Below are 230,686 nucleotides of genomic sequence, written 5' to 3'. Positions count from 1 at the left end.
CCCGACCAGTCCCTTGAACAACCCGGCGGCCGCGCCGTATCCGAGGTCGCCGGTGCGCAGGCCGGACCAGTAGACGAAGGTGTCGAACACCTCCGACGCCTCGCTCCCGACGGCGCTGCGCTGCAGCATGAACTGCTCGAACCCGACGTTCAGCGCGTCGCCCAGGCGCAGGATCAGCAGCAGGATGATGACCGGGCGCAGGCCGGGCAGCGTGATGTGCCACATCCGGCGCCACCGCTTGGCGCCGTCGACCGCCGCGGCCTCGTACAGGCTCGGGCTGATCGTGCTGAGCGCGGCCAGGAAGATGATCGCGCCCCAGCCCGCGTCCTTCCAGATCGTCTGGGACGTCAGCAGCAGGATGAACGTGTCGGAGTTCGTCATCCAGTCGACGCCCTCGTGGCCCCGCTCGCGCAGGAGCTGCGACAGCAGCCCGGCCCCGCCGAACATCTGCTGGAAGATGGCCACGACCAGCACCCAGGAGAAGAAGTACGGCATGTAGACGACACCCTGCACGAACGCCCGCAGCCGGGCCGAGACCACGCTGTTGAGCAGCAGCGCCAGCATGATCGGCACCGGGAAGTAGAACACGAGCTGGAACGCGGTGATCGCCAGCGTGTTCACCATCGCGCGCAGGAACTGCGGATCCTCGAAGAGCAGCGCGAAGTTCGTGAACCCGATGACCGGGCTGCCCAGGATGCCGTCGGTGTAGGGGTTGTAGTCCTGGAAGGCGATGACGTTGCCGAGCGCCGGGATCCACCAGAAGGCCAGGACGACCAGCAGCATCGGCAGGTTCATCAGGACCAGCGGCCAGTCCCTGCGCAGCTTGGCCCGCCAGGTCAGCTCCTTGCCGGGCTTGGCGGCCCGCCCCCGGCGCGGCGTGGCGGCGGTCGCGGAGATCACAGCCTGCCGTTCTCCCGGGCGACCTTGCTGTAGAACTCCCTGGCCTCGTTGCCGCCCTGGTCCTGCCATTCCTTCACGATCTGCTTCCACTCGGAGACCGGCCGCTTGCCCCGGTAGATCTCGTTGAGCTTGTCCTCGGTCGGCTGCGCGAGCGCGGCCATCTTCGACGGCACCTCGACGCGGATGCCGACGAACGGGTCGTTCTCCAGGTGCTTGGAGGCGGCGCTCTGCCACTCCCACATCGCCTGGACGTAGCCGGGGTACTGGCTCTGCGAGGTGGCGCCGGGCCGGCCCGACAGGAACAGGTAGGTGGGCGCGACCTCCTTGCGCCCGAGCGCGGTGGGCGCGACCTTGCCGTCCTTGACGTCGTAGTGCTTGCCCTCGACGCCGTTGTTGACCAGCTCGTACTCCTGCGTGCCGAACGGCGCCGAGCACCAGTTGGCCAGCGCGAGCAGCTCGCGGGTGCGCGCGTCGCCGAGGCCCTTCTTGATGAAGGTGAACATGCCGGCGGGCTCGTTGCGCCACACCATGACCTTGCCGCCCGGCTTGGCCGGGTAGGGGGCGACCGCCCGCATGTCGAACTTGGGGTTGTCCGGCAGGAAGCGGCCCAGCGCCTCGTGCCAGGAGCCGGGGCCGTCCTTGTAGATGACGAGCTGGCCGCTGCCGAAGGGCGCCTTCTGGTCGGCGTCCTTGTTGGCCACGACGTCCGGGTGCACCCAGCCGCTCTCGAAGAGCTTGGTGACGAACTCGACCGAGGCGGCGAACTCGTCGGTCTCGTACTTGTAGAGCAGCTTGCCGCCGACGTTGCGCCACTCGCGCGGGGAGTTGAAGGCGCGCTGGATCTCCTGGTCGACGGCGCCGAACGCCCAGCGCTTCTTCTTCGGGTCGGTCAGCTCCTTGCCGAGCACGAGCAGGTCGTCGGCGCTCTTGGGCTGTGCCAGGCCGAGCTCGTCGAGGATGTCCTGGCGGACGAACGTGGCGAGCGCGTACGGGTCGTTCTGCCACGGGATGCCCTGGAGGACGCCGCCGAACACGCCGTAGTGCCAGGCGGCGGTGTCGTAGTTGGCCAGCAGCGGGAACTCCTTGGCCTTGTTCCCGGCCAGGTAGGGCGACAGGTCGGCGAAGAGCTTGTTGGCGGCCTCGGTGAAGTGCGCGATCGTGATGAGGTTCCAGCCGGGGATCTGCATCATGTCGGGGACGTCGCCGCTGGCCAGGAGGGTGTTCAATTTCTGTACGTACGTGTTGCCGTCGGAGATGTTGAACCGGACGGTGCCGCCGAGCCGTTCGTTGACGGTCTCGTAGTAGGAGTTGTCGCCGAGCCCCGGAGGGACCGTGCCCCACAGCGGCGTCATCGCCGTCACCTCCTTGCCGCTGGTCAGCGGCTTGGCCGTGACCGCCCGCACCATCTGGGCCGGCCGGGTGACGAAGCCCGGGTAGACGAACTCGGAGCCGGGCAGGTCGGGCGTGAGACCGGGGATCTCGAACGGGATCCGGTTCGGCACCAGGCTCTTGAGCTTGTCCGCGGCCACGGCCGTGCCTTTGGACAGCTCGCGCTTCTCCGCGCAGCCGGTGGTCGCCGCCAGGACGCCCGCACCTACCAGGCCGAGAAACCCGCGACGGGTCGTCTGAGGTGACATGGCTCGGTCCCTTCTCTGAGTGGGGGATGGCCTCGAGAAAATTAGTTGGTATTTCGACCAAACAAATTAGTAGACTGTGACCGTACCCACAAGGGAGCGTCACGGTCACAGGTTGGTGAAGGGAGCCCGCGATGCGGCATGCTGGGGTCACTTCTCGGCGGGAACGGGGCTGATATTGATCACATCCACGACCGGCCCGCAGCCGGCCGACTTCGCGGACGTCCGGGCCACCAACCTCGCGGTCGTGCTGCGCTTCGTGCGCGAGCACGCGCCGTGCTCCCGGGCCGACATCGCGGCGTCGACGGGGCTGAACAAGGCCACCGTGTCCAGCCTGGTCGCCGACCTCATCGACCGGCGGCTGGTGCGCGAGACCGGCCTGACGGAGAACCGCGTGGGCAGGCCCGCCACGATGCTCGTGCTCGACGGCTCGCCCTACGCCGCGATCGGCGTCGAGATCAACGTCGACTACGTCACCGCCGTGGCCACCGGGCTGGCCGGGGAGCGGCTGCTCACCTGGCGGCGCTCGTTCGGCGCCGGTGACTCGGTCAACCAGGGCGTGGCCGCCGTCGCCGCGATCGTCCGGCGGGTGGTCAACCGGATGGCCAAGGAGGAGCGGCAGGTCCTCGGACTCGCCGTCGGCCTGCCCGGCCTCGTCGACGTGCAGGGCACCGTGCGCATCGCGCCCAACCTCGGCTGGTACGACGCCGACATCGGCGGCGACCTGGCCAAGGCGCTGCGCGATCCCGGGTTCGCCATCCAGGTCGACAACGACGCCAACCTGGCGGCCCTGGCCGAGCAGCGGTTCGGCGCCCACGCCGGGGCCGCCGACCTGATCTACCTGACCGGCGAGATCGGCGTCGGCGCGGGCGTCATCCTCGACGGGCGGCTGCGGCGCGGCGCGCTCGGCTACAGCGGCGAGCTCGGCCACGTCCAGCTCGACCCGGACGGCCCGGAGTGCCGCTGCGGGCGGCGCGGCTGCCTGGAGGCGGTGGCCGGCATCGGCGCCGTGCTGCGCCGGCTGGACCCCTCACCGGCCGAGATCGAGGTGGAGATCGAGGAGGTCGTGCGCTCGGCCCGCGCGGGCGACGACAGCACGCTGACCCTGCTCGCCTCCGTCGGCGCCGGGCTCGGCCGGGGCGTGTCGATCATCGCCAACCTGCTCAACCCGGAGGTCGTCATCCTCGGCGGCTACTACGTGCCGCTCGCGCCGTGGCTGCTGCCCGCCGTGCACGCCGAGGTCGCCGACCGGGCCATCGCGCCGCAGGCCGGCGGCGTGCGGGTGGTGGCCTCGACGCTCGGGCACGACGCCGCCGCGCTGGGCGGCGCCGCCCGCGTGCTCGACTCGGTGGATTCGGGAAGATTGCCCGGAGGAATCTCGCGAAACTCTTGACCCGGGTTCGCGGCGACGTGCACCCTTCATGAAACTCCACGAAACATCTCCGAAACGCCCCCGGCCGGTCATCGAAGCGCTTCGACACCCCCTCAGAGGATGGCCATGCACGAACCCTTCCGCGACCCCGAGCTCCCCCTCCCCGACCGGATCGCCGACCTGTCGAGCAGGCTCACTCTGGCCGAGAAGGTGGGCCTGCTGCACCAGTACCAGGCGCCCGTCGAGCGGCTGGGCGTCGGCCGGTTCCGCACCGGCACCGAGGCGCTGCACGGCCTGGCCTGGCTCGGGCCCGCCACCGTGTTCCCGCAGGCGATCGGGCTGGCCTCGACCTGGGACCCGGAGCTGGTCCGCCGGGTCGGCGAGGCGACCGGCGACGAGGTGCTGGCCTTCCACCACAAGGACCCGACCGGCGCCGGGCGCAACGTGTGGGCCCCGGTCGTCAACCCGCTGCGCGACCCGCGCTGGGGGCGCAACGAGGAGGGCTACTCCGAGGACCCCTGGCTGACCGGTCTCATGGGCGCGGCGTACGCCCACGGCCTTCGTGGGAGCGCTCCCGTACTGAAGACGGCGCCCACGCTCAAGCACTTCCTCGCCTACAACAACGAGACCGACCGCTGCGAGACCTCCAGCAACCTCCCGCCGCGCGTGCTGCACGAGTACGAGCTGCCCGCCTTCCGCCCCGCGCTCGAACAGGGCGCCGCCGTCGCCGTCATGCCCTCCTACAACCTCGTCAACGGCCGCCCCGCCCACCTCAGCCCGCTGATCAACGAACTGCTGCGCGCCTGGGCGCCCGACGACCTGCTCGTCGTCAGCGACGCCTACGCCCCCGGCAACCTGTACGGCCTCCAGGGCTACCACGACACCCCCGCCGAGGCGTACGCGCACGCCGTCCGCGCCGGGCTCGACAGCTTCACCCAGGACGACGACCGCGCCGAGGCCACCCTCGGCCACCTGCGCGACGCCCTCGACCAGGGGCTGCTCACCGAGGACGACATCGACACCGCCGTGCGGCACGCCCTGTCGATCCGGTTCCGGCTCGGCGAGTTCGACCCCGCGACCCCGTACGACGACATCACCGAAGAGGTCGTCAACTGCCCCGCGCACCAGGAGCTCGCCCGCGAGGCGGCCCGGCGCTCGATCGTGCTGCTCGACAACGACGGGCTGCTGCCGCTGCGCGACGTCACCACCGTCGCCGTCATCGGGCAGCTCGGCGACACCGTCCTGGAGGACTGGTACAGCGGCACCCTCCCGTACGCCGTCACCGCCCGAGGCGGGATCGCCGAACGGTGCACGACCGTGTTCTGCGAAGGCGTCGACCGGGTCACGCTCACCGCCGAGGCCGGGCCCGTGACCGCCGACCCCGCCGGCGGGCCGCTCAGCCTCGGCAGCGCGGAGGCCGACACGTTCGACGTGTTCGACTGGGGCGGCGGCGCCTACGCCCTGCGCGCCGTGGCCACCGGCCGGTTCGTGTCCGTGGCCGACGGGGTGCTCGTCAACGACCAGCCGGGGCCCAACGGGTGGGAGGTGCGCCAGACGTTCCGCATGGAGGAGCGCCCGCGCGGCTCGCTCGCCCTGCGCCACATCTCCACCGGCTGCTACGTCGGCGCCGCCGACGACGGCACCCTGCGCCTCGTCGACGACGCCGACCAGGCCGTCTGGCTCGTCATGGACGTCATCAGGGACGGCGCCCGGCAGGCCGCCGACCTGGCCGCCGCCGCCGACGTGGCCGTCGTCGTCGTGGGCGACCACCCCCTCGTCAACGGCCGCGAGACCGAGGACCGCACCACCCTTGCCCTCGCCCCAGCCCAGGACGCCGTCGTCCGAGCCGTGCGCGCCGCCAACCCGCGCACCGTCATGGTCGTCACCAGCGGCTACCCGCTCACCTGGACCGCCACCGGGCTGCCCGCCGTCCTCTGGTCCGCCCACGGCGGCCAGGAGTACGGCCACGCCCTCGCCGACGTGATCTTCGGCGACGCCGACCCCGAAGGCCGGCTCACCCAGACCTGGTACCGCTCCGAACAGGAGCTCCCCGACCTGCTCGACTACGACATCATCACCGCCGACGCCACCTACCTCTACTTCCGCGGCACCCCCCGCTACCCCTTCGGCCACGGCCTCAGCTACGCCGCCTTCGACTACAGCGGCCTGCGCGTGACTCTGACGGGAGACACGGTGACCGGCGAGGTCACCGTGACCAACACCGGCGACCGGCCCGGCGCCGAAGTCGTCCAGTTCTACACCCACCAGCAGCGCTCCCGCGTCAAGCAGCCGCTGCGCCGCCTGCGCGGCTTCGAACGCGTCCGCCTCGCCCCCGGCGAGAGCCGCACCGTCCGCCTCACCCTGCCCGTGACCGAGCTCGCCTTCTGGGACGTCACCCGCAGCCGCTTCGTCGTCGAGACCGCCCCGCACCAGCTCATGGTCGGCCGCAGCGCCACCGACCTGCGGCTCAGCGCCCGCTTCGAGGTCACCGGCGAGAGCGTCCCGCCCCGCCGCGGCCTCCTGCGCGCCGTCGACCACGACTCCTACGACGCCGTCACCTTCACCGACGCCGCCCGCGAGAACGGCGAAGCCGTACGCGCCGAGACCGAAGGCGCCTGGATCCTCTTCCGCCAGGTCGACCTCACCGGCGCCGCCTCCTGCCTCGCCGTCGCCGGCAGCACCGAAGGCGGCGTCATCACCCTGCGCCTCGGCGACCCCCTCTACGGCAAGTCCCTCGCCACCTTCCCCGTGCCCCGCACCGGCCGCCACGACCAGCACGCCATCGCCGCCTCCCTTGCGGGCGTGCGCGGCGTGCACGATCTTTATGTCGTGTTCGAGAACGACGGCATCACGCTGGCCCAGCTCGACCTCGGAGCCGGCGCTTGAGCGGGCGCACGGTCACGATCGCCGAAGTCGCCCGGCACGCCGGCGTGGCCGTCAGCACCGTCTCCTACGTGCTCAGCGGCAAACGCACCATCTCCGCCGACACCCGGCGCCGCGTCCTCGACAGCATCAACGCCCTCGGCTACCACCCCCACGCCGGCGCCCGCGCCCTCGCCAGCAAACGCGCCAACGTCATCGCCCTCGTCCTGCCCCTGCGCGCCGGCATGCACGTGCCCGTCCTCATGCGCTTCGCCAGCACCGTCGTCACCGCCGCCCGCGGCTACGACCACGACGTGCTCCTCCTCACCGCCGACGAAGGCACCGACGGCATCCGCCGCGTCGCCGCCAGCGCCCTCGTCGACGCCTTCGTCCTCATGGACGTCGAACTCGACGACCGCCGCGTCCCCCTCCTGCGCGACCTCGCCGAACCCAGCGTCCTCATCGGCTTCCCCGCCTCACCCGCCGGCCTCACCTGCGTCGACCTCGACTTCGCCGCCGCCGGCGAACGCTGCGTCGCCCACCTCGCCGAACGCGGCCACACCGAGATCGCCCTCCTCGGCGCCCCCGCCGTCGTCTACGAACGCGGCACCGGCTTCGCCCGCCGCACCCGCGAAGGCTTCCTCGCCGCTCTCACCGTCCACCACGTCACCGGCGTCGCCCTGCCCTGCGAGGAGACCTTCGACGAGGTGTACGAGACCGTCCGCACGCTCCTGACCGACCGGCCCGGCCTCTCCGGCCTCGTCGTCCACAACGAAGCCGCCGTCGGCCACGTCCTCAGCGCCCTGCGCCAGCTCGGCAAACGCGTCCCCCACGACGTCGCCGTGGTCGCCATCTGCCCCGACGACGTCGCCGAACGCGCCAGCCCGCCGCTCACCTCCGTCCTCATCCCCGCCGAGGAGGTCGGCCGCGAAGCGGTGCGCCTCGTCATGGACAAACTCGCCGGCAAGCCCGCCCCCCAGGCCACCCTCCTCCCCCCACACCTGGCCCTCCGCGCCAGCACCTAGGCCCCAGGCCCCCTCCCTTTGAGACGCCCGCCGTAGCGGGCGCGGCCTTTCCAGGGAGGGCGGCGGCTGCCCCGAGCCGCCTCCCTCCCCGAAGAGACGCCCGCTGCAGCGGGACCTCGCCTTCTCAGGGGCGTGGGCTTCGGGGAGGCGGTGGGGTTGCTTCCTGCGAAGGCGTGCGCCGTCGTCGGGTCTGCCGGCTCGTCGTGGGGCCGTCAAAGGATCAAGAAGGCCCCGAAAGCTCCCAGCAACACGGCGGGCACCGCTGGGGACAGCCAGGTGTGCCAGGCGGGGGGCCGGGAGGCGAGGGGCAGGGTGGGCCAGCGGGTGAGGGTGGCGGCCGTGGCGGCGGCGAGGGTGGCGGCGCCGAGGGCCCAGGCGAACGGGGGGACGGGACCCCAGGCGCCGGCGCGGTGGCCGAGCCAGAGGAACAGGGCCGCCCAGAGGACGCGGCTGACGGCGGAGACCCGGTCGAGGGCGGGGTTGCGGAAGGCGGAGTAGAGCAGCCCGAGCCCGATGAAGGGGAAGGTGAGGGCGAAGAGGAGTTCGCGGATCGGGGGCCCGTCGCCGCCGTCGGGCGGGGTGACGCCGAGGAGGCGCCGGCCGAGGTCGTCGACGTCCTTGCTGGTGTTGCCGAGGACGACCACGCCGCGCCCGCTCGCGGGGTCGAAGCCCGCGTAGGTGCTGTGCCCGCCGGTGGCGCCGTTGTGCCAGGTGATCTGGCGGTCGCCGTAGGCGGTGGTGAACCAGCCGTAGCCGATGCGCCGGTGCTCGCCTGCGGGGAAGCGGGGCTTGGCGGCGTCGGCGCCGGGGGCGGTGCCCGCCATGACGGCCTGGACGAGGCGGGCGATGTCGTGGGAGGTGGACCAGACGGCTCCGCCCGCGCCGGCGTGGCCGTGGTCGCGCCAGGGGTCCATGGGCTGGCCGTACTGGCTCCGGCCGTGCGCGTGCCCGGCGGGGAGCGGTTCGCCGGGATGGAGGACGACGGTGGAGGTCATGCCGAGCGGCCGGAGGAGCCGGTCGCGCAGCAGCGTCTCGTAGTCGGTGCGGGCGTGTTCGGCGAGGGCGAGGCCGAGGAGTGAGACGCCGAGGTTGGAGTAGGACACCTTGCCCCGGCCGGAGGCGGAGACGGCGGCGGCGTCGGCGAGTGCCTGCTGGGGCCCGGCGGCCGCGTAGGGGTCGGCGCCGCCGAAGACGTACAGGTAGGAGCGGAGGAAGCCGGCCGGGGTGGTGCGCACGCTGGGCACTCCGGCGCGGTGGGAGGACAGCTCGGCGAGGGTGGCGGAGCCGACGGCGGGGTCGGAGAACGGGACGGCGGGCAGCAGGTCGCGGACGGGGGTGTCGGGGGAGAGGCCGAGGTCGGCGAGCAGCATCCCGGTCATGGTCTTGGTGATGGAGCCCAGCTCGTAGGCGGTGCCGGGGCCGACGGGGCGGGGATCGGGGCCGCCGGTGTCGCCGACTCCGGCGTGGCGGACGCGGCCGTTCTCGATCAGGGCCACCGACAGGCCCTGGTACCCGGCGTCGCCGGCGGCGCGGCGTACCTGCTGGGCGAGGGCGGCGTCGCCGGTCGTGGCGGGGCTCAGGGCGGGCGGGCGGGGGGCGATGAGCAGGGCGAGCGCGGCCACGACCAGGGCGGAGAGGACAGCTACTCGCTTCATATTTCCGATAATACGTAATTTCGAAGTTCGGTGCGAAGGCGCCGGAAACGCGAAGGGCGCGCCCCCCGAAGGGGACGCGCCCGGAAAGGGTCGTGCGGGCTGTTACCAGTCGCCTCCGCCGAAGTCTCCGCCACCGAAGTCTCCGCCGAAGTCGCCCCAGCCGCCACCGCCCATGTCGCCGCCGAAGTCGCCGCCACCCGCGTCGGACATGCCCTCGGCATAGCCGGCGCCGTAGCCGCCCATGCCCCAGCCGCCCATCATGCTGCCCATCATCGTGCCGATGAACATGCCGGTCATGATGTCGCCGAAGCCGCCGTAGTAGCCGTAGGCGTAGGGCTGGTAGGCCGGGCCCGCGTCGTAGTAGGGGCGGCGCTGGCCGTTGACCATGACCTCGCGCATCTGCGGGTCGAAGCCGCGCTCGACGGCCTCGGCGTCGGCGGCGCAGGCGGGCACGTCACGCGCCACCCCGCCCTGCGGCGCCCAGCGCACGTCGCGCACCGACGGGCCGTGCTGCGGGTTGAAGAAGCAGGGCGCCCGGCGCTCGGGCACCGGCTGGTTGTTGACCCGGGCCTTCACCACGGCCAGCGCGTAGCGGCCGTCCTCCAGCGTCTGGGTCACCTCGCGCACCTGGTCGGGTCGCTCCACCGCGTTGAGCTGCGTCTTGGCCTTCTCGTAGGAGTCGAGAGCCTGCTGCCACTCCTGGATGTGGCTGCCGCCCTGGCCGGCGAGCGTGACGTCGGTGTCGAGCGCGGTGATCTCCTCGCCGAGCTTGGTGACGTCCTCCTCGACGGTCTGCTTGACCGCGGCCAGGTCCTTGGCGTCCTGGATGGCCTGCTTCTTCTTCTTGTTGCGCGAGTAGAGGAAGTAGCCGCCGCCGCCGGCGAGCGCGAGCACGCCCAGCGTGGCGAGCACGCCGGTGCCGCCGCCGCTGCCGCCGACCGGGCCGGAGGTGAGCGCGGAGGAGCGCTTGTTGGTGGCCAGCAGGTTGACCCGCTCGACGAAGTCCTTCATGCCGTCGGACAGGTTGTCGTGGTTGCGGGTGGACAGGTTGGCGGCCTGCCCGGTGTAGCGGCTGAAGTTGGACGCGGCGAACAGCGACTTGCCGTCGAGCACCGCGATCGTCACCTCGCCGCTCTTGGCCGCGGACACGGCCTCGCCGAGCTGCTTCAGGTAAGGACCGGCGGCGGCGTTGGAGGCCAGCGTGCCGTCGGGCAGGGCGGCCACGTAGATGCTGCTCTTGGAGTCCTTCAGCGCTTCGCGGATCGCCGACTGCTCGTCGGAGGTCAGCGGTGAGCCGGACTGCACGAAGAGCGGATCTTTCTGGTCCTTCCAGTGGGCCAGCACGGATTGGGCGTCAGGGGGCGCGGCGGCCGCGTTGGCGGCAGGGGACAGCGCGAGAACAACGAGTAGACCGGCGATCAGAGCCGCGATCGCGGCCCCTGCACGGCGCAGCGAATGGGTCATTGGCAGCAAGCCTCCTTCGCCCATGAGGACGAACGGGCGGTCGGCAAAGTTCCTCACTGCGCACGTTACCCGCCCGGCGCGCTCCGGGCGCGCCCCGGTGCGGGCATCCTGGCGGGTCCGGACGCCCGCGCCGCGAATCTTTGCCCTCGATCTCGGCGCCGGTGACGCTCAGGCGTCCTTGATCTCGCAGATCACGGCCCCGGAGGTGATCGTCTGGCCGACGGCGGCGGAGAGCCCGGTGATGACGCCGGATTTGTGCGCGGTCAGCGGCTGCTCCATCTTCATGGCCTCCAGCACCACCACGGTGTCGCCCTCGGCCACGGTGTCGCCGTCGGCGGCCACGACCTTGACGATCGTGCCCTGCATCGGCGTGACGAGGGAGTCGCCGCCGGTGGCGGCCGTGCGGGCGCCGCCCCCGGCCCGCCTGGGCTTCTTGTTCGCCGAGGGCGTAGCGGCGCCCGCGCCGAGCCCGGCAGGCAGCACGACCTCCAGGCGCTTGCCGCCGACCTCGACCGTCACCGTCTCCCGCGACACCGGCTCGGCCGTCTCGGGGGCGCCGGCGTAGGGCGGGATCGTGTTGTCGAACTCGGTCTCGATCCACCGGGTGTGGACGGCGAACGGCTCGCCCGTGAAGGCCGGGTCGGTCACGACCGCCCGGTGGAACGGCAGCACGGTCGGCATCCCGTCGATCTCGAACTCGGCCAGCGCCCGGCGCGCGCGCTCCAGCGCCTCCCGGCGGGTGCGGCCGGTCACGATCAGCTTGGCCACCAGCGAGTCGAACGTCTGGGGCACGGTCATCCCGGCCTCGTAGCCGGAGTCGAGCCGTACGCCGGGACCCGACGGCGCGCGCATCGCGGTGAGCGTGCCGGGAGTCGGCAGGAAGTTGCGGCCCGCGTCCTCGGCGTTGACGCGGAACTCGATGGAGTGGCCGCGCAGCTCAGGGTCGCCGTAGCCGATCGGCTCGCCGTCGGCGATGCGGAACATCTCGCGCACCAGGTCGACGCCCGCGACCTCCTCCGACACCGGGTGCTCGACCTGGAGGCGGGTGTTGACCTCCAGGAACGAGATCGTGCCGTCCTCGCCGACGAGGAACTCGCAGGTGCCGGCCCCGACGTAGCCGGCCTCCTTGAGGATGGCCTTGGAGCTGGAGTAGAGGATGTCGACCTGCTCCTGGGTGAGGAACGGCGCGGGGGCCTCCTCCACCAGCTTCTGGTGGCGGCGCTGCAGCGAGCAGTCGCGGGTGCTGACCACGACCACGTTGCCCTCGCGGTCGGCCAGGCACTGGGTCTCGACGTGGCGCGGCCGGTCGAGGTAGCGCTCGACGAAGCACTCGCCCCGGCCGAAGGACGCCACGGCCTCGCGGACGGCCGACTCGTACAGCTCGGCCACCTCCTCCAGGCGGCGGGCGACCTTGATGCCGCGCCCGCCGCCGCCGTAGGCGGCCTTGATGGCGATCGGCAGCCCGTGCTCCTCGGCGAACGCGACGACCTCGGCGGCCCCCGAGACCGGGTCCTTGGTGCCGGCGACGAGCGGCGCGCCGACCTTCTGGGCGATGTGCCTGGCCTGCACCTTGTCGCCGAGCGCGGCGATGGCGGCGGGCGGCGGCCCGATCCAGGTGAGCCCGGCGTCGATGACCGCCTGGGCGAAGTCGGCGTTCTCGGCCAGGAAGCCGTAGCCGGGGTGCACGGCGTCGGCGCCGGAGCGCTCGGCGACCGCCAGCAGCTTGCCGATGTCGAGGTAGGTCTCGGCGGGGGACGCGCTGCCCAGGGAGTAGGCCTCGTCGGCGACCCTGACGTGCAGGGAGTCGAGGTCCTGGTCGGCGTAGACGGCCACGCTCCCGATGCCGGAGTCCTTGCATGCCCGTGCCACTCGTACGGCGATCTCGCCGCGGTTGGCGATCAGAACCTTGTGCACCGACGTCCGTCCTTCCTGGCTCGTACTCATCGGAGTTTAAAGCGCCCATCCCGGACGGACCCCCGCTGCCCCGGACGGGCCGAACAATCCTCCGGACGACCATAGCCGCTCGGCATAACCGGGGCGATCAGCGATTCACGCGTCTATGGTGAGGGCGCTTTCATGTCGATCCAGGAGGTACGCATGAGCCAGAGCATGCTCGGTGGCGATCCTGCGGAAATGCAGGCCATGGCCACCCAGTTCACGCAGCAGGCGGAGGCCGTCCGCGCCACGATGACGGCGCTGGACCGCGAGGCGTCCAAGGTCGGCACCGCCTGGACCGGCCCCGGCGCCCAGCGGTTCCAGGGCGCCTGGCAGAACTACCGTGCCGCCTTCCAGCGCATGTCCGAAGAGCTCAACGAGGCGTCCCGGGTCATCAACACCTACCGGGGCAACATCGAGTCGGCGACCCGCTGACGGGGGGAGCCCCGGTCCGGGCCGGGGCTTCTGCCTGATCGACAGGGCAGGCTACTCTTTTCGGACATGATTGCCCGCGCCTTTCTGGCCTGCCTGCTGGCCCTTCAGCTCGGCGTGGCGCCCGCGGCGGCGGCGACCGCCGACGAGTGCCGGCCGAAGCGGGGCACCCAGCAGCTTCCCGGCGCCGAGCCCTGGGCGCAGAAGCGGCTCGACCCCAAGCGCGTGTGGCCGCTGTCGACCGGCGCGGGCGTCCGGGTGGCGATCATCGACAGCGGCGTCGAGCTGAACCATCCGCAGCTCCGCCTGGCGGGCCGGGCCGACCTCACCAACACCGGCATCCGCGACTGCATCGGGCACGGCACCGCGGTCGCGGGCATCATCGGCGCCGTGTACGTCGAGGGCGTGCCCTTCCACGGCATGGCGCCGGCCGCGCAGCTGCTGTCGTACAAGCAGACCAACACCGAGCGCGACGGCGACCCCGACCTGATGGTCAAGGCGATCAGGTCGGCCGCCGACGAGGGCGCCGACGTCATCAACATCTCCTCGGCCACCACCGACTTCCCCGCGCTGCGGGACGCGGTGGCGTACGCGCTGGCCAAGGACGTGGTGATCGTGGCGGCGGCCGGCAACAAGCGGGCCGAGGACGGCACCCCGATCCCGGCCTATCCGGCGTCGTACGAGGGCGTGCTGGCCGTGGGCGCGGCCGGGCAGTCGGGGGCGCTGTCGGAGTTCTCCAACGACAAGACGCCGGTCTCCGTGCTGGGTCCGGGCGAGAGCATCACCTCCACCTGGCCGGGCAAGGCCTACAACCTGGAGCTGGAGGGCACCAGCTACGCGGTGCCGTACGTGGCGGGGGTGGTGGCGCTGGTGCGGGCCAGGTTCCCGACGCTCGACCAGGACCAGGTGCGGCGGCGCGTCATCGCCACGGCCGACCTGGGCACGGGCACCACGACGGCGGGGATGGTCAACCCCATGCAGGCGGTCAGCGCCGTGCTGCCGTTCGAGCCGGCCAACGCGCCCGTGGTGGCGCCGCCGCCGCCCGCGCCGCTCCCGCCGGGCGCGGTGGCCGCGGTGCCGCCCGTCGACCACGCGGCGCGGAGCCTCGGGCTGATCGTCGCGGCGTCGGCGCTGGGTCTCGTGCTGCTCGTCGCGGTCGCGCGGGCGCTCGTCCCGATGGGCCGCCGCAGGGGCTGGCGTCCCGGCCGTACCGACTGACGCCGGCCCGCCGCGGCTCCTACTGCGTCAGCAAGGAAACAAGACCATGAATTGTTGGGTACGGCCCGAAACCTATGTGGCGTATGTGACCAATCTGGTTGAATATAACTAGATCTTGCTTTTTGCCGTGGAAAGGTTTGGGCATGCACCCATTGCGCCCTGGTGATCCCGAGCGGATCGGTGATTACAGCATCCTCGGGCTGCTGGGAGAGGGGCCGCGCGGGGAGACCTTCCTCGGGCGGGAATCCGATGACGCCCCCATCCGGGCCATCAAGCTGCTCCCCGGCGTGCCCGAACCGGCACCCGACGCCCTCGCGCCCTACCTGGCCGCCCAGCGGGTCTCCAGCTCGTACGTGGCGCGGGTGCTCGACGCCGGTTACCTGGCGGACCGCCCGTACGTCGTCCGCGAGCACGTCGAGGGCAAGAGCCTGGCCGAGGCCGTCGAGGCCGACGGGCCGCTGGCCGGCGACGCGCTGGAGCGGGTGGCCGTCGGCGTGCTGACCGCGCTGTCGGCCGTGCACCTGGCGGGCCTGACCCACCGCTCGCTCACGCCGCACAACGTGATCCTCGCCGCCGAGGGGCCGAGGGTGACCGACGTGACCGTCGGCGACCCCGTGGGCGAGCCCGGCTACCAGGCCCCCGAGCAGCTCACCGGCCTGCAGTACGGGCCGTACGCCGACGTGTTCGCCTGGGCCGCGACGATGACGTTCGCGGCCACCGGCAAGCCGCCGTTCGCCGACCGCGACGCCGTGCTGACCGGCGAGCCCGAGGTGGGCGTCGGGGACGAGGCGCTGCGCCGCGTCCTGCTGTCGGCGCTGGCCAAGGACGTCAGCCAGCGGCCGACCACGTACAGCGCGCTCATGCAGGTGCTCGGCGACCCCGGCGCGGGCCGCCAGCAGGCGCCGGACCAGACCGCCATCGAGGGCGTGCCCGTTCCCGGCGTGGCGCTCCAGGGCGTCCCGATCCCGGCCGTGCCGCTCCCGGGCATGCAGCCGATGGTGCCCCCGCAGGGCGGCCCCGGCCAGCCGGTGCAGGGCCCGCCCATGCAGGTGCCCCCGATGCAGGGCTCGCCCGTGCCGGGCGTCCCGCAGCAGGCGGAGCCGATGTGGGGCCCGCCCGAGCCGGGCGGTCAGCCGCAGCAGCCGCCCCAGCCGCAGCAGATCCGGCTGGAGGCCGTGCAGCCCAGGGGCTCGCAGGGGCCGCGCAGGAAGTTCCCGATGGGCCTGGTCGCCGGGGTGGGCGCGGTCGCGCTCGTCTCCGCGATCGGCCTGTGGGGCGCCAACCGGTACGTCGAGTACCAGCAGGTCGGCACCACCGTGGCCGCCCAGGCGAACGCCGACGGCATCCCGGTGCCCAACAGCGCGTCCGCGGCCCCGGTTCCGCAGGGGACCGCGCCTGACGGCGGCCCGGTCCCGCAGCAGCCGCAGCCGACGGTCACCGTGCCGTGGGGCGCCACGCCCGACGTGGACGAGGCCGGGGTGGCCCCGCTGGTGCTGCCGACCGAGTGGCCGACGACCACCGCGGGCGTGCCCGAGCTGACCTCGGTGCCGACGACGCCGACGGCGATGCCGACGCAGCCGGTCGTGGTGCCCACGGTCACGCAGCAGCCGACGGCGGCCCCGACCGCCGCGGCCGAGCCGACGCCGACCAAGAGGAAGAAGAAGCCGCAGCCGACGGCGACCGTCACCAAGACGGAGAAGCCGACGGAGCAGCCCTCCGAGCAGCCGACGGAGAAGCCTTCCGAGAAGCCGACCGAGCAGCCCTCGGAGCAGCCGACGGAGAAGCCCTCCGAGAAGCCGACGGAGAAGCCCTCCGAGAAGCCCACGGAGAAGCCGACGCAGGCCCCGGAGCCGAAGCCCACGCCGACCAAGCCGAAGCCGACGCCCACCCAGCCGAAGCCCACCCCGACCCAGCCCAAGCCCACGCCGACGCAGCCCAAGGCGACGGCCAAGCAGGCGGCCCCGGTGAAGAACCCGTACACGCCCACCCAGGTGTGCGGCTCGGGCTTCGTCGTCCAGCGCTCCAGCTCCTTCTCCGGCGGCGCCACGTACCAGCTCTGGAACAACAGCACCGGCCAGAACTGCGTGGTCACCATGAAGACGGTGGACGTGGGCAAGGCCACCCCGGTGCGGGCCACCCTGGAGGTCCAGAACGGCCCCAGCAAGACCGACTCGGGCAACTTCGAGTACTACGCGGGACCGGTGAAGCTGCCGGCCGCCGGGAAGTGCGTGCGCTACTCCGGCAGCGTGGGCTCCGGCTCGACGAGCGCGGGCTGGGCCAACTGCGGCTGACGACGCCTTGACGAAAGGGCCCGGACGATCACGTCCGGGCCCTTTTCGCTGTCCGTTCCCTAGTAGCCGACGTACCCGCTGCCGTCCTTGGTGCCGACGACGCCGGGCACGTTCGACACCGACCCGTAGCGCGAGATCGCGTAGCGGACGCCCGCGATGATGTTGTCCACCGGGTCGTAGATGTTGCCGTGCCCCGGCAGCTTGTAGGCGTTGAACGTCGGGTCGATGGTCTGCATCAGGCCCTTGGACGGGGTGCCCTTGTCCGCGTTCGAGTCCCAGTTGTTGATCGCGTGCGGGTTGCCGCCGGACTCGTGCCGGATGATCATCCAGATGTCGCTGGCGTTCATCTTCGACACCGGCACGCCGTGCTGCTTGAGGATGGCGATGGCCTCCTCGATCCACTGCTTGACCTGGCCCGTCGGGGCCGGGCCGCCGCCGGGGGGAGGCGGGCCGCTCGGTCCGTAGCCGCCGAAGCCCCCGCCCCCGCCGCCACCGTTGCCGCTGCCGCTGCCGTTGCCGCCGCCCTGCAGGGCCGTGCGGTCCTGCTGCGGGTTGTAGCCGGGCTCGGGCTGCCAGTCGATCTTCCTGCCGTCCTGCGGTGTGAACTCCTGGGTGACGATCTCGGGGATGCCGCGGAAGGTCTGGGCGCGGTCGCCCAGGAAGGCGTCGATGTCGGTCTTCGCCTTGGTCAGCGCCGTGTTGGCCGAGGTCACGTGCGGCCGCGCGTCGGTGATCGCCTGGTTCACCAGCCCGCGCAGCGCCGTGTCCTTGGCCTGCTGGGTGGCGTCCGGGTTCTCCTTGGTGTACGTGGACGCGCTGGCCGACAGGTCGCGGATGATGGCGGCGATCTCCGTACGCGCCTCGCGCAGCGCCGTGGCGGCCGCGTCCAGCGACCCGGCGGCGTTGGCCAGGGCCGTCTGCAGCTCGTGGGCCGCCCGGCCGTACTTGCGCATGTAGGTGTCGAACTGGTCGGCCGAGCGGCCCCGCCAGGCGTTGTCGACGACCTGGACGGCGCCGCCGAGCGCCCCGCCGAACTCGTTGATGTCGCCGGCCAGGGCCCGCCACTTCTCGGCCACCTTGTTGATCGCCGCCGGGTCGCCGGTGACCTTGGTGAGCATGGCGTCGAGCTGCTCGCCGCCCGGCAGGTGGGAGACGCTCATGAGGTGGCCCGGTGTGCCTTGGTGATGTTGGTCTCCACGTTGCTCAGCCCCGCCTCGGTGTCGCGCAGCTTCCTGCGGGCCTGGTCCATCTCGTCGAGCAGCGTGGACCAGACGCCGTTGGCGCAGCCGGCCAGCGCGGCGGAGCCCTCCAGGTCGCCGAAGGCGCTCGCGCTGATCGGCGTGCGGTTGTTGCGGACCCGGCCGTCCTCCTCGTAGGTGACCTCGCCGGGATTGTTCTCGGTCAAGGTCTCCCGGTAGTGGCTGGTGGCCTTGCTGATGGCTGTGCGGCAGCGGTCGAGCGCGGAGAAGTGCATCTCCAGGTCGGTCATGATCCCCCTTCTCGGATGGCCTGCTCGTCGCCCAGGAACGCGGTCTGCATCAGGCGCGCGCCCAGGCGGCGGTCCACGAAATGGCCGCGGCCGGGCGGGAGCGTCTGCGGCCGGACGTTGCCGAACAGGTAGCCCTCGTCCTTGTTGCCCGACAGCAGCAGCGCCGGCGTGGCCATGTCCTTCATGCGCTGGATGACCGGGTCGAACATGGCCCGGCCGGCGCCGCCCATCTGGCGCGACAGCACCAGGTGCAGGCCGATGTCGCGGGCCTGGGGCAGCAGGTCGACCAGGGGTGCCAGCGGGTTGGCCGAGGTGGCGACCAGGTCGTAGTCGTCGACGAACACGTACAGGTCGGAGCCCTGCCACCAGCTGCGGTCGCGCAGCTGCTGCGGCGTCAGGTCGGCCGGGGGCAGGCGGTTCATCAGCGCCTCCCTGGCGTCCTTGACGAGGTCGGCGGCGGCGGCGCTGGAGGCGGCGTAGCCGATGCGGTGCGGGGTCGCCGCCGAATCCAGCAGGGCCCTGCGGTAGTCGATGACGATCATCATGGCCTGGCTGGGCTGCTTCCTGCTCACCAGTCCTTCGGCGATGAGGCGCAGCAGGTTCGACTTGCCGCTCTCGTTCTCGCCGAACACGACGAAGTGCGGGTCGGCGTCGAAGTCGAGCGTGACCGGCATGAGCGTGGCCTCGTCGATGCCGATGGGGATGCGCTCCTCGTCGGCGGGCAGCGCGGCCAGCGGCAGCACGGCGGGCAGCAGCCGCACCCGGGGCGCCACGGGGCCCTTCCAGGAGTCGCGCACGGCCTGGACGAGCCCGCGCGCGCCGTCGGCGAGCGTGCCGGGGTCCTGCACGGCGTCGATCCTGGGCAGCGCCGACAGGAAGTGGAAGCCGTCCTTGGTCAGGCCGCGTCCCGGCGCGCCCTCGGGCACGGCGAGCGCCTTCTTCCTGCTGACCTCCGACTCGTACGCGTCGCCGAGGCGGAGCTCGACCTTGGTGCCGAACAGGTCGCGGATGCCGGGCCGGAACTCCGACCACTTGTTGGAGGCGGCGATCACGTGGATGCCGTAGCCGAGCCCGCGCGCCGCGATGTCGGTGATGACCGGTTCGAGCGAGTCGAACTCCTGGCGGAGCGTCAGCCAGCCGTCGACGACGAGGAAGACGTCGCCCCAGCCGTCGCCCTCGATCGTGCCTTCGGCGCACAGCTGGCGGTAGGCGGCGATGGACTCGATGCCGTGCTCGCCGAAGTCGCGCTCGCGCTGTTCCAGGATGGAGCCGATCTCCGCCACGGTGCGGCGCACCCGGTCGCCGTCGAGACGGGCGGCGACACCGCCGACGTGCGGCAGGCCCTCCAGCGACGACAGCGAGCCGCCGCCGAAGTCCAGGCAGTAGAACTGCACCTCGCGCGGCGTGTGCATGAGCGCCATGCTCGACACCAGGGTGCGCAGCACGGTGCTCTTGCCGCTGCGGGTGCCGCCGGCGACGCCGACGTGCCCGGCGCCGCCGGACAGGTCCAGCCAGAACGGGTCGCGGCGCTGCTCGAACGGCTTGTCCACGATGCCGACGACGGCGTGCAGCTTGCCCCGGCCCTGCCAGCCGGCCGTGGTGAGGCCGTGGTCGGCGGTGACCGACAGCGGCGGCAGCAGGTGGGCCAGCGTGGGCGGCTCCGACAGCGGCGGCAGCCAGATGCGGTGGGCGGCGGGCCCGTGGCCGGTGAGCCGGCCGACCACGACGTCGAGCAGGCTGCGCTGGTTGCCGGCGGCCGGTTCGTCGTCCGGCTCCGGCTCGCCCGTCTGGACGGGCGTGGTGATCTCGGGCAGCGGGATGTGGGCGGGGCCGTACTCGACGACCTCGCGCACCGGCACCTGGCCGTCGGCGGTGGCCGCCTGGACGGGGTCGGCGTGGTGCGCGCCCGACACGTACGCGGCCTTGAACCTGGTCATGCCGGTGGTGTCGTACTTGAGGTAGCCGTTGCCCGGCGCGGACGGCAGCTCGTAGGCGTCGGCGACGCCCAGCACGACGCGGCTCTCCATGGCCGAGAACGTGCGCAGGCCGATCCGGTACGACAGGTGGGTGTCGAGGCCGCGCAGCCGTCCCTCCTCCAGCCGCTGGGAGGCCAGGAGCAGGTGCACGCCGAGCGAGCGGCCGAGCCGGCCGATCATCACGAACAGGTCGATGAACTCGGGTTTGGCGGCCAGCAGCTCGCTGAACTCGTCCAGCACGATGAACAGCGTCGGCATCGGCCGCAGGTCGGCGCCCTGTTCGCGGGCGCGCTCGTAGTCGCGCAGCGAGGCGTAGTTGCCGGCCGCGCGCAGCAGCTCCTGGCGGCGCACCATCTCGCCGTGGAGCGCGTCGTACATGCGGTCGACCAGCGGGAGCTCGTCCTCCAGGTTGGTGATGACGGCCGAGACGTGCGAGAGCGTGTCGAGGCCGAGGAACGTGGCGCCGCCCTTGAAGTCGACGAGCACGAAGTTGAGGATCTCCGACGAGTGCGTGATCGCCAGGCCGAGCACCATGGTGCGGAGCAGCTCCGACTTGCCGGAGCCGGTCGCGCCGATGACCAGGCCGTGCGGGCCCATGCCGCCCTGCGCCGACTCCTTGATGTCGAGCTCGACCACGCGGCCGTCGACGCCGAGGCCGATCGGCACCCGCAGCCGGTTGCGGCCCGCCCTGGGCTGCCAGGTGACGGCCGGCTGCAGATGGGCGGGGTCGCCGACGCCGAGCAGGTCGGTCAGCGTGGTGTTGGTGCTCAGCAGGTCCTGCGTCTCGCCGCCGGAGGCCGTCGAGGCGCGCAGCGGCGCGAGCTGCCTGGCCAGGCCCTCGGCGCGGGCGTAGTCGAGGCTGTCGGGGTCGCCGAGCCGGTTCGTTGACCGCTTGCCCGCGTGGTCGATCTTGACCATGTGGAAGCCGTCGGGCTGGACGTCCAGGCGCAGCGTGTTGCTCTCGCCCGCCGGGCCCGCCGACTCGGACAGGTCGATGACCGTGACGCCCTGGATGGCGTCGACGCCGAGCTGGGAGTCGTGCGGCACGTGCCCGCCGTCGACGATCACCACGTGGTACGGCAGCGCGTCCGAGGCGGCGCCGGGCCGGAACCGGGCGCGCTCCTTCAGCTCGTCGCCGACGAGCTGGTCCAGCCGTTCCATGCTCTCGGCCATCAGCCGGACGTGCCCGGCGGCGTCCACCTCCTCCGGGTGCAGCGCGTGCGGCAGCCACTTCACCCAGTCCCAGTGCGGCATCCACTCCCGGCTGGCGCACACCATCACCCGCATGTCGTCGGGGGAGTGGAAGGTGGCGAGCTGGGCGATCACCGCCCGGACCATGGCGCGCACGGCCCTGGGGTCGCCGGTGAGGTTGATCCTGGCGAACGAGTGGAGGGCGACGGCGACCGGGAGTCCCGACACCGTGGAGTGGGCGCGGACGAAGCGGCGCAGCGCGCCTGCCGTCAGCGCGTCGAGGTCCTCGACCGGCTTGGAGTCGGGCGGCACGAGCTGGACGGCGAGCTTCTGCACGCCGGTGCCGAGCCGGACCGTGCCGAAGTCGTCGTCGCGCGGCCTGCGCTCCCACAGGCGCGGCCCCATCGCCACCCACCACAGCGTGTCGGGGGCCGGGCCGCTCCACTCCAGCGCCTCGCGCTGTTGCAGCGCGGCCTTGCGGACCTTCTTGCGGACCTGGGCGAGGTAGCGGAAGTAGTCGCGGCGCAGGCCGTTGAGCCGGTTCTTGCGCTCTCCGGCGTTGCGGCCGAACTGGCCGAGCGTCATGCCCAGCATCGAGACGGCGAACAGGCCGCTGGCCACGTACATGAGGGGGCTGGAGTTGCCTCCGGCGGTGAACATCAGGGCCATGGCCGCGCCGCCGGCGAGCATGGGGACGTACATGAGCACGCCCATCAGCCCCGCCGGCTGCACCTCGGGGATCTCCGGCGGCGACTCCAGCAGGATCTCCCCGCGGGGTGGCTGGGGAGTGGGGCGGCGCTCAGGACGCCTGACAACGACGATGCTCATTGACGGCTCACTCGCGAGACAACCCTCCTGTCACCTGAAACACTTTCTTACCAGAAGCATTGTCCCTATATGTTCGGCATGTCAGGACTTGCCGGTTAAACCCTGGAGTACGGCCTGTGACATCGCTCGCCCCTCAGCCGGCCTCGCACGCGCCGCGGCAGCAGCACCAGCCCATGCCGCACGCGCCACTGCCGCCGCTGTGCCATGTGACGATCATCGCGCCGCGCCGCCGGGTCGATCTGGCGCTGCCCGCCGACATCCCGCTGCCGCACGTGCTGCCCGGGCTGCTCCGCGCGGTCGGCGAGGGCGGCGGCGAGGTGGTCGGCGGTCCCGGCTGGGTGCTCCAGCGGCTCGGCGGCACCCCGTTCGACCTCGGACAGACGCTCGCCGCGCTCGGCGTGCTCAACGGCGAGGTGCTCTACCTGCGGCCCCGCGAGTCGACGCTGCCGCCCGCGCTGTACGACGACGTGGCCGACGTGGTCGCCACCGGCGTCAAGGGCAGCAGCGGCCGGTGGGAGGCGAGTCACACCCGGGCCATGGGCGCGGGCGCGGCGGCCGTCCTGCTCGCGCTCGGCGCGCCCGCGCTCGTCCTGGCCGGTGGCCCGCCGCTCGGCCTGACCGTGGTCGCGGGCATGCTCGCGGTGCTCCTGATCGGCGTCAGCGCGGCCCTGTCGCGCGCTGTCGGCGACTCCGGCGCCGGCGCGTGGATCGGCTACGCCGCCCTGCCGTACGCCTTCCTCGCGGGCCTGTACGGCCTCGCGAGCGGCTCCACGCTGGCCGGGCTCGGCGCGCCGCACCTGCTGGCCGCGTTCGCCTGCACCGCGCTGGTGGCCACGATCGGCGGCGCCGTCGTGTCGGACGGCGTGGCGGGCTTCCTCGGCACGGCCGTGGCGGCGGTCGCGGGCACGGCCGCCGCGGCGGTGGTCATGGTGTTCGAGCTGCCCGCGGCGGGCGTCGCGGCGATGACCGTGACGATCCTGATGTCGCTCAGCCCGCTCATCCCCACCCTGTCGTTCCGCATCGCCCGGGTGCCGCTGCCCGCCCTGCCGACGAACTCCGAGGAGCTGCGCGCCGACAACCAGCGGCTCGACAGCGACGGCGTGCTCGCCCGCACCGCCCAGGCGGGCCGGTACGCCACCGGCATGGTCATCGGCATCACCATGACCGCCATCGGCGCGCTGATCCCGCTGGCGGCCACGCCGGGCTGGCTGGCCACCTCGATGGCCGCCGTGCTCTGCCTGGTGCTGCTGCTGCGCGCCCGCGTCTTCCACGGCCTCGGCCAGCGGCTCTGGCTCCTGGGCGCCGGGCTCGGCGGGCTGGTGCTGGGCGCCGTCTCGCTGAGCGCCGGGGCCGGCACGGTGGCCGCCGCCGCGGTGGTGATGGGGCTGCTCTGGCTCGCCCTGCTCGTCGTCGGGCTCGGCGTGTGGCTGCCGTCCGGGCAGCTCTCGCCGTTCTGGGCCCGGGCCGGGGACGTGGTGGACGTCATCCTGCTGATCGCGATGTTCCCGCTGTCGCTCGGCGTGCTGGACGTCTACACATGGATTCGCGGCCTGGCCGGTTAGTAGTCTTTCGCCGTTAAGTGGGGCTCTTGCGACGTATGGGGTGCACGGATGAGCGAGCTGAACTTCGACAGCCTGGACGTCGACCAGGTCATCAGGAACGCGGACCTGCAGATGGGCCGCGTGGCCGAGCTCCAGCAGGAGATGGCCAAGGTGGTCGGCCGCGCCGAGGACGAGGACGGCCTGGTCAAGGTGGAGATCGGCGGCCCCGGCCTGCAGGAGCTGCACCTGCACCCGAAGGCCATGCGCCTCACGTCGGGCGAGCTCGCCGAGCGCATCAAGGAGACCATCGCCGCGGCCACCGCCGACCACCGGCGCCAGATGACCGAGGCGATGGAGGCGCTCTTCGGCGCGGAGAACCCCCTGCGCTTCGCCGACGACCCCGAAGGCGCCCTGGAGCAGGCTCGGCAGGCCGAAGCCGTCTACAACAAGACCTTCGAGGACGTCATGGGCGAGCTCGCCAGGATCCACCAGCGCGTCGAGGAATGACCCCCGGGCGAGGGGGTCAGCCCAGTCTCTCCGGCCCCGCCTCCTGGGCGGGGGCGAAGACGTGGCCCTCGGGCTCGTAGAACTCCCGGTTGCGCTCCTGGCCCTCGTTGCCGCCCGCTCCGGCCATCCCGCCGGGCGGGAAGCCCATGAAGCCGTGACCCGTGGCCGCCGGGCCGCCGCGCAGCACGGCCGGGCTCGCCGTCGCCGCCGAACCGCCCGTGCCGTACCACATGCCGGGGCCCTGCTGGCTGCCGATCGGGTTGACGGTTGCGGTCGGCGTCGGCGTGGTGGGCGTGTGCGTGAGCAGGTTCGGCGTGGTGGTGCCGTGCGGGGACGGCGTGGTGGGGGTCTCGGCCAGCTCGGTCCGGGGCTCGCCGCCGATCACCGGGGGAGCGGGCTCCTGCTCGCCCTCCTGGCCCTGGGGACTGGTGGGCTGCTGCTGCTGTTCCGGCTGCTGCTGCCCGGGGGTGTCGCCGGGGCCCGGCTGCTGGCCGTCGGGGCCGCCCGAGTCCTGGTCGCCGTCCGGGCCCGGGCCCTTGCCCGGGTCGGTGGGGCCGGCGCCGTCGCCGGGGCCGGTCGTGTCCCGCGGGGACGTGGGGGAGCCGCCCGGCTGGTCGCCGCCCTGCGGGCCGCCGCCGGACGAGGACCCCTGGCCGCTGCCGGAGCCCGAACCGAAGCCGCCGCCGCCACCGTCGTTGCCGCCGCCGCCGTTCCAGTGCACGGTCGTGCCGGACGGGGTACGGGTCCCGCTGCCGGGGTCCAGAGGCGCCTGCTTGGTGAGGTTCACCTCCAGCGGGGTGATCTCCGGAAGCTCGAAGGCCAGGCCCTCGGCGATGCGGGAGTTGACCTCGGTGATCTTCCGGTTGAGCTCGGCGAGCTGCCTTCTGGCTTCCTCGTCCGGGTCGAAGTTGTTGCGGTTCTGCGAAGGGTCGCCGGTCATCCCGCCGCCGGCGCCCTCGTTGAACGACGAGCCGCCGGTCCCTCCGCTGCTGCCACCGCCGTCGCCGGTCCCGCCGCTCGACCCGCCGCTGCTGCCGCCGCTCGACCCGCCGGTGCTGGAGCCGCCCGTCCCGGCGTTCTGCTCGGCGGTGGCCGGCAGCGCGGTGACGCTGGCCTGATACTCCCTGATGTGCTGGGCGTACGTGCGCATCGGGCCGCCGGTGTCGTTCATGGCCTTGCCCAGCGCGCCCGCGCTCGCGTGCAGAAGGCGCAGCGCGCCCAGGACGGTCTGGCTGGCGTTGTCGCCGTGCCACACCTCGTTCAGCTCCTCGGCGGCCTTCAGGATGGCGCTCTGCACGCCGGCCTCGCCCAGCAGGAGCTTGCCCGCCTCGATGTAGCTCTCCCCGGCCCGGTCGACGGCCTCGGGGTCGGCCTTGCTCAGCCAGCCCGCGACCGTGTCCCTGCTGACCTCGGAGCCGGGCTCGACCGGACCGAGGTCAGCCTTGACCCGGATCGGCTTCCACGCATCGCCCATCGATCATCCCTGCCGATTCTCACGCACTGCTGTCGAGGTGACCGCGTTCGTAGTTGTCAATGGCCTTCTCGACGGCCAACGCCCACTCCTCGATGCAGTCGAGGAAATCGGAATAGCTGCCGCTGAAGACCTCGTACGCCTTGGCGGTGTTGACGCCGAAGCCGGAGGCCACCTCCCACGGGCCGGTCTCGGCGGACCCGACGTTGCTCAGCCCGGCCACGTTGCCGATCGTGCCCGGCCCGCTCCAGGTGGCGCTCATCGAGGCGGGCGCGTTGCCGCGCAGCGTCTCCAGCTGCCTGCGCAGCCGCGAGAGCACGGACCTGACCTCGTCGTGCTTGATGTCCGGACCCCGCCCGTCGGGCTCCATGCCGGGGAAGTTGGGGGCGAGCTCCAGCGACGGCGACTGCCCGCCATCCGGATCACTCATGCCTTCGCCTTGCCTTTCCCGTCGATGAGGTGGTTCGTCGTCGGCACGTCACTGCGGAAGTCGTCCTCGTCCCCGAGCAGGTACGTGGTCCGTTCGCGCTCCTGGCGGTCCTGGCCGGCGGCGGCGCCGCCGGGCGGGATCATCGGGAACATCGGGGAGCCGTTGCCGAGGCCGCGCATCCCCGCCGTGCTCGCGGCGCCGGCCGGGCCGGCGCCGCCTCCGTAGGCGGAGCCGATGCCGCCGTTCTGGCCGGACGGGTAGCCGGTGCCGGGCAGGCCGTTGGCGTTGTTCGGGTAGCCGGGCAGGTTCCGGTCGCCGATGCCGGCCAGCGAGGTGGTCGCGTCGTTCGCGCCCAGGCCGTTGCCGTTGCCGTCGCCGACGTCGGCGCCGGGGACCTGGGTGCCGTTCGGGAGTCCGGCGTTCACGGTCGAGGACCCGGAGTTCACGCCGCTGCCGGGCAGGCCGGGGCCGCCGGGCAGGCCGGAGCCGTCGCCGGGGAAGCCGGGAGTGCCGGGCACGGATCCGCCGGGGAAGGATTCGCCCGGCAGGTTGTCGCCGATCCCGGGGATCTGGTGCTGCCCCGGGTCGAACAGGCCGTCCTGGCCGGGGCCCCCCAGCCCGTCCGGGCCCAGCCCCGACGGGTCGAAGGGCTGGTTCATCCCGTTGGGCAGGCCGCCGCCCGGCAGTCTGGCCTGGTTGAACGGGACGACCGGCGCGTCCGTGGTCAGATTGTCGAACTGCGGGATCTCGGTCCGCAGGTGTGCCGGGAAGACGTTGTTGTTGATCGCGGTGGCCTCGGTCAGCTCGCGCAGATGCTTCTTGGCCCGCTTCATGTTCTTCTCCGCCTCGGACTCGCCGAACAGCTTCTCGCCGAGGCCGTAGACCAGTCCGCCGCCGGTGCCGATGATGCCGCCCTGGGGGCCGCCGAACCTCAGGCCGATCTGGCCGCCCTGGACACCCCGTTCGAGGACCGACGGGTTGTCGGCGTTGTCCGGGATGGCCTCGCCCCTGAACCGCTCCAGCGTGGCCGCGTGCATGTTCAGCGCGGGCGCGATGCCGGACGGGTTGACGGGGCAGAACTGCTGCGGGTGCTCGCTGATCGTGCGCGACACGTCGGCGGCCGACTCGCGCAGCCGGCGCAGCGCCGTGCGCACCACCTTGGAGTCCTCGCTGTCGGTCCAGCTCGTCTCCAGCGTGCGCATGTGCTTGTCGAGCACGCCGACCAGGTTGTCCAGCCGATCCTTGGCCGTGTAGAACTCGGTGGCCGCCTCGCGCAGCAGCTCCGGCTTGTTGCCGTTGAGCGCCTCGCGCAGCGCCTCCAGCGTGGTGATCTCCTCTTCGGAGGGCACGAACTGGTACTGGATCTCGCTCTGGTAGTCGACCATCAGGCCTCGGCCGTCCGCTTCGCGCCCTCACCGGCCTGTTCGGCGTTGTCGTAGCCGCGCAACGCCTGGGTGAGCAGCTCGATCATGCTCTCCACCTGCGTCGTGATGTTGTCGTACGACAGCTTGACGGCGCCGATGCCCCGGGTCGTGCTGTTCTGGAATGCCATGGCCGCCGTCCACGGTCCGGTGAGGGCCTTGTCGTCGGAACTGAGCCTGACGACCGCCCCGCCCTCGGCCAGCACGGGCTGGACCTCGCCTTTTCCGCGTTCGGGACGCAACAGTGCGAGGGCTTCGATCAGGTCGGTCCTGGCGGCCTTGATCGCACTTCTACTCAGGTTCACGCCACCGCGGTCGGTGCCCATGCTTTCCCTCCGGTGTCAGCCAGCGGCCGTCGGCTCCTACCTGCCGTCGAAGATCTTGGAGTTGATCATGTCGACCTCGTGCATGTTCATCTTCGTGATGTCGATGTTGCTCTTCAGCAGGTCCACGAACTGCGACATGTCGTTCGCCTCGCGGTTCCACACCTGCCGGACCTCGTCGAACACGGTCTTGGCCGCACCCTGCCAGATCGCGCTCTTCTGCAGCAGCGCGGTCTCCAGCTCGTCCAGCACGGTGACCATCTCGTTGTGCGCCTTGGCGAAGGCCTCCTCGCCGCGGCCGAGGCCCGCGTAGTTGACAAGGGTCCTGTCGAAAGCGTCTTCTGCGGCCATCGCGGCCTCCAGTTCTGTGAGTAGGGGGTCAGCGGGGCGGCTGAGCGCTGATGAGGTTCGCGATGTGGTTCATCGCCTGCTGGCGCTCTTCGTTGAAGGCGGCGACGTTCTTGTTGGTCGTCCCGATGTTCGCGGCCAGCCGCTGCAGGCTCTGGAGGACGACGTCCATCCGCTCGTGCCACTTGATGAGGACGGCGGAAAAGGCGGCCTCCGACTGTCCGGCCCAGGAGACCTTGAGCTCGGCGCCCGCCGTGTCGAGGTTCCGCTGGACGGTGCGCAGCCGGGTGGCGGCCTCCTCGATGAGGTTGACGGCCGCGATGAGGTCGGACGCGCTTACTTGGGTCTGCGGCTCGGCGCCCACAGTGTCCCTCCCTTACCAGTTCGGCTGACTTGGGGCGTCAATCTGGTGTCGGCCCCTTGGTCACATTAGAGAACTATCGTCCCTAGAGTCGCACATGATCAAGTGAAAATCCCATATCCGTCAGGTGGATTCGTGGTGTATTCGCAGGACGTGCACGTTTGGGGCCATGACTGGGGAGATGGGGCTCTTGCCCGAAAAGCTGTACGGACCTGCGGGGCTGGCGTAGCGTATGGGGGCGATGTGACAAGGGGGGCTTGTGGCTGAACCGGATTCCTTCTCGGAGACTCTGCAAGGGCTGGGTGGCGCGGGGCTCCACCCCAGGACCAACGACCCCAAGTTCGTCATGCAGTACACCCGTGTCCGGGACATGGGCACCAACGTGGCGAGCTTCGGTCAGGACCTGACCGAGATGAGCAGCAAGACGCGGGCCATCGACATCACGGAGTTCTCCTTCGGGGTCATCGGCGGCGGGCTCAACGTCGCGCACCGCGCGGTTCGCGACCACGCCGCGGACGCCCTCAAGCAGGGCAAAGAGGTCCTGGAGTCATGGCGGACCGCGATCAACACCGCCGCCGACAACGGCGAGACGGCCGACAAGGCCAGCAAGCCGCCCAAGCCGAAGGACGACGAGTTCAAGCTGCCCGGTGGGGGCATGAAGCCCATGGGCGGGGCCGGCGACCTGCCGTCGGGCCTCGGCCCCGGCGGCATGGATCCCCTGGACGGCCTGAAGAAGCCGGACGACCTGAACAAGGACGCCCTCGACGGCCTGGACAAGGACGCTCTCGACGGCCTGGACAAGGATGCTCTCGACGGCCTGGACAAGGACGGCCTCGATGACATCAAGAAGCCGGACGACGTCCTGAAGCCCGACGACCTGGACGACCTCGAACGGCCGGGCCCCGACATGCCGGACCGGCCCGACATGAACCTCCCGCAGCAGCCCGACCCCGGCGGCGGGAACCCGCCCGACCTGAACGGGCTGAACCAGCCCACGGGCACCGACCTGGCCGGCGCCGACCCGCGCGTGCCCGGCCTGCCCAACTCCGGCCTCCCCAACTCCGGCCTGCCGAATCTGTCCGGCGGCCCCGACCCGCGCGCCGCGATGCCCCGCACGGGCTCCGGCTTTCCGGAGGGCTTCAGCTCGGGCATGTCCTCGGGCGGCTCGGGCGGGCTCCCGGGCGGGCCGGGCAGCATCGCCCGCGCGCTCAACACCGGGATGCCCCTCTACCCGCCGCCCATGGGAGGCGGCGCCGCGCCGTCCCGCGACGAGCAGGACCGCGAGAAGGGCCCGCTGCTTCCCGAGGACGAGGGCGTCTGGGGAGACGACGAGGACATCGCGCCGGCAGTGATCGGTGGAGAAGGGTAGCTGAGCTGATGGCCTACGAAAACGATCACAGGCTCATGATCTCGGCCGTGGCCGCCGTGGGCGCCGCCTCGGTGATCCTGCCGTACGCCCGCCCGATCGGGATGTTGATGTCCCTGCTCATCTCCGATCCCGCCGAGCAGGATCGGGGAGGCGACCAGTGGCTCGACAAGACCCCTGTGAACGTGGGGCCGGCGGTGGTGGGGCCCGTGGCAGCCGGCAGCAAGCAGGCCCCCGACGGGCGGAGCGCGCACGCGAACGGGGTCACCGACCTGGCCTACGTGCGGGCCGAGCTGAAGCGGCTGGGCAAGGAGATCGGCGAGAACGAGGGCTGGGAGGGCCGGGCGTACACGTCGTTCACCGAGAAGATCAACGTGCTCGACGGGCACCTGGCCAAGCTGGACCAGAACCGGGTGTCCGCCGGCAACGCGCTCAAGTGCTCGGCCGCGTGCTACCACGTCCTGACACTGGTCTGTGACGCCATCGGCCTGATCCTGCTGGCGCTGGCGGGCTACGTGGCGATCATGCGGCCGACGCCGCCCCCGGCCAACGCGACGGCGGAGGCGACCGCGATCAGCATCGTCGCGCGGTTGCACTTCATGCTGCAGGGGATCATGACCAAGCACCGGAAGCTCATCTACAAGGCCACGCTCATCTTCGGCGCCCTGGCCGTCGGCTACAACCAGTTCTCCCAGGACCTGCCCGGCCTGCAGGCCCTTCCCTCGGAGAAGCCGAACCTGATGGAGGCCAGCGTCCTCTGGGACGCGTCCAAGTCCGACCTGATCGACAACCCGCAGGCGGAGCTCGACCCGGGCAAGATCGACTCGCCCATGCCGGACTTCGGCTTCTGATCAGCCCGCGGCCGCGCCCACGGGCGTGAGCGCGGCCGCCGGGTCCAGCGGCGGTCCCTGGGGGATGCCGTGCATGAGGCTCGCCGGCACCGGCGCCACGTCGGCCGCGTCGTAGCCGAGCCTGCCGAGCACCTCGGCCGACGGCACCGGGTAGCGGATGCCCTGGTCGGTGATCAGCGACAGCGAGGCGTTCACCGCGCCGAGCTGCCCCTCGCCGGGCAGCAGCCCGGCGACCACCGCGCTGCCCGGCGGGAGCAGGACCTGGTCGAAGCGGTCCTGGTTGCCGGGGGTCGGCGGCGCCGGGATCGTCATCGTGCTGCCGACCGTCACCTTCGCCTTCACCGAGCCGGCCTGCGTGTCGGCGTGGACGAGGCAGAGCGGCACCGAGGCGGGCACGTTGATCGCGCGCGGCATGGTCGCGGGCAGGGTCGGGTCGAGCACGGTCTTCTTCGACGGTGACGCGTTGGCCGACGCGGCGTCGATGGGGATCTCCCTGGCGGCCCTGTTCCCGTACGCCTTCTTGCTGGCCGGGTCCTCCAGCAGGAGCCTGGCCTGCACGGCGGAGATCTGCGCCAGCCCGTCGGGGTACAGCACGTACCAGCGGGCGGCCGTGCCCTGCGCGGCCGGGACCGTGAACACCTGGCCGACCACGGCGGTGACCTTGCCGCCCGAGCGCACCTTCCGGCCGCGGTAGGGCACGTCGGGGCCGTCGAAGTCGCGGCCGACGGGCAGCGCGTTGAGCCAGGCCGGGGGCACCTTCCTGGGCTGGGCGTCGAGCGCGCGCACGCCGTGCGCGGCCACCCGCATGCGGCGGTTGTTCCAGATCACCCAGTTCTGCCGGCCGTCGGTGACGACCAGGGCGTCGCCGCCGACCGGCCGCCCGCCGACGTCCTTGCCGCCCACGAGCGTCGTGTACGACTTCTGCCCGCCCGAGCCGGCGGGGCCGTCGACCACGCACACCGACCAGGGCGCCTTGACGAGCTTCTCCCGCACCGGCAGCGAGTCGGGGGCGCCCGAGATGCCGACCATCGGCCCGCGCGCGAAGTCGGCCAGCGAGGCCGAGGTCACGCTGCGGGTGGTGACCTCGCCGGAGCCGAGGATGAGCCGGGCCGAGGCGTAGTTCGCCACCGGCAGCAGCCGCCGCTGCTGCTGGCTGTAGACGTACGCGGCGCCGCTCTCCTCCTCGATGAGGAGTTGCCCCGGGTCGGTGAGCTTGGTGGCGTTGCCCGGGCTCACCAGCCCCCAGATGCCGAACACGGCCAGCACCAGCACGCCCACGAGGATGCCGCTGAACGTGGCCACGTTCTGGCGGCGCATGGGGGACTCCGGAACGTCAGGCTCGCCCTGCAGCAGCGCCATGCCGAGCCGCTGCTGCATCAGCCGGTGAGCTTGGTGGAGATCCTTGTTGGTCTGCATGCTGGGCCCGCGTATCCCCTCATCGGTACCTTTGGTCTCCAATATCCCAGCTTGCACACAGGCGTCGCACCTCACTCCCGCCGATTACTGTGACCTCCGTGGAACCAGCCAGCCCCTTCGAGGAACAGCTCTGGGCGGCGCACGAGGCCGGCCGGATCGACCTGTGCCTGAGCCTCCTGCGCGACGCCGACTTCGCGATGCCGATCTCCGCCGCCGCGGCGGCGGGCGCCGAACCGCCCCGGTGGGCCACCTACACCGGCCCCGACCGCGTGTGGATGCTCGCCTACACCTCCGTCGAGGCCATGCGGGCGGCCGGCGTCGCCACCGAGCACTGGCGGGTCAGCTCGCTCCCCGAGATGGCCGCCGCCTGGCCCGACCCGCGCTGGGGGCTGGCGGTCAACGCGGGCCTGCCGGTGTGGTTCCCGCTGGAGTCGGGCACCGTGGCCCGGCTGGCCGTGCCCACGCTCGCCCAGGACCTCCTGATCGCGCCGGGGTCGGGCGTGCCCGTCATGCAGAAGGTGCTCGGCCCGGGCGACCTGGACGACCTGCTGACCGGCAACAGCTCGCGGGTGTCGGGCTACTGCCACCACGCCCTGGACGTCTCGCACATCGCCACGCCCACCGTGCTCGCCGAGGCGCTCGGCGCGACGGACAAGCTGACGCCCGAGGGCTCGCTCAACCTGCTGCGCTGGCGTCCGGCCGGCCTCAACCTCTACCGCACCCCGTACGGCGGCCTCGACGAGGAGGGACGTGACGCGGTGGCGGGCTGGGTCGTCGAGGAGCCGCCGTTCGCCGGGATGGGCCTGGTGCCCAACCCCGAGCTGCTCGTGCGCGAGTACAAGATCTACGGCGTCGGGCTGCCGCACGGCGCGGAGATCTGGGAGCTGACCGACGCCGGCACCGAGCACCGGCGCGCGCTCTACCACGGCGACCTGCGGCGCTGGCTGCTGACGGTGGCGGTGACGGCGTGAGCTGGCACCACTACCGCGCGCGCTGGCAGGGCGAGGACTTCGAGGCCAGCCCGGAGCCGCACTCGCTCGAACTGTGGATCAGGCTGCGCAGCGCCGAGCCGCGCGAGGGGTTCGAGGAGGTGGAGCCCGGCTGTCACGTGCTGCCGGTGCCGGCGGAGGAGTGCGAGGCGCTGCACTTCGTGATCACCGTGTGCGAGTGGCGCGGCGAGCCGTTCCACGTGCACGCCGAACGCGACGGCGAGCTGCTGCTGGAGTACGCGGGCGCGTCCGCGCCCCGGGCCGTCGAGCTGGGGCTGGACCGGATCGAACGGGGCGTCTACCGCCGCTGGGTGCCGCGCGCCGAGGCGGCCGATCTTCGTGAGGAGGCCGTGCCCCTCGACGAGATTGTCTAGCCGGGCTCTTGTTACTTGGTATTCATGTGACAGAAACTATCCATACAGTGCGATGTGTCGCATGTGGCGCTATTGGGTGGGAGTGTCATGGAGGCAGCGAGCCGCTCGGCTGCGGGGATGCAGGCATACGCCGACGAACTCAGGACGATGTTCATGCGCTTGCAGGACGAGGGCATGGAGCTGCACACGCGGGCCAAGGAGCTGCGCGTGACCGAGAAGTCGCCCGACGGCCTCGTCAGCGTGACCGTCGGCTCCCGGGGTGAGCTCGTCGGCCTCGACCTCGACCCCCGCGTCTACCGCCGCCCCGACGCCCGCCACCTGGCCGACACCATCGTGGAGACCACCCGCCGGGCCGAGGCGCGGCTGCGCGAGAGCATCGTGGAGATCTTCGCGCCCGTCGTGCCGCCCGAGCAGATGCGGGCCCACATCGACGGCGACGTCGAGGCGATCTTCCAGGTGTTCGCGGGTGAGGAGGGAGAGGCCCGATGAACATGTGGGACGAGTCCTCCGTCGTCAAGTCCGTCGTCGACCGCGGCATCACCGAGTGGAAGACGATGGCCGGCGACCAGGAGCGCGAGTGCGCCGACCTGATCGCCGAGGTGCAGAAGTGCCTGGACGCCCAGCCGTGGGGCACCGGCACCGAAGGCAAGGCCTTCCTCACCTCTCACGTGGGCGTCAACGGCGGACCCGAGACGATCACCAAGTGCAAGAAGCTCCTCAAGGAGATCGCCGACGCCGGTGACGCCGTCCGCATCGTGGTCGACAACACCCTCCAGGCGCACGCCGACATGGCGGCCGACCTGCGCCGCCAAAAAGCGATGATCGCGGAGGCGTGAGGGCGACGGACTGAACGGGAACATCCGTGACGACTGGTGGCAACGTCCACGTCCAGGGGCCCAGCGGCCTGCCCGCCCAGCACATCGCGGTGCGGATCGACCGGGACACCGAGCCCGTGTGGGAGACCGAGGTCTTCCCCGACTGGCTGAACTACTTCCTGCTGCCCATGCTGTCGGCCGGCCAGATGTGGCCGAGGGCCAGCGAGAAGGGCATGTCCGCGCTGGCCGTCGCGTACGAGAAGCTGGCCGAGGGCACCGACAAGCACGCCGTCGCCGCCGGCACCGCCGCGCGCACCATCGTCGACGGCATGTACGCGCCGCCGACCGCCGAGTTCGTCAACCGGGCCAAGTTCCTGTACGGCGAGAGCGCCGGGCTGGCCGGCGTGCACAAGAACTGCTGCGGCCACGCCTCCCACGCGAGCGACTTCGCCGTCGAGACCCAGTACTCCAAGATCTCGATCAACGTCGCCTTCTGGATCACGGTCGTCGCCATCGCCATCGCGGTCTACGTCTCGTTCTTCACCGCAGGGTCCGGCGCCCGGCTGATCGGGCCGTACTCGGCGGCCTGCCGCGCGGCCGTCAGCCGCATCCTGGCCCGCCTGGCCGCCGTCGGCGGGCGCAAGGCCGCCGCCGGACAGCTCGGCCGGGTCACGACGCTCAGCGGGGCCACCGGCAAGATCGTGCTCGCCCGGCTGCTGGCCAGCCCTCTCGGCCGCGAGCTCACCGAGGAGATGGGCGAAGAGGGCTTCATCGACTGGCTCACCCAGCGGATCCAGATCGACAAGGGCACCCGCAAGTTCTTCGACTGGGCGCGGTTCAAGGCCTCGCTGATCGGCGCCGGAGCCGGCGCGTGGATCGGCACGAAGGTCGCCGGGCCCCTCTCCCGCGTCACCCGGCGCGTGGGCGGCTTCGCCGGGAGGGCGCTCAACACCGGCCTCAACAACATGATCGCCTCGCCGCTCGGCAGCTTCGTCGCCAACGCCGCCGTCTACGGGCGGATGGAGAACCCGTTCACCGCCGAGGCGATGATGGGCGGGTTCCTCGGCGGCGTCGGCCGCACCGGCACCATCAGCCCGTTCAACCCGGACGTCCTGTCCGCCCTGACCCACCCGACCAGCGCCCTGGCGTCCGCGCAGGACGCCGCCGCCCGCTCCGACGCGGCCCGCTCCGGCGGCACCCCGCCCGGGGGCGACCCCGGCAGCAACACCACGTCGTCCAACGGGCCCGCCAACGGCCCCGCCGGCCCCGCCCCGGCCGGGCCCGCGCCCTCGGCGCCGAACTCCACCACCACGCGGGGCGGCGCCCCGGCCGGGTCGTCCGCCTCGGACGGCGCCCGCTCCTCCGGCTCCGACACCGACACGCGGACCAACCGCTCGCAGGACGACAACCCGGCGGGCCGCCGCGGGCCCGCCACGCCCGACGCCGACTCCCGTACCCGCTCCTCGCAGCCCGCCCCCGACGAGGACCGGGAGGAGGAGCGGCAGCAGGAGCCCGCCGCGAACGCGGCCCCGGCGCCCACCGCGACCCCGGCCCCGACCGCCTCGACCAACTCCGCTGCGGCTCCGGCGTCCACCGACGACACGACCCCCGCCCCTGACGCGGCCCCCGCCCCCGACGCGGCGCCCACTCCCGACGAGGCCCCAGCCCCCGCCCCCGAGGCCGCCTCCACCCCGGAGGCCGCCTCCACCCCCGAGGCCGCGCCCGCCGCCGAGGAGCGGGTGCCGGTCAAGGACGCGATCCCGGCCCCCGCCGACGCGCCCGCGCACGTCACCGGCGCGCACACCGCCCTGCTGGACGCGGCCGAGACGAACTTCCCCACCATGCTCGCCACCCGAGGCGGCGACCTGGTCCTCAGCAGGGACGACAGCGAGCTGGTGATCCCCGCCTCCACGGTGAACGCCGTGCGTACCGCCCTGGAGGAGCGCGCCGCGCTGGGCGTCGACCAGGCCCGCCTGCGCATGGACGCGACCCTGCTCCTGGTCCAGGCCGCGAGCAGGCCCAGCATCGACACCGCCCCGCAAGCCCGGACGAACGAGGACGGATCCCAGGCGGCACGCCCCACCCGGAGCAAGCCCGGCACCGTCACCTCGCGCGCCCTGCCCGGCACCCGCTTCGTCCCGGACGGCCGCACGGACGGCACCACGCTGACCGACGCCGAGGTGAAGGCGGGCGTGGACACGCTGCGCCCCCACCACTTCCGCACCGAGGGCGTCACGGGCTGGAGCTGGTCCGCCGACGGCTCCACGCTGCTCGTGCGCACCCGCCAGGGCATCCACCACTTCCGCACGGTGATCGGCCGCCTCGACGCGTCCCTCATGGGCCGCACCGAGGTCAACGCCGGGACCAGCAGCGCCGAGGCGCACGTCGTCCACCTCGCCCGCGGCATGGCCGCCGACCAGGTGGCGCGCACCATGCTGCACGAGATCACCGACACCCTGCACCACCTGCATGCCCCGGAGAAGCAGGGCGTGGTGCGCCGGATGCTGTCACGCGGCAGGATGCGCGAGACGCAGGACCTGTGCGTGGCCGCCCGGATGAACGAGCTCGGCTACCTCGTCGAGCAGTGGCAGCAGGCCACCAACTCCCGGGAGCAGCGGAGGCTCGTCGCCGACATCGACGGGGTGATGGCCGACCTGGCCACGCGCGGCCACGCCGCGCCCCCGCTGCCCTTCACACCCACCCCGGCCGAGCAGCCGCCGCGCGTGCCCGGCGTCCCCGACGGAACCCCCGACCTCCTGGAGATCCGCCGCCTGGTCGACTTCTTCCACCAGGCGGAGGACAACCTGACGCAGCAGGTCGCGTCCAAGAAGAAGACCGCCCAGGAGGCGCGGAACAAGGCCAAGGAGTCCGCCGAGGCGGCGAAGAAGGCCCGTAAGCAGCGCGACCAGGGCAAGCAGGTGCGCGTGCGCAAGGCGCTGGCCGAGGCGCAGGGCCACCGGGCCAAGGAGGCCAGGCACCTGCGGATGGCCGAGCGTTACGAGAGGACGCGGACCGCCGCCCAGGCGGCCGAGCGCGCGTACCGGACGCTGCGGGTGGACCCCAGCAAGGAGAACCTGGCGAAGGCCAGGCAGGCCCACCGGGCCTACCTGGTCGCCCGCGCCGCCACCCAGCCGGCCGCCGTCAGCCGGACCACCGCGATGCCCACGTCCCGGATCGCCCACCTGACCAAGCTCACCGAGGCGGTCAACGAGCTGCTGGAGGGCAAGGACGTCAGCCACCGCTACACCATCAACGAGCTCGAGACCGCGATCCGGCAGAACTTCCACAAGGTGCTGAGCGAGGACGGCCTCGTGCTGCGGCCCGGTGTCGGCAAGGACGCGGCCGAGGTACGGCTCAAGCTCACGCTCGGCGACCTCGTCGAGGTGTTCGAGCCGTCCGTGATCGCCTCGGAGATCATGGTCGGCATGTTCGTCCTGGGCGGCCGGACGGTCAACGGCACCGCGGCCAACAGCGGCGGCCTGGCGCCGAACTTCGACACCGGCATCCTGACGCCGATGCTGCCCGAGGACTCGTTCCTGCAGATGGCCAACCAGTTCCTCGGTGCGGGATTCGGCGTCAACGCCGGCCGCAGCGCGAGCGTCACCGGCGGCGCCGGCCCCGCCTTCCAGTCGGGCTCCGTCGTCGACAACCGCAGCGAGTCGATGCTGTACGAGGGCACGGCCACCTGGACGGCGGAGATCCGCGTGCCCGGCTCGCGCACCTGGGAGGGCCGCGTCACCGTGAGCTCCGGCGCTCCCGCCGACGCCGCCGGCCAGCGGGTGTGGTTCACGCACCCGCACGTCGAGCCGCCGCCCCGGAACGTCACCAGGATCGATCCCGACAAGCGCGACCCCGAGCTCCCGAACGTCACCGTCACCGGCATGACCGGTCTCGAAGGCGCCCTCGACATGGTCGCCGACCACCTCGGCGGCGACTACGCCACGGTCGGCTCCATCGCGCACCACAACCTGCGCACGACCCTCGTCGACGAGCTGCCGATGGCGCTGCGCGAGGCGGTCAACGGCGGGTTCAGGCGGCCCCTCACCGTCGGGGGACGCACCGACGCGCGCATCAGGGTCGACACCAGGATCGTCCAGGTCCCCGACAGCCCGCTGGTGGGCCAGCCCAGCTCGGACGAGTGGGAGGAGGAGGTGCTCATCGACTTCGCCAACGTCCCCGGCGGGGCGTCGGCGGGCGGCTCCACCGGCCTCAGCGCCTCCGCCAAGCTCAAGATCCACCGGCTTGAGGACCTCGACGTCCTGGGCCCCATGGGCGAGTTCGAGCCTTCCATCAACCCCAAGGCCGAAACCGGAAGATCGGCCTCGCACTCCCACTCGTCGACCGCCAACCAGCAGGCCATCCACCCGAGCGTGCACCGCAAGAAGGGCCCGCGGCAGTCGTACCGGCTCATGATGGTCCACTCGATCACCGTCGAGCGCCCCGGTCAGGCCCCCGTCACCCTCCCGGACGTCGCCAGCACCGCGCTGGTCGCCATGCAGGAGGCGGCCGCCTACCGGTTCGGCCTGCCCGTCGACGAGGGCGCGCTCCTCCGCAAGGACGGCAAGGTGGTGATCGGGGCCGACGGCATCCCGGTGCTGCGCGGCGACCCCATCCCCGAGGTGCCCGAAGGCCGCACGGCCGGGCTGCCCCCCACGATGGGCGACCAGCCCGGCCAGCTCCGCGGCGCCGGCCCGGCCCTCGTCCAGGAGGTCCTCGGGATGGACGAGGTCGCCCAGGACGTCCTGAGCGACCTCGGCGAGCGCGGCGTGGTGCCGAAGATCGTGAACGGCGAGTTCGTGTTCTCGGACAACGAGCTGGAGCTCGCGAGCCAGGTCCACAACCTGCGCGAGGTCCTCACCCAGCTGTCGGCCCGGCGCATGCAGGCCGGCTACGACCAGGCGGCGCAGGACGGACTGCACTTCGACCTGGTACGGCACCGCCCCAACCGCACCTCCGAGCACTACACCGTCCACATCCAGCTCAAGCAGGACTTCAAGGACTTCACCTACATCGGCTACACCGACGCGGAGGCGGTGGTCTACCTCGACATCGGCTCCGACACCTCCGGGCGCGGCTTCAGCCGGTCCAGGACGTACCCCGGCAAGGTCGGGCTCGCCGAGAGCGACGCGCCCGGGGAGGGCCAGAACGGCTTCGGCCACGAGGTCAACGGCAGCTACAGCCGTGGATACAACCGGAACGTCGGCTCCAGCCACGGCGGCACGCAGAACATCGTGACGCTGGGCGAGAGCGGCGACATCGTCGGCGTGTACACCATGCGGCACCGCGTGATCGTCGAGCTGGAGCACAACGGCAAGCGCGAGCAGATCTCCTCCCGCAAGGGCGAGGCCAAGCTCGTCATCGCCGCCGACCTCATGCCCGCGAAGAACCCGAAGCAGGCGCCGGTGGGCAAGCTGTCCGCCAAGGTGCTGGCGCGGACCAAGATGCTGCACCTCGACCCCGGCAACGCGCTGGCCGCCGCCCGGGAGGTGCTGCCGAGGGCCATGCGCAGCGACTCGCCCGCCTTCCACCACTTCGCGGGCCTGGTCAACATGCGCAACCTCGCCGGGCACCGCGAGTGGGAGGACGACGCGTACGGCAGCGAGACCGGCATCCGCACCCGCGGCACCACCACCCGCTCCTTCCTGTCCGTGAAGGGCGAGTACGGCGCCGCCGAGGTGGTCGGCGTCGTCGACCACGTCAGCGGCGACATCAAGTTCGGCATGGGCAGCGCGGGCGTCAGCTACGGCGGGTCCGTGAGCCGGAACACGAGCCTGTCCGCGAGCGGGACCGACCACGACGACGGCGGCACCACCAACGACGGCGGCAAGCTGTCGCTCCCCTCCGTCTCCAAGTCGACGTCCACCTCGATCTCGCAGCTCGACATCTGGGGCACCGAGGAACTCACGATCGAGACCGGCCGGCACTACGTCATCCGCGCCGACGTCGGCTTCACGTACACCGGCAACGAGACCGTCCCCGACGGGGTCACGCCCAGGGCCGCCCGCCCGGCCCACAGCCGCGGCGCCGCCCTGCTGACGATCCCCGAGTACGACGCCCTGCTCCTGTACTCCGACGACGACCTCGACCTGCCGCTGCACCTCGTGGCCGACGCGGTCGAGCGGTTCGTCAACGGCAGCCTCACCCTGGACCGGACCCTCGCCACCGCTCTCCTCACGCGCTACACCAAGGCCCTGGCCGACGCCCGCGCCGCCGGGGAGGACCTCGGCCTGGCCGAACAGCACACCCCGCACGCCCTCCTCACCGCGCTCAGAAAGGTCGTCGAACCGCAGCAGCCGGCCAAGCAGCGGCGCAAGGGCAAGGGGCAGACGGCGCAGAGCGGGCCCAGCGGGCACCAGTCCGCGCAGAACCAGAGCACGCCGCAGCGTGAGCGGCGCATGCCCATGCACAAGCAGCTCGCCCGCATGCTGTCGCGAGCCAGGGACCTCATCCAGCAGAGCCGCGAAGTCGTGCTGGCCCGGCCGTACCAGAACGCGATGGGACTCAGCCTCATGGAGTCCCTCACGGCCAAGGACAAGAGCGGCAAACGCGTACAGCTCCGCGACGAAGTCCTCAACATGCTCGAAGAGGTCGCGCCCGAGGTGCTGAAGGCCGCCCCCACCCTGCGCAGGGAAGTGTCGGTCGACTTCGCCCGCACCCGCACCGAGATCCGCGTCAACGACATGTGGAGCCGGAACGGCTACAGCAAGACCTACAACGCGCTCGGCGACCTGGCCAGCGGGGTCGCCGAGGAGATCACGGTCAGGGTGCGGATGGTGCCCAAGCACGGCGCCGACCGCGCCGAGCTGATCGGCCACACCGACGCCGCCGGCGCCATCAAGCAGTTCTACCGCTACACCGACGTCACCGAGTCCGAAGGGTTCAACGGCTCCCACGCCTTCGGCGCCGACTTCAGCGGCAAGGAGGAGACCGACACCGGCGGCGTCAGCGCCTCGACCGACCTCACGAAATCCTTCGGCGCGACGCGCGGCCGGCAGATCGTGCGGCTCCAGCGCATCGCCCTGTTCCTCGGCCTCGACCGGGTGCGGCAGGAGATGGACCTCGTCGTCGAGATCGAACGGAGACCGCTGCCCGGCGGCAAGGTCCGCTCCGTCGCCCAGAAGGCGAGCGGCGCCGTCAGCCGCAAGACCCGCGAGATACGGCGCACGTACGACGCGGTCGTGGTGCGCCGCATCCCCACCGGCATGATCCGGCCCGCCGACGCGAACGTGACGGAGGCCCCGCCGGTCATCGACCCCCGCCGCGCCGAACTGCCCCGCGGGTACTTCCCGGAGTCGCTGTTCACCGACGCCGGCAAGCCGACGCTGCTGGAGGTCGTCAGCGGCCAGCTGGAGAAGATGGTCGGCCGCGCCACCGTGGCCGCGCGCATGGGCGAACTGACCAGCCGCCTGTCCGTGGACGCGCTGATCAGCGTGTTCGAGCGCATGTCCAGGCCCGGCGGCGAGGTGGTCGTGCCCCTGGGCCGGCAGGGCGCTCGCAACCAGGGCGTCGACGTGACCATCGAGGCGCACACCTCCGACATGCAGGTCTACAGCGGCCCGTTCACAGGTGAGAAGGGCGAGGTCGACCGCGAGGCGACCAGCATGAGCGTGACCGTGGGCCGCGGCCGCTTCGCCCCCATGAGCGGAGGCGCCAACGGCGGCATGATCCCCGAGGCGGGGATCGGCCTCGGCGCGTCCCTGGGCGAGCAGTCCGCGGAAAGCGTCACCGAAACCAGCGGCGGCCGCGTCGAACGCAGCGAGTTCCGCAACGGGGCGCTTTACACCGTCCGCCTCCGCGTCGACTACGACCTCACCTTCCAGCACGTACGCCGCCTGCCCGGCGGCCCGCCCACCCCCATCGGCGACGCCGTCACCATGCGGCACGCCACCGGCGGCGAGATCTTCGTGACCCTCTTCGGCGAGGAGATCAACGAGATGCGGGCGCGCATGGAAGCCGGCATCCGCGTCGCCCCGCCGTCCTCCGTCCGCGAGACGTTCCGCGCCACGGGCACCCGCCAGGGACTGATCCCGCAGCTCACCGACGCCCGCCTGGAAGCGCGCGACCGCGGCGCCGTCGCCGTCGTCACCGTGACCGAGAACGGGGTCCCGCGCCGCTACTACGCCCACCCCGACGGCTCCGTACGCAGCGAGACCTTCGACGGCGGGTTCGCCGAGGCGTTCGCCACCCTGCCCCCCGACGTGCTCACCCTGGCCGAGAGCACCGGCCTCGACCTGCGCGCCGTCTTCGACACCTCGCAGGACCCGGGCACGTTCACCGACCAGGTGCTCAAGGCCCTGGAGAACAACGGGCACAACCGCCCCGCCGAGCCCAAGCCCGTCTACCCCTACAAGGCAGCCGCCGCGGAGAACCCGGCCGCCGCGGCCGGCACGCCCGGCGGCGGCTCCGCCACCTCACCCTCGTCCGGCCCCGGCACCTCTGTGACCTCGCCCGAGCTCCCCGCCACACCCCTCGACGCCGCCGCCCGGCCCGACGGGACCGAGGACCTCTCCCTGACCGAGATCCAGGCCCAGAACGTGTCGCTGACCGACTTCGGCGGCGCCGTCCGCAGCCTCACCTGGTCCGGCGACACGCTCCAGGTCGAACTGCCGTCCGGCGCCGTCCACCACGTGCGCGTGACCGTCGGCGACCCCGGCCCGGGCCTGACCGGCCGTACGCACCTCCGCACCGGCACCACCGCCGACGAAGCGCACGTCATGGTCCTCGCCCCGCGCCTCCACCCGGACGTCGTGTCGTCCGTCCTGGTGCACGAGATCACCCACCTCGCCCAGGACGGCGCCGCCCGCGCCGCCGGCCGGCCCCAGGGCGTCGTCCGCTCCTTCCTCGCCGCCCTCTCCTCTCGTGGCGAGCCGGTCGTCGACCACTGCCTGACGCCGCGCCTCAACGAGCACGCCCACCTGTCCCGCAAGTGGCACGCCGCCACCGACACGCCGACCCGAGACCGCCTCGCCCAGGCGATCGACGCCGTCGCCGCCGACCTCACCCGCCGCGGCCACACCCCGCCCCCGGCGCCCTGGGCCGGCGCCCCCCAACCCCGCAGCCGGATAGCGAGCCTCCTCAACTGGGGCGCCACCACCGCCACCGCCCCCGCCCCCGCCCCCGTCAGCCTGGCGACGCTTCCGCTGACGGCCGTCGTCCGCGCGGTCGAACGAGGCGCGGCGATCGCCGGCGCCCGCGCCCGCCACCACGGCGACGGCCGGATCACCCTGGAGATCCCCGGCCGCCCCCCGACCGACCTCCAGATCCGCCCCGCGACCCCAACCCCCCGCATCCCCGGCGCCCCCACCCCGAACGACACCCGGGGCCCCGCAGCCTCCCCGAACGACACCCGGACCTCCGGAGTCGGTGCGAACGGCTCCCAAGCCCCCGCAGCCTCCGCGAACGACACCCGAACCTCCGGGGCCAGCACGAACGGCACCCAAGCCCCCGGAGTCGGTACGAACGGCTCCCAAACCCCCGCAACCGCCCCGAACGGCTCCCGGACCTCCGGGGACATTTCGAGCAACCCCGTGGTCATCGAGCTAGACCCGTACGCCACAGTGGACGTCAGCGAGCGCGCCGCGGCAGCCATCGCGGCCGGGGCGGCGGCCCAGGCCGCCGGCGACCCCCGGATGGCCGCCCACTTCCAGGCCGTCGCCCAGCTCGCCGAAGCCGCACGCCAGGTCCGCACCTCCATCCCCGCCGAGCGCTCGGCCCGCATCGACACCCTGCTCACCCTCGCCGCGCGCGCCGACATCAGCTACGCGATCCCGCCCAGCCTCGCCGCCGAGCTGATCGCCCTCATGAAGGACACGCCCAAACGCCACCGCAGCGAGAAGTGGCGCCCCTACCGCAAGCTCACGAACGTCACCGGCTGGTACCCGGACTGGGAGGAATGCGACTGCCGCGACGACGAGCCGTGCCAGTGTGCCCCCACCCCCGTGGCGACGGCATGATGGGACCCCGGGACCTCCGGGACCGGGACTTCCGAGACCGGGACCTCCGGGATCGAGACCTCCGGGACCGGGACCTTCGGGATCGGGACCTTCGGGATCGGGACCTCCGGGACCGGGACTTCCGGGACCTCCGGGACCGGGACCCCCGGAACCGAGACCTCCGAGACCGAGACCTCCGGGACCTCCGGGACCGGGACCCGCGGGACGAAAGGACGGCGATGGCATTCGCGGTGGCACGCACCAGGGACGAGGCGCACCTCTACCTCGACCTGCACCCGTGCGAGACGTGCGGTTCTGCGGAAACCACCTGGGACAGCGGCCTGACCACGGTCGACGGCACGCTGGTCAGCCGCTACGCCGGCGACTGCGGCGAGTGCGGCACGAGCCGCGAGTTCCTCTTCGGCCTGCCGGAACGCCCGATCCCGCCCGACGGCTATCCGACGTTCGGCGCCGCCGAGCCCTCCGAACTCCTCGACGCCGGCGAATGGCTCTGGGTCGCCGACCTCACGGCCGGCCACGTGCCCGCCGACGACCGGGCCGAAGCCCACCGGGCCCTGTCCATCGCGGCCGCCGCCGTCGGCGAGGCCATCAAGTTCGTCCCGCCCGGCCAGGACGAGGTGCCCGACGACGCGTTCTGGTCCGAGCGCGGCCTGGAGATGCGCGCCGCCGAACCCGGCCGCTTCCACCTCGACCGCCTCCTCATCGTCCGCGACACCTACCGCGACCTGGCGGCCCAGCATGCCTGACTACGCCCGCTCCCTGGTTGAGGCGTACGTCTACCTCGACATCACCAGCCCCGGAGCCGAACGCGCCGTCACCGAGCAGGACGACGACTGGCTCGTCCGCGCGGGCGACGCCGAGATCGTCGTCCCCTTCGTCTCGGAAGAAGAGGCCCGCCTCGAGGACGCCACCTTCGGCTTGGGCCTCTCCGAGCTGATCGACCTGGGCCAATGGGTCCTCATCGCCGCAACGTACGCGGACCGCGCCCTGGAAGGCGGCCTCCTCTACTCCGCCGACACCACCGTCGACGAGCGCTACCACGACGTCGTCGCCGACTGGCGCTTCGCCGCCGACGCCGTCGCCGAGGCGCTCAAGTTCGTCCGCTCCGACGGCACCCCACCCCCGCCGGAGGCTTTCTGGACCGACATGGGCAGAGCGGCGTACGAGGACAACCCCGAACGCTTCACGTACGAGGCCCTGGCGGACGACCTCGCCTACTACCGCGACAGCCTCACCAACTTCCAACGCCTCCACCAACCCCCCGACCAGTAACCCCCACCCTCCCCACCGCCCGCCCTCCGCCTCGGGTCTCCGCCTCGGGTCTCCGCCTCGGGTCTCCGCCTCGGGGCCTCTGCCTCGGGCCTCCGCCTTGGGCCTCCGCCTTGGGCCTCCGCCTTGGGCCTCCGCCTGGGGCCTTTGCCTCGCGCCCGCTACGGGTCCTTCGCCACGGCCCCCTGCCCCTGCCCCCTGCCACGGGCCCGCCGCCGGACACGCTGTCACTGGACGCCCTGCCACCGGGTGTGACTTTCTGGCGGGACGCTGCCATTGGCCGAACTTCCCGTGCGCGCTGCCAGTGCCCCGGCCTCTTGACCGACGCCCCGTCAGTGGACGGGCCTGCGCCGACACGCTGCCCACGGGGTGGGCCTCCACCACGCTGTCAACGGGGTGGGCCTCCACCACGCTGCCCACAGGTTGAGTCTCCACCACGGCCGCCAACGGGGTGAGCCCCGACCGGGCGGCTGCCAACGTGGCGGCAACGGGCGCGCTGCCACGGCTGGCCAGCAAACGGCCTCAGCCCCAAGCTGACCGCACCGAAGCGGAGCCCCGACAGCCGACACCCGCCGCAACCTACGCCCCGTCCGGGACCGCGGCCTGGATGGGGGTGATGGTGCCGGTTGTGACGAGAAGCCCGCGTCCCGGCGGGCCGCCCGATACGCCACGCGGCAGGCGGATCGTGAACAGGTCACCGTCGGCCTGGCTCTGCACCGACAGGAGAAGACCGGTCCGCCCCTTGCGAGCTTCGGCGGCGAAACCGCGATAGGCCACGGTCAGGTCACTGGTGGTGCCCGCGATGAGGAGACCGTGGTCCCCGTCCCTGCCTGACCGGAGCTGATCCTCCAGGGCAGTGCCCAGCGGGCTGTCCGGGTTGATCAGCTCGGCATCGTCGACCAGGAGAACGTAGTGATGCAGATCGGCGACCAGCTCCTGAAGGTCGGTGGCGTTGCCGTCCAGGATGGCCACGGCGGCGTCGAGGTCACGCAGAGGGCTGCGCCTCGGCGCGATGGCGATCACCGGCGTCCCCGCACGGATCAGCGACTGAGCCGCCGTCACCAGGACGGACGATCGCCCTGACCGCGCAGGCCCGGCGATCACCGCCGCTGGCCCGTACGCCATCAGGTCGAGGCCCAGGGGCGCGAGCGCGTCACCGCCCGCCCCCATCAGCGCCCAGAGCGGCGACGGCGGGCTGAACGCCGGATCCAGCGCCAACGCCTGGCCGGCGGTGATGCGCAGCGGCAGGGCGTCCACCCGCAGCGGCGGCTCGCCTTCCCAATGCCATGCTCCCGGCCCCGCCGGCCCGCCGCGCTTGTGAGCCGGACTGGAACGCCGTGAACCGTCCGACCGCCTCGGCGAAGGCAGCCCGGATGAGGAAGTGCCCCCACGCACCGAAGCCCCGTCGTGGGCTGATGCGCCCCCGTGCACCGAAGGCCCGTCGTGGGCTGATGCGCCCCCGTGCACCGAAGCGCCGTCGTACGAAGCCGCGAACTGGTCTGGGGGACGCGAAGCCTCGTCGGGGTCGTACTGGCCCGCGGAGTGGGCGGGCGCGGTGGCGTCGCTCTGAGCCGCAGGGTGCGGCGGCGTGCCGAGGCCGGGGTCGGCTGAGGAGTGCGCTGGTGTGCCGAGGCCGGGCTGGAGGGCGGCGTCCGGGGTCGCGTACCGATCGGGCGGCGGCGAGGTCCCGAAAGGGAAGCCCATGACCGAATCGGCGGTCGGGATGGGGGTGGAGCGGGCGAGGGACTGGAGGGTGGCCACCTGGGCGGGGCCCGCGGGGTCGGGGGTGAGGAGGGCGATCTGGTGCTCGACGATGCCGTGTTCGCCCATGGACAGGGCTCGGCCGGGAGGCATGGACGAGGGCAGGCCCTTCAGGGGGAAACCCGCCAGGCCGTAGTCGGAGGGGTCGGAGAGGCGCAGGAGAAGGCGGTCGTCGAAGACCGTCGACACCTGGCCGAGCAGGGACGAGCGGTCACCGGTGACCACGCCGCGCAGGCCCACCGCCGGGCCCTCGCGGAGAAGCTGGAGGAGGGACTCGAGGAGGCGGCCGTAGTCGTAGTTCTCGAACGCCGCGACGTAGCCCTCCCAGCGGTCCAGCATGAGCACCAGCCACGGCAGCCGATGTCCGGCTTGCCGGTATTCGGCCAGCGAGGCGTGGCCCGCTTCGGCGAGGAGCTGCTGGCGGCGGCCGACCTCCGTACGCAGGCGCGTGAGCAGGCGTTCGACCCGGTCCAGTTGGTCACGGGTGACGACGGCGCCGCAGTGTGGCATCGCGACCAGGGGGAGCAGGGCGCCGGAGCCGCAGTCGACGGCGTGGACGTGGACGTCCGACGGGAGGGTGTAGGCGGCGATGGCGCCCGCGATGGTGCGCAGGGCCGTCGATCTGCCGCTGCGCGGTGCGCCCGCGATGAGCAGGTGGCCGCCGTGCGCCAGGTCGAGGGTGAGCGGGCATCGGTCCTGTGCCCAGGGGCGGTCCGTCATCCCGAAGGGCAGCGGCTCGACCTCACCGGCCGGCAGGCTGCCCGGCGAGCGGGACCCATACGGCTCCACGAAGGTGACCGGGGGAGCGTCGGGTGACCCGTTCGACGGGGTCCCGCCGGGCCCTCCCACGGGTGTGGCCGCGCTGGACGGGATGCCGCCGGTCGGGCCGGCAACGGGGTACGCCGTGGCCGGGCCGTCCTTCGTCGTCCCGTTCGGCGGGGTGGCGGTGCCGTACGGCATTCCGCGCGCAGGAGCGTTGCCCGGCGGACGCACGTTCGGGGGCGGGCCGGTGGGGGCGGGGAGGGCGGCTTCGGCACCCGCCACGGCAGCCTGGCCGTCGAGCGCGGCGGCGGGAGAGCCGCCTGGCCCATGGGGGGAGTCGGGTTGCGCGGAGGGGAGGTCGGGGACCGGGGTCAGGTGGGGGCCGGCGGTCGGCAGGGTGAGGACGATCTGGGCGGGAAGGGGCTCCAGCCAGGGGCGGGGCTGCTCCGGCACGCCTGCCAGGCGGGCGGCCTCGATCATGGCGTCGGCCAGGATCGACAGGTCCGTGACCGCCGACTCCTCCGTGGGCTGCGGAGGCGCGGGCAGGGCGCGGCCCAGGGAACGCCAGTCGATGTCCACGACCCTGACGCGGGCCGGGGTGCGCTGCGGCGCCCAGGTGGGGCCGGTGAGGCCGGGATGCACGGAAGGGCCCGGCACGCCGGTGTGCGGGCCGGATGAGGGGGCGGGGAGAGGCTCGGGGGCGCGGCCGCCTACGCGGGCCGTCTGGACGGCCGTGGCGGGGCCCGCGCCGGACTTCACGTAGCAGCGGCCGGGGGTGGACTTGGAGATGTGGGCCGCGTCCGGCAGGTCGATCACGTCGGACGACTCCGCGGGCTCCGTGACGCGCAGGGCGATGCGGAGGGAGGTGTTGGCCTGGATGTCGGCCGTCACCACGCCGGCCGGGCGCTGCGTGGCCAGGATCAGGTGGATGCCCAGCGAACGCCCTCTGCGCGCGATGTCAACCAATCCCGTGACGAAGTCGGGCAACTCCGACACCAGGGCCGCGAACTCGTCGATGATGAGCACCAGCCGGGGCAGCGGATGGCCGGTGTAGTCCTCGATGTCCTTGGCCCCGGCGGCGAGGAGCAGGCGCTCGCGACGGCGGATCTCGGCGCCGAGCGACTCCAGTGCCCGCTGGGTTAGGTGGCCGTCGAGGTCGCTGACCATGCCGACCGTGTGGGGCAGCCGGGTGCACTCCTTGAACGCGGCGCCGCCCTTGTAGTCGATGAGCACGAACGTCAGCTGGTCGGGGCGGTTGGAGACGGCCAGCGAGCAGATGAGGGACTGCAGGAGCTCCGACTTGCCCGCGCCGGTGGTGCCCGCGACGAGGCCGTGCGGGCCGTCGAGGCTGAGGTCGATCGCGAACGGGCCGTCGGGGCCGGTGCCGATCAGCGCGCGGGTGGTGCCCTGGTCGAGCCAGCGGCTGCTCACCTCGCGGCCGGTGGGGGCGCGCAGGCCGAGCAGGTCGAGCAGGCGTACGGACTGCGGGAGCTGGGCGGCGCCGTCTTCCCTGCTCACGTCGCGGATCGGCGCCAGCGCCCTGGCCAGGCGGTCGCACCAGGAGGGTGAGACCCGGTCGGCCAGGACGGGGCCGATCACGTCGAGGCCGCCGCCGCGCAGGTGCACGCGGCCGTCCGGGGCGCACGCGGCGACCGTGGCGCACTCCTCCGGCAGCAGCCGCTCGTCGTCGTCGAGGGCCAGCGTGTAGACGCCCGCCCGGGGGCCCTGGCGCAGGACCTGCGGCATGCTGGGCAGGCCGCGCAGGGCCTGCGCGCCGTCGAGGACGACCAGCACGTCGTACGGGCGCACGTCGTAGGTGGAGAAGGCCGGGGGCTCCGGGCCGCCCAGGTCGTCCCAGCCGGTGGGGATCTTGCCGAGCTCCGGGATGGCGGTGTTCTGGCGTTCGTCGATGAGCGCGGCCAGCTCGCTGACGCGGTGGGCGGCGGACTCGGGGTCGGCGCCGACCAGCGCCACGCAGTCCTCGCCGCCGCGCGGCGCGCAGTGGGGCAGCCAGCGCGCCCACCCCCAGCGGCGCTCGCCGTCGGCATGCGCGGAGATGATCACGATGGCCAGGTCGCGCGGGCTGTGCAGGGTGGCGGCCTGGCCGATGAGCCATCCGGCCAGGCCGGTGGCCGTGTCACGGGGGCCGGTGACCCCGGCGACGCCGAGCCGCCGCATGGCCAGCGCCACCGGAACCGCGCGGCAGATCGGCGGCTCGATCGGGCCGCCCTGCTCCTCGGCGAGGTCGAGGTTGGCCGGGAGGTCGGCGAGGCCGACCCTGAGCCGGAGCGCGTCGTCGTCGTGGACGCGGCGCTCCCACAGCCGCCGCCGTGGGCCGATGGCGGTGAGCAGCACCTGAGCCGGATCGGGGGCGTCGGACCGGCGCAGCAGCTCGTCCTCGGCTCTGGCCCGCTCGACGGCCTCGTCGTAGGCGTCCAGGCGCTCCTTGTACTCCTTGATCGCCTGGCGGTGCTGCTTCTTGCCGTGGCGGCGATCGCTCCACCACTGGCCGACCATGATGACCGGGGTCATCAGGGCGAACAGCAGGAAATACCACTGCTTGAGCACGTAGGCCAGCGTCAGGCCGATGACCATCGGGAGGAACGCGGCCAGCAACTGCAGGCGCATGCCCTCGGTGCGCGACGGCTCCTTCGGGCGCTTGAACGTACGGCGGAGCTCGGGACGGGTCAGGCGGGGCGGCCGGTTGTAGGCCACGCCGCCTTCGAGCCGGGGGGTGAGATGGGCGTCGCGGGGCTCGATGGCGGTCAGCGTGAACAGCGACGAGCCGCACGACAGCAGCGCGTCCTCCGGCCACTCGACGGTGTCGGTGAGCGGACGGGAGGCCAGCTCGGGGGAGTCGTCGAACGATTCGGCGGCGAGCTCGGCCGCCTCGCGTTCGGCGACCCGGGCGGTGAGCTCGGCGACCTCGTCGGCCCAGCGGCCCTTGAGCTTGAGGCGCGGCGCCTGGCCGGGAGTGGCGCGGGGCGCGCGCTCCGCGGTGATGGCGTCGGGGGTGACGCGGATCGTCACCGACTCGGGGGCCAGCGCCGGGTCGGCCACCGTGATCGCGCACATGGGATCGGAGCCGATGACGTGGACGCCGAGGCCCAGGCGGTGCACCGCGCCGGCGGCCGGGCCGCCCACCACGCGCACCTCCGCCACGCCACCCGGCTCCTCGACGATCGTGGCGCGGGCGAGGAGGGGGTCGAGGGTGACCTTGTCGCCGTCGTGCAGCACCGCCTTGGCGGGGGCGCGCGGGTCGAGCGGGCGGCCGTTGCGCCACAGGGTGAGGGCCTGGCCATGCGGATGGGTGGTGCCGTGCACGCTGTGGGGCGGGGAGGCGCGGACGTCCCAGGTGACGCCGTCCTCGGGATGGGGCGTGCCGGGGGCCGGGGAGCCGTGGCGGCCCCGCCCGGGGCCTCCGGAGGGACGCTCGCGGTCTGGTGACGCCCAGTCGTCGCCCGGGCCGGTGAGCCCGTGAGCGTCGCCGTGATCGTCCGAAGCGGCCCACCGCCCCTGACCGGTGCCGCCGCCGGAGCCGGACGGCCGCCACCCGGAACCGTCGCCGGAGTCGGACGGCCGCCATCCGGAGCCGCCGCGACCCGAGCGACGCCCCGCAGGCCCGTCGCCGGGCGCAAGGGGAGCGCCGAACGGCGGGCCGCCCGAAGGGGACGGCCCGGGCCCGGAGGGACGGTGGCGGCCCTCGGACCCGTTGCCCGGGGCGGACCCGTCGCCGAAGGGGGGACCGGCGGGCCCGTCGAGGCCGGACGGTCCTGGGTCCGGAGGACGGCGGCGTTGGGAGGGGACGCGGGCGACGGGGCTGGGAGGCCCGGCCGATGACATGCCGTAGGGAGCCCGGGCACGGGGCAGCCGGACCACCTGGGCAAGCGGCTGATGATCGGCGAGCGCCTCGCTCACTCCGGCCACGGTGGTGTCGTCGTCGCCGTCGATCACGACGTCACGGTCGCCCTGCTCGCCGAGCACGGTGAGCATGATCCGCATGGTTGCCGTCTCCTCGGTCGGACCTCGGCGCCAACGTAGCGCCCGCAGCGAGGCTAGGCCCGCAGGTTGACGGCAATGGCATGGAACGCGGTTCTGTGGAAAACCCCGAAGGGACGCACGGAACCTGTGGATGACCAGGGAAAACACCTGCGCGGCGGCCGGCGGAGAAAGATGCCCGAATATGCGCGGAAGATCCCGACCGAATCACCCCCGACATGCCCAACCATTAGGGGATAAATCCCAAAAACCAAGTGAATAATGTGCCGCATGTTACTCATGTGACTCTTATCCATAAAAAACAGCCACCGTCAACTCGCTAGAAACAATAAGCATCGATTACCCGGAGTTGACACAACGCCCCCTGCGAATCAAGCATGGTTCCTCGCATTCCACCCACGCCCTTGACCAAGGGCTGCACATAATGGCGTGAATTCCCTCAAATCATCATGGGAGCCGCATGAGGACCAGTGAAAAACCCGCCGTCAACGCGGCCGGGTTGTCGGGCCCGGCCTCGCGCAAGCTTCCGGTGCCTCCTCGCGAGCGCAAGCCCGCGCTGGCGGCTCTGGCCCTGCTCCTCATCCTGGGCGGAGCGCTCGCCACGACGCTGCTCGTGCTGCGCAGCGGCGACCGGGTGTCGGCGATCAGGGTCGTGCAACAGATAGGCGCCGGCCAGCGGTTCACCCCGCAGGCCCTTGAGGAGGTCCAGATCGCCGACACCGGCATCGCGTACGTGAGCTGGTCGCAACGGCAGAAGGTGCTCGAGTCCTTCGCGGCCGTCACGATCCTGCCCGGCACGCTGCTGACCAGCGACATGGGCATGGAGGCCAGCGACGAGCTCGGCCCCGGCAAGGCCCTGGTCGGCCTGGCGCTCAAACCCGGTCAGATGCCGCAGGGCCTGGAGAAGGGCGACCGGGTCCAGGTCGTCCACGTGCCGGGTGACGAGGGCGAGGCCCGGGTCCTGGCGCAGAACGCGCTGGTCCAGAACGTGGGCGAGAAGGGCGGCGTCACGGTGATCGTCGAGACCGGGGTCTCGCCGGCGGTCCTCCAGTACGCCTCCACCGGCCAGGTCGCGGTCGCCGAGTTGCCGGGGGCACGCTGACGTGGCGCTGATCGTGCTGGCCGCCGACAAGGGCGCGCCGGGGGTGACCACCGCGGCCACGGCCCTGGCCGCGGTGTGGCCCCGTCCCGTGCTGCTCGCCGAGTGCGACCCGGCCGGCGGTGACCTGGCCTATCGGCTGCCCGCCGCCGACGGGGGCGTGCTCAACCCGGGCCGCGGCCTGCTCACGCTGGGCGCGACGGCCCGGCGCGGCCTGGAGCCCGCGCAGATTCACGCCCACACGCAGAAGATCATCGGAGGGCTCGACGTGCTGGTCGGCATCACCCACGGCGAGCAGGCCGCCGGTCTCACCTGGCTGTGGGGACCGCTGGGCCGGACACTGGCCGCGATCCCCAACGCCGACGTGATCGCCGACTGCGGCCGGCTGGGCGCGCACCCGCAGCTCGGAGACCTGCTGGCCGAGGCCGACCAGGTCGTGCTGCTCACCAGAGCCACCCTCGACCACGTCGCCCACCTGCGCGAACGCCTGTCGATCAGCAAGGCGCACGGCGTCGTGGTGATCGCCGACCCGCGCAGCTACCGTTCCTCCATCGACGACGTACGCCGGATCGTGGGCCCGTACGTCGGCTTCGTCCACGGCCTGGCCTACGACCCGAAGGGCGCCGAGCTGCTGCGCGGTCAGTGGGGCGGCAGGCTCGACCGCTCGCTGCTCGTCCGCACGGCCCGCGACCTCGCCGGACGGCTGGTGAGCCGATGATCGACCACGCCCTCGTCAAGAAGTTCCGCCAGGAGGTCGGCGACCGGCTCGCCCACCAGCGCAGGCTCGACCAGGCCAACGGCCTGCCGGCGATGACCGGCGAGGACGAGCGCCAGTTCGCCAGGGCGCTGATCTCGCAGGTGCTGGAGGAGCACGCGCGCAGCGAGATCGGCCTCGGCCGCACCCCGCCCACGGTCGAGGAGGAGGAGGGCCTGGCGGCCGGAATCCACGCCGCGCTGTTCGGCGTGGGCCGCCTGCAGCCGCTGCTCGACGACCCCGAGGTCGAGAACATCGACATCAACGGCTGCGACAAGGTCTTCGTCGGTTATGCCGACGGCCAGGAGATCGCGCACGAGCCGGTGGCCGAGTCGGACGAGGAGCTGATCGAGCTCATCCAGATCCTGGCCGCCTATTCGGGCCTGTCGAGCCGCCCGTTCGACACCGCCAACCCGCAGCTCGACCTGCGCCTGCCCGACGGGTCCCGGTTGAGCGCGGTGATGGACGTGACAGTACGGCCGGCGGTGTCGATCCGCCGTGCGCGTTTGGGCAAAGTCTTTCTTTCGGATTTGGTCGGAAATAACACCATAAGCCCAGAAGTAGGCCGTTTTCTGACTGCGGCGGTGCGCGCCCGTAAGAACATCATGATCGCCGGTTCGACCAATGCCGGAAAGACGACGCTCCTGCGCGCCCTCGCCAACGAGATCCCGCCCGCCGAACGCCTCGTCACCGTCGAACGCGCCCTGGAGCTCGGCCTCGACCAGTTCCCCGACCTCCACCCGAACGTCGTCGCCTGCGAGCAGCGCCTGCCCAACTCCGAGGGCCAGGGCGAGATCAGCATGGCCGAGCTCGTCCGCCGCTCCCTCCGCATGAACCCCAGCCGCGTCATCGTCGGCGAGGTCCTCGGCGACGAGATCGTCACCATGCTCAACGCCATGACGCAGGGCAACGACGGCTCCCTGTCGACCATCCACGCCAACTCCAGCATGGAGGTCTTCAACCGCATCGCCACCTACGCGCTCCAGGCCAGCGAACGGCTGCCCATCGACGCCACCCACATGCTCATCGCGGGCGCCATCGACTTCGTCGTCTTCATCGAGAAGCGCAACGACTACCACCGCGGCGGCAGCCTGCGCCGCTACGTCTCCAGCATCCGCGAGGTCAACGGCTGCGACGGACGCGTACTGTCCAGCGAGATCTTCGTGCCCGGCCCGGACGGGGCGGCCGTCCCGCACGCCCCCGTCTCGTGCCTGGAGGAGCTCGCCGCCCACGGCTACCAACCGGGAGGCTGGTGACGCGTGCTCACCTTCGACCCGCTCGCCCTCCTGTCCGGCGCGCTCGCCGGCGGCGGCCTGTTCCTGCTGTTCCTCTCCCTGTACGGGATGCGGCCCAGGCCCTCGCAGCCCAGACGCCGCCTGATCCAGGTGCTGACCACCCGCGCGGCCGTCGCCGCCATCGCCGCGGCGCTGGTCATGGTGGTCACCGGCTGGGTGGTCGTCGCGGTCGGCGCGGTGCTGCTGGTGTTCGCCTGGCGCGGGCTGTCCGGCGGCGCGGCCGAGGAACGGGCCGCCATGCGCCGCCTGGAGGGCCTGGCCGCCTGGACCGAGTCGCTGCGCGACACCATCGCCGGCGCGGCGGGCCTGGAGCAGGCCATCCCCTCGTCCATCAGGGCCGCCGCCCCGACGCTCCGCCCCCACCTGCGCGCGCTGGTCGACCGCCTGCACACCCGGATGGCGCTGCCCGAGGCGCTCGGCCTGTTCGCCGACGAGCTCGACGACCCGTCGGCCGACCTCGTGGTCGCGGCCCTCATCCTCAACTCCCGGCTGCGCGGCCCCGGCCTGCGCGACGTGCTCGGTGCGCTCGCCGTCTCCGCCCGCGAGGAGCTCGACATGCGCCGCCGCGTCGAGGCCGAACGCCGCGCCACCCGCCGCAGCGTTCAGATCGTGGTGATCACCGCGCTCGTCTTCGCGGGCCTGCTGGTGGTCTTCAACCCGTCGTACGTGGGCGAGTACGACAGCTACCTGGGCCAGGCGGTGCTCGTCGTCGTCGCCGGGCTGTTCGGCGCCGGGTTCGCCTGGATGCGGCGGCTGGCCAGGTTCGACAAGCCGACGCGGCTGCTCATGGGAGGCGACCATGCCTGAGGCGCTGCCGATCCAACGCGTGGCTGGGGGCGGTCATGGTTGAGACCGTGCTGGCCGGGGGTGTCGCGGGGCTGGGCCTGTTCGTGCTGCTGAGGGCGCTGTTCCCGGCCCGGCCCGGGCTGGTGGCGCGGCTGCTGGCGCTCGACGCCGTCCGCGAGGACGCCGAGTCGCCGCGCATCCAGCTCGTGCTGCCCGACGAGGAGGTCAGCGCCTTCCGCCGGGGGCTCGGCGTGCGGCTCGCCCGCCTCTACGGGGCGCGCGGCTGGGAGGTCCGCTCGATCAGGGCCGACCTGGCGCTGGTCGGGCGCTCGTTCGAAGGCTTCCTGGCGACCAAGGCGCTGCTGGCGGTCAGCGGGCTGCTGGCGTTCCCGGTGCTGTTCGGCTGGCTGGTGCTGATGGGCTGGGGCGCCTCGCCGGCGATCCCGTTCTGGGTGGCGCTGATCGCGGCCGTGGTCTTCTTCTTCCTGCCCGACCTGCAGATCCGGCGGGACGCCGCGGCCCGGCGGCGCGACTTCCGGCACGTCGTCGGCGCGTTCCTGGACCTGGTCTCGATGAACCTGGCCGGCGGCCGGGGCGTCCCCGAGGCGCTCATGATGGCCGTATCCATCAGCGGCGAGCAGCCCAACTGGGCGATCGGCCGCATCCGCGACGCGCTGAGCGGCGCCAGGATCGTCGGCATCACCCCGTGGCAGGCGCTCGGCCAGCTCGGCGAGGAGATCAACATCGACGAGCTGCGCGACCTGTCGGCGGCCCTCGGGCTGGTGGCCGACGACGGGGCCAAGGTGCGCGCCTCCCTGACGGCCCGTGCCGCCACCCTGCGCCGCCGCGAGCTCGCGGAGATCGAAGGGCGGGCGGGGGAGCGCTCGCAGTCGATGCTCGTCGCCCAGCTCCTGCTCTGCGCGGGGTTCGTGATCTTTCTCAGTTTTCCGGCCGCTATGAAGATGTTGGGGTCCTGAATGAAGAATCATCCGTGGATCGTCTATCTGGTGGCGCTCCTCAGCGTGCGGATCCACCGGGCGCGCACCGCCCCCAGTCGTGGCGCCTCCGCCGTCGAGTGGGTCATCATCACCGCGATCATCGCCGGGGTCGCCCTCGGCCTGGCGACTCTGATCAGGCAACTGGTCGAGAGCAAGCAGAGCGAGATCCAGGGCTCCTTCGGCGGCGGCGAAGGAGACACATGACCGGCCCGCCCGCCCCCGGATGCCGGCCTGACGCCCCGCCCTCCAGGTGGCGGCGGCGCGTGGCGTCCGGTGGACGGGAGCGGGGGGCTTCGGTGGTGGAGCTGGCGCTGCTGATGCCGGTGGTGCTCGCCGTCGTGCTGCTCATCGTGCAGGTCGCGCTCTGGTTTCACGGGCGGCAGGTGGCGGAGGCGGCGGCCAGGGAGGGGGCCCGCGTGGCCCGTTCCGCGCCCGCCGACTCCGGCGGGTGGGAGGCCGAGGCGCAGGCGAAGGCTCGCGAGGTGGTGGCGGCGATCGGGCCGCGGCTGCTGAGCGGCGCGCAGGCGACCACGGCCGAACGGCAGCCGGACGAGCGCCACGTGACCGTGACCGGCAGCGCCGTCCAGGTCATCCCGCTGCTGCCGGAGCTGGCGTTCACGATCACCGCCACGTCGGGCGGTCCGATCGAGTGCTTCCGTCCCGACGACGGCGGAGATGACTGCGGTTGACCCTCTCCCGACCGACGGAAGCGGGCTCCCGTGGGCCGGGACCGCCTGGCCGTGCGTCACGCCGGGCCCAGCCCGTACGAGGTCGTCCGGAACACCCGCTGAAGGAGGAGGCCGTGCCGCGAAACCCGCAGGGGCGGAGGTCCCTGGTGCGCGAGCGTGGGTCGATGGCCGTCGAGACCGTGATGCTGGCGCCGGTCTTCCTGCTGTTCCTGCTGTTCCTGGCGGGTGCGGGGCGGCTGGTGGAGGCGCAGGGCGAGGTGAACGGCGCGGCCAGGGACGCCGCCCGGGCCGCCTCGGTGCAGCGCACCCTCCAGGGGGCCGAGTCGGCGGCCGAGGCGGTCGTCACCCAGGCGTTGCGCGACGGCTGCACCGGTCCGGCCGTCTCGCTCGACGGCTCGCGGTGGGAGGAGGGCGGGCAGGTGGTCGCCGAGGTGACGTGCGAGCTCGACCTGGCGTTCCTCGGCTTCGGCGGGAGCCAGCGGATGACCGGCACGTCGGTGGTGCCGCTGGAGCAGTTCAGGAGGGTCGAGTGAGGGGCGGGGAGCGCGGCTCGATGTCGGTGTTCACGGTGCTGTTCTCGGTGGTGGTGTTCCTGCTCGCCGGGCTGCTCGTGGACGGCGGGGCGGCGATCAACGCCCGGCTGCGCGCCGCCGACGTCGCCGAGCAGGCCGCGCGGGCCGGGGCGGACCGGATCGACGTCGAGCACCTGCGTTCCACCGGCCAGGTGCGGTTGCTGGGCGAGGCGGAGGTGTGCGGGCGGGCCGACGAGGTGATCGGCGCGCACGGCGGCACCGGGGTGACCTCGGGGAGCTGCGCCGTCGGGCAGGGGCAGGCCGACGTGACGGTGACCGTACGGGTCCGGTGGACGGCCTTCTTCCTGGGGGCGATCGGGTTCCCGGGGTCGGACATGGAGGCCGAGGCGACGGCCGCCCCCGAGGCGCGGTGAGCCAGACCGAATCACGCCGGTCGGTGGATGCGGGGCCGGAGAGACGTGACGCTGGAATCGAGGAGGGAGAGGCGATGCCCAGGCGAGGCCCCGCACGACCGGCGCACCCCACCGGCGGGCCCCACCAGCCCGGCGGCGGCCAACCGCCCACGGGCGGGTCGCGGCCGGCCGGAGGCGGGTACCCGCCGCCCGAGGCCGGGTCGCGCCAGGCCGGTGGACAGTACGCGCCGTACGAGGGCGGGTCGCGCCAGCCCCGTGGAGAGTACGCGCCGCCCACGGGTGGGTATCCGCCGCATGGCGGGGGGCGGCAGTACTTGGCGCCCAATGACGGGGCCCCGGAGGACAGGCAGCGCCAGGCGGCGACCACGGGCCGGGCGCGGCAGGCGGGGCGGATTCACGCGCGGCGCAGCGCCGGTGACGTGCTCGCCGGGCTCGGGGCGTTGCTGGTGCTGCTGGCGCTCGTCGGCGGGGTGCCGTACGCGCTGCTGACGTTCGTGGGCCCGCCGATCGCGCCCGAGCTGCTCGATCTCGACCTGCTGACCAGCCGGGTGGGGCCGAGCACGGTGATGGCGCTGCTGGTGGCGTTCGTCTGGCTGGCCTGGCTGCAGCTGTTCGTGTGCGTCGTGGTCGAGGTGTACGCGGGCGTGCGGCGGGTGGGGATGCCGGCCCGGGTGCCGCTGTCGGGAGGCACGCAGGCGCTGGCGAACAAGCTGGTGTCGGCGGTGCTGCTGCTGTTCACGGCGGGGGCGGTGGTGGTGCCGATCGCCAGGATGGCCGCGCCGCCGCCGGTCCCGCAGCCGATGACCACGGTGGCCTACACCGCGCCGGTCGTGGAGAAGGAGGTGGTCGACACGCAGCGGACGAAGAAGGTGTACGTGGTGCAGCCGCCGCACGGCCGCCATCACGAGAGCCTGTGGGAGATCGCCGAGAAGTGCCTGGGCGACGGCCGCCGCTACCCGGAGATCTTCCGGCTGAACCAGCACAAGGAGCAGCCCGACGGCGCCAAGCTGCGGATGGCCGATCTGATCAGGCCGGGCTGGGTGCTGGACATGCCGGACGACGCGAAGAACACCCATGTGGTCCCGGCGAGCCAGGCCAGGGCGCAGACGCTCAAGGAGCATCCGGCCAAGCCCGGCGGCGACGGCGGCGACCGGGAGGTGGTGCGCGACCGCGTCGAACGGGAGAGCACCCAGGAGCAGGCCCCCAGGAACGCCCAGCCGCCGACCGAGGAGCGCGACGCGGAGACCCAGCCCCAGCAGGAGCAGGGCCTTGAGCTGGTCGATTTCCTCGCCGGGTCGTCGCTGGCCGCGGCCGGGCTGCTGATGGTGCTGGCCAGGCGGCGGCGGGAGCAGCTCTGGCGGCGCCTGTTGGGCCGCCGCCTGGCCCGGCCGCGTGGTGACGCCGCCGAGGCCGAGATGGCGCTGCGGCTGGGCGCCGACGCGCCGGGGGCGCGCATCCTCGACGTGGGCCTGCGCCTGCTGGGCGCCGAGCTGGCCGCGCAGGGGCGGACGCCGCCGACGGTGTACGCCGCCCATCTGTCCGCGCGGTCGCTCGACCTGTGGATCCACCCGCCGGACGCCGACCCGCCGGAGCCCTGGACGGCCGACGACGGCGGCCAGGTGTGGCGGCTGGCGGCGCACGAGGGCCGCCTGCTGGACGACCATCCGGGCGGAGCCCCGTACCCGGGGCTGGTGTCGATCGGCACGGACGGGAGCGGCCGGGTGCTGGTCGACCTGGAGGCGGCGCAGGGTCTGATCAACGTGCGGGGCCCGCAGACGACGGCGGCGCTGGCGGCGCTGGCCGTGGAGCTGGCGACCAACCGGTGGTCCGACCGGATGCGGATCACGCTCGTCGGGTTCGGCGAGGAGCTGACGGCGATCGCGCCCGACCGGATCAGGGCGGTGGGCGGGCTGGCGGAGGTGCTGCCGGAGCTGGAGGCGACGGCGGCGCCGCGCCGGGAGGTGCTGACGGGCCGGGTCTCGGGCCGCCCGCGTGACGCCCACTACCTGCTGTCGGCGGTGGCGCCGACGTATGAGGAGGCGCGCAGGCTGGCGCTGCTGGCCCGCGACGACACGGCCGGTTACGTGGTGACCGGCGACGTGCCGCATGCCACCTGGACCTGGGAGATCACCGAGGACGGCCGGGCCAAGCTGCCCGAGCTGGGCTTTGAGGTGACGGCGCAGCTTCTGCCGCGCCGCCACTACCGGGCGCTGGTGGAGCTGTTCCGCACCGCGGACCGGTTCGACGGTGAGGCGATCCCGGAGGCGGAGCCGCTGGACGACCTGCGCCCGCCGGCGGTGGAGATCAGGATGCTCGGCCCGCTGGAGATCGTCGGCCCGGAGCCGCTGGAGGAGGGCCGGATGGCGCTCGCCGCGGAGTTGCTCGTCTACCTGGCGACGCATCCGGGCGGGGTGCATCCGGTGGTGCTCGGCGGCGTGCTGTGGCCGCGCGGCGTGCAGTCCATGGTCCGGGACGCGACGATCGCCCGGGTGATGAGCTGGCTGGGCCCGGAGCACCTGCGTGCCGACGAGTCGGGCAGGCTCACGCTGGGGCCGGGCGTGCGGACGGACTGGGCGGTCTTCCGTGAGCTGGTGCGCCGCTCGCACCACGATCCGGCGGCCCGCGCCGTGCTGCTCGAACGGGCGCTGAACCTGGTCAGGGGGCCGCTGCTGAGCGGGCGGGCGCACGGCCGCTACGCCTGGCTGGCGGGTGACGAGCTGGAGTACGACGTGGCGGCCGAGGTGGCCGACGCGGCGCACCGGCTCTGCGAGCTGCGGCTGGCCGACGGCAAGGCCGACGCGGCGATCGCCGCCGTGCGGGCCGCGCTGCTGCTGGCGGCCGATGACGAGGGCCTCTGGCGTGACCTGCTGCGGGCCACGCACGCCACCGGTGACCTGTCGCGGCTGCGGGCCGTGGTCGAGGGGCTGACCAGGCGGTCGGCGTTCCATCCGCACGGTGGCGGGATGGCCCCGGAAACCGAGGCGCTGATCGACGAGCTGCTGCCGTCGTGGCGCCTCCGCGTCGTCAGGGAGTCGACGGCATGAGACGTATCGCGATCCTTCTGGCACTGGCGGCGGCGGCCGGGTGCGGCCAGGCCGAGCAGCCCTACACGCCGCGGCAGGCTCCGGTGCAGGCGACGGGCGAGGCCACGGAGCAGGCCACCCCCAGCGGGAGCGAGCCGCCCGCGACGGTCGGCGTGGGCGACGAGCTGGAGGTGCGGGTGGCGTGGCCGGACAAGGTCGACCAGCTCGTCCGGCTCTTCCCGGAGTTCTACGCCGACTCGTGGGCGGCCGTCGTGTCCGGCGGTGACCGCTACCTGCGGCACGTCGAGCCGACGCTGATCCCCGACTCGGTCGAGTGGGTGGCGGGGTTCACCGGCAAGGGCCAGTCGGTGAAGGGCGTCGTGCGGCTGTACGACCTGAAGACGACCGTCATGGGCAAGGGCGCCCAGGTCGACGTGTGCGTGGACGAGACGCGGATGACGATCGTCTCGGCCGATACGGGCAAGGCGATCTCGCCGCAGCCCGACTCCAGCCGCGCCCCCTACCTGCAGACCATGCTCGCCCACCGGGGCGACGACGGCGTGTGGCGCATCAGGCAGTTCAGCAACAGCAAGGAAGGGTGCAGCCCATGAAAGGCCTGCTCTCGGTGATCGTCGCCGGATCGCTGCTGTTCGCCGGCAGCGCCGATCCGCCGCGCGACAACACGAAAGCCGAAGGTTTCCAGAAGGGCAAGACGGCCGGGGTCGTCCTGGAACACTCCAAGATCCAGATCACCGGCGACGTGAAGGGCGGCAAGAGCGACGGCTACCAGCTCAAGAGCCCGTGCTGGTACGAGCCGGGCATGAACGCGGAGGAGATGTACGCGTTCATGAAGGACGCCGAGGCCAACCTGTCCAGGATCAAGGAGGACGAGGCGGGCTTCAACGCCTTCGTCAAGCAGTTCAAGGACAAGGTCGGCCAGCCGGGGCTGTGGTGGTCGCCGGCCTACAACGCGGCCGATCCCCGGGGGGCGGCGTGCTGGGCGGGGCTGGAGCTGTTCGTGTTCGTGCCGCCGGACACGACGCCGCCGAGCGGCATCACGTTCCGGGAGCTGGCGGAGATCGCGCGGGCGGCGCTGACGGTGCCGGAGGGCAAGGTCGAGCTGAGCCCCGACGCGAAGAGCTACGTGAACCTGCCCACGTTCGTCTGGCTCGAGGGCGTCGGTGAGCCGCGCCGTTCGGTCACGGCGACGCTGCCCGGTGTGATGAGCGCGACCGTGGTGGCCACGCTGGACGACATCAAGATCGACGCCGGTACGGGCTCGGACCGGGCGGAGGTGCGCCAGTCGGGCTGCGGCGCCGCGGGCAGGCCCTACGCCGAGGGCGCGGAGTTCACCTGCGGCGTGCGGTATCTGCGTGCCTCGATCGACCGGCCGCGTGAGGTGTACGAGCTGACCGTGACCAGCGTGTGGCCGGTCGAGGTGAGCGGCGGCGTGGCGGTCCAGTTCGACCCGATCGAGGTGTCGGCGAGCAGGGACGTGCCGGTCGGCGAGGTGCAGAGCAACGTCAGGCCCTAGGCGATGACGGCGGCGAGCGGCGCCAGCTCGGGCTGCTCGGCCGCCTCGGCCAGCACCTCCTTGAGCACGGTGTCGTGGGTGGGCCCGGCCGTGGCCAGCAGGTCGCGGCCGGCCTGGGTGACCTCGGTGTAGATGCCCCGGCGGTCGTCCTCGCACAGGTAGCGCGACAGCAGGCCCCGGTTCTCCAGGCGGGTCACCAGGCGGGTGGTGGCGCTCTGGCTGAGCACGACGGCGCGGGCGAGCTGCTGCATGCGCATGTGCCAGCCGTCCTGGCGGGCGAGCACGTCGAGCACCGTGTACTCGCTCACGCTCAGCCCGTGCTCCTTCTGCAGCGCCTTCTCCAGCCGGTCCTCGATCTTGGCGTGCAGTGCGGCCAGGGTGCGCCAGCCCTGGGCGCGTGCCTCCACGGCGTCGTCGGCGATGGGCATGTGACACCCTCCTCGGCATTCTTGTATGGTCAGTTAGTCGGCGTGTGCAAATAATGCCTACGCTCACTAACGTCGTCTGAGGAGAATTCTATGCCTCTCGCCCTGTTCGCCCTCGCGATCAGCGCCTTCGGCATCGGCACCACCGAGTTCATCATCAACGGCCTGCTCCCCGAGCTGGCCGGGGACTTCGGCGTGACGATCCCGGCCGCCGGGCTGCTCGTGTCCGGTTACGCGCTGGGCGTGGCCGTGGGCGGGCCGCCGCTGACCATGCTCGGCGGCCGGTTGTCACGCAAGACCATGCTGCTGGCGCTGATGGTGCTGTTCATCGCCGGCAACCTGCTGTCCGCGCTCGCGCCCTCGTACGGGACGCTCATGGTGGGCCGGTTCCTGGCGGCCTTCGCCCACGGCGCGTACTTCGGGGTCGGGTCCGTGGTGGCCGCCGACCTGGTCGCGCCGCGCAAGCGGGCCAGCGCGATCGCGCTGATGTTCACCGGGCTCACGCTGGCCAACGTGCTCGGGGTGCCGCTCGGCACCTGGATCGGGCAGGCGTTCGGCTGGCGGGCCACGTTCTGGGTCGTGGTCGTGATCGGCGTCGTCGGGCTGGCCGGGGTGCTCGCCCTGGTGCCCGCCCAGCCGAGGCCCACCGGCGGAGTGCTCAGGGAGCTGGCGACCTTCCGCAAGGGCGGGGTGTGGCTGGCGCTGGCGATGACCGTGTTCGGGTTCGCGCCGGTGTTCGCGGTGATCACGTTCATCTCGCCGATCATGACCGGGGTGGGCGGGTTCTCCCCGGGCGCCGTGCCGATCGTGATGGCGCTGTTCGGCGTCGGCCTGGTGATCGGCAACCTCATCGGCGGGCGGCTCGCCGACCGGGCCGTCATGCCCAGCATCTACGGCTCGGTGGCGCTGCTCACGCTGCTGGCCGTGGTCGTGGCGCTGGTGGCGGGCCACCAGGTGGCCTTCGTCGTGGCGATCACGCTGTTCGGCGTGGCGGCCTTCGCCACCGTGCCGCCGCTGCAGACGCGCGTCCTGGACGCGGCGGCGGGTGCGCCGACGCTGGCCTCGGCGGCCAACATCGGCGCGTTCAACCTGGGCAACGCGATCGGCTCGTTCGCGGCCGGGCTCACGATCGACGCCGGTCTCGGCTACACCGCCCCCGCCTGGACCGCGGCGGGGCTCGGTGTCGTGGGGCTCGCCGTGGCCGCACTGGCCGGGCTGCAGGCGCGTCAGCGGGCGGCGGACTCGTGGGCGAGCAGCCACTCCTTGACGGGCACCCCGTAGTAGTAGCCGCCGAACCCGCCGGTCGACGGCAGCACCCGGTGGCACGGCACGAACGGCGCGATCAGGTTCTGCGCGCACGCCCCGCCCGCCGCGCGGGCCGCCGTGCGCGGCAGCCCGGCCCGCTCGGCCAGCTCCGCGTACGACACCGTGGTGCCCGCCTTGACCTCACGCAGCGCCCGGTGCAGCTCCTTGCGCCGGGGCGAACCCGGCTGCTCGACCGGCACGTCGTCCAGCGCGTCGAGGTCGCCGGCGAAATAGGCGCGCACGGCCTGGGAGATCGGGCCCAGGTCGTCGACCACGTCCAGGCCCTCCGCCTGGAGCTCGGGCTTGAGCCGGACGAACATCTCCTTGGGGTCGGCGGTGAAGCCGGCGGCGACCACGACGCCGTCGCGGGCCAGCACGGACAGCTCGCCGGTCGGGGTGGGCAGGATCTGAGCGTTGATCATGAGTGACTCCAGAGGTGCAGGGCGGCGTAGGCCCGCCAGGGCCGCCACCGTTCGAGATGGTCCTTGGGGATGCCGAGGGCGGCCATGCGCTTGTCGAGCACGAGGTCGCCGGTCGGCCACGCGTCGGGGTCGCGCAGCGCCCGCAGCGCGACGTAGCTGGCGGTCCACGGGCCGATGCCGGGCACGGCGAGCAGTTCCTTGACCGTCTCGGCCGGCTCCTGGCCGCCGTCGAGGTCGATCAGGCCGTCGTCCACGCGGGCGGCGAGCTCGGCCAGCGTGGTGATGCGCCGCCCGGTCAGCCCGAGCCCGGTCAGATCGGCGTCGCGCAGCTCGGCCGGGCCGGGGAAGAGGCGGCCGTCCCCCGCGCGGGCGACGATCCGGCCGAGCAGGGTACGGGCGCCCGCCACGGAGATCTGCTGGCCCACGACCGCGCGCACGGCCAGCTCGAACCCGTCGAACGCGCCCGGCACCCGCAGCCCCGGCCGCGCCGCGACCAGCGGGGCCAGCGACGTCTGGCCGAGCGCCCCGGCGATGGCGTCGGGGTCGGCGTCGAGGTCGAGCAGTCGCCGGCACCGCGCCACCAGCCTGGCGAGCTGCCGGGTGTCGTCCACGGCCACGTCGAGGGCGAAGTGGCCGTCCTCCGGGGTGAGCGTGACCGTGCCCCCGGGCACGTTGCGCGTGTAGGAGGCGGCATCGGCCACCTCCAGGCCGGGGATCGCCCGGGAGGCCAGGAACGCGAACACCCCGTCCACGTCGTACGGCTCGCGCCGGTGCAGCCGCAGCCGGAGCGAGGCGTCCTTCGGCACGCCCCGGCCCGCCGCCGTGGCGCGCAGCTCGCTCGGCGTGAACCCGTACGTCTCCCGCATCGTCGCGTTGAACTGGCGGACGCTGCCGAACCCGGCGGCGAACGCCACCTCGGTCACCGGCAGCGCCGTCTCGGTGAGCAGCTGCTTGGCCAGCAGCAGCCGCTTGGTCCTGGCGACCGCCAGCGGCCCGGCGCCGAGCTCGGCGACGAACAGCCGGTGCAGGTGCCGCTCGGTGATGTGCAGCCGCCTGGCCAGCCCGGCCACGCCGTCCTCGTCGGCGGCCCCGTCGTCGATCAGCCGCAGAGCCCGCCCGATCAGGTCGCCCCGCAGGTCCCAGCCGGGGTCGCCGGGCGACAGCTCCGGCCGGCACCGCTTGCACGGCCGGAACCCCGCCGCCTCGGCGGACGCGGCGTGCCGGTAGAACCGCACGTTCCGCGACGCGGGCGTGCGGGCCGGGCAGATCGGCCGGCAGTACACGCCGGTCGTCTTCACCGCCGTGTAGAACCGTCCGTCGAACCGGGCGTCCCTGGCGGAGACGGCCCGGTAGCAGGAGTCGAAGTCGAGCTCTGGTGCTGACATGCCTCCGAGGCTATGCGCTGGTCACAGGTGTCGACTGGCGGAAATCAGACGTTACCGTGAACGCCCAGGTCAGCGCCGGGCGCGGCATCGCCACGCTGTGGGAGAGCCGCACGCCGGAGCCGCCCGAGGCGCGCCTCGGTCACTTGGACGAGACGCCGACCCCCAGGTCGAACTCGCGGTAGACGCGCGCCCAGAAGCCGTCGCGCAGCCACACGCGCGCCTCCGGGTAGGGCCGCAGCGAGTGGCCGAGCTCCTTCTCCGCCTCGATGAGCAGCTCGGTGTCGATCACCGTCGGCAGGATGGGGCCGGGGAGCAGGTCGCGGATGTTGTCGCGGCCCCGGGTGAGGATCCACTTCTGCGCCACGTGCTCGCCCACGTCCTCCACGCGCGGGCGGCTGGGCCCGAGCTTGGCCACCTGGCCGGGTTTGACGTGCGGCTTGACCGGCGCGCGGCCGGCGAACACCTGGGCGGGCGAGGGCGCGGCCGCCGGCGGGGTGACCGCGACGGGCTGGGGAGCACGGCTGAAAAAGGGCCTCAGGAAATCAGCGCTGATCACTTCCACGGTGTCGGACTCCCAGACCAGGCGCTCGGCCTGGTTGGTCCCATAAGGCGGCTCGACCCCCCATAGGTGGATCCGCACCCCGTACGCCTGGGCGGCCTCCACCGCGGGCACCATGTCCTCGTCGCCGGCCAGCAGGATGGTGTCGGTCACCGCGTGGTGCCTGGCCAGCGCCTCCAGGTCGCTCCTGATCTGCGCGTCGACGCCTTTCTGCTGGCCACGGGCGTTCAGGTTGCCAAGCCGCACCTTGACCCAGGGGAGCTGGGCGATGACCCGCTGGTCGACCGTGGGAACCCGGTCGCGGGCCGCGTCATACCAATAGATCCGCAGAAGCTCCCCGGAAATACGTTCCTCTGCATGTTTCTGTAGACTCTGGATGAGCTCATCGGCCGCCACTCGATATTCCTTGCGCTCCTTGGCGCCGAGCAGCACTTCACCTGCGGCGGCGTAGAGATAACCGACATCCACAAGGACGGCGTACTTGGCTGCCACAGGATGCGGCATGAGGTCTGGGATGGCCATGATGTCCTCCAGGCCGCGGCGTTAGTTGATCGGCTGACTATATACGCCTACTTTCTCTAGATAGTCCCAACTCCCGGAGAACTTGACACCCGATTCCCGGGATCTATCTAGGGTTGGGCGCTCATCCGCCAAGCCGACTTCCCCGGTGCCGGGGGGTTACGCATGCTTCTCGCGGGGTTGCGCCAAGATTGTGCTGCGGGGGTCACGGAGGGTGCCGGCCGGGCGTGGCGAGTGGCGAGGACGGCCACGAGCGCGGCGATCTCCTCGGGCGTGGCGTCGCCGCGCACGACGCGCAGGTGGCCGCTCACAGCGGGATGTTCCCGTGCTTCTTGGGCGGCAGGCTGGCGCGCTTGTTGCGCAGCGCCCGCAGCGCCCTGACGATGTGCGCCCGCGTCTCCGACGGCCGGATGACGGCGTCCACGTAGCCGCGCTCGGCGGCGATGTACGGGTTGGCCAGCGTGTCCTCGTACTCGGTGACCCGCCGGGCCCGCTCGGCGTCGGCGTCGTCGGAGGCGGCCAGCTCGCGCCGGTAGAGGATGTTGACGGCGCCCTGCGCGCCCATGACCGCGATCTGTGCGGTTGGCCAGGCCAGATTGACGTCGGCGCCCAGGTGCTTGGACCCCATGACGTCGTACGCGCCGCCGTAGGCCTTGCGGGTGATGACGGTGACCAGGGGGACGGTGGCCTCGGCGTAGGCGAACAGGAGCTTGGCGCCGCGGCGGATGATTCCGTTCCATTCCTGATCGGTTCCGGGGAGGAAACCCGGTACATCAACAAAAGTCAGGATCGGAATATTGAAAGCATCACATGTTCGAATAAATCGTGCGGCCTTCTCGGATGCGTTGATATCCAGGCATCCGGCGAAATGCATGGGCTGGTTGGCCACCACGCCCACCGGCCGCCCGTCGACGCGCCCGTACCCGACCACCACGTTCGGCGCGAACAGCTCGTGGACCTCCAGGAACTCCCCGTCGTCCAGCACGTGCTCGACGACCCGGCGCATGTCGTACGGCTGGTTCGCCGAGTCGGGGATGATGACGTCCAGCTCCGGATCGGGGTCCAGGTCCTCGGCCGCCTCGAAGCCCGGCGCCTCGTCGAGGTTGTTGGAGGGCAGGTAGGACAGCAGCGCCTTGACGTAGTCCAGTGCGTCGTGCTCGTCCGCCGCCTGGTAGTGGGCCACGCCCGACTTGGTGTTGTGCGCGTGGGCGCCGCCGAGCTCCTCGAACGTGACCTCCTCCCCGGTGACCGTCTTGATGACGTCCGGCCCGGTGATGAACATGTGCGAGGTCTGGTCCACCATGACCACGAAGTCCGTCAGCGCGGGGGAGTAGACGTGGCCCCCGGCCGCGGCGCCCATGATGAGCGAGATCTGCGGGATCACCCCGGAGGCGTGCACGTTGCGCTTGAAGATCTCCGCGTAGAGGCCGAGCGCGACCACGCCCTCCTGGATGCGCGCGCCGCCGCCCTCGTTGATGCCGATGATCGGGCAGCCGATCTTGAGCGCCAGGTCGAGCACCTTGACGATCTTCTCGCCGTACACCTCGCCGAGCGAGCCGCCGAACACGGTCACGTCCTGCGAGAAGACGCACACCTGCCGCCCGTCGATCGTGCCGTGCCCGGTGATGACGCCGTCGCCGTAGGGCCGGCGCTTCTCCAGGCCGAACATCGTCGAGCGGTGCCTGGCGAACTCGTCGAACTCCACGAACGAGCCCTCGTCCAGCAGCGCCAGCACCCGTTCGCGGGCCGTCATCTTGCCCTTGGCGTGCTGCTTGTCGACCGCTGCCGCGGACCCGGCGTGCACGGCCTCGTCCAGCCGTCGCTCCAGGTCGGCGATCTTCCCAGCGGTGGTGTGAATATCCGGCATGTCTGGCAAGGGTTCGGCAGCTGTCATGCGCGCAAGATTAATCCCTGCTCATAGAGTGGATCCATGTCGGACGCGGTACGCACCACGGCCCTGTTCAAGCGCTACGGCCCTCAGGTGGCGGTGGCCGGGGTCGATCTGGTCGTCCCCGCCGGCAGTTTCGCCGGGCTCGTCGGGCCCAACGGCGCGGGCAAGACGACGACGCTCAGCATGATCACCGGGCTGCTCCGCCCCGACGGCGGCGAGGCGCACGTCGACGGCCACCACGTGTGGCGCGACCCGCTCCAGGTCAAGGCCCGCATCGGCGTGCTCCCCGAGGGGCTGCGGCTGTTCGAGCGGCTGTCCGGCCGCGAGCTGCTCCTCTACAACGGCCGCCTGCGCGGCATCCCCAAGGCCGAGGTCGAGCGCCGAGCCGACGAGCTCCTCCAGGTGATGGACCTGACCGCCGCCGCGGGCAAGCTCGTCGTCGGCTACTCCACCGGCATGCGCAAGAAGATCGGCCTGGCCGCCGCGCTGCTGCACAACCCGTCGGTGCTCTTCCTGGACGAGCCGTTCGAGGGCGTCGACCCGGTCAGCGCCAACACGCTCACCGAGGTGCTGCGCCGCTTCACCGCCTCCGGCTCCACCGTCATCTTCTCCAGCCACGTGATGGACCTGGTCGAGCGGCTGTGCGACTGGGTGTCGGTGATGAGCGGCGGCCACATCGTCGCCCAGGGCCCGATCGGCGACGTGCGCGCAGGGCGCAGCCTCAACCAGGCGTTCCTCGACCTGGTCGGCGGGCCGCAGGCGGCCGCGGGCGAGGGCCTGGGCTGGCTCGGCTCAGGAGAGCGCCGGTGAGCCTCACCCGCACCGTCGCGCTGTTCGCCGGGCTCAAGCTGCGCCTCATCACCGGCAACCTGCGCGGCGACACCGCCCGCCAGGTCGGCTTCGCGTTCACGCTCATCCTCGCCCTGGGCACCGCGGCGGGCGGCTTCGCCCTGGTCAGCCTGCTGCGGCTGGCCCCTCCCGACCTCGCGGTCGCGGTCGTCACGCTGCTCTTCACCGCGCTGCTCTTCGGCTGGATGGTCGTGCCGCTGCTGGCGTTCGGGCTGGACGACACGCTCGACCCGGCGCGGCTGTCGCTGTTCCCGCTGCGCACCCGCGAGCTGGCCGTGGGCATGTTCACCGCCTCGGCGACCGGCGTGTGGCCGGCCGCCACGCTGATCGTGACCGCCGGGGCGCTGGTGGGACTGGCCGGCGGCGTCGGCGGGGTGCTCGTCGGCCTGCTCGCGGTGCTCGCCCACTTCGCGCTCTGCCTGGTCGCCTCCCGGCTGGTCACCACCGCGCTGTCGGGCGCGCTGCGCTCCCGGCGCGGCCGTGACGCGCTCGCCGTCGCCGCCATCGCCGTCGTCCTGCTCTTCCAGCTTCCCAACCTGCTGATGAACCGCGGCTTCGGCGACCCGCAGGGGATGCTCCTCGACATGGCGGGCGCCCTGCGGTGGACCCCGTCGGGGCTGGCCGCCCACGCCATCGCCGGCGGCGGGCTCGCCGGGCTCGCCGAGGTGGCCGTCCTGGCCGCCCTGACCGTGGCCGCCGGCTGGCTGTGGATCAAGGCGCTGGGCCGCGCGCTCGTCACCGCCGACTCCTCGACCCAGGCCGCCTCGGTGCGCCGCGACAGCGGGCTCGCCGACCGGTTCCTGCCCGACGGGCCGCTCGCCGCCGTCGTGACCAAGGAGCTGAAGTACGTCCGCCGCGACCCGCGCTACCGCATTCTCTGGTTCGCCGCCGTCGCGGTCGTCCTGGTGATGGCGTTCTCCTTCACCGGCCAGGGCATGAGCGGCCCCACACTGCCCATCGTCATGACCGCCTTCTGCGGCATGATGATCGCCGTCCAGCTCGGCAACGCCTACGGGATCGACGGCCGCTCGCTGTGGATGAACACGGTGGCCTTCGGCGCGCAACGCCAGTTCGACCTCGACCTGGCGGGCCGCCACCTGGCCAACGCGCTGATCGCGGTCCCGGTGCTGGCACTCGTCGCCGTCGCCTCCGCGCTGTTCGCCGGGGAGCCGGGGACGATCGGCTGGGCGCTGGCGGCAGGCACCGGCGTGCTCGGCGTCGGGTTCGGCGTCGGCTCGGTGACCAGCGTGCTCATCCCCTACACGGTGCCCGAGCGGATGAACGCCTTCACCGGCGCCGCGCCCGGGCAGGGCGGCCAGGCGTTCGGCTGCGCCCTGCTCGCCTTCGCCGGCGTGGGCCTGCTGTCGGCGCCGTTCGCCGTCGCCGTGGCGTTCGCCGGCCCGTGGGTGCTCGCCTTCGCCCCGCCGTACGGGCTCGCGATCGAGACGCTCGGCCGCCGCCTCGGCGCCAAGATCGGGTTCGCCCGGATGCCCGAGCTGCTGGCCGCCGTGTCCCGTCCCACGTGAGCAGTGGTCTAGTCCATTAAGTGAGACCGGTCTGCGCGTGTTCAGAGCGACTCGATACCCTTCGAAGCATGATTGACCAGGGGCTTGAGCACCGCAGCGCCGCCGTGACCGAGATGCCGGACGAGCTGCGCCGCGATGTGCGGCTGCTCGGCAAGCTGCTCGGCCAGGTGATCGCCGAGCAGGGCGGCGAGGACCTGCTGGCCGACGTCGAACGCCTGCGCAAGGCCGTCATCGCCGCCCGCCGCGGCGAGGTGTCCGGCGACGAGATCGCCGCCTTGGCGGCCGGATGGGAGATCGACCGCGCGGTCCAGGTCGCCCGCGCCTTCACCTGCTACTTCCACCTGGCCAACCTGGCCGAGGAGCACTACCGCATCCGCATCCTGCGCCAGCGCGACACCGAGGACGCGGTGCAGCGCGAATCGCTGGCCCAGGCCGTGGCCGAGCTCGGCCGCGACCGGGTCGCCGAGCTGGTCGAGGGCCTGGAGCTGCATCCTGTCCTGACCGCCCACCCGACCGAGGCGCGCCGCCGAGCCGTCGTCACCGCCATCCAGCGCGTCAGCGGCCAGCTCACCGAGTACAACGCGCCCGGCCGCGGCGCCTCCGAGCGCGCGGAGCTGGAGCGCCGCCTGCTGGAGGAGATCGACCTGCTGTGGCGCACCGCCCAGCTCCGCAACACCAAGCTCGACCCGCTCGACGAGGTGCGCACCGCGATGGCCGCCTTCGACGAGACGCTGTTCCGCATGGTGCCGCAGGTCTACCGCTCGCTCGACGCCGCGCTGAGCGACGCCACCGGCACCGAGCCGCCGCTGGCGAGGCCGTTCATCCGCTACGGGAGCTGGATCGGCGGCGACCGCGACGGCAACCCGAACGTCACCTCCAAGGTCACCCGCGACACCATCCAGATCCAGTCGGAGCACGTGCTCAACGCGCTGGAGACGGCCTGCACCCGCATCGCGCGCACGCTGACCGCCTCCGCCCAGTTCGCCCCGGCCTCGGCCGGGTTGCGCGCCGGGCTGGCCGCCGCCGTCGACGCGCACCCCGAGCTCGTCTCCGAGCTGGCGACCCGGTCGCCGTCGGAGCCGCACCGGCAGTGGCTGCTGTTCGTCGCCGCGCGCATCGCCGCGACCCGCCGCCGTGACCTGGACCTGGCCTACCGCACCCCCGCCGAGCTGCTGGCCGACCTCCGGCTGGCCCAGGAGTCGCTGGCCGAGCACGCCGTAAGGCAGGCGTACGGGGAGTTGCAGCATCTGATCTGGCAGGTCGAGACGTTCGGCTTCCACCTGGCCGAGCTGGAGGTGCGCCAGCACTCCCAGGTGCACGCGGCCGCGCTGGAGGAGCTGCGGGCGGGCGGCGAGCTGTCGGAGCGCACCGAGGAGGTGCTGGCCACGATCCGGGTCATCGCCTGGATCCAGGAGCGGTTCGGCGTCACGGCGTGCTCGCGCTACGTCGTGTCGTTCACCCGCTCGGCCGACGACATCGCCGCCGTGCACGAGCTCGCCTCCTACGCGCTGGGCGGGCGGTCCGTGGTGCTGGACGTGGTGCCGCTGTTCGAGTCGGGCCAGGACCTGGCCAACTCGCCTGCCGTGCTGGCGGGCATGCTGGAGATCCCGCAGGTCCAGGAGCGGCTGGCGGCCACCGGGCGGCGCATGGAGATCATGCTCGGCTACTCCGACTCGGCCAAGGAGCTCGGCCCGGCCGCCGCGACCCTGCGTCTGTACGAGGCGCAGGAGCAGCTCACCGCGTGGGCTGCGGCCAACGACGTCAAGCTGCGCATGTTCCACGGCCGGGGCGGCGCGCTCGGCCGGGGCGGCGGCCCCGCCAACCGGGCGGTGCTGGCCCAGGCGCCGGGCTCGGTCGCGGGCCGGTTCAAGGTGACGGAGCAGGGCGAGGTCATCTTCGCCCGCTACGGCCACATCGCGATCGCCCGCCGCCACATGGAGCAGGTCGCCAACGCCGTCATCATGGCCTCCTCGCCGTCGGTCGGCTCGCGCACCGCCGCCGCGGCCGACCGGTTCCGGCCGCTCGCCGAGCGGGTCGCCACCGCCTCCGAGCAGGCCTACCGCGCGCTCACCGAGGCGCCCGGCTTCCCCGAGTGGTTCGCGCTGGTCAGCCCGCTGGAGGAGATCGGCTCGCTGCGGCTCGGCTCGCGTCCGGCCCGCCGGGGGCTGGGCGCTCCGCGCTCGCTCGACGACCTGCGGGCCATCCCGTGGGTGTTCGCCTGGGCGCAGACGCGGGTCAACCTGCCCGGCTGGTACGGGCTCGGCACCGGCCTGGCCGCGGCCGACTCCCTGTCCGACCTCCAGGCCGCCTACGCCGAATGGCCGCTGTTCAACGCGATGCTGGACAACGCCGAGATGTCGCTGGCCAAGACCGACAGGTCCATCGCCGCCCGCTACCTGGCCCTGGGCGGGCGCAAGGACTTCGCCGACCAGGTCCTGGAGGAGTACGACCGGACCAGGGAGCTGGTGCTGAAGGTCACCGGCCACACCCGGCTGCTGGAGAACCGCAAGGTGCTCTCCCGGGCCGTGCAGCTCCGCGACCCGTACGTGGACGCCCTGTCGCACCTGCAGTTGCGGGCGCTGACGGCGCTGCGCACCGGCAACCCGACCGACCGCGAGCGCGAGCGGCTGTCAACGCTGCTGCTGCTCTCGGTCAACGGCGTCGCCGCCGGGCTGCAGAACACGGGTTGACCCCAGCACGCCCAGCACGATGAGGAGCTGGCCCAGGATGTAGGTGGTCATCAGCACGGTGCTCCGGCCGGGAAAGCCCATCCCGGCCACGCCGAGCCCGACGAGGAAGTCGGAGAAGGCGAACAGCGCCCCGCCGAGCCCGGCGACGAGGCCGAGCCCGCCGGCGAAGGCCGCCATCGTCATCAGGGCCAGCCCGTAGCCGAGCACGGGCGCGGCCAGGGTGCCCAGCGGCTCCCACAGCACCATCGCGGCGGCCACCCACACCAGCAGGTAGGCCGCCGCTCCCCAGCGCGGGCGCGACCCCTCGCGGACGAACACCACGATGTAGCAGATCTGCATCACCAGGAACGCCGTCATCCCGGCGATGAAGGCGGCCTGCCCCTCGATGAGCAGGGCCACGTCGCCGGCCGCGGCGAACAGCAGCCCGACGCTCAGCAGCCGGAGGCGCGGCGCCCGCCGGATCACGTACGCGGCCAGCACCGGGCAGAGCAGCGGCTTGGTCGCCCACTCCAGCCATTCGATCCCCAGGGCCACGGAGAACACGTTGGCCACGGCCAGCACGCCGAAGATAATGAGCACGCCTCACCTTAGCGCCCGGCGCAACGCCTGGTCAGGCGGCGATCGGGGCGGGCGGCTCGAAGGCCACGGAGTCACGCACCGCGGCGTACAGGCGCCAGTTGAGCGATCCCCGGCGGGACACCACGGTCACCCCGACCCCCTGCGTGAGCAGCCAGACCGCCAGCTCGGTGAAGAACCCGTCGCCCGAGCCGATCACCACCCGGTCGAAGCGCTGCCCGAGACGGTCCACGTACGCGGTCTCGACGAGGGCCCGGTCGGCGCCGTCGGGGCCGGACCTGACGAGCAGTTGCACGCCGCGGAACGCGATCCCGGCCTGGACCAGCGCCTTGTGGTTGACCGCCACGATGAACTGGTCCATCGGCCCGATCGGCACGATCGACCGGTACAGCGCCATCACGGCGGCGACCTCGGCGGTGGTCGGCAGGCTCGTCGCGGTCAGGTTCTCTATGTCCAGCAGGTGCACCGCCCTGCCTCGACACCACGTGGTGGGCTTCACGGCATCTGGCCCTTCCGTTACGTATGTCCAGTGAAGCATGTGTTGATGGAATCGACCAGCATTGGTTCTGTCGTTGTGTGACATGGGTAGGTTTTTGCCACGTCGTCGTTGAGGAGAGCTTGTGGACAGGGACGTCCAGGTGACCGCGGCGGACATCGCCAGGCTGGGCGACGTCGGCCGCGCCGCCGTGAGCAACTGGCGCCGCCGCCACGACGACTTCCCGCAGCCCGTAGGCGGCACCACCGCCAGCCCCACCTTCTCCCTGAAGGAGATCAAGGACTGGCTGCGCGCCCACACCGAGGCCAGGCCGCTGCCCAGGCGCGAGTGGTTCTGGCAGGAGCTGCGCGCCGGCGTCGCCGAGGACGAGCTGCCCGCCCTGATCGCCGACCTCGGCTCGTTCCTGCTGCGCGCCCGCCGGGGCGAGGCCCGCCCCGAGAACGACGCCCAGCGCGGGCTGGCCGAGCTCGCCGCCGTGACCGGCCCCGAGGAGACCTTCCAGTTCCTGTACGAGCGCTACGCCGAGTCACAGCGCGCCAGCCTCACGCCCAAAGCGGTCGCCGATCTGATCGCGGCACTCCTGCCCGCCTCCGCCCGCCGCGTCCTCGACCCGGCCTGCGGCTGGGGCATGCTGCTGCGCGCCGTGCGCGAGCGGTCCGCCGGGCAGCTCCTCGGCCAGGATTTGAGCGAGGCCACGGCCCGCCTGACGGCGATCTCGCTGGCCTTCGGCCCCGGCGACGCCGACATCCGGGCGGGCGACTCGCTGCGGGCCGACGCGTTCCCCGGCGCCGCCGTCGACGCCGTCGTCTGCAACCCGCCCTTCAACGACCGCAACTGGGGCTACGAGGAGCTCACCGCCGACGCCCGCTGGGAGTACGGCCTGCCGCCGCGCACCGAGCCCGAGCTCGCCTGGGTCCAGCACGCGCTGGCCCACCTGGTGCCGGGCGGGTTCGCGGTGCTGCTCATGCCGCCCGCGGCGGCCGGTCGCCGGTCGGGCCGGCGCATCAGGGCGCAGCTCCTGCGCCGGGGCGCGCTCCGCGCGGTGATCGCCCTGCCCGTGGGCAGCGTGCCGAACATGTCCGTCGGCCTCACGCTCTGGGTGCTGTGCCGGCCAGGCGGATCGGCGCCGCCCGGGGCCGTCCTGATGGTCGACACCTCCGCCCGGCAGGGCGACTTCGCCGCGACGGCGCTGGCCGCCTGGGAACGCTTCCGCCACGGCGACGGCGGCGACGAGCCCGGCGTGAGCCGCGCCGTGCCCGTCATCGACCTGCTCAACGACGAGGTCGACCTGCTGCCCGGCCGCTACCTGCCCGCCACGCCGTCCGGCCTGTCGCCGGAGCGGATCGTGCGCAGCCGCGACCGCCTGCACGAGACGCTCGCCGACACGCTCGCGCTGCTTCCCGGCATCGAGCCGGCCCCCTCAGGCCGCGACCGCCCGCTCGTCCCGGTGGCCGAGCTCGAACGCCGCAACCTGCTCACCGTCCACCAGCAGGCCCCCGCCCGCCCCGGCGAGACCCCCGCCGTCCCCGCCGAGGCCCCCGTCCTCACGGCCGAGGACGTCGTACGCCGCCGCGCCGCCACCGGGCCGCCCGGCTCGGTGCGCAAGGAGCTCCGCACCCGCCCCGGCGACGTGCTCGTGCCGCAGGTCGTCAGGACGCCGGTGGCGGTCGTGGTCTCCGGCGGCGGCGACGTCATCGGCACCCAGCTCCACCTGCTGCGCCCCGACCCGGAGCGGCTGGACCCGCACTTCCTGGCCGGGTTCCTCACCGCCCAGGGCAACCTGCGCCACTACGCCTCGATGTCCTCGACCCACCGGGTGGACGTCCGGCGCGCCGAGATCCCGCTGCTCCCCATCGAGGAGCAGCGGGCGTACGGCAGGGCGTTCCGGCACCTGCAGACCCTGACCGCGTCGCTCAGGCAGCTCGCCGAGCACGGCGCCGACCTCGTGCAGGACACCCTCGACGGGCTGACCGGCGGCCTGGTGCTGCTGTCGGCCGACGACCCGGCCTGGCGCGAGCCGGACTGATCACCCGGGCTGATCGATCGGACTGATCACAAGGCTTCGAAGAAGGCCCGGATGTCGTCCGTCAGGGCCTCGGTCGCGGTGTGAGCCGTGTAGTGGCCGTGCGCGGGGGCGGGCAGCGTCTTCCAGGAGACGATGTTCGCGTGGTCGCGCTCAGCGAAGCGCCGGATCGACTTGAAGTCGCCCTCGGCCATGGCCAGGCCGAGCGGCACGGTGGTGGGCTCCGTGACGGGCTCCATGCGGGCGTTCTCCCAGTACAGGCGCAGGGCGGAGGCCGCGGTGCCGGTGAACCAGTGGATGGCGGCGTTCGTCAGCACGAAGTCGTCGTCCAGGTCCTCGTCGAAGAGCTGGGCGAGCCAGCCGACCAGGCCGGCGGGGGAGTCGGTGACGGCGTGGGCCAGCGTCTGCGGCTGCTGCGACTGCAGGACGTTGAAGGCGCCCTTCTCCTTCCAGAACCAGTCGAGGACGGCCAGCCCGGCCTGGTCCTCCTCCGACAGGTCGGCGAACTCGGCGGGGTCGCCGGACGGGAAGGAGAAGACCTGCGTGACGTGCACGCCGACGACGTGCTCCGGGTCGACCCGGCCGACCTCGGGGGAGATCATCGAGCCGGCGTCGTTGCCGACCGCGCCGTAGCGGGTGTAGCCGAGGCGGGCCATCAGCTCGGCCCAGGCGGCGGCGATGCGCCGGTTGTTCCAGCCGAGCTCCTTGGTCGGGCCGGAGAAGCCGTAGCCGGGCAGCGACGGGATGACCAGGTGGAAGTGGCGTGACAGCGGCTCGACGGCGTCGAGGTACTCGGCGATCGAGCCCGGCCAGCCGTGGGTGAGGATCAGCGGCAGCGCGTCGGGGTTGCCGGAGCGCACGTGCAGGAAGTGGATGTCCTGGCCGTCGATCTCGGTGACGTACTGGGGGAGGGCGTTGAGCCTGGCCTCGACGGCGCGCCAGTCGAAGCCGTCGCGCCAGCGGGTGACCAGGCGCCGGACGCGCTCGACGGCGACGCCCTGCTCGGCGCCGGGGATCTCGTCGGCGAAGCGGGTCAGCCGCAGCCGGGCGGCCAGGTCGTCGAGGTCGGCCTGGGGGATCTCGATGCGGTAGGGGTGGATCACGGCGACCTCCAGAGCTGGAACGGTTCGTTCTGTTCCAACTATAGCAGAACGGAACAGTTCATTCCACTCTGTTGGCGTCCGCATAGACGTTGCACCGCTCGCCGCGCAGGAACCCGACCAGCGTCATGCCGAACTCCCTGGCCAGGTCCACCGCCAGCGACGAGGGCGCCGACACCGCGCACACCGCCGGCAGGCCCGCGGCCAGGGCCTTCTGCATGATCTCGTAGCTGGCCCGGCCGCTCACCATGAGGACGTGGCCGGACAGCGGCAGCCGCCCGTTCATCGCCGCCCAGCCCACCAGCTTGTCCACCGCGTTGTGCCGGCCCACGTCCTCGCGCACCACGACCGTCTCGCCCTCGGCGGTGAACAGCCCGGCCGCGTGCAGGCCGCCCGTCTTGCCGAACACCCCCTGCCCGGCCCGCAACGCGCCCGGCAGCCCGTACAGGACCTCGGGAGTGAGCCGCAGGTCGCCGGGCGGGAGCGGGCGGCAACGGCCGCGCAGCGCGTCGAGGCTCGCCGAGCCGCACACGCCGCACGCGCTGGAGGTGAGGAAGTGGCGCTCCAGCGCGGGCAGCTCGGGCATCGGCCCGCGCAGCCGCACGGTGACCGTGTTGTAGCGGGCCTCGGGCGGCAGGTCCTCGTCGGTGCAGTAGGCGATCGAGGCGATGCCGTCGTCGTGCGCCAGCCCCTCGCCGTGCAGGAACCCGGCGGCCAGCTCGAAGTCGTGGCCCGGCGTGCGCATGGTGATGGCGATCGTCCGGCGCGTGCCGCCCGCGGCCGTCAGGCGGATCTCCAGCGGCTCCTCGGTCGCCAGGTCGTCGCGCCGCTCCACCGCCGAGCCGCCCGTCAGCTCGCGCACGCGCACCCGCCTGCTCGGGCCCGGCCGGGTCACAGCGGACGCACCGTGACGAGCGCGTTGTAGTCGGGGATGCGGGCCTGCGGGGAGCGCCGCGCCTCGTCCAGCAGCACGTTGCCCTCCGGCCAGTGGACCTGGAGGTTGCCCGGCATCAGCGGCGCCCGCAGCACCTTGCCCCGGTAGGCGCGCTCGCCCGAGCGCAGCTCGACGGGCGCGCCGTCGGGCAGGCCGAGCCGGTCGGCGTCGTACTCGCTCATCAGCACAGCTTCGCGCATCGCGCCGTTGAAGCCGTCGAGGCGCTCGTGGACCATGCTGTTGAACTGCTTGCCGCGCCGCGTCGCCACCATGAACGCGCCGTCGGGGCGCTCCAGTGCGGGCGGCTCGACGGGGGAGAAGCGGGCCAGGCCGTCGGGCGTGGGGAAGCGGCCGCCGGGGCACAGGTGGGCGCCGCCGTACTGGACGCTGTCGCCGAAGCGCTTGAGGCCGGCGATGCCCTCGTAGAACGGGACGGCCCGCTCGATCTCGGCGCGGATCTGCGGGGTGCCGGTGAAGCGCACGTTCGCCGCGATGCCGGGCCGGGTGCGGGCGGCCAGCTCGGTGAAGATCTTCCACTCCGGCCACGCCTCGCCGATCCGCGGCCCCTCCACCTCCGGCGAGAAGATGATCCGCCGCTCGGTCGAGGTCTCGGTCACGCCGCCCGTCATCTCGTAGCGGGTCTGCGCGGGCAGCAGCAGCACGTCGCCCTCGGCGGGCACCAGCATCTGCGACGACAGCACGATGTCGACGTGCACCCGCAGCTTGAGCCGCGCCAGGGCCTCCCGGCAGTAGGCGGGGTCGGGCAGCACCTCCAGGAAGTTGCCGCCGGAGGAGACGAGCGCGTCCAGCTCGCCCGCGTGGGCCGCGTCGATCATGTCGGTCGCGGTCAGCCCCGGCGTGGCGGGCACCTCGAACCCCCACATGCCGGTGAACTTCGCGGCGTTGGCCTCGGTGATCGGCAGCCCGCCCGGCAGCCCGGTCGCGTACGCCCCCATCTCGGCCCCGCCCTGCACCCCGCTGTGGCCCCGGATCGGCATCAGCCCGCACCCCTCACGCCCGACGAACCCGCGCGCCAGCGCCAGGTTGACGATCGCGCGCACGTTGTCCTCGCCGTAGGAGTGCTGCGTGATGCCCATCGACCACACCAGCACCGCCGACCTGGCCTCGGCCAGCAGCTCGGCCATGCGCCGCATGTCGGCGCGGGTCGAGCCGGACAGCGCCTCCAGCGTCTCCCACGACTGCCCGGCCACCGCCTCGCGCACGGCCTCGAACCCGGTGGTGTGCCGCGCCACGAACTCCTCGTCCACCGCGCCGGCCTCGATCAGATGCTTGAGCACCCCGTTGAGGAACCCGATGTCGCCGCCCACGTTCACGCCGAAGAAGTCATCGGTGATCTTCGTCCCGAACACCGCCGACTCGGCGTTGGACGGCACCCAGTAGCGTTCCATCCCCGGCTCGCGGTAGGCGTTGACCATCGCGATCCGGGTGCCGGCCTTCTTGGCGTGGTAGAGGTACTTCATCGCCACCGGCTGGTTGTTCGACGGGTTGGAGCCGATGAAGACGATCAGGTCGGAGCCGATCCAGTCCGTGTAGGAGCAGGTCGTGGCCGCCGCCCCGATCGCCTCCTTGAGCGCCACGGTCGAGGGCGAGTGGCAGATGCGGGCGGCGTTGTCGATGTTGTTGGTGCCGAGCGCCCGCACCGCCTTCTGGGCCGCGTAGTAGTTCTCGTTCGGCATGCCGCGGCTGGTCAGGTAGGCGCCGAAGCGGGCGTCGCGCAGCCCGCCGGCGGCCACGCGCAGCGCCTCGTCCCAGGAGACGCGGGTGAAGCCGGGCTCGCCGGCGCGCCGCAGCATCGGGTAGGGGAGCCGGCCCAGCTCGCGCAGCTCGGCGCTCTTCCTGCCGCTGAGCCCCGAGACGTCGCGCAGGAGCGACACGTCCAGCGCGGGCATCGTGTTGAGCGGCAGCAGCCGCAGCCTGATGTTGCACAGGTGGATCTCCGGCATGGTCCAGTCGCGCATGCCCTTGGTGCCCAGGGCGCAGCCGTCGCAGGTGCCCTGGTTGAGGATCCGCCACGCGTAGCGCCGGTTGCCCTTGACCGCCCGGAACGCCTTGACCAGCTCAAGGTAGTTGTTCGGCTTGCGCAGCCCCAGCCCGAACGGCCGCCACGAGGCCCAGTTGCGCGGATCCAGTCTCCTCATGTCCCCATCTTCTCCCCGGCACGGCCATGCCCCCGACCACGGCAAGATGGACGGGTGTCTCGTTACTCCGACCTCGACCGGCCGCCGCTCTCCGAGCAGGCGCTCAACCGCGCCCTGCTGCGGCCCGGCTCCCTGTGGACCGGCGTCACCGTCGTCGACAGCACCGGCTCCACCAACGCCGACCTGGCCAGGGCCGCCCGGGATGGCGCCGAGGAGGGGCGGGTGCTGGTCGCCGAGGAGCAGACCGCCGGGCGGGGCAGGCTCGGCCGCGCCTGGGGCGCCCCGGCCCGCGCGGGCCTGACCTTCTCCATCCTGCTCAGGCCCACCGTGCCGGTCGCCGCCTTCGGCTGGCTGCCGCTGCTGTTCGGGGTGGCCGCCGCGTCGGCGGTGCGCCGCCTGGCCGAGGTCGACGTACGCCTGAAGTGGCCCAACGACCTGCTCATCGGCGAGCGCAAGCTGGCCGGGGTGCTCGCCGAGCGGTCCGGTGACGCCGTCGTCATCGGCATGGGCCTGAACGTCCTGCTCACGCGGGACGAGCTGCCCGTGGAGACGGGCACGTCGCTGGCCGTCGAGGAGGCCGCCTGCCTCGACCGCGACCCGCTGCTGCGGGCGACGCTCCGGGAGATCGACGTCCACTACCGCGAGTGGACCGAGGCGGGCGGCGACGCCGACGCGTGCGGGCTGCGCGCCGCCTACCAGGCGTCCTGCGCGACGATCGGCCGCCGCGTGCGCGTCGAGCTGCCCGGCGGCGGCGCGCTCACCGGCCTGGCCACCGGCGTCGACACCGCCGGGCAGCTCCAGGTCGACACCGGCGCCGAGACCGCCGCGCTGAGCGCCGGCGACGTCGTGCACGTTCGGCCCGCGGCATAGCCGCCGGGGGCGGGGTGGTGGCAGCATGTCCGCATGACCATCCCCGACCATCACCTGACACAGGGTGAGCGGCGCGTGCGGTCCTTCCACCCTCACTGGAAGCGGCTGATCGTGCCTTTCGTCGCGCTCGTGCTCATCGCCGCGGCCACGGGCGCGGCGCTGTACTTCATCCCGGGCACCTGGGAGTACGCCTTCCACGCCCGCGTCGCGGTCGGCGTCATCGCCCTCCTCCTGCTGGTGATCTGGTCGTTCGTGCCCTACCTGCAGTGGAAGAACACCGGTTACGTGCTCACCACGCACCGCTTCTCGATCAGCACCGGCGTGCTGAACAAGTCGACGGACGAGATCCCCATGGCCAAGGTCAACACGGTCAGCTCCGACCAGACGTTCGCCGAGCGGCTGCTCGGCTGCGGCACGCTGGTCGTCGAGTCGGCCGGTGACCGGGGCCAGATCGTGCTGCGCGACATCCCGCGCATCCAGGACGTCCGCATGGATCTGTTCCGCCTGGTGGAGGACGCCTCCGACGGCGAGGTCGACGAGCGTTAGCCTCCTGGGCGCGCATCCCTTGCGGAGATCATCCTCCTGACACAAGATGGCTGCCATGCCGTACGAAGTGCAGGGCGTCATCGCCACAGGCAAGGGCCGGGAAGTGGCCATCGAAACGGTGCTGGTGCCGGACCCGGGGCCCGGCGAGGCGGTGGTGAACGTGCAGGCGTGCGGCGTCTGCCACACCGACCTCCACTATCGGGAGGGCGGCATCAGCGACGACTTCCCGTTCCTGCTGGGCCACGAGGCGGCGGGCGTGGTCGAGGCCGTCGGCGAGGGCGTCACCGGGCTGGAGCCGGGCGACTTCGTGATCCTCAACTGGCGTGCCGTGTGCGGCCAGTGCCGGGCGTGCCTGCGCGGCAGGCCGTGGTACTGCTTCAACACGCACAACGCCGCGCAGAAGATGACGCTCACCGACGGCACCGAGCTGTCTCCCGCGCTGGGCATCGGCGCGTTCCTGGAGAAGACGCTGGTGGCCGCCGGGCAGTGCACCAAGGTCTCCGCCGAGGCGCCCGCGTCGGTGGCCGGGCTGCTGGGCTGCGGCGTGATGGCCGGCATCGGCGCGGCCATCAACACCGGCGGCGTGACCCGCGGCGACAGCGTGGCCGTGATCGGCTGCGGCGGGGTCGGCGACGCGGCCGTGCTCGGCGCCTCGCTGGCCGGCGCCGCCAAGATCATCGCGGTGGACGTGGACGACCGCAAGCTGGAGTGGGCGCGCGGCTTCGGCGCCACCGACACGGTCAACTCGCGCGAGAGCGACCCGGTCGAGGCGATCCGCGACCTGACCGGCGGGTTCGGCGCCGACGTGGTGATCGAGGCGGTCGGCCGCCCCGAGACCTACAAGCAGGCGTTCTACGCCCGCGACCTGGCCGGCACCGTGGTGCTCGTCGGCGTGCCGACGCCGGAGATGACGCTGGAGCTGCCGCTGCTCGACGTGTTCGGCCGGGGCGGGGCGCTGAAGTCCTCCTGGTACGGCGACTGCCTGCCGAGCCGCGACTTCCCGATGCTCATCGACCTGTTCCTGCAGCACCGGCTGCCGCTCGACCGGTTCGTCACCGAGACCATCGGCCTCGACCAGGTCGAGGAGGCGTTCGCCAAGATGCACCGCGGCGACGTGCTGCGCTCGGTGGTGATCCTCTAGATGCTCGACAGGGTCATCACCTCAGGCACGTTCTCGCTCGACGGCGGCACCTGGGACGTCGACAACAACGTCTGGCTGGTCGGCGACGCCCGCGAGGTCGTCGTCATCGACGCCGCCCACGACGCCAGGGCCATCGCCGACCGGGTCGGCGACCGCACGGTCCGGGCCATCGTCTGCACCCACGCGCACAACGACCACGTCAACGCCGCCAAGGAGCTGAGCGACCTCACGGGCGCGCCGATCCGGCTGCACCCGGCCGACCAGGTCCTGTGGTCGCAGGTCTACGGGGACGAGGTCACGTACACGCCGCTGGGCGACGGCGAGAAGATCGAGGCCGGCGGGATCGCGCTGCAGGTCGTCCACACGCCGGGGCACGCGCCCGGCGCGGTCTGCCTGTACGCGCCCGAGCTGTGCGTGCTGTTCAGCGGCGACACGCTGTTCAAGGGCGGGCCGGGGGCGACCGGGCGTTCGCACTCGTCGTTCGGCACGATCATCGAGTCGATCCGCGACCGCCTGCTGACGCTGCCGCCCGAGACCGTCGTCCACACCGGGCACGGCGACTCCACCTCGATCGGCGCCGAGGCCCCTCACCTGCAGGAATGGATCACGCGGGGCCACTGAGGTGTGGCTTACCTAACATAGGCAAGCCTTACCGCGGTGGGCTATCTTAGGTGTGCCTTACCTATCCCACCCCTGAGAGGCTCCCCGCGGATGTACGTGTGTGTTTGTCGTGCTGTGACCGAAAACGAGGTCCACGACTGCATCGCCGCGGGTGCGCGGAGTGCGAAACAGGTTCGCGACACCACGGGCGCCGGGGGCGACTGTGCCTCTTGCGTACGGAAGATCTGTGCGATCCTGAAGCGGTCTGAGGAACTGACCACCGCATAGCACAAGGGGCCCGTTCATGCAGGGCGACAAGCAGATCATCGAGCTGCTCAACGAGCAGCTCACGGCGGAGCTCACGGCGATCAACCAGTATTTCCTGCACGCCAAGATGCAGGAGAACTGGGGATACACCAAGCTCGCCGAGCACACCCGCGAAGAGTCGATCGACGAGATGCGCCACGCCGAGCGCCTCACCGACCGCATCCTCTTCCTCGAAGGACTGCCCAACTACCAGCGGCTCGGCACGCTGCACATCGGGCAGACGGTCCGCGAGCAGTTGCAGGCGGACCTGGAGGTCGAGCTGTCGGTGGTGCAGCGGCTGCGGCCGGCCATCCAGCTCATGCGCGAGAAGGGCGACATCACCTCGGCGCGGATCTTCGAGGACATCCTCGCCGACGAGGAGCAGCACATCGACTACCTCGAAACCGAGCTCGGCCTGATGCAGACCCTGGGCGACCAGCTCTACCTGGCCCGCTACGCCGAGCCGCCGTCCGTCGACGACTGAGCCCGCCGCGTCCGATCGCCCGCCGCGCCGACGGCGGGCGCGCGCGTTTCTGGCGCCAACTTTCGCCGCGGGGAACCACGGGGGCGTAACCCTTTTACCCACGGCAATCGCGGTAATTTAATCATGACTAACCGATATTTAGCCGCGTTTGCCCAGGTCAATGGATAGGTCAACGACGAGTCAAACCGCGCGCTGTGCCCGGGAAACGATCGCTTAAGGTCCTACGATCGCTCCATGACCTGCGTACTTCTCGCCGAGGATGACACCTCGATTTCCGAGCCGCTCGCGCGCGCCCTGCGCCGCGAGGGCTATCAGGTTGAGGTGAGCCCCGACGGCCCGCAGGCCCTGGAGAGGGCTCTGTCGGGGGGCATCGACCTCATCGTTCTCGACCTTGGCCTGCCCGAGATGGACGGCCTGGAGGTGGCCCGGCGGATCCGTGCCGAAGGGCACGGCACCCCGGTGCTGATCCTCACCGCCCGCGTCGACGAGGTCGACACCGTCGTCGGCCTCGACGCCGGCGCCGACGACTACGTCACCAAGCCGTTCCGGCTCGCCGAGCTGCTCGCCCGGGTGCGGGCGCTGCTGCGCCGCGGCACCTCCGAGACCCCGGTCGTGCAGGGCGTCCGCATCGACGCCGACTCCCGCCGCGCCTGGATGGGCGAGAAGGAGCTGCACCTGACCACGAAGGAGTTCGACCTGCTCAGGGTTCTGGTCCGCGACGCCGGAAAGGTGGTGACGCGCGAGCAGATCATGCGCGAGGTATGGGATACCAACTGGTGGGGCTCCACCAAGACACTCGACATGCACATCTCGTGGCTGCGCCGCAAGCTCGGCGACGACGCGGCCAAGCCCCGCTACATCACCACCGTCCGGGGAGTCGGCTTCCGCTTCGAACGCGAGTAGGCATGCGCCGACGCCTGCTCACCTCAACCCTGGTGGTGGCGGTCATCGCCGTCCTGCTGCTAGGGGTTCCCCTCGGCATCGTGGTCAGCCGGCTGATCGTCGACGAGGCGGCCCAGCAGCTCAGGTCGGAGGCGACCCGTCTGGTCGGGGAGGTCGAATACGCCCGTATCCAAGAGACCCCGCTCGACCCCAAGCAGCTGGAGCAGAAATACCCCGACCGCTACATCCAGATATTCGAGCGCGGAAACCCGCCCAAGGCCACGATCGTCGGCTCGCAGCCGTCGTCCGGGGAGCAGATGACCGAGGACGCGGAGTCCGACAGCGGCATCTTCGTCCGGGTGAGCCGCGACCGGGCCCAGGTCGAGCAGGACGTCTACGCCCGCCTGCTGCTGATCGTGGCGCTGGCCGTCGCGGCTCTCGCCGTGGCCGTGGGCCTGGCCATCGTGCAGTCACGCCGCCTCACGCTGCCGCTGCAGGACCTGGCCAAGATCGCCGAACGGCTCGGCTCGGGTGACGCCCGGCCGAGCAAGCACCGCTACGGCATCCCCGAGCTCGACCAGGTGGCCCAGGTGCTCGACCGCAGTGCCACGCGCATCTCCGACCTGCTCACCCGCGAACGCGAGTTCGCCACCGACGCCTCCCACCAGCTCCGCACCCCGCTCACCGGGCTCACCATGCGCCTGGAGGAGATCGTCGCCGCCTCCGACCAGCCCGTGGTGGTGCGCGAGGAGGGCGAGGCCGCCATCGTGCAGGCCGAGCGCCTCACGGCGGTCATCGACGAGCTGCTGGCAGCCGCGCGCCGCCAGCGGCACGCCCAGGCCGAGCCGATCTCCATCGACGAGGTGCTCATCCAGCAGGTGACCGAGTGGCAGCCGGTCTTCCGCGGCGTGGGCCGCACGCTCGTGCTCGCCGGCTCGCGCGACCTCAAGGCGCTGGCCACGACCGGCGGCTTCGGCCAGGTCATCGCGACCCTGCTGGAGAACTCCCTGCGCCACGGCGGCGGCACCGTCACCGTCACCACGACCAGTGGTGACAGCTCCGTGGTGGTCGAGGTGGCCGACGAGGGCCCGGGCATCTCCGACGAGATCGCACCCAAGATCTTCGAGCGCAACGTGAGCGGCGGCGGGGGCACCGGCCTCGGCCTGACGCTCGCCCGCGCGCTGGCCGCCGCCGACGGCGGCCGGCTGGAGCTGGTGCGGCGTCGCCCGGCGGCCTTCGCCGTCTTCCTGCGGCTGGCCGAGGACAACGGCCGCAACCGCGTCGTCAGCGGTCCCGCCTGAGTCAGCGGTCCCGCCCTGAGTCAGCGGTCCTGCCTGATCCCCGTGTCGGGCAGCTCCGCGGGGATCGGCTCGGTCGCCTCCAGGAACACCCACTTCTTGTACGACCAGTAGCGGAACAGCGTGCCCAGGCCGACGCCGATGATGTTGGCGATGTTGGCGCTGACCGGGTCGTCCAGGTGCAGCGTGTAGGTGGTGAAGCCGATCGTCAGCACGCTGAACAGCAGCGCGATGCCGTTGAGCAGGAAGAACAGGAAGTATTCGCGCCCCAGCCCGCTCTGCTCGCGGTGGCGGAACGTCCAGAACCGGTTGCCCAGATAGGCGAACGAGGTGGAGATCGCCGTGGCGAACACCTTGGACGTCATCGGCCCGAGGTCGATCACCAGCAGGAACAGGTTGTACATGCCCGTGTCGATCACGAAGGCGGCGGCACCGACGGTGCCGAACTTGGTCAGCTCATGGACCAGGGCGGCGAAACGCTGGTACAGGCCTTTGGCGAACTGCAGCACGCTCCTGCTCGCCCTTCCTTTTCGGCAGGCATGACGACTTCAGCGTACCGGTTGTCACAACGCCGGACGCGCCGCCCGGCAGGCGAGCTGGAGCGCCAACCTTTGCTGGGGATCGTCCAGGTCCGCGTGGAGCAGGGCTTCTATGCGACGGATGTTGCGGCTCACGGCGTTTCGGTGCATGTGCAATTCCTCGGCGGCGCGGGCCGGGGAGCCGTGATGGTCCAGGTAGGCGCGCAGGATGCCGATCAGGTGGGCCGGGCGGTCGCCCTTGAGGTCGAGGATGGGCTGCAGCAGCTCCCTGACGGCCTGGTGGGCGGCATCGGAGGCGTACCACTCCTCCAGCATGCGGTCCAGCCCGGCCAGGTCGTACACGGCGAGCGGGGCCGGGCTGCGCCTGAGCGCCGTGCGCGCCTCGGCGGCCGAGGTGCGCAGGCCGAGCAGGCCCCGGTGCGCGGTGCTCACGCCACAGCGCAGCTCGGCGCCCGCCGGGCGGACCCGCTCCAGCAGGCGGGCCGCGTCGCGGGCGGCCTCGCGCAGGCCGGCCCGGCCCTGGTCGCGGGGGAGCGAGCGGACGACGACCAGCGCGTCACCGGCCAGCGCGCCGTTCCACTCCGGGCCGACGATCTCGCGGGCCGCCCGCACGGCCCTGGCAGCCACCGCGTCGAGCAGGGCGTAGCGTTGCGGGCCCTCCTCCATCACCGGTTCAAGGCGAAGCACCACGTGCCAGTCGTCGACCGGCAGCCCCAGCGCGCGGGCGCGCGGGGCCAGCTCCTGGGCCTGCTTCTCCGGCGCGACCAGCAGCTCGGTGAGCAGTTGCGCCCGCGACCTGCCCGCCGGCTCGTCGGCCGGTCCGGCGGCGGCCGCCAGCTCGGCGAAGCGCGCCACGACCTCCACCGCCGTGCCCAGGTGGCCGCCGGGGGCGTCGGCGCCCTCCTCGGGGAGCGGGACGCCGAGGGCCCCGGTCGCCGCCTCGGCGATGCGCTCCGGGGTGCCGCCCGCCCGCAGGATGGCGCGTACGGCGGTGACGGTCCTGGCCAGGGCGTCGGAGGCGTCGCCCGCGACGGCGCGCTCCAGGCCGACGACCAGCGCGGCCAGGTCGCCTCCGGCGGCGTACACCCCGATCCCGCTCCGCTCGGCCAGCGTGGCGGCGCTGCGGCCGGCCTCCGCGACGTCCGGCCCGGTGAGCACCAGCGCGGCGGCGCGGGCGGCGGCGGCGTCGCGCAGCGCGACGTCGAGGCGGTAGGAGCCCGCCTCGCGGGAGGCGGCGGCGGTGAGGACGGCGATCGACCCGGCGGGCAGGCGGGCCACCTCGCGCAGGTCCTCCACGAGCCGCACCCCGGAGAAGGGACCGGCCGGGACAGGCCCGGCCAACCTCTGCAAATCCTCCAGTACGTGTGCCACCCGCACACGATAGCCCCATAAAGGTGCCCCCAGCACACCACTGCTGACCTGCGATTTCGTACCGTGAACAGGTGGACATCGGAACCGGGCTGCTGCCCGCGTTCGCCAGAGGGTGCGCCGTGCTCGGCTCGGGCGGCGGCGGCCCCGTCGCGATCGCGCGGGCGGCGGCCATGCAGGCGCTGGAGGACCACGGCCCCGTCGCCGTCGTGCGGCCCGGCGACCTCGCCCCGGACACGCTCGTCATGCCCGTCGGCACGGCCGGTTCGTCGGCGGTGATGTCGGAGCGGATCTGCGGCGTCAACGAGCCCGTCCACCTGCGGGCCAAGGTCGAGGAGCTGTTCGGCGCGCCCGTCGGCGCCGTCATGGCCAGCGAGATCGGCGGCGCCAACGGCTGCCTGGCCGTCGCCTGGGCCGCCGTCACCGGGCTGCCGCTGGTCGACGCCGACGGCATGAGCCGCGCCTTCCCCGGCATGGACCAGACGGTCATGGAGCTGCACGGCGTCCCGCCCACGCCCGCCGTGGTGTGCGACGAGCGCGGGCGCACCGTCGTCATCGAGAACGTGACGGGTCGCTGGCTGGAACGGCTGGTCAGGGCCTCGCTGGAGGCGTTCGGCGGCCAGGTCGCCACCAGCGAGTACATCCTGCGCGGCGGCCAGGTCGCCGCCTGCACGGCCGTCGGCTCCGTCACCCGCGCGCTGCGGCTCGGGACCTCCCTCCCCGAGCCGCTCATCACCGGCAAGGTGGCGGAGACGTCCGGGACCATCCTCATCGAGGGCCTGGGCCGCGACCTGGGCAGGCTCGCCAGGATCGAGGCGGGCAGCGAGTTCCACGCGGTCATCGAGGACGGCGCGCCGCTGGCCCTGGTCCCCGACGTGATCGCGCTGCTCGACACCCGCACCGAGGAGGTGCTGCGGGTCGAGCAGATCCGCTACGGCCTGCGCGTCAGCGTCGTCACCGTCCCCTGCGACCCGATCTGGCACACCCCCGCCGGCCTGCGCCTCGCGGGCCCCGCGGCCTTCGGCCTGGCGGGGCTGACCGGCGAGGGGAGGCCGTCATGAGCCCCGGGGTCGAGCGGCGGCAGGTCGGCATGGTGCGGGCCGGGGTGGACGTCGGGCCGACCAACACCGACGCCGCCCTGCTCGACGATGCCGGGCGCGTGCTCGCCACCGTCAAGGTCGCCTCCGTCCCCGACGACCCGGTGGCCTGTGTACGCGCCGCGCTCGGGGCACTGCCTCCGCACGAGTCCGCCCAGGTCGCGGTGGGCCTGCGCGGCGCGGCCACCGCCGTGACCCGGCGGCGCGGCCTGCGCCGGGTGGCGGTGCTGCGCATCAGCGGCGAGTCCGGCCGCGCCGTACGCCCCCTGTCGGGCTGGCCGGAGGACCTGCGTGCGGCCGTCAGCGCCGGGACGGCCACCGTCGCCGGAGGCGGCGGCCTGGACCGGGAGGACTGGACCCCGCTGGACCGCGACGCCGTGGCCCGCTTCGCCGCCTCGGCGGCAGGCGCCGCCGAGGCCGTCGCCGTCACCGGGCTGTTCTCCCCGCTGGACGGCCGCCAGGAGCGGGAGGCCGCCGAGATCATCCGGGCCGAGGCCGGCGACCTGCCGATCTCGCTCTCCGCCGAGCTCGGCTCGATCGGCCTGCTGGAGCGCGAGAACGCCACCGTGCTGGACGCCGCCCTCTCGGGCTTCGCCGGAGCCGTCGCCGAAGGGCTGGCCGAGACGCTGTCGGGCCTGTGTCCCGGCGCGGCGGTGTTCGTGACGCGCGGCGACGGCACGCTGATGAGCCTGGAGCACCTGGCCAGGCACCCCGGGCTGAGCCTGGGCAGCGGCCCCGCCAGCGTGCTGCGCGGCGCCGGCGTGCTCGCCGGCCTGCACGACGCCGTGGTCGCCGACGTGGGCGCGGCCCGCGTCCGCGTCGGCGTGCTGGCCGGCGGCTTCCCCGAGGAGGCGGTGCGCGGGGCCGGGATCGGCGGCGTGCCCGTGGGCCTGCGCATCCCCGGCCTGATCCGGGTGCCGCGCCCGATCGACCCCGCCGAGCTGGCCGAGGCCGTCGACCGGCTGCAGCCCGGCCCGGCGCGGCTCCCGCTCGTCGTGGTCGGCGGCGGCGCCCACGCCGTCCCCGACGGCCTGCACCCCGCGCACGGGCTGTGCGCCGGCGCCATCGGCGCGGCCGTCAGCCCCGTCGGCGGCCAGTACGAGCGGATCGTCCGGCTGCCCGGCGCCGCCGCGCGTGAGGCCGTCGCCGAGGAGGCCAGGGCCGCCGCCGTGCGCGCCGGGGCCGACCCGCGCGACGTGGCGCTGGTCGAGGTGGACGAGACCCCGCTCGACTACCTGCCCGGCTCCTTCGTCAGGCTCCGCGCCCGCGCGGCCGGCCGCCCCTCGCATCTGTGAACCCCCCTGAGAAAGGCGAGCACGTGACCACCGACTCCGACTATCCCCTTGAGCGGGTGCCGCAGAGCGCGCGTTACCCGTGGTTCAACGTGGCCGTGCAGCGGTTCGGCCAGCTCTCCGACCTGACGCAGTTCCTGCTCGGCGCGACCCTCGGCGCCGGCCTGTCGTTCTGGGGGGCGTTCTGGGCGTTCACCCTCGGGTCGGTCATCCTGGAGGTCGTCTGCATCTTCGTCGGCATCGCCGGCATGCGCGAGGGCCTGTCGACGTCCATGCTGGCCCGGTGGACCGGCTTCGGCCGCTACGGGTCCACGCTGATCGGGATCGTCATCACGCTGAGCCTGTTCGGCTGGTTCGGCGTGCAGACCGCGGTGTTCGCGGCCGGGCTGCACTCGATCATGTCGTGGCTGCCGCTGTGGGCGTGGTCGCTGATCGCCGGGATCGGCGTGACGCTGCTGGTCATCCGCGGGTTCAAGGCCATGGGGATGACCGCGTTCATCACCGTGCCGGCGTTCCTCGGGCTGGCCGGGTGGGCGATGTGGGTGGAGATCTCCCGCCACGACCTGGGCACGCTGGTGGCCTCGCCGCCGTTCGGCGAGCCCATCAGCATCGCCACCGGCGCCACCATCGTGGCCGGCTCGTACATCGTCGGCGCCGTCACCACGCCCGACATGACCAGGTTCAACCGCAACACCGGCGACGTGGTCAAGCAGACGCTCGTCGGCATCTCGCTCGGCGAGTACGTGCTCGGCCTCGCGGGCGTGCTGCTGGCCTACGCGGTCAAGACGTCGGACGTGATCGCGATCATCACGGCGTCGTCCGGCGTGGTCGGCGTCATCGTGCTCATCTCCGCCACCGTCAAGATCAACAACTGGAACCTGTACTCCTCCACGCTCGGCCTGCTCAACGCCGTCGAGACCACGACCGGCGTGCGGCTGAACCGGGTCACGGTCACGATCGGCGTCGGCGTCCTCGGCAGCGTGCTCGCCGCCCTCGGCATCCTGGAGCGGTTCACCGACTTCCTGCTGATCCTCGGCGTCATCACGCCGCCGATCGCCGGGATCATGGTCGCCGAGTACTTCGTGGTGCGCCGCTGGCGGCCGGTGCTCGACGCCTCACGCGCCGCCGGGCGGCTGCCCGACACCGAGCCCGCCTGGGTGCCCGCCACGCTCGTCATCTGGGCCGCCGCCGCCCTGTTCGGCTGGCTCAGCGAGCACTACCAGTGGATCGGCATCCCCGCGCTCAACTCCCTCCTGCTCGCCGGACTGGCCTACGTCGTCGCCGGCCGGCTCGGCCTGGTCCGCGCCAGCCGTGAACAGCCCGTCCTCGCCTAGAAAGTCCCGTACATGCGCATCGGCATCGACGTCGGCGGCACCAACACCGACGCCGCCCTCATCGGCGACGGCGGCCAGGTGCTCGCCACCGTCAAGTCCCCCACCACCGAAGACGTCACCGGCGGCGTCGCCGCGGCCATCGCCGGGCTCGGCGCCACCGAGGCGTCGGCCGTGATGATCGGCACCACCCACTTCGTCAACGCCCTCGTCGAGGCCGCCCGGCTGGAGCCCGTCGCCGCCGTCCGGCTCGGCCTGCCCGCCACGGCCGCGCTCCCGCCCCTGGTCGACTGGCCCGACCGGCTGCGCGAGGCCGTCGAGGGCGCCGTCTACCTGTGCCACGGCGGCCACGAGTACGACGGCACGCCCATCTCCGCCCTCGACCCCGGCGAGCTCCGGCGGGTCGCCGCCGACATCCGGGCCCGCGGCCTGCGCACGGTCGCGATCTCCTCGGTGTTCTCCCCGGTCAGCGCCGACTCCGAGCGGCAGGCCGCCGACATCCTGGCCGCCGAGCTGGGCCCCGGAGTGCACCTGTCGCTGTCCCACGAGATCGGCAGGGTCGGCCTGCTGGCCAGGGAGAACGCCACCATCGTGAACGCCGCCCTGCGCCCGCTCGCCGGCCGTACGGTCGCGGCGTTCGCCGAGGCGCTGGCGGTGGCGGGCATCCGGGCGCCGCTGTTCCTGTCGCAGAACGACGGCACGCTCATGGACGTGGACCACGCCCGCCGCTACCCGGTGGCCACGTTCGCCTCCGGGCCGACGAACTCCATGCGCGGAGCCGCGTACCTCTCGGGGCTGACCGACTGCGCGGTCGTCGACATCGGCGGCACCACCACGGACGTCGGCATCCTGAACGGCGGGTTCCCGCGCGAGGCCGCGGGCGAGGCGCTGGTCGCCGAGGTGCGCACCAACTTCCGCATCCCCGACGTGCTGTCCATCGGCATCGGCGGCGGCTCGATCGTCGCCCCCGACGGCAGCGTGGGCCCGCGCAGCGTCGGCTACCGGCTCACCGCCGAGGCGCTGGTGTTCGGCGGCGGCACGCTGACCGCCACCGACCTGGCCGTGGCCGCCGGGCAGGCCGTCGTCGGCGACCCCGCTCGCGTCACCGGCGTGGACCACGAACGCCCGCTGAAGAGCATCGCCGAGCGCGTCGCCGAAGCGGTGGACCGCATGCGCACCAGCGCCGCCCCGCTGCCCGTCGTCCTCGTGGGCGGCGGCAGCATCCTCGTCGGCGAGCTGCCCGGCTTCGCCGACGTGCGCCGCCCCGACCACTACGAGGTGGCCAACGCCGTCGGCGCAGCCATCGCCCAGGTCGGCGGCGAGGTCGACCGGGTGTTCTCGGGCCCGCGCGAGAGCGTGCTGGCCGAGGCCAAGAACGAGGCGGTCGCGCGGGCCGAGCGCGCCGGGGCGCGCGCGGGCAGCGTGCGGATCGTGGACGTGGAAGAGCTGCCGCTCGCCTACCTGCCGGGTGACGCCACCCGGGTCAGGATCAAGGCCGTCGGCGACCTGGACCTGGAGAAGATCGATGCGTGAGATCGGGATCGACCGGCTCGACGACCTGGCGCGCGGCGCCGGCATCCTCGGCACCGGCGGCGGCGGCGACCCGTACGTGGGCAAGCTGCTGGCCCGCGAGGCCATCCGCAGGCACGGCCCGGTGACCGTGTACGACATCGACGAGGTGCCCGCCGACGCCACCGTCGTCGCCGTGTCCGGGATGGGCGCGCCGACCGTGCTGCTGGAGAAGCTGCCCGCCGGCACCGAGGAGCTGACCGCGCTGCGCGCACTCGAAGCCGTGCTCGGCCGCCCCGCCACGCACATCGTGCCCATCGAGATCGGCGGCGTGAACTCGATGATCCCCATCGCGGCCGCCGCCCAGGCCGGGCTGCCGCTCGTCGACGGCGACGCGATGGGCCGGGCCTTCCCCGAGGCCCAGATGGTGCTGCCCACCCTCATGGGCGTGCCCAACACGCCGATGGCCGTCGCCGACGACAAGGGCAACACGCTCGTCGTCGACACCGTGTCCAACCAGTGGGCCGAACGCATCACCCGGGCCGCCTGCGTGCAGATGGGCTGCCAGGTCTCCTGCGCCGACACCGTGCTGCGCGGCGACCAGCTCCGCGACGGCCTCGTCCCCGCCACGCTGACGCTCGCCGAGAACCTCGGCAAGGCCGTGCGGCGGGCCCGCGCCGCCAACGCCGACCCGGTGCGCGCCGCCCTGGACGTGCTCGGCGGCGTCAAGCTGTTCACCGGCAAGGTCGTCGACGTCGAACGCCGCACCACCGGCGGCTTCGCCCGGGGCAACGCCCGCCTGGAGGGCACGGGCACGCTGGAGCTCAGCTTCCAGAACGAGCACCTGCTCGCCCGCCGCGACGGCGAGATCGTGGCGACCACCCCCGACCTGATCTGCGTCCTCGACACCGATTCCGGCGAGCCCGTCACGACCGAGGCCATGCGCTACGGGCTGCGCGTCACGGTCATCGCCGCGCCGTGTGACCCGCGCTGGGCCTCGCCCGCCGGGCTGGAGCTCGCGGGGCCCCGCTACTTCGGCTACGACTGCGACTACCTGCCCCTTCGGGGTAGGTATGCTCAAGTCACGTGAACGCATACAGTCCCATCGGCCCCGTGGTCGGCATCGTCGGCGCGGGACAGCTCGCCAGGATGACCCAGCAGGCCGCCATCGCGCTCGGGGTGGAGCTCCGGGTGCTGGCCAACGCCCCCGGAGAGAGCGCCGCCCGGGTCATCGTCGACACCCGCATCGGCGACTACCGTGACCTGGCCGACCTGCGGGAGTTCGGCAAGGGCTGCGACGCGATCACGTTCGACCACGAGCACGTGCCCACCGAGCACATCCGGGCGCTGGCCGCCGGCGGCCTCCAGGTCCACCCCGGCGCCGACGCGCTCGTCCACGCCCAGGACAAGGCCGTCATGCGCGAGCGGCTGACCGCCATCGGCGCGCCCTGCCCGGCGTGGGCCCGCGTGTCCGACGCCGCCGAGGCCGTCGCGTTCGCCCAGGAGCACGGGTGGCCGTTCGTGCTCAAGGCGATCCGGGGCGGCTACGACGGGCGCGGCGTGTGGGTGTGCCGCACCGAGGCCGACGTGACCGAGGCGTTCGCGGCCGGGGTGCCGCTGATGGCCGAGGCGTTCGTCCCGTTCGAGCGGGAGCTGGCCGTGCTCGTCGCCCGCTCCCCGCACGGGCAGGGCGTCAGCTACCCGGTCGTCGAGACCGTGCAGCAGGACGGCATCTGCGTCGAGGTGCTCGCCCCCGCCCCCGGGCTCGACCCGGAGGAGGCCGCCCAGGCGCAGCGGGTCGCGCTCAACATCGCCCACGAGCTCGGCGTGACCGGGCTGCTGGCCGTCGAGATGTTCCAGACGGCCGGCGGGCTGGTCGTCAACGAGCTGGCCATGCGGCCGCACAACAGCGGCCACTGGACCATCGAGGGCGCCCGCACGTCGCAGTTCGAGCAGCACCTGCGGGCGGTGCTCGACCTGCCGCTCGGCTCGCCGTCGATGACCGCGCCCGTGGTCGTGATGGCCAACCTGCTCGGCGGCGACGACCCCGACCTGTTCAAGCGGTACGAGCACGTCATGGCGCACGACCCCGGCGTGAAGGTGCACTTCTACGGCAAGGAAGTGCGTCCCGGGCGCAAGATCGGGCACGTCACGGTCACGGGCGACGACCTCGACTCCTGCCGCGCCCGCGCCCGCCACGCCGCCGTCCACCTCACCACCGGGGAGTACGCATGATCGGCATCGTCATGGGAAGCGACTCCGACTGGCCGGTGATGAAGCTGGCCGCGGAGGCCGTTGCCGAGTTCGGGGTGCCGTTCGAGGCCGACGTCGTGTCGGCCCACCGGATGCCCGCGGAGATGATCGACTACGGCACGCAGGCGGCGTCCCGCGGCATCCAGGTGATCATCGCCGGGGCCGGCGGGGCCGCCCACCTCCCTGGCATGCTCGCCTCCGTGACGCCGCTGCCCGTCATCGGGGTGCCGGTGCCGCTGAAGTACCTCGACGGGATGGACTCGCTGCTGTCCATCGTGCAGATGCCCGCCGGGGTGCCCGTCGCCACCGTGGCGGTCGGCGGCGCCCGCAACGCCGGGCTGCTGGCCGTACGCATCCTGGCCGCCTCCGACGCGGGGCTGCGGGAGCGGATGGTGACCTTCCAGGAGACGCTGAAGGAGCAGGCGCACGCCAAGGGCGCGCGGCTGCGCGCCGAGGCGGCGTCGCTCGCAGAGACGCGGCCGCTCTCGTAGGGGCCGCGTCACACCACGTACCCGGCGCGCTGCGTGAGTGGCGCGCCGGAGGTCTCAGGGGCGGCCGAGAGCCCGGTAGTGCCAGCCCGCCGAGCGCCACGCCTCGGCGTTGAGCGCGTTGCGCCCGTCGACGATCCTGCGCGTGGCCACGACCGAGCCGAGCTCCTCCGGGTCGAGGGCCACGAACTCGTCCCACTCGGTCAGCAGCAGCACGACGTGCGCCCCGCGCACCGCCTCCACCGCCGACGCGCCGTAGTTGAGCTCCGGGTGCGCCTTACGCGCGTTGTCCAGCGCGATCGGGTCGTAGACCGTGACCTGGCCGCCCTGGTGCCCGATCGTCACGGCGACGTCCAGCGCCGGTGAGTCGCGGATGTCGTCGGAGTTCGGCTTGAAGGCCGCGCCGAGCACGCCCACCGTGCAGCCCCGGAACGAGCCGCCGGCCAGCTCCCTGGCCAGGTCCACCATCCGCGCCCGGCGGCGCATGTTGATCGCGTCGACCTCGCGCAGGAACGTCAGCGCCTGGTCCGCGCCCAGCTCGCCGGCCCGCGCCATGAACGCCCTGATGTCCTTGGGCAGGCAGCCGCCGCCGAAGCCGAGCCCCGGGTTGAGGTAGCGCCCGCCGATGCGGTCGTCGTACGACAGGGCCAGCGAGAGCTGCTGCACGTCGGCGTGGGCGGCCTCGCACACCTCGGCCATCGCGTTGATGAAGGAGATCTTGGTGGCCAGGAAGGAGTTGGCCGCCGTCTTGACGAGCTCGGCCGTGGGGAAGTCGGTGACGACCATCGGCACCTCGCCCAGCGGCTCGTACACCTCGCGCAGCATCTTCTCGGCCCGCTCGCTGCGTACGCCGATCACGATCCGGTCGGGGTGGAGCGTGTCCTGGACCGCGAAGCCCTCGCGCAGGAACTCGGGGTTCCAGGCGAGCTCGGCCTGGGTCCCGGCCGGGGCCAGCATGGCGAGCTTGTCGGCCAGCCGACCCGCGGTGCCCACCGGCACGGTCGACTTGCCGACCACCAGGCACTCACGGTCGAGGTAGGGGGCCAGCGACTCGATGGCGGCGTCCGTGTAGGACACGTCGGCGGCGTACTCGCCGCGTTTCTGCGGGGTGCCGACGCACACGAAGTGCACGTCGCCGAAAGCGCCCACCTCCTCGTAGGAGGTGGTGAACCGAAGCCGGCCGGATTCGAGCCCCCGGCGCAGCACCGGCTCCAGGCCGGGCTCGTGGATCGGGAGCTCACCGTTGTTGAGACGGCGGATCTTGTCGGCGTCGATGTCGAGGCCGAGGACGTCGTATCCGAGATCAGCCATGCAGGCCGCATGGGTGATGCCCAGGTAACCGGTCCCGATCACCGTGAGGCGATATGGCACGAGTGAACTCCTTTCGATCGCCGTGGCATGCTACCGGCTCTTGGCTACCCCCTTCGTGCCACCTGGGCATACCCCGCAAACCGTACCGACTGGTAACAAGATGCTCGGACGTCCTAGTATCTCTGTATGGACTTTCCTCTGTACGCGCCCGCCGAAGAGCACGACATGCTCAGGGACACGGTCAGGGCCCTCGCCGACGAGAAGATCGCCCCGCGTGCCGCCGAGGCGGACGAGAACGAGGAGTTCCCCTGGGACGTCTACAAAGCCCTGGTCGCCGCCGACCTGCACGCCGTCCACGTCCCTGAGTCCTACGGCGGAGCCGGGGCCGACGCCCTCGCCGCGGTCATCGTCATCGAGGAGGTCGCCCGCGCGTGCGCCTCCTCCTCGCTGATCCCCGCCGTCAACAAGCTCGGCACCGTCCCGCTGCTGCTGTCGGCGTCGGAGGAGCTGAAGTCCGCCTACCTCCGCCCCGTCGCCACCGGCGAGGCGATGTTCTCGTACGCGCTCTCCGAGCCGGAAGCCGGATCCGACGCCGCCGCCATGAAGACCCGCGCCGTCAAGGACGGTGACCACTACGTCCTCAACGGCACCAAGATGTGGATCACCAACGCCGGCGTGTCCGAGTACTACACCGTCATGGCCGTGACCGACCCGTCCGCCGGGGCGCGCGGAATCTCCGCCTTCGTCGTGGAGAAGTCCGACGAAGGCGTCTCCTTCGGTCCGAAGGAGCGCAAGCTCGGCATCAAGGCGTCACCCACCCGCCAGGTCATCCTGGAGAACGTCCGCATCCCCGAATCCCGCATGATCGGCGAGCCCGGGACCGGCTTCAAGACCGCCCTGGCCACCCTCGACCACACGCGCGTCACCATCGCCGCCCAGGCGCTCGGCATCGCCCAGGGAGCCCTCGACTACGCCGTGGGGTACGTCAAGGAGCGCAAGCAGTTCGGCCGGCCCGTGGCGGACTTCCAGGGGCTGCAGTTCATGCTGGCCGACATGGCGATGAAGCTGGAGGCCGCCCGGCAGCTCACCTACCACGCGGCGGCCAAGTCCGAGCTCGCCATGCACGGCAAGCCGCAGAAGGACCTCACGTTCCTGTCCAGCGCCGCCAAGTGCGCGGCCTCGGACGCCGCCATGGAGATCACCACCGACGCGGTGCAGATGCTGGGCGGGTACGGGTACACGAAGGACTTCCCGGTGGAACGCATGATGCGGGACGCCAAGATCACCCAGATCTACGAGGGGACCAACCAGATCCAGCGCATGGTGATGGCCAGGCAGCTCCTCAAGTAGGCGCCCAAAGGCAGGGCCTTCGCCGAAGAGGCGCTTCGCGCCCGTTGGCTCAGCCGTTCACATTGGGGGGCACAGCCCCCCAAACCCCCAGCTCACAGGCTGCTACCGCCGATGCGTTACGCCTGAGCGCGCTCTCGGGTGCCACGCGGAGTCGTAGGGTGCCAGTTGTTGGCGTAGACGTCGAAGTGCGGCGCCCAGGGTCTCCTGGGACCGTGCGCGGACACGGTGGCGGTGGAACTCATGGTCAGGCAACGCGTACCGAGTGAGGTCCGACGCTGATCGTCACGTCGACATGGCCACCGAGAGCGGCTGCGTAAGCGCGGATGGTTTCGAGTTCCATCGAGTCCAGATCGCCGTTCTCGATCTGGGAGACGCGTGCTTGTGAGATCCCAAGCGCAGCCGCCACCTCGGATTGCGTCTTGCCGACGGACTTGCGCAGTTCCTTCAGATGATGGCCGGCGATGTAGGCATCCAGTTGCGCATCGGCGGCGGCCTGCCGCTGGGGGTCGGCCAGCTCGGGGTACAGCCGGTGCGCTTCCGCCTTGACCTCACGCTAGTTGCGTCCTGGGCTCATCGCTTGTCCTTCCTCGTACCAGCGCGACATCCGAAGCGTGGCGGATTCCGAGCTGCTCCCGCAGGGTTTGAGGAGCCACCACTACGACTGGCCCGAACGTTTCGGCTGCGTGGTGCTGGTTTAGGTTGGGCGGGTGGGGACTTATGGGGATCTGCCGGCCGAGCTGGTGACCGAGCGGTTGCGGTTGCGGGCCTGGGTGCCGTCGGATGCCGAGGGCTACCACGGGTTGTGGCTGGAGCGGGATCCCCGGGTGCCGTCGGCGCGGCGGGTCGACGACGAGGGGCGGCCGACGGTCGAGGACCTCCGTGGCCGGCTCGTGGAGGATCCGCGGGGGGCGGAGCCCGGGCTCGGGCTGTTCCCGGTCGAGCTGCGGGACACCGGGGAGTTCATCGGGTACTGCGGGCTGATCGTCGGCCAGGCGTCCTTCGACGAACCCGAGATCGCGTACGAGCTGGCGCGGCGGGCGCACGGTCACGGGTACGCGACCGAAGCCGCCCGCGCGGTCCTGGAGGCGGCGGTCCGGACGGGGCGGCGACGGCTCTGGGCGACCGTGCGGGAGTGGAACGCGCCCTCGTTCCGCGTTCTTGAGAAGCTCGGGTTCCACCCCAGTGGCCGCGTCACCGAGGACGCCGAGCACGGCGACTCGATCTGGATGACGCGCGCCCTCGACCAGAGGTAGCGGCGCGAGCGTCTCCAGAAGCCCCTATCGGCGGCCCGCCACGCGGACGGCCAGGCCCAGAGCCCGGCTCCGGTCGCGCCCGGACTGAACGGGAGCGCCCGGGGCGACATGACAGATGTCATGCCGAGGCGTGACATCCCCATGCGCTCACCTGCGGTTCCGGCACTACTGACACCTGTGCGGCTCCTCCAGAGTGGTCCTCATGGATACCCCCACTCCGTACCGACGGAGCTCACCCGTGAACGGCGCCCCGAAGTGGATCTCCTGGCTGTTGCGGCGCTGGCCGACGGCGCTGGCGCTGGCGGCGACAGCGCTGACGTTCGGCGGGTCGTCGTCCGGCGACGGCATCGCCGGTCTCGCCCACGCCCTCATGCTCCTCCCGCTGCTCTACCTGGTGGTGGCCAAGCTGCGACGGCGCGCGGCGACCTGGCCCGGGCTGGGGATCGGCATCGTCGGCGTCGTCGGCCTGCGGGCGCTGGACGTGATCCAGCCCGCCGCCGTCATCACCGCGATCGCGCTGGTCGTGCTGGTGTGGGGCGCGGTGGACGGGCAGCTCCGGCGCGACGGGACGTTCCAGGTCCAGGCGCTGGGCATGCTGGTGTTCGGCGGGCTGGCGCTGGCCGGGCTCGCGGTCGACCCGGATCTGGGCCGCTACCTCGTGGCCGCCGGCTGGCTCTTCCACGGGGTCTGGGACTTCGTCCACCTGAAGATGGACAAGGTCGTGGCCCGCTCGTTCGCCGAGTGGTGCGGGGTGGTGGACGTGGCCATCGCGGCCCAGCTCGTCCTGATGTTGTGACCGGGCGGAATAGCGCCGCCCCAAGCGGGGGATGCCACGGGGCATGGGTCGAACCTTGATCATCCTGCGGCGGGCGGCGTGCGTCGCCACGCTCGCCCTCCTGTTCCTCCCGGCCGTCGCCGCCCTCCCGGCGTCGGCCGAGCCCCGTAAGCGCTCGACCGCCGAGGCGTCGGCCCGGCGGATGCTGGCCCAGCTCAAGGTCGCCCGGCCGTTATCCATCCGCGGCTACAGCCGCAAGCGGTTCCAGTCCCGGTGGGCGCACCACAAGGGCACGTGCAGCGTACGGGAGACGGTCCTGGCCCGCGACGGGCGCCGCGTCCGCCGCAACGCCGCCTGCCACCCCGTCAAGGGCCGCTGGTACAGCCCGTACGACGGCAAGTGGCTCAAGAGCGAGAAGTACGTGGACGTCGACCACGTCGTGCCGCTCTCCTACGCCTGGCGCTCCGGGGCCAAGCGGTGGAGCCAGGCCAAGCGCCGCGCCTTCGCCAACGACCTGCGCCGCCCCGAACTGCTCACGGTCAGCCACTCCTCCAACATCGCCAAGGGCGGCCAGGGCCCGCAGAGCTGGCGCCCGCCGCGGCGCGCGTACTGGTGCCGCTACGCGACCTCGTGGATCACCGTGAAGCGGCACTACCGGCTCTTCGTGACCCGCAACGAGCGCACGGCCCTGCTCAACATGCTCCGCACCTGCTGAGGGGTGCGAAATACAGAAGTACAGTACTGAGAAGTGTACTTCTGTATTTCAAAGGGAGTGGCGATGCCGGCGAAGCCAGATCATGTCTTCGGCAGGACGCGGGAGTGGGAGGGGCTGGTCAGATTCGCCTCCGCCGGTGGCGGTGCCGCCGCGGCCGGCGGGGCGACGCTCGGCGTGGTCTCGGGGCGGCGGAGGCAGGGCAAGAGTTTCCTTTTGCAGGCGCTCGCCGAGCGGATGAACGGGCTGTACTTCGCCGCGACGGAGGCGACCGAGGCCGAATCCCTCCGACTGTTCGCCGACGCCTTGACCCGCTACACCCGTCAGGTGCCCGAGTTTCCGTTCCGGGATTGGAACGACGCGATCGCGCACCTGTTCCGCTCCGTCCGCAATCGCCGGGTGCCGGTCGTCATCGACGAGTTCCCGTTCCTGACCAGGACTTCACCCGCGCTGCCCTCCATCATCCAGCGCGAACTCGGGCCGGGCGGCAGCGGGAAGGAGAGTACGGCACGGCTGGTGCTCTGTGGGTCGGCCATGGCCGTCATGGGGAATCTCCTGGCCGGTCAAGCGCCGCTGCGAGGCAGGGCCGGTCTCGAACTCGTGATCCACCCGTTCCGCTACCGTGAGGCGGCGGCGTTCTGGGGCATCACCGATCCTCGGCTGGCCGTCCTTGTCAATGCGGTGGTCGGAGGGACGCCCGCCTATCGCCATGAGTTCATCCAGGGTGACGTGCCGGCTGATCTGGCCGATTTCGACTCCTGGATCTGCCGGACCGTGCTCAACCCGCAGACGCCGCTCTTCCGTGAGGCGCGCTACCTGCTGGCGGAGGAATCCGAGATCCGCGATCCCGCGCTCTACCATTCCGTGCTGGCGGCCATCGCCAGCGGAAATACCACGAACGGCGGTATCGCCAACTATGTCGGCCGGAAATCCGATCAGATCACCCATCCGCTCAACGTCCTCGAGGACTGCGCGCTGATCGTCCGCGAGCCGGACCTGTTCCGCTCGGGCCGTGCCCGCTACCGCATCGTCGAGCCGCTGATCACCTTCTATGAGGCGATCATGCGTCGTCGCTGGCCAGAGCTGGAGATCCATCGCGCCGAGAGCGTGTGGGGGTCGATCAGGCACACCTTCCTCGCGCAGGTGGTGGGCCCGCATTTCGAGGCGGTGTGCCGGGACTTCGCCCGCCACGCGGAGGAGGACGTCTACGGCGGCTTTCCCGCAGAGGTAGGCTCCGGGGTCGTGCCCGATCCGGCCAACCGGACCCAGATCGAGATCGACGTGGCCGTGTTCGCCGCTCAGGAGCCGGGCCGTCCCAAGCGGGTCCTGTCACTGGGCGAGGCGAAGTGGGGGGAGACGATGAGTCACCATCACCTCGCGCGCCTGGTCAGAGCCCGGGAGCTGCTCCAGGAGAAGGGCTACGACACCGGCGGCACGGTCCTCGCCTGCTACGGGGGTTCCGGCTTCACGGATGAGCTCGCCGTGGCGGCCCAGGGGGATCCGCTCATTCGCCTCGTGGATCTGGACAGGCTGTACAGGCCCTGATGGGCCCGCCGGTGCTACGACGCGGCAGGTCAGGGGCCGCGGTGGCGGGTGACGGCGGCGGCGGTGCGGTCGACGTCGCCGGCCGCGATCGCCTCGACCAGCTCGGCGTGGATCTCGGCCCGTTCGTCCAGGTAGCCGTCGGGGTGGGTGGCTCCGGCGCCGGTGGACAGGTCGGCGATGCACCGCGTCATGCTCTGGTAGACGGCCTTGGCCAGCGGGTTCGGGCTGATCTGGGCGATGCGCTCGTGCAGGGCCCAGTTGGCGCGCAGGAAGCGTTCGGCGTCGCCTGTCGACTTCCTGAGCCGCGCCACGAGCCGGCGCAGCGCCGTGACGTCGGCGGACGTGCGGTGGCGGGCGGCGTCGGCGGCGATCAGGGGCTCCAGCGACTCGCGTACGGCGATCGCGTCGGCCACGGTGGTGGGCTCGCGGCGGACGGTGAGCAGGGTGTGCCGGAGCCGGACGACGGGGTTGGGTTCGGCGACGAACAGGCCGCCGCCCCGGCCGGGGCGGATGTGGACGCTGCCTCGGTCGCTGAGGAGGCGCACCGCCTCGCTGATGGTGGCGCGGCCGAACCCGGAGCGGTCGCGGAACTCCTCCATGGTGCCGATCAGGTCACCGGGCCCGAGACCCCGTTCGGTGATCATGGCTTCGATGTCGGCGGCGAGGGCTTCGGCCCGCGTCAATGGGGAAACCACCGGACAAAAGTAGCAGATCGCGCTACGCTCCAGCGTTGACAAACCTTCGAAAGGTACGGGTGTTTCGATGCCGAGCGATCCGTTACTCCAGCAGGTGCTGAACGGCGTCGACGGGACCGACGATCGGGTCAACGAGATCGTCTCGTCGCTGATCTCCCATCTGCACTCCTTCGTCGCCGAGGTGCGCCCCACCGAGCGGGAGTGGCTCGCCGGGCTGGACTTCCTGGCCGAGACCGGGCAGCGGTGGTGCGGGCCGCACCGCAACGAGTTCATCCTGCTGTCGGACATGCTGGGCCTGACCACCGCCGTCGACGACGTGAACCACGCCGGCCCCGAGGGCATGACGCCCTCCTCGGTGCAGGGCCCGTTCCACTCGCCGGCCCCGGCGCGCGAGCTCGGCGACTGGATCGCCACCGGCCCCGAGCGGGAGCGCGGCACCCCGGCCGTGGTGCACGGCCGGGTGCTCGGCACCGACGGCACGCCCGTGCCGGGCGCGCTCGTGGACGTCTGGCAGGCCGATGACGCCGGCCTGTACGACAGCCAGGACGAGGAGCAGGAGCTGGGCAACCTGCGCGCCCTGCTGACCGCCGGCCCCGACGGCGGCTACTGGTTCCGCACGATCCGGCCCAGCAGCTACCCGGTGCCGGTCGACGGCACCGCGGGCAGGCTGCTCCGGGCGATCGGACGGCACCCGATGCGCCCCGCGCACGTGCACCTCCAGGTGTCGGCGCCCGGCTACCGGACGCTGACCACGCACGTTTTCCTGGCGGGCGACCCGTACCTCGACTCCGACGCCGCCTACGCGGTCAAGCCAGAGCTGGTCCGCGAGCCGGTGCGGCGGGAGGGCCCGGACGAGCGGTGGGGGATGGACATGCCGTTCGAGGAGCTGGAGTTCGACGTGCGGCTGGTGCGCGAGGAGGCGCGGTGAAACTCGTCGGGGTGATCATCAACGGGCGGCCGTGGGTGGCCCGCCTGGACGGCGACCTGGACAAGGGCCTCGACGGCGCCGAGGTGTGGCCGATCGCCGAGGTGGACGCGTTCTGGGCCGACCCCGCGCGCTCGCTCGCCGCCGAGCCCGGTGCGCCCGTGGCGGCCGGTGAGGTGGAGTTCGTCCCGCCGGTGCCTGCCGGCGCCCGGGTCATCTGCGTCGGGCTGAACTACCGGGCCCACGCCGCCGAGGGCGCGTTCGCCGTACCGGAGCATCCGACGCTGTTCGGGCGCTGGACCGCGTCGCTGAGCGTCGGCGGGGTGCCCGCGCCGGTGCCCGCCGACGAGGCCGGGCTCGACTGGGAGGGCGAGATCGCCGCGTACGTCGGCGCGCCCCTGCGCGAGGCCGACGCCGACACCGCGCGAGCAGCCGTCCTCGGCTACTCGGCCTTCAACGACCTCACCGCCCGGCGCGCCCAGAAGCTGACCACGCAGTGGACGCTCGGCAAGAACGGCGACCGCACCGGCCCGCTCGGCCCGCTGGTCACCGCCGACGAGGTCGGCGACCTGCGTGACGGGCTGCGGCTGCGCACCCGCGTCAACGGCACGCTGGTGCAGGACGGCAACACCAAGGACATGATCTTCGAGGTGGGCGAGGTGCTGTCGCTGATCAGCCGCACCCTCACCCTCCGCCCCGGCGACGTGCTCGCGACCGGCACCCCCGAGGGCGTCGGTTACGTACGCACGCCGCCCTGGCTGCTCGGCCCCGGCGACGTCGTCGAGGTCGACGTCGAGCGCCTGGGGACCCTGCGCACGCCCATCGTCGGCTCCTCAGCGAAGGAAACCCCGTGACGGAAACCGAGGTCGTCATCGCGGGCGGCGGGCTCGTCGGCCTGACGCTCGCCCACGAGCTGGGCTCGCGCGGCATCGGCTGCGTGCTCGTGGAGCCGCGTACGGAGGCCGGGAACGGCTCGCCGCGCTGCAAGCAGATCAACCCGAGGTCGATGGAGATCTTCCGCAGGCTCGGCGTGGCGGCGGACATCCGGGACAACGCGCGGCTGCCGTTCGGCTGGGCGGACTCGGCGGTGTTCTGCGCCAGCCTGACCGGGCACCGCATCGAGCGCTTCGACGGCATCTTCGGCCTGACGGACGTGCGGCGCGACGAGCTGGCCGAGCCGGCGCAGTGGTGCGGGCAGAACCGGGTGGAGGAGGCGCTGCGCGCCACCCTGGCCCGCCGCCCCACGGTCGAGGCCCGCTGGGGCCGCAGCGTGACCCGGGTCGAGCAGGACGCGGGCGGCGTCACCGCCGAGACCGTCGACGAGCACGGCCGCCGCGAGCTGGTCCGGGGCCGCTACCTGGTCGGCGCCGACGGCGGGCGCGGCGTCGTCCGGGGCGAGCTGGGCATCCGGCTGTCCGGCGAGACCCACGCCGTGCGCAACGTGCAGGCGGTCTTCCACGCGCCGGGGCTGACCGAGGCGCACCCGCACGGTCGGGCCGTGCAGTACTGGGTGGTCAATCCCGAGGTCAGTGGCTTGATGGGCCCGCTCGACACCGAGGGCGCCTGGTGGGCGATCATCATCGGCGCTCCGGAGGACCCGGACCCGGCGTGGGTGGAGCGGGCGCTGCACACGATGATCGGCCGCGAGCATCCCGTGGACGTGCGCCTTCTCGACCCGTGGACGGCCCGCATGCTGGTGGCCGACCGCTACCGGGAGGGCCGCTGCTTCCTGGCCGGTGACGCCGCCCACCTCAACCCGCCGTGGGGCGGCTTCGGCGCCAACACCGGCATCGGCGACGCCGTCGACCTCGGCTGGAAGCTGGCCGCCGAGCTGCGCGGCTGGGCCGGGGCCGGGCTGCTCGACAGCTACGAGGCCGAGCGCCGCCCGATGGCCGAGCGCACGATCGCCGAGGCCGCCGCGAACATGCGCGTCCTCACCGGCGAGCTGGCCAGGCCCGGCCTCGACGACGACTCCGACGAGGGCGCGCAGGCCAGGCTCAAGGCCGCCGAGCTCATCAGGCAGGCCAAGGCCAACGAGACGTACACGCTCGGCTTCGTGCTCGGCGCCCGCTACGCGGGCTCGCCGCTGATCGCCGCCGACGACGGGCCCGCCCCCGTGTCGAGCACGTCCGTCTACCGCCCGTCCGGCGCGCCCGGTTCGCGGCTGCCGCACTTCTGGCAGGCCCGCGACCGGTCGCTGTACGACGCGCTCGGTCCCGGTTTCACGCTGCTGGAGATCGCCACCGACCCCGCGGGCGCCGCCTGGGAGGAGGCCGCCGCCGCGCGCGGCATCCCCTTCACCCGCCACCACCTGCACCGCCCCGACCTCCTGGAGCTGTACGGCGCCCGCTATGTCCTGGTCCGGCCGGATCACCACATCGCCTGGCGCGGAGACACCCCTCCCGATCCCGGAACCCTCCTGGATCACGCCCGAGGTGCCTGAGAGAGGTTAGATCGTCTTCGCCCGGGATAAAGGAACGCCCGACAACCGGCATGGAGGTGTGCATGAGGAGCAGACGCAACGCGGTGGCGGCCGCCGCTCTGGCCGCCGTCGTCGGCCTGACCGGGGCGTGCGGCAACGGTGACGGGGACGGCGACGACGATCCGGACATCGTCAACACTCAGGTCCCGGACGACGGCAACGATCAGGAGGGCGACGGCGACTGAGCGTCCCATGACCGCGGGAATCGCCGGAGTGGGGGTTCGGGACGTCAGGCCCGGCTGTTAGGGTCGGTCCCCTTCCCCCATGAACGAGTAAAGATTCCTGCATCGGAGGGTCATGAGGACTGTAGGAAAGGCCGCCGTCGTGGTCTCCGCCCTGGCCACGGCGGTGGCGCTCGCCCCCGTGGCGCAGGCCCAGGCCGCGCCCGCGTTCGTCGCCTACCACGGCGCGACGCCGAGCCAGCAGACGGCGAACTTCACCAAGCTGCGCGACCAGGGCTACCACCCGGTGACGGTGAACGTCTCCGAGGGGCCCCGCTACGCGGCCGTGTGGCAGAAGGGCTCGTCGCCGGGCTGGCTGATGTACCAGGGGATGTCGGCGAGCGGCCTCCAGTCGCGCTTCGACGCGGCGCTGGCGAAGGGCTACCAGCCCATCTCGATCTCCGGCACCGGTTCGGGGAGCGACGCGGTGTTCGCCGCCGTCTTCGAGAAGAGGAGCGGCAAGTTCTTCGCCAGGCACGGGCTGGACGACGCGCAGTTCGCCGCCGCCAACCGCAAGGCCGCCGACGACGGCTACGTGCTGTCGTCCGTCGACGTGTACGGCACCGCCGGCGACCGGCGTTACGTGGCGGTGTGGACGGTCAACCCGGGCGGGAGCTGGTACTTCAGCTACGGCAAGTCGGCCGCGGCGCACCGGGCCGAGTTCGACAAGCGGGTCGGCGCGGGCTACAGGCCGACCAGCGTGGCCGTGGGCCCCGACGGCACCTACGCGGCAGCGTGGCGCAAGGACGGGCTGAAGTCGTGGGCCCACTACATCGGGATGACCGCCTCCGGCTATCAGTCGCGCTTCGACCAGCTGAACGCCAAGGGCCTCTACCCCGTCCAGGTCAACGCCGAGAACGGCGTCTACACGGCCGTCTGGGTCAAGAACTGATCAACCGTACGTCGCCGGTCGAGCTCCTGGCCACGATGGTGTGCCGGGAGCCGTCGGCGTCCTTGAGCTCGGACCGGACCCGGCCGTGGGTGCTGCCGGCGGTCACGGCGTAGTCGCCACGCGGCACGGTCGCCGTCACCCGCCCGTGCTGTGACCTGACGTCCAGCCCGGCGGGCCGCTCGGCGAACGTCAGGTTGATCGTGCCCGTGGTGGTGCGCGCCTCGACGTCCGCCGAGCGCAGGCGGGTGCCGGCGATCACCTCGTGGTCGCCCCGCAGCTTCAGCCGTCCCGAGGCGTCGTAGACCCTGATCGGCCCCGAGGTGGACACGTCGACGTCCTGCGGCAGGTCGCGCAGGATGACGCCGTCGTCGCCGCCCCGGACGACCAGCCGCACCCCGGGCGGCACCCGTACGTGATAGCGGGCGCCGCAGTCGCCGAACACCACCGTGCAGTCGACGTCGAGGCGCAGGGTGCCGTCGGCGAGCCGCCAGGAGTTGTTGCCGTCGTCGGCGGCCTTGCCGCGCAGCCACCGGTCGACCTGGATGCCGGGGCCGGCGGCCGGCAGGACGCGCAGGCCGCCGATCGGCGACTCGAGCGTGAGCGTGGTCCCGGAGTGGGGGAAGGCGCGTGCGGAGTGGACCTCGTCCGCGTCCAGGCTCACGCCGCAGCCCGTCAGACCGGTGAGCACGAGCGCCGCCGCTGCCGTGATTCGCTTCATGGTTCGATCGTGGCGTGGCCGCCCTGGCGGGGAGATCGGCCTTTCGGCCGATGGCCGTCGGTCAAAGAGCCGAAAGTGCCGGGGGAGAGGCGGTCAGGCCCTCCAGTAGTAGCGGTGGAGGCGGCCGACCTCGGCGTAGCCGGCCCGGAGGAAGGCGGCGGCCGTCGGGGTGTTGGCCACGTCGGTGGCCGCGACGACGCGCTCGACGCCGGCCTCGGCGAGCGTGCGGGTGCCGTGGGCGAGCAGGTCGTCGACGTAGCCGTGGCCCCGGTGCTCGGGCACGACGCCGATGTAGGCGATGGAGTGGTCGTCCGGCGCCACCAGCCCCACGGGCGAGTCGCCGGCGTAGCCGATCACGAACCAGCCGGGCTTGGCCTTGCGGCTCATCAGGTCGTCGTACATCCACCGGGCCTCGTGCTCGGCGCCGGAGGTGGCCAGCTCGACCTGGGTGTCATGGTCGAGCGAGCCTTCGGAGATGCGGATCAGCACGTCGAGCACCTCGGCTTCGCCGAGGTCGCGCGCGGGGCGGTAGCGCAGCCTGCCGGGCTCCTCGGGCAGGTCGCTGCCGGCCCGCCATTCGAGCATCAGCCGTTCGACCTCCAGCGCGAACCCGGCCCCGAGCAGCGCCTCGTGCTCGACGGCCCGGTCGACGACGGGGGTGAGGCCGGGCGGCAGCGCGATGTCGTGAATGATCTTGGTCAGCTTGAGCGTCGCCAGCCCGCGCCGCAGCAGCCGGGAGGCCACCTCCGGGTCGGGGCCCGGCTCGAACTGCCAGGTGATCACCGGCTCGGCGTCGGGGAACGGAGCCCAGAACGCCAGCCGTGCGCGCCCGTCCACGAAGCACCACTCCGGCCTGGTCCTGCCCTCCTCGAAAGCGGACACGAGCTGGGAACGAGCGGGCTCGGGGAAATCGTTGAACAAGTGCCGGCCTCCACACCGTGGGAACGATGCGGACATCGTCTCGCACCGGCGCGTCACGCCGTCACGCGGCGGTGGTCAACGCCGCCTGCGCCTCTTCCCGGGACGGGCTCGTCTCGAAGTGCCGGTCCAGGTTGGTGATCGTGAGCAGGTGGCTGATCATCCCGGGGGCCAGCACCAGGATCATCCGCCCGCGCGTGCGCCGTACGTGGTTGTGCGTGGCCACCAGCACCCCGAGCCCCACCGAGTCGCAGAACGGGACCGAGGTCAGATCGATGACGAGCTTGACCGGCTCGGAGCCGGACAGGGCCTGTTCGAGCTCGGCCCGCACCCGTGGAGCGCCGTAGACGTCGAGGTCACCGGCGATGTGCAGAACAGTGCAGGGTTCCTCCCGCCAACTCCTGACCACCATGGGGCTAGCGTGCCCCAATTAGAGGTTGTTATTACTATTTCTTGCATATGTTCTGAGTAGCGGTCTCCGTGACAGGGGTGGCGCTGGGCTTCGCCGAAGGCTTGGCCGTGGACTTGGGCTTGGCCACCTTGAGCTGATCGCGCCCCAGGATGACCTCGATGCCCTTGATGTCCACCTGGCGCAGCTCCGCCCCCGGGATCGCCGCCGCGACCGTGCGTGCCGCCTCCGCCTGGTCCGCGCCGTGGCGCACGACCGTCTTCTCGTGGTCCTTGCGCGTCGTGTTGCCCGCCGTGTCGGGGACCTTGAAGCCGTACGCGATCAGCGCCGTCCGGGTGCGCGCGCCGATGCCGGAGATCAGCGTGCCGTTGAGCACCTTGAGCGAGATCTGCTGCGGCGGGACCGACGCCTTCGCCGACGGCTTGGCGGACGGCTTGGCCGACGGCGTCGGCTCGCCGGGGTCACGGTCGGCCTCGATGTCGCGGAACAGGTCGCGGGCCGCCGCCTTGTCCCACAGCACCGCCGACTCCCCGGTGGGCGTCTTGAAGTCGACGTCGTCCAGCGGCACGTCCACGAACTGCACGTTGTCCAGCTTGACGTCACGCAGCTGGGTGGCCAGCCCCAGCAGGCCGTCGTCCGGGTCGACCTTGATGGTGCCGAGCGTGGTGTTGACGAACGTGGCCAGCTTGGCCGGGTTGGCCAGCGTGCCCGCGCTCAGCGCCCGGTCGAGCAGCGCCGAGATGACCTGCTGCTGGCGGTCGATGCGGTCGAGGTCGGAGCGGGCGGTGGCCCGGGTGCGCGCGTAGCCGAGCGCCTGCGCGCCCTTGAGCTCGTGGGTGCCCGCCGCCAGGTTGAGGCCCGTCTTCGGGTCGTTGATCGGCACCGGCGTGCACACGGTCACGCCGCCGAGCGAGTCGACCACGTCCACGAAGCCGAGCACGTTGACCTCGATGTAGCGGTGGATCTCCAGGCCGGTGGCCTGCCGCACGGTCTGCAGCGCGAGCTTCGGGCCGCCGAACTGGTAGGCCGAGTTGATCTTGTGTTCGCCCTTGCCGGGAATCGTCGTCCAGGTGTCGCGCGGCAGGCTCACCACCGTGACCTTGCTGTGGTCCTCCGACAGGTGGATGAGCATCATCGTGTCGGTGCGCTGACCGGACTCGCGGCCCAGCTTGAGCTCGTTCTGCTTCTTGCGGGTCAGGTCGTCGCGCTTGTCGACGCCGACCAGCAGGATGTTCTCGGCCCCGCGCGGCGCGGTCTGCGTGACGCCCGCGTCGACCGAGCCGATCGTGCGCGGCGTCGCCCACACCACCCCGGTGCCGACCAGCACTCCCGTCGACAGCAGCCCGGCGATGATCGCGTTGCGCCGCCGCGCTCTGGCGCTCTTGCGCGGCCTGCGCGGGCGGCCGGGTGCGAGCCTGACGCCGCCGTAGGCGTCGCCGCCCACGTGCACACCGGCGTCCTCCTCGCTCGGGTCGCGCATTGCCGTCCCCCTCTGTGGCGCACGGAGGATCGGGCCATCGATTGCCCTCCTCCCCTGCCCGTACAGTAGCGTGAGCCCCGCCATGAAGCAGTTCCCCGACTCGCCGCACGCGCCAGCGGAGACGCGTGGCTGGCCGCCCATCTCCGTCGTCATGCCGGTCCTCAACGAGGAACGGCACCTACGCGAAGCCGTCCACCAGGTGCTCGCCCAGCACTACCCGGGTGAGATCGAGGTCGTCCTCGCCGTAGGCCCCTCCCACGACCGCACCCAGGAGGTCGCCGACGCCATCGCCGCGTCCGACCGCCGGGTCACCGTCGTGCCCAACCCCACAGGCCGCACCCCCAACGCGCTCAACGCCGCCATCGGAGCCTCGCGCAACGGCATCATCGCCAGAGTCGACGGGCACGCCATGCTGCCCCCCGACTACCTGCGTGTCGCCGTCGAGACGCTGGCCGAGACGGGCGCCGACAACGTCGGCGGCGTCATGGCCGCCGAGGGCGTCAGCCCGTTCGAGCAGGCGGTCGCCTGCGCCATGACCTCCAAGATCGGTGTCGGCGCCGCCGCCTTCCACGTGGGCGGCACGGCGGGTCCCGCCGACACCGTCTACCTGGGAGTCTTCCGGCGCAGCGCGCTCGACCGGGTCGGCGGCTACGACGAGCACTTCCAGCGGGCCCAGGACTGGGAGATGAACCACCGCATCCGCCAGACCGGCGGCCTGGTGTGGTTCCAGCCGCGGATGCGCGTCTCCTACCGGCCCAGGCCCAACGTCAAGGCGCTGGCCAAGCAGTACTTCCACTACGGCCGATGGCGCCGGGTCGTCGCCCGCACCCACGAGGGCACGATCAACCTGCGCTACCTGGCGCCCCCGGCCGCCGTGCTGGCGATGCTGCTCGGGCTCGTCGTCTCGCCGTTCTTCCCGCTCGGGCTCGTCATCCCGGGCGGTTACGCGCTGGCGATCGTGGCCGGGTCGGTGCTGACCGGCAGCGGGCTGCCCGCGGCGGCCAAGCTCAGGCTCCCGATCGTCTACGCGACCATGCACCTGTCGTGGGGCTGGGGTTTCCTCACCAGCCCACGCAAACTGGCCCGCCCGCCCCGCTGACCGCCGCCGCCCGCCCCGCTCAGGGGCGGGCGCCCGACACCAGCGCGTCGAGCAGCGCGCCCTCGTCCTGGGAGCTCACGTAGGCGACCCGGACCCCGGCCCACTCCGCGGCCAGCGACCTGGCCAGCTCGGCGGTGGCCGCGCGCACCGGCGCGTGCAGGGGCCCCGCGCCCGGGGCGGTCCGCAGCACCAGCCGGCCGCCGCTTTCGCGCAGCGCCGGATAGGCGGCCCGCGCCACGTTCCACGGACCCAGGTAGGCGGCGGCCTCGTCGCCGTCGCGCGCCGGCACGCCCAGATGCACGACGGCGTCCACGGCCGCCACGTCCGCCAGCGCCTTGGCGACCGACTCGGGGTCGGCGACCCGTACCTCCTCGCGCGGGAAGGACCGCACCCGCGCGCCGTACTCGGCCGCCAGCGGGAGATCGCCGCCGAAGACCACCACCGAGAGCCCCACCAGGCCGTCGCGGCGGCCCGTCACGGCCGCGGGCGGCGCCGACGGCGTCAGCAGCCGTTCGGCGATGGCCAGGTCGATCGGGTGGGTGACCTTCATGTTCCGCTCGCTGCCCGCCACCAGGAAGATCGGCACGTCCGGCAGGTAGCGCAGCACCACGCCGCAGTCGTCGGTCGCCGGCCGGTCGCCGAAGCCCGGGTCGGCGAACGCCAGCTCGTACGCCTTCCTGATCACCGACAGGCGGAACCCCTGGGGCGTCTGCGCCCGCCGCAGCCGCGAGCGGTCCAGCACGTCGCCGACCACCTCGCCGCCGTCGCCCGGCGCGGCCACGAGGACCGTGTCGGAGCTCGGGATGGCCACCTCCACGGCCTCGCGCGTCTCCAGGGCCCTGACACAGTCGGTGACGATCCGGGGCTCCAGCAGCGGGCGCACGGCGTCGTGCAGGAGCACGTTGCACTCCTGGGTCCCCAGTGCCTGGAGTGCCCGCCAGGTGCTCTCGGTGCGGCTCGCCCCGCCGTCGACGACCTGGGTCACCTTGCCGAACCCGGCGCGCCGCACCAGCTCGTGCACCTGCCCGCCGAACCCGGGCGTCATCAGCACCACGACCTCGTCGACCTCGGCCGACGCGTCGAACACCGCGATCGTGTGCTCCAGGATCGTCCGCCCGGCGAGCTCGATGAGCTGTTTGGGCGTGTCGCGCCCCACCCGCTGTCCGACGCCGCCCGCCAGCACCACCGCGACAGTGCGCAGCCGAGAATTCATACTTCGAGGGTAACGGTCCTGTTCCGTGATATCACGTTGCGCGATCGCTACGCTGAGTCCACGCACTCCCTCTGAGAACGGGAGGACCTGCGCTTTGCCCGACTCACTGACCCGAGTGAGCACCACCACCTCCGTGGTGCTGCTCGCCACGACACCGGCGTGCAGGCTCTCCTGCGACGGCGGCACCCTGCTCGACCGGCTGCACGACCAGCTCGCCACGCTTCCCGTGCGCGAGGTCCAGGTCGTCACCGCCGGCGGCGGGCTCGGCGCCGACCTGCGAGGCGTGGCGAAGATCGCCCGCGTCTCGTCCGGCGCCCTCGCCGTCGTGCCCGCCGACCTCGTCGCCCACACCGAGTCGCTGGCCCTGCTGCTGGAGCATCCCGCGCGCGACACCCGCGCGCTCGTCTCCCACGGCGCGGCCGGCGGCCCCATGCGGCCTCCCGTACGGATGGAGGGCGGCCGCATCGTGGCCGCCGGCAGCTCCTTCCACACGGTCCCCGAGGCCAACGCCACGTTCGCCGGCGTGCTCCAGGCGGGCGAGGCCGACCTGGCCACGCTCGCCGACCTGGCCGAGGAGCTGGCCGAGCTGGCCGACGCCGGCCGGCTCGGCCCCGTCACCCCGGTGGAGGCCGTCGACCTGCTGCTCGTCGGCCTCGTCCGGTCGGGCGTCGCCGTGCGCGCGGCCACGCTCGGCGAGCTGCACTGCGACCGCGTCACCGGCCAGGGCTCCGCCGACGCCGCCGTCCAGCGGCTGGCCGAGGTGGACGAGGCCAAGGTCAGGCTCGACACCTCGGTCAAGGGCGACGACGGCTTCTTCACCACGTTCTTCGTCTCGTCGTGGACCCGCCACCTGATCAAGCCGGCCGCCGCCGCCAAGCTCACCCCCAACGCCGTCACCGGCATCTCGGTCGGCCTGGCGGTGCTGGCGGCGATCTGGTTCTCGGCGGGCTCGCCGGGCGGGCGGCTGGCCGGGGCGGTGCTGGTCTACCTGTCGTTCGCGCTCGACTGCCTCGACGGGCAACTGGCCCGCTACACGCGCGGCTTCACGCCGCTCGGCGCGTGGGCCGACGGGATGGCCGACCGGCTCAAGGAGTACGTCGTCTACGTCGGCTTGGCCTTCGGCTACGTCGCCGCCCAGCCGTTCCCGAGCGGCAATCCCGGCGGGATCTGGTTCCTCGCCGTGGGGGCGATGATCCTGCAGTCGGTACGGCACGCCATCCACTACTCCTACGCCGGGGCGGTGGCCGACGCCCGCCGGGTCGGCGCGCTGTGGGCCAGACCGGTGCGCTCGCTGCTGGAGCCCGCCGACGCGGGCCGCAGGCGTGAGCCCCGGCAGGGCGTGCTCAAGATGGCCAAGCGGATGGAACGCGAGAGCGTCGTCCACTGGCTCCGGAAGATGATCGTGCTGCCGATCGGCGAGCGGATGGCGCTCATCGCCGTCACCGCGGCGCTGTTCGACGCCCGGGTGACGTTCGTGGCGCTGATCGGCTGGGGGAGCGTCGCGGCGCTCTACCAGCTGGCGGGCCGGATGGTGAGGTCGGCGGAATGATCGCGGTGCACATGACCCCGGTGCCGGGCAGCAAGGTCGTCACCTACCGGGACGACGGGCCTCTCTCGCGCGGTATGGGCCTGCTCGTGGCCGGGCAGCTCCCTCCGCTGCCGCCGCTGATCGCCGGGGCGTTCGTCACCGGCGTGCTGCTGCTCATCGGCGTGGCGGCCTCCGACGGGCTCGCGGTGTTCGCGCCCGCCGTGACGCTGCTGCTGGCCGGGCCGGGCAGCTCCCACCCGCACGACGGCAGGCTCGACTGGCTCGCGCCGCCCATCCTGCGGGCCATCGAATACTCCTTCATCGCCGCCTGCGGGTTCTCCCACGGGGTGCCGCCGGTGCTGATCTTCCTGCTGCTCGGTGCCATCGCCTTCCACCACTACGACCTGGTCTACCGGCTGCGGCAGCACGTCTACCCGCCGCCGTGGCTGTCGAGCCTGGGGCTGGGCTGGGAGGGCCGCACGCTGCTGATCGGGCTGGCCGCGCTGGCCGGGTGGGTGCCCGCCGGGTTCGCGCTGCTCGCGCTCTATCTGTGGGGGGCGTTCGGGTGGGAGAGTCTCACGTGCTGGCTCGCCGCACCGCGATCCGGGGTGGAAGCCGCGGATGCGGGAACGCAAGACTAACGGCGGATTACCCGCACAGGGCCTAAAGCCAACTAACCTTTGGGCCTAGTAGTCATGCTCGACTGAGGAGTGCACGTTGCTGGGAATGGTGCTGGCCGCTGGAGCCGGACGTCGCCTGCGGCCGTACACCGACACGCTGCCGAAGGCGCTCGTGCCGGTCGACGGTGAGACCACGATCATGGACATCTCGCTGCGCAACCTCGCCGAGGTGGGGCTGCGCGAGGTCGTGGTCGTCATCGGTTACGCCGCGCAGGCCGTCCACGATCGCAAGCGTGAGCTGGAGGAGCGCCACGGCGTCGAGCTCACCCTCGTGCACAACGACAAGGCCGAGGAGTGGAACAACGCCTACTCCCTGTGGTGCGCCCGCGATTACTTCAAGCAGGGCGCGCTGCTGGTCAACGGCGACACCGTGCACCCCGTCTCGGTGGAGAAGACGCTGCTGGCCGCGCCGGAGACCAGCGAGATCCTGCTGGCCGTCGACGACGTCAAGAAGCTCGCCGACGAGGAGATGAAGGTGACGCTCTCCCCGGAGGGCTCGCTGCGCCGCATCACCAAGCTGATGGACCCGTCCGACGCCTACGGCGAGTACATCGGCGCCACCCTGATCCGCCCGGGCGCCGCCGCCAAGCTGGCCGACGCGCTCCAGGCCACCTTCGAGCGCGACCCGCAGCTCTACTACGAGGACGGCTACCAGGAGATGGTCGAGCGGGGCGAGCAGATCCACGTCGCCCCGATCGGCGAGGTCGACTGGGTCGAGGTGGACAACCACGACGACCTGGCCAAGGCCCGCACCATAGCCACCCGCTACTGAGGGGGCCGGATGCCGCTTCTCGCGAGGATGCTGCCCGCGCCGCTGACCATGGACGTCCGGCGCGGTGCGGTGGCGCAGCTCGGCGCGCTGCTCGCCGACAGCCGGGTGGCCACCTCCGGCCGGGTCGCGGTCGCCGTCGGCCCCGGCCAGGGCGACCACATCGAAAGCCTGATAGCGCCGACGCTGGACGAGGCCGAGGTGTTCCGCGTCTCCGACGGGAGCGTCGACGCCGCCGTCTCGCTCGGCGCCGACCTGCGCAAGGGCGCCTACGAGGTGGTCGTGGGCGTCGGCGGCGGCAAGACCATCGACACGACGAAGTACGCCGCCTCGCTGGCCGGCATCCCGATGGTCGCCGTCGCCACCAACCTGTCCCACGACGGCATCTGCTCGCCGACTGCGTCGCTGCTGTACGAGGGCGGCAAGGGCACGTTCGGCGTGCCGATGCCGCTGGCGATCCTGGTCGACCTGGACTTCGTGCACAGCGCGCCGAAGTCGCTGGTGCGGGCGGGCGTGGGCGACGTGGTGAGCAACCTGTCGGCGATCGAGGACTGGCAGCTCGGCAACGTCGAGCGGGGCGAGCCGCTCGACGGGCTGGCCTGCTCGATGGCGCGCACGGCCGCCGAGGCGCTGATCGGGCGGACGGACTCCATCGAGTCGGACGCGTTCCTGACCGTTCTGGCCGAATCGCTGATTCTGTCGGGCATGTCGATGGTGGTCGCGGGCTCATCTCGGCCCGCGAGCGGTGGAGACCATGAAATCATGCATGCCGTGGACCAGCTCTTCCCCGGCACCTCCAACCACGGCGAGCTCGCCGGGATCGGCACGGCCTTCTGCTATTTCCTGCGGGAGGACGAGGCGCGGCTCCGGCAGGTCACCGAGTGCCTGCGCCGGCACGAGCTGCCGGTCTCGCCCGGCGACATCGGGCTGACCAACGAGCAGTTCGTGCAGGCCGTGGTGCTGGCCCCGGCCACCCGCCCCGGCCGTTACACGATCCTGGAGCACCTGCGCCTGCCCGAGTCCGAGATTCGCGATCGAGTGGAGGACTATGTCCGGGCCTTCGGTAGCTGAGCTGCGGCGGGTCGCTCAGCCCGCGGGCCATCTGGAGCGCCGCAACGGCGAGCACTGGGCCGGCGTGCTCTACATGCGACGGCTGTCGATCTACGCCACCTGGGCGCTGAGCAAGACGCCGGTCACGCCCAACCAGCTCACCTGGGTGATGACGGTGGCCGGGGTCGTGGCGGGCGTGGTGCTGGCCCTGCCCGGGCTGTGGGCGGCCGTGTTCGCCGCCCTGCTCGTGCAGGTCTATCTGCTGCTCGACTGCTCCGACGGCGAGCTGGCCCGCTGGACCGGCAAGACCTCGCTGGCGGGCGTCTACCTCGACCGGGTGGGCGCCTACTTCACCGAGGCCGCGCTGCTGGCGGGGCTGGGCTGGCGGGCGTCGCAGGTGCTGCCCGACTGGTACACGGTGATGGGGTTCGCGGCCGCGCTGGGCGCGATCCTCATCAAGGCCGAGACCGATCTGGTGGAGGTGGCGCGGGCCAAGGGCGGGCTGCCGGCGGCGAGCGACGCCTCCGGCACGCAGTTCCGCTCGGGGCTGCTGGGGCTGGGCCGCAGGGTGCTGGCGGCCACGAAGTTCCACCGGATCGTGCAGCCGATCGAGCTGTCGCTGCTCGCGCTGGCCACCGCGGTGGTCGACGCGGTGACCGGCGACCTGACCGCCACCCGGGTGCTCGTCGTGGCCTGTGTGGTGGCCGCCGCGCTCCAGACCGTGCTGCATCTGATCAGCATCATGGCGTCGAGGCGGCTGGCGTGATCACATCCCGGAACCGGCAAGGCTCCCCGTCCGTCGTATTGATCGGACGTCCGCGGTTCGGTGGGGGTTCACTACCGGTTCCGATACGCTTAGCTCCACCAATATCAGGAAATAGGCAGACCAGCAGACTCGGTGATCATGAAAGAATGCTCCGCTCGTGCTCTCAACGCGTCAGGACGATGATTCGTTGAAGATCTCGTGCGTCATCCTCACCATGGGCAACCGGGTCGCGGAGCTGAACCGGGCGGTCGAGTCCGCGCTCAACCAGGTCGACGGCGACGTCGAGGTGGTGATCGTGGGCAACGGCGCCGACGTGCCCGAGGTGTCGGCGACGCCACCCGTTGGCTCGTCCGCGACCGTGAAAACGATCCGGCTCGACCAGAACACCGGCATCCCGGCAGGCCGTAACCGCGGCGTCGAGGAGTGCTCCGGCGACGTGGTGCTGTTCCTCGACGACGACGGCTGGTACGCCAGCCAGAAAGTCGTGGCGCACGTGCGCGACCGCTTCGCCACCGAGCCCGACCTGGCCGTGATCTCCTTCCGGGTGATGGACCCGGACGGTGGCATCGGCCAGCGCCGGCACGTCCCCAGGCTGCGGGCCGGCGACCCCGAGCGGTCCTCGCCGGTCACCACGTTCCTGGGCGGCGCCTCGGCGATCAGGCGCTCGGCCTTCCTCCAGGTGGGCGGGCTGCCCGAGCGCTTCTTCTACGCGCACGAGGAGACCGACCTGGCCTGGCGGCTGCTCGGCGAGGGCTACCGGATCGAGTACGACGCCGACACGGTCATGTATCACCCGCAGGTGCCGCCGACGCGCCACGCCGACTTCTACCGGCTCAACGCGCGCAACCGGGTGTGGCTGGCCCGGCGCAACCTGCCGTGGCCGCTGGCGGTCCTCTACCTGCTCGACTGGATCGTGCTGACGCTGATCCGCGAGCGGCGCTCGACGGTCGCGCTCAAAGCGTGGTTCACCGGCTTCTTCGAGGGGCTGCGCACCTCGGCGGGCGAGCGCCGGCCGATGGCCTGGCGCACCGCCTGGCGCATGGTCAAGCTCGGCCGTCCGCCGATCGTCTGACGCCCAGGCCCGCCCACGGGTCTGACGCCCAGCCTGCCGGTCGGCCGTGCGGTCACGGCAGGGCTTGGGCGTCGTCCAGGCTGACCGTGGCGTGCGCGGCCGTCGCGGTCAGCAGCGGGCGCCTGGGCAGCCCCAGCTCGCTGAGCTCCTTGGCGATGGGGTGGTTGCCGAGCCGGATGAGCGCCCCGCCCGGCCTGACCCGCACGCCCCGCGCCCGGAACCGCCACGGCACCCGCCGGGTGACGCCGTCGCGGTGCGTGAAGGCGTCCAGCGCGAGCCCGGGGCCCGCCACCGGGACCCCCGGCCGCACCAGCAGGTCCAGCACGAGCCTGCCGTCCTTGCGCAGGATGCAGCGCTTGTAGGGGGAGGACAGGCGCAGGTCGATGTCGGCCAGCTCCTTCGGGAAGCCCCACAGCGCCCGCCCGGCCTCCAGCGTGAAGCGCCCGTCGACCGGCAGCCAGTGCACGAACAGCCCCGCCCGCCCGGTGTCGGGCCGCCGGATCACGAACGCCATGCCGAACTCGTGGTAGGCGTCGAGATCCCCGTCGCGGTAGTCGGCGAACAGCAGCACGCACACGGCCTTGCCGGGCAGGACCTCGGCCGCGTCCAGCCCGGAGTACGCGATCACCGCCCGGGCCGCGTCGGCCCGCACGGCGTAGGCGGCGGCGCACACCGCCACGTCGCGGATCCGGACAGGCATGCCCACCGTCCGGCCCTGGATCAGATGCGATGCCATGCTCCCCAGTCAATCAACAGCCGGCTGTCGGCACCATTCGGCGTACGCGTTTCTAGACGGCGGGGGAGGGCTTCTCGCCGGAGGCGGCGGCCAGCGGGCGGGAGCGCACGGCCACGCCCGCCCAGCCCTCCATCCGGGCCACGAACGCGGCGGCGTGGTCGGGCCAGTGGTGGCGGGCCAGCGCCCGCGCGTGCCCGGCCGCGCCGAGGGCCAGCCGCCGCACCGGGTCCTCCTTGAGGTCGAGGACGGCGTCCAGGACGGCCTCCACGTCCAGCGGTACGACGAAGCCGCACCCGGTCTCCTCGACCGGCCCGGCCCCCGGCGAGGTCGTGATGACGGGCAGCCCGCGGCCCATGTAGTCGAGGATCTTCGTCGGCGTCACGCCGGGCCCGGCGGACAGGGACAGGCCCGCCAGGGCGCCCTCGGCCATCCGCAGCGCGTGGCGGTTGGGCACGTACCCGAACCAGTCGAGCAGGCCGACCCGCTGCGCGTCACGCAGCAGCGGCCGCACGCCCGGGGCGGCGGCGCCGATCAGGTCCATCCGGATGCCGTGCGGGACGAGCCGCTCGGCCAGCGCGACGAGCTCGCTGACACCCCGGTCCGCCGAGAGCAGGCCGAGGTGCACCACCCTGGTGTCGCCGGGAGGGGGAGGGCTGGGCGACACCAGGGTGGCTTCGGGCACCACGGCGGAGGTGACGACGTGGTGCCGGCGGCCGGCCCGCGCGAGCCGCGCGCCGGAGACCTCCTCGCGCACGTCCCAGACGACGGGCGGGCGGCGGTACGGCAACGCGCGCAGCAGCCGCTGCTCGTGGACGATCAGCAGGTCCGCGCCCCTGACGCCGCGCCTGAGCGCGGCGCGCGCCCGGCCGTAGGCGGCGTGGCGTGCCACGTCGAGCGCGGTGAGCCCGGCGGCCGGCGTCACGTTGTAGTACGTGAACGGCGCGACGTAGGTCACCTCGTGGCCCGCGTCGAGCAGCGCCCGGATCTGCCGGTGCATGATCCGGGCGTCCTCGGGATGGTGGACGGTCGTGGCAACGCATACCCGCATGCGTCGATGCTCAATGCCTACCAGGGCATTGGCGTAAATGCGGGTGAAACGGTCGCTTAACTCCTGGACCTGGATGGGCGGCGGTAGAGCCAGGTGAGGCGCGGCTCCAGCACCCACTTGAAGACCGTTCGGGTCTCCGGCAGGCAGAGCACGATCGCCAGCGCGAAGCAGCTGAAGCTGATCGCCAGCACGCCCAGCGGCCCGTGCAGCCACGGGAACTCCAGCCAGCCCATCTCCTTGGCGATGAGCACCGGGATGCCGTGGAGCAGGTAGCAGTAGAGGGTGCGGGTGCCGAGGTCGGTGAACCAGGTCTCGCGGCGCGGCACCAGCGCCAGCACCGCCAGGCACAGCGCCAGCGCGCACAGCAGCAGCCCGGTGCGCACCCCCAGGCCCATGTACCAGGACAGGTCCATCTTCTCGTAGCTGTTCTTGTAGTAGAACGGCGCGAGCGGCGCCTTCGGCGCGATGTAGATGGCCACGGCGGCGGCAGCGGCGATCACGAACCCGGACAGGATCTTGATCCAGCGGCGGTTGAGCAGCTCGAAGTGCTCCGGCTGCATGACGAGCCCGATGACGAAGAACGGCATCAGGCCGAAGAACCGGTCCATGCTGAAGTCGCCCGAGATCTCCGAGAACCCGGCGAACAGGTAGATGGCGATCGCCACCGGCACGGGATACTTCATCCGCTTCCACACCGGTGTGGACAGCCGCCAGAACAGCAGCGCCAGCAGGTACCAGTTGAGCCAGGCCGGATCGATGATCGTCAGGCTCCACTTCTGGCCCAGTGCGAAGCGCAGCGCGGCATAGCCGACCTCGACGATCACGTACGGCACCAGGAAGGTGTCGACGAGCTTGTTCGTCTTCGCGTTGGAGTTCCAGAAGTTTCTGGACAGGTAGCCGCTGATGACCACGAACAGCGGCATGTGGAAGGTGTAGATGAAGATGTACGCGGCGCGGGCCGAGTCGGCGCTGAGCGTCGGCACCAGGGAGTGGCCGATGGGCACCAGCGCGATCAGGATGAACTTGACGTTGTCCAGATAGGGATCGCGCTTGCGCTTGGGCTGCTCCTCGGGAGCGGGCTCCTCGGCGACCTCCCGGAGACTCTGCGGCGGCTCGCCGCGAGGGTCGGTCCGCTCACTCCAGAAGGCCTCCTCCGGCAGCGGCCATCGGGCGCCTGTGTTGGCGGGCCCGTCGTTCGCGGCCGTGACCGGGGGAGAGTGCTTGGTGTCAGACACAGGGGAGTCGCTCAGCTTCGCTCGGGGCCGGGGAACACGACAGACGACACGCGTGACGCGCCTTCACGGCGCGGGCGAGCCCAGTCGCCGACCCGAACCACGATATCCCGGTCCGGACGGTCCTGTCCTCCGGCGGGCCGGGTACACAGGCAACTTGGAGGGTCACACACAGACGTTCTTCTGCTCCGATGCCTTGATCGTGGAGTTCTCCACGCTCTCGGAAAGCTTGGTCACCTTGACCGCCTTGAAGTCGGCTCCCACGATCAGCTGGACGACCGGGGCCCGCTTGGCCGTGGGCGTCGCCGCGCCGGTGGTCTGGGTCCCGGTGTAGGGCTCGGTGGTGGTCGCCCTGACCTTGCCCGCCTTGGCCTGGGGCGCGGGCGTGAGCTCGTCCGCGAGCGCGTCGGCGTAGTCGGCTCCGGTGGCCGCCGTCTTCGGGTAGTGCACCTCGGTCCTGGCCAGGCTCTGGCCGTCGGGCGACTGGTAGTTGCCGAGCTGGACGACCTTGAAGCCCTGCTTGGTGAGCTGGTCGGCGACCTCGCGGGCCTTGCCCGGCGTGGTGGTGCCGTTGAGCACCTGGACCTGCACCTGCTCGGGCTTGAGCGCGAGCTTGGGCTTGGCGCTGACCGTCGGCTTGGGCCCGGCCTCCTCGATCTGCGTGTCGTTGATGATCGACTGGAACAGCTCGTTGGCGTCGGGCTGCTTCCACACCACGCGGTTCTCGTCCTCGGGGTCGGGGATCCACGGGATCGTGGTGAACTTGACGTCCTTGGCGGTCAGCTCCCTGGCGCTCATCGCGATGTCGATGAGCTTCTGCGGGTTGTTGGCCAGCTCGGGGTCCATCGTGACCGACTTGGCCGCCGCCGTGACGAACGAGGTGAGCTTGCCCGGGTCGGTGAGCAGGTCACCGCTCGTGGCCTTGGCGACGACCTTGCTGAGGAAGATCTGCTGGCGCTTGATGCGCTGGATGTCGCTGTTGTCGCCGTACTTGCGCAGCCGTACGTAACCCAGCGCTTGCTCGCCCATGAGCAGGCTCTTGCCGGGCGGCAGCTTCAGCTTGGAGTCCTTGTCGTCGACGCCGGACTTGAGGCAGATCTCGATGCCGCCCAGCGCGTCGACGATGTTCTTGAACCCGCTGAAGTCGACCTCGACGAAGTGGTTGATGCGGATGCCGGTGAGAGTCTCCAGCGTGGCGATCGTGCAGGCGATGCCGCCGGAGTTGTAAGCGGAGTTGATCATCGCCCGCTGGGGCGGCATCTCCTGCTTGGTCGTCTCGTTCTTGCACTTGGGGATCGTCACCATCGAGTCGCGCGGGAAGCTGATCAACCGCGCGGCGTCCCGGTTGGGGGAGATGTGCATGACGATGATGGTGTCGGTGCGCTTGCCGCCGGCGTCGGCGGTGCGGGCCAGCTCCTGGCCGTATTGGGCGTTGCCCTCGCCGGCGCGGGTGTCGGAGCCGACGAGCAGGACGTTCAGCGCGCCGGTGTCGCGGGGGCGCTCGGTGAGGATGTCGTCCTTGACGGCCTTCTGGTTGATGCTGCCGAAGGCGTCGCGGTAGACGGTGTAGCCGGTCAGGGAGCCGGCCACCATGACCGTGGTGGCGGCGATGCTCACCCAGGCGAGCATCCGCATCTTGTTGCCGCCGTTGCCGCGCCCCCTGCCCCGGTGGCCGCGCGGCGGATCCTCGGGCGGCGGCGGTGGGGCCGTCGCGGCCTGCCTGCGGGCCATGCGGCTTCCGGGCTGCGTCGAGGCGACCCTGCGGTCCTGCACGGACGCGCTCCTGTAGTCACTCATGCGCCCCCTAGCCTCGTCCTGGCTTGGTCGTACTGCGCCACGAGACTAGGTCACGTTCGGCGTGCCCGGGGCCATGACCGCGCGAAACGGCCGTGACACGGGCGTGATGTTTACCGGCCAAAGCATACTCAGAGGTGGACATTTCGGGGAATATTCTTTAGGAACTCTGAGGATTCCTCCAGGTTAGCGCCGCCGCCAAACAGGCGAGCGGCACGACCGGCAACACGTAGCGGTAGTCGAACTCCGCCACGGCCGGCGGTGTGACCAACAACACAACCGCCGCCGCCCACGGGGCAAGCCAAGGCGCGGGGCGCGTCGCGGCACGCGCCCCCGACCACCTCCTGCGCGCCGCCACGGCGGGCGGGACCAGCAGGATCACCAGCAGCGCGGTGCCGGGCAGCCGCGCCACGTCCTGGTAGGCGCGCATCCAGCCCGCGTACGGCTCGGCGACCCGGGTGCCGATCTCGCCCCGCTCGTAACGCCGGGCGAGCTCCGCGCCGTGCCGCGCCGGATAGCGGCCGGGCGGAGGCGGCGAGACCGACGGGAACTGGTAGTAGCCGTAGATCTCCTGGTCGGGGTAGACCGGGCGGCCCCACACGAACGAGCGGCCCAGCTCCGACAGCACCGAGCCCGCGTAGTCGAGCGGCTGCGAGCGGACGGCCAGCAGCGCGAACCTGCCCGCCAGCGCGTCCGTCTCCCGCGTGAACGTGATGCCAGGCAGCTTGACCAGCGGCGCGTCCTTGGCCCAGATGTACTCCTGCGACGGCGGCCGCTGCTCCGGCGGCCGGGGATCGCACAGCACCCGCAGGTCCGGCGGCGGGTCCATCCGCTCGCAGTCGGCGAACGACATCGTCCGGGCATAGAGGAAGACGCCGTTCGCCCCCACGATGCCGACCCGCTGGTAGGTGGCGTAGAACCAGGCCCCGTACGCCACGACCGGCACCAGCCCCGCGGCCAGCATCACCACGGCCGGGCGGACCTGCCGCCGCAGCAGGAGCCAGCCCGCCAGCAGCGCGATCAGCGGCAGCCCGACGGTCCTGGTCAGCGTGGCCGCGGCCAGCAGCAGTCCGATCGTGACCACCTTCGGCCGGTCGGCCAGCGCCAGCACGACCGCGAGCACGACGAGGAACATGAACAGCGTGTCGGAGACCAGCAGGTGCTCCAGCTCCACCTGGTAGGCGTCGAGCAGCACCGGCGCCGAGGCCAGCACCGCCGCCCACCGCCGCACCCGCCGCGCCGCCGCCCAGTAGACCAGCGCGCCCGTCGCCAGCCCCAGCAGGTGCTGCACCGCGACCACCGCGCCGAAGGAGTGGAACGGCTCCAGCAGCTTGACGAACATCGAGTAACCGGCGGGACGCACCAAATCGGGGCGTGGATGGAAGACGGTGACGATGTAGGTGTAGGAGTCGGGGAACCACAGCGCCGGCCGGAAGCCCAGCATCGCGACCACCCTGAGCAGCGCCCCGGCGGCCAGCACCACCAGGAACCACCGGTGACGCCGCCCGAACCGCCCCGCCACCCGCACGACCTCCCGCATGTCCGGCACGCCGGTACGCTACCGGGCTTCCACCTGCGGGGCGTCATCGTGATGCCGTCGAGGTGATGCCGTCGTGATGTTGGATACGCTCGCTGGTCGATGGAACTCGCCCGGACGCGCGCCCCGGCGGCGGGCCGGGTGCTCGCCGTGGTCACCGTGCTGCCCGCGCTCGCCGTGGCCGGGTGGCTGCTGGCCGGGCTGGGGCTGCTCCTCGCTGACGGCTACCGGCCGCTGCCCGCGTTCCTGATCGGGCTGCCGGTCGCGGCTGTGCTGTGCTGGGCGGGCGCGCGGCGGGCCGCTCCGCTCACCGCCACCGCCGGGCAGACGGCCGCCGTGCTCGCCGTGGCGCTCGGGTCCGGGGTGTTCAACGCCGTCCTGCACAGCGAGCAGCTGCTCGTCCGGCGCGACCCGGCCACCTACGCGCAGTACGCCGTGTGGCTGGCCCGGCACGGCTCGCTGCCCATCGACCCGCGGGCGGAGGCGTTCGGCGGGCCGGACCCGGCGCTGGTGTTCGACAGCATCGGCTTCTACCGGGGCGACGGGGCGGTGGTGCCGCAGTTCATGCCGGGGCCGCCGCTGCTGTACGCGCTGGGGGAGTGGCTGGGCGGCATGCTGCTGACGCCCGCCGTGCTGGGGGCGCTGGCGGTGCTCGCGGTCGGCGGGCTGGCCGCGCGCCTGGTCGGCGGCTGGTGGGCGCCCGTGGCGGCGCTCGCGTTCGCGGTCAGCATGCCGGTGCTCTACACGTCGCGGGCCACGTTCAGCGAGATCCCGTCGGTGATCCTGCTGTTCGGCGGGCTGGCGCTGGTGCACGACGCGCTGGAGCGGGAGCGGCGGGCGCTCGCGGCGCTGGCCGGGCTGGTGTTCGGGCTGAGCGTGCTGGTCCGGGTCGACGGGCTGCGCGACGTGCTGCCCGCGCTCGCCTTCGCCGGGCTGCTCATCGCGCTGCGGCGGCTTCCCGGCCGCACCGGGCGGCTCGCCCGCGGCTCGGGGGCGGGGCTGCCGCTGCTCGCCGGGCTGCTGGCCGGGGCCGGGGCCGGGCTGCTCGCCGCCTACGTGCTGTCCCGCCCCTACCTGAACTATCTGTCGCGTTCGGTCGAGCCGCTGCTGCTGATCTGCGCCGCCGTGCTGCTGCTCACCGCCGCCGCGACGGCCGCCGCGCCCGCCCTGGCCCGGGTACGGCTGCCGCGCCGGCTGCCGGAGGCCGGGGCCGCGCTGGTCGTGCTCGTCATGGCGGGCCTGGCCGTACGCCCCTGGGTGCAGACCGTGCGCCGCGAGCCCGACAACGTCGACGACCGGCGGACCTTCGTCTTCATCGAGCAGATCCAGAAGGCCAACGGCCTGCCGCCCGACGGCTCCCGCCTCTACTTCGAGAACTCGCTGCACTGGGTGGGGTGGTACCTCGGCGTCCCGGCGGTCGTGCTGGCCACGCTGGCCGCGGCGGTGCTGCTGCGCCGGCTGCTGCGCGGCCGGGAGACCGCCTGGCTGCTGCCGCTGGCGGTGATCGGCTGGACGACGCTGACGACGCTGCTGCGGCCGGAGATCACCCCCGACCACCCGTGGGCGGCCCGCCGCCTGGTGCCCGTGGTGATCCCGGGCCTGGTCCTGCTGGCCGTGTGGGGCGCCCGATGGCTGGCCCGGCGCTTCCCCCGACGCTGGGCCGCCCCGGTGCTCGCGCTGCTGGTGCTGGCGCCGCCGGTCTTCACGTCGATCGGCACCGCGTTCACCCCGGTCGAGCGCGGCGAGGCGGCGGCGGTGGCACGGATGTGCGCGCGCATCCCGGACGACGCCTCCGTGGTGATCGTGGAGCGGGTCACCGGCGACCGGTTCACCCAGGTCGTGCGCGGCATGTGCGGGGCGCCCGCCGCCAAGGCGGACGAGGCGTCCGAGGACGACGTGCGCCGGGTGCTCGCCCGGGTGCGCGCGGCCGGCCGCACCCCCGTCGTGCTGGCCGCCGAATCCGGCCAGGTCGCGCCCTACGGCACGCCCGAGCAGGTCATGGCCCTGGTGACGCGGCAGGACGAGCGCTCGCTGACCAGCCGCCCGGACGGCACCTGGTCGCTCCGCGTCAACGTCTGGATGGCGATCCCTTGACCTGATGTGGACCCGCGTTTCTGCGGGGCAGAGTACCCTCGACGCACGTGAGCACGCCTGAGACCCCCCAGAGTGGAAACGCCGTGGAAGAAGCGCCATACGTCACGATCGTCCTGCCCTGCTACAACGAGCAGGACCACGTCATCGACGAGGTCGAGCGCATCACCAAGGCCATGGACTCCAGCGGCTACACCTATGAGCTCGTCGCCGTCGACGACTGCTCGACCGACGAGACGCTGGCCAGGCTGCGTGAGGCCGCGCCCGGCTACCCGCACCTGCGCATCCGCGCCTTCCACCGCAACGGCGGCTCCGGCACCGTGCGGCGGATCGGCACGCAGGAGGCCAGGGGCGAGATCGTCGTCTGGACCGACGCCGACATGACCTACCCCAACGAGCGCATCCCCGAGCTGGTGCAGCTCCTGGAGAAGGACCAGACGATCGACCAGGTGGTCGGCGCGCGCACCAGCGAGGAAGGCTCGCACAAGCTGCTGCGCGTCCCGGCCAAATGGGTGATCCGCAAGGTGGCCGAGATGCTCGCCGGGCAGAAGATCCCCGACCTCAACTCCGGGCTGCGCGCCTTCCGCAAGTCGGTGGCCAGGCCCTACCTGCGGCTGCTGCCGCCCGGGTTCTCCTGCGTCACGACGATCACGCTGTCGTTCCTGATGAACCAGCACGACGTCCACTACGTGCCGATCGACTACGCCAAGCGGGCGGGCAAGTCGAAGTTCAGCTTCGTGTCCGACGCCTACCGCTACATCCTCCAGGTGCTGCGGATGATCATGTACTTCAACCCGCTCAAGGTGCTCATGCCGCCTGCGCTGTGGCTGGTCGGCATCGGCATCGCCAAGGGCGTGTGGGACATGATCGACACCCCCTTCTACCTGCCGTCCAACACGGTGATGATCTTCCTGTCCGGCCTGCTCATCGGCTCGGTGGCACTGCTGGCCGACCTGATCGTGCGGTCGCGGGGCGACTAGCGTGCGCATCGCGATCGTCGGCCCCACCTACCCGTACAAGGGCGGCGGGGCCCAGCACACCACCGAGCTGGCCCACCGGCTCGCGGCGCTCGGCCACGACGTGGTCATCGAGTCGTGGCGGGCGCAGTACCCGTCGTTCCTCTACCCGGGGCAGCAGACGATCTCCGCCCCCGAGGGCGTCCCGTACCCGAACACCCGGCGTGACCTCGACTGGCGGCGGCCGGACGGGTGGGTCGCCGCCGGGCGGCGGCTCCGCTCGGCCGACCTGGTGATCCTCGCCGTGCTCAGCCCGGTGCAGGTCCCCGCCTACCTCGGGATCCTGTACGGCATCCGCCGCAAGGCCCGGACCGTCGCGCTCTGCCACAACGTGCTGCCGCACGAGCGCAAACCGTACGACCAGCCGCTGATGAAGGCGCTGCTCAAGCGGGTCGACGGGGTGCTGACGCACTCCGAGGAGCAGGCGGGGCTGGCCCGCGGGCTCACCGGCGGCCCGGTGCGCGTGGCCGCGCTGCCGCCGCACCTGCCCTCCACCCACGCCAGGCGCTCCGACGAGGTGCACCGGCGGCTGCTGTTCTTCGGCATCGTCCGCCCGTACAAGGGGCTCGACCTGCTGCTGCGGGCGCTGCCCGAGGGGGTCGGGCTGACCGTCGCCGGGGAGTTCTGGGGCGGGCTCGACGAGACCCGGGCGCTGATCGACGAGCTGGGCCTGGCCGACCGGGTCGACCTGCGGCCCGGTTACGTGGCCGCCGACGACGTGCCGAAGCTGTTCGCCGAGGCGGACGCGCTCGTGCTGCCCTACCGCAACGCGACGGCCAGCCAGAACGTGTGGCTCGGGCACGAGCACGGCGTGCCCGTGATCGCCACCCGGGTCGGCGCGCTGGCCGACCACGTGACCGACGGCGTCGACGGGCTGCTGGTCGAGCCGGGCGACGTCGGGGCGCTGCGGACGGCGATCGAGCGCTTCTACGCCTCCGGCGAGCCCGAGAGGTTGCGGTCGGGGGTCAAGGCCGTCGACCCGGCGCCGTTCTGGTCGGCGTACACCTCGACGCTCCTCGACGCCTGACGGCCCAGCAGCCACGCCAGCCCGGCCGCCGTCGCGTCGGCCAGCGTGAACGCCAGCCGCGACACCACGGCCACCGCGAGCGCCGCGCCGGTGCCGATGATCGGCTGCAGCACGAGCACCAGCGCGCCCTCGCGCACCCCGACCCCGGCCGGCACCACGAACGTGAGCAGCCCGGTCGCCCAGGCGAACGCGTAGGCGCCGGTCGCGATCACGTAGAGGTCCCACCGGCCCGCGAGCAGCCAGGTGTGAAGCCCGTACACCAGCCAGCCCAGCGTGGTCCACGCCACCGCGACCAGCACCGTGCGACCGGGCAGCACGCTGTCGAGCGTGTCGCGGCGCGCCACCCGCAACGCCAGGTTGAGCCCCCACGTCAGCACCTTCGGGTGCAGGCACACGATGATGACCGGCACGAGCAGCAGCAGATACCACGCCTGGCGCACCGCCTCCTGCGACGCCAGCGTGGCCGCCGCGATCGCCAGGCCCACCCCCAGATTGATCACCAGCGCCAGCGAGATGCACGCGAACGTCCGGCGCGGCGGGCTCCCGCGGTCACGGCCGAGCTCCATCATCGCCGCGTACGCCCACACCGCGCCGGGGATGTACTTGCCGAGCTGCCCGACGAACATGATCCGCCCCGCCACCCGCACCGGCAGCGGCGACCCCAGCCCGGCCAGCACCTGCCGCCAGGCCAGCAGCATGCAGAACTGCCCGGCCAGCACCGCGCCGAACGCCCCCGCCACCGCCCACGGCGAGATCCCCGCCACGGCGTCACGGGTCGCATCCCAGTTGCTCGCCAGGCCGTAGCCGAGAAAGCCGAGTGCGACCAGGGCCAGCACAACGCGCAGCAGTCGGCGGATCACCCGCCCAAGGCTACTTCAGCAACGGTGCCCGAGATAGAGCCCACGACCGCCGTGACCAGCACGTCCTCGAAGCGCCCCGGCCGGCGATTCCCCGGCCGGCCGCCGTACCGAAGCCCGTTCGACGGCCGGGGGCGGCGAGCGCGGGTACTGTTGGGCGGCGTGGGAAAGCAACGGGTCGCGCAGCTGGAATACTCCGAGTTCCAGTCCGCGATGCTCGACGAGGCGAAGCGCAGGCGCAAGGCCGCGAAGATCATCGCGGTGCTTGAGCACTTCCACGGACCGCTCGGCGGGCTGACCGTGGGCGACGTGGGCTGCTCGGCCGGGTTCATCGCCGACGAACTCGCCGCAGCAGGGGCCGGGCACACGCTCGGCATCGACATCGACGTGCCGGGGCTGCGCAAGGCCGCCGACCGGTTCGGCGAACGGGTCGCCTTCGTGTGCGGCGACGGCACCGCGCTGCCGTTCCCCGACGGGTCGCTCGACGTGCTCGTGTTCAACCACATCTACGAACACGTGGTCGACCCCGACGCCGTGGTCGCCGAGATGCACCGGGTGCTCTCCGACGACGGCGTCCTCTACCTGGGGCTGGGCAACCGGCTCGGCATCATGGAGCCGCACTACAAGCTGCCGTTCCTGTCCTACCTGCCGCCCGCGCTCGCCGACCGCTACGTGCGCGCCTTCGGGAAGGCCGACCACTACTACGAACGCTTCCGCACCCGGCGCGGGCTGCGCCGCATGCTGCGCGCCTTCCACGTATGGGACTACACGTTCCCGGTGCTGGCCACGCCTGGCCGCTTCGCCGGAGGTGAGCTGTTCCCCGGCGCCCTGGGGCGGCTCGCCCAGACCGTGCTGGCCCGTACGCCCCGGGCGGCGCTGCGGCTGCTGCTGCCGCTCGTGCCCACCTACCTCTGGGTCGCCACCAAGCGCCCCCGCCTCCCGGCCGGCGCCCCCCTGCCGCAGCCCCCGGAGCGGATCCCCCCACTGTGACCCGCCCCAACGACCCCACCCCCGCTCCCCGGCCCGTCCCCCCCACCAGGGGCACCCCTTGGGGAGAGGGCATCCCCTCGGGTGACGCGCGGCCCCTCACGGATGCGAAACCCGACGGGGACACGACGCCACCTGCGGGCACCCGCCACCTTGGGGAAGCGCGGCCCCGCGCCGACGTGAGACCCAGCGGGGAGGCGGAGCCACCTGCGGGCACCCGCCACCTTGGTGGGGGCGCGGTTTTCGCGGAGGGCCGTCCTCACAGGGAGGGGGAGCCCCGCCCCGAGGAGGAGCCCTCCCGGCCTCTGGGAGAGGCGGCACCGTCCTCGGACGAGCACCCCCTTGAGGAGGGGGAGCCCTCCGGGGATGCCCCGTCCCTTGGAGAGGGCGCGCCCTCCCCGGAGGGGCGCCGCGCGGGGAAGGGGCGGCCGTCCGGCGAGGGGCGGTCCCACTGGGAGGGGGAGCCCTCTGCGGGCGCCCGCCCCCAAGGGGAGGCGCGGCCTCGCGCCGAGGCGGGACCTGGCGGAGAGGCGGAGCCCTCCGGGACTGCCCCGTCCACAGGGGAGGGCGCGCTCTCCCCGGAGGGTCAGTCCCGTCGGGAGGGGAAGCCCTCCGGGGAGGGGGCGGGGCGTCCGGGCCGGAAGGGGCGGGGGCTCAAGAGGGCGGTGCGGCTGGGGTTCCTGGGAGTGGCGCTCGGGTTCGGCGGGTGGGCCGTGGCGTCGCAGTGGGATGCCGTGGCGGCGGGGTTCGCGGCGCTGAGCTGGCCGATGCTGGGCGGGGCGCTGGTGGCCGTGGTGGGCGCGCTCGTGGGGGCGATGCTGACGTGGCGGACGCTGCTGGCCGACCTGGGGTCGAGGCTGCCGTTGCGCCCGGCGGCCAAGGTGTTCTTCGTGGGCCAGCTGGGCAAGTACATCCCCGGCGCGGTGTGGCCGATGCTGGCGCAGATGGAGATGGGCCGCGACCTGGGGGTGCCGAGGGCGCGCAGCGCGGCGGCGTTCTTCCTGATGATGCCGATCCAGCTGGCGACGGGTCTGCTGGTGACGCTGGTGACGCTCGGGTGGGACCGGTTCGGGTGGCTGCTGCTCCTGGTGCCGGTGCTGCTGGTGCTGCTGGAGCCCCGGGTGGTCAACGGGGTGATCGGGTTCGGGCTGCGGAGGTTGCGGCGGGAGCCGTTGGAGCGGCCGTTGACCCGGCGGGGGATGCTGACGGCGCTGGGCTGGGCGGTGGCGGGGTGGACCTGCTACGGGGTGCACCTGTATTTCATCACTCCGGATGTCGGCCTGGTGTTCGCCGTCGGGGCGTTCGCGTTGTCGTGGTGCCTGGGCATCATGACGTTCGTGGTGCCGGCGGGGGCGGGGGTGCGGGAGGCCGCGATGGTGGTGGCGCTGGCTCCGGTGATGGACAGCGGGCGGGCGATCGCGGTGGCGCTGTGCTCGCGCGTGGTGATCGTTCTGGGCGATCTGATCTGTGCCGGGCTGGCGGGAATCGCTGCACGGCGGGACTCAGTGTGATTTGGGCCACGATTTAGGGGACGCTGGTCATAAGCTGAACGAAGAGGGGGACGTGGAGTCCCGACGTTGATCTTGAGGGGAGAAGATCTACGTAATGCCTCGAGTGCTCGTCGACGCGGCGGCGGTCCCGGCCGACCGCGGCGCGCTGATCAGGTACGTGGACGGTCTGGTGTCGGCTCTCGACCGGGCGGGAGCCGATCTTGCGGTGGTCTGTCAGCGGGCCGACGCCGAACGCTACACCCGGCTCGCGCCTTCCGCCCGGATCATCCCGGGCCCGGTCTCCATCACCAACAGGGCCGCGCGGCTCGCGTGGGAGCAGACGGGCCTGCCGCTGCTGGCCCGCCAGGCGGGGGCCGAGGTGATCCACGCTCCTTATTACTCGATACCGCTCCGGTCGGGCCTGCGGACGGTCGTCACGGTGCACGACGTCTCCTGGTTCACCGAGCCCGACCAGCACAGCGCGGTGAAGGCGTCGTTCTTCCGGTCGGCGACGCGCACCGCCGTGCGGCACGCCAACCGGGTGATCGTGCCGTCGAAGGCGACGCGGGACGAGCTGGTGCGGGTGCTGGCCGCCGACCCGACCCGCATCGACGTCGCCTACCACGGGGTCGACCAGGCGCTGTTCCACCCGCCGACGGAGGCGGAGGTGCGGCGGGCGGCCAGCCGGTTCGGCCTGCACGGCCAGTCGTACGTGGCGTTCCTGGGGGCGCTCGACCCGCGCAAGAACGTGCCGAACCTGGTCCGGGGCTTCGCCGCGGCGGTGGCGGGCCTGGCGGATCCGCCGGCGCTGGTGCTGGGCGGCGGCGTGCACGAGGACGACGTCGACGCCGCCTGCCGGGAGGTGGAGGCCACGGTCAAGGTGGTGCGGCCGGGCTTCCTGCGGGCGCCTGACCTGCCGGGGTTCCTCGGCGGGGCGCTCGTGGTGGCGTTCCCGTCCAGCAGTGAGGGGTTCGGGCTGCCGGTGCTGGAGGCGATGGCCTGCGGCGCGCCGGTGCTGACCACCCAGCGCACCTCGCTGCCCGAGGTCGGCGGCGACGCGGTCGCCTACACTGAGCCGGACGCCGACAGCATCGCCTCCGCGCTGGCCCAGCTCCTGGCCGCGCCGGAGCGGCGAGCGCAGCTTCGGGAGGCGGGTCTGGCCAGGGCCAGGGAGTTCACCTGGGAGGCCTCCGCGGAGGCGCACCTCAGCTCTTATCAACGCGCAGTCGAATAGTTGGGTACCCTCGCACAGTTATGGAGAGCTCTTTGCCGGATCTAGAGGCGATCCTCCTGGTCGGGGGACAGGGCACGCGCCTGCGTCCGCTCACGCTGGGCACGCCGAAGCCGCTGCTACCGACCGCCGGAGTGCCGTTCCTGGCCCACCAGCTGGCGCGGGCGCGCTCGTTCGGGGTGCGCCGGATCGTCTTCGCGACCTCGTACAAGGCGTCGATGTTCGAGCCGGTGTTCGGCGACGGGTCGGCCCTGGGGCTCTCGCTGGAGTACATGACGGAGGAGACGCCGCTGGGCACGGGCGGCGCGATCCGCAACGCCGCCGAGGCGCTGTCGTCGCCGCCCGACGCGCCGGTGCTCATCCTCAACGGCGACATCCTGTCCGGCCATGACATCGGCGACCAGGTGCGGGCGCATCTGGCGCGGGAGGCGGCCGTGACGCTCCACCTGACCGAGGTGGAGGATCCGACGAGGTTCGGCTGCGTGCCCACGGACGGCGACGGGCGGGTGACCGCGTTCCTGGAGAAGACTCCCAACCCGGTCACCAACCGGATCAACGCGGGCTGTTACGTGTTCACCCGGTCGGTGATCGACCAGATCCCGCGTGACGAGGTGGTGTCGGTCGAGCGCGAGACGTTCCCGGGGCTCATCGAGTCGGGGCGGCTCGTGCTGGGCTACGCCGACCGCACGTACTGGCTCGACGTGGGCACGCCGAGCGCGTACGTGCAGGGGTCGCGTGACCTGGTGCTCGGCAGGCTGGCGTCGCCGGCGCTGCCGGGGCCGGCGGGCGAGTGGCTGGCGCTCGACGGCGCGCTGGTGTCGCCGGAGGCGAAGGTGCAGGGCGGCACCGCGGTCGGCGCCCGCACGGTGGTCGAGGCGGGCGCGACGGTCGTCGGGTCGGTGCTGGCCGACGACTGCGTGGTCGAGGCGGGCGCGATCGTGACCGACTCGGTGCTGGGGCAGGGCGCGCGGGTGTGCGCCGGCACGGTGGTGCGTGACGCCGTCATCGGCGACGGGGCCGTGGTGGGGCCGGGCAACGAGCTGCAGGCCGGGGTGCGCATCTGGCCGGGCATCGAGCTGCCGGAGCGCGCGGTCCGCTATTCGAGTGACGTCTGACCTGCTCGTTCCGTGCCGCAGACTGGATGGGTGAGGGAGCGTAGCTGGGCGCCCGCCGGGCCGCTCGACGTGGGCCTGGCGCTGGCGGCGCACAAGCGCGGCGGGGGCGACCCGGCCTGGTGCCGGACCCCCGACGGGGCCGTGTGGCGCACCTCCCGCACCCCTGACGGGCCGGTCACGCTGCGGGTGACGGTGGCCGGCGGCCAGGTGCACGGGCGGGCGTGGGGGCCGGGCGCGGAGTGGGCGCTGGAGTCGCTGCCCGCGCTCGTGGGCGCCGACGACGACCTGTCGGGTTTCACCGCGCGGCATCCGGTCCTGGTCGAGGCCATGCGCGCGCACGCGGGCGTGCGCATCGGCCGTACGGGCCGCGTCATGGAGGCGCTGGTCCCGGCGGTGCTGGAGCAGAAGGTCGTCGGCCAGGAGGCGTGGCGCGCCTGGCGCTACCTGCTGCGCCACTTCGGCGAGCCGGCCCCGGGCCCCGCGCCCGACGGGATGCGGGTGGCGCCCGAGCCGCAGGTGTGGCGCGAGATCCCGTCCTGGCACTGGCACCGGGCCGGGGCCGAGGCGGTGCGCGCCCGCACGATCGCCACCGCCGCCTGGCACGCCGCCAAGCTGGAGGCCGCCGCCACCAGTGAGGAGCTCGACCGGCTGCTGCGCGCGCTGCCGGGCATCGGCGTGTGGACCTCCGCCGAGGTGCGCCAGCGGGTGTTCGGCGACCCGGACGCCGTCAGCGTGGGCGACTTCCACCTGGCCAAGATCGTGGGCTACGCGCTCACCGGGGAGAAGACGGACGACCCGGGCATGCTGCGGCTGCTGGAGCCCTACCGGGGCCACCGGCACCGGGCGGCGATGCTCATCACGCTCACCGGCCGCCGCCCGCCGGCCCGCGGCCCGAGGATGGCCGCGCGCGACTATCGGTCCTTCTAGAAGCCCTGGGTGCGGTACGAGAACTCAGCGCGTCGTAGTGTGCCGCTATGAGTCTTGTCAGTGATTCCGCGTTCCGCCGCGCGCTCGCCCGTGCCCGTGACGGCAAGGCGCTCGACGCCGCCGAGGCCACCGTGCTGCTGCAGGCACGCGGCGACCACCTGGACACCCTGCTCGACCACGCCGCCCGCGTACGGGACGCGGGGCTCGCCGCCGCCGGTCGCCCGGGGGTGATCACGTACAGCAGGAAGGTGTTCATCCCGCTGACCAGACTGTGCCGGGACCGGTGCGGCTACTGCACGTTCGCCACCGCGCCGCACAAGCTGGAGGCGCCGTTCCTCAGCCCGGACGAGGTGCTGGAGATCGCCCGGCAGGGCGGGGCGATGGGCTGCAAGGAGGCGTTGTTCACGCTCGGCGACCGGCCGGAGGACCGGTGGCACCAGGCGCGCGAGTGGCTCGACGCGCACGGCTACGACGACACGCTGTCGTACGTGCGCGCGATGGCGGTGCGGGTGCTGGAGGAGACCGGGCTGCTGCCGCACCTGAACCCGGGCGTGCTGAGCTGGCGTGACCTGCAGCGGCTCAAGCCGGTGGCGCCGTCGATGGGCATGATGCTGGAGACGACCTCGCGGCGGCTGTTCGAGGAGAAGGGGCAGCCGCACTACGGCTCGCCCGACAAGGACCCGGCGGTGCGGCTGCGGGTGCTGGAGGACGCCGGGCGCAGCAACGTGCCGTTCACCACCGGCATCCTGATCGGCATCGGCGAGACCGTCGAGGACCGGGCCGAGTCGCTGTTCGCGATCCGGAAGGTGGCGCGCGAGTACGGCGGCGTCCAGGAGGTCATCGTGCAGAACTTCCGCGCCAAGCCGGACACGGCGATGCGCGGGCTGCCGGACGCCGACCTGGAGGAGCTGGCCGCGACCATCGCCGTCGCCCGGCTCGTGCTGGGCCCGCGGGCGCGGGTGCAGGCGCCGCCGAACCTGGTCGACGCCGAGTACGCGCTGATGATCCGCGCGGGCATCGACGACTGGGGCGGCGTGTCGCCGCTCACCCCCGACCACGTCAACCCCGAGCGCCCCTGGCCGCAGATCGACGAGCTGGCCGCCAGGACCGCCGAGGCGGGGTTCCGGCTGCGCGAGCGGCTGACGGTCTACCCGGAGTACGTCAGGGCCGGGGAGCCGTGGCTGGACCCCCGCGTCATGGCGCACGTGGCCGCGCTGGCCGACCCGGAGACCGGCCTGGCCAGGCAGGACGCGGTGCCGCAAGGGCTGCCGTGGCAGGAGCCCGACGGCGGGTTCGCCCCCACGGGCCGGGTGGACCTGCACGTCGAGGTGGACACCACGGGCCGGACCGGCGACCGGCGCGACGACTTCGACCACGTCTACGGCGACTGGGAGGCGCTGCGTGAGCGGCTGCCGGCCGCTTCCGGGCGCGGCGCCGTGCCGGGCGACGTCAGGGAGGCGCTGCGGGCCGCCGAGCGCGACCCGGCGGGGCTGACCGACGAGCAGGCGGTGGCGCTGCTGTCGGCCGACGGCGACGCGCTGGAGGAGCTGGCCGGGATCGCCGACGAGCTGCGCCGCCAGGCCGTGGGCGACGACGTGACGTACGTGGTCAACCGCAACATCAACTTCACGAACGTGTGTTACACCGGCTGCCGGTTCTGCGCGTTCGCCCAGCGCCGCACCGACGCCGACGCCTACACGCTGAGCCTGGAGCAGGTCGCCGACCGGGCCGAGGAAGGCTGGCTGGCCGGGGCCACCGAGGTGTGCATGCAGGGCGGCATCCACCCCGACCTGCCCGGCACCGCGTACTTCGACCTGGCCAAGGCGGTCAAGGAGCGCACGCCCGGCATGCACGTGCACGCGTTCTCCCCGATGGAGGTCATCAACGGCGCAAGCCGGACGAACCTCTCCATCGAGGACTGGCTGCACGCCGCCAAGGAGGCCGGGGTCGACTCCCTGCCCGGGACCGCGGCCGAGATCCTCGACGACGACGTGCGCTGGGTGCTGACCAAGGGCAAGCTGCCCGCCAAGGAGTGGATCGAGGTCATCACCACCGCGCACCGCGTCGGCATCCCGACGACCTCGACCATGATGTACGGGCACGTGGACGACCACCTGCACTGGGTCAGGCACATCAAGCTGATCAGGCGGCTGCAGGAGGAGACCGGCGGGTTCTCTGAGTTCGTGCTGCTGCCGTTCGTGCACACCAGCGCGCCGATCTACCTGGCCGGGGTCGCCAGGCCCGGCCCGACCGCCCGCGAGAACCGGGCCGTGCACGCCCTGGCCAGGATCCTGCTGCACGGCGCCATCGCCAACATCCAGTGCTCGTGGGTCAAGCTCCAGGACGACCTGTGCCGCCAGGTGCTCCAGGGCGGCGTGAACGACCTCGGCGGCACCCTCATGGAGGAGACGATCAGCCGGATGGCCGGCTCGGAGAACGGCTCGTACAAGACCATCAGCGAGCTGCGCGCGATGGCGGAGGTCACCGGCAGGCCGGTCCGGCAGCGCACCACCGAGTACGGCGTGCCGAGCGCGGAGCGGCTGGCCGCCTCGGCCGCCAGCGACGGCGTGTGCCAGAGCGTCAGGCGGGTCCTGCCGCTGGCCTAGATATAACAAGTTCTATCGCCTCTTGCGCCGGTCGTGGGAGGCGCTGGGACAATCGACACCCCCCTTCAAGTGAGGTGCACCGTGCGGTTAGGGCGACACCGCGCCGCGCTGTCTCCCAGGCAGAGACGGAGGAAGGCGCTCCAACGCGGCATGCTGGCCGGCCTGGCGGCCGTTGCCGTGCTGGCCGGCGGGATCGTCCTGGTGTCCGGCGGCACGGGCGCGCTGTGCACCGCGCGAGAGCCTGTTCTGGTCGACGTGGCGGCGGCGGTGGACGTGGCGCCCGCCGTGATGGAGGCGGCGGGGCGGTTCAACGGCACGCGGGCGAGCGTGGGCGGGCGCTGCGTGCTCGTCCAGGTGACCGAGCAGCCGCCCGCCACCGTGCTGCGCACGCTGATCGGCGACCGGGCGGGCGTGCTGCGCGAGCGGCCCGACGGCTGGATCACCGACTCGTCGGCGTGGATCCGGCTGGCCCGCAAGCAGGGCGCGCGGTCGCTGCCGGCGGGCGAGCGGGTGGTGGCGACCTCGCCGCTGGTGTTCGCCACCCGGTCGTCGCTGGCCGAGCGCTTCGCGGTGGGCAACACGGAGATGAACTGGCGGATGGTGTTCCCGCCGACGCTGCGCGGCCGGCTGACGCCGACCGAGGAGGAGCCAGACGTCGTACGGGTGCCGGACCCGTCGCTGGCCGGGGCCGGGATCGCCACGGTGGCGGCGGCCCGTGACGTCGTCGGAGCCGGGCCGGAGGCCGACAAGGCGCTGACGGCGTTCGTGCGGTGGGCCCAGGCCGGGTCCGCGCCCGACTACCGCAGCATGCTGGAGGCCGTCGACGACCGCACGTTCTGGAAGCGGCCGGTCGTCATCGTGCCGGAGCAGTCGGTGCGCGAGCACACCGGCCGGGGGCCGTCCGCCGATCCGGTCGTCGCCCTGCACCCGCGCGAGGGCACGATCACGCTCGACTATCCGTACGTGGTGACCGCGACCGACCCGGCCGTCGCGGAGGCGTCCGCCGCCTTCGCCGCCTGGCTGGGCGAGCCGCAGGCGCAGGAGATCGTCCGCCGGGCCGGGTTCCGCTCGGGCGACGGCTCGCAGGGGCCGCTCGCGCCCGGCCCGGACGCCACGCCCCGGGTGCGGCCCTCGGTGTCGCCGGAGGACATCGACGAGGCGCTGCTGGCCTGGAGCAGGCTGGCCCTGCCGACGAACATCCTGGTGCTCAGCGACACCTCCAAGCACATGGCCGAGCCCCTGGGCGACACCACCCGCGTCGAGGTGGCGCTGGCCGCCGCCAGGACCGGTCTGGCGCTCTTCCCGAACTCGACGCACATGGGCCTGTGGGAGTTCGCCGACCGGCTCGGCGGCAGCGAGGACCACCGGGAGCTGGTGAGCCTGGGGCCGATCGACCGGCCCGAGAGCGGCCAGGTCGTCAGGCGCAGCCGGCTGAACGAGCTCACCGGCACGATCACCGCCCACCCCAAGCGCGGCAGCTCGCTGTACGAGTCGATCCTGGACGGCTTCCGCAAGGTGGGCGAGGCGTACCGGGAGGACATGAACAACACGCTGCTGGTGATCACCGCGGGCAGGGACGACGGCGGCGGGGTCTCCCAGGCGGAGCTGCTGGCCGAGCTGCGCGAGGAGTGGGACGCGGACCGGCCGGTGCAGATCGTCGTCATCGCGTTCGGCAAGGACGTCGACCGCGCCGGGCTGACGGCCGTCACCTCGGCCACCAACGGCTCCCTGCACGTGGCCCAGGAGCCGGGCGAGATCATCGACGTGTTCCTCGCCGCCCTGGCCCGGCGCCTGTGTCACCCGACCTGCCGGCCGGGGGCGTGACGAACCCGGGGCATGGAGAAGGGGGCGCCCAGGTGGGCGGGCGCCCCCTTCGGTCATTTCAGGTCAGACCCTGCCCCATAGGGCGGGGACGTTGGGCGGCTCCCAGCCGTTGATCGCGGTGTGCGGCTGGAGGCAGCGGTAGGTGGCGCCGCCGTAGGTGACCGTCGAGCCCGCGGTGTACGCGGTGCCCGCGGTCCAGGTGCCGCCCGGAGGGTTGGTGGGCGTGTCGGTCGGCGTCGGGGTCGGGGTCGGGGTGGGCGTGGGCGTCGGGGTGCCGGGGCCGCCGCCGCCGACCTGGAGGTCGATGCAGGCGTAGAAGGCCATGGCGGTGTCGGCGATGTTCCAGATGGCCAGCACCTTCTGCCGGCCGGGGAACTGGCTCAGGTTCACAGTGTGTGACACCGATGCCGGGGGTCGCTTGCCGCCGTCGTTGAAGACGGCCACCCGGGTGCCACCGACGTAGTACTCCCACGTGCTGGTGGCGTGCTGGACGGTGAGCCGCCAGTTGAAGTTGACGCTGGTGCCCACCGAGGTGACGGGCCACGGCTTGCTCTCATCGCTGAGCTGGGCGAACCGCCCGACTCCGCCGTGGCAGTTGCGCTGGCCCTTGGGGCCTTCGACGCTCTGCGGCTCGTAGATGATGTCGCCGCAGTTGGCGACGCGCCCCTGGGCGCAGTGGGCCTGGCGGCTGGGCGGCGAGTTGACGTACCCGTGGGCCAGGGCCGGTGAGGTGTTGAAGACCACCGTGGCGACCGCAATCGCCACGACGGAGAGTAACGTGAGCAACCTCTTCATCTAGTGGCTCCTCTACTTGGGGGGATGGCCCAAATGTAAAGGAAAGTTTCCTAACGGTAAACCGTTACGTGACTGTGGCTCGAAATATCAGTCAGCGGGACACGATGAAGTCCAGCGCGTCACGCGGCGCCCGGTCCCGCGGCGGCGCGGCGGCATGGCCCACCGCCACACAGCCCATCGGGTCCCACTCCTCCGGCAGATCCAGCACCTTCCGCACCACCGGACGGCAGAACATCGTCGACGACACCCACGCCGACCCCAGCCCCTCCACCGCGAGCTGGACCAGGAAGTTCTCCACGCCCGCGCCCATCGCCACCACGAACATCTCCCGCTCCGCGGCGTTGCGCCGCTCGTCGCGGTAGGTGTGCGAGCCCTCCATCACCAGGCACGGCACCACCAGATAAGGCGCGTTGCGCAACACGTCACCCCGCCTGATCCGCTTGGCGATCGACTGCTCCGAGAAACCGTCGCCGCGCAGATCCTCGATCCACGCCTCCCGCATCGCGTCCACCAGCCGCAGCCGCGTCTGCGCCGACTCCACCAGCACGAACCGCCACGGCGTCGTGTGATGCGGCGCCGGCGCCGCGATCCCCGCCGCCACCGCCCGCCGCACCGCCTCCGGATCCACCGGCCGGTCGCCGAACTCCCGGATCGTCCGGCGCGCGAACACCACGTCCCGCGACCCGTACCGGAACAGGTCCTCGTCCGCCGGGCGCACCAGCGGACGCACCCCCGGCCCGTCCTCCTCCGTCACCAGATGCCCCAGCCCCCGCACGATCGCCACCGGGACGCCGTCCAGCTTGCCCTTGACCAGCTCCGCGGCGGCCGCGATCTCGTCCACCAGCGCCGTCACCGTCGCACTCAGCGGATTGCCGTACGCGTCCCGCGAACCCCGGAAGTCGGCCGTCGTCACCACGCCCGCCGACCCGATCGCCACGTCCGTCAGCCCCTGCCGCCACGGCCTGCCGAACGTGTCGGACACGATCACCCCGACCCGGCCGCCCAGCCCCGCCCGGATCCGCCGCGCCGACGCGTCCGGATCCTCCGGCAGCAGCAGCACCGTCCCCGGGTCGGTGTTGGACGCGTCCACCCCGGCGGCGGCCATCACGAAACCGTGGCGCGTCTGGGCGATCACCGTGTCGCCGCGCCTCGCGACGACCCGGTCCGTCTCGTCCTCGATCGCCTTCGCCCGGTCCGGCGCCTCCCTGACCCGCCCCTCGGCCTTGCTCACGATCTTGGACGTGACGACGACGATGTCCCCGTCGCGCACCCCGGGGACGAGCGCCGCGAGGTCGTCCCCCGGCCGCACCTCCCCGATCCCCACCACGGGCACCACCTCGACCCGCTCACCCGCGGCCCCCTCCCAAGAGGAAGGCGCATTCTCTGCGGCGGGTGCGGGGCCGCCCGTCCCGGAAGCAGCCACACCCCCTGCGGCGGGTGCGGGGGAGGTGCCCTGCGCTTCCTCTCCCGGGGAAAGCGCACCCCGTGCGGCGGGGGAGGGCGTACCGGACGGGTGGGCGCCTGCCGGTGCGGGGGTTGCCTGGGGCTGCGTGGGGTGGGTCATGAGGTGAGCTCCTGGGCGAGGTCGAGGGCGGCGCGGGCGAGGGCGGCCGTGGCCGCGGGGTCGGACATGAGCAGGGGCCGGGCCTCGACGCGTACGCCGTCGAGCGTGACACCGGCGTCCTCCGGCGCGACCAGCCAGCCGTCGAGCAGGTCGGACCCGTACAGGGAGAGGACCGCCTGGGCGCTGGTCTCGACGCCGATGGCGGTCAGGCAGGCGTCGGCCATGCCGCGCACGGGGGCGCCGCCGATGATGGGGGAGACGCCCACGACGGTCTTGGGGAGCAGGGCGTCGCGGATGCCCGGCACCTGGAGGATGGTGCCGATGCTGACGACGGGGTTGGACGGCGGCAGGATGACCACGTCGGCGTCGGCGATCGCCTCGAGGACGCCGGGGGCGGGCTTGGCCGACTCGACGCCGACGAGGGCGATCGACTCGGCGGGGACGGAGGCGCGCAGGCGCACCCACCATTCCTGGAAGTGGACGGCGCGCCGGCCGCGCTCGTCGTCGATGACCACGTGGGTCTCGCACCGGTCGTCGGTCATGGGCAGCAGCCGTACGCCGGGCTGCCAGCGGGCGCACAGCGCCTCGGTGATCTGGGAGAGCGGGTAGCCGGCTTCGAGCATCTGGGAGCGCACGATGTGGGTGGCGAAGTCGCGGTCGCCCAGCCCGAACCATTGGGGTTCGACCCCGTAGGCGGCCAGTTCGTCCTTGACGACGTGGGTCTCGTCGGCGCGTCCCCAGCCTTGTTGCTCGTCGATGCCGCCGCCGAGGGTGTACATGACGGTGTCGAGGTCGGGGCAGACGCGCAGGCCGAAAAGGGTGATGTCGTCGCCGGTGTTGCCGATGACGGTGATCTGGTCGGCGGGCGCGGTCGCGCGGAGTCCGCGCAGGAAGCGGGCGCCGCCGATGCCGCCGGCGAGGGTCACGATGTGCATGCGGAACAGTCTTCCACCCCCCGTCCCGGGACCGTTTTTCCCCTTTTCTTGACGGCCCGCAAAACCCTGATATGCGGGGAAAAGAGCGACTATTGAGATCTGCGAGCTTCCTGGGACTCCCGCCGGACAAGTCGGTGATGTGGCAAACTCCCTTCGGGCTAAAGGGTCCGATGGGGGTACTTGTGAGCAACTTTGACGTCGCCAGGCTGAAGGAGCCGGCCGCCTGGATCATGCTGGCCGCCGGTGGCCTGGACATCCTGCTGACCATCGGCCGGATTCTGATCGGCTCGACCAGCGCGGACTTCACCGAGCGCGCCTACATGCACTTCTCCGGCCTGACCAGCCCGGTGATCACGGCCTTGCTGCTCGGCGCGGTGCTGCTGCTGACCAAGGTCGGCCCGCCGTCGGCCAAGGCCAAGCCCGTCGCGTACATCGCGGCCGGGGCGCTGGCCGCGGCGGCCGTGTTCGGCGCGCTGTCGCTGCTGCTCGGCCTGTTCGCGGGCAACACCGCGCGTTCGACCGTGGAGTTCCTGCTGACAGGTGTGCCGATGCTGGCGCTGACGGCCCTCGCGCTGGTGTACCTGCTGCCGCAGGTCATGCCGGAGCGCCGCCCGGCGGCCCCGTACGGTCAGGGCTTCCCCCAGCAGGGGTACGGCCAGCAGGGCCAGTTCCCGCAGGGCCAGTTCCAGCAGCCCGGTTACGGCCAGCAGGGCTTCCCGCAGCAGGGTTACGCCCAGCAGCCTCCGTCGCAGGGCGGCCAGGAGTACGGCCAGCCGGACTACGGCCAGCAGCCCGCCCCCCAGCAGGCCCAGGCGGACTACGCGCAGCCCCAGCAGGGGATGCCGCAGCCCGGCCAGCAGCCCACCCCGCAGCCCAACCAGCAGCCCGCGCCCCAGGCTGCCCCGCAGCAGGGTTACGGCCAGCAGCCGCCGAGCTACGGCGGCCAGCCGGAGCAGCCCCCGTACCAGCAGCAGTCCTACAGCCCGCAGCCGCCGTCCGGCGCGCAGGAGCAGCCGCAGCAGGACGCCTACCAGCCGCCGGTCCAGCAGCCCCAGCCCCAGCAGGCCGCCCAGCAGTACCCCCAGCCCCGGGCGGCCCTGCCCGCGGCCCCGTCCGACCAGCAGCAGGACTCCGGCGGCTACGGCCAGCCCGCCCAGGACCCGTACAGCCCCCAGTACGCCCAGGACGCGCCCCAGTACGCCCAGGAGACCCCGCAGTACGGCCAGGACCAGCACTACAGCCAGGACCCCTACGCCGCGCAGGCGCAGGAGGCCCCGCAGTACAACCAGGACCCGTACAGCCCGCCCGCCCAGGACCAGCAGTACGCCACCCCGGCCGCGGACCCGTACGCCCAGCCCGCCCAGGAGCAGTACGCCCCGCCCCCCACCGAGGCGTTCCCCCCGGCGCAGAACCCGTACGCCCCGCAGCAGCCCGCGCACGCGGCCTACACGCCGTCGGAGACGATGCCGGACTCGGGCTACCAGCCCCCGTCGGAGTATCAGCCGGCCCCGTACGTCCCGGCCGACAGCCAGCCGAACCTGCACAACCAGCCCAACCCGTACGCCCCGTCGTACCCGTCGGGCGAGACCGCGCCCAGCGTGCCGTACCCGGACCAGCAGCAGCCCTACTACGACCGCCAGTCGGCGTTCGACCAGCAGGGCCAGCAGCAGAGCCAGCAGGGCCAGCAGAGCCCGGGCCAGCAGCACGGCCAGGGCGGCCAGCCGTTCACCGGCTACTCGGGCCACGAGTTCGGGGTGCCGCAGCACGAGCCGGACCCGCCGGTGGACCCGCGCTCGCAGCAGCTCCTGGACGCCTACCAGCAGGCCGACTCCTACCAGTCGGGCGTGGGCACCGCGCCTGACCTGCGCGTCCCGGAGTACGGCCAGCCGCAGCGACACGACGACGTGTTCGGTCACCCGCAGCAGCCGCAGGCCGCCTACGAGCCGCAGCAGGGCCAGTATCAGCAGCCCGGCTGGGGCCAGCAGCCGGCGGATTCGACCATCCGCCTGGACCAGCAGGCGATCCGCGGTGACGCGCTGGGGGACCAGCCGCGCCAGGGTGACGACCCGATCGACCCGACCGCCATATACACCCCGAATGAGCCACGCAGGTAAGGAACCGGCAAACGACGGCTAGAGAAGAGGTGGCCCGGAGGGCGGGGCTCATCCCGCCCTGATACGGTTCCGACCGCTGACAGCGTTGAACACGCCCGGCGCAAACCGGGCGCGAACATCTGATGCCAGGCACGACCGGGGCGAGAGCTGGTCTTCCCCCGGATACCGGCATGCCGCTTGACGCCACGTACGGCACACGCGTGTAATTACAACCATGTTGTTACGCCTTCCCGTGGGTGGGTACAAGGAAGGCGTTCCATGGGGGGCTCCATTGCGGGCGGGCGGCAGGGAGGTGTGCAGTGACCGATCTGGTCATCGCACAGGATCAGCTTGACGCTGAAGAACTCGGCTGGCAGGAGCGCGCACTCTGCGCGCAGACGGATCCAGAGGCGTTCTTCCCGGAAAAGGGCGGCTCCACCCGAGAGGCCAAGAAGGTGTGCCGATCGTGCGAAGTGCGTGCGGAGTGCCTGGAATACGCACTCGAGCACGACGAGCGCTTCGGCATCTGGGGTGGGCTGTCCGAGCGGGAGCGCAGACGGATCAAGCGCCAGGCCGTTTAGGGATAGATGTGGAAAGGGTCACGCGGTCACCCGTGTGACCCTTTTCCGTATCCGTGGGCGGTGCGACCGGTAAGGTGGCGGCGTTTGATCACCGCCCAATGGAGCCGCATGTCCCGTCCCTTCGTCACCGTGATCGTCGTCGCACACGACGGCGGGCGCTGGCTCGGGGAGACCTTGAAGGCCCTGGCGAGCCAGAGCTACCGCCCGGACCGGGTGGTGGGCGCCGACAACGGCAGCCGCGACGGCTCGGCCGACCTGCTCACGCAGGCGCTCGGCTCCGCCAACGTGCTCAGGCTGCCCCGTTCGGCGAGCTTCGGCGACGCCGTGGCCGAGGTGCTCGGCAAGCTGCCCCCGGGCGTCGACGGCGAGTGGCTGTGGCTGCTGCACGACGACTGCGCCCCCGACCGCCGCGCCCTGGAGGCGCTGCTGCGCGCCGCCGAAGAGGACCGCAAGGCGGCGGTGCTCGGCCCGAAGCTGCGTGACTGGCTGGACCGGCGGCTGCTGCTGGAGATCGGCGTGACCGTCGGCCGCACCGGCCGCCGCGACACCGGGCTGGAGGCCCGCGAGTTCGACCAGGGCCAGCACGACGGCACCCGCGAGGTCATGGCGGTGTCCACGGCCGGCATGCTGATCAGGCGCGACGTGTGGGAGGCGACCGGCGGGCTGGACCCGTTCCTGCCGATCTTCCGCGACGACCTCGACCTGTGCTGGCGGGTGCGCAACGCCGGGCACCGGGTGCTGGCCGTCACCGAGGCCGTGGCCTGGCACGCCGAGGCGTCGGCCCGCCGCAGACGGCGCATGACGGTCAGCGGCGACCACCCGCGCAGGCTCGACCGGCGCAACGGCATCTTCGTCGTGATGGCGAACCTGCCGTTCCTGGCGATGCTGTGGGCGCTGCTGCGCAACGTGGCGGGCTCGCTGACGCGCACGGTGCTGTTCGTGCTGGGCAAGCAGCCGGCGAACGCCCTGGACGAGCTGGTCGCGCTCGGCTCGGTCCTGGCGCACCCGATGCGGCTGGCCAAGGCCCGGCGGGCCAGGCGCGAAGGCCGCAAGAAGGGCCACAAACGCATCAGCCGCCTGCTCACGCCGCGCGGCGCGGGCCTGCGCCGCCTCACCGACATGGTGCAGAGCTTCCTGGCGGGCGAGGGGCCGGTCGACGCGGCGGGCCGGCACCACCACGCCGCCCCGGAGGAGGAGGTGATCGCGCCCGCGCCGGCGCCGCAGGGCAACCCGGTCAAGCGCTTCCTCGGCCGGCCCGGCGTGCTGCTGGCGTTCGGGCTCACGCTGGTCGCGCTGGTGGCCGAGCGGTCCCTGCTGGGGGCCGGACGGCTCGGCGGCGGCGCGCTCGTGCCGGTGACCGGCGGCGCGGGCGACCTGTGGGCGTTCTACACGGGAGGCTTCCACGACCTCGGGCCCGGCTCGGCCGACTGGGCGCCGCCGTACGTGGCGGTGCTCGCGGCGCTGTCCACGCTCGCCTTCGGGCAGACCTCGACGGCCGTGTCGGTGCTGCTGCTCGGCTCGGTGCCGCTGGCGGGCGCCTCGGCCTACCTGGCGTCGCGGCGGCTGGTGCCGGACGCCACCGAGTCGGGCGTCGGCGTCCGCGTGTGGGTGGCCGCCACGTACGCGCTGCTGCCGGTCGCGACCGGCGCGGTCGCGTCGGGACGGCTGGGCACGGCGGCGGTGCTGGTGCTGCTGCCGGCCTGCGCGGTGCTCGCCGCGCACCTGCTCGGCCCGGACGCGCGCCGCTCGCGCCGGGCGGCGTGGGGGTTCGGGCTGGTGCTGGCGGTGGGCGCGGCGTTCGTGCCGCTGCTGCTGCCGATGGCCCTGGTGCTCGGCGTGCTCGCCGTGGTGCTCTTCCGCACGGTACGGCCCGGCGTCCTCGTGCCGGTGGCCATCGCGCTGGGCGTGCCGGTGGCGCTGCTGCTGCCCTGGCTGGGCGGGCTGGTGCTGGACCCGGGCAGGTTCCTGCTGGAGGCCGGGCTGCACGACCCGGCCCTGGTGAGCCCGGCGCTCGGCGCCCGCGACCTGCTGACGCTCAGCCCCGGCGGGCCCGGCCTGCCGCCGTTCTGGGTGACGGGCGGGCTGCTGGCGGTGGCGCTGGGCGCGCTGTTCGTCCATCGCGCCCGCGCCGGACGGCGGGCCAAGCCGGACCCCCAGGCCGAACGCGGCCGGATCGTCGTACTGTCCGGCTGGGGGATCGCGCTGTTCGCGCTGGTGATCGCCCTGGTCGCGGGCCGGGTCGGCGTGGCGGGCGCGCCCGCGTGGCCGGGCGTGCCGCTGGCCGTCGCCGGGGCCGCGCTGATCGTGCTCGCCGCGCTCAGCGCCCCCCGCCTGGACGCCGCCCGCGCCCGGGGCGGCCCGCGCAGGATCGCCGCCTGGCTGGTGGCGGCGGTGGCGTTCAGCACGCCGCTGCTGGCCGCCGGGCACTGGATCGTCCAGGGCGTACGCGGGCCGCTCGACGGCGACGCACGCGATCCGCTGCCCGCCCTGGCCGTCATGAACTCCCGCCACGGCGAGCGCACCCTGCTCATCCGGGGCGCCGAGTTCACCGTGCTGCGCGGGCGCACCCCGCTGATCGGCGAGGCGGAGCTGCCCGTCGCCTCCCCCGAGCGCGCCAAGGTGGCCGCCGCGGCGCAGGGCCTCGCGGGCGGGCGCGGCGGCAACGACGCCGAGGTCCTGGCCCAGCACGGCGTGGCGATGGTGGCGGTGGCGCCGCCGGTCGGGCCCGAGCTCGCCAGGACCCTCGACTCGCAGCCCTCGCTCCAGCGCATGAGCCTGTCCGACAGCGGCGGCCTGTGGCGGATCGCCGAGCCACTCACGCCGGTCCCCGCCCGGCCCGCGCACTTCATGCACACGCCCTGGCTGTGGCTCCAGGGCGCGCTGGTGCTGGTCGCGGTCGTGATGGCCGCGCCCGGCCGGCGCGAGCCCGCCGAGGAAGCCGCCCGCACCCCCGACCCGGCCCTGGCGGGCGTCTCATGACGGCGATCCTGCGCCACCGGTTCGCGCCGCTCGCCGCCGTCCTGGCCGCCCTCCTGGCCCTGTACGGGATCGCGTACGTGACCGAGCCCGCCCCGGCCGGACGCGCGGCGGCCAAGCCGGAGCGGGTGGGCGTCGAGTCGGCGACCGCGGTCTGCCCCGGCGTCAAGGGCGCCGACGTGGCGGTCTACCTGCCCGGGACGATGTCACGCGAGACCATGAAGGACGCCGAGCCGTACACCGTGACCGGGCCCGGCGGCCTGGAGGCGGGCTTCGTCACCCGCGCGCTCTCGGGCGCCCGGCGCGGGCTGGCCGGGGTGCGGTGCGCCGAGCCGGCCGCCGAGACCTGGCTGGTCGGGCCGGGCCCGGCCAACGCCGAGGTCACGCTGCACCTGACGAACGCCGCCAAGACGCCCGCCATGGCCGACGTCCAGGTGTGGGCGGCCGAAGGGCTGGTGTCCGGCGAGGCGGGCCTCGGCCTGGAGGTCGCGCCCGGCAAGAGCCGGAAGATCGACCTGCGCGACCTGGCGCCGTCCGCCGACGTGATGGCGGTCAGCGTGACCTCCCTGGTGGGCCGGGTGGCCGTGGCCGCGAGCGCCGCGCCGGAGACGGGCGGCGCCGACTGGCTGCCGGCCGCCGCCGCGCCCGCCACGAAAATCGTCGTGCCCGGCATCCCCGGCGGAGGCGGCAGGCGGGAGCTGCTGGTCGCGGCGCCGGGCGAGGCCGACGCGACCGTGCGCATCACCGCCGTGACCGAGGGCTCCCGCTACGCGATGAAGGGCCGCGAGAGCGTCGACGTGCCCGCAGGCGGGGTGCTGGCGATCGACGTCACCACCGGCATCGGCGGCGAGTCCGCCGGGCTGGTGCTCGACTCGACCGCCCCCGTCGTCGCCGGCGTGGTGATCACCGGGACCGGCGGGCGGCAGGACGTCGCCTACACCGCCGGGACGCCGCCGCTCGACCTGGGCAGCGCCGTCGCGGCCAACGGCACGGGCTCGCGGCTGCTGCTGACCGCGCCGGGCGCGGCCGGCCGGGTGCGGGTGCAGATCGTGCCGGCCCGCGGCGAGCCGGGCGCCCCCGCCGAGGTCGAGGTCCCCGCCGGGCGCACCACGAGCGTGCCGCTGAAGGCCAAGGGCGCGTTCGGCGTCGTCGTGACCCCGGTCTCCGGGCAGGTCTACGGCGGCCGGGTCATCGAGGAACGGCAGCGCGCCGGCCTGCTCCTCACCGCCCAGCCGCTGGCCCAGGCCCGGACGTGGACGATGCTGCCGCCCCTCGCCGACACCCCGCTCGCCGTGCTGCCCTGACCGGGCTCAGCGCTCGTCGTAGCCCGGGTCGACCGCCTCGGGCGACAGCCCGAGCAGCGTCGCCACCTGCTCGACCACGGTGTCGTGCACCAGCGCGCCGAGCGTCTCGCGGTCGCGGGCCCGCGCCTCCAGCGGACGCCGATAGACCACCACCGAGGCCGGGTCCTGGCCCTTGGCCGTGTCGGCCCGGCCGAACGGGATCGGACCGCCGCCGAACCCCGGCCCGTCGCTCAGCTCGCTCAGCGGCGGCACGTCCTCCACCGCGAACTCCACCGCCGCGAGCTGCCTGCCCCACTTGGGCCGCAACCGGTCGACGGCGTCGAGCACCAGGTCGTCGAAGCGTTCGGAACGGGCCCGGGACATGGGCACGTACGAGGGCGCGAGCGGCCCGCGCAGACCACGACCGTGCCGGTCACGACGCCTGGGACCGCGCTTGAGAGTCACACGGCAAGTCTAAAGGCAGGCCCCATCGGGGCATGTGGGTGGAAAGGCTGCGACAGGTGTCCGAATTGTGGCGACACGCTCGTTAAGAGCGCTCAGGTAGTGGCGCCTCGCACTCTTACCAGATACGGTCCCTCCGTGAGCCCCGTCCGCCGCTGTTCCCGCACTGCTTGCAGTCAGCCTGCCGTCTTCACGCTCACGTACGTATACGCCGACTCGACCGCTGTACTAGGCCCTCTGGCGACGTACGCCGAGCCACACTGTTATGACCTGTGCGCCGAACACGCCGAGCGGCTGACCGCCCCCCGAGGCTGGGAGGTCGTGCGGCTGCCGACCGACGGCGCTTCCCCCAGCTCCGACGACCTCGAAGCGCTGGCCAACGCGGTGCGCGAGGCGGCCAGGCCCAGCGCCGCGCGCGGCGTCGAGCCGGTCGGCGACGCCGTCGAGGTCGGCCGGCGGGGCCACCTCCGCATCCTGCGCTCCACCCAGCCCAACCGCGATCGCTGACGCGCCGCCTGCCGTCGCGCCGGGTACAGTCGAGGCACCTGTCCGCGGCCGATTCGTAGGAGCTCCGATTAATCGCAAGTTCTCCCTGGTCGCCTTCGACCTGGACGACACGCTGGCGGTGTCCAAGTCCCGCATCGACGACCGCATGGCGGGGCTGCTGGCCCGGCTGCTCGACCTGGTCGACGTGTGCGTGATCTCGGGCGGGCAGTATTCCCAGTTCCAGGCGCAGGTGCTGCGCCACCTGCCGATCGACGACGCCCAGCGCGCCAGGCTGCACCTGATGCCGACCTGCGGCACGCGCTACTACCGCTGGCAGAACTCCGACTGGCACCTCGTCTACGCCGAGGACTTCACCGCCCCCCAGAAGGCGGAGATCATCGAGGCGCTCACCCGCAGCGCCAAGGAGCTGGGCCTGTGGGCCGATGACCCCTGGGGGGAGATCATCGAGGACCGCGGCAGCCAGATCACCTTCTCCGCGCTCGGCCAGCAGGCCCCGCCCGCCGCCAAGTACGCCTGGGACCCCGACGGCGCCAAGCGCCGCCTGCTGTGCGCGCACGTGTCGGAGCGGCTGCCCGGCCTGGAGGTGCGCAGCGGCGGCTCGACCTCCGTCGACATCACCCACAAGGGCGTCGACAAGGCCTACGGCATCGGCCGGCTCCTCGACGCCCTCGGGCTGACGATCGACGACGTGCTGTTCGTCGGCGACCGGCTCGACGAGGGCGGCAACGACTACCCGGTCAAGGCGATGGGCGTGGAGTGCGTGGCGGTCGAGGGCTGGGAGCAGACGGCGGCGTTCGTCGAGGACTATCTCGGCATCGAGACTCGATGAACCGGCGGCCGAAAGGCCGCGCAATCCACCGGACCAGTGGCGCCGTGATGTTACGGTCGGTTTTGGCGATGGCGAGCGAGATAGGTGAACGAGTGAAGATCGACGACTGGCTGCTGGAGATCCTGGCCTGCCCGGCGTGCAAGTCACCGTTGCGTGTCGAGAGCGACTCCGAAGAGCTCGACTGCACCGGCTGCGGCCTGATCTATCCGGTCCGGGATGACATCCCCGTGCTGCTCGTCGACGAGGCCAGGAAGCCGTGACCTGGGAGCCGGAGCGGCTCGACGACCAGCGGCACCTGAGCGAGGGCGACCCGGGCGGCATGCTGCTCGCGGTGGCCGCCTCGGCGGCGCAGGTGCGCACCGGGCTCCGGTGCGCCGTCGAGTCCGGCGTCGACCGGCTGGCCGGTGACCTCAGGCCGCGCGCGGTCGTGGTCACGGGCATGGGCAGCTCCGCGCTCGCGGGCGACATGCTGGCCGCGGTCTGCGGCAACAGCGCCCCGCTGCCCGTCGTGACGCTGCGCTCCTACCAGCTGCCCGGCTGGGTGGGGGCCACCGACCTGGTGGTCGCGATCTCCTGGTCGGGCGAGACGGAGGAGACGCTCTCGGTGGCCGCCGAGGCGGTGCGCCGGGGCTGCGCGCTGCTGGCGCTGGGCGCGCCGGGGTCGCCGCTGGAGGCGCTGGCCACGCAGGCCGGCGCCGTCTACGTGCCGCTGCCGGTGGCCGGACGCGACCGGGCCGACCTGTGGCTGGTGACGATCCCGCTGGTCGTGGCCGCCGCCGCGCTGGGGCTGGCGCGGGCCGACGAGGGGCTGTACGAGCGGGTGGCGGAGATGCTGGAGGGCATCTCGCACCGGTGCCGGCCGTCGAGCGAGTCGTTCATCAACCCGGGCAAGTCGCTGGCCCTCGACCTGGCCGAGAGCGTGCCGGTGATCTGGGGCTCGTCGCGGCCGGCCGCCGTGGCCGCCTACCGGCTGGCCTGCCGGCTCAACACCGACGCCGGTTATCCGGCGATCTCCGGGGAGCTGCCGGAGGCCGCGCACAACCAGGTGGCCGTCCTCGACGGGCCGCTGGCCGGGCGTGACATCTTCTCCGACGACGACACCGGCCGTACGGTCCGGCTGGTCGTGCTGCGTGACACCGAGGAGCACCCTCGGGTGGCCGAGACGCGGGAGGCGGTGCTGCGGCTCGCGCAGGACCGGGGCGTGCCGGTGAGCGAGCTGGCCGCCGAGGGCGCGCACCCGCTGGAGCGGATGGCCTCGCTGGTCGGGCTGGCCGATTACGCGGCCACGTACCTGGCGCTCGGTTATGGAATCGATCCGACTACTGTTGCACCCATTGCCGAGCTGAAGTCCAGGATCACCCAATAGGATCCCGGTTCGGGCATCAGTAGTGATCGTATGACTGGAGAAGACCGGTGAGTGCTAGCGGCGGTACGAAAGCGATTGTTGCGGCCTTGGCCGCGAACCTCTCCATCGCGGTGGCGAAGTTCGTGGCCGCAGCGGTCACCGGTTCGTCCTCGATGCTGGCCGAGGGCATCCACTCGGTGGCCGACTCGGGCAACCAGGCGTTGCTGCTGCTGGGCGGCAAGCGGGCGCAGCGGGAGAGGGACCAGAAGCACCCGTTCGGCTACGGGCGTGAGCGCTATTTCTACGCGTTCGTGGTGGCCGTGGTGCTGTTCGCGATCGGCGCGCTGTTCTCGCTGTACGAGGGCTGGCACAAGCTGTCCGATCCGCACGCGTCGGTGGAGTCGCCGCAGTGGGCGTTCGGGGTGCTGATCTTCGCGATCATCGCCGAGGCGTTCTCGTTCCGCACCGCGATCAAGGAGTCCAACGCGGTGCGCGGCAACCAGTCGTGGGTCGCGTTCATCCGCCGGTCCAAGTCGCCCGAGCTGCCGGTCATCGTGCTGGAGGATCTCGGCGCGCTGCTCGGCCTGATCTTCGCGCTGTTCGGCGTCTCCATGGCGGTCATCACCGGCGACGTCTGGTGGGACGCCGTCGGCACGCTCATGATCGGTGTGCTGCTGGCCGTCATCTCGGTCGTGCTGGCCATCGAGACCAAGTCGCTGCTGGTCGGTGAGGGCGCCGCGCCGGAGGTGGAGACCCAGATCCGGGCCGCCCTGGACGCCACGCCCCAGGTCGACCGCGTGATCCACATGCGGACGCTGCACATCGGCCCGGAGGAGCTGCTGGTGGCCGCGAAGATCGCGGTCACCCACAACGACACGGCGGCCGAGGTCGCCGCGGGCATCGACGAGGCCGAGCGGCGCATCCGCGAGGCCGTGCCGATCGCCCGGGTCATCTACCTGGAGCCCGACCTGGACCGGTCGCCGAGCAACGCCTGACCGGGCTCACTCGTGGCCGGTGCGGCAGGACGTGCCGGCGTCGGACATGTCGAACAGGCAGCGGCCCTTCTTGTCCAGCGTGACGACCTTCTTCACGCTCCGGAACTGCTTGAGCGTCGCGTCGATCGTGCGCAGGATGCGCGCGTCGCCGCCGACGCCGTTTCCCCAGACGGTCCGGCAGAAGCGGAGGGTCGCCGTACCGCTCTTGATCGTGAGAGAGAAGTCGGCGCCGCAGTCGGAGCGGCCGCGGATCTGCTTGCCCAGCTCGGAGCGGAGGCCGCGGCGGTGCTCGGCGGCGGTCGGGCCCTTGATGAGCTGCTCGACGGCGAACCGGGCGACGCCCGAGTGGGGCGCGATCCGCTTGACCGCGACGACCTTGCCGGGGAAGCCGTTCCCCGTGGAGAAGTAGACCTTGACGGTGGTGCCGGGCGCCTGCACCGGCGACAACGCGAGCACGGTGGCCATCAGGAGCTCTTTCATGTCCTCTATGACGTCCGCCCGGAGCCCGGGGTTCGCAGCAGCCGCAGGGCCTTCTCCTTCTCGAAGTCCAGTGCCCGGCGCGGCACCTGGATGCGGCCGATCCGTACGCCGAGGTCGCGGACGGCGGCGGCGACGGCGGGCTCGCTGAGCGCGCGCAGGGCGAAGGCCAGCTCGGCGGGGGAGACGTCGAAGCGTTTCTCCAGCTCCACGCCCTGGGCGACGGCGGCGAGCTCCTCGGGGCCGAAGCGGCGGTGCGCGCCCTGCTCGCGCACGGGAGGCAGCAGGCCGAGTGCCTCCCGGTAGCGGAGCATCCTGGGAGACATGCCGAGCCGTCTCGCGGCTTCCGTGATGCGCATCCTTACATTCTTACGTCAGGTTAGCTCTCTGTGAGATGCGATCGGGGCGGGGAGACGCCTAAACTCGTCGCGACAACATTGTGATGCGAGGGGAACCCCGATGGACTTCAAGGTCGCCGACCTTTCACTTGCCGACTTCGGCCGCAAGGAGATCCGGCTCGCCGAGCACGAGATGCCCGGCCTCATGGCGATCCGCAAGGAATACTCGGCCTCCCAGCCCCTTCGCGGCGCGAAGATCATGGGCTCGCTGCACATGACGATCCAGACCGCCGTCCTCATCGAGACCCTGGTCGCGCTCGGCGCCGAGGTCCGCTGGGTGAGCTGCAACATCTTCTCCACCCAGGACCACGCCGCCGCGGCCGTCGTCGTCGGCCCCGACGGCACGCCCGAGGACCCCAAGGGCGTCCCGGTCTTCGCCTGGAAGGGCGAGACGCTGGAGGAGTACTGGTGGTGCACCGAGCAGGCGCTCACCTGGCCCGGCGGTGACACGCCCAACATGATCCTCGACGACGGCGGCGACGCCACGCTCCTCGTCCACAAGGGCGCCGAGTACGAGAAGGCCGGCGCCGTTCCCCCCGCCACCGCCGACGACCCGGAGGAGTGGCACGTCATCATCGACCTGCTCACCCGCACGGTCGGCGACGACAAGCGCTGGACGAAGATCGCCGAGAGCATCAAGGGCGTCACCGAGGAGACGACCACCGGCGTGCACCGCCTGTACGAGATGCACAAGAACGGCCAGCTGCTGTTCCCGGCGATCAACGTCAACGACTCGGTCACCAAGTCCAAGTTCGACAACAAGTACGGCTGCCGCCACTCGGTCATCGACGGCCTCAACCGCGCCACCGACGTGCTCATCGGGGGCAAGGTCGCGGTGGTCTGCGGCTACGGCGACGTCGGCAAGGGCTGCGCCGACGCGCTGCGCGGCCAGGGCGCCCGCGTCATCGTCACCGAGATCGACCCGATCTGCGCCCTCCAGGCGGCGATGGACGGCTTCCAGGTCACCACGCTGGAGGAGGTCGTCGGCATCGCCGACATCTTCGTCACCACCACCGGCAACTTCAACATCATCCGGGCCGACCACATGGCCCAGATGAAGCACCAGGCCATCGTGTCCAACATCGGCCACTTCGACAACGAGATCGACATGGCCGGCCTGGCCAAGACCCCCGGCATCGAGAAGCGCAACATCAAGCCGCAGGTCGACGAGTGGGTGTTCGCCGACGGCCACTCGATCATCGTGCTGGCCGAGGGCCGCCTGATGAACCTGGGCTGCGCCACCGGCCACCCGTCGTTCGTCATGTCCAACTCCTTCACCAACCAGGTGATCGCGCAGATCGAGCTGTTCACCAAGACGGCCGAATACCCGATCGGCGTCTACACGCTGCCCAAGCACCTCGACGAGAAGGTGGCCCGGCTGCACCTCGACGCGCTGGGCGTCAAGCTCACCGAGCTGACCAAGGAGCAGGCCGCCTACATCGGCGTCCACGTGGAGGGCCCGTACAAGAGCGACCACTACCGCTACTGACAGCAAGCCCCGGAGGAGCCGGTGCGCGGTGCGCGCCGGCTCCTCCGTCGTAAGGAGAGTCGATGGACCTGGGGGAGAGCGGGGAGCGGCAGATCAGCTGGGCCGCCCGCGCGATGCCGGTGCTGACCGCCATCGGGGAGCGGTTCGCGGCCGAGCGGCCGCTCGCCGGGCTGCGGATCGCGGCCTGCCTGCACGTCACCGCCGAGACGGCGGTGCTGATGGGGGCGCTCAAGGCGGGCGGGGCCGAGATCGCGCTGGCCGCCTCCAACCCGCTGTCGACGCAGGACGACGTGGCCGAGGCGCTGCGCTCCTACGGCGTGGCCGTGCACGCGCGGGCGGGCGTCGACCGCGCCGCCTACTACCGGCACATCCACCGGGCCCTCGACCTCGCCCCCGACCTGGTGCTCGACGACGGCTGCGACCTGGTCAACATCCTGCACACCGAGCGGACCGACCTGCTCGACGGGGTGAGCGGCGGCTGCGAGGAGACGACCACCGGGATCATCAGGCTCCGGCAGATGGCCGCCGAGCAGGCGTTGCGGTTCCCGGTCGTGGCGGTGAACGACACCCGAACCAAGCGCATGTTCGACAACCGGTACGGCACCGGGCAGTCGACGCTCGACGGGATCATGCGGGCCACCAACACCATGCTGGCCGGGCGCACGGTCGTGGTGGCCGGGTTCGGCTACTGCGGGCGCGGCGTGGCCGAGCGGGCCAAGGGGCTCGGCGCGCGGGTGATCGTGACGGAGATCGACGCGGTCAAGGCCCTCGACGCCACCCTCCAGGGGTACGAGGTGCGTCCGATGGAGCAGGCGGCCGTGACGGGCGACCTGTTCATCACCGTGACGGGCAACCGCGACGTGATCCGGGCCGAGCACCTGGCGGCGATGAAGGACGGCGCGATCCTGGCCAACGCCGGGCACTTCGACGTGGAGATCGACGTGCGGGCGCTGGACGAGCTGGCCGAGGAGGTGCACCGGGCGGTGCGCCCCAACACCGACGAGTACGTGCTGCCCGGCGGGCGCAGGCTGCTGCTGCTGGCCGAGGGCCGGCTGGTCAACCTGACCGCCGCCGAGGGGCATCCGGCCGCCGTGATGGACATGTCGTTCTCCGCGCAGGCCCTGGCCGTCGCCTGGCTCGCCCGGGAGCGGGCCGGGCTCCCGCCGGGCGTGTACGACGTGCCGGAGGACATCGACCAGGAGGTGGCGCGGCTCAAGCTGGCGGCGGCCGGGATCGCCATCGACGAGCTGACCGGTGACCAGGAGACCTATCTGCACTCCTGGCGCTCGGGCTCCTAGCCGGCCTGCATCTCCCGCATCCGGCCGATCTCGGCCGTCTGGGTGACGGCGACGTCGTTGGCCAGCTCCTCGATCTTGATGTGCGAGCCGCCAGTCAGCACGCGCTCGGACATCTGGATCGCGCCCTGGTGGTGGGCGATCATCAGCCGCAGGAACAGGGCGTCGAACTCCTTGCCGGTGGCCGCCTTGAGCTGGTCGAGCTGCTCGGGCGTGGCCATGCCGGGCATGCCCGCGTGGGCCGCGTGGTGGTCGGGGACGCGCTGGCCCTGCTCCTGGAGCCAGGTGCGCATCCACTGGATCTCCGGGCCCTGGGTGTCGGCGATGCGCGAGGCCAGGCTCTTGAGCTTGGCCGACTCCGCCCGGCTCGGGGCCAGGACCGCCATGTCGAGCGCCTGCTGGTGGTGGACGATCATGTCCTGGACGTAGGTGACGTCGGGGGCGTTCGCGCTCGGCGCGGGGACGGCGGTGGCGGCCTCGGAGGGGGACAGGGTCCTGGCCTCCTCGCCGGGACGGCCCGGCGCGATCACGGGGGCGGTGGAGTCCGCCCGGGGCGGCTGCGGCTCGGCGCCGGAGGTGCAGCCCGACAGGGCGATCCCCGACAGGACGATCAGCGTGCCCGTGGCGACGACGTTGAGCGCGGCGCGCACCCAGCCTCCTGACTGATTTCGGTCGGAACTGCGGATTCTAGATCGTAAGAATGATCGTTATAAGAGGGCAAACCGGCATATCTTTTGACATCTTGCGCGCTGGTCGGCGCGGCCGTCAGGGGTGACGATTTCATTCATTTATGTCCCCTTTATAGGAGGATAGGTGTTGGCATCCCGACGAGCCCTCACGCTGGTGGGAGCGGTGATCGCGTTGGCGATGGCCGGCCTTCCCGCGCAGGCGGCTGACATCCCGGCTCCCGGCGAGATCGTCATGAGCCCCAACATCGCGCACGTCACGAACGTGCCCAAGCCCGAAGCCCTGGCCGACATCAACACCGACATGGCCTTCCAGGGCGACTACGCCTACGTCGGCAACTACTACGGCTTCTCCATCTACGACATCCGCAAGCCGAAGCGGACCTCGCTGGTCAGCTCCGTGGTCTGCCCCGGCGGCCAGATGGACGTGTCGGTCCACGGCAACCTGCTCTTCGGCTCCGTCGACTCCTCGCGCAGCGACGACTCCTGCAGCAGCACCGGCCAGAGCGCCTCGATCAAGGAGTCGTGGGAGGGCGTCCGGATCTTCGACATCAGCGACAAGGCCAACCCGCGCTACATCAAGTCGGTCGAGACCAACTGCGGCTCCCACACGCACACGCTGGTGCCCGACCGCCGGGGCCGCAACGTCTACATCTACGTCTCCTCCTACAGCCCGAACGCGAACTTCCCCGACTGCCAGCCGCCGCACGACCTGATCTCGATCATCAAGGTGCCGCTGCGCGACCCGGCCGCCGCGTCGGTCATCTCGGCGCCGAACCTGTTCCCCGACGGCGGCTTCCCCGGCGTGCCCGGCCAGTACCCCGACGGCAAGTCCGCCACCACCGGCTGCCACGACATCACCGCCTACCCGGAGAAGGGCATCGCCGCCGGAGCCTGCATGGGCGAGGGCATCCTGATGGACATCCGCGACCCCGAACGCCCCCGCGTGACCGCCACCGTCAGGGACGAGACGAACTTCGCCTTCTGGCACTCGGCCACGTTCAACAACAGCGGCACCAAGGTCGTCTTCACCGACGAGCTCGGCGGCGGCTCCCGCGCCACCTGCAACCCGGAGATCGGCCCGACCCGCGGCGCCAACGCCTACTACGACATCGTCCGCGGCCAGCTCGTGTTCAAGAGCTACTTCAAGATCGCCAGGCACCAGGACGCGACCGAGAACTGCGTGGCGCACAACGGCTCGCTGATCCCGGTCAAGGGCAAGGACATCATGGTCCAGGCCTGGTACCAGGGCGGCATCTCGGTGGTCGACTTCACCGACTCGGCCAACCCGCAGGAGATCGCCTTCTTCGAGCGCGGGCCTGACGACACCGCGCCGCCGCTGTCCGGCGGGTTCTGGTCGGCGTACTACTACAACGGCTACATCTACGGCTCCGACTTCAACCTGGGCCTCGACGTGCTCAAGATCAACGACCCGCGGACCAACCGGGCGAACGGCGTACGGTTCGACGACCTGAACGCGCAGACGCAGGAGTCGTACCGGGAGCGGGGGCACCACCACTAGCCCTGACACTTCCTGACATAGTGGGGGACCTCTCGATCATCGTGCACCTGGGAGGTCCCTCCGTGACGTCCAGACCCGTCCGCGCCCTGGCGCTGGCAGGAGCGGCGCTGATCCTGACGTCGTCACCGGTCCACGCGGCCGACGACGTCCGGACCAGCGCCAACGTCGAACACGTGGCCAACGTGCCCAAACAGGCCCCGTTCGCGTCGCGGCAGGCGAAGCAGAGCGACCTCGCCTTCCAGGGCGACTACGCCTACCAGGGCAACTACCACGGCTTCACCGTCTACGACATCGCGAACCCGGCCAAGCCGAAGGTCGTCAGCCGGGTCTCCTGCTACGGCGCCCAGGGCGACATCACGGTCAAGGACGACCTGCTCTTCCTGTCGGTGGACGAATCGGTCGCCAGCGATTCCTGCCGCACCACCGGCGCCTCGGCCACCGAGAAGGGCGCCTGGGAAGGCATCCGCATCTTCGACATCAGCTCCAAGAAGCGGCCGAAGTACATCAAGTCCATCGAGACCGCCTGCGGCTCCCACACCCACACGCTGGTGCCGGGGACATCCAAGGACACCGTCTACCTGTACGTCTCCTCGTACGGGCCCGGCGACATCTTCCCCGACTGCAAGCCGCCCCACGACCGGATCTCCATCGTCAAGGTGCCGCTCAAGAAGCCCAGGTCCGCCAGGATCGTCGCCAGGCCGGTGCTGTTCCCCGACGGCGGCAACGAGCGCGGCGACGGCGCCACCACCAGCGGCTGCCACGACATCACCGTCTACCCGTCCAGGAACCTGGCCGCCGGGGCCTGCATGGGCGACGGCGTGCTGATGGACATCTCCGACCGCGAACGCCCGAAGGTCACCGCCCGGGTCACCGACGCGAACTTCGCCTTCTGGCACTCGGCCACCTTCAACAACAGCGGCACCAAGGTCGTCTTCACCGACGAGCTCGGCGGCGGCTCGACGGCCACCTGCCTCAAGAGCACCGGGCCGGAGCGCGGGGCCAACGCCGTCTACGACATCACCGGCGGCAAGCTCGTCCACCGCAGCTACTACAAGATCCCGCGCGAGCAGGGCAGGTCCGAGAACTGCGTCGCCCACAACGGCTCGCTCGTCCCCGTCAAGGGCCGGGACATCATGGTCCAGGGCTGGTACCAGGGCGGCGTGTCCGTCTGGGACTTCACCGACTCGGCCCGGCCGCAGGAAATCGGCTACTTCGACCGGGGCCCGTTCAAGCCGCGCGACATGGCGGGCTCCTGGTCGGCGTACTACTACAACGGGCACGTCTACAGCAGCGACATCCAGCTCGGCCTGGACGTGCTGCGCATCCGCGACCCGCGCACCGACCCGGCCGCCGGGGTCCGGCTCACGTCGCTCAACGCCCAGACGCAGTACGCCTACTGAGCACGCCTATTGGGGCGGGACGAACCCGCCCGGCGTGCTCCCGGACGGCTCTCCGGCGCCCGCTGGGGGCGGGTAGGGCGCGGGCGGGCCCGTCGGAGGGGCCGGGGGCCCGGCGGGCGGGAACGGCGCGTACGGGGCCGTACCGGGCTGCCATGCCGGGACCGGCGGGCTCTGGGGGCCGAGACGCTGGGCGAGCCGGGCCTGGTCGCGGCGGCGGCGCTCGGCCAGGACGGCGCTGAGGTAGGCGTGCGGCGGGACGCCCGCCGGCGCCGCCGGTGAGACGTACGCGGCCGTCTGGGTCGCGATCCGCACCCCCATCTCGTGCTGCACCTGCGGCGACAGCTCGTGCCAGCGCATCAGGTACTGCCGGGCGGCGGCGGCCACCTCCACGGGAAGCTGCGACAGCTCCAGGGAGGCCGCCCACGCGGCCAGCGGCGGCGGCATGACGATGGCCTGGCTCGCGTCACGCGGCCCGCGCTCGGAGATCACGATGGTGCCCGCGAACAGGTCGCCCAGCCGCTTGCCCCGCTGCGAGATCAGCGAGGTGATCAGCGCCGGGGCGCCGGAGAACATCCAGAACTCCATCACGCCCGCCAGCCCGCGGAACAGCGCCTGCCGGAACCGCTCGGGGCTGCCGTCGTCGCTCACCACGCGCAGCCCGAGCGCCAGCTTGCCCAGGCTGCGGCCCCGGCTGACGGTCTCGAAGATCACCGGATAGCCGACCAGGACCAGCACCAGCATCGCGATCGCCACGGCGCCGAACATCGCCGGGTCGGAGACGATCGCGAACGCCTCCAGCAGCACGAACGCGACGACCAGCACGGTGACCTGGACGAGCATGTCGATGAGCAGCGCCAGGAACCGCGAGGGCATCTGCGCCACCCGCACTTCGAGGACGACGGCGTCACCGGTCACAACCTCCGACATATGTGGAGCCTAACGGCAATGGGCAGCCGACAGACCAGCCACAATGGTCGGGTGGACATCGACGCCTTCGTCACCGCGCACCGCCCGGTCTGGGAGCGGCTCGATCAGCTGATCAAGCGCCGCTCCTCGCTGACAGGGGCGGAGGTCGACGAGCTGGTGGACCTCTACCAGCGGGTGTCGACCCACCTGTCGATCGTCCGCTCGTCCACGCCCGACGCGATGCTGGCCGGGCGGCTGTCGGCGCTGGTGGCGCGGGCGCGCTCGGCCGTCACGGGCACCCGCACCCCGGCCTGGCGGGAGCTGGTCCGCTTCTTCACCGTGTCGTTCCCGGTGGTCGCCTACCGGACGCGCTGGTGGTGGCTGGGCACGTCGCTGGCGTTCCTGGCGGTCTCGTGGGTGATCGGCGCCTGGGTGGCGGCCAACCCCGACGTGCAGGCCGCGATCGCCTCCCCCGAGGAGATCACGCAGCTCGTCGAGCACGACTTCGCCGACTACTACTCGGAGCACCCGGCCGCGTCGTTCGCCAGCCGCGTGTGGATCAACAACGCGTGGGTGTCGCTCCAGGTCATCGTGTACGCGATCTTCCTCGGCATCCCGATCCCGCTGGTGCTGTTCCAGAACGCGGCCAACGTCGCGATCTCCGGCGGTCTCATGGCCTCGCGCGACAAGCTGGACATCTTCTTCGGCCTGATCACCCCGCACGGCCTGCTGGAGCTGACTGCGGTGTTCCTCGCGGCGGCGGCCGGCATGCGGCTGGGCTGGGCCGTCATCGACCCGGGCCACCGCAGGCGGGCCGAGGTCATGGCCGAGCAGGGCCGTGCCGTGATGGCGGTGGCGCTCGGCCTGGTGGCGGTGCTGTTCGTGTCGGGGCTGATCGAGGCGTTCGTCACCCCGTCGGGGCTGCCGACCGCCGCCCGCGTGGGCATCGGGGTGCTCGCCGAGATCGTCTTCCTCGCGTACGTGATCTTCTTCGGCAGGCGGGCGGCTCGTGAGGGCGAGACGGGCGACCTCGAACGGGCCCCGGACGTGGCCCCGAGCGCCTGACCTCCTCCTACAGGCGTCCGGCGGCCTTCAGCGCGAGGTAGTGGTCGGCCAGGGCCGGGGCGATGTCGTCGGGCAGCGCGTCGACCACCTCGACGCCGTGGCGGCGCAGCCTGGCCGTGATGCGGCGCCGTTCGAGCAGGGCGCGCTCGGCCGCCGCCGCGTCGTACGCCTCCTCGGCGGTGCCGCGCCGGGCGGCCATGGCGGCGACCAGCGGGTCGGAGACGCCGGCCACCAGCACCAGGTGGCGCGAGGAGAGCTGCGGCAGCACCGGCATCAGCCCCTCGTCGAGCGCGGCCGAGTTGAGGTCGGTGAGCAGCACCACCAGGCAGCGGCGCTTGGCCCGCGCCAGGATCGCGGCCACCATGCCCTGCGAGTCGGCCTCGATGAGCTCGGCCTCGATCGGGGCCATCGCGTTGACCAGCGACGACAGCAGCTCGGTGCGGGACGCGCCGGTCACCCAGGAGCGCACCGCCCGGTCGTAGGCCAGGAAGTCCACCTGGTCACCGGCCCGGGCGGCGAGCGCGGCCAGGAGCAGCGCGGCGTCCATCGACCAGTCGAGGCGCGGCCAGCCGGGCACCGGGCGCGGGTCGGGCCGCGCCAGCAGGCCGCCGCCCTCGATGGCGGCTCCGGCCAGCGGGATCGGCGCCTCGCCCACGCGGCCGGCGGAGGTGCGGCCGGTGTCGAGCACGATCAGCACGCGGCGGTCGCGTTCGGGACGCCAGGTGCGCACGACCACGTCGTGGCGGCGCGCGGTGGCCCGCCAGTCGATCGAGCGCACGTCGTCGCCCACCACGTACTCCCGCAGCGAGTCGAACTCGGTGCCCTGCCCGCGCACCAGCGCCGGGTGCCGGCCGTCGAGCTCGCGCAGCCTGGCCAGGCGCGACGGCAGGTGCTTGCGCGACAGGAACGGCGGCAGCACCCGCACCGACCAGGGCGAGCTGTGGCTCGCCTGCCGGGCGGCCAGCCCGAGCGGGCCGAGCGAGCGCACGGTAACCGAGACCGACTCGCGGTCGCCGCGCCTGGCCGGGTCGAGCGTCACGACGAGCCTGCGCCGCTCGCCCGGCGGCACGTCCAGCTTGAGCACGCGCGGCGTCGCCCCGGCCGAGGGCGGCCAGGCGTCACGCAGCACGCCGCGCACCCGCCTGCGGCCCGGGTTCTCCACGACCAGCTCGACCGTGGCCCGCGCGCCCAGCCGTACCAGCCGCTCGCCCGAACGGTGCAGGCGCAGCGGACGCACCGCGCCCGCCAGCGCCAGGTCCGCGACGATCGCGGCGGCCAGCAGCAGGCACACCCCGGCCACGGCGGGCCCCGGCGACGGCGCCAGCAGCACCGCCACGATCCCGAGCGCCGCGAGCAGGCCGGCGCGCCCCGTGAGAGCCATCAGCGCGGGACCGGCACCGACGCCAGGATGCCGTCGAGCAGGCCGTCGGCGGTCGCGCCCTCCAGCTCGGCCTCGGGCCGGAGCTGCACGCGGTGCCGCAGCGCGGGCCTGGCCAGCGCCTTGACGTCGTCGGGCGTCACGTACGCGCGCCCCGACAGCCACGCCCACGCCCGCGAGGCCGCCAGCAGCGCGGTCGCGCCACGCGGCGAGACGCCGAGCTGCAGCGACGGCGAGTTACGGGTGGCGCGGGCCACGTCGACGATGTAGCCGAGCACCTCGGGCGCCACGTGCACGGCCGAGACCGCCTCGCGGCCCGCCGCCAGGTCGGCCGCCGTCGCCACCGGCTTGACGTGCGACAGGTCGCGCGGGTCGAAGCCGAGCGCGTGCCGCTCCAGCACCGCGATCTCCTGCTCGCGCGGCGGCAGCGGCACCGTCAGCTTCACCAGGAACCGGTCGAGCTGCGCCTCGGGAAGCTGGTAGGTGCCCTCGTACTCGACCGGGTTCTGCGTCGCGCACACCACGAACGGGTCGGGCAGCGGCCGGGCCGTGCCCTCCACGCTCACCTGGCGCTCCTCCATCGCCTCCAGCAGCGCCGCCTGCGTCTTGGGCGGCGTGCGGTTGATCTCGTCGGCGAGCAGCAGGTTCGTGAACACCGGCCCCTCGCGGAACTCGAACTCCGCCGTCTTCGTGTCGTAGATCAGCGAACCGGTCACGTCGCCCGGCATCAGGTCCGGCGTGAACTGCACCCGCTTGAAGTCCAGCGACAGCGCCGCAGACAGCGTGCGCACCATGAGCGTCTTGGCCACGCCCGGCACGCCTTCCAGCAGCACGTGCCCCCGGCACAGCAGCGCGATGACCATCCCGGTCACCACCGCATCCTGCCCGACCACGGCCTTGGACACCTCGGCGCGCAGCGCCCCCAGCGCCTCCCTGGCCGAGTCCGCGGAACCGGTCACGCGGGCGGTCTCCTCAAAGTTCACGGACCTTCCTTTCGATGGAATCCAAGTATCCGGCCAGCGCGACCAGCTCCGCGTCGCCGGTGGGCGGCGGCCCGTACAGCGCGCCGCCGACCTCCCGCGCGTCCAGCCCGGTCCGTACGGCCAGCGCGGCGACGACCTCCTGCGGCCCGGCCCCCGAGGCCAGCCCGAGCCGGGGCGTCAGCCGGTCGATCGTGCCCGCGCGCAGCGAGTCGGCGGCCCTGGCCCTGGCCCGCCTGGCGCGGTAGAGGCGCCCGCGGCCCTCGACCGTCTCCGACGCGCGCACCACCACGGGCAGCCGCTCGGTCACGACCGGGCCGAGCCGCCTGCCCCGCCAGAACGCCACCACCAGCACCGTGAGGCAGGCCATCAGCACCGCCCACGGGATGCTCGGCGGCATCAGGTCGTACACCGAGTCGCCCTCGGGCCCGGCCAGGTCGCCCGTGCCGGGGTCGTCCGGGGGGACCAGCCAGGTGACGGGCTTGCCGGTGGCGAGCAGGTTGAGCGCCAGGGCGGCGTTGCCGTCCTCGGCCAGGCGCTGGTTGGTCATGAACTCGCCGCTGCCGACGACCGTGGTGGTGCCGCTGCCGTTGGGGAAGCTGATCAGCGTCCAGCCGTCGCCCGCCGGGTAGCAGCCGGTGGTGCCGCGCGGGGCGGAGTAGGCGATGCCGCCGAGGTGGACGCTGCCAGCGGCCACGGCGGCCGGCAGCGAGCACTCGGGCTCGCGCGAGCGCTGCCTGGCCGCGCCGACCGGGTTCACGCCGGCCATCTCCGCCGCCCCGAACGGGTCGCCGACGATCAGGCGGTCGCCCCGGACGGCGGCGAGGTCGTCCGGGGACGTGCGCAGGCGGTCGGTGACGACCAGCGTGCGGTCGCCGCCCAGGGCTGCGGCGGCCTCGACGGAGTCGACCCGGTCGACGGTGACGCCGCGCCGGCGCAGCAGCTCAGCCAGGGCCTTGGAGCCCTGCAGCGACGTGTCGGCGGGGTCGAGCGGCCGGGCGGCCTCCTGCTCGGGGCCGAGCAGGACGGTGCCGGCGGCGACGAGCACGATGAGCGCCCCGAGCAGCGCGATCCAGCGCCCGCCGCGCCACCGGGCCTTCGCGGTGGGCGTGGTGGGGCGCGACTCCACCGCCTGCGCGGTCATGACAGGCCGCCCAGCGGCACCGGGCGGGCGGCGCGCAGCCGCTCGTCGAGGCTCGTCATCGTGTCGTAGGTCTCCCGGACGCCCGGGACGCCGCCGTAGGTGACGTCGTCGAAGGAACGCGCCGCCGCGGCCAGCTCGCCGGCGAAGGCGGGCATGGCCCGGCCGGCCTCGGCCGCGAGCTCGTCCGCCGTGCGGCCGGGCATGCCGTCGACCAGCGCCCGCTCCTCCAGGTCACGGGCGATGGCGCGCAGCCGCTCCTGGATGGCGGCGGTCCACTCGCCCTCGGCGGCCAGCCGCTCCGCGGCCGTGCGGTGCTCGGCGGCGGTGAGCGCCCGCTCGCCGAACAGCGCGCCGGGGGCCTGCGCGTTGCGCCTGCTGGTGCGGCGCAGGTGGTAGGCGACCAGAGCGGCCACCGCGACCAGGATCAGGCCGATCAGCACGGCCGCGATGACCCCGCCGGCCGAGCCGCCGCCCGCTGCCGCGTCCATCAGGTCGCCGACGAACTGCATGAAGTAGCGGTAGAGCCGGTCGAGCAGCGGCTCGTCGGCGTACTGCGGATCGAGGAGCTCGCGCGCCGCCTCCCCGGCGGCCTCCTCCCGGCCGACCGGGCTCACGGCCTGGCGGAGTGGGACGGGTGCCAGAGGTCGTCGGCGGAGTCGTGCACCCAGCCCTGGCGCTGCTGCTCGATCGCGGCCGTCTGCAGCACGAGGTCGAACGCCTCGGCGCGCATCCGCCGGTCGGCGTAGAGCAGGCCGGCCACGCCCGCCTCGAACGGGTAGGTGATCATGGCGCCGACGGTGGCGCCGACGGCGATCAGCACGGCGGCGGCCACGACGGTCCACACCCCGCCGCCGCCGAGCATGCCGAGCACGGTGCCGACCAGGGTGAACGGGATGTTGAGCACGGTCGCCACCATGCCGACCACGAACGAGGTGAGCAGCAGGATGCCGAAGACCCGCCAGAAGTCGCCGGTCACCAGGCCCCACGAGCGCCGCATCGCCTCGACCGGGCCCCGGCCCTCCAGCACCACGGCGGCCGGCGCGAAGGCGAAGCGGGTGCGGAAGAACAGCGCGTAGCCGAGGTAGAGCAGGAGCAGCAGCAGGAAGAGCAGGATGAGGCCGCCGGCCGACTCGGGCGTGCCGCCGAAGCCGCCGGCGACGAGCGCCACGACCAGGAGCACGATCAGCGCCAGCGGCGCGAGCATGATCAGGGTCATCAGGCCGACCACGCCGAACAGGGCGGGCATCCGGCTCCTGGTCGCCTGCCAGGCCTCTCCGGCGGTCATCTTGCCGCCGAAGACGGCCCGGCCGAGGATGCGGGTGAGCACGCCGGTCAGCACGGTGACGACGATGAAGCTGACCAGGTAGGAGACGATCGTGCCGCCGTACTGGCCGACGAAGCCGCCGGTGATGTCGGCGGGGTCGGTCACCGACCGCGGGTCCTGGATGGCCGCGCCCATGCTCTCGAGCATGATCGCCTGGCCCACGGCCAGCGGCACCGAGCCCACCAGCGCGCCGATCGCCGACAGGCCGAGCACCGCCTTGGGGTTGGACCTGATCAGCTTGATCGTGCCGTCGTAGAGGTCGCCCAGGCGCAGTGGGCGCAGCGGGATGATGCCGGGGCGCATCGCCTGCGGGTGGGGCCCGTAAGGGGCGTAGGGCGCCTGACCGTAACCTTGGGGCGGCGGCGGGAACGGGGTGCCGGGAGGCGGAGGGATCTGTTGCTGTCCGGGGGCGGTCCACGGAGAAGCCGGAGGCGCGCCGTAGGGCGGGGGCTGCTCCGCGGCCCAGCCTCGGGGCGTCTCGGGAGTGGGACCGTGACCGTCTGACATATCCCAATCCTGGCATGCTGGGCGGGTCGGTGGTGTCGGGGCGTCGATTCGTGCCACGGATATCGCGCAGGGATGGCCGAAGGACGCTCCGTTACCGCAGACTGAAGATTGCGGTCGCGGGGGCGAGCTTGAAACATCGCCTTAACCGGTGTCATGTCCCACACATGAGCCGACCAAGGGTAACCTTCAGCGATCGTGCTGATATGTCCCAGAATGCGTAGAACGAATGAGGGGCCATGAAAGGTCGCGTGCTGGTCGTCGACGACGATGCCGCTCTCGCCGAGATGCTGGGCATCGTGTTGCGCGGTGAGGGCTTCGAACCATCCTTTGTCAGCGACGGCGACAAGGCGCTGGACGCGTTCCGCGACACGCGCCCTGACCTCGTCCTGCTCGACCTGATGCTGCCCGGCGCCGACGGCATCGACGTCGCGCGCAGGATCAGGGCGGAGTCCGGGGTGCCGATCGTCATGCTCACCGCCAAGAGCGACACGATCGACGTCGTGCTCGGCCTGGAGTCCGGCGCCGACGACTACATCGTCAAGCCGTTCAAGCCGAAGGAACTGGTGGCCCGGGTCCGCGCGCGGCTGCGTCGCACCGACGAGCCGACGCCGGAGATCCTCCAGATCGGCGACATCACCATCGACGTGGCCGGCCACTCGGTCAAGCGCGGCGACGAGACCATCAACCTGACCCCGCTGGAGTTCGACCTGCTGGTCGCCCTGGCCCGCAAGCCGCGCCAGGTCTTCACCCGCGAGGTCCTGCTGGAGCAGGTCTGGGGCTACCGCCACGCCGCCGACACGCGGCTGGTCAACGTGCACGTGCAGCGGCTCCGGGCCAAGATCGAGAAGGACCCCGAGCACCCCGAGATCGTGGTGACGGTTCGCGGCGTCGGCTACAAAGCCGGCCCCGCCTGACCTGCCCTGACGCCCCCGCCATGCCCCCGACGACGACCAGGCGCACGCGCCGCCGGACACTCCGCCAGATCCTCGGCGGAGTCCGCCGGCGGGCCAGGCGTGCGGCGGGCAGGGCGCGGCGGATCTGGCGCCGCTCCCTGCAGCTCCAGGTCGTCACCAGCACGCTCGTCATCTCGGTGATCGTGGTGGTGGTGCTCGGCACGTTCCTGTCGGACCAGATCAACAACTCGGTGATCGAACGCCGCCAGCAGTCGGCCGCCAGCGACGCCTCGGCCGACCGGCTGCGCATCGCCGACGCGCTCAGCCGGCACGAGGACGACCAGTCCAAGCCCGCCGAAGCCGGCAAGACCGTGCCGCCCGACCCGCTCGACGAGGTGATGGACGCCATCATCGGCTCCGGCGGCGACGGCTCGAAGAAGCGCTACGAGGTGCTGATCCTCAACGTCGCCGAGCCCGGCCAGTCACGCGCCTCCGGTAACGTCACGCCCGCCGACGTGCCCCCGGCGCTGCGCCAGAAGCTGCAGCGGCAGGTGGAGAAGTTCATCGACACGCCGCAGCGCTTCACCGACCGCATCCAGTTCGCCGGCGAGACCCAGCCCCGCCAGACGCTCGTCATCGGCGCCGTCATCAGCGCCTACGGCGGCTACGAGGTCTACCACTTCTTCCCGTTCACCGACGAAGAGCAGATGCTGTCCAACGTCCGGCTGGCCATCGTCGTGGTCGGCTTCGGGCTGGTGCTGCTGCTGGCCGCGATCGCGTACCTGGTCACCCGGCAGGTCGTCAGCCCGGTCCGGCTGGCCCGCCAGGCCGCCGAGCGGCTGGCCGCCGGCAAGCTCGACGAGCGGCTCAAGGTGCGCGGCGAGGACGACCTGGCCAGGCTGGCGACCTCGTTCAACGAGATGGCCGCCAACCTGGCGCTCAAGATCCACCAGCTTGAGGAGCTCTCGCAGGTCCAGCGGCAGTTCGTCTCCGACGTCTCGCACGAGCTGCGCACCCCGCTGACCACCGTCCGGATGGCCGCCGACCTGCTGTACGACGCCCGCGAGGACTTCGAGCCGATGGCCTCGCGCTCGGCCGAGCTCATGCAGGCCCAGCTCGAACGCTTCGAGTCGATGCTCGCCGACCTGCTGGAGATCAGCCGCTACGACGCCGGCGCCGCCACCCTCGACCTCGACTCCGTCGACCTGCGCGACGTGGTGCTGCGCGCCATCGCCGACTCCGAGGCGCTCGCCGAACGCCACAGCACCCGCTTCGAGCTGCGGCTGCCCAACGAGCCGTGCATGGCCGAGATCGACAACCGCCGGGTCGAGCGCATCCTGCGCAACCTGCTGTTCAACGCCATCGAGCACGGAGAGGGCCGCGACATCGTCGTCACCGTCGGCGCCGACCGCGACGCGGTGGCCGTCGCCGTGCGCGACCACGGCATCGGGCTGAAGGGCGGCGAGGACACGCTGGTGTTCGACCGCTTCTGGCGGGCCGACCCGTCCCGGGCCAGGACCATCGGCGGCACCGGGCTCGGCCTGGCCATCTCCCGCGAGGACGCCACGCTGCACGGCGGCTGGCTCCAGGCGTGGGGACAGCCGGGCGAGGGCTCGCAGTTCCGGCTCACGCTGCCGCGCCGCGCCGGGATCGACCTCAAGGGCTCCCCGCTGCCGCTCGTGCCGCCCGAGATCGAGATGCGCCGCACCTGGCGGGGCCAGATGACCCCGGTGCTGCTGCCCGCGACCGGCGACGGGGGCGCGCATGGCGAGAGCTAACCGGCTGTGCGCCGCGGCCGCCGCCGCGGTGCTGGCCCTGTCGGGCTGCGCCGTCATCCCCGTGGGCGGGCCGTTCCCCATCGAGGAGGCGGGCAGCGGCGACTCCGTGACCGTGCCCTTCCAGCGCCTGGTCGCCGTCGAGCCCCAGCGCGGCTGGAGCGCCCAGCAGGTCGTCGAGGGCCTCCAGGCCGCCATGGCCGCCTACGCCGACGACCCCGGCATCCTGCCCAAGTACCTGACCGAGGAGGCCAGGCGGGTCTGGAAGGCCGACGGCCCCGTGACGGTGATCGACAACGGCTTCCGCTTCGACGACGTCGTCGAGAACAAGGAGAAGAAGGAGACCATCGTCACGATCCTCGGCACCAAGATCGCCCAGATCAACGAGGACGACACGTACGTGCCCGTCGACCCCGCCGACGACAACAAGGTCAGCCGGGCGATCACCCTGGTCAAGGACCGCAACGGCGACTACCGGGTCAACCTGCTGCCCCAGGGACTCCTGCTCACCGACGCCGACGTGCGGCGCGCGTACCGGCCGACGAACCTCTACTACCTCAACGGCACCGCCGCCGGCACGCACGAGCCCGACCGGCTCGTGGCCGACCGCGTACGGCTGCGCATCAAGGCGACGGAGAGCTTCGCCGAGACCGTCGTCGAACGCGTCATCCAGGGCCCCACCAGCGCGTTGCAGGGCGCGGTCGGCAACGAGTTCCCCGCCGGGGCGCGGGTGCTGTCGATCAGGTCCAGCGAGGACCGCGTGATCATCAACCTGGCCGGCCCGTTCCGGCCCTCCGACACCTTCCGCGAGGGCCTGGAGGCCCAGCTCAGGGCCAGCCTCAGCGTCAACGGCCTGGCCAACGGCCGCAGCCTGGAGATCCAGGTCGAGGGCGAGCCGTTCTTCTCCACCGGGCCGCTCATCGTGCCCGCCAACCTGCCCGAGCGCTGGCTGGCGGTCGAGGACCGGCAGGTCTTCTACACCAGCAAGGGCGCCGTCCACCTGCTCGGCAACGACGGCGAGGGCCGCCCGCTCGCCGGGCCCGCCGGGCAGCCGGGGGAGACCTACTCCGGGTTCGCCGTGTCCAAGGACCGCGACCGCGTCGCCGCCCGCTCCACCGAGGGCGGCATCTGGGTCACCCGGCACGCCGCCGACGGCCGCTGGCAGCAGTCCATCCCCGGCGAGAAGCTGACCGACCCGTCCTGGCACCGCGACGGCTCCCTGTGGACGTACGACCAGCAGAGCGGCAGCGTGCTGCGCTCCTACCCGTCCGTCAGCCGCGGCCCCGAGCACGTCGCCGCCCCCGCACTCCAGGGGCTCGACGTCACCTCGCTGCGGATGTCGCGCGACGGCGTACGGGTCGCCGTGCTCGTCGGCAAGAAGCAGGTCCAGGTCGGCGCGCTGGCCGGCGGCGGCGCGGGCGCGATGCTGAGCAACTTCCAGACGCTCATCTCGGCCGAGGGCGAGGACGAGATCCGCGACATCGCCTGGAGCGACGGCGAGCACCTGCTCGTCCTCGTGCGCACCAAGGCCGGGCAGGTCGTCAAGGAGATCAACGTGGGCGACGGCGAGACCCTCCAGCTCCCCACGACCAGCAAGCCCCTCGAACACCTCGCCGCCCAGGGCGACGTCATCCTGGCCACCACCGAGGACGGCAACGAGATCCTGGAGTACGGGCGCGACAAGCAGACCTGGGCGCCCAAGCCCGCCACCGCCGTCGAGAAGCCGATCTTCGCCCTGGGCTGACCCCGGCCGGGCTGTCGGCGCCGCCCGGCATCATGGCGGCGTGCTCGGTCCTGTGCTCGGTCCTGTGCTCGATCTCGTCCTGCCCCGCCCGTGCCTGGGGTGCGGCGCGGCCGGGGCGCGGCTGTGCGAGGGCTGCCTCGGCCGCCTGGCCGACCCCGCCCGCCGCACGCCCGACCCCGTCCCGGCCGGGCTGCCCGCCTGCTGGTCGGCGGGCCCGTACACGGGGGTGCTGCGCACGGCGCTCGTCGCCTGCAAGGAGCGCGGCGAGGCGTCCCTGGCGGGCGCCCTGGCGGACCTGCTGGCCTTCACCGCTCTCACCGCTCTTACCGCGTCGGGCGACGCGGCCGTCACGGTGGTGCCGGTGCCGAGCGCGCGGTGGGCGGTCAGGTGGAGGGGGCACGACGTGGTCGGGGCGCTCGCCGCGCCCGTCGTGCGGCAGTTGCGCGCTCACGGGGTCGTCGCCACGCTGTGGCCGGGGCTCGGGCAGGTCCGGCGGGTGGCCGACCAGGCGGGCCTGAGCTCCACGGAGCGGGCCGCCAACCTCGCGGCCTCACTGGGTGTCCGGCGCGCCGCCGGGACGCCGCCAGCGGCGCCTGTGCTGCTCGTGGACGACATCGTCACCACCGGGGCCACCCTCGCCGAGGCCGCAAGGGCGCTGCGGGCCGCCGGGCTCCGGGTGCCGCTCGCCGTCACCGTCGGCGCGACACGCCGTTCTACCCGCCCTCACATGGCGACACGCCGAAGAGTTTCGGAATGACTACGATTACCGTCGGTAAAGAAAGATCCAAGTCTGCCGCCTGCCCCGGGGGCCACATGTCCGTAACCCTCCGCGCGAGGTAGGCAGCTCAGGAGCCCGATGTCCCAGACCCGCAAGGGCTGCCGGGAGCCCTAACCGGCCATCCGTCACGCCCGTAACACCGTACGAAAATCACAGAAAGTGATCCTTTGCCCGATCCTCCGGCTGACATTCGCCGCCGATCCGGATAGCGTCTGAACATGGCACCCGTTCGGGTCCGTGGTTGCGCAGAGCCGGGAGTCCCGGCTCTGCTAGCCGATGCCAGCCGCAGGCAAAACGGTCCACGTAAGGCGACTCTTTGTCGACCGATCACGGTGCGGCTTAGGGGTAAGTCCTGCCTCCCCGGGGGTCCAGATGTCCCCCGTCAGGAGAGAAGGGCAGTAGTGGCGACAGAGCTGCGAAATCCTCAGCAGGCGAATGTGGGGTCGAAGACCAGGTCGGCCGGGCGGGTGCCGCCCGAGTTCCCGGTGACGAGTCGGCGGAAGAGGGTAACGGTGACAGAGAGGCAGACAGAAGACCCCGCCCGGCAAGCACGTCGTCGTCGGGCGCTCTTTCTCAGTCGTTAGACCGAAGGGGGGCTGTTGCATGGACATCATCGTCAAGGGCCGGCACACAGGAGTGAGTGAGCGGTTCCGCGACCACGTGACGACCAAGCTGGCCAGGATCGAGCGTCTGGACAACAAACTCATCCGAGTCGATGTGGAGGTGTCGAAGGAGCGCAACCCGCGCCTCGCCGACCAGCGTGAGCGCGTCGAGCTCACCATTCACTCGCGAGGGCCCGCCATCCGCGCCGAGGCCTCCGCCGACGACCGATTCGCCGCCCTCGACCTGGCCATGGACAAGCTGGAAGGCCGCCTCCGGCGCCTCGCCGACCGGCGCAAGGTGCACCACGGCAACCACGCCCAGCCCTCCGTGGCGGAGATCACCGCGACGCTGCCCGACCTGCCCGCCCCACCGCGGCAGCAGCCTGCCGCCCCCGCGCAACCCGAGCCCGAGGAAGACCGGCTGCCCGACGACGAGCAGTACGACGACATCGTCCCCATCGAGATGGACGGCGACGGGCCGCTCATCGTGAGGGAGAAGTTCCACAAGGCGGAACCCATGACCATCGATCAGGCTCTGCTGGAGATGGAGCTGGTCGGCCACGACTTTTACCTGTTCCGTGACAAGGAGAGCGGCCAGCCGTGCGTCGTCTACAACCGGCGCGGCTACAACTACGGCGTGTTGCGGCTCGTAGAACCCTGATCGCGGGCCGAAAGATCTTCTCGACCACCCGAGGACCGCGGGACCCGTGTCATCATGGCGGTCCGACGGCTCTGGCCCCCCGACGAGGAGGAGACGTGAGCGAGCTCAGTCAGGCGCAGGTGAGCGAGCGAAACGCGCGCACAGCGGTCGCGAGGCGGATCAGGGAGGCTTCGTGACGGAGTCCGGCGAGGCCCGCCCCGCAGACGGCGAGCCGATCCGCGTGCTGATCGTGGACGACCACGAGCTGATCCGGCGGAGCCTGGCCCTCGCGCTGGCCGCGGAGCCCGACATCGAGGTGGTCGGCGAAGCGAGCGACGGGCAGGAGGCGGTCGAACTGGCCGACCGTCTCATGCCCGACGTGGCGCTGATGGACGTCCGCATGCCCCGCCAGGACGGCATCGAGGCCACCAAGGGCATCAAGGCCTCGGTGCCGAGCACCCGCATCATCATGCTGACCGTCAGCGACGAGGAGGAGGACCTCTTCGAGGCCATCAAGGCCGGCGCGACGGGCTACCTGCTCAAGGACGTCCAGATCAACGACGTCCCGGCGGCGGTGCGCGGCGTGCACGAAGGACAGTCGTTAATCAACCCGGCGATGGCGGCCAAGCTCATCAGCGAGTTCGCGAACATGAGCCGCAAGGAGACCGAACGGCCGCCCCAGCTCCCGGTGCCCCGGCTGACCGAGCGTGAGATGGAAGTCCTGCGCCTGGTGGCCAAGGGCATGAACAACCGCGAGATCGCCAAGCAGCTGTTCATCTCTGAAAACACCGTGAAGAACCACGTACGCAACATCCTGGACAAACTGCAGCTGCACTCGCGCATGGAAGCCGTCGTCTACGCGGTGCGCGAGCGCATGCTGGAGATCACCTGAGGCATCCGGGCCGCCTCCACCCGGGCGGGAAGTAGGGCCCCAGGCGGGCGCACCCCCTGGCGGCCGGGCACGACACCGGTGGAGGCGGCAGGGCCGCACGCGACCCGGGCTCCTCCACCCGCGCCCCGGCCCGAGGAGTCCCATGCCCGCCTGCCCCCGCCCCGCCGCTTTCCCCAGGTCCGAGGTTTCGGCCTGTGGAGCCGTTGCGCCCGTGCCGGCCCTTTCCGCCCGAGCCGCCGTGGTGGAAGCCGCGGCGGTCGCCCTGGTGGTTCCTGTGGCGGCCGCTCTGGTGGCCCTCACCGGCTGCTCAGCCTCGGCCCCTCCGTCCCCGGTGGGGACCTCGCAGTCGGCGGGGTCGTCCGGTGCCACCGTGCCGGGTGGCGGCCCCGTCCGTTCCCCTGGGGAGGACCGCAGTCTGTCCGGTACGGCCGCGGACGGGACGGAGCCGGCCGCTTGTCGGGACGGGGAGTGCGAGGTCGTGGTGAAGGCTGGGGACGCCCTCGACCTGGACGGGCGGCACGGCGTGGACCGGCTCACCGTCGCGTCCCTGGACGGAGACGGCAACGGACACGGCGACGGAGACGGCAACGGACACGGCGACGGCGACGGCGACGGCGGGGTGCGGATCGAGTTGCGCGGGTCGTCGGGGTCGCTGAGTGTGCGGGGCGCGGGCGTCAGCCTGAGCAGCGTCTGCGACGGCGGCCAGTGCCGCGACGTGGGCGCGCTGACCGTACGGCCGGACGCGCCCGCCAGGATCAACGGCCTGCGGCTGCGCCTGGCGCCCGGACCGCCGACGGCGCGGTTCTCGTGCTGTCGCCGCGCTGACGGCCGCCGTCACGGCAGGACCGGGAAGCGGCCCGAGAGGCCGGAGACGCGCAGCAGCCGCGTCATGAACGGGCGCAGCCCGGTCAGGGTGAGCGTGATGCCACGGGCCTTGGCGCGGCTCTGCGTGCCGATGAGCACGGCGAGCCCGCCGGCGTCGCAGAAGGTCACCTGGGACATGTCGAGGACGAGCACGCCGGTGCTGTGGTCGAGCGCGTTGAACAGGCGCTGACGCAGCGCCGGGCTGGTGAACAGGTCGATCTCACCGGACAGACGCAGAACAGTGGGAGCGGACGAGCCGACGCCGTTGATGGGGGCCGTGGTGATCGGGGTCGTGTTGATCGATGTTGTGTCGAGAAGCTGCATGGTGTCTCCGTTCGGAGATGCGAGATGGGATGAGCTGCCGGGAGCCGGAGAGCGGTTCGTCGCCCGGTCGGGCGATGCGCTCCATCCGGCTCTGAGGACGGCGCGGGCCTTCGTGGTGGCCCCTCAGCGGGCGGGCCGGTGAAACCCTGGTCTGCCGCAGCGAGTGGGACGGTCGTGGCGGCGGCGTGCGCCGAGGTCCGGCGCGGGATGAGAAGTGAGCGTCGGCGTCATGCTCGCCTGCCCTGTCCGGTCCCGCGGGGCGGGACCGATCGCGGTGCTTCGCCGGGGGCGTCGCCGACCTGGGTGCCAACGCGCGAGATGTCCTCGGTGCCTCCAGACTATCCCACGGTTCGGGAACCGGCCATTTCCGGGCGCCGGCGGCCCCGATCAGGCGCCGCCGGTCATCGTCAGCAGCGGGGCGAGCTCCGGGGGGTCGGTGCGCTCGACGCGGACGGCGTCGCAGCCCACCCATTCGGCCGCCGACCACAGGGCGTCGCGCAGCGCGTCGACCCACTTGGCGCTGGTCAGGCCGGGCTCCAGGCTGAGCTGGCGGGCGACCAGGGTGGAACCTTCGCGGGCCGGGTCGACCCGGCCGATCAGGCGGCCCCCGGCCAGCACCGGCATGGTGAAGTAGCCGTGCACCCGCTTGTGCTTGGGCACGTACAGCTCCAGCTGGTAGTTGAAGCCGAAGACGCGCTCGGTGCGGCCCCGGTGCCAGATGAGCGAGTCGAACGGAGACACGAGCGTGGTGCGGTGGCGGCCACGGGTCTCGGACTCCAGGAGGGCGGGGTCGGCCCAGGCGTTGGCGGACCCGGCGGCCTTGGGGGCGGCGGGCCAGCCCGCGACGCGTACGGGGACCAGGCCGGCGGCGCCGCTGCGCAGGGCCTCGTCGAGGATGGCGCTGTGGCGGCCGGTGAGGCGGAGGAAGTCGATCAGGTCGCCGCGGGTCGCGACGCCGAGCGAGCGGCCGGCGACGGCGGTCAGGCGGGTGATGCACTCCTCGTCGGTGAGGTCCTGGTCGAGGAGCTCGGCGGGGACGACGCGCTCGGCGACGTCGTAGACGCGGCGCCAGCCGACCCGGCGGGCGCAGACGAGCTCGCCGATGTCGAGCAGCCACTCCAGGCCGATCTTGGACTCGGACCAGTCCCACCAGGGGCCGCCGTTCTTGGCGCCGCCGACGTCGCTGGTGGTCAGCGGGCCGGAGTCGCGGGCCTGCTGGAGCAGCTTGTCGACGTGGTCGGGCACCTCGTGCCAGCGGAAGCGGCGCTCACGGTAGGCGCGGCGGCGGAACGCGAACAGCGGCCAGTGCTCGATGGGCAGGATGCACGCGGCATGGCACCAGTATTCGAAGCTCTGGGCGGGATTGTGCCAGTAGGCCCGCTCGACGGTCTGCCGGCCGACCGCGCCGAGGCGGGCGTAGGCGACCAGCTCGTGGGAGCGGGCGAGCACCGAGATCGTGTCGAGCTGGATGGCACCGAGCCGCCGCAGCATCGCGTGCGGCCCGCCCCGGCGCGCGTCCGCGCCCACGAAGCCCTGGGCACGCAGGATGAGCCGGCGCGCCTCATCGGGGGTCAAGGCGGTCATCGGGGCGATTCCGTACGGCGAAGCATGCCGGAATGCTAGCGATGGGCACCGACAGAAAGTTCGATGCCCGGTGCGGGGGCGGATCGGCCCGAGGGAGGGGCCTCGGGCGTCAGCGGTGGTCTTCGGCGCGCATGCCCACCCGGGGGGCGTCGATCACGACGTCGGTGAAGATGTCGAACACCAGGGCGAGGATGCCTCCCACCACGAAGAGCCCGACGCCGACCCACACGATCGGCCAGTTGGCGGCGGTGAGACCGAAGCCGCCCACGATGGTGCCCACGAGCATCACCGTCACGGCGAGCCACGAGGACGCGCGGCCGCCGTGGCTGCCGAGGTTCTCCGTGTGCTCCGACTTCTTCCCCTCAACCATGACAAATCCTTCCTTTGCCGGAAATCCCGTTAATCGGTGCGAACCGGCTGTCAACCGGCATACTCTCTGCCTGACCCCCATTCTCCCAGACGTGGTCCGCGCCCTTGTCGTCACGGTGGCTGTGTCTGGTTGCAGAACCGCCTACGATGGCAACCGGGGAAGTTTGTCTCGGCCTCTCCTCCTGGCGGCGCCGCCGGGGTAGACCTGCGAGGAGCTTTACATAAAGTGGCAGCCATTCTCGACAAGATCCTACGTGCCGGCGAGGGCAAGACTCTGCGCAAGCTCAAGCGGATCGCAGACCAGGTCAACTCCATCGAGGACGACTTCACGAGCCTGTCCGACGCGGAGTTGCGCGCGATGACGGACGAGTTCAAGCAGCGCTACGCCGAGGGCGAGTCCCTTGACGATCTGCTTCCCGAAGCGTTCGCGACCGTACGCGAGGCGGCCCGCCGCGTGCTCGGTCAGCGGCACTTCGACGTGCAGATCATGGGCGGCGCTGCCCTGCACATGGGCAACATCTCCGAGATGAAGACGGGTGAGGGCAAGACCCTGACCTGTACTCTGCCCGCCTATCTCAACGCCATCTCCGGCAAAGGCGTGCACGTCATCACGGTCAACGACTACCTGGTCAAGGTCGGCGCCGAGAACATGGGGCGCGTCTACCGCTTCCTCGGCCTAGAGGTCGGCATGATCCTCTCCGGCCAGCAGCCCGACGAGCGCCGCAAGCAGTACCAGGCGGACATCACGTACGGCACCAACAACGAGTTCGGCTTCGACTACCTGCGCGACAACATGGCCTGGTCGCTCGACGAGTGCGTCCAGCGCGGCCACAACTACGCGATCGTCGACGAGGTCGACTCCATCCTCATCGACGAGGCCCGTACGCCGCTGATCATCTCCGGCCCCGGCGAGCAGTCCGGCAAGTGGTACGCCGAGTTCGCCAAGATCGTTCCGCGCCTCCGCAAGGGCGTCGAGGCCAAGAACCCCGGCGAGGAGAGCACCGGCGACTACATCGTCGACGAGAAGAAGCGCACCGTCGGCGTGCTGGAGGACGGCGTCGCCAAGGTCGAGGACTGGCTCGGCATCGACAACCTCTACAAGCCCGAGCACACCCACCTCGTCGGCTTCCTCAACAACGCGCTCAAGGCCAAGGAGCTCTTCAAGAAGGACAAGGACTACATCGTCTCCGACGGCGAGGTCCTGATCGTCGACGAGTTCACCGGCCGCATCCTGCACGGCCGCCGCTACAACGAGGGCATGCACCAGGCCATCGAGGCCAAGGAAGGCGTCAAGGTCAAGGACGAGAACCAGACCCTGGCGACCGTCACCCTGCAGAACTACTTCCGCCTGTACGACAAGCTCGCCGGCATGACGGGCACCGCCGTCACCGAGGCCAACGAGTTCCACCAGACGTACAAGCTCGGCGTGGTGCCCATCCCCACCAACCGGCCGATGATCCGCAAGGACCAGCCGGACGTCGTCTACAAGACCGAGGACGCCAAGTTCAACGCGGTCGTCGACGACATCAAGGAGCGCCACGAGGCCGGCCAGCCCGTCCTCGTCGGCACCACCTCCGTCGAGAAGTCCGAGCGGCTGTCCAAGGCGCTCAAGCGCCGCGGCGTCCCGCACGAGGTCCTCAACGCCAAGAACCACGCGCGTGAGGCCGCGATCGTCGCCGAGGCCGGCCGCAAGGGCGCCGTCACCGTCGCCACCAACATGGCCGGTCGAGGCACCGACATCATGCTCGGCGGCAACCCCGAGTTCCGCGCCGACGCCGAGCTGCGCCAGCGCGGCCTCGACCCGCTCGAGACCCCCGAGGAATACGAGAAGGCCTGGCCCGAGGCGCTGGAGAAGGCCAAGGCCCAGGTCAAGGCCGAGCACGACGAGGTCAGCGCGCTCGGCGGCCTGTACGTGCTCGGCACCGAACGCCACGAGTCGCGCCGCATCGACAACCAGCTCCGCGGCCGCTCCGGACGCCAGGGCGACCCCGGCGAGTCGCGCTTCTACCTGTCGCTCGGCGACGACCTGATGCGCCTGTTCAACTCGGCCCGGGTCGAGATGATCATGACGCGCCTCAACATCCCCGACGACCAGCCGATCGAGTCCGGCATCGTCTCCAAGGCCATCGCCTCCGCCCAGCACCAGGTCGAGCAGCAGAACTTCGAGATCCGCAAGGAAGTTCTCAAGTACGACGAGGTGATGAACCGGCAGCGCAAGGTCATCTACGCCGAGCGCCACCGCGTCCTCGAAGGCGCCGACCTGCACGAGCAGGTCCGCGGCTTCATCGGCGACGTCATCGACGGCTACGTCGCCGGCGCCACCGCCGAGGGCTTCGCCGAGGAGTGGGACCTCGACAAGCTGTGGAAGGCCTTCGCCGGCCTCTACCCGGTCTCGCTCAAGCTCGAGGACCTGGTCGAGGAGGTCGGCTCCCGCGAGGAGCTCACCGCCGACATCATCAGCGAGCGGATCAAGGCCGACGCGCTGGAGGCGTACGCCAGGCGCGAGGAGGAGTGGGGCGCCGAGGCGACCCGCGACCTGGAGCGCCGCGTCATCCTCTCCGTCCTCGACCGCAAGTGGCGCGAGCACCTCTACGAGATGGACTACCTGCGCGAAGGCATCGGCATGCGGGCCTACGCGCAGAAGGACCCGCAGATCGAGTATCAGCGCGAGGGCTTCGAGATGTTCGCTGCGATGCTCGAAGGCATCAAGGAGGACTCGGTCGGGTTCCTGTTCAACCTTGAGGTGGAGGTTCAGGAGAACCCCATCGTCGAGGAGGTCGAGGACCCGATGATGACCGAGACCCGGTCCATCATCGCCCGCGGGCTCCGCGGCCCCGAGCGTCCGGCCGAGCTGGAGTACACGGCGCCGGGCGAGCAGGGTGACGTCGAGCGCACCCGGGTCAGCACCGCCGCCGAGCGCGCCGCCTACGGCAACGTCGAGCGCAACGCGCCGTGCCCGTGCGGGTCCGGCAAGAAGTACAAGCGCTGCCACGGCGACCCGAAGAACGCCGCCTGACCCACGACCCCGAGCAGCCCCCGCCCCTCCCGGGCGGGGGCTGCTCCGCGTCCGGGCCCGCCCCAAAGGCCCGACGCCACCCCGCCCCCGCCCCCGCCCCGGCCGCCCGGCCCCACGGACTCCAAGGCCCCCAGGTGTCCGGGCGGCCGGGCGTCAGGGCCCCGGGTGACCGGCCCTGGGCGTCCAGGGTCCCGGCCTCTGGGGTCCGGGTGTTGAGCGTTCGGGCCCCCGAGCGCCCGGGCCCGTGTTCGGGCTCCCGAGCGTCCGGTCCCCGAGCGTCCAGGCCGCGTGTCCCGGCCCCGGGGGCGGGTTCCGGGCGGTGAGGCTCCCTGGGGTCGGGGTTCCCACGGGCGGACCCCGCGGTGGCTCCCCTTCGGGCGCCACCTGCGGGCCGGGCCCTGCAGGTCGGATCCTGTGGGCCGGATCCTGCGGGCCGGGCCCTGTGGGGCGGATCCTGTGGGCCGGGCCCTGCGGGCGCTCCCCCGTGGGCCGGGCCCGGAGGGGGAGCGCCTGGCTCTCGTGCGGAGAGGCGGGGCGCGCGGCAGGGGGTGGCTCAGAAGCGGTGCGGTCGCAGGCTGCCCCGGGGCGCCGGGTGGGGTCAGGCGGTTTCGAAGTCGGTGCAGAGCCATTGGACGCCGCGACGTTCCAGGCGGAGGGCGAGGACGCGGGCGCGGTCGCCGCAGTGGACGAGCAGGCACATCTCGATGGCCCCGTCCCGGGGCTCCTTGACGTGGGGGACGCCGACGAACGGCGGCCGGGGGGAGTCGATCATGCGGCCGGCCCGGACCAGTTCGCGGTAGGCGCGGTCGGTGAGGCGGTCGATGAGGGTCTCGGGCGGCCGGCGGCCGGCGAGGACCTCGGCGAGGGCCTGGCCGAGCTGCCGGAGCCGCCGCTCGTCGGGCAGGGCGCCGGGGGCGCCCCAGACCAGGGTGGTGAGGGCGAGCGATCCGTGGGTGTCGTGCGAGGGCATGGGTCCTCCATCAAGGGGGGCGACAGATCGGTACTAGGAGGTTTCGGCGCGGCCGGCAGATACATCGGCCGCCAACTTGTTCGGCGCGTGTCCGGGTATGGGGCGGCGGGCGTAGAAGGTCGCGGGAAGCTGGAGCGGTGCCGCAGCCTTTTCGGGTCAGGCCGGGGGCCGGTCGGGGGTGTCCTCAACTTCGCGGCCGGGGGTGGGGAGCGACAGGGCGCGGATGAGGAAGGTGAACAGCGCGTAGTAGACGACGGCGTAGGCGAGCCCGGCCAGGATGATCAGGTCGATCCGGTGCGTGTTGGACTTGCTGGCGTTGAGGAGCAGGTCGATGGCGCCGCCGGAGAAGGTGAAGCCGAGGCGGGCGCCGAGCTCGGCCATGAGGGCCATCGACAGGCCGGTGAGCACGGCGTGCACGGCGAACAGGGCGGGCGCGACGAAGATGAACGCGAATTCCAGGGGTTCGGTGATGCCGGTGATGAACGAGGTGAGCCCGGCGGAGAGCATGATGCCGCCGACGGCCGCGCGGCGGTGGGGGAGGGCGGCGCGCCACATGGCGACGGCGGCGCCGAGCAGGCCGAACATCATGATGGGGAAGAAGCCGGTCATGAAGATGCCGGCGCCCTGCTCCCCGGCGAAGTAGCAGTTCAGGTCGCCTGCCGCGTCGCGGGTGGCGCCGTGCTGGCCGGCGCGGCATTCGGGGAGCGTGAACCAGACGATGGTGTTGAGCACGTGGTGCAGGCCGAAGGGGATGAGCAGCCGGTTGGCGAGGCCGTAGATGCCGGCTCCGGCGGTGCCGTGGGCGGAGAGCCAGTCGCCGGCGACGGCCAGCCAGTCGGCGACGGGCCGCCACAGGATGCCGAGGACGACGCCGAGCAGGAGGGCGGCGACGGCGGTGATGATGGGGACGAACCGGCGCCCGCCGAAGAAGGCCAGCCAGGAGGGGAGCTTGATGCGGTAGAACCGCTCCCACAGGAGGGCGGCGGCCAGGCCGATGAGGATGCCGCCGAGGACGCCGGTGGGGTTGGCGGCGGCCAGGTCGAGGGCGGGGGCGGTGGCGCCGTCGCGCACGGTGGTGATCATGACCCGGTCGTAGACGGCGCCGCTGCCCGCTTCGAAGAACAGGGTCTTGGTGACGCGGTCGAAGACGAGGTAGCCGACGAGGGCGGCCAGGGCGGTGGAGCCGTCGGCCTTGCGGGCGAAGCCGATCGCGACGCCGATGGCGAACAGCAGCGGCAGGTTGTCGAAGAGCGCGCCGCCGGCCGCGGCGAGCACGTTCGCGACGGGGAGCAGCCAGGGCCAGGTGCCGCCGAGCCCGTCCTTGCCGAGCAGGTCGTCCTGGCCGAAGCGGAACAGCAGGCCGGCGGCGGGCAGGACGGCGATGGGCATCATGAGCGAGCGGCCGACGCGTTGCAGCACCGCGAACGCCGAGCCGCCCTTGCTGGTCATGCATCCCCCCGCACGTCACGGGGGTCGGTCGGTTCCTACCACGCGGGAGGGCGGGGAAAACGGAGCCAGGGGGCGCGCGGAGAACGGGCCGGGTGCGCGGGGAAACGGAGTCAGGGGGCGCGGGGAGAACGGCGCTAGGGGGCGCGGGGCTCGCCGGAGTCGACGTCGGGTTCCGGCTCGCGGCCGGGGGTCATGATGTCGAGTTTGCGGATGAGGAAGCTGAACACGACGTAGTAGACGACGCCGTAGACGACGCCGAGCAGGAGGATGCCGGGCACGTTCTGGGTGTTGGACTTGCTGGCGTTGAGCAGCATGTCGAGCAGCCCCGCGGAGAAGCCGAAGCCGAGCTGCCCGCCGATGAGCGTGGTGAGGGCCATGGCGAGGCCGGTGAGCACGGCGTGCACGACGAGCAGCACGGGGGCGACGAAGATGAACGCGAACTCGATGGGCTCGGTGATGCCGGTGACGAACGAGGCGAGGGCGGCGGTCAGCATGATGCCGCCCACGGCCGTGCGCCGGTGCGCCGGAGCGGCCCGCCACATGGCGAGCGCGGCGGCGGGCAGCGCGAACATCATGACGGGGAAGAACCCGGCCATGAACTCCCCGGCGGTGGGGTCGCCGGCGAAGTAGCAGTTCCAGTCGCCGCCGAGGGCGCGCCCGCCGACGTCGCACTGGGGCACCACGTGCCAGACGATGGAGTTGGCGAAGTGGTGCAGCCCGAGCGGGATGAGCAGCCGGTTGATCAGCCCGTAGATGCCGGTGCCGAGCGGCCCGAGCGTGGTGAGCGCCTCGCCGGCGTGGCCGATCCACTCGCCGAGTATGGGCCACACCCAGCCGATGACCACGCCGAGCACCAGCGCGGCCAGCGTGGTGATGATCGGGACGAAGCGCCGCCCGCCGAAGAAGGCGAGCCAGGAGGGCAGCTTGATCCGGTGGAAGCGCTGCCACAGCAGGGCGGTGACCAGGCCCATGAGGATGCCGCCGAGCACCTTGGTGGGGTTCTGCAGGCCGAAGTTGATGACCTCGGCGACGCCCTGGTCCTGGGCCTCCCGGATGATCACGGTGTCGCGGATGCCGGAGCCGGCGAACATCACCTTGGTGACCCGGTCGAAGACCAGGTAGCCGACGACGGCGGCCAGGCCGGTGGTGCCGTCGGCCTTGCGGGCGAAGCCGATGGCCACGCCGACGGCGAAGAGCATCGGCAGGTTCTCCAGCAGGGCGTCGCCGGCGGCCTCCATGACGAGGGCGACGTCGTTCATCCAGGCGAACCCGGCGACGTCGGCCAGGCCGCCGGGTTCGGCCCCGTTGGAGCCCAGCATGTCGGACTGGCCGAAGCGGACCATCAGCGCGGCCACGGGGAGGGCGGCGATGGGCAGCATGAGCGAACGGCCCATCCGCTGGAGCACGTTCATCACGCGTGCTAACGGCGAAGGCCGGGCGGCGGTGGTCTCGTTCACCGGGCGTCCCTCCGGGTCGGGCCCTCAACCCCGTCTTGCGGGCATTTCCAGAATGGTGCGGAGCTGGTAGCGGTCGGCGCGGTAGGTGGAGACGCCGAGCTCGGCGCAGACGCCGCCGGAGAACGAGCGCCGTTGCAGCAGCAGGACGGCGCCGCCGCGGGCCAGCTTGAGCAGGTCGGCGTCGCTCGGGTCGGCGATGCCGCCGTCGATGGTGAGCTCGCCGGCGTCCATGACGAGGCCGTAGCGGCTCTCCAGCAGCTCGTAGAGCGAGCGGCCGGACAGGTCGTGCTCGGCGAGGTCGGGGGCGAGCTTGACCGGGATGTGCGCCCGTTCGATGGACAGCGGCTCGCCGTCGGCGGTGCGCAGCCGTTCGATGAAGTGGACCTCCTCGCCCGGCTGGATGCCGAGCTCCTTGGCCAGGTGGGCGCTGGCGCGCACGACGCGCCGGTCGAGGTCGCGCGAGCCGGGCACCATGCCGCGGGCGCGCATGTCCTCGGTGAAGGAGGTGAGCTGGAGCGCCAGCTCGATCTTGGGCCGGGCGACGAACGTGCCCTTGCCCGGCACCCGGTGCAGGCGCCCTTCGGACACGAGATGGTCGACGGCCTGCCGCACGGTCATGCGGGACAGGCCGAACCGCTGGCAGAGCTCGCGCTCGGACGGGATCGCGGCGCCGATGCTGAGCTCGTCGCTGTCGATGAGGTCGAGCAGGATCTCGCGCAGCTGGAAGTACTTGGGCACCGGGCTGTCCGGATCGATGTGTGCCACGGATCCTCCCCTCGATCTGACCTGGGTCATGGGCTATGGTTCGTACTGGTCTAGTCCGGACTAGACCACCACATGACGCAAAACAGGGTCAAGTCCGAACGGTAACAGTTGAGGGATGAACACGAGATGACCACCAAGATGCGCAGCGAGATCGCCGAGCAGCCCGAGGCGCTGCGGGCCACGCTCGACTCCCTGCTCCCCAGGGTCGGCGAGGTGAAGGCGCTGGGCGAGCAGACCCGCCAGCTGCTGTTCATCGCGCGTGGCACCTCCGACAACGCCGCCGTCTACGGCCGCTACCTGGTCGAGTCGCACGCCGGCAGGCTGTCCGCGCTCGCGGCGCCGTCGATCGCGACGACGTACAAGCGCAAGCTCGACCTCGACGGCGTGCTGGCCGTCGCGATCTCCCAGTCGGGGCGCACCGAGGAGATCGTCGAGACGCTGGCCTGGGCGAAGGACTGCGGCGCCCGTACCGTCGGGGTCACGAACGGCGGCGAGGACAGCCCGCTGGCGCAGGTGGCCGACCTGGCGCTGTGCACGCTCGCGGGCGAGGAGAAGGCCGTTCCGGCGACCAAGACCTACACCACGCAGCTCGCCGCGCTGGCCGTGCTGGCGCTGGGCCTGGGCGCCGAGGTGGACGCCGACGAACTGCGGCGGGTGCCGGAGGCGGTGGAGAAGCTGATCTCCGAGCCGGGCGACCTGGACGCGGTCGTGGAGGGGCTGGCGGACAAGCCGGGCGTGGTGGTGTCGGGGCGCGGGATGGCGTTCTCGACGGCGCTGGAGACCGCGCTCAAGCTCAAGGAGGCCTGCTACCTGCACGCGATGGGCCTGTCGTACGCGGACCTGCTGCACGGGCCGATCGCGGTGGTCGACGCCGACACCCCGGCGCTGCTGGTGGCGGCGGAGAACAGCCCGACGCTGCAGGGCACGGTGGCGCTGGCCGAGCGTGTCGTGGCGGCGGGCGCGGCGGCGTTCACGATCGGCGGCGGCGAGGGCCTGGCGCGGGCGGGCACGGCCGCCCTGAACGGCCCCGACCTGCCGGAGTGGCTGGCGCCGATGGGTCTCATCGTTCCCGGGCAGCTGCTGACCGAGGCGCTGGCCAGGCGGCTGGGCATCGACCCCGACGCGCCGCGCGGGCTCAACAAGGTGACCCAGACGGACTGATCACGCAGCGTCGTTTAGCCTGGTCGCAGAGTCATGACGAGGAGGACCGGATGGCGGCGGACGTGAACGCGATCATCGCCGGTCTAGGCGGTGCCGACAACATCATCGAGATCGAGCCCTGCATCACCCGGCTGCGCACGGAGGTCGCCGACGCCACGAAGGTGGACCAGGCCGCGCTCCGGGCGGCCGGCGTCCACGGTGTCATGGCCGCCGGCAACGTGGTGCAGGTCGTCGTAGGGCCGGAGGCCGACACCATCGCCAGCGACATCGAGGACATCATCGGCTAAGAGGGCGAGACCATGACGACTGTTCTCGCCCCGGTCGAGGGGGCGGCTGTGGGACTGGCGGCGGTGCCGGACCCCGTCTTCTCGGCAGGCATGGTGGGGCCGGGAACGGCGATCGACCCGTTGCGGGGCCCGGGGAAGGCTGTTGCCCCCATAGCTGGGAAAATCATGAAACTGCACCCGCATGCGTACGTCATCGTAGGAGATGACGGCAAAGGCGTGCTGGTGCATCTGGGCATCGACACGGTGCAGCTCAAGGGAAAGGGATTCCAGTTGCTGGCCGCCGAAGGCGACAGGGTGAGCGCCGGGCAGCCCGTGGTGTCCTGGGATCCGGCCGCCATCGAGGCGGGCGGGCGTTCGCCCGTCTGCCCGGTGGTGGCTCTCGACGCGGTCGCCGGAGCGGTGACGGACGTGGCACGGGGCGCCGTGCACGCGGGCGACGAGCTTTTTCGATGGACGTAGCAAGAGGGAAGGAAGGGTTCATGGGCGAGCGCAAGGCGACCGTGGCGGCGGAGGTGGGGCTGCATGCCCGGCCCGCGGCCACGTTCGTGCAGACGGCGATGAAAGCCCCGATGGACATCCGCGTCGCCAAGGTCACGGGCGGCGAGCCGGTCAACGGCAAGAGCATCCTGCAGATCATGGCGCTGGACGTCCGGCAGGGGGAGACCATCGTGATCACGGCCGAGGGCGAGGGTGCCGAGGAGGTTCTCGACCAGCTCGCCAGCATCGCCTCCACGCCGTGAACCTGCGGGGGGTGGGGGTCAGCCCGGGCATCGGGCACGGCCCCGCGTACCTCCTGACCGCCCGTGTGCCCGAACCCCCCGAGGGCGCCACACACGCGGGAGACGCGGATCAGGAGAAGGAACGCGCGGTCATGGCGCTCGCGCAGGTCGCGGGCGAGCTTGAGGCGCGCGGTGACCGGGCGGGCGGCGAGGCCCGCGAGATCCTCAAGGCACAGGCCCTGATGGCGGAGGACCCCGGGCTGGTCGTGAAGATCAGGTCGCTGATCGACCGGGGTACGGCCGCCCCCAGGGCCGTGCACGAGGCTTTCACCAAATATCGGGACGTGCTGGAGGGGGTCGGCGGCTACCTCGGTGAGCGGGCGGCCGACCTCGACGACCTCAGGGACCGGGTGATCGCCCAGCTCACCGGCCAGGAGCTGCCCGGCCTGCCGCCCCCGGGCGACACGCCGTACGTGCTGGTCGCGCACGATCTGGCGCCCGCCGACACCGCGCTGCTGTCCGGCCACGCGGTGGCCGCGTTCGTCACCGAGGAGGGCGGGCCGACCAGCCACACCGCGATCATGGCCAGGGCGCTGGGCGTGCCCGCCGTCGTGGCCTGCGCGGGCGCGACGACGCTGCGTCCCGGCGTCGAGGTGCTGGTCGACGGCACCTCAGGAGAGGTACGGGCGCGGCCGACGGAGTCCGACGTGGCCAGGGCGGAGAGCGTCGACACCGCCAGGCAGGCCGCCATCGACCGGGTCACGGGCCCGGGGCGGACGAAGGACGGTCACCCGGTGCCGCTCCTGGCGAACGTCGGCGGCCCGGCCGACCTCGAAGCGGCGCGGTCCTGCGGCGCCGAGGGCGTCGGCCTCTACCGCACCGAGTTCCTCTTCCTGGGCCGCGCCGAGCCCCCGGGCGCCGAGGAGCAGGAGCGCGCCTATCGGGCGGCGCTGGAGGCGTTCCCCGGCGGGCCGGTGATCGTGCGCACGCTCGACGCGGGCGCCGACAAGCCGCTGGCGTTCCTGCCGCCCGGCTCGGCCGAGCCGAACCCGGCGCTGGGCGAGCGTGGGCTGCGCCTGCTGCGGGCCCACCCGGAGGTGCTGGAGACGCAGCTCGACGCGCTGGCCACGGCGGGCGCGGGGAGCGGGGGGCGGCTGCGGGTGATGGCGCCGATGGTGACGACGGCCGAGGAGGCCCGGTGGTTCGCCGCCGCGTGCCGGGCCGCCGACCTGCCGGAGGCGGGCGTCATGATCGAGGTCCCGGCGGCGGCGCTGCGCGCCCGCGACCTGGTGGCCGAGGTGGACTTCGTCTCGGCCGGGACCAACGACCTGGCCCAGTACGCCTTCGCCGCCGACCGCGAGCTCGGCGCGCTGAGCGAGCTGCACGACCCGTGGCAGCCGGCGCTCCTCGACCTGCTCGCCGGCCTCCTGGCCGCCGCGGCGCAGGCGGGCAAGCCGGGCGGCGTGTGCGGCGAGGCGGCGGCCGATCCCGGGCTGGCCTGCGTGCTGGCGGGGCTCGGCGCGGCGTCCCTGTCGATGGGGCCGGCCGCGCTGCCCGCCGTACGGGCCGCGCTGGCGTACCACACGCTGGAGCAGTGCCGTGCGGCGGCGGAGTCGGCCAGGGCGGCGACGACGGCGGCCGGGGCCCGCGCGGCGGCCCGCGCCCACCTGACGGAGCTGGAGGCGCTGGGGCTGTAGCAACTTTTGGCCGTCGTCCGGCACGGGCACGTCGCCGCATGGATACGGTGGTGTTCATGGTTCGACGGATCGGTGCGGCAAGCGTCCTGACGATCGCCCTGGCGGCGTGCAGCGGCGGCGGTGGGGCGGCGACCGCGGCGCCGCCGGCGCAGCAGCCCGCCCAGCCGCCCGCGACCGGCGGCGAGCCTGCCACTTCTGCGCCGCCGTCCGCCCAGGACCCGGTCAAGCGGGCCCTGGCGGGCCTGAGCACCGAGCAGAAGGTCGGCCAGCTCTTCATGCCCGTCCTGTACGGCACCGCCGCCGACACCGTCTCCGGCGAGAACCAGGCCCGCTACGGCGCCCAGACGCCCGCCAAGGTGATCCGCAAATACCATCTCGGCGGCGTCATCCTGTTCCCCGCCAACGTCAGAACCACGGCCCAGGTCGTCGAGCTGACCAACGGCATGCAGCGCGCGTCCGGGCTGCCGCTGCTCGTCGGCACCGACCAGGAGAACGGCCTGGTGTCGCGGATGTCGGCGCTGATGACGCGCTTCCCCGGGGCCTCGCAGATCGGCGCGACCGGCGACACCGGCCTGTCGCGGGCCGTGGCCAGGGCCACGGGCGAGGAGCTGCGCGCGCTCGGCGTCAACCTCGACTTCGCGCCCGTCGCCGACGTCAACATCGACCCGAGAAACCCGGTCATCGGCCCGCGCGCCTTCGGCGACGACCCGGCGAAGGTGGCCAAGATGGTCGCCGCCGCCGTCAAGGGGTTTGGCGACGCGAAGGTGGCCTCCACCGCCAAGCACTTCCCTGGCCACGGCGACACCCGGATCGACAGCCACACCGGCCTGCCGGTGATCAAGCACACCCGCGCGCAGTGGGAGCGCCTGGACGCGCCGCCGTTCCGGGCGGCCATCGCGGCCGGGGTCGACGCGGTGATGAGCGCGCACATCGTCTTCCCCAAGCTCGACCCGTCGGGCGACCCGGCGACGCTGTCCAAGCCGATCCTGACCGGGCTGCTCAGGAAGGAGCTCGGCTTCAAGGGCGTCATCTCCACCGACGCGCTCAACATGGAGGGCGTGCGCAAGAAGTACGGCGACGGGGAGGTGGCCGTCCGCGCCGTCCTGGCCGGCGCCGACCTGCTGCTGATGCCGTACGACCTGCCGAAGGCCTACGGCGCCGTGCTGGCGGCGGTCAAGGACGGGCGGATCTCCGAGCAGCGGCTCGACCAGTCGGTCACCCGGCTGCTCAAGCTCAAGCAGGCCCGCGGCCTGCTCCAGGAGGCGCCGGTGGCGTCGGCGAAGCGGGCGGCCCAGGTGCTGCGTTCGCCGGAGCACCGCAAGCTGGCCGCCCGCGTCATCCGTTAGTGCTCGCCGTGCAGGCCGCTCGCCACGTACATGGCGGCGAGCATGGCGAACAGGTAGGCCTGCAGGAACTGGATGAACATCTCGAACGCGGTCAGCAGGATCGTCATGAGCACGCCGACCACGCCGATCCCGGCGCCGAGCGGCGTGAGCTTCTCGAACAGGAACCAGAAGCCCACGGAGCTGAAGAACGCCAGCAGGATGTGGCCGGCGAACATGTTCGCGAACAGCCGGATGAGGTGCGTGAACAGTGACAGGAAGAACACCTCGGCGAGGATGAGCGGCGCGTACAGCGGATAGGCCCAGCCGGGCAGCCCCGGCAGGATCACGATGCCCTTGAGGTAGCCGATCAGGCCGTGGTGCCGGACGCCGAGGTAGATCTTGATGCCGTACACGAGCAGCGCCAGCGTCGCCGGGAACGCGATGTGCGCGGCGACGGGGAACTGGACGAACGGGATGACGCCCATGAGGTTCCAGGCCATCACGGTCAGGAACAGGCTGAGCAGGAAGCCCATCCACCGGTCGGCGTCCTTGCCCAGGTTGGGCCGGGCCACCTGGTCGCGGACGAACTCGTAGACGTACTCGCCGTAGCTCTGCCAGCCGCGTGGCACGAGTTTGGGCCGGGCGAAGGCGGCCCACGACAGGGCGATGACGAGGACCGAGCAGAGGAGGGCGACCAGGACGGGTTTGGTGAGCCAGGCCGGTCCGCCGGCGAAGATCGGCGGGAGGTCGAAGAGCTCGAGTCCGGGAGCTCTGAACCGGTCGGGGGAGGTGATCAGGATCGTCGTGCGCAACGGCGGTCCCTTCAGGGATCGGACAGGAATCTCACGATAAACAGGTGATTTGGTGATCCCTAACAGGGGTTTATAACCGGCGAAACGCCCTGTGCGAGGCTCTACGCTGGAGTGCCGGACTGCCACGAGGAGGCGAATGTGGTCGCAGGTGTGCTGATCGACTGGGGCGGGGTGCTCACGACCAGCCTGACCGACTCCATCGCCAGGTGGATCGAGGCCGACCGCATCGACGGCGACCACTACCGTCAGGTCATGCGCGAGCTCGTCGAGGCCGCCTACGACGGCCAGGAGGAGAACGTCATCCACGCCCTGGAGCGGGGCGAGCTCGACGGATCGGCGTTCGAGCGCGACCTGGCGGCCCGGCTGCTGACCCTCGACGGCGCGCCGCCGGAGGCCGAGGGCCTGCTGGAGCGCATGTTCGCGGGCTTCGAACGCGTCGAGGCCATGTACGACATGCTGGCCGAGGTCAGGAAGGCCGGGCTGAAGACCTGCCTGCTGTCCAACTCGTGGTCCAACACCTACCCGCGCGACGGCTGGGACGAGGTGTTCGACGCGATCGTGATCTCCGGCGAGGTCGGCATGCGCAAGCCCGAGCCGCGCATCTTCGAGCACGCGCTCGGCGCGATCGGCCTGCCGGGGGAGTCGTGCGTGTTCATCGACGACATCGAGGCCAACATCGCGGCGGCGCGTACCCTGGGGATCACCGGAATCCACCACCGCGACGCGGACACGACCATCCGGGAACTCGAGTCCCTCCTCCGGCTGCCTCTGCGGCGGGCATGATGGGACCCTCGCACGCTGTGAAAGGTTCGTGATGCGCGTCTACCTGCCGTGCACCCTGCCCGCGCTGGCCAGGGCCGCCGAGGCCGGGGAGCTGGCCCCGGCCCCGCTGACCGGCTACGCGGTGACCCCCGCGCTGACCGAGTGGTACGCCTCGGGCGACACCGAGGAGCTCGAGTACGTGGCGCTCACCGAGGCGGCCCGCGCCTCGCTGCGCATGCTGGCCGCCGATCACGCCGACGGCGTGGCCGTCCCGGCGCGGCGGGTGGTCGTCGCGGCCGAGGTCGACGGGCCCGTGCCGCACAACGGCGCCGACCTCCAGGAGAAGGCCCGGGTCCGGCTGACCGAGCCGATCCCGCTGGCCAAGGTGGCCGCCGTGCACATCGACGACCTGTACGCGGTCCCCGACATCGAGGCGGCGATCGCCGCGCTGCCGGCGGCCGACAAGGGCGACGACGACGCCCGTTTCACGGTCGACGGCGCGGAGGCGCACGAGCTCATGTGGTACGCCACCCAGGAGATCCCGGACCTGCTGGCCGGATAAGCTGGACTTGATGACCAAGCACATTGTCTGGGACTGGAACGGCACGCTCTTTCACGACATCGACGCCGTCGTCGGTGCGACCAACGAGCTCTTCCGGCCGTACGAGCTTCCCCCGCTGACGGCCGACGGGTTCCGCGCCGTCTACACCCGGCCCATCTGGGTGGCCTACGAGCGGATGCTCGGCCGCCCGCTGTCGGAGGGCGAGTGGGAGCGGCTCGACGTCGGCTTCCACGACCACTACTTCCGGCTGGCCGCGGAGTGCGGGCTGGCCGAGGGCGCGGAGCTGGCGCTGAGCGGCTGGACGGGCACGCAGTCGCTGTGCTCGATGGCCCCGCACGACCACCTGGTTCCCAAGGTCGACTCGTTCGGCATCAGCCGCCACTTCACCCGCATCGACGGCCTGATCGGGGTGACCGGAGGGGAGAAGGCGGCGCACATGGCCGCCCACATCCGGTCGGCCGGGGTCGACCCGCGCGAGGTGCTGGTGATCGGCGACAGCGTCGACGACGGCGTGGCCGCCCGCCACGTGGGCGCCCGCGCGGTGCTCTACACCGGCGGCATGTCCACCAGGGCCGAGCTGGAGTCGACCGGGTTCCCGGTCGTCGACACGCTCGCCGAAGCCCTGGATCATGCCTGATTCGACCGGTCACCCGCCGCCCGAGGGGGCGGTGGCCCTACTCTGGGGGCGGTTCGCAGTCAGGAGGCCGCCATCAACCGCCTAGTTCTCTGGAACGTCGACCTGACCCTGGTCGACGTCGCGATCGTGACGCGTGACGCCTACGCCGAGGCGTTCCGCGCGGTCACCGGGCGCCCGCTGGTCAAGCTGGTGCCGCCGATGGGCCGGCCCGACTCCGAGATCGTCTTCGAGACGCTCGCGGTCAACGGCGTCGAGGCCGAGGACGACCACCTGCCGCGCTTCCTGGCCGCGCTGGCCTCGGCCTTCGCCGACCGGCGCAAGCGGCTGCCCAAGGAGGGCAAGGTGATGCCCGGGGCCAAGGACGCGCTCAGGTCCGTGGCCCGGCTCGACGGGGTGATCCAGACCGTGCTCACCGGCACGATCAAGAGCAACGCGGTGCTCAAGCTCCAGGCGTTCGGCCTGGACCGCTACGTGGACTTCGAGCTCGGCGGCTACGGCGAGGAGGTCTACCCCAAGGCGTCGCTGCTGCAGGTCGCGCAGGGCCGGGCCAAGCAGCGGCTGGGCGTCCCGTTCACGCCGGCCAACACGGTGCTGATCGGCGACTCGGCCCGGGACGTGCAGGCGGCCAGGATCGGCGGGGCCGCGATGATCGCGGTGGCGTCGGGCCGCTCGACGGCCGCCGAGCTGCGGGAGGCCGGGGCCGACGTGGTGCTGCCGGACCTGTCCGACGCCGCCGAGGTGGTGGCCGCCGTGGCGGCGCTCACCACCCCGCTCGACCGCAAGGCGGGCTGATCAGCTCAGCTCGGCGAGGAAGCGGGCCGCGACCGGGGCCGCCACCGCCGAGCCGGCGCCGCCGCCCTCCACGATGACGGCGAAGGCCAGGTCGTCCTTGTAGCCGATGAACCACGAGTGCGCGGGCGGCTCCTTGCCCGACCCGTACTCGGCGGTGCCGGTCTTGCCGGCCGTCCCGCCGGGGAAGCGCACGGCGTGGGCGGTGCCTTCGGTGACGACGGCGGGCATGAGCGTGCGCAGCGCGCTCACCACGTCGGCGTCGAGCTTGCGGGGCCGCAGGTCGCCGGGCGCGATGTCGGCGCCGACCAGCCGAGGCGGGCGCCAGGCGCCGTCGGCGACGGCGGCGGCGACCGAGGCCATGTTGAGCGGGCTGGCCAGCACCCGGCCCTGCCCGATGGAGGCGGAGGCCAGGTCGGTGGCGTCCTTGGGGGTGGGGAAGTCGGCCTTGACCGCAGGGACGCCGGGCTTGATCGGGGCGCCGAAGCCGAAGCTGGCGGCGACCTCGGCGAGCCGTTCGGCGCCCAGGTCGCCGACGACCATCGCGCCGAACGTGGTGTTGCACGAGTGCGCGAAGGCGTCGCGGAAGGCGAGCGTGCCGTAGTCCTTGAAGCCGGCGTTGTGGAAGGGGAAGCCGCCGATGTTCTGCTCGGCCGGGCAGCTCACCCGCTCGCCCGGCCGGACCCCGTCGGCGACCAGCGCGGAGGCGGTGACGACCTTGAACGTCGAGCCCGGCGGGTACTTGCCGAGCAGCGCCCGGTTGAACCCGCCCGGCTTGTTGACCGCGGCCAGGATCTCGCCGGTCGAGGCGCGCACGGCCACCAGCGAGGCGGGCTTGTCCACGCCTTCCAGGGCGTCGGCGCCGGCCCGGTGCACCTTCAGGTCGAGGGTGGTCCTGATCGGCTTCCACGTGGGCGGGTCGAGCAGGTTCTTGACGACCTCGCCGTTCTCGACCAGCTCGATCCGGTCGCTGTCGCGCTCGGCGAACCAGTCGGGGTAGGTCTGCGCCAGGCCCGCGACGAGCTGCTGCACCGAGCCGGGCGCGTCCGGGGTGTCGATGCGGGTGCCGTCGGCGGCCTGCACCTCCAGGCCCTTGACCCGCTCGGTGACCAGCCGCACCGTGCGGTCGCGGGTCAGCGAGGGGTGCAGGGTGGCCGGGGTCCAGTCGATCTTCCAGGTGCGGTCGCGCTCGACGAACTTCAGGTCGCCGAAGTACTTCCAGTCGACGGCGCCGCTGAGGGTGGCGCCGAAGCTGACCTCGCCGGTGTCGGCGCCGTCGGCGGCGAAGACCCCGCCGGTGGTGATCCGGTGGAAGGTCTGCCGCTCGGCCTTGACGGCGGCGCTGAACTGCCGGTGCCGCTGCTCGAAGTCGGCCGGCGGGTCGGCGACCAGCTCGCGCATGGCCCGGTAGTCCCCCGCGGACCAGGCCGACAGGTAGGCGTCGGCGACCTGCTCCGGCGATCCGGTCGTGCGCAGGATCCAGAACGTCCCGGCCGCCGCGACGACCGGGACGAGCGCCCCGGCGACCCAGGGCCAGCGCCGCCTCCGTCTGGGCGGGTTCTCCGGCCGGAGATGTGCGTACATTGCCCCCGTTTGTGAAGCCATGCGTCAGAGGACAGCAGAGCCCCGGCCTGGCTGTCCAATACTGATATGACCGGTTCATCGATATGGATTTGGCTATAGTCACTGCTCATGGACCTGGTCCGGCACTTGCGTTACTTCACCGTGGTCGCGGAGGAGCTGCACTTCGGCAACGCCGCGATCCGGCTCGGCATGGCCCAGCCCCCGCTCAGCCAGCGGATCAAGCGACTGGAGGAGGAGCTCGGCGTGCGGCTGTTCGACCGCTCGGCCCGGCAGGTCAGGCTCACCGAGGCGGGCCGGCTGCTGCTCGGCGAGGCCAGGGAGATCGTCGCCCGCGTCGACCGGCTGCACGAGGTGGTCCGCCACGGCCAGGCCGCCGTCCTCAAGGTCGGCGTCCCGCCCGACCTGGCCGCCGCCGTCCTGGCCGCCCTCGTCGAGGGCTTCCGCGAGAGCAACCCCGAGGTACGCCTAGCGCCCGCCGAGATCTGGACCGCCGACCAGGTCGGCGCGCTGGCCGAAGGCGTGATCGACGTGGGCGTGGTCCGCCACCCGGTCACCGCCCCCGGCCTGCACTTCGGCCGGACGCTGGTGCAGGCGCAGGGCGTGCTGCTGGCCGCCGGCGACCCGCTCGCCGGATCGGGCGAGCTGCACCTGGCCGACCTGGCCGGCCGCGAGCTGCTCATGCCGCCCCGGGAGGGCGAGCCCGGCGCCCACGCCGAGCTGCTGGCCGAGTGCCGCCGCCACGGCTATGTGCCCGCGCAGGTCCACCAGGGCGCCGGGCTCGGCCTGGTGATGGCCGGGGCCGCCGTCGCGTTCGGGCCCAAGGCGGACGTGGCGGGGCTGGCCTGGCGTCCGCTGCTAGGCTCGCCCATCGCCTACCGGGTCTCCACCGCCTGGCGGGCGGCCACGGCGACGGTGACCGACTTCTCCGCCGTGGCCGTACGGATCTTGAAGGAGCGCGCCGGGATGACCGACGAGGACGCGACGCCCGTGCGGCGGGTCAGCCGCAGGCCGGGGATGCTGGCATGAGCGGTCCGGACCTGGAGGCGGTGTTCCGCGCGGCCGGCGTGCGCGGCTGGCTGCTCGCCACCGACGTCGACACCGGCCGGGAGATCGGTCACGGGGCCGACGAGCCGGTGCCCACCGCGTCGATCTTCAAGGTGCCGCTCATGGTGGAGTTCTGCCGGCAGGCCGACGCCGGGCTGCTCGACCCGGCCGGCCGCGTCACCGTGACCGGCCGCGACCGCGTCTCCGGGCCCACGGGACTGTCCGCGATGCTCGACGACGTCACGATCTCGCTGCGCGACCTGGCCTACCTGATGATCGCCGTCAGCGACAACACCGCCGCCGACGCGCTGCTCGCCAGGGTCGGCAGGGAGGCGGTCAACGCCATGCTTGACGGGTTCGGCCTGACCGGCACCCGGGTGCTGCAGAGCGCCGGGGAGATCAACACGAGCATGGCCGACGACGCCGGGCACGGCTGGCCGTACCTCGAACCCGACGACCTGGCCCGGCTGCGCGTGCTCGACCCGGCCCGCACCAACCGCAGCACCGCGCGCGAGCTGACCCGGCTGTTCGGGCTGATCTGGCGGGACGAGGCGGCCTCGCCCGGCTCCTGCGCGTGGATGCGCGGCGTGCTCAACCTCCAGGTGTGGCCGCACCGGCTGGCCTCCGGGTTCCCGTACGACGACGTGGCGGTCAGCGGCAAGACCGGGACGCTGCCGACGCTGCGCGGCGAGGCGGGCGTGGTCGAGTACCCCGACGGCGGGCGCTACGCGGTGGCCGTGATCACCCGCTCCTACTCCACCGCGCTCAACCAGCCGCGCGCCGACGCGGTGATCGGCACGGCCGCGCGTATGGCGGTGGACCACCTGAGGAGATAGCAAGTTATGTGGGAGGTCGGGTATGACTTTCCGCCTACCGGCCGACAGGATGGGGCACATGGTTGCTGAAGGTGCACTGCTCTGGGAACCCACCGACGAGACCACCGGGCGGGCGCGGCTGACGCGCTATCTGGAGTCGGTGGGACGCGCCGGTGAGCCCTACGAGGACGTGTGGCGCTGGTCGGTCGAGCGGCCGGAGGAGTTCTGGACGTCGATCTGGGACTACTTCGAGGTCATCGGGGAGCGTGGCGACGGGCCCGTCATCTCCGGAACGATGCCCGGCGCCGAATGGTTCACCGGAAGCACGCTCAACTACGCCGAGAACGCGCTGCGCCGCACCGACGGCGTGGCCGTGGTGTTCGTCTCCGAGGACGGCGCCCGGCAGGAGATCAGCTACGCCGAGCTGCGCGAGGAGGTGGCGCGGGTGCGCGCCGGGCTGGTCCGGCTCGGCGTCGGGCGCGGCGACCGGGTGGCCGGCTACCTGCCGAACATCCCGCAGGCGCTGATCGCGTTCCTGGCCACCGCCTCGCTGGGGGCGATCTGGTCGGCCGGGTCGCCCGACTTCGGCGTGCCCAGCGTGGTCGACCGGTTCAAGCAGATCGAGCCCAAGGTGCTCATCGCGGTCGACGGCTACCACTACAACGGCAAGACCTACGACCGCTCGGCCGCCGTCAACGAGATCGCCGCCGCGCTGCCCGGCCTGCGCGCCACCGTGTGGATCCCGTACCTGGCCGCCGTGGAGGAAGGGCGCGCGCCGCAGCAGGCGGAGCCCGCGCCCGGCCACGACGAGGAGCTGCCGCGCGGCGAGGTGATCGGCTGGGAGGGGCTGCGCGCGCAGAGCGCGCCGCTGGAGTTCGAGCGCGTGCCGTTCGGCCACCCGCTGTGGATCCTCTACTCCAGCGGCACCACCGGGCTGCCCAAGCCGATCGTGCACGGGCACGGCGGCGTGGTGCTGGAGCACCTGAAGTCGCTCACCTTCCACCAGGACCTGGGGGAGGGCGACGTGTTCTTCTGGTACACCACCACGGGCTGGATGATGTGGAACTACCTCATCGGCGCCCTGCTGGTCGGGGCCACGCCGGTGCTCTACGACGGCGCGGCCACGCATCCCTCGGCCGCCGCGCTGTGGCGCATCGCCGCCACCGAAGGGGTGACCTACTTCGGCGTGGGCGCGCCGTACATCATGGCCTCGCTGAAGGCGGGCGTGACGCCCGAAGGGCTGGAGCGGCTGCGCGGCATCGGCTCGACCGGGTCGCCGCTGCCGCCCGAAGGGTTCGCCTGGGTGGCGGAGAAGCTGCCCGGGGTGCCGCTCGGGTCGTTCTCCGGCGGCACCGACGTGTGCACCGGGTTCGTCGGCGCGACCGTGCTGCACCCGATCCGGGCGGGCGTCATCCCGTGCCGGTCGCTGGGCGCCCGGGTCGAGTCCTTCGACCCCTCGGGCAAGCCGGTCTTCGGCGAGGTCGGGGAGCTGGTGCTGACCGCGCCGATGCCGTCGATGCCGGTGATGTTCTGGAACGACCCGACCGGCGAGCGCTACCGCGACAGCTACTTCGACGTCTACCCCGGCGTGTGGCGCCACGGCGACTGGATCAAGCTGGAGCGCGACGGGAGCTGCGTCATCTACGGCCGCTCCGACTCCACGCTCAACCGGGGCGGCGTCCGGATGGGCACCAGCGAGTTCTACCGGGTCGTCGAGCGCTTCGACCGGATCGTCGACAGCCTCGTCATCGACACCGGCCAGCTTGGCCGCGAGGGCAGGCTGCTCCTGTACGTGACCCTCGCCGAGGGCGCCGAGCTGACCCCCGACTTCGAGCAGGAGCTGCGCACGACGCTGCGCCGCGAGCTGTCGCCCCGGCACGTGCCCGACGAGATCCACGCGGTGCCCGGCATCCCCCGCACCCTGTCGGGCAAGAAGCTGGAGGTCCCGGTGCGCAAGATCCTGCTCGGCACCCCGGTCGAGGAGGCCGCCAACCCGGACGCGATGGCCAACCCGGAGGTGCTGCGCTACTTCACGCCCTGAGCGGGCGCAGCGCCCGGCTCCAGGAGACGAGCTGGTCCAGCATGACGGTGACGCGCTCCTCCTGGTGGGCCGCGGGCCTGAACTCGGAGAGGTTCTCGAAGTCGGCGAACAGCGAGAGCGTCACCTGGGCCTGGACGGTGGCGACCTGGAGCTGGCCGAGCACCTGCCGCAGGTGCTCGGCCGCCCGCACGCCCCCGTCGACGCCGTAGCTGACGAACGCCGCCGCCTTGTCGGCCCACTCGGCATAGAGGAAGTCGATCGCGTTCTTCAGCACGCCGCTGGTCGAGCGGTTGTATTCAGGCGTCACGAAGATGAAGCCGTCGAAGCGGGCGATCCGCTCCGACCACGCCAGCGTGTGCGGGTTCTCGTAGCTGCCCGCCGCTGCGGGCTGCGGCTCGTCCAGGTGCGGCAGCGCGTGCTCGTGCAGGTCCACCAGCTCGAACCGGGCGTCGTCACGCTTGGCGGCCAGGTCGTGCACCCAGCGGGCGACGTTCTCGCCGTTGCGCCCGGGACGGGTGCTGCCGATCACGATGCCGATGTCGATCATGAGTTCTCCAGGGTGATGAGGATCTTGCCACGGGTGCGACCGGCCTCGGCCCTGCGGTGCAGCTCGGTCAGGCCGGTCAGGGGATGGGTCTCGGCGATCTCGACGACGAGTTCGCCCTTGTCGATCAGGCCGGCGAGCTCGGTGAGCTGACCGGCGTCGGGGCGGGCGATGAAGTGGCGCGCGTTCGGCGCGTCGACCGGGGTGGCGATCGTGATGACGGTCCGGCCCAGCGGCGCCAGCGCCGAGGCCTGCTCCGGCGGCACGGCGGCCAGGTTGAGCACCACGTCCATGCCGCCGGGCAGCGGCGTGGTGGTGTAGTCGACCACCTCGTCGGCGCCCAGCCGGCGGACGGCCTCGGCGCTGCGCGGGCTCGCGGTGGCGATCACGGTCGCGCCCGCGAGCTTGGCGAGCTGGACGGCGAACAGGCCGACCCCGCCGCCCGCGCCGTTGACCAGCACGCGGGCGCCGGTTCCCGCCTGCCCGATCCCCGCCTGCCCGATCCCCGCCTGCTCGTGGACCGCCTGCCACGCCGTCAGCCCGGCCACCGGGATCGCCGCCGCGTGCGCGAGCGGGATCGAGCGCGGCGCCGGGGCCAGCAGGTCCGCAGGGGCGACCACGTACTCGGCGGCGGCCCCCGCGACCAGCCCGATGACCGGGTCACCCACCTCCAGGGCGGTGACGCCGGGGCCGAGCGCGGCCACGGTGCCCGCCACGTCCCAGCCCAGCGTGTGCGGCAGCGTGACGCCCAGCGCCTCGTGCAGGTATCCGGACCGCAGGCCCGCGTCGGACGGGTTGAACGAGGTCGCGGCCTGCCGCACGAGCACCTCGCCCGGGCCGGGCGACGGCACGGGGAGCTCGTCGTAGCGGATGACGTCCGGTCCGCCGTAGGCGTGCACCCGGGCGGCCCGCATGGTTCGGCTCACGTGGAGCTCCTTTCGGTTGATGCAACCGTAGGAGGCTCAGACGCGACATCCAATGCGTGAGTGACTGACTTTTATACGCGATCGTCTCGCAGGGTAGACTCCGCTCATGGACGTGCTCAGTGACGTGATCGCCGGCATGCGGGTCGGGCTGCCCAGCTCCACGCGGATCGCCTGGCACGCGCCGTGGGGCCAGCGCTTCGCCTCCGGGCCCGGCTCGGCCGGGTTCCACGTGATCCTGGAGGGCTCCTGCTGGGTGATCCCCGACAAGGGCGAGCCCTTCCCGCTGGGCGTCGGCGACGTGATCTTCTTCCCGCGCGGCGACGGCTACGCGCTGGCCGACTCGCCCACCACGCCCATCACCCACACCGCCTGCGACCCGGGCGACGAGACCCAGCTCTACGCCTCGGCCTCCATCGGCGGGCCCGGGGCGGTCACGGTGACGCTCTGCGGCGGCTACCGGCTCGACGAGTCGCGCTCCCACCCGATCCTGCTCAACCTGCCCGGCCTGATCCACCTGCCCGCCCGGCTGGGCCACCATCCCGAGCTGCGCACCGCCGTCAGCCTGCTGGCCAGCGAGGTCGCCGACCCGCGCCTGGGCGCCGACACCGTCGTGGCGTCCCTGCTCGACATGCTGCTGCTCTACATCCTGCGCGCGCACATCGAGGCCGACCCCGAGCGGTGCGAGTCCCACGGCTGGGCGGCGGCGCTCGCCGACCCCGCCGTCAGCGTCGCGCTCGACGCCATCCACCGCGACCCGGCCCACCCGTGGACCGTGCAGTCGCTGGCCGCGCGGGCCGGGCTGTCGCGGGCCGCCTTCTCGCGCCGCTTCTCCATGCTGGTCGGGCAGCCGCCGCTGGGCTACCTCACCTGGTGGCGGCTCTCCACCGCCGCCCGGCTGCTCCGCTCGTCCGACGCGCCGCTGAGCGAGGTGGCCACCCGGGTCGGGTACGGGTCCGAATTCGCCTTTGCGAACGCGTTCAAAAGGGAGCACGGCATGGCCCCGGGAAAGTACCGCCGCCTGAGTTGCCCGCTCCCGCAATCCCGATAATGGGGTGTTCTTCAGTTTGATCGCGGAAGTGGGAAAATATGCGTAATTGGCCGTTCTTCAATCTTTCAGTCACCACCCCCAGGATCGAACTGCGCTTCCCGTCACTCGAGGATCTCGACGAACTCGCCGAGCGCGCCGCCGAGGGCGTCCACGAGGCCGGCGTCATGCCGTTCGTCCACCCGTGGAGCGAGGCCGCGCCCGCCGACCGGGCCCGCTCCACCGTCCAGTACCACTTCCGCCAGTGGGCCGCGCTCACCCCCGACGACTGGTCGCTCAACTTCGTGGCCGTGTACGAAGGCCAGGTCGTCGGCACGCAGGGCATCATGGGCGCCGACTTCCCCGTCCTGCGCGAGGTGAAGTCCGGCTCCTGGCTCGGCCACCGCTTCCAGGGCATGGGCATCGGCACCGAGATGCGCGCCGCGATCCTGCACCTGGCCTTCGAAGGGCTCGGCGCCGCCCACGCCACCACCGAGGCGTTCGCCGACAACCCGTCGTCCCTGGCCGTGACCGGCAAGCTGGGCTACCACGACGACGGCGTCACCCTCTACAAGCGGCAGGGCAAGCCGGTCGTCTCCCGCAGGTTCCGGCTCCCCAGGGCCGACTGGACCCCGGTGCCCGGCATCGAGATCCACCACCTGGAGCCCTGCCTGCCCCTGCTCGGCCTCTAACCGGCGCGGGCCAGCCGCAGCGCGAGGGCCGGGCACATGCCGACCGCGCGGCTGGCCTCCTTCACCATCCAGCCCGGCACCGTCCGGAACGACGGGAAGCCGTAGTCGTCCAGCTCCACGAACTCCGGCAGCAGGTGCGCGCACAGGCCGTGGCCCTGGCAGCGGGTCCAGTCCACGTCCAGGCGATACTCGGGCTCGTCCTCCGGCTCCGGCAGCGGCAGCACGCCGCGCACCGGCCGGCCACACGAACCGTGCTCCAGGTGCAGGGCGATGTCGCTCTCGAACGCGTCCAGCGACGACAGCACGAACCTGGCCGTGCCGTCCGGATGGAAGCACGCGCCCCGCCTCTCGACCGAGCGCACCGAACGCCGTACCGCGTCGATCGAGCCCGTGCCCTCCACCAGCGCGCCGAGCGCCCGCGCCACGTCCGGGAGGCCGAGCCGGCACGGGCCGCACTGGCCCGACGACTGCGCGGCCAGGTACGCGGCGACCCGGGCGGCCTCGCCGACCGGGCAGGTGGACTCGCCGAGCGGCACCACGATGCCGGCGCCGAGGCTGCCGCCCGCCAGCTTCATGCCCTCGCGCGAGACGACGGCGGAGACCGCGGTCTCGGCGTCCAGCCAGGCGCCGTGGTAGCCGCCGATCAGCACCCCGTCGCCGATCTCCGCCTCGCACAGGTCGAGCACGTCGATCAGCGGCGTGCCGGTCGGCGCCTCCACGACCGCCGCCGTCGCCGCCCCGCCGCTCACGCTGAGCAGCACCGTGCCGGGCTCCCTGCTGGTGCCCGTCTTGGCGTACTGCTCGGGGCCGAGCTCGGCGAGCACGGCGAGCTGGGCGAACGTCTCGGTGTTGGACAGCAGCGTGGGCAGCCCGTCGACGCCGCTCTCGCTGGCCCGTCGCTTGCGGCCGGGCGGCACCGGGTCCATGCCGTTGACCGCCCGCACCAGCGCGCCGCCCTCGCCGGAGATGAACCGCTCCCGCAGGCCGACGACCCTGATGCCGATGCGGCTCTCGGCCGCGCCCGCCACGTTGGCGGCCCGCCGCTCGGCGACGGCGGCGGTGATCGACGCCTCCGCGACCTCGCCCTCGACCGTGGCGACGACCACCTCGCGGGCGTTCAGCGCCTCGGCCGCGAGCACCGCGCCGTCGAGCACCAGGTGCGGGTTGCGGACCAGCAGCATCGCGTCCTTGGAGCTGGCGGGCTCGCCCTCGGCGCCGTTGACCAGCACCACGCTCTCCCGCCCGCGGCGGGCGTCGGCGACCGCCCGCAGCTTGCGCGCGAACGGGAACGCCGCGCCGCCCCGCCCGCGCATGTCCACCTCCTCCACCTGGGCGATGATGTCGTCGAGGGTGCGCGGCACCTGGTCGCCGTGCAGCGTGCGGTGCGCCGGCAGGTCGAGCCGCCGGGTGTGGTCGAGGCCGGCGGTGAGCCGGGCCGGTCCCATGCGCAGCACGCGCGGCACCGAATGCGGGATCAAGGCCACTCCTGCTCTGTCCTGTGCGGGTTCATCCCGCTTCCCGGTACTTCCGCCGGGCCTCGGCGAGGCTCACCGGCGCGTCCATCCGCTCGGCCGGCTCGGCCGGAGCGGCACTGACCGCGGGCGCGTCCACCTGCTCGGCCATCAGCGGCGGCCGCAGCATGGTGGCCAGCAGCCGCACGAGCAGGGCCGACGCCACGGCCGCCAGGCTGGCCATGTACGACCAGGCCACCCAGCTCGCCGCCCACCGGCCCGCCGTCAGCCCGTGCAGGATGGCGACCGGCCACGACACGTACGCCGTGGCGTGCATCAGCCGCCACATCCACGGCCTGCCGGTCACCGCGAACCGGCCCCGGGCGATGCCCGTCACCACGACGACGATCATCAGGTCGAAGGCCAGCGTGCCCAGGCCCACCCAGATCCCCGCCATCGGGATCAGCAGCGCGGCCGGCGGCACGTGCCCCAGCGAGACCATCAGCGCCACGTGCGTGAGCAGGAACGCCGTGCCCGCGAACGCCGCCGCCCGGTGGGCGAGCTGCGCGCGGACCCGGTTCGCCGGCGACAGGAACACGCGCTCGGTGGTGAGCAGCCCGAGCGCCACCGTCGCCGTCAGCGACACCAGCGCGAACACGCCGGCGAAGTACTCAAGGAAGGCCACCCCGCGGCCGAGCAGCTCGATCCCGCGTTCCGTCATGGTCAGGGCGATCCCTGACAGCAGGACGGCGGCGATCGACGCGCTCACCCCGAGCCGGACGTTCCTGGCGTCCAGGCCGCCCGGGGCGTGCCGCGGCTGTCTTCTGTGGAGCATCGGTTCCCTCCAAGGTCGGGTGAGGGTGCGACTCGGGAGGGTCGCCGGGTCAGCAGCGCCGGCCGCGGTTGATGCAGTTGACGGCGAACGACATCAGGCGGTCGGGCATCACGTTCACGAAGTCCGCGTGGTCCGTGACCGGGTTGTGCAGCTGTTCGGGGAAGGCGTCCACGGCGAACGAGCGGCCCGGCGGCACCGAGTACGTCAGCGTCATCCGCAACTGCGGGACCGCCCTGGTGCCCTGCGGGCAGGCGCCGCCCTGGTCGGGGAAGACGATGTGGTCGCGATGGTTGGCGCTGTCGGTGTTCTGGCCGTCCCAGCAGCTCGGGAAGTCCAGGATGCGGGCCACCTGGCTGCCGCGCGGGCACAGCGGGTACTTGTCCGGGCTGATCCGGTTGGTGAAGCCGGTGCAGCTCCAGCCTGCGCGGGCGTTGGCGCCGCCGTTCGTCGCGGCCTTGGCGTCGCCCATGATGATCCGCAGGAAACGGGGCATGGCCGTCACGCGGGAGGTCGCGTTGCCGCGGAACTGCAGCGTCACCGAGCGCGGCCGCAGCACCTGGCCCACGTTGCCGTCCGGGTCGTCGGCGTTGGCGTCCACCTGGCGGTTGCGGAGCACCGGCCAGAAGTAGGTGGACTTGTCGCCCAGGCGGCAGGTGGTGCCGGACGCCTCCAGGCTCTCGTCGGTCGAGAAGGCGTCGGCCGACAGGTTGCCCACGTAGTCGTGCAGGTGGTGGGCGCCGTTGCGGACTCCGGGGGCGACGATGAAGTTGTCCGGGTTGTGGTGGCCTTCGCCGTTTGTCCCACAGCGGGAGACGAACGAGCCTCGGGAGCCGGTCCGGCCGATGCGCGCGTCGCCCTGGGACGGCGGGACCTGCCGGATGTCGACGAAGTCGGCGGGGAAGGGGCCGACGTCGGTGCAGTCGCTCTCCTCACCGGTGGGGGAGGGGGAGGGCGACGGGGACTCGGTGGGCTGGCCGGTGGGCTGCTCTGTGGGCTGGTCCGTGGGCTGTTCCGTGGGCTCGTCCGTGGGCTGCTGGGTGGGGGTGCGGGTGGGGCGGCCCCGGCGGCCGAAGGTCTCGGCGGTGGGCTCCTCGACGGGTTCCAGCGCCGGCGCGACGCCCCCGCCCTGGACGAACACGTCGCCGTCGTCCTGCTCCTGCTCCTGCTCCTGGTCCTGAGGGGCTTGCGGGTCCTGGGGGGCCTGGTCGTCGGGGTCCTGCGGCACCTGCTCCTCGGGGTCCTGCGGGGCCTGGTCCTGGCGCTGGTCCGGGGGTCGCTGATTGTCGACCTCGCACTGGTCCGCGCTGGCTGGTGGCGCGCTGCCGATGACGGCCGCGGACACCAGCCCGCCGGCCACCATGGCCAGGGCGGACATGGCCGCGGCCATGCGTCTGGATCTCAAGGTTGTCTCCTTGGGTCGGCCGCCGCGGGGGCGGGTGCTGCGGGTACGGGCATCGGGGGTTCGGGCAGCTCGTCGAAGTCGACGAGCCCGGTGGACTCCAGCAGCGTCATGTGGCGCATGACCACCGTCACAGCCGTCTGGGCGAACTTTCTGATCTCCGTGTTGCGGGTGCCGGCTCGGACGTCCGCCACGACGGCGAACACCTTGCCGTGCGCGGCGCGCAGCAGCCTGGCGAAGTCCCGGTCGAACGCCGGACCGGTTTCGGCGGCCAGTTGCGCCATCCACCGTTGCTGGTCCGGGCTCGGCCGGTCGGGCAGCGGCACGGCGAGCCGTGCCGCCAACCGGCGGACCTGGGCGTCGAGCTTCTTGTGGTCCTCCACGAGGTGCGCTCCGACGTCCTTGACCCGCGCGGAGTCACCTCGTTGCTGGGCCCACTGCCCGACGGGGATCTCCCAGAGACCCGCCTGCCGTACCTTGACCAGGAAGTCGCGGTCGGCCGGCCCGAGGGGGCCGGCGGCCGTCTGGGTGACCTCGGTCAGGACGGCGGTGTTCGCCTGCGGCATGATCAGCAGAATCGTGAGCGATGCCGCGAGTGCGAAGCCGCCGAACATCACTACTTCGCCGCGCAAAAGCCTGTGCATGGTCGAAGGTACGCGGTCTTTTCCCGACTGGTTCAGCTATGCCCAGAGATAGTTAGAAATGACTGGAGTTATCGGAGTGGCTGCCACGGTGATAACGAAGGTGTAAAGATGTGCCCCGTGCTAGGTCACCTCGACGGCAGGTTCGAGAGTGCGGATGCCGAGGCCGAGCACCGCATCGCGGTGCTTTACCAAGAGTTCGGCGGCCCTCTACTGCGCCACGTACGCAAGTCGACCGGTAACGATCTTCAATGGGCCGAGGACGTGGTGCAGGAGACGATCGTCCGAGCTTGGCGTAACTCGGCAAGACTGCAATGGGAACCGGGCCTCATCTGGGCGTGGCTGCTGACAGTAGCCCGCAGAATCGTCATCGACGGACGTCGGCGCAGGAGCGTGAGACCTCACGAGGTCGAGCCGCCTGAGGTCGACATGCTCGCGGTGCCGGACGGCTCCGAGCGCGCGTTGTCGGCCATCGTGGTCGCCGATGCGCTCCGTAGCCTTTCGGACGAACACCGTGAAGTCATTGAACAGACCTACCTTCGGGACCGTACGATAAGTGAAGCGGCGGAGATTCTGGGGATCCCGCCGGGCACGGTGAAGTCCCGGCTCTACTACGGCATCCGGGCGCTCCGTGAACTTTTGCGGGACAAGGGGGTAGCCGGCTGATGCATGACGGGGTGGCCGCCTACGTTCTCGGCGTCCTCGACGACGAGGAGCACGAGGCGTTCGAGCGTCACCTCGACGTGTGCGCAAGATGCCAGGCCGAGCTGGTCGAGCTCGCCGGGGTTCCCGACCGGCTCGACGAGCTCAAGCGCGAGCCCTCCGCCTCATCCGGAGACGATCCGCCGATGTCGATGTCGCGTTGACGTATTTCCCCTTTTCGGGTGATATCGGTACGGCGAGGCGTACGCCCGGTCACCCAGGACCGGGCGGTCAGGGGAGGTGTTCGGTGGGCATCGGCGAAGATGCGGCCGCCCCTCGCGACCGCCAGTTCGGTGAGGAGGGCGGCCGCCTGTCCTACGGCGGCTACCTGCGCCTGCCCGAGCTGCTCGACCAGCAGCGCCCCGAGTCGCAGGCGCCCGACGAGCTGCTGTTCATCACCATCCACCAGGTCTACGAGCTGTGGTTCAAGCTGCTGCTGCACGAGCTGGAGGTGGCCAGGACCGCCATGTTCGACGGTGAGCTGTGGCGGGCTCGGCACCAGTTCAAGCGGGTGCACGCGGTGGAGCGGGTGCTGATCGAGCAGGTCGAGGTCCTGGAGACGATGACGCCCCAGGACTTCCTGGCGTTCCGGTCCAAGCTGGCGCCGGCCAGCGGGTTCCAGTCCGTGCAGTTCCGCGAGCTGGAGTTCCTGTCAGGCGCCAAGGACGCCCGCTACCTCGCGCGGCTCCGCGACGCCGACGACACCGAAATCGCCCGGCTGAGACGGCGACTGGAGGAGCCCACGCTGTGGGATGCTTATCTGACCGCCCTCTCCCAGCGTGGCCTGCCGGTCTCCGACGATGACGAGATCATGGGCTCGCTGCTGGCCGTGGCGAGGGACCGCCGGTCGTACGACGACCTGTGGCAACTGGCCGAAGACCTGCTGACGCATGACGAGACCACCGCACAGTGGCGCATGCGCCACGTGCAGATGGTCGAACGGCAGATCGGCACGAAATCGGGCACCGGCGGCTCGACGGGCGCACCCTACCTGCGGGGACGCGTCCGACTGCACTACTTCCCGCAGCTGTGGGAACTCAGAGCCTGGCTGTGAGAAGTCCAGGCGAACCCTCACAAAGGAGTGAGAGCGAAATGCCGCTCGACGAGGCCAAGGATGAGCTGCTCCAAAGAGCCGCGCAACGGTGCGCGGTGAGCAGCGATCATGTGAGCCCCGATGAGGCACTGTCCTTCCTGCGCGTCTACTACCGGCACGTCGCGCCGGAGGACCTGCTCGATCGCAACCCCGTCGACGTGTACGGCCCGGCGATGTCCCAGCGCCAGCTCGCCGAGACGCGCCCCCAGGGCAGAGCCGTCGTCCGTGCCTACACCCCCACCCTGGACGAGAACGGGTGGGACCCGGGCCACTCCGTCGTGGAGGTCGTCACCGACGACATGCCGTTCCTCGTCGACTCCGTGACCATGGAGCTCGACCGGCACGGCATCGGCATGCATCTGGTGGTCCACCCGCAGATGCGGGTGCGCCGCGACATGACGGGCAGGATGCTCGGCCGCGGGCAGGAGGACGTCACCGGCCAGATGCTGGTCGAGTCCTGGATGCACATCGAGATCGACAGGCAGCCGGACCCCGAGGTCCTGCGGAGCCTGGAGGCCGACCTGCAGCGGGTGCTCACCGACGTGCGCCACGCGGTCGAGGACTTCGCCAAGATGCGCGCGCTGGCCGTGCAGACCGCCGAGGACCTGAGCGTCAACCCGCCGCCGCTGGAGCCCGCCGAGGTCGAGGACAGCCTCGACCTGCTGCGCTGGCTCGCCGATGGGCACTTCACCTTCCTCGGCTACCGCGAGTACCGGCTGGAGGAGACCGAGCAGGGCGAGGCGCTGCGCGCGCTGCCCGGCGCCGCGCTCGGCATTCTGCGCCACGACAAGATCGGCTCGGAGAGCTTCTCGGTGCTGCCGCCCGAGGTGCGCGCCAAGGCCCGCGAGAAGCAGCTCCTGATCATCACCAAGGCCAACTCGCGCGCCACCGTCCACCGCGCCGCCTACCTGGACTACATCGGCGTCAAGCTGTTCTCGCCCGACGGCGAGGTGATCGGCGAGCGCCGCTTCCTCGGCCTGTTCACGCACGTCGCCTACAACGAGTCGATCTCGCGCATCCCGGTGCTGCGCCGCAAGCTCGCCGACGTGCTGCAACTGGCCGGGCTCACCCCCGACAGCCACGACGGCAAGGACCTCATCGAGATCCTGGAGACGTTCCCGCGTGACGAGCTGTTCCAGACCTCGATTCACCAGCTCCTGCCGATCGCGATGGGCGTGCTTCGGCTGCGCGAGCGCAAGCAGGTCAAGCTGTTCCTGCGCCGCGACGACTATGGGCGCTACATCTCCTGCCTGATCTACCTGCCGCGCGACCGCTACACCACGGACGTGCGGCTGCGGATGCAGGAGGTGCTGCTCAAGGCGCTGGGCGGGCGGACGCTCGACTACAGCGCGATGATCGGCGAGTCGGCGCTGGCCCGGCTGCACGTGGTGATCCGCGGCGAGCGCGGCAAGCAGCTCCCGCCGCCGGGCGTGGACGTGGAGGAGCTGGAGGCGCGGCTGGCCGCGATCACCCGCTCGTGGACCGACGACCTGGGCTCGGCGCTGCTGGAGCTGACCTCCGAGGAGGAGGCCCCGGCCCTCCTGAAGCGCTACCAGTCCGCTTTCCCCGAGGGTTACAAGGCCGACTTCCCGCCCAAGATGGCGGTCAACGACCTGCGCCGCCTGGAGCAGGTCGCCGCCGACGGCGAGATCGAGATCAACCTGTACGAGCCGTACGACGCGGCCGAGGGCGAGCGGCGCCTGAAGATCTACAAGGTCGGCTCGCCGATCTCCCTGTCCCAGGTGCTGCCGCTCATCCAGCGCCTCGGCGTCGAGGTCGTCGACGAGCGGCCGTACGAGATCGACCGCGACAACGACCCGCGCACCAAGAACGCCTGGATCTACGACTTCGGGCTGCGCTACACGCCCTCTCCCGAGGTCGACCGCGACGCGTTCAAGCAGCTCTTCCAGGACGGGCTCATGGCCCTGTGGCGGGGCGACGTGCAGGCCGACAACTTCAACGCGCTCATCCTGAAGGCCGGGCTGACCTGGGAGCAGGTCGAGATCCTGCGCGTCTACGCGCAGTACCTGCGCCAGGCGGGCAGCACCTTCTCCCAGCGCTACATGGAGCGGGTGGTGCTGGGCAACATCCGGCTGGCCCGGCTGCTGGTCAAGCTGTTCGAGGCCCGGCTGGACCCGCGGCGCACCGACGAGTCCCGGTTCGACCTGGCCGAGGCGCTGCACGAGGAGATCCTGGGCGCGCTCGACGAGGTCGCCTCGCTCGACGAGGACCGGATCCTGCGCGCGTACCTGGAGATGATCCAGGCGACGCTGCGCACCAACTACTTCCAGATGGTCGACGGGCGGCGCAAGCCGTACATCTCGCTGAAGGTCGACCCGCAGGCGATCAGCGTGCTGCCGCTGCCCCGGCCGAAGTTCGAGATCTTCGTCTACTCGCCCCGCGTGGAGGGCGTGCACCTGCGGTTCGGGAAGGTGGCCCGGGGCGGGCTGCGCTGGTCGGACCGCATGGAGGACTTCCGGACGGAGATCCTCGGCCTGGTCAAGGCCCAGATGGTGAAGAACACCGTGATCGTGCCGACCGGCTCCAAGGGCGGCTTCGTCGTCAAGCGGCCGCCCGTGGGCGGGTCGCGCGAGGAGCTGCTCGCCGAGGGCGTCGCCTGCTACCGGATGTTCATCTCCGGTCTGCTCGACGTCACCGACAACCTCGTCGACGGCAAGGTCGTGCCCCCGCCGGACGTCGTCCGGCACGACGGCGACGACACCTACCTGGTCGTGGCCGCCGACAAGGGCACCGCGACGTTCTCCGACATCGCCAACGGCGTCGCCAAGGAGTACGGCTTCTGGCTCGGCGACGCCTTCGCCTCCGGCGGCTCCATCGGCTACGACCACAAGGCCATGGGCATCACCGCCCGGGGCGCCTGGGAATCGGTCAAGTACCACTTCCGCACCACCGGCGTGGACGTGCAGACGACCGACTTCACCGTGGCCGGCATCGGCGACATGTCGGGCGACGTGTTCGGCAACGGCATGCTGCTGTCGCAGCACATCCGGCTGGTGGCCGCCTTCGACCACCGCCACGTCTTCGTCGACCCCGACCCCGACGCCGCCCGCTCCTACGCCGAGCGGCGCCGCCTGTTCGAGCTGCCCCGCAGCTCCTGGGCCGACTACGACCCCGAGCTGATCTCGGCGGGCGGCGGCGTCTTCCCGCGCACCGCCAAGTCCGTCCAGATCACCCCGCAGATGCGCGAGGCGCTCGGCATCCCCGCCGACGTCACCTCGCTGGCGCCCAACGACCTCATCAGCGCCATCCTGCGCGCCCCCGTCGACCTGCTGTGGAACGGCGGCATCGGCACGTACGTCAAGGCGTCGTCCGAGTCGAACGCCGACGTCGGCGACAAGGCCAACGACCCGCTGCGCGTCGACGCCGCCGACCTGCGCTGCAAGGTCATCGGCGAGGGCGGCAACCTGGGCTTCACCCAGCTCGCCCGCATAGAGTTCGCGCTCAACGGCGGCCTGGTCAACACCGACTTCATCGACAACTCGGCCGGGGTCGACACCTCCGACCACGAGGTCAACATCAAGATCCTGCTCGACCAGGTCGTCCGCGACGGCGAGCTGACCGACAAGCAGCGCAACCAGGTGTTCACGTCCATGACGGACGAGGTCGCCGAGCTGGTGCTGCGCGACAACCACGCGCAGAACGTGGTGCTGGCCGCCGCCCGCGCCCAGTCGGTCGAGATGCTCCACATCCATGCCCGCTACCTGCGCCGCCTGGAGCGGGACGGGCTGGTCAACCGGGAGCTGGAGTTCCTGCCGTCGGACAAGGTGCTCGCCGAGCGCCGCCAGGCCAGGGAGGGGCTGACCGCCCCCGAGTTCTCGGTGCTGCTCGCCTACACCAAGCTGGTGGCCGACGCCGAGCTGCTCGGCAGCGACCTGCCGGACGACCCGTATCTCGCCTCCTGGCTCGTGTCGTACTTCCCGTCGGCGCTGCGCGACCGGTTCAGGACGTACATGGACGTGCACCCGCTGCGGCGCGAGATCATCACCACCGGCGTGGTGAACGAGCTCGTCAACTCGATGGGCACCACGTTCATGTTCCGCGTCGGGGAGGAGACGGGCGCGTCCACGCCCGACATCGCCCGCGCCTACCTGGTCGCCCGCGAGGTCTTCGACTTCGCCAGCTTCTACCGGCAGATCGACGCCCTGGACAACCAGGTCGACAACGCCACCCAGCTCGCCATGCTCCTGGAGGCGCGCAAGCTCGCCGAGCGCGGCACCCGGTGGCTGCTCACCAACCGGCGGCCCCCGCTGGACCTGGCGGGCTCGATCGGCTTCTTCGTCAAGGGCGTCAACGGGCTGCTCACCCACATGCCCAAGCTGCTGACCGGGCCCGACCTGGCCGCCTTCGAGGAGCGCCGCGACTCGTTCGTGGCGCGGGGCGTCCCGGCCGACCTCGCCGAGCGGGTGGCGGCCATGGTGCCCGCCTACTCGACGTTCGACCTGGTCGAGGTCGCGTCGGTGACCGGGCGGCCGGTCAACGAGGTGGCCGAGGTCTACTGGGACCTGGCCGACCGCCTCCAGCTCGCCCGGCTGCGCGAGCGGGTCATCGCGCTGCCCCGCGACAACCGGTGGAACGCGATGGCGCGGGCCGCCCTGCGCGACGACCTGTACGCGGCGCACGCATCGCTCACCCGTGACGTGCTGGCCCACAGCACGCCGGGGCTGCCTCCGGAGGAGCGGCTGGCCCGCTGGTCGGAAGCCAACTCGGCGGCGGTCGGGCGCTCGCGGCAGACGCTGTCGGAGATCTGGGAGAGCGACAACTTCGACCTGGCCACCCTGTCGGTCGCGCTGCGCGCCATCCGCACGCTCGTCTCGGCGAGCAGCCTGCCCCGCGCGGAGGCGTAGCCCGGCGACCCGGCGTGGGCGTCTCCTCCGGGGGCGCCTGCGCCGGCGTCAGCCTGCCTGCTGGATGCGCACCAGGTTGCCCGCCGGGTCACGGAAGGCGCAGTCGCGCATCCCGTACGGCTGGTCGGTCGGCTCCTGCACCACCTCGGCCCCGCCGGCGGCCACCCGCTCGAACGTGCCGTCGAGGTCGGGCGTGGCCAGCAGGATCCACCCGTACGTGCCCTTGGCCATCATCTCCGCGATCGTGCGGCGCTCGTCCTCGGTCACGCCAGGATCGGCGGCCGGCGGCGCCAGCAGGATGGACGTGCCCGGCTGCCCGGCCGGCCCCACCGTGATCCAGCGCATCCGGCCCTGCCCGACGTCGGAGCGCACCTCGAAGCCGAGTGCGTCACGCCAGAAGGCCAGCGAGGCGTCCGGATCGTCATGCGGCAGGAAACTGGAGTGAATCGTGATGTCCATGACGGTTACGGTAGTTGCGGCTCGGTCATCGACGCCCCCCGATTCCTGACCGGTCTGGTCACCTGTTTCGCCACGCACGACGGCATGCCCTCCGTCGCGCCCGCCGCCTGCCGCCTGTAGACGCTCGGCGGCACGCCCACGAGCTGGGCGAAGTGGCTGCTGAACGTGCCCAGCGACGAGCAGCCGACCGCGAAGCACACCTCCGTGACGCTCAGCTCGCCGCGCCGCAGCAGGGCCATCGCCCGCTCGATCCGGCGCGTCATCAGGTAGGAGTACGGCGACTCGCCGTACGCCTGGCGGAACCGGCGGCTCAGGTGCCCGGCCGACATGTGCGCGCCCCTGGCCAGCGCCTCCACGTTCAGCGGCTGGGCGTACTCGCGGTCGATCCGGTCCTTGACCCGGCGCAGCCGCGTCAGGTCGTCCTGGACCCGCACCGGGGCGGCGAGGTCGGCGCGCCCCCAGCCGGGGCGGCACACTACGCCGTCTCCCACAGGTATCCGTCCGGGTCGGCGAAGGCACCCGCGTCGGCGCCGACCACGAGCCGGTGCGAACCGGAGCCGTCGGGGGACACGCCGGCGACCTTCGCCAGCCCCTTGCGCTTGTACAGCGCCAGCTTGACCGGGCTCGAACCGGCGGCGAACTCGACGTACTTGCTGCCGAAGCTCTTGCCCACGGTGAGGCCGCGCTCCACGTAGAACCGCTTGCTCTCGGCCATGTCGGCCACGCCCAGCAGCAGCACGAACTCGTCGACCTGCCGGGCGGCCGGGCCGGTGTCCTTCTTCGACGACGACGCCACCTGCCAGACCGTCCCGTCGGGGGCCCGCAGCACGCCGCCGTAGCCCCACAGCGACTTGGCCGCCGGCTTCAGGGCCGTCGCTCCCGCCTCCACGGCGGCGTCGAAGAAGGCGTTCACGTTGGCGGGCTGGGAGACGACGAGCGACAGCGTGAAGCCGCGGAAGCCGGTCGCCGGCGCCTCCGAGGGCCGCAGGCGAAGCTGTTCGCACGGGCCGAAGGCGGCGGAGTAGAACTTCTCGGCGGCGGCGAGGTCGTCCACCTCAAGGGTGACGGAGTCGATGGATGTCATGTCGCCGACGCTAGTGGCGGGCCCCGCCCGGAGGCTTCTCGATTCCTGACCGGTACGGGGACCGCGCCGCGTCAGTCGCCGCCGGCGCGGACCAGGGAGCCGTCGTGGGCGATGACCTCGGCGGCCTTGCGGGTCGTGGAGGCCGGGACGGAGGTGACGTACTGGTGCACCTCGGAGAGTCGGAGGGTTCGGCGGACGACGGGGGCGGAGATGGCCCAGCGGGCGGAGGACGGGACCGGGATGTAGTCGTCCTCGGCCGTCTTCGTGGTCGTCGTGGTGGTGCGCGAGAGCGCGTACTGGATCAGGGCGCCGCCGTCGGCGGTGCGCAGGCCGTAGACGGGGAAGTCGTTGGCCGTGAAGATCGAGTCGTAGCTGAAGCCGTTCTTCTTGGCCTTCTCGCGGTCGGCGGTGATCTGGGCGGCGACCTCGGTGGTGTGGGGGCCCGCGGCGATGAGGCCGGCGGCCACGCCGTCGCCGCCCGTCTCGGCGACGGTGGCGTGCAGGGGGCCCAGGTATTGCGGGCTGACGGTGATGGCCTTGTCGTCGGCGGGGATCGCCGTGGCGTAGCCGTCGGGGTCGAGCGCGACGGGCGGCAGCTCCCGGCCGGGCAGGAGCCGGGCGGCGGCGCCGAGCCGCCAGTCGCCGGCCTTGGCGAAGGTCAGCACCGTGGGGTGGCCGTCGCGGGTGGCCACCACGCTGAACCAGGGCGCCCGCTCGCCTGCCGGGAAGCGGGGCACGTACAGCGTGGGGGAGCCCCAGGCGCGGGTCGGCGGCTTGCCGGAGGTCGACAGGAACGCGGCGGCGGTGAGCCGCGCCTCGGCGTCGCGGGTCAGCTCCATGTCGAGCCGCTGGTCACCGGCCGCGCGCAGCAGGTTGTCGGTGGCGGTGAAGGTGGCGAACACCTCGGCCGCCTCCTCCGGCGTCACGGCGGTGACGGGCGCCGTCGGGGACGCCGTGGGCGAGGGCGAGGGCGTGGCGCCCCGGGGCGTGGCCGCCGGGCCGGGAGCCGGGGCGGCAGCGCTGGAACAGCCGGCCGCCCCCGTCAGCAAGGCGACGGTGAGTGCCAGCGCCTTCAGCCGACCGTGTACACGCACCTCGCCATGTTATTCGGGCACGCGAGGGTCGCGTACCCTAGGGAGACGTGGCAGTCATCGATCCGGCAGAAGAGATCAACGAGCTCGCGGGCACGCTGCGCAGCATCCAGGACGTGCTCGACCTCGACGGCATGCGCAAGCAGATCGAGGAGCTGGAGGAGCAGGTGGCCGCCCCCGACCTGTGGGACGAGCCCGACAAGGCGCAGAAGGTCACCAGCAGGCTCTCCCACATGCAGGGCGAGCTCAACCGCGTCGAGGGGCTGGTGCGCCGCCTCGACGACCTGTCGGTGCTCTTCGAGCTGGCGGCCGAGGAGAGCGACGACGACACGCGGGCCGAGGCCGACCGCGAGCTCGCCTCGCTGCGCTCCGACATCGGCGCGCTGGAGGTGCGCACGCTGCTGTCGGGCGAGTACGACGCGCGTGAGGCCCTGGTGACGATCAACTCCCAGGCCGGCGGCGTCGACGCGGCCGACTGGGCCGAGATGCTGCTGCGCATGTACCTGCGCTGGGCCGAGCGGAAGAACTACTCCACCGAGGTCTACGAGACCTCCTACGCCGAAGAGGCCGGGATCAAGTCGGCCACGTTCGCCGTCAAGGCCCCCTACGCCTACGGCACGCTGCGCGGCGAGCACGGCACCCACCGGCTGGTGCGCATCAGCCCGTTCGACAACCAGGGCCGCCGGCAGACGTCGTTCGCCGGCGTGGACGTGGTGCCGGTCGTGGAGCAGACCGACCACATCGACATCAACGAGGACGAGATCCGCGTCGACGTCTACCGCTCGTCGGGCCCCGGCGGCCAGGGCGTCAACACGACCGACTCGGCCGTCCGCATCACCCACCTGCCGTCCGGCATCGTGGTCTCCTGCCAGAACGAGCGTTCGCAGCTCCAGAACCGCGCCACGGCGATGAACGTGCTGCAGGCCAAGCTGCTGGAGCGCAAGCGCCAGGAGGAGGCCGAGAAGATGTCGGAGCTGCGCGGCGCCACGACCACGTCATGGGGCACCCAGATCCGCAACTACGTGCTGCACCCGTACCAGATCGTGAAGGACCTGCGCACGGGCACGGAGGCGGGCAACCCGTCGGCGGTGCTCGACGGCGACCTCGACGGCTTCATCGAGTCGGAGATCCGCTGGATGCGCCGCCAGGAGTCAGAGCCCGCCTAGGTGCCGCAGGGCCAGGGCCGCGAACAGCAGCACGACCAGCAGCGTGACGATGAGGGCGGGTGACAGCCCGGCGAAGCCGTGGCCGTGCATCCGCTCCCGGTTGGCGCGGCACAGAGCGCACCGGCCCTCGATGACTGGGTGGGCGCACTGCGCGCATACGAGGTGTTGGCAACTCATGTCAGCCCCAAGTCTAGCCGCACAATCGTTTTGTTTCCGTTATGGACGTTCCATGCCAGTCTTCCCCCTAGACTGTGCTCTGGCCAATCGGAACGTCGATCATCGGTAAAGATGGGCGTCCCCGATCGGCGTGCGGCGGGAAGTGGGCATGTGCCACCCTCGCTCCGTCCTGACCCCTAGACTGGCATGCCGTGATGCTCTCGTGATCCATTTCGATAATGTCACCAAGGTCTACGCGAACCAGAACCGGCCCGCTCTCGACCACGTCTCCGTCGACGTGGACAAGGGCGAGTTCGTGTTCCTCGTCGGCCCTTCGGGGTCAGGCAAGTCCACGTTCCTGCGACTGATCCTCAAGGAGGAGCGGCCCAACTCCGGCGCGATCCACGTCGCCGGCAAGGACCTGGCCCGCCTCTCCAACTTCAAGGTGCCGCACCTGCGCCGCCGCATCGGCTGCGTCTTCCAGGACTTCAGGCTGCTGCCCAACAAGAACGTCTACGAGAACGTGGCGTTCGCCCTCGAGGTCATCGGCAAGCCCCGGCGGTTCATCCGCAAGGTCGTGCCGGAGGTCATCGAGCTCGTCGGCCTGGAGGGCAAGGCCCACCGGATGCCCGACGAGCTCTCCGGTGGCGAGCAGCAGCGCGTCGCCATGGCCCGCGCGTTCGTCAACCGCCCGATGATCCTGCTGGCGGACGAGCCCACGGGCAACATCGACCCCGCGACGAGCATCGGCATCATGAAGGTGCTCGACCGGATCAACAGGACCGGCACCACGGTCGTCATGGCCACGCACGACGCGGCCATCGTCGACTCCATGCGCAAGCGTGTCGTGGAGCTGGAGGACGGCAAGATCGTCCGCGACCAGTCGCGTGGCGTCTACGGCCAGGCGTACTGAGCAGGGAGCAGCTGACACATCATGCGGGCGAACTTCATCTTCTCCGAGGTCTGGATCGGCCTCCGTCGCAATCTGACCATGACGATCGCGGTCATCATCACCGTGGCTGTCGGCATGGCGATGCTGGGCGTCGGCTTGATGATCAACGCCCAGGTCACGATGATGCAGGGCTACTGGTACGACAAGGTCGAGGTGTCGGTCTTCCTCTGCGCCAAGAACAGCCAGATACCCGCCTGCAACGGCAAGGCCATCACCGACGCCCAGACGAAGGCGCTGGAGCAGCAGATCAAGGCCATGCCCGGCGTCGAGAAGGTCTACTTCGAGGACCAGGCCAAGGCCTACGAGAACTTCCAGGACTCCGCCGCCAACAACCCGCTGGTCAACGCGACCAAGGTCGAGGACATGCCGACCTCGTTCCGCGTCAAGCTGGCCGATCCCGACAAGTATCAACCGGTGATCGACGCCTTGAACGGCCAGCCGGGCGTCGCCCAGGCGATGAACCAGAAAGAGCTGATCGAGAAGTTCTTCGTGATGCTCGACAAACTACGGGGCGGCGCGCTGGCGGTCGCCATCATCCTGGTGCTCGCGGCGGCCCTGCTGATCGGCAACACGGTGCGGCTGTCGGCGTTCAACCGGCGGCGCGAAACGGGCATCATGCGGCTGGTCGGCGCCTCCAACCTCTACATCCAGCTCCCCTTCGTCATGGAGGGCATGATCGCCGGCCTGGTCGGCGGCGTGTTCGCGGCCGTGATGCTGATCGTGGCCAAGGTCTTCCTGTTCGAGGAGATCGGCCGCTACCTGGCGCTCGGGGCGCAGATCGGCTGGAACGACGTCGCCTCCGTGATCACCCTGACCATGGTCATCGGTGTGCTGATCTGTGTGCTGGCGTCGTTCGTCACGCTTCGCCGCTACCTCAGGGTCTGACGAAACGCCGGTAAGGTCGAAGCATGCCACGTGAGACCGGGCGGAAGGTCATCGCCCAGAACAAGCGTGCCCGGCACGACTACCACGTCGAGGACACCTTCGAGGCGGGGCTCGTGCTGCAGGGCACCGAGGTGAAGTCGCTGCGTGAGGGCCGCGCCTCGCTCGTCGACGGCTACGCCACGATCGACAACGGCGAAGCGTGGCTGATGAACGTCCACATCCCCGAATACACCCAGGGGACGTGGACCAACCACGCCGCCCGCCGCAAGCGCAAGCTGCTGCTGCACCGCAAGGAGATCGACAAGCTCGCCGCCAAGACCAAGGAGGGCGGGCTCACGATCGTGCCGCTGTCGCTGTACTTCAAGGACGGCCGCGCCAAGATCGAGATCGGCCTGGCGCGCGGAAAGAAGGACTGGGACAAGCGGCAGTCGCTGGCCGAGCAGCAGGCCAAGCGGGAGATGGCCCGGGCGCTCCGGCACCGCAACCGATGAGCCGAGCCCGCCGTACACTCGCCGCGACCGTCACGCTGGCGGTCGCGAGCATGACGCTGACCGGCTGTTTCGAGGAGGCGTCACCGCACGACGCGGTGCGCGACTTCCTGGTGGGCTGGCAGGCCGGCGACTACGAGCTGGCCGCCGGCCGCACCGACGCCGATCCGGCCGCGGTGAGCAAGGCGCTGTCCGAGGTCAAGCTGCAGCTCGACGCCGCCTCGTTCCGGTTCAGGATCAAGAGCGTGAAGGTGACCGGCGAGGAGTCGCGGGCCGACTTCGCCGCCGAGGTCGACCTGGGCGACAACAACCCGCTGTGGACCTACGACGGCGTGCTGCCGCTGCACCTCGTCGACGGGGCCTGGAAGGTGCGCTGGTCGCCGTCCGTGCTGCACCCGCAGCTCCAGGAGGGGCAGCGGTTCGCGGTCAAGACCGAGCCGCGCTCGCGCCAGCCCGTCCTCGACCGGGACGGCAACGCGCTGCAGGAGCAGACCTACCTGTACGTGGCGGGCGTGGTGCCGTCGCAGCTCGGCGACCGCGCCGAAGAGGTCGTCAAGCAGCTCTCCCAGGTCACCGGCTACGCCGAGGACCGGCTGCTGAGCCGGATCCGCTCGGCGCCGCCGAACGTGACCGTGCCGCTCGTGACGTTCGGCCGCACCCGCTACCTGTCGATCAAGGCCAAGCTCGACGCGATCCCCGAGATCTCGACCGTGCCGCAGGAGCAGCCGGTCGACCCGGACGATCCCAAGCAGATCGTCGGCAAGGTCAGCGCGCTCACCCCGGAGACCGAGCAGAAGCTCGGCGGCCCGCAGCGGGCCGGCGACTCCATCGGGCAGAGCGGCCTCCAGCAGGCCTACCAGGCCTACCTCACCGGCTCCACCAGCACCCGGGTCATCACGCTCGACCTCAAGTCCGGCCGGGAGATGGCCTCGCTGAAGGAGTGGCCGGGCAGACAGAACGTCTCCGTCGAAACCACGATCGACAGCTCCGTGCAGGCCGCGGCCGAGCACGCCGTGTCGGCCACCCGGACGAGCGCGATCGTGGCGGTCAACTCGCGCACCGGCGAGATCCTCGCGGTCGGCGCCAAGGGCATGCACCAGGAGAAGGACGCGCTGGCGGGCCGGTTCCCGGCGGGCACCGCGTTCTCCGTCGTGGCCGCCGACGCGCTCGTCAACGCCGGCGTGCGCACCACGCAGCGGCTGCCGTGCCCGCCCGAGCGGTCGGTCGGCGGGGCGCGGTTCGCCAACACCAGCCAGATGACCGGGGCCACGCCGACGTTCCAGGAGAACTTCGCCAAGGGCTGCGTCACCGCGCTCGCCTCGCTGGCCCGCCGGGTGAACGCCACCGACCTGGCCAAGAGCGCCGAGGACTTCGGCATCGGCCGGCCCTGGCAGCTTCCGCTCAAGTCGTTCAGCGGCGAGCTGCCCAAGCTGGCCAGCGACGCCGACAAGGCCAGGGCCATCGCCGGGCAGAGCGTGCTCGTGAGCCCGCTCAGCATGGCGCTGGTCGCGGGCGCGGTCGCCTCCGGCACCTGGCACCCGCCGGTCCTGGTCACCAAGCCCAGCTCGCCCGACCCCACGGCCGAGATGACGCCGCAGCCGCCGCTCCAGCCGGTGCCCGTCGACCCGGCCGTGCGCAAGGCGCTGGTGTCGATGATGAAGGCGGGAGCCCAGGGCACCCCGGCACAGGCGGGACGCGGCCGCGTCTACGGGGTCCGCGCGACGGCCGCCGACAAGGACAAGCAACTGGGCTGGTTCGTCGGCTGGCAGGGCGAGATCGCCATCGCGGCGCTGACCAGGAACCACGACCCGTCGGCCGTGGCCGGCAGCTTCTTCGCGGCGCTCAATGACTCTCCGTGATTTCTTGTGACACAGAGCAACCATTGGGCGGTGTGGCTGCGTCTTACAGGATGACTGTGCCCGCTCGGGGGGTTGCGGGTTCAGTCGCCGTGATGGGACAGGACTTCATCTCGGGGGAAGTCCTGCCGTCCGGACCGGCTCGACCCTGCCGGTCGACCCCCGGGAACGCGAGCAGCTGTGCCACGTTCCCGGGGGTTTCGGCATGCCGGGAATTGAGTTGGCATCCTCGGTGTTGTGAGAGGTATCGTCGTCATGCGCGATCTCCTCGGGTTCCATCCGAGGGCTCGTGTTGACAACTGCACAGGGGGTGACTGGCTTCGACTTCGACTTTGCAAGTCAGGTGAAGCGGGCCGAGGACTGCGGACATAACCTCGTTAATCCTGTGACCGCAAACAACAAGTGCCAATTCCAAGCGCACTGAGGTCAGCCAGGGTTCCCTGGCTCTCGCTGCCTAAGTAGCGAAACCTCTGTCAGCCCGGGAGTGCCTTCGGCCCGGGATCTGGCATCGCTAGAAGGCTCAACCGATCAACCCGGCCACGGGGGTGATCGGGAAACCAAACAGTGGCTGAGCCCGTCGGCGACTCGCCTGCGTGATCGCCGGGGCTGAGAAAAGCACAGCAGGCTGCGCCCGGAGAAGCCCTGCCTTGGGGTTGAAGGACGCGGGTTCGATTCCCGCCACCTCCACCGAACAAGACCGCCTCCGGCCTGTGGATCCCCACGGGCCGGGGGCGGTTTTGCGTTTCCTGGTCCCGTCCGTTCCGCTGATCCTCCCCCTGGCCGGCCCTGCTGTGGAGCTCTATGACACCGATCGGCAGACGCGCAAGCTGGTCAACCAGGCGATCCTGATACTGGAGCGTAACGGCCCCGCAGAAGGGCGGCCGCTGGTGGACACGATCGCCGGGGCGAAGTTCCCGGACCTGAAGGAGTTGCGCCCGGGGTCCGCCAGGCGCAGCGAGATCCGGATCCTCTTCGTGTTCGATCCCTGGCGTGCGGCCATCCTGCTGGTTGCCGGTGACAAGGCCGGAAACTGGGAACGCTGGTATCGCGAAGCGATACCGAGGGCCGAGCGTTTGTACGAGTTCTACTTGGTGGAGCGGCACAAGGAGATGGACGGATGAGCGGTTATCGCAGGTGGCGCGAGAGCGGGCACCTGGAGCGTGCGACAGAGACCGCAGGCGGTGCCGAGCAGTTCGAGGGCGAGGTCCGTCAACTGCGTGACGAGGCGCGTGGCTGGCGGCTGGCCGAGATGCGCCAGCGTAGAGGGCTCACCCAGGCGCAGGTCGCCGACCGCATGAGCGTGTCCGTCGCTCGCGTCTCGCAGATCGAGAAGGGGGACGTCTCCACCCGCGAGGTTCGCGATCGCTACATCGCCGCGCTCGGCGGCACGCTGAAGCTCGTGGCGGACTTCGGGGACGAGCAGCTCAAAGTCAGCTGACGTGAGCGGCTGGTACGGGTGCCGCTTTTGTCGGGTGTTTGCCTGACATGCGTCGGGGGCGGCGGGTCGTAGGCTCGCGGACTGCCATGCCTGGAGAACGGGCGCGTGCCGAGCCCTGCGAAAGGTCGTCGAGTGTCCACCCCCTTCCCGCCACCTCCCGGACCGATGCCCGCCCGGCCGCCGGGGCCGTCCGGGTGGCAGCCCGGCGGTCCGCAGCCGAGCCCGCAGGGGCCGCCATACGGGCCGGCAGGGCCGGGCGGGCCTGGGGGACCGTGGCCGCCTCGGGCGCCCCGGCGTAAGGGCGGGGGGCCGGGGCCGCTGGTCGTGGTGCTGGCCGTGGTGGGGGTCGTGGTCGTGGTCGGCGGGCTGGCCGGGGGGTGGCTGCTGCTCAACCAGGACCGCGGTGAGCCGCGCGGCAGAGTGGGGGCCGTGGACGACGACCGGCGGGGGCGGACCCGGTCGCCGTCGCCCGTGGCCGAGGCGGTGAAGCTACGGGCGGTCACCGGGGACCAGATCTGCGCCGTCGTCCCGGACGCCCTGCGCAAGAGCCTGGTCGCCGACGGCAGGTACGCGAGCGAGGACGCCTCGACGCAGGCGGCCACCGAACGCGAGAAGCGGGCCGCGTGCGCGTGGCGCAACAGCAAGATGGACGTCGGCGGCGGCGTCATCGGCTACCGCCATATGAGCATCACCGTGGCAGCCCGCGCAGCCGAGGGCCGCGACGCGCTCGCGTACGCCAAGGAGCGCTTCGGCAAGGACAAGGAGGCCGCCGGGCGGCGGGTGAACGTCCGCGACGGCAAGCGGGTCGACGGCCGGACGTCCGGCTCGGCGTTCGGCGAGATCAAGGAGCTGACGTACGGCGACGCCTCCTACAGCCAGTCGTCCATCGGGCACGGCGGGCTGAAGGCCGAGGTGTTCGTCCGGCAGGGGCCGTGGCTGATCGAGGTCGAGTACGGCGGCGACAACCGGACCGGGGCCAAGTACCCCGAAGGCGACGAGGTGCGCGCGGCGGCGAACAAGGTCGCCGGGCTGGTCGCCGCCGAGATGGCCAAGGACGCCGGCCGGGTGAAGCTCACCGGCCCGTGCGCGATCCTGGCCGCCCGCGACGTGGAGGCCGCGTTCTTCCCGGCCGCCGAGGGCCCGGCCGTCGGCGGGAGCGACGGCAGGATCAAGCAGACCACCTGTACGTGGACCGTCGCCGAGCGGGTCGAGCACGAGCCCGGCCAGGAGTACGCCGCCCGGGGCGGCCGGTTGGGCGTCCACGTGACCGAGTGGGGCGGCGGCGACACGGGGGCGGCGTTCCAGTTCGACAGGGACGCCAGGAAGTACGACCGCTACCGGGCCAAGGGCGGCATCGGCAACGACGTCACCCACACCACCTACGAGCCCCGGCAGCAGGTCGCCGGGCTCGGCGACCGGGCGTTCGCGGTGGTGTCCGCGACGACCGACCCGAAGGACCCGGAGAAACCGCCCCGGATGGAGCTGCTGATCAAGGTGCTGGCCGGTGACCGTACGGTCGAGTTCACGTTCCGGGGGACGACGACGGGCGGCGGCGTGGTCGGCGCCGACGGCTACCGGGAGCCGGTCTTCGACCCGTCGGTGGCGCGCAAGGGGCTGGAGAAGCTGGCCAGGTCGTTCATGGCCGGTGCCGGATGATGCCCGCGACCCCGGGCATTGCCTGCACCGTGCGCTTGACCTGCTCGGCGACGGCGGGATCGGTGAGGACGACATGGAAGAACTCAGGATGGGTGAGGTCCAGGTCCCTGAGGAGCACCCGCTCGGCGTTCTTGGTCGCGTGTTCGCTGCTCTCCAGGTAGATGGCGCCCACGCCGTCGATGGCCCGGAGAGCTTGGTAGACGGCGGTCCTTTCCTGAACGGTGGTGTCGCGATCCTCGCACGCGTCCTCCGCGGAGAGTGCCAGGCAGAGGCGGATGCCGAGGTCGGCCTTGTCGGCCTAGTGAGCTGGTTTTGAGATTCGGTCGCAGTAGCGGCAGATGCGATCGAGGATCTGGTCAGCGGTCTTGGTCCACCTGAACGGCTTGGCATCCT

At 72.1% G+C, this 230,686-nt stretch carries 200 protein-coding genes, 1 other RNA gene and 1 pseudogene (1 of these 202 cut by a window edge); 125 read left to right on the top strand and 77 right to left on the bottom strand.

Going from position 1 to position 230,686, the window contains the following annotated elements:
* Positions 1-900, bottom strand: the 5' portion of a protein-coding gene (locus tag AB0J53_RS17995) for an ABC transporter permease subunit (RefSeq protein WP_364173293.1). Its footprint begins 72 nt before the window's first position; only the first 900 of its 972 coding nucleotides appear in the window; it begins with the start codon at positions 898-900; its stop codon lies beyond the left edge, outside the window.
* Positions 897-2,537: an extracellular solute-binding protein gene (locus AB0J53_RS17990; protein ID WP_364173290.1), complete on the bottom strand. Its 1,641-nt coding sequence runs from the start codon at positions 2,535-2,537 to the stop codon at positions 897-899. The genes AB0J53_RS17995 and AB0J53_RS17990 overlap by 4 nt, the downstream gene beginning before the upstream one ends.
* A 175-nt stretch (positions 2,538-2,712) precedes the next feature.
* Here AB0J53_RS17990 and AB0J53_RS17985 point away from each other — a divergent pair, with 175 nt between their 5' ends.
* The 3 genes from AB0J53_RS17985 to AB0J53_RS17975 all read left to right on the top strand — a co-directional run bounded on the left by AB0J53_RS17985 (position 2,713) and on the right by AB0J53_RS17975 (position 7,793).
* Positions 2,713-3,927, top strand: a complete 1,215-nt coding sequence (locus AB0J53_RS17985; protein WP_364173287.1) for an ROK family transcriptional regulator — start codon at positions 2,713-2,715, stop codon at positions 3,925-3,927.
* A gap of 105 nt (positions 3,928-4,032) precedes the next feature.
* The gene (locus AB0J53_RS17980; protein WP_364173284.1) at positions 4,033-6,792 is read left to right on the top strand and encodes a glycoside hydrolase family 3 C-terminal domain-containing protein; all 2,760 of its coding nucleotides are present in this window, start codon (positions 4,033-4,035) and stop codon (positions 6,790-6,792) included.
* Positions 6,789-7,793 (top strand): LacI family DNA-binding transcriptional regulator, encoded by a 1,005-nt coding sequence (locus tag AB0J53_RS17975; protein WP_364173281.1) that lies wholly within the window; start codon positions 6,789-6,791, stop codon positions 7,791-7,793. Before AB0J53_RS17980 ends, AB0J53_RS17975 begins: the two co-directional genes overlap by 4 nt.
* Positions 7,794-8,005: 212 nt before the next feature.
* Here the strand turns inward: AB0J53_RS17975 and AB0J53_RS17970 are convergent, their stop codons facing one another.
* From AB0J53_RS17970 to AB0J53_RS17960, 3 genes are all read right to left on the bottom strand, one after another.
* A complete protein-coding gene (locus AB0J53_RS17970) occupies positions 8,006-9,448 on the bottom strand; it encodes a serine hydrolase domain-containing protein (protein ID WP_364173278.1) in 1,443 nt (480 codons plus the stop codon).
* 102 nt (positions 9,449-9,550) lie between these two features.
* On the bottom strand, positions 9,551-10,912 hold the full coding sequence (locus AB0J53_RS17965) for a hypothetical protein (RefSeq protein ID WP_364173275.1): 1,362 nt from the start codon (positions 10,910-10,912) through the stop codon (positions 9,551-9,553).
* Between the two features lie 168 nt (positions 10,913-11,080).
* Positions 11,081-12,826, bottom strand: a complete 1,746-nt coding sequence (locus AB0J53_RS17960; RefSeq protein ID WP_364173272.1) for a biotin carboxylase N-terminal domain-containing protein — start codon at positions 12,824-12,826, stop codon at positions 11,081-11,083.
* A 183-nt stretch (positions 12,827-13,009) separates the two neighbouring features.
* On the opposite strand from AB0J53_RS17960, the gene AB0J53_RS17955 reads away from it, so the two are divergent.
* The 3 genes from AB0J53_RS17955 to AB0J53_RS17945 all read left to right on the top strand — a co-directional run bounded on the left by AB0J53_RS17955 (position 13,010) and on the right by AB0J53_RS17945 (position 16,788).
* Positions 13,010-13,282, top strand: a complete 273-nt coding sequence (locus tag AB0J53_RS17955; protein WP_219499876.1) for a WXG100 family type VII secretion target — start codon at positions 13,010-13,012, stop codon at positions 13,280-13,282.
* Positions 13,283-13,348: 66 nt separating this feature from the next.
* Positions 13,349-14,497 carry a S8 family serine peptidase gene (locus tag AB0J53_RS17950; protein ID WP_219499875.1) on the top strand — a complete coding sequence of 383 codons (1,149 nt, stop codon included), beginning with the start codon at positions 13,349-13,351 and terminating at the stop codon, positions 14,495-14,497.
* A 143-nt stretch (positions 14,498-14,640) separates the two neighbouring features.
* On the top strand, positions 14,641-16,788 hold the full coding sequence (locus AB0J53_RS17945) for a serine/threonine protein kinase (RefSeq protein WP_364173268.1): 2,148 nt from the start codon (positions 14,641-14,643) through the stop codon (positions 16,786-16,788).
* 59 nt (positions 16,789-16,847) lie between these two features.
* Here the strand turns inward: AB0J53_RS17945 and AB0J53_RS17940 are convergent, their stop codons facing one another.
* From AB0J53_RS17940 to eccCa, 3 genes are read right to left on the bottom strand one after another with little or no spacing between them, the layout of a single operon-like run.
* A complete protein-coding gene (locus tag AB0J53_RS17940; RefSeq protein ID WP_364173265.1) occupies positions 16,848-17,948 on the bottom strand; it encodes a transglycosylase SLT domain-containing protein in 1,101 nt (366 codons plus the stop codon).
* Positions 17,945-18,277: a hypothetical protein gene (locus tag AB0J53_RS17935; protein ID WP_219499869.1), complete on the bottom strand. Its 333-nt coding sequence runs from the start codon at positions 18,275-18,277 to the stop codon at positions 17,945-17,947. Before AB0J53_RS17935 ends, AB0J53_RS17940 begins: the two co-directional genes overlap by 4 nt.
* Entirely contained in the window at positions 18,274-22,272 is a 3,999-nt protein-coding gene (gene eccCa / locus AB0J53_RS17930; RefSeq protein WP_364173262.1) for a type VII secretion protein EccCa, read from the bottom strand. The genes AB0J53_RS17935 and eccCa overlap by 4 nt, the downstream gene beginning before the upstream one ends.
* 173 nt (positions 22,273-22,445) lie before the next feature.
* Between eccCa and eccD the strand changes: the two genes are divergently transcribed.
* Both eccD and AB0J53_RS17920 read left to right on the top strand, forming a co-directional pair.
* Positions 22,446-23,834, top strand: coding sequence for a type VII secretion integral membrane protein EccD (eccD, locus tag AB0J53_RS17925; RefSeq protein WP_219499977.1), 1,389 nt, complete (start codon positions 22,446-22,448; stop codon positions 23,832-23,834).
* A 48-nt stretch (positions 23,835-23,882) separates the two neighbouring features.
* Positions 23,883-24,320, top strand: coding sequence for a YbaB/EbfC family nucleoid-associated protein (locus AB0J53_RS17920; RefSeq protein ID WP_219499866.1), 438 nt, complete (start codon positions 23,883-23,885; stop codon positions 24,318-24,320).
* Positions 24,321-24,336: 16 nt separating this feature from the next.
* Here the strand turns inward: AB0J53_RS17920 and AB0J53_RS17915 are convergent, their stop codons facing one another.
* Genes AB0J53_RS17915 through AB0J53_RS17890 form a run of 6 tightly spaced genes read right to left on the bottom strand, consistent with a single transcriptional unit; the run spans position 24,337 to position 28,677 of the window.
* Complete coding sequence (locus tag AB0J53_RS17915; protein ID WP_364173257.1) at positions 24,337-25,794, bottom strand: hypothetical protein; 1,458 nt, start codon at positions 25,792-25,794, stop codon at positions 24,337-24,339.
* A 19-nt stretch (positions 25,795-25,813) separates the two neighbouring features.
* A complete protein-coding gene (locus AB0J53_RS17910) occupies positions 25,814-26,221 on the bottom strand; it encodes a hypothetical protein (RefSeq protein ID WP_364173254.1) in 408 nt (135 codons plus the stop codon).
* Positions 26,218-27,606, bottom strand: a complete 1,389-nt coding sequence (locus AB0J53_RS17905) for a hypothetical protein (protein ID WP_364173251.1) — start codon at positions 27,604-27,606, stop codon at positions 26,218-26,220. Before AB0J53_RS17905 ends, AB0J53_RS17910 begins: the two co-directional genes overlap by 4 nt.
* On the bottom strand, positions 27,606-27,968 hold the full coding sequence (locus tag AB0J53_RS17900; protein WP_219499856.1) for a hypothetical protein: 363 nt from the start codon (positions 27,966-27,968) through the stop codon (positions 27,606-27,608). Before AB0J53_RS17900 ends, AB0J53_RS17905 begins: the two co-directional genes overlap by 1 nt.
* Before the next feature lie 36 nt (positions 27,969-28,004).
* The gene (locus AB0J53_RS17895) at positions 28,005-28,316 is read right to left on the bottom strand and encodes a WXG100 family type VII secretion target (RefSeq protein WP_219499854.1); all 312 of its coding nucleotides are present in this window, start codon (positions 28,314-28,316) and stop codon (positions 28,005-28,007) included.
* A gap of 28 nt (positions 28,317-28,344) precedes the next feature.
* On the bottom strand, positions 28,345-28,677 hold the full coding sequence (locus tag AB0J53_RS17890; RefSeq protein WP_219499852.1) for a WXG100 family type VII secretion target: 333 nt from the start codon (positions 28,675-28,677) through the stop codon (positions 28,345-28,347).
* A 256-nt stretch (positions 28,678-28,933) separates the two neighbouring features.
* Between AB0J53_RS17890 and AB0J53_RS17885 the strand changes: the two genes are divergently transcribed.
* A complete protein-coding gene (locus AB0J53_RS17885; RefSeq protein WP_364173246.1) occupies positions 28,934-30,043 on the top strand; it encodes a hypothetical protein in 1,110 nt (369 codons plus the stop codon).
* A 35-nt stretch (positions 30,044-30,078) separates the two neighbouring features.
* Complete coding sequence (locus tag AB0J53_RS17880; protein ID WP_364173243.1) at positions 30,079-30,891, top strand: hypothetical protein; 813 nt, start codon at positions 30,079-30,081, stop codon at positions 30,889-30,891.
* Here the strand turns inward: AB0J53_RS17880 and eccB are convergent, their stop codons facing one another.
* Positions 30,892-32,307, bottom strand: a complete 1,416-nt coding sequence (gene eccB, locus AB0J53_RS17875; protein ID WP_364173240.1) for a type VII secretion protein EccB — start codon at positions 32,305-32,307, stop codon at positions 30,892-30,894.
* A 98-nt stretch (positions 32,308-32,405) separates the two neighbouring features.
* On the opposite strand from eccB, the gene AB0J53_RS17870 reads away from it, so the two are divergent.
* The 7 genes from AB0J53_RS17870 (at position 32,406) to AB0J53_RS17840 (ending at position 45,710) form a co-directional block, all read left to right on the top strand.
* Complete coding sequence (locus AB0J53_RS17870; protein ID WP_364173237.1) at positions 32,406-33,278, top strand: SseB family protein; 873 nt, start codon at positions 32,406-32,408, stop codon at positions 33,276-33,278.
* Positions 33,275-33,670: a hypothetical protein gene (locus tag AB0J53_RS17865; protein WP_219499842.1), complete on the top strand. Its 396-nt coding sequence runs from the start codon at positions 33,275-33,277 to the stop codon at positions 33,668-33,670. Before AB0J53_RS17870 ends, AB0J53_RS17865 begins: the two co-directional genes overlap by 4 nt.
* A 153-nt stretch (positions 33,671-33,823) precedes the next feature.
* A complete protein-coding gene (locus AB0J53_RS17860) occupies positions 33,824-34,159 on the top strand; it encodes a YbaB/EbfC family nucleoid-associated protein (RefSeq protein WP_246643772.1) in 336 nt (111 codons plus the stop codon).
* Entirely contained in the window at positions 34,156-34,506 is a 351-nt protein-coding gene (locus AB0J53_RS17855) for a hypothetical protein (RefSeq protein ID WP_364173234.1), read from the top strand. The genes AB0J53_RS17860 and AB0J53_RS17855 overlap by 4 nt, the downstream gene beginning before the upstream one ends.
* A 26-nt stretch (positions 34,507-34,532) precedes the next feature.
* Positions 34,533-44,438, top strand: a complete 9,906-nt coding sequence (locus AB0J53_RS17850) for a hypothetical protein (RefSeq protein ID WP_364173231.1) — start codon at positions 34,533-34,535, stop codon at positions 44,436-44,438.
* A gap of 218 nt (positions 44,439-44,656) precedes the next feature.
* Complete coding sequence (locus AB0J53_RS17845) at positions 44,657-45,184, top strand: hypothetical protein (protein WP_219499835.1); 528 nt, start codon at positions 44,657-44,659, stop codon at positions 45,182-45,184.
* A complete protein-coding gene (locus AB0J53_RS17840; protein ID WP_364173228.1) occupies positions 45,177-45,710 on the top strand; it encodes a hypothetical protein in 534 nt (177 codons plus the stop codon). Before AB0J53_RS17845 ends, AB0J53_RS17840 begins: the two co-directional genes overlap by 8 nt.
* A gap of 576 nt (positions 45,711-46,286) precedes the next feature.
* Here the strand turns inward: AB0J53_RS17840 and AB0J53_RS17835 are convergent.
* Positions 46,287-52,232: an FtsK/SpoIIIE domain-containing protein gene (locus AB0J53_RS17835; protein ID WP_364173225.1), complete on the bottom strand. Its 5,946-nt coding sequence runs from the start codon at positions 52,230-52,232 to the stop codon at positions 46,287-46,289.
* 457 nt (positions 52,233-52,689) lie between these two features.
* Here AB0J53_RS17835 and AB0J53_RS17830 point away from each other — a divergent pair, with 457 nt between their 5' ends.
* The 12 genes from AB0J53_RS17830 to AB0J53_RS17775 all read left to right on the top strand — a co-directional run bounded on the left by AB0J53_RS17830 (position 52,690) and on the right by AB0J53_RS17775 (position 63,353).
* The gene (locus AB0J53_RS17830) at positions 52,690-53,331 is read left to right on the top strand and encodes a hypothetical protein (RefSeq protein WP_364173222.1); all 642 of its coding nucleotides are present in this window, start codon (positions 52,690-52,692) and stop codon (positions 53,329-53,331) included.
* 1 nt (position 53,332) lies between these two features.
* Positions 53,333-54,046 carry a hypothetical protein gene (locus AB0J53_RS17825; RefSeq protein WP_219499830.1) on the top strand — a complete coding sequence of 238 codons (714 nt, stop codon included), beginning with the start codon at positions 53,333-53,335 and terminating at the stop codon, positions 54,044-54,046.
* A complete protein-coding gene (locus tag AB0J53_RS17820; protein WP_364173219.1) occupies positions 54,043-55,338 on the top strand; it encodes an ATPase, T2SS/T4P/T4SS family in 1,296 nt (431 codons plus the stop codon). The genes AB0J53_RS17825 and AB0J53_RS17820 overlap by 4 nt, the downstream gene beginning before the upstream one ends.
* A 3-nt stretch (positions 55,339-55,341) precedes the next feature.
* Complete coding sequence (locus AB0J53_RS17815; RefSeq protein ID WP_219499826.1) at positions 55,342-56,184, top strand: type II secretion system F family protein; 843 nt, start codon at positions 55,342-55,344, stop codon at positions 56,182-56,184.
* A 35-nt stretch (positions 56,185-56,219) separates the two neighbouring features.
* The gene (locus AB0J53_RS17810; RefSeq protein WP_364173216.1) at positions 56,220-57,140 is read left to right on the top strand and encodes a type II secretion system protein; all 921 of its coding nucleotides are present in this window, start codon (positions 56,220-56,222) and stop codon (positions 57,138-57,140) included.
* The gene (locus AB0J53_RS17805) at positions 57,141-57,365 is read left to right on the top strand and encodes a hypothetical protein (RefSeq protein WP_219499822.1); all 225 of its coding nucleotides are present in this window, start codon (positions 57,141-57,143) and stop codon (positions 57,363-57,365) included.
* A 59-nt stretch (positions 57,366-57,424) separates the two neighbouring features.
* On the top strand, positions 57,425-57,850 hold the full coding sequence (locus AB0J53_RS17800) for a TadE/TadG family type IV pilus assembly protein (RefSeq protein WP_364173213.1): 426 nt from the start codon (positions 57,425-57,427) through the stop codon (positions 57,848-57,850).
* A 113-nt stretch (positions 57,851-57,963) separates the two neighbouring features.
* Complete coding sequence (locus AB0J53_RS17795; protein ID WP_219499819.1) at positions 57,964-58,383, top strand: TadE/TadG family type IV pilus assembly protein; 420 nt, start codon at positions 57,964-57,966, stop codon at positions 58,381-58,383.
* A complete protein-coding gene (locus tag AB0J53_RS17790; protein ID WP_308125591.1) occupies positions 58,380-58,796 on the top strand; it encodes a flp pilus-assembly TadE/G-like family protein in 417 nt (138 codons plus the stop codon). Before AB0J53_RS17795 ends, AB0J53_RS17790 begins: the two co-directional genes overlap by 4 nt.
* 314 nt (positions 58,797-59,110) lie before the next feature.
* A complete protein-coding gene (locus AB0J53_RS17785; RefSeq protein ID WP_364173210.1) occupies positions 59,111-61,840 on the top strand; it encodes a BTAD domain-containing putative transcriptional regulator in 2,730 nt (909 codons plus the stop codon).
* A complete protein-coding gene (locus AB0J53_RS17780) occupies positions 61,837-62,430 on the top strand; it encodes a hypothetical protein (protein ID WP_219499817.1) in 594 nt (197 codons plus the stop codon). Before AB0J53_RS17785 ends, AB0J53_RS17780 begins: the two co-directional genes overlap by 4 nt.
* Positions 62,427-63,353, top strand: coding sequence for a hypothetical protein (locus AB0J53_RS17775; protein ID WP_219499809.1), 927 nt, complete (start codon positions 62,427-62,429; stop codon positions 63,351-63,353). The genes AB0J53_RS17780 and AB0J53_RS17775 overlap by 4 nt, the downstream gene beginning before the upstream one ends.
* On the opposite strand, the gene AB0J53_RS17770 is transcribed toward AB0J53_RS17775, so the two are convergent.
* A complete protein-coding gene (locus AB0J53_RS17770) occupies positions 63,350-63,781 on the bottom strand; it encodes a MarR family transcriptional regulator (RefSeq protein WP_219499807.1) in 432 nt (143 codons plus the stop codon). The two genes, AB0J53_RS17775 and AB0J53_RS17770, sit on opposite strands and share 4 nt — an antisense overlap.
* 90 nt (positions 63,782-63,871) lie before the next feature.
* Between AB0J53_RS17770 and AB0J53_RS17765 the strand changes: the two genes are divergently transcribed.
* Positions 63,872-65,059 carry an MFS transporter gene (locus AB0J53_RS17765; RefSeq protein WP_364173206.1) on the top strand — a complete coding sequence of 396 codons (1,188 nt, stop codon included), beginning with the start codon at positions 63,872-63,874 and terminating at the stop codon, positions 65,057-65,059.
* Here the strand turns inward: AB0J53_RS17765 and AB0J53_RS17760 are convergent.
* The 5 genes from AB0J53_RS17760 to AB0J53_RS17740 all read right to left on the bottom strand — a co-directional run bounded on the left by AB0J53_RS17760 (position 65,005) and on the right by AB0J53_RS17740 (position 69,862).
* Positions 65,005-65,505, bottom strand: a complete 501-nt coding sequence (locus AB0J53_RS17760) for a methylated-DNA--[protein]-cysteine S-methyltransferase (RefSeq protein ID WP_219499803.1) — start codon at positions 65,503-65,505, stop codon at positions 65,005-65,007. The two genes, AB0J53_RS17765 and AB0J53_RS17760, sit on opposite strands and share 55 nt — an antisense overlap.
* The gene (locus AB0J53_RS17755; protein WP_357584109.1) at positions 65,502-66,890 is read right to left on the bottom strand and encodes an AlkA N-terminal domain-containing protein; all 1,389 of its coding nucleotides are present in this window, start codon (positions 66,888-66,890) and stop codon (positions 65,502-65,504) included. The genes AB0J53_RS17760 and AB0J53_RS17755 overlap by 4 nt, the downstream gene beginning before the upstream one ends.
* A 139-nt stretch (positions 66,891-67,029) precedes the next feature.
* Entirely contained in the window at positions 67,030-67,971 is a 942-nt protein-coding gene (locus tag AB0J53_RS17750; protein WP_049568418.1) for an NYN domain-containing protein, read from the bottom strand.
* Positions 67,972-68,078: 107 nt separating this feature from the next.
* Positions 68,079-68,258 (bottom strand): acyl-CoA carboxylase subunit epsilon, encoded by a 180-nt coding sequence (locus AB0J53_RS17745; RefSeq protein WP_308125595.1) that lies wholly within the window; start codon positions 68,256-68,258, stop codon positions 68,079-68,081.
* Positions 68,259-68,275: 17 nt separating this feature from the next.
* On the bottom strand, positions 68,276-69,862 hold the full coding sequence (locus AB0J53_RS17740) for an acyl-CoA carboxylase subunit beta (RefSeq protein WP_219499797.1): 1,587 nt from the start codon (positions 69,860-69,862) through the stop codon (positions 68,276-68,278).
* A gap of 36 nt (positions 69,863-69,898) precedes the next feature.
* Here AB0J53_RS17740 and AB0J53_RS17735 point away from each other — a divergent pair, with 36 nt between their 5' ends.
* From AB0J53_RS17735 to AB0J53_RS17725, 3 genes are all read left to right on the top strand, one after another.
* Complete coding sequence (locus AB0J53_RS17735; RefSeq protein WP_364173201.1) at positions 69,899-70,669, top strand: ABC transporter ATP-binding protein; 771 nt, start codon at positions 69,899-69,901, stop codon at positions 70,667-70,669.
* The gene (locus tag AB0J53_RS17730) at positions 70,666-72,234 is read left to right on the top strand and encodes a hypothetical protein (protein WP_364173198.1); all 1,569 of its coding nucleotides are present in this window, start codon (positions 70,666-70,668) and stop codon (positions 72,232-72,234) included. The genes AB0J53_RS17735 and AB0J53_RS17730 overlap by 4 nt, the downstream gene beginning before the upstream one ends.
* A 68-nt stretch (positions 72,235-72,302) precedes the next feature.
* Complete coding sequence (locus AB0J53_RS17725; RefSeq protein WP_219499791.1) at positions 72,303-74,924, top strand: phosphoenolpyruvate carboxylase; 2,622 nt, start codon at positions 72,303-72,305, stop codon at positions 74,922-74,924.
* Here the strand turns inward: AB0J53_RS17725 and AB0J53_RS17720 are convergent.
* Positions 74,865-75,503, bottom strand: a complete 639-nt coding sequence (locus AB0J53_RS17720; protein ID WP_364173194.1) for a lysoplasmalogenase — start codon at positions 75,501-75,503, stop codon at positions 74,865-74,867. The two genes, AB0J53_RS17725 and AB0J53_RS17720, sit on opposite strands and share 60 nt — an antisense overlap.
* 31 nt (positions 75,504-75,534) lie before the next feature.
* The gene (locus AB0J53_RS17715) at positions 75,535-75,999 is read right to left on the bottom strand and encodes a hypothetical protein (RefSeq protein WP_364173191.1); all 465 of its coding nucleotides are present in this window, start codon (positions 75,997-75,999) and stop codon (positions 75,535-75,537) included.
* Between the two features lie 121 nt (positions 76,000-76,120).
* Between AB0J53_RS17715 and AB0J53_RS17710 the strand changes: the two genes are divergently transcribed.
* On the top strand, positions 76,121-78,022 hold the full coding sequence (locus tag AB0J53_RS17710) for an N-6 DNA methylase (RefSeq protein ID WP_364173188.1): 1,902 nt from the start codon (positions 76,121-76,123) through the stop codon (positions 78,020-78,022).
* Between the two features lie 26 nt (positions 78,023-78,048).
* Here AB0J53_RS17710 and AB0J53_RS17705 read toward each other — a convergent pair whose 3' ends face one another.
* Genes AB0J53_RS17705 through AB0J53_RS17695 form a run of 3 tightly spaced genes read right to left on the bottom strand, consistent with a single transcriptional unit; the run spans position 78,049 to position 82,212 of the window.
* Positions 78,049-79,122: an epoxide hydrolase family protein gene (locus AB0J53_RS17705; protein WP_364173185.1), complete on the bottom strand. Its 1,074-nt coding sequence runs from the start codon at positions 79,120-79,122 to the stop codon at positions 78,049-78,051.
* 58 nt (positions 79,123-79,180) lie between these two features.
* Positions 79,181-80,014: a formate dehydrogenase accessory sulfurtransferase FdhD gene (gene fdhD, locus AB0J53_RS17700; protein WP_364173182.1), complete on the bottom strand. Its 834-nt coding sequence runs from the start codon at positions 80,012-80,014 to the stop codon at positions 79,181-79,183.
* Positions 80,011-82,212 carry an FdhF/YdeP family oxidoreductase gene (locus AB0J53_RS17695; RefSeq protein ID WP_364173179.1) on the bottom strand — a complete coding sequence of 734 codons (2,202 nt, stop codon included), beginning with the start codon at positions 82,210-82,212 and terminating at the stop codon, positions 80,011-80,013. Before AB0J53_RS17695 ends, fdhD begins: the two co-directional genes overlap by 4 nt.
* 54 nt (positions 82,213-82,266) lie before the next feature.
* Between AB0J53_RS17695 and AB0J53_RS17690 the strand changes: the two genes are divergently transcribed.
* The 8 genes from AB0J53_RS17690 (at position 82,267) to AB0J53_RS17655 (ending at position 88,342) form a co-directional block, all read left to right on the top strand.
* Complete coding sequence (locus tag AB0J53_RS17690) at positions 82,267-83,082, top strand: biotin--[acetyl-CoA-carboxylase] ligase (protein ID WP_219499780.1); 816 nt, start codon at positions 82,267-82,269, stop codon at positions 83,080-83,082.
* Positions 83,083-83,115: 33 nt separating this feature from the next.
* Positions 83,116-83,628, top strand: a complete 513-nt coding sequence (locus tag AB0J53_RS17685; protein WP_219499775.1) for a PH domain-containing protein — start codon at positions 83,116-83,118, stop codon at positions 83,626-83,628.
* A 55-nt stretch (positions 83,629-83,683) separates the two neighbouring features.
* Entirely contained in the window at positions 83,684-84,769 is a 1,086-nt protein-coding gene (locus AB0J53_RS17680) for an S-(hydroxymethyl)mycothiol dehydrogenase (protein WP_219499773.1), read from the top strand.
* On the top strand, positions 84,770-85,390 hold the full coding sequence (locus tag AB0J53_RS17675) for an MBL fold metallo-hydrolase (protein ID WP_364173174.1): 621 nt from the start codon (positions 84,770-84,772) through the stop codon (positions 85,388-85,390).
* Positions 85,391-85,480: 90 nt separating this feature from the next.
* A complete protein-coding gene (locus AB0J53_RS17670; RefSeq protein WP_082310492.1) occupies positions 85,481-85,657 on the top strand; it encodes a bacterioferritin-associated ferredoxin in 177 nt (58 codons plus the stop codon).
* A gap of 16 nt (positions 85,658-85,673) precedes the next feature.
* Complete coding sequence (gene bfr, locus AB0J53_RS17665; RefSeq protein ID WP_219499769.1) at positions 85,674-86,159, top strand: bacterioferritin; 486 nt, start codon at positions 85,674-85,676, stop codon at positions 86,157-86,159.
* A 234-nt stretch (positions 86,160-86,393) separates the two neighbouring features.
* Positions 86,394-87,062 (top strand): response regulator transcription factor, encoded by a 669-nt coding sequence (locus AB0J53_RS17660; RefSeq protein WP_043620820.1) that lies wholly within the window; start codon positions 86,394-86,396, stop codon positions 87,060-87,062.
* Between the two features lie 2 nt (positions 87,063-87,064).
* A complete protein-coding gene (locus AB0J53_RS17655; protein ID WP_364173169.1) occupies positions 87,065-88,342 on the top strand; it encodes an ATP-binding protein in 1,278 nt (425 codons plus the stop codon).
* 20 nt (positions 88,343-88,362) lie between these two features.
* On the opposite strand, the gene AB0J53_RS17650 is transcribed toward AB0J53_RS17655, so the two are convergent.
* On the bottom strand, positions 88,363-88,848 hold the full coding sequence (locus tag AB0J53_RS17650) for a GtrA family protein (protein ID WP_364173167.1): 486 nt from the start codon (positions 88,846-88,848) through the stop codon (positions 88,363-88,365).
* Between the two features lie 54 nt (positions 88,849-88,902).
* Positions 88,903-90,249: a helix-turn-helix domain-containing protein gene (locus AB0J53_RS17645; RefSeq protein ID WP_364173164.1), complete on the bottom strand. Its 1,347-nt coding sequence runs from the start codon at positions 90,247-90,249 to the stop codon at positions 88,903-88,905.
* Between the two features lie 71 nt (positions 90,250-90,320).
* Here AB0J53_RS17645 and AB0J53_RS17640 point away from each other — a divergent pair, with 71 nt between their 5' ends.
* The 7 genes from AB0J53_RS17640 to purE are packed head-to-tail and all read left to right on the top strand — an operon-like array spanning position 90,321 to position 98,219.
* On the top strand, positions 90,321-91,307 hold the full coding sequence (locus tag AB0J53_RS17640) for a DUF917 domain-containing protein (protein ID WP_364173161.1): 987 nt from the start codon (positions 90,321-90,323) through the stop codon (positions 91,305-91,307).
* The gene (locus AB0J53_RS17635) at positions 91,304-92,638 is read left to right on the top strand and encodes a hydantoinase/oxoprolinase N-terminal domain-containing protein (protein ID WP_364173158.1); all 1,335 of its coding nucleotides are present in this window, start codon (positions 91,304-91,306) and stop codon (positions 92,636-92,638) included. The genes AB0J53_RS17640 and AB0J53_RS17635 overlap by 4 nt, the downstream gene beginning before the upstream one ends.
* 23 nt (positions 92,639-92,661) lie before the next feature.
* Positions 92,662-93,969: a cytosine permease gene (locus tag AB0J53_RS17630; protein WP_219499761.1), complete on the top strand. Its 1,308-nt coding sequence runs from the start codon at positions 92,662-92,664 to the stop codon at positions 93,967-93,969.
* 12 nt (positions 93,970-93,981) lie between these two features.
* Positions 93,982-95,499: a hydantoinase/oxoprolinase N-terminal domain-containing protein gene (locus tag AB0J53_RS17625; protein WP_364173155.1), complete on the top strand. Its 1,518-nt coding sequence runs from the start codon at positions 93,982-93,984 to the stop codon at positions 95,497-95,499.
* Complete coding sequence (locus AB0J53_RS17620) at positions 95,492-96,565, top strand: DUF917 domain-containing protein (protein WP_219499750.1); 1,074 nt, start codon at positions 95,492-95,494, stop codon at positions 96,563-96,565. The genes AB0J53_RS17625 and AB0J53_RS17620 overlap by 8 nt, the downstream gene beginning before the upstream one ends.
* Complete coding sequence (locus AB0J53_RS17615; RefSeq protein WP_219499748.1) at positions 96,562-97,710, top strand: 5-(carboxyamino)imidazole ribonucleotide synthase; 1,149 nt, start codon at positions 96,562-96,564, stop codon at positions 97,708-97,710. The genes AB0J53_RS17620 and AB0J53_RS17615 overlap by 4 nt, the downstream gene beginning before the upstream one ends.
* On the top strand, positions 97,707-98,219 hold the full coding sequence (gene purE / locus AB0J53_RS17610; protein WP_219499746.1) for a 5-(carboxyamino)imidazole ribonucleotide mutase: 513 nt from the start codon (positions 97,707-97,709) through the stop codon (positions 98,217-98,219). The genes AB0J53_RS17615 and purE overlap by 4 nt, the downstream gene beginning before the upstream one ends.
* A gap of 54 nt (positions 98,220-98,273) precedes the next feature.
* Here purE and AB0J53_RS17605 read toward each other — a convergent pair whose 3' ends face one another.
* Entirely contained in the window at positions 98,274-99,587 is a 1,314-nt protein-coding gene (locus tag AB0J53_RS17605) for a UDP-glucose/GDP-mannose dehydrogenase family protein (protein WP_364173150.1), read from the bottom strand.
* 126 nt (positions 99,588-99,713) lie between these two features.
* Between AB0J53_RS17605 and AB0J53_RS17600 the strand changes: the two genes are divergently transcribed.
* Positions 99,714-100,877 (top strand): acyl-CoA dehydrogenase family protein, encoded by a 1,164-nt coding sequence (locus AB0J53_RS17600; RefSeq protein ID WP_219499742.1) that lies wholly within the window; start codon positions 99,714-99,716, stop codon positions 100,875-100,877.
* A 244-nt stretch (positions 100,878-101,121) separates the two neighbouring features.
* Here the strand turns inward: AB0J53_RS17600 and AB0J53_RS17595 are convergent, their stop codons facing one another.
* Entirely contained in the window at positions 101,122-101,352 is a 231-nt protein-coding gene (locus AB0J53_RS17595) for a helix-turn-helix transcriptional regulator (RefSeq protein WP_364173803.1), read from the bottom strand.
* 232 nt (positions 101,353-101,584) lie between these two features.
* On the opposite strand from AB0J53_RS17595, the gene AB0J53_RS17590 reads away from it, so the two are divergent.
* The 4 genes from AB0J53_RS17590 to AB0J53_RS17575 all read left to right on the top strand — a co-directional run bounded on the left by AB0J53_RS17590 (position 101,585) and on the right by AB0J53_RS17575 (position 105,162).
* Positions 101,585-102,130 (top strand): GNAT family N-acetyltransferase, encoded by a 546-nt coding sequence (locus AB0J53_RS17590; RefSeq protein WP_364173147.1) that lies wholly within the window; start codon positions 101,585-101,587, stop codon positions 102,128-102,130.
* Between the two features lie 238 nt (positions 102,131-102,368).
* Entirely contained in the window at positions 102,369-102,926 is a 558-nt protein-coding gene (locus AB0J53_RS17585) for a hypothetical protein (protein ID WP_364173145.1), read from the top strand.
* Between the two features lie 43 nt (positions 102,927-102,969).
* Complete coding sequence (locus AB0J53_RS17580; protein WP_364173143.1) at positions 102,970-103,620, top strand: HNH endonuclease family protein; 651 nt, start codon at positions 102,970-102,972, stop codon at positions 103,618-103,620.
* A 63-nt stretch (positions 103,621-103,683) separates the two neighbouring features.
* On the top strand, positions 103,684-105,162 hold the full coding sequence (locus AB0J53_RS17575; RefSeq protein ID WP_364173140.1) for an ATP-binding protein: 1,479 nt from the start codon (positions 103,684-103,686) through the stop codon (positions 105,160-105,162).
* A gap of 29 nt (positions 105,163-105,191) precedes the next feature.
* Here the strand turns inward: AB0J53_RS17575 and AB0J53_RS17570 are convergent, their stop codons facing one another.
* Complete coding sequence (locus AB0J53_RS17570; RefSeq protein ID WP_308125586.1) at positions 105,192-105,857, bottom strand: FCD domain-containing protein; 666 nt, start codon at positions 105,855-105,857, stop codon at positions 105,192-105,194.
* A 67-nt stretch (positions 105,858-105,924) separates the two neighbouring features.
* On the opposite strand from AB0J53_RS17570, the gene AB0J53_RS17565 reads away from it, so the two are divergent.
* The 5 genes from AB0J53_RS17565 to AB0J53_RS17545 all read left to right on the top strand — a co-directional run bounded on the left by AB0J53_RS17565 (position 105,925) and on the right by AB0J53_RS17545 (position 110,377).
* Positions 105,925-106,785, top strand: a complete 861-nt coding sequence (locus AB0J53_RS17565; RefSeq protein ID WP_364173136.1) for a dioxygenase — start codon at positions 105,925-105,927, stop codon at positions 106,783-106,785.
* Positions 106,782-107,636 (top strand): fumarylacetoacetate hydrolase family protein, encoded by an 855-nt coding sequence (locus tag AB0J53_RS17560; protein ID WP_364173133.1) that lies wholly within the window; start codon positions 106,782-106,784, stop codon positions 107,634-107,636. Before AB0J53_RS17565 ends, AB0J53_RS17560 begins: the two co-directional genes overlap by 4 nt.
* Positions 107,633-109,225, top strand: coding sequence for an FAD-dependent monooxygenase (locus AB0J53_RS17555; protein WP_364173131.1), 1,593 nt, complete (start codon positions 107,633-107,635; stop codon positions 109,223-109,225). The genes AB0J53_RS17560 and AB0J53_RS17555 overlap by 4 nt, the downstream gene beginning before the upstream one ends.
* A 62-nt stretch (positions 109,226-109,287) precedes the next feature.
* Positions 109,288-109,449: a hypothetical protein gene (locus AB0J53_RS17550; RefSeq protein ID WP_357584078.1), complete on the top strand. Its 162-nt coding sequence runs from the start codon at positions 109,288-109,290 to the stop codon at positions 109,447-109,449.
* Between the two features lie 112 nt (positions 109,450-109,561).
* Positions 109,562-110,377 (top strand): hypothetical protein, encoded by an 816-nt coding sequence (locus tag AB0J53_RS17545; RefSeq protein ID WP_364173127.1) that lies wholly within the window; start codon positions 109,562-109,564, stop codon positions 110,375-110,377.
* Here the strand turns inward: AB0J53_RS17545 and AB0J53_RS17540 are convergent.
* The 4 genes from AB0J53_RS17540 to AB0J53_RS17525 form a co-directional block, all read right to left on the bottom strand.
* Positions 110,367-111,095, bottom strand: coding sequence for a hypothetical protein (locus AB0J53_RS17540; protein ID WP_364173125.1), 729 nt, complete (start codon positions 111,093-111,095; stop codon positions 110,367-110,369). The two genes, AB0J53_RS17545 and AB0J53_RS17540, sit on opposite strands and share 11 nt — an antisense overlap.
* A gap of 93 nt (positions 111,096-111,188) precedes the next feature.
* Positions 111,189-112,016: a GNAT family N-acetyltransferase gene (locus AB0J53_RS17535; RefSeq protein WP_364173122.1), complete on the bottom strand. Its 828-nt coding sequence runs from the start codon at positions 112,014-112,016 to the stop codon at positions 111,189-111,191.
* Positions 112,017-112,077: 61 nt separating this feature from the next.
* Positions 112,078-112,425 (bottom strand): STAS domain-containing protein, encoded by a 348-nt coding sequence (locus AB0J53_RS17530; protein WP_219499721.1) that lies wholly within the window; start codon positions 112,423-112,425, stop codon positions 112,078-112,080.
* Between the two features lie 34 nt (positions 112,426-112,459).
* Positions 112,460-113,902 (bottom strand): LCP family protein, encoded by a 1,443-nt coding sequence (locus AB0J53_RS17525; RefSeq protein WP_364173119.1) that lies wholly within the window; start codon positions 113,900-113,902, stop codon positions 112,460-112,462.
* An 82-nt stretch (positions 113,903-113,984) separates the two neighbouring features.
* Between AB0J53_RS17525 and AB0J53_RS17520 the strand changes: the two genes are divergently transcribed.
* The gene (locus AB0J53_RS17520) at positions 113,985-115,001 is read left to right on the top strand and encodes a glycosyltransferase family 2 protein (RefSeq protein WP_364173117.1); all 1,017 of its coding nucleotides are present in this window, start codon (positions 113,985-113,987) and stop codon (positions 114,999-115,001) included.
* Between the two features lie 19 nt (positions 115,002-115,020).
* Here the strand turns inward: AB0J53_RS17520 and AB0J53_RS17515 are convergent, their stop codons facing one another.
* Positions 115,021-116,214 carry a 2-C-methyl-D-erythritol 4-phosphate cytidylyltransferase gene (locus AB0J53_RS17515; RefSeq protein WP_364173115.1) on the bottom strand — a complete coding sequence of 398 codons (1,194 nt, stop codon included), beginning with the start codon at positions 116,212-116,214 and terminating at the stop codon, positions 115,021-115,023.
* A gap of 115 nt (positions 116,215-116,329) precedes the next feature.
* On the opposite strand from AB0J53_RS17515, the gene AB0J53_RS17510 reads away from it, so the two are divergent.
* The 6 genes from AB0J53_RS17510 to AB0J53_RS17485 all read left to right on the top strand — a co-directional run bounded on the left by AB0J53_RS17510 (position 116,330) and on the right by AB0J53_RS17485 (position 122,079).
* Positions 116,330-117,763: a CDP-alcohol phosphatidyltransferase family protein gene (locus AB0J53_RS17510; protein WP_364173114.1), complete on the top strand. Its 1,434-nt coding sequence runs from the start codon at positions 116,330-116,332 to the stop codon at positions 117,761-117,763.
* Entirely contained in the window at positions 117,760-118,383 is a 624-nt protein-coding gene (locus AB0J53_RS17505) for a DUF5941 domain-containing protein (RefSeq protein WP_219499712.1), read from the top strand. Before AB0J53_RS17510 ends, AB0J53_RS17505 begins: the two co-directional genes overlap by 4 nt.
* 76 nt (positions 118,384-118,459) lie before the next feature.
* Positions 118,460-119,194 (top strand): phosphocholine cytidylyltransferase family protein, encoded by a 735-nt coding sequence (locus AB0J53_RS17500; RefSeq protein ID WP_219499710.1) that lies wholly within the window; start codon positions 118,460-118,462, stop codon positions 119,192-119,194.
* 27 nt (positions 119,195-119,221) lie between these two features.
* Positions 119,222-120,262 (top strand): iron-containing alcohol dehydrogenase family protein, encoded by a 1,041-nt coding sequence (locus AB0J53_RS17495; protein WP_219499958.1) that lies wholly within the window; start codon positions 119,222-119,224, stop codon positions 120,260-120,262.
* Positions 120,240-121,007, top strand: a complete 768-nt coding sequence (locus tag AB0J53_RS17490; protein WP_364173111.1) for a CDP-alcohol phosphatidyltransferase family protein — start codon at positions 120,240-120,242, stop codon at positions 121,005-121,007. Before AB0J53_RS17495 ends, AB0J53_RS17490 begins: the two co-directional genes overlap by 23 nt.
* Positions 121,008-121,194: 187 nt before the next feature.
* Positions 121,195-122,079 (top strand): glycosyltransferase, encoded by an 885-nt coding sequence (locus AB0J53_RS17485; RefSeq protein WP_219499706.1) that lies wholly within the window; start codon positions 121,195-121,197, stop codon positions 122,077-122,079.
* A gap of 52 nt (positions 122,080-122,131) precedes the next feature.
* On the opposite strand, the gene AB0J53_RS17480 is transcribed toward AB0J53_RS17485, so the two are convergent.
* The 5 genes from AB0J53_RS17480 to AB0J53_RS17460 form a co-directional block, all read right to left on the bottom strand.
* On the bottom strand, positions 122,132-122,815 hold the full coding sequence (locus AB0J53_RS17480) for an acetoacetate decarboxylase family protein (RefSeq protein ID WP_364173109.1): 684 nt from the start codon (positions 122,813-122,815) through the stop codon (positions 122,132-122,134).
* 52 nt (positions 122,816-122,867) lie between these two features.
* A complete protein-coding gene (locus AB0J53_RS17475; protein ID WP_364173106.1) occupies positions 122,868-123,863 on the bottom strand; it encodes a glycosyltransferase in 996 nt (331 codons plus the stop codon).
* Positions 123,864-123,919: 56 nt separating this feature from the next.
* A complete protein-coding gene (locus tag AB0J53_RS17470; protein ID WP_219499693.1) occupies positions 123,920-125,098 on the bottom strand; it encodes an acyltransferase family protein in 1,179 nt (392 codons plus the stop codon).
* 162 nt (positions 125,099-125,260) lie between these two features.
* Entirely contained in the window at positions 125,261-126,892 is a 1,632-nt protein-coding gene (locus AB0J53_RS17465) for an LCP family protein (protein WP_364173103.1), read from the bottom strand.
* Between the two features lie 157 nt (positions 126,893-127,049).
* A complete protein-coding gene (locus AB0J53_RS17460) occupies positions 127,050-128,429 on the bottom strand; it encodes a hypothetical protein (protein WP_364173800.1) in 1,380 nt (459 codons plus the stop codon).
* Positions 128,430-128,528: 99 nt separating this feature from the next.
* Between AB0J53_RS17460 and AB0J53_RS17455 the strand changes: the two genes are divergently transcribed.
* From AB0J53_RS17455 to AB0J53_RS17445, 3 genes are all read left to right on the top strand, one after another.
* Positions 128,529-130,520, top strand: coding sequence for a hypothetical protein (locus AB0J53_RS17455; RefSeq protein WP_364173100.1), 1,992 nt, complete (start codon positions 128,529-128,531; stop codon positions 130,518-130,520).
* A gap of 83 nt (positions 130,521-130,603) precedes the next feature.
* A complete protein-coding gene (locus AB0J53_RS17450) occupies positions 130,604-131,497 on the top strand; it encodes a glycosyltransferase family 2 protein (RefSeq protein ID WP_308125584.1) in 894 nt (297 codons plus the stop codon).
* 1 nt (position 131,498) lies between these two features.
* Positions 131,499-132,560, top strand: coding sequence for a glycosyltransferase family 4 protein (locus AB0J53_RS17445; RefSeq protein ID WP_364173096.1), 1,062 nt, complete (start codon positions 131,499-131,501; stop codon positions 132,558-132,560).
* Here AB0J53_RS17445 and AB0J53_RS17440 read toward each other — a convergent pair.
* Positions 132,461-133,420, bottom strand: a complete 960-nt coding sequence (locus tag AB0J53_RS17440) for a YbhN family protein (RefSeq protein WP_364173093.1) — start codon at positions 133,418-133,420, stop codon at positions 132,461-132,463. The genes AB0J53_RS17445 and AB0J53_RS17440 overlap by 100 nt on opposite strands.
* Positions 133,421-133,579: 159 nt before the next feature.
* Here AB0J53_RS17440 and AB0J53_RS17435 point away from each other — a divergent pair, with 159 nt between their 5' ends.
* The 7 genes from AB0J53_RS17435 (at position 133,580) to AB0J53_RS17405 (ending at position 143,597) form a co-directional block, all read left to right on the top strand.
* Positions 133,580-134,407, top strand: coding sequence for a class I SAM-dependent methyltransferase (locus AB0J53_RS17435; RefSeq protein ID WP_219499682.1), 828 nt, complete (start codon positions 133,580-133,582; stop codon positions 134,405-134,407).
* Between the two features lie 662 nt (positions 134,408-135,069).
* Positions 135,070-135,915: a lysylphosphatidylglycerol synthase domain-containing protein gene (locus AB0J53_RS17430; protein ID WP_364173090.1), complete on the top strand. Its 846-nt coding sequence runs from the start codon at positions 135,070-135,072 to the stop codon at positions 135,913-135,915.
* A gap of 94 nt (positions 135,916-136,009) precedes the next feature.
* Positions 136,010-137,128 (top strand): glycosyltransferase family 1 protein, encoded by a 1,119-nt coding sequence (locus AB0J53_RS17425; protein WP_364173087.1) that lies wholly within the window; start codon positions 136,010-136,012, stop codon positions 137,126-137,128.
* 20 nt (positions 137,129-137,148) lie between these two features.
* On the top strand, positions 137,149-138,240 hold the full coding sequence (locus tag AB0J53_RS17420; protein WP_219499678.1) for an NDP-sugar synthase: 1,092 nt from the start codon (positions 137,149-137,151) through the stop codon (positions 138,238-138,240).
* Between the two features lie 30 nt (positions 138,241-138,270).
* The gene (locus AB0J53_RS17415; RefSeq protein WP_364173084.1) at positions 138,271-139,167 is read left to right on the top strand and encodes a DNA-3-methyladenine glycosylase 2 family protein; all 897 of its coding nucleotides are present in this window, start codon (positions 138,271-138,273) and stop codon (positions 139,165-139,167) included.
* Positions 139,168-139,214: 47 nt separating this feature from the next.
* The gene (locus AB0J53_RS17410; protein WP_364173081.1) at positions 139,215-141,773 is read left to right on the top strand and encodes a bifunctional FO biosynthesis protein CofGH; all 2,559 of its coding nucleotides are present in this window, start codon (positions 139,215-139,217) and stop codon (positions 141,771-141,773) included.
* 150 nt (positions 141,774-141,923) lie between these two features.
* The gene (locus AB0J53_RS17405) at positions 141,924-143,597 is read left to right on the top strand and encodes a substrate-binding domain-containing protein (protein WP_364173079.1); all 1,674 of its coding nucleotides are present in this window, start codon (positions 141,924-141,926) and stop codon (positions 143,595-143,597) included.
* 63 nt (positions 143,598-143,660) lie between these two features.
* Here the strand turns inward: AB0J53_RS17405 and AB0J53_RS17400 are convergent, their stop codons facing one another.
* From AB0J53_RS17400 to cofD, 3 genes and pseudogenes are all read right to left on the bottom strand, one after another.
* A complete protein-coding gene (locus tag AB0J53_RS17400; RefSeq protein WP_219499670.1) occupies positions 143,661-144,392 on the bottom strand; it encodes a lytic polysaccharide monooxygenase in 732 nt (243 codons plus the stop codon).
* Positions 144,393-144,483: 91 nt separating this feature from the next.
* Positions 144,484-145,737 (bottom strand): annotated as a pseudogene (locus AB0J53_RS17395) (coenzyme F420-0:L-glutamate ligase); the annotation flags it as partial.
* A 215-nt stretch (positions 145,738-145,952) separates the two neighbouring features.
* Positions 145,953-146,891, bottom strand: a complete 939-nt coding sequence (gene cofD, locus AB0J53_RS17390) for a 2-phospho-L-lactate transferase (RefSeq protein WP_364173076.1) — start codon at positions 146,889-146,891, stop codon at positions 145,953-145,955.
* Positions 146,892-147,073: 182 nt separating this feature from the next.
* Here cofD and AB0J53_RS17385 point away from each other — a divergent pair, with 182 nt between their 5' ends.
* From AB0J53_RS17385 to AB0J53_RS17370, 4 genes are all read left to right on the top strand, one after another.
* On the top strand, positions 147,074-149,005 hold the full coding sequence (locus AB0J53_RS17385; RefSeq protein ID WP_364173074.1) for a hypothetical protein: 1,932 nt from the start codon (positions 147,074-147,076) through the stop codon (positions 149,003-149,005).
* A gap of 299 nt (positions 149,006-149,304) precedes the next feature.
* Complete coding sequence (locus tag AB0J53_RS17380) at positions 149,305-149,565, top strand: WhiB family transcriptional regulator (protein ID WP_049564653.1); 261 nt, start codon at positions 149,305-149,307, stop codon at positions 149,563-149,565.
* Between the two features lie 108 nt (positions 149,566-149,673).
* Positions 149,674-152,544, top strand: coding sequence for a glycosyltransferase (locus tag AB0J53_RS17375; protein ID WP_364173070.1), 2,871 nt, complete (start codon positions 149,674-149,676; stop codon positions 152,542-152,544).
* Positions 152,541-153,845: a DUF5719 family protein gene (locus AB0J53_RS17370; RefSeq protein ID WP_364173068.1), complete on the top strand. Its 1,305-nt coding sequence runs from the start codon at positions 152,541-152,543 to the stop codon at positions 153,843-153,845. The genes AB0J53_RS17375 and AB0J53_RS17370 overlap by 4 nt, the downstream gene beginning before the upstream one ends.
* Before the next feature lie 6 nt (positions 153,846-153,851).
* Here AB0J53_RS17370 and AB0J53_RS17365 read toward each other — a convergent pair whose 3' ends face one another.
* On the bottom strand, positions 153,852-154,289 hold the full coding sequence (locus AB0J53_RS17365) for a metallopeptidase family protein (RefSeq protein WP_364173065.1): 438 nt from the start codon (positions 154,287-154,289) through the stop codon (positions 153,852-153,854).
* 135 nt (positions 154,290-154,424) lie between these two features.
* Between AB0J53_RS17365 and AB0J53_RS17360 the strand changes: the two genes are divergently transcribed.
* The 5 genes from AB0J53_RS17360 to AB0J53_RS17340 all read left to right on the top strand — a co-directional run bounded on the left by AB0J53_RS17360 (position 154,425) and on the right by AB0J53_RS17340 (position 157,962).
* Complete coding sequence (locus tag AB0J53_RS17360) at positions 154,425-154,793, top strand: DUF3499 domain-containing protein (protein ID WP_219499649.1); 369 nt, start codon at positions 154,425-154,427, stop codon at positions 154,791-154,793.
* 67 nt (positions 154,794-154,860) lie between these two features.
* Positions 154,861-155,622 carry an HAD-IIB family hydrolase gene (locus AB0J53_RS17355; RefSeq protein ID WP_308125594.1) on the top strand — a complete coding sequence of 254 codons (762 nt, stop codon included), beginning with the start codon at positions 154,861-154,863 and terminating at the stop codon, positions 155,620-155,622.
* A gap of 92 nt (positions 155,623-155,714) precedes the next feature.
* Complete coding sequence (locus AB0J53_RS17350) at positions 155,715-155,882, top strand: Trm112 family protein (RefSeq protein WP_219499647.1); 168 nt, start codon at positions 155,715-155,717, stop codon at positions 155,880-155,882.
* Positions 155,879-156,988 (top strand): SIS domain-containing protein, encoded by a 1,110-nt coding sequence (locus AB0J53_RS17345; protein WP_364173060.1) that lies wholly within the window; start codon positions 155,879-155,881, stop codon positions 156,986-156,988. The genes AB0J53_RS17350 and AB0J53_RS17345 overlap by 4 nt, the downstream gene beginning before the upstream one ends.
* 47 nt (positions 156,989-157,035) lie before the next feature.
* Positions 157,036-157,962 carry a cation diffusion facilitator family transporter gene (locus AB0J53_RS17340; protein ID WP_219499642.1) on the top strand — a complete coding sequence of 309 codons (927 nt, stop codon included), beginning with the start codon at positions 157,036-157,038 and terminating at the stop codon, positions 157,960-157,962.
* 6 nt (positions 157,963-157,968) lie between these two features.
* Here the strand turns inward: AB0J53_RS17340 and AB0J53_RS17335 are convergent, their stop codons facing one another.
* Positions 157,969-158,442 carry a GerMN domain-containing protein gene (locus tag AB0J53_RS17335; RefSeq protein ID WP_364173057.1) on the bottom strand — a complete coding sequence of 158 codons (474 nt, stop codon included), beginning with the start codon at positions 158,440-158,442 and terminating at the stop codon, positions 157,969-157,971.
* Between the two features lie 5 nt (positions 158,443-158,447).
* The gene (locus AB0J53_RS17330) at positions 158,448-158,798 is read right to left on the bottom strand and encodes a MerR family DNA-binding transcriptional regulator (RefSeq protein ID WP_219499638.1); all 351 of its coding nucleotides are present in this window, start codon (positions 158,796-158,798) and stop codon (positions 158,448-158,450) included.
* 100 nt (positions 158,799-158,898) lie between these two features.
* On the opposite strand from AB0J53_RS17330, the gene ahcY reads away from it, so the two are divergent.
* Both ahcY and AB0J53_RS17320 read left to right on the top strand, forming a co-directional pair.
* Complete coding sequence (ahcY, locus tag AB0J53_RS17325) at positions 158,899-160,326, top strand: adenosylhomocysteinase (RefSeq protein WP_357584045.1); 1,428 nt, start codon at positions 158,899-158,901, stop codon at positions 160,324-160,326.
* 62 nt (positions 160,327-160,388) lie between these two features.
* Entirely contained in the window at positions 160,389-161,624 is a 1,236-nt protein-coding gene (locus AB0J53_RS17320) for an adenosylhomocysteinase (RefSeq protein ID WP_364173053.1), read from the top strand.
* On the opposite strand, the gene AB0J53_RS17315 is transcribed toward AB0J53_RS17320, so the two are convergent.
* On the bottom strand, positions 161,621-162,271 hold the full coding sequence (locus AB0J53_RS17315; RefSeq protein ID WP_364173050.1) for a DUF305 domain-containing protein: 651 nt from the start codon (positions 162,269-162,271) through the stop codon (positions 161,621-161,623). The genes AB0J53_RS17320 and AB0J53_RS17315 overlap by 4 nt on opposite strands.
* 163 nt (positions 162,272-162,434) lie before the next feature.
* On the opposite strand from AB0J53_RS17315, the gene AB0J53_RS17310 reads away from it, so the two are divergent.
* Positions 162,435-163,829: a hypothetical protein gene (locus AB0J53_RS17310; RefSeq protein ID WP_364173047.1), complete on the top strand. Its 1,395-nt coding sequence runs from the start codon at positions 162,435-162,437 to the stop codon at positions 163,827-163,829.
* Positions 163,830-163,891: 62 nt separating this feature from the next.
* Positions 163,892-165,229 carry a hypothetical protein gene (locus AB0J53_RS17305; RefSeq protein ID WP_364173044.1) on the top strand — a complete coding sequence of 446 codons (1,338 nt, stop codon included), beginning with the start codon at positions 163,892-163,894 and terminating at the stop codon, positions 165,227-165,229.
* Between the two features lie 6 nt (positions 165,230-165,235).
* Here the strand turns inward: AB0J53_RS17305 and AB0J53_RS17300 are convergent, their stop codons facing one another.
* Positions 165,236-166,156 (bottom strand): RDD family protein, encoded by a 921-nt coding sequence (locus AB0J53_RS17300; protein WP_219499629.1) that lies wholly within the window; start codon positions 166,154-166,156, stop codon positions 165,236-165,238.
* 51 nt (positions 166,157-166,207) lie between these two features.
* On the opposite strand from AB0J53_RS17300, the gene AB0J53_RS17295 reads away from it, so the two are divergent.
* Positions 166,208-167,200, top strand: coding sequence for a stage II sporulation protein M (locus tag AB0J53_RS17295; protein ID WP_364173040.1), 993 nt, complete (start codon positions 166,208-166,210; stop codon positions 167,198-167,200).
* Between the two features lie 7 nt (positions 167,201-167,207).
* On the opposite strand, the gene AB0J53_RS17290 is transcribed toward AB0J53_RS17295, so the two are convergent.
* From AB0J53_RS17290 to AB0J53_RS17270, 5 genes are read right to left on the bottom strand one after another with little or no spacing between them, the layout of a single operon-like run.
* Complete coding sequence (locus AB0J53_RS17290; RefSeq protein ID WP_364173037.1) at positions 167,208-168,581, bottom strand: DUF58 domain-containing protein; 1,374 nt, start codon at positions 168,579-168,581, stop codon at positions 167,208-167,210.
* Entirely contained in the window at positions 168,581-169,561 is a 981-nt protein-coding gene (locus tag AB0J53_RS17285; protein WP_357584031.1) for a MoxR family ATPase, read from the bottom strand. The genes AB0J53_RS17290 and AB0J53_RS17285 overlap by 1 nt, the downstream gene beginning before the upstream one ends.
* Positions 169,551-170,702: a DUF4350 domain-containing protein gene (locus AB0J53_RS17280; RefSeq protein WP_364173034.1), complete on the bottom strand. Its 1,152-nt coding sequence runs from the start codon at positions 170,700-170,702 to the stop codon at positions 169,551-169,553. Before AB0J53_RS17280 ends, AB0J53_RS17285 begins: the two co-directional genes overlap by 11 nt.
* Positions 170,699-171,316, bottom strand: coding sequence for a DUF4129 domain-containing protein (locus AB0J53_RS17275; RefSeq protein ID WP_364173032.1), 618 nt, complete (start codon positions 171,314-171,316; stop codon positions 170,699-170,701). The genes AB0J53_RS17280 and AB0J53_RS17275 overlap by 4 nt, the downstream gene beginning before the upstream one ends.
* A complete protein-coding gene (locus AB0J53_RS17270; RefSeq protein WP_219499616.1) occupies positions 171,313-172,329 on the bottom strand; it encodes a hypothetical protein in 1,017 nt (338 codons plus the stop codon). Before AB0J53_RS17270 ends, AB0J53_RS17275 begins: the two co-directional genes overlap by 4 nt.
* 440 nt (positions 172,330-172,769) lie before the next feature.
* On the opposite strand from AB0J53_RS17270, the gene mtrA reads away from it, so the two are divergent.
* From mtrA to AB0J53_RS17240, 6 genes are all read left to right on the top strand, one after another.
* Positions 172,770-173,447 carry an MtrAB system response regulator MtrA gene (gene mtrA, locus AB0J53_RS17265; RefSeq protein WP_090763607.1) on the top strand — a complete coding sequence of 226 codons (678 nt, stop codon included), beginning with the start codon at positions 172,770-172,772 and terminating at the stop codon, positions 173,445-173,447.
* A 20-nt stretch (positions 173,448-173,467) separates the two neighbouring features.
* Positions 173,468-175,204 carry an MtrAB system histidine kinase MtrB gene (gene mtrB / locus AB0J53_RS17260; protein ID WP_219499615.1) on the top strand — a complete coding sequence of 579 codons (1,737 nt, stop codon included), beginning with the start codon at positions 173,468-173,470 and terminating at the stop codon, positions 175,202-175,204.
* On the top strand, positions 175,191-176,945 hold the full coding sequence (locus AB0J53_RS17255; RefSeq protein ID WP_219499613.1) for an LpqB family beta-propeller domain-containing protein: 1,755 nt from the start codon (positions 175,191-175,193) through the stop codon (positions 176,943-176,945). The genes mtrB and AB0J53_RS17255 overlap by 14 nt, the downstream gene beginning before the upstream one ends.
* Positions 176,946-177,009: 64 nt before the next feature.
* Entirely contained in the window at positions 177,010-177,702 is a 693-nt protein-coding gene (locus AB0J53_RS17250) for a phosphoribosyltransferase family protein (RefSeq protein ID WP_364173027.1), read from the top strand.
* 624 nt (positions 177,703-178,326) lie between these two features.
* Positions 178,327-178,986 (top strand): ribosome-associated translation inhibitor RaiA, encoded by a 660-nt coding sequence (raiA, locus tag AB0J53_RS17245; protein WP_219499608.1) that lies wholly within the window; start codon positions 178,327-178,329, stop codon positions 178,984-178,986.
* A 172-nt stretch (positions 178,987-179,158) separates the two neighbouring features.
* A complete protein-coding gene (locus AB0J53_RS17240) occupies positions 179,159-179,857 on the top strand; it encodes a response regulator transcription factor (RefSeq protein WP_219499605.1) in 699 nt (232 codons plus the stop codon).
* An 834-nt stretch (positions 179,858-180,691) separates the two neighbouring features.
* Here the strand turns inward: AB0J53_RS17240 and AB0J53_RS17235 are convergent.
* From AB0J53_RS17235 to AB0J53_RS17225, 3 genes are all read right to left on the bottom strand, one after another.
* Positions 180,692-181,045: an STAS domain-containing protein gene (locus tag AB0J53_RS17235; RefSeq protein ID WP_364173022.1), complete on the bottom strand. Its 354-nt coding sequence runs from the start codon at positions 181,043-181,045 to the stop codon at positions 180,692-180,694.
* A gap of 387 nt (positions 181,046-181,432) precedes the next feature.
* On the bottom strand, positions 181,433-182,629 hold the full coding sequence (locus tag AB0J53_RS17230; protein WP_364173019.1) for a crosslink repair DNA glycosylase YcaQ family protein: 1,197 nt from the start codon (positions 182,627-182,629) through the stop codon (positions 181,433-181,435).
* A 109-nt stretch (positions 182,630-182,738) separates the two neighbouring features.
* Positions 182,739-182,999 (bottom strand): HGxxPAAW family protein, encoded by a 261-nt coding sequence (locus tag AB0J53_RS17225; RefSeq protein ID WP_219499584.1) that lies wholly within the window; start codon positions 182,997-182,999, stop codon positions 182,739-182,741.
* 225 nt (positions 183,000-183,224) lie between these two features.
* On the opposite strand from AB0J53_RS17225, the gene secA reads away from it, so the two are divergent.
* The gene (gene secA / locus AB0J53_RS17220; protein WP_364173015.1) at positions 183,225-186,014 is read left to right on the top strand and encodes a preprotein translocase subunit SecA; all 2,790 of its coding nucleotides are present in this window, start codon (positions 183,225-183,227) and stop codon (positions 186,012-186,014) included.
* Positions 186,015-186,612: 598 nt separating this feature from the next.
* Here the strand turns inward: secA and AB0J53_RS17215 are convergent.
* From AB0J53_RS17215 to AB0J53_RS17200, 4 genes are all read right to left on the bottom strand, one after another.
* Positions 186,613-186,984 (bottom strand): Rv3235 family protein, encoded by a 372-nt coding sequence (locus AB0J53_RS17215; RefSeq protein ID WP_219499580.1) that lies wholly within the window; start codon positions 186,982-186,984, stop codon positions 186,613-186,615.
* A 156-nt stretch (positions 186,985-187,140) separates the two neighbouring features.
* Positions 187,141-188,433: a PTS transporter subunit EIIC gene (locus AB0J53_RS17210; protein ID WP_364173012.1), complete on the bottom strand. Its 1,293-nt coding sequence runs from the start codon at positions 188,431-188,433 to the stop codon at positions 187,141-187,143.
* A 134-nt stretch (positions 188,434-188,567) separates the two neighbouring features.
* A complete protein-coding gene (locus AB0J53_RS17205; protein WP_219499946.1) occupies positions 188,568-189,845 on the bottom strand; it encodes a PTS transporter subunit EIIC in 1,278 nt (425 codons plus the stop codon).
* Between the two features lie 69 nt (positions 189,846-189,914).
* Positions 189,915-190,655: a GntR family transcriptional regulator gene (locus AB0J53_RS17200; protein ID WP_308125580.1), complete on the bottom strand. Its 741-nt coding sequence runs from the start codon at positions 190,653-190,655 to the stop codon at positions 189,915-189,917.
* Between the two features lie 126 nt (positions 190,656-190,781).
* Between AB0J53_RS17200 and AB0J53_RS17195 the strand changes: the two genes are divergently transcribed.
* The 6 genes from AB0J53_RS17195 to nagZ are packed head-to-tail and all read left to right on the top strand — an operon-like array spanning position 190,782 to position 195,865.
* Positions 190,782-191,816 (top strand): SIS domain-containing protein, encoded by a 1,035-nt coding sequence (locus tag AB0J53_RS17195; RefSeq protein WP_364173003.1) that lies wholly within the window; start codon positions 190,782-190,784, stop codon positions 191,814-191,816.
* A 50-nt stretch (positions 191,817-191,866) separates the two neighbouring features.
* Positions 191,867-192,103: a PTS glucose/sucrose transporter subunit IIB gene (locus AB0J53_RS17190; RefSeq protein WP_049564709.1), complete on the top strand. Its 237-nt coding sequence runs from the start codon at positions 191,867-191,869 to the stop codon at positions 192,101-192,103.
* A gap of 12 nt (positions 192,104-192,115) precedes the next feature.
* A complete protein-coding gene (locus tag AB0J53_RS17185) occupies positions 192,116-192,562 on the top strand; it encodes a PTS glucose transporter subunit IIA (RefSeq protein WP_049564710.1) in 447 nt (148 codons plus the stop codon).
* 20 nt (positions 192,563-192,582) lie between these two features.
* Complete coding sequence (locus tag AB0J53_RS17180; protein WP_219499565.1) at positions 192,583-192,843, top strand: HPr family phosphocarrier protein; 261 nt, start codon at positions 192,583-192,585, stop codon at positions 192,841-192,843.
* Entirely contained in the window at positions 192,840-194,519 is a 1,680-nt protein-coding gene (gene ptsP, locus AB0J53_RS17175) for a phosphoenolpyruvate--protein phosphotransferase (RefSeq protein WP_308125579.1), read from the top strand. The genes AB0J53_RS17180 and ptsP overlap by 4 nt, the downstream gene beginning before the upstream one ends.
* Before the next feature lie 56 nt (positions 194,520-194,575).
* The gene (gene nagZ / locus AB0J53_RS17170) at positions 194,576-195,865 is read left to right on the top strand and encodes a beta-N-acetylhexosaminidase (protein WP_364172998.1); all 1,290 of its coding nucleotides are present in this window, start codon (positions 194,576-194,578) and stop codon (positions 195,863-195,865) included.
* Here nagZ and atpB read toward each other — a convergent pair.
* Entirely contained in the window at positions 195,862-196,656 is a 795-nt protein-coding gene (atpB, locus tag AB0J53_RS17165; protein ID WP_357584015.1) for a F0F1 ATP synthase subunit A, read from the bottom strand. The genes nagZ and atpB overlap by 4 nt on opposite strands.
* Before the next feature lie 138 nt (positions 196,657-196,794).
* On the opposite strand from atpB, the gene AB0J53_RS17160 reads away from it, so the two are divergent.
* The 4 genes from AB0J53_RS17160 to AB0J53_RS17145 all read left to right on the top strand — a co-directional run bounded on the left by AB0J53_RS17160 (position 196,795) and on the right by AB0J53_RS17145 (position 199,409).
* Positions 196,795-197,439 (top strand): HAD family phosphatase, encoded by a 645-nt coding sequence (locus tag AB0J53_RS17160; RefSeq protein ID WP_219499559.1) that lies wholly within the window; start codon positions 196,795-196,797, stop codon positions 197,437-197,439.
* Between the two features lie 31 nt (positions 197,440-197,470).
* Positions 197,471-197,980: a hypothetical protein gene (locus AB0J53_RS17155; protein WP_219499557.1), complete on the top strand. Its 510-nt coding sequence runs from the start codon at positions 197,471-197,473 to the stop codon at positions 197,978-197,980.
* Positions 197,981-197,990: 10 nt separating this feature from the next.
* Complete coding sequence (locus AB0J53_RS17150) at positions 197,991-198,617, top strand: HAD family hydrolase (protein WP_219499556.1); 627 nt, start codon at positions 197,991-197,993, stop codon at positions 198,615-198,617.
* 72 nt (positions 198,618-198,689) lie between these two features.
* Positions 198,690-199,409: a haloacid dehalogenase-like hydrolase gene (locus AB0J53_RS17145; protein WP_219499944.1), complete on the top strand. Its 720-nt coding sequence runs from the start codon at positions 198,690-198,692 to the stop codon at positions 199,407-199,409.
* On the opposite strand, the gene AB0J53_RS17140 is transcribed toward AB0J53_RS17145, so the two are convergent.
* Positions 199,410-200,990, bottom strand: coding sequence for a penicillin-binding transpeptidase domain-containing protein (locus tag AB0J53_RS17140; RefSeq protein WP_364172992.1), 1,581 nt, complete (start codon positions 200,988-200,990; stop codon positions 199,410-199,412).
* A gap of 108 nt (positions 200,991-201,098) precedes the next feature.
* On the opposite strand from AB0J53_RS17140, the gene AB0J53_RS17135 reads away from it, so the two are divergent.
* Genes AB0J53_RS17135 through AB0J53_RS17125 form a run of 3 tightly spaced genes read left to right on the top strand, consistent with a single transcriptional unit; the run spans position 201,099 to position 204,890 of the window.
* The gene (locus AB0J53_RS17135; RefSeq protein ID WP_219499552.1) at positions 201,099-202,016 is read left to right on the top strand and encodes a LysR family transcriptional regulator; all 918 of its coding nucleotides are present in this window, start codon (positions 201,099-201,101) and stop codon (positions 202,014-202,016) included.
* Positions 202,013-202,870, top strand: coding sequence for a serine hydrolase (locus AB0J53_RS17130; protein ID WP_364172989.1), 858 nt, complete (start codon positions 202,013-202,015; stop codon positions 202,868-202,870). The genes AB0J53_RS17135 and AB0J53_RS17130 overlap by 4 nt, the downstream gene beginning before the upstream one ends.
* 58 nt (positions 202,871-202,928) lie before the next feature.
* Positions 202,929-204,890, top strand: a complete 1,962-nt coding sequence (locus AB0J53_RS17125; protein ID WP_364172986.1) for an acetoacetate--CoA ligase — start codon at positions 202,929-202,931, stop codon at positions 204,888-204,890.
* Here AB0J53_RS17125 and AB0J53_RS17120 read toward each other — a convergent pair.
* Positions 204,880-205,437 carry an NAD(P)H-dependent oxidoreductase gene (locus AB0J53_RS17120; protein WP_219499546.1) on the bottom strand — a complete coding sequence of 186 codons (558 nt, stop codon included), beginning with the start codon at positions 205,435-205,437 and terminating at the stop codon, positions 204,880-204,882. The genes AB0J53_RS17125 and AB0J53_RS17120 overlap by 11 nt on opposite strands.
* Complete coding sequence (locus AB0J53_RS17115; protein WP_364172982.1) at positions 205,434-206,360, bottom strand: NADP-dependent oxidoreductase; 927 nt, start codon at positions 206,358-206,360, stop codon at positions 205,434-205,436. Before AB0J53_RS17115 ends, AB0J53_RS17120 begins: the two co-directional genes overlap by 4 nt.
* Before the next feature lie 106 nt (positions 206,361-206,466).
* On the opposite strand from AB0J53_RS17115, the gene AB0J53_RS17110 reads away from it, so the two are divergent.
* Together AB0J53_RS17110 and AB0J53_RS17105 are read left to right on the top strand one after the other, a co-directional pair.
* A complete protein-coding gene (locus AB0J53_RS17110; protein ID WP_364172979.1) occupies positions 206,467-207,408 on the top strand; it encodes an AraC family transcriptional regulator in 942 nt (313 codons plus the stop codon).
* Positions 207,409-207,446: 38 nt separating this feature from the next.
* Positions 207,447-208,076 (top strand): GNAT family protein, encoded by a 630-nt coding sequence (locus AB0J53_RS17105; protein WP_364172976.1) that lies wholly within the window; start codon positions 207,447-207,449, stop codon positions 208,074-208,076.
* Here AB0J53_RS17105 and AB0J53_RS17100 read toward each other — a convergent pair.
* The 4 genes from AB0J53_RS17100 to AB0J53_RS17085 are packed head-to-tail and all read right to left on the bottom strand — an operon-like array spanning position 208,073 to position 212,405.
* Positions 208,073-209,554 carry an NADH-ubiquinone oxidoreductase-F iron-sulfur binding region domain-containing protein gene (locus AB0J53_RS17100; protein ID WP_308125577.1) on the bottom strand — a complete coding sequence of 494 codons (1,482 nt, stop codon included), beginning with the start codon at positions 209,552-209,554 and terminating at the stop codon, positions 208,073-208,075. The two genes, AB0J53_RS17105 and AB0J53_RS17100, sit on opposite strands and share 4 nt — an antisense overlap.
* 28 nt (positions 209,555-209,582) lie before the next feature.
* Entirely contained in the window at positions 209,583-210,362 is a 780-nt protein-coding gene (locus AB0J53_RS17095) for a hypothetical protein (RefSeq protein WP_219499541.1), read from the bottom strand.
* A gap of 49 nt (positions 210,363-210,411) precedes the next feature.
* The gene (locus tag AB0J53_RS17090) at positions 210,412-211,764 is read right to left on the bottom strand and encodes a DUF1996 domain-containing protein (RefSeq protein ID WP_364172971.1); all 1,353 of its coding nucleotides are present in this window, start codon (positions 211,762-211,764) and stop codon (positions 210,412-210,414) included.
* Complete coding sequence (locus AB0J53_RS17085; RefSeq protein WP_219499539.1) at positions 211,761-212,405, bottom strand: DUF4142 domain-containing protein; 645 nt, start codon at positions 212,403-212,405, stop codon at positions 211,761-211,763. Before AB0J53_RS17085 ends, AB0J53_RS17090 begins: the two co-directional genes overlap by 4 nt.
* A gap of 117 nt (positions 212,406-212,522) precedes the next feature.
* On the opposite strand from AB0J53_RS17085, the gene AB0J53_RS17080 reads away from it, so the two are divergent.
* The 4 genes from AB0J53_RS17080 (at position 212,523) to AB0J53_RS17065 (ending at position 219,062) form a co-directional block, all read left to right on the top strand.
* Complete coding sequence (locus tag AB0J53_RS17080) at positions 212,523-213,068, top strand: sigma-70 family RNA polymerase sigma factor (RefSeq protein WP_219499940.1); 546 nt, start codon at positions 212,523-212,525, stop codon at positions 213,066-213,068.
* On the top strand, positions 213,068-213,268 hold the full coding sequence (locus tag AB0J53_RS17075) for a zf-HC2 domain-containing protein (RefSeq protein ID WP_219499537.1): 201 nt from the start codon (positions 213,068-213,070) through the stop codon (positions 213,266-213,268). The genes AB0J53_RS17080 and AB0J53_RS17075 overlap by 1 nt, the downstream gene beginning before the upstream one ends.
* An 83-nt stretch (positions 213,269-213,351) precedes the next feature.
* Positions 213,352-214,158 carry a tryptophan 2,3-dioxygenase family protein gene (locus tag AB0J53_RS17070; protein ID WP_219499535.1) on the top strand — a complete coding sequence of 269 codons (807 nt, stop codon included), beginning with the start codon at positions 213,352-213,354 and terminating at the stop codon, positions 214,156-214,158.
* A 38-nt stretch (positions 214,159-214,196) separates the two neighbouring features.
* The gene (locus AB0J53_RS17065; RefSeq protein WP_364172966.1) at positions 214,197-219,062 is read left to right on the top strand and encodes an NAD-glutamate dehydrogenase; all 4,866 of its coding nucleotides are present in this window, start codon (positions 214,197-214,199) and stop codon (positions 219,060-219,062) included.
* Between the two features lie 48 nt (positions 219,063-219,110).
* Here the strand turns inward: AB0J53_RS17065 and AB0J53_RS17060 are convergent, their stop codons facing one another.
* The 4 genes from AB0J53_RS17060 to AB0J53_RS17045 form a co-directional block, all read right to left on the bottom strand.
* Positions 219,111-219,521 carry a VOC family protein gene (locus tag AB0J53_RS17060; protein WP_364172963.1) on the bottom strand — a complete coding sequence of 137 codons (411 nt, stop codon included), beginning with the start codon at positions 219,519-219,521 and terminating at the stop codon, positions 219,111-219,113.
* Positions 219,522-219,526: 5 nt separating this feature from the next.
* Positions 219,527-219,955, bottom strand: a complete 429-nt coding sequence (locus tag AB0J53_RS17055) for a helix-turn-helix transcriptional regulator (protein ID WP_219499937.1) — start codon at positions 219,953-219,955, stop codon at positions 219,527-219,529.
* Positions 219,956-219,996: 41 nt separating this feature from the next.
* On the bottom strand, positions 219,997-220,605 hold the full coding sequence (locus AB0J53_RS17050; RefSeq protein ID WP_219499528.1) for a glyoxalase: 609 nt from the start codon (positions 220,603-220,605) through the stop codon (positions 219,997-219,999).
* Positions 220,606-220,676: 71 nt separating this feature from the next.
* A complete protein-coding gene (locus AB0J53_RS17045; RefSeq protein ID WP_364172960.1) occupies positions 220,677-221,699 on the bottom strand; it encodes a hypothetical protein in 1,023 nt (340 codons plus the stop codon).
* A gap of 47 nt (positions 221,700-221,746) precedes the next feature.
* Between AB0J53_RS17045 and prfB the strand changes: the two genes are divergently transcribed.
* On the top strand, positions 221,747-222,862 hold the full coding sequence (prfB, locus tag AB0J53_RS17040; RefSeq protein WP_357583999.1) for a peptide chain release factor 2: 1,116 nt from the start codon (positions 221,747-221,749) through the stop codon (positions 222,860-222,862).
* Here the strand turns inward: prfB and AB0J53_RS17035 are convergent.
* Entirely contained in the window at positions 222,848-223,039 is a 192-nt protein-coding gene (locus tag AB0J53_RS17035; RefSeq protein WP_219499522.1) for a hypothetical protein, read from the bottom strand. The genes prfB and AB0J53_RS17035 overlap by 15 nt on opposite strands.
* Before the next feature lie 202 nt (positions 223,040-223,241).
* On the opposite strand from AB0J53_RS17035, the gene ftsE reads away from it, so the two are divergent.
* The 8 genes from ftsE to AB0J53_RS16995 all read left to right on the top strand — a co-directional run bounded on the left by ftsE (position 223,242) and on the right by AB0J53_RS16995 (position 230,293).
* On the top strand, positions 223,242-223,931 hold the full coding sequence (gene ftsE, locus AB0J53_RS17030) for a cell division ATP-binding protein FtsE (RefSeq protein ID WP_091079803.1): 690 nt from the start codon (positions 223,242-223,244) through the stop codon (positions 223,929-223,931).
* Between the two features lie 21 nt (positions 223,932-223,952).
* Complete coding sequence (gene ftsX / locus AB0J53_RS17025; protein ID WP_219499519.1) at positions 223,953-224,855, top strand: permease-like cell division protein FtsX; 903 nt, start codon at positions 223,953-223,955, stop codon at positions 224,853-224,855.
* Positions 224,856-224,878: 23 nt separating this feature from the next.
* Positions 224,879-225,346 carry an SsrA-binding protein SmpB gene (smpB, locus tag AB0J53_RS17020; RefSeq protein ID WP_219499517.1) on the top strand — a complete coding sequence of 156 codons (468 nt, stop codon included), beginning with the start codon at positions 224,879-224,881 and terminating at the stop codon, positions 225,344-225,346.
* A complete protein-coding gene (locus AB0J53_RS17015) occupies positions 225,343-227,202 on the top strand; it encodes a penicillin-binding transpeptidase domain-containing protein (protein ID WP_364172954.1) in 1,860 nt (619 codons plus the stop codon). Before smpB ends, AB0J53_RS17015 begins: the two co-directional genes overlap by 4 nt.
* 303 nt (positions 227,203-227,505) lie before the next feature.
* Positions 227,506-227,889: a transfer-messenger RNA gene (gene ssrA / locus AB0J53_RS17010) on the top strand.
* Positions 227,847-228,320 (top strand): type II toxin-antitoxin system RelE/ParE family toxin, encoded by a 474-nt coding sequence (locus AB0J53_RS17005; RefSeq protein WP_364172952.1) that lies wholly within the window; start codon positions 227,847-227,849, stop codon positions 228,318-228,320. The genes ssrA and AB0J53_RS17005 overlap by 43 nt, the downstream gene beginning before the upstream one ends.
* Positions 228,317-228,637, top strand: coding sequence for a helix-turn-helix transcriptional regulator (locus AB0J53_RS17000; RefSeq protein ID WP_364172949.1), 321 nt, complete (start codon positions 228,317-228,319; stop codon positions 228,635-228,637). The genes AB0J53_RS17005 and AB0J53_RS17000 overlap by 4 nt, the downstream gene beginning before the upstream one ends.
* A 336-nt stretch (positions 228,638-228,973) precedes the next feature.
* Positions 228,974-230,293 (top strand): hypothetical protein, encoded by a 1,320-nt coding sequence (locus AB0J53_RS16995; RefSeq protein ID WP_364172946.1) that lies wholly within the window; start codon positions 228,974-228,976, stop codon positions 230,291-230,293.
* Here the strand turns inward: AB0J53_RS16995 and AB0J53_RS16990 are convergent.
* The gene (locus tag AB0J53_RS16990) at positions 230,274-230,558 is read right to left on the bottom strand and encodes a permease-like cell division protein FtsX (RefSeq protein ID WP_364173794.1); all 285 of its coding nucleotides are present in this window, start codon (positions 230,556-230,558) and stop codon (positions 230,274-230,276) included. The two genes, AB0J53_RS16995 and AB0J53_RS16990, sit on opposite strands and share 20 nt — an antisense overlap.
* Positions 230,559-230,686 lie beyond the last annotated feature (128 nt).

Source organism: Nonomuraea sp. NPDC049725 (genome assembly GCF_040674795.1).
In the GTDB taxonomy this organism is placed as follows: domain Bacteria; phylum Actinomycetota; class Actinomycetes; order Streptosporangiales; family Streptosporangiaceae; genus Nonomuraea; species Nonomuraea ceibae.
This window is presented reverse-complemented; position numbering and strand designations above follow the sequence as displayed.

Coding starts and splice junctions, on each gene's coding strand:
- eccCa (WP_364173262.1), bottom strand. CDS start 22,272: ATGAGCATCGTCGTTGTCAGGCGTCCTGAGCGCCGCCCCACTCCCCAG.
- AB0J53_RS17655 (WP_364173169.1), top strand. CDS start 87,065: ATGCGCCGACGCCTGCTCACCTCAACCCTGGTGGTGGCGGTCATCGCC.
- AB0J53_RS17370 (WP_364173068.1), top strand. CDS start 152,541: ATGACGGCGATCCTGCGCCACCGGTTCGCGCCGCTCGCCGCCGTCCTG.
- AB0J53_RS17900 (WP_219499856.1), bottom strand. CDS start 27,968: ATGGGCACCGACCGCGGTGGCGTGAACCTGAGTAGAAGTGCGATCAAG.
- AB0J53_RS17125 (WP_364172986.1), top strand. CDS start 202,929: ATGGTTGCTGAAGGTGCACTGCTCTGGGAACCCACCGACGAGACCACC.
- AB0J53_RS17135 (WP_219499552.1), top strand. CDS start 201,099: ATGGACCTGGTCCGGCACTTGCGTTACTTCACCGTGGTCGCGGAGGAG.
- AB0J53_RS17820 (WP_364173219.1), top strand. CDS start 54,043: ATGATCGACCACGCCCTCGTCAAGAAGTTCCGCCAGGAGGTCGGCGAC.
- AB0J53_RS17945 (WP_364173268.1), top strand. CDS start 14,641: ATGCACCCATTGCGCCCTGGTGATCCCGAGCGGATCGGTGATTACAGC.
- cofD (WP_364173076.1), bottom strand. CDS start 146,891: ATGCACATCGTGACCCTCGCCGGCGGCATCGGCGGCGCCCGCTTCCTG.
- AB0J53_RS17490 (WP_364173111.1), top strand. CDS start 120,240: ATGTCCGGGCCTTCGGTAGCTGAGCTGCGGCGGGTCGCTCAGCCCGCG.
- AB0J53_RS17425 (WP_364173087.1), top strand. CDS start 136,010: ATGCCTCGAGTGCTCGTCGACGCGGCGGCGGTCCCGGCCGACCGCGGC.
- AB0J53_RS17955 (WP_219499876.1), top strand. CDS start 13,010: ATGAGCCAGAGCATGCTCGGTGGCGATCCTGCGGAAATGCAGGCCATG.
- AB0J53_RS17140 (WP_364172992.1), bottom strand. CDS start 200,990: ATGTACGCACATCTCCGGCCGGAGAACCCGCCCAGACGGAGGCGGCGC.
- AB0J53_RS17405 (WP_364173079.1), top strand. CDS start 141,924: ATGCTGGCCGGCCTGGCGGCCGTTGCCGTGCTGGCCGGCGGGATCGTC.
- bfr (WP_219499769.1), top strand. CDS start 85,674: ATGCAGGGCGACAAGCAGATCATCGAGCTGCTCAACGAGCAGCTCACG.
- AB0J53_RS17065 (WP_364172966.1), top strand. CDS start 214,197: ATGCCGCTCGACGAGGCCAAGGATGAGCTGCTCCAAAGAGCCGCGCAA.
- AB0J53_RS17230 (WP_364173019.1), bottom strand. CDS start 182,629: ATGACCGCCTTGACCCCCGATGAGGCGCGCCGGCTCATCCTGCGTGCC.
- AB0J53_RS17695 (WP_364173179.1), bottom strand. CDS start 82,212: ATGAGGAGACTGGATCCGCGCAACTGGGCCTCGTGGCGGCCGTTCGGG.
- AB0J53_RS17580 (WP_364173143.1), top strand. CDS start 102,970: ATGGGTCGAACCTTGATCATCCTGCGGCGGGCGGCGTGCGTCGCCACG.
- AB0J53_RS17225 (WP_219499584.1), bottom strand. CDS start 182,999: ATGGTTGAGGGGAAGAAGTCGGAGCACACGGAGAACCTCGGCAGCCAC.
- AB0J53_RS17725 (WP_219499791.1), top strand. CDS start 72,303: ATGATTGACCAGGGGCTTGAGCACCGCAGCGCCGCCGTGACCGAGATG.
- AB0J53_RS17680 (WP_219499773.1), top strand. CDS start 83,684: ATGCCGTACGAAGTGCAGGGCGTCATCGCCACAGGCAAGGGCCGGGAA.
- purE (WP_219499746.1), top strand. CDS start 97,707: ATGATCGGCATCGTCATGGGAAGCGACTCCGACTGGCCGGTGATGAAG.
- AB0J53_RS17410 (WP_364173081.1), top strand. CDS start 139,215: ATGAGTCTTGTCAGTGATTCCGCGTTCCGCCGCGCGCTCGCCCGTGCC.
- AB0J53_RS17940 (WP_364173265.1), bottom strand. CDS start 17,948: ATGAGCGTCTCCCACCTGCCGGGCGGCGAGCAGCTCGACGCCATGCTC.
- AB0J53_RS17280 (WP_364173034.1), bottom strand. CDS start 170,702: ATGACCGCGCAGGCGGTGGAGTCGCGCCCCACCACGCCCACCGCGAAG.
- mtrA (WP_090763607.1), top strand. CDS start 172,770: ATGAAAGGTCGCGTGCTGGTCGTCGACGACGATGCCGCTCTCGCCGAG.
- AB0J53_RS17805 (WP_219499822.1), top strand. CDS start 57,141: ATGAAGAATCATCCGTGGATCGTCTATCTGGTGGCGCTCCTCAGCGTG.
- nagZ (WP_364172998.1), top strand. CDS start 194,576: ATGGTTCGACGGATCGGTGCGGCAAGCGTCCTGACGATCGCCCTGGCG.
- AB0J53_RS17035 (WP_219499522.1), bottom strand. CDS start 223,039: ATGAGTTGCCAACACCTCGTATGCGCGCAGTGCGCCCACCCAGTCATC.
- AB0J53_RS17075 (WP_219499537.1), top strand. CDS start 213,068: ATGCATGACGGGGTGGCCGCCTACGTTCTCGGCGTCCTCGACGACGAG.
- AB0J53_RS17205 (WP_219499946.1), bottom strand. CDS start 189,845: ATGAACGTGCTCCAGCGGATGGGCCGTTCGCTCATGCTGCCCATCGCC.
- AB0J53_RS17755 (WP_357584109.1), bottom strand. CDS start 66,890: ATGTCAGCACCAGAGCTCGACTTCGACTCCTGCTACCGGGCCGTCTCC.
- AB0J53_RS17455 (WP_364173100.1), top strand. CDS start 128,529: ATGGAACTCGCCCGGACGCGCGCCCCGGCGGCGGGCCGGGTGCTCGCC.
- AB0J53_RS17400 (WP_219499670.1), bottom strand. CDS start 144,392: ATGAAGAGGTTGCTCACGTTACTCTCCGTCGTGGCGATTGCGGTCGCC.
- AB0J53_RS17600 (WP_219499742.1), top strand. CDS start 99,714: ATGGACTTTCCTCTGTACGCGCCCGCCGAAGAGCACGACATGCTCAGG.
- ftsX (WP_219499519.1), top strand. CDS start 223,953: ATGCGGGCGAACTTCATCTTCTCCGAGGTCTGGATCGGCCTCCGTCGC.
- AB0J53_RS17830 (WP_364173222.1), top strand. CDS start 52,690: ATGAGGACCAGTGAAAAACCCGCCGTCAACGCGGCCGGGTTGTCGGGC.
- AB0J53_RS17150 (WP_219499556.1), top strand. CDS start 197,991: ATGACCAAGCACATTGTCTGGGACTGGAACGGCACGCTCTTTCACGAC.
- AB0J53_RS17950 (WP_219499875.1), top strand. CDS start 13,349: ATGATTGCCCGCGCCTTTCTGGCCTGCCTGCTGGCCCTTCAGCTCGGC.
- AB0J53_RS17740 (WP_219499797.1), bottom strand. CDS start 69,862: ATGACAGCTGCCGAACCCTTGCCAGACATGCCGGATATTCACACCACC.
- AB0J53_RS17180 (WP_219499565.1), top strand. CDS start 192,583: ATGGGCGAGCGCAAGGCGACCGTGGCGGCGGAGGTGGGGCTGCATGCC.
- AB0J53_RS17860 (WP_246643772.1), top strand. CDS start 33,824: ATGCGCTTGCAGGACGAGGGCATGGAGCTGCACACGCGGGCCAAGGAG.
- AB0J53_RS17675 (WP_364173174.1), top strand. CDS start 84,770: ATGCTCGACAGGGTCATCACCTCAGGCACGTTCTCGCTCGACGGCGGC.
- AB0J53_RS17110 (WP_364172979.1), top strand. CDS start 206,467: ATGGACGTGCTCAGTGACGTGATCGCCGGCATGCGGGTCGGGCTGCCC.
- AB0J53_RS17750 (WP_049568418.1), bottom strand. CDS start 67,971: ATGGCCATCCCAGACCTCATGCCGCATCCTGTGGCAGCCAAGTACGCC.
- AB0J53_RS17735 (WP_364173201.1), top strand. CDS start 69,899: ATGTCGGACGCGGTACGCACCACGGCCCTGTTCAAGCGCTACGGCCCT.
- AB0J53_RS17760 (WP_219499803.1), bottom strand. CDS start 65,505: ATGATCAACGCTCAGATCCTGCCCACCCCGACCGGCGAGCTGTCCGTG.
- AB0J53_RS17050 (WP_219499528.1), bottom strand. CDS start 220,605: ATGACATCCATCGACTCCGTCACCCTTGAGGTGGACGACCTCGCCGCC.
- AB0J53_RS17855 (WP_364173234.1), top strand. CDS start 34,156: ATGAACATGTGGGACGAGTCCTCCGTCGTCAAGTCCGTCGTCGACCGC.
- AB0J53_RS17525 (WP_364173119.1), bottom strand. CDS start 113,902: ATGCGCGACCCGAGCGAGGAGGACGCCGGTGTGCACGTGGGCGGCGAC.
- AB0J53_RS17905 (WP_364173251.1), bottom strand. CDS start 27,606: ATGGTCGACTACCAGAGCGAGATCCAGTACCAGTTCGTGCCCTCCGAA.
- AB0J53_RS17685 (WP_219499775.1), top strand. CDS start 83,116: ATGACCATCCCCGACCATCACCTGACACAGGGTGAGCGGCGCGTGCGG.
- AB0J53_RS17210 (WP_364173012.1), bottom strand. CDS start 188,433: ATGACCAGCAAGGGCGGCTCGGCGTTCGCGGTGCTGCAACGCGTCGGC.
- AB0J53_RS17775 (WP_219499809.1), top strand. CDS start 62,427: ATGAAAGGCCTGCTCTCGGTGATCGTCGCCGGATCGCTGCTGTTCGCC.
- mtrB (WP_219499615.1), top strand. CDS start 173,468: ATGCCCCCGACGACGACCAGGCGCACGCGCCGCCGGACACTCCGCCAG.
- AB0J53_RS17270 (WP_219499616.1), bottom strand. CDS start 172,329: ATGCGCCCCGGCATCATCCCGCTGCGCCCACTGCGCCTGGGCGACCTC.
- AB0J53_RS17520 (WP_364173117.1), top strand. CDS start 113,985: ATGAAGCAGTTCCCCGACTCGCCGCACGCGCCAGCGGAGACGCGTGGC.
- AB0J53_RS17550 (WP_357584078.1), top strand. CDS start 109,288: ATGAGGAGCAGACGCAACGCGGTGGCGGCCGCCGCTCTGGCCGCCGTC.
- AB0J53_RS17635 (WP_364173158.1), top strand. CDS start 91,304: ATGAGCCCCGGGGTCGAGCGGCGGCAGGTCGGCATGGTGCGGGCCGGG.
- AB0J53_RS17015 (WP_364172954.1), top strand. CDS start 225,343: ATGAGCCGAGCCCGCCGTACACTCGCCGCGACCGTCACGCTGGCGGTC.
- AB0J53_RS17505 (WP_219499712.1), top strand. CDS start 117,760: ATGATCGCGGTGCACATGACCCCGGTGCCGGGCAGCAAGGTCGTCACC.
- AB0J53_RS17085 (WP_219499539.1), bottom strand. CDS start 212,405: ATGCACAGGCTTTTGCGCGGCGAAGTAGTGATGTTCGGCGGCTTCGCA.
- AB0J53_RS17460 (WP_364173800.1), bottom strand. CDS start 128,429: ATGCGGGAGGTCGTGCGGGTGGCGGGGCGGTTCGGGCGGCGTCACCGG.
- smpB (WP_219499517.1), top strand. CDS start 224,879: ATGCCACGTGAGACCGGGCGGAAGGTCATCGCCCAGAACAAGCGTGCC.
- ahcY (WP_357584045.1), top strand. CDS start 158,899: ATGGACTTCAAGGTCGCCGACCTTTCACTTGCCGACTTCGGCCGCAAG.
- AB0J53_RS17235 (WP_364173022.1), bottom strand. CDS start 181,045: ATGCAGCTTCTCGACACAACATCGATCAACACGACCCCGATCACCACG.
- AB0J53_RS17980 (WP_364173284.1), top strand. CDS start 4,033: ATGCACGAACCCTTCCGCGACCCCGAGCTCCCCCTCCCCGACCGGATC.
- AB0J53_RS17120 (WP_219499546.1), bottom strand. CDS start 205,437: ATGATCGACATCGGCATCGTGATCGGCAGCACCCGTCCCGGGCGCAAC.
- AB0J53_RS17530 (WP_219499721.1), bottom strand. CDS start 112,425: ATGGTGGTCAGGAGTTGGCGGGAGGAACCCTGCACTGTTCTGCACATC.
- AB0J53_RS17915 (WP_364173257.1), bottom strand. CDS start 25,794: ATGGGCGATGCGTGGAAGCCGATCCGGGTCAAGGCTGACCTCGGTCCG.
- AB0J53_RS17920 (WP_219499866.1), top strand. CDS start 23,883: ATGAGCGAGCTGAACTTCGACAGCCTGGACGTCGACCAGGTCATCAGG.
- AB0J53_RS17300 (WP_219499629.1), bottom strand. CDS start 166,156: ATGTCGGAGGTTGTGACCGGTGACGCCGTCGTCCTCGAAGTGCGGGTG.
- AB0J53_RS17195 (WP_364173003.1), top strand. CDS start 190,782: ATGACCACCAAGATGCGCAGCGAGATCGCCGAGCAGCCCGAGGCGCTG.
- AB0J53_RS17625 (WP_364173155.1), top strand. CDS start 93,982: ATGCGCATCGGCATCGACGTCGGCGGCACCAACACCGACGCCGCCCTC.
- AB0J53_RS17990 (WP_364173290.1), bottom strand. CDS start 2,537: ATGTCACCTCAGACGACCCGTCGCGGGTTTCTCGGCCTGGTAGGTGCG.
- AB0J53_RS17190 (WP_049564709.1), top strand. CDS start 191,867: ATGGCGGCGGACGTGAACGCGATCATCGCCGGTCTAGGCGGTGCCGAC.
- AB0J53_RS17255 (WP_219499613.1), top strand. CDS start 175,191: ATGGCGAGAGCTAACCGGCTGTGCGCCGCGGCCGCCGCCGCGGTGCTG.
- AB0J53_RS17215 (WP_219499580.1), bottom strand. CDS start 186,984: ATGCCCTCGCACGACACCCACGGATCGCTCGCCCTCACCACCCTGGTC.
- AB0J53_RS17765 (WP_364173206.1), top strand. CDS start 63,872: ATGCCTCTCGCCCTGTTCGCCCTCGCGATCAGCGCCTTCGGCATCGGC.
- AB0J53_RS17780 (WP_219499817.1), top strand. CDS start 61,837: ATGAGACGTATCGCGATCCTTCTGGCACTGGCGGCGGCGGCCGGGTGC.
- raiA (WP_219499608.1), top strand. CDS start 178,327: ATGGACATCATCGTCAAGGGCCGGCACACAGGAGTGAGTGAGCGGTTC.
- AB0J53_RS17620 (WP_219499750.1), top strand. CDS start 95,492: ATGCGTGAGATCGGGATCGACCGGCTCGACGACCTGGCGCGCGGCGCC.
- AB0J53_RS17060 (WP_364172963.1), bottom strand. CDS start 219,521: ATGGACATCACGATTCACTCCAGTTTCCTGCCGCATGACGATCCGGAC.
- AB0J53_RS17835 (WP_364173225.1), bottom strand. CDS start 52,232: ATGCGGATCATGCTCACCGTGCTCGGCGAGCAGGGCGACCGTGACGTC.
- AB0J53_RS17770 (WP_219499807.1), bottom strand. CDS start 63,781: ATGCCCATCGCCGACGACGCCGTGGAGGCACGCGCCCAGGGCTGGCGC.
- AB0J53_RS17185 (WP_049564710.1), top strand. CDS start 192,116: ATGACGACTGTTCTCGCCCCGGTCGAGGGGGCGGCTGTGGGACTGGCG.
- AB0J53_RS17970 (WP_364173278.1), bottom strand. CDS start 9,448: ATGAAGCGAGTAGCTGTCCTCTCCGCCCTGGTCGTGGCCGCGCTCGCC.
- AB0J53_RS17000 (WP_364172949.1), top strand. CDS start 228,317: ATGAGCGGTTATCGCAGGTGGCGCGAGAGCGGGCACCTGGAGCGTGCG.
- AB0J53_RS17465 (WP_364173103.1), bottom strand. CDS start 126,892: ATGAGTGACTACAGGAGCGCGTCCGTGCAGGACCGCAGGGTCGCCTCG.
- AB0J53_RS17845 (WP_219499835.1), top strand. CDS start 44,657: ATGGCATTCGCGGTGGCACGCACCAGGGACGAGGCGCACCTCTACCTC.
- AB0J53_RS17130 (WP_364172989.1), top strand. CDS start 202,013: ATGAGCGGTCCGGACCTGGAGGCGGTGTTCCGCGCGGCCGGCGTGCGC.
- AB0J53_RS17880 (WP_364173243.1), top strand. CDS start 30,079: ATGATCTCGGCCGTGGCCGCCGTGGGCGCCGCCTCGGTGATCCTGCCG.
- AB0J53_RS17320 (WP_364173053.1), top strand. CDS start 160,389: ATGGACCTGGGGGAGAGCGGGGAGCGGCAGATCAGCTGGGCCGCCCGC.
- AB0J53_RS17095 (WP_219499541.1), bottom strand. CDS start 210,362: ATGCTCCACAGAAGACAGCCGCGGCACGCCCCGGGCGGCCTGGACGCC.
- AB0J53_RS17545 (WP_364173127.1), top strand. CDS start 109,562: ATGAGGACTGTAGGAAAGGCCGCCGTCGTGGTCTCCGCCCTGGCCACG.
- AB0J53_RS17565 (WP_364173136.1), top strand. CDS start 105,925: ATGCCGAGCGATCCGTTACTCCAGCAGGTGCTGAACGGCGTCGACGGG.
- AB0J53_RS17670 (WP_082310492.1), top strand. CDS start 85,481: ATGTACGTGTGTGTTTGTCGTGCTGTGACCGAAAACGAGGTCCACGAC.
- AB0J53_RS17475 (WP_364173106.1), bottom strand. CDS start 123,863: ATGCGGGTATGCGTTGCCACGACCGTCCACCATCCCGAGGACGCCCGG.
- AB0J53_RS17660 (WP_043620820.1), top strand. CDS start 86,394: ATGACCTGCGTACTTCTCGCCGAGGATGACACCTCGATTTCCGAGCCG.
- AB0J53_RS17420 (WP_219499678.1), top strand. CDS start 137,149: ATGGAGAGCTCTTTGCCGGATCTAGAGGCGATCCTCCTGGTCGGGGGA.
- AB0J53_RS17375 (WP_364173070.1), top strand. CDS start 149,674: ATGTCCCGTCCCTTCGTCACCGTGATCGTCGTCGCACACGACGGCGGG.
- AB0J53_RS17840 (WP_364173228.1), top strand. CDS start 45,177: ATGCCTGACTACGCCCGCTCCCTGGTTGAGGCGTACGTCTACCTCGAC.
- AB0J53_RS17515 (WP_364173115.1), bottom strand. CDS start 116,214: ATGAATTCTCGGCTGCGCACTGTCGCGGTGGTGCTGGCGGGCGGCGTC.
- AB0J53_RS17575 (WP_364173140.1), top strand. CDS start 103,684: ATGCCGGCGAAGCCAGATCATGTCTTCGGCAGGACGCGGGAGTGGGAG.
- AB0J53_RS17910 (WP_364173254.1), bottom strand. CDS start 26,221: ATGAGTGATCCGGATGGCGGGCAGTCGCCGTCGCTGGAGCTCGCCCCC.
- AB0J53_RS17335 (WP_364173057.1), bottom strand. CDS start 158,442: ATGAAAGAGCTCCTGATGGCCACCGTGCTCGCGTTGTCGCCGGTGCAG.
- AB0J53_RS17965 (WP_364173275.1), bottom strand. CDS start 10,912: ATGACCCATTCGCTGCGCCGTGCAGGGGCCGCGATCGCGGCTCTGATC.
- AB0J53_RS17810 (WP_364173216.1), top strand. CDS start 56,220: ATGGTTGAGACCGTGCTGGCCGGGGGTGTCGCGGGGCTGGGCCTGTTC.
- AB0J53_RS17290 (WP_364173037.1), bottom strand. CDS start 168,581: ATGGCTCTCACGGGGCGCGCCGGCCTGCTCGCGGCGCTCGGGATCGTG.
- AB0J53_RS17480 (WP_364173109.1), bottom strand. CDS start 122,815: ATGGCATCGCATCTGATCCAGGGCCGGACGGTGGGCATGCCTGTCCGG.
- AB0J53_RS17330 (WP_219499638.1), bottom strand. CDS start 158,798: ATGCGCATCACGGAAGCCGCGAGACGGCTCGGCATGTCTCCCAGGATG.
- AB0J53_RS17895 (WP_219499854.1), bottom strand. CDS start 28,316: ATGGCCGCAGAAGACGCTTTCGACAGGACCCTTGTCAACTACGCGGGC.
- eccB (WP_364173240.1), bottom strand. CDS start 32,307: ATGCAGACCAACAAGGATCTCCACCAAGCTCACCGGCTGATGCAGCAG.
- AB0J53_RS17935 (WP_219499869.1), bottom strand. CDS start 18,277: ATGACCGACCTGGAGATGCACTTCTCCGCGCTCGACCGCTGCCGCACA.
- AB0J53_RS17540 (WP_364173125.1), bottom strand. CDS start 111,095: ATGAAGCGAATCACGGCAGCGGCGGCGCTCGTGCTCACCGGTCTGACG.
- AB0J53_RS17495 (WP_219499958.1), top strand. CDS start 119,222: ATGCTGCCCGCGCCGCTGACCATGGACGTCCGGCGCGGTGCGGTGGCG.
- eccD (WP_219499977.1), top strand. CDS start 22,446: ATGCCGCACGCGCCACTGCCGCCGCTGTGCCATGTGACGATCATCGCG.
- AB0J53_RS17155 (WP_219499557.1), top strand. CDS start 197,471: ATGCGCGTCTACCTGCCGTGCACCCTGCCCGCGCTGGCCAGGGCCGCC.
- AB0J53_RS17105 (WP_364172976.1), top strand. CDS start 207,447: ATGCGTAATTGGCCGTTCTTCAATCTTTCAGTCACCACCCCCAGGATC.